Origin of the sequence: Porphyrobacter sp. GA68, from assembly GCF_022605525.1 — a bacterium.
In the GTDB taxonomy this organism is placed as follows: domain Bacteria; phylum Pseudomonadota; class Alphaproteobacteria; order Sphingomonadales; family Sphingomonadaceae; genus Qipengyuania_B.
Genome location: NZ_JAKQYJ010000001.1, coordinates 225,873 through 451,796, shown reverse-complemented (window position 1 = coordinate 451,796; position 225,924 = coordinate 225,873). Strand labels below are relative to the sequence as shown.

The following is a 225,924-nucleotide window of genomic DNA, read 5'->3' as shown; positions in this document are numbered from 1 at the left end:
GGCTGCGCTGTCCTCGGTGCTGCAGGAATTCCAACAAGCCTTTCCGCTCGTGGACCTGCGGCTGCACGTTGAGGCGCTGGGCGCAGTCGCCGGGCTGGTGGCGCAGGGCCGTTCGGATTTGGCCCTGGCCGGTCCCGTCCTGCTCGATCTGCCCGAGCTCGACCGCAAGGAGATCGGCAGCGTCGAACTGGTCCCGGTCGCCGCCCCTGGTCATCCGCTCGCGCAACTCGCCCGGATCAGGCCGGGGCAGGCGCGCCACTACCTCCAGCTCGTGCTGACCGACCGGTCGGCCTACACCGAGGGGCAGGACTTCTCGGTGGTCAGCCCGCGCAGCTGGCGGCTGGCGGATCTGGGCGCCAAACGCGAGCTGCTGATCGGCGGAAGCGGCTGGGGCAATATGCCGCGGCATCTAGTCGCGGACGACATCGCAGCAGGCTCTCTCAAGGTTCTCGAGCTGCCGGAAGGAACCAGTGTGGACTACCGCCTGTCGGCCATGTGGCGCAAGGACCGTCCCCCCGGTCCCGCAACCAGCTGGCTCCTGCGGGCGTTCGAGGCCGCCTTGCAAGACTCCGGGTGAGGCGGGGCGTTTTCAAACTGATGGTCAGACGCAACTGGATATAGCGAGGATCGGGAGGCCGGTGACGATCGTCGCACCCAACCCGATCCACCCGATCGCGACGCCGATCCGCTGCATCTGCGTGGCGCAAGAGCGCAGCAGCCAGACCAGCAGGACGCCGTGGGCGGCGATCAGCAGGATCCACGTGACCAGCAGCACCACTCTCGCCTGCGTCAGACCGGGCACCGCCTGTTCGGTCCAGCCCAGTGCACAGCCGAGACCGTGCAGCGCGTACAGCACGCTGAATGACACGGCCCACGCGATCAGGCCGGATACCATCTTGATCAGCGCCGTCACAGCGCGGCACCTGACAGGCCAAGCAGCCAGGCGACCACGACCGCGACGCCGACTCCGTAATCGCTCCACACGGCGGCGGTGCGCAGTTCATGGGGACGCTGCGCGATCACGTGGCCGCTGGCGATCCGGCGATGAACGAAGAGCTGCGCCAGCGCACCTACCGCGCACGAGAACACTGCAAAACCCGTCAGGGCCCAGCCAGTTGCCGCGAATGCATGGAAGGTCGGCTCGGGCAGGTGACGAATGGCGCCTGCGAGCAGCCCGGCGATTGCCAGCGCCGATCCGGCCGCCGCTGCGATAGCGCCGGAGCGCGAGCGGTCAAAGTTTCGCAGGCCGAGGCGAGCGGCCACCACGGCGAGAAGCGCGCCTGCGGTGACGATGATCGGCTCGAGAAGATAGGCGCCGAACGCGCCTGGCGGTGGCCAGTTCGGCGCAACCACCCACAGGAAGAAATAGCCGAACACCAGCGACGCGAACAACGTCCCGCTGGCCGCAACGGCCAGGACGCTGCCCCAGTATCCGACGCTGCCGCGGATCGCGAAGCCGGTGGGCAGGTAATAGCCGTTGCCCGCGTCCACCGGGCCGGGGTCGTGCGTTGTCCCGGTGGTGGCGACCCAGCGCCAGATCATGACGGCCGCACCGACAATGAACACCGGTGCCAGCCAGTAGATGCCGAGCAGCATGGACATGAAGAAGCCCCCGAAGACGAGGGCGGTGAAGAGGGGCGTCAGGCTGGATCCGGGCAGGATAGCCACGTGTTCCGGAGCGCCGGTGACGATGTCCACGGCAAGCGTCTCTCGGCGTCCACCAATCGCGCGACCCAGCAAACCCTTACCTGCGGCCAGGTCGACGCCGATCCGGCGATTATCGCTCAGCGGTTCGCGGCTGGAAACTGTGGGAAGGCTGGCGAAATTGTACTGCGGCGGCGGAGTGGGCATGGCCCATTCGAGGGTTTCGGCTTCCCACGGATCGCGCCTCGTGGGCTTGCCGAGCCGGCGTTGCAGCGCGATGTCGAGGGCGAACAGGCCGAAGCCGAACGCCTGCATGAACGCGCCAACCGACGATGTGAGATTGAGCAGCGTCCAGCCCGCTTCCACGGGATAGGTGTACACCCGGCGCGGCATGCCCAGCAGACCGGTCAGGTGCATCTGGAGAAACGTGAGGTTGAAGCCGATAAAGATCAGCCAGAACGCCGCGATTCCCACCCGCATCACGCGGGTGCGGCCGGTTACATGCGGCATCCAGTAATAGGCCGCCGCCAGCATCGGGAAGACAAATCCGCCCACCAGTACGTAATGCAGATGGGCGGTGACGAAGGCGGTGTCGTGCACCTGCTGGTCGAACGGCACGATGGCCAGCATCACACCGGTCAGCCCGCCCAGCACAAAGACCACGAAGAACCCGACGATGTAGTACATCGGCAGGGTGAACTTGGGGCGTCCGGCCCACATGGTGCCGATCCACGCGAAGATCTGAACCGCGGTGGGGATCGCCACCAGCACCGAGGCTGCGGAAAAGAACCCGAGCGCCATGTGCGGAATGCCCGTGGTGAACATGTGATGCACCCACAGGCCGAAGCTGAGGAAGGCGAGCGCCATCACCGCGGTGACGATCGCGCCGTAGCCGATCAGGGGCGTTCGCGCCATCACCGGAATGATGGTGGACAAGGCGCCCGCCGCGGGCAGGAAGATGATATAAACCTCGGGGTGGCCGAACAGCCAGAACAGGTGCTGCCACAAGAGCGGGGAGCCGCCAAGCTCGGGCTGGAAGAACGGCCAGCCGAAGGCGCGCTCGACCTCCAGCAGGATCGACCCGAGGATCAGGGGCGGGAAACCGAAGATCATCATGCCGGCGGTCGCCAGCAGATACCAGGCGAGGATCGGCATCTTCGTCAGCGACATGTTCGCCGCCCGGAATTTGAGAATGGTGACCGTGATCTCGATCGCCGCCGCCAGCGCAGAGATTTCAACAAAGGTGATGCCAAGCAGCCAGACATCGGAATTGACGCCGGGCGTGAATTCCTTGCCTGACAGCGGCGGATAGAGAAACCATCCGGCATCGGGGGCCACTCCGCCCAGCAGCGCCAGCAGCATGATGGTGCCGCCGAACAGATAACACCACCACCCCAGCGCGGTCAGGCGCGGATAAGCCAGATCGCGCGCACCCAGGATCTTGGGCAGCAGATAGATGGCAAACCCTTCCAGCATGGGTATCGCAAACAGGAACATCATGATGCTGCCGTGCATCGTGAATATCTGCCCATACACTTCCGGGCCGGTGAAGGCGCTGGCTGGGGTGGCCAGTTGCGCCCGGATCAGCATGGCGAGCACACCGCCGATCCCGAAGAACACCGCTGCGGTGATCATGAACCGCTTGCCCAGAGTGGTGTGGCTGACGCTGCTGAACACGCCCCGCCAGCCCGGCTCGTTGTTCCAGATGCGGGTCAGATCGTGGTGGAGCTGGATTACGTTCATTCTGCGGCCTCCGTCCGACCGGCCGGGGCGCCAGCGGCATAGGCTTCCACCACGAAGCGGTGATCGGCGTGGCCAACGCCGCAGTATTCCGCACAAACGGCTTCAAAGGTACCGGGGGCGTCCGCCTCGATCCTCAGCCGGTTCACCTGTCCAGGTATTGCATCCATCTTGCCTGCCAGCCGCGGAATCCACAGGCTGTGGATCACGTCGGTGGCGGTGATGTCGAGGTCGACCGGCTGCCCCGCCGGTATCCGCAGAACGCCTTGCGAGCAGCTGCCGTCCTCGTAACAGAACTCCCATCCATAGTTGAAGGCGGTCACTTGCACCGTCTGCGCCGCCGGCCCGACAGGCAGGTTGCGCTGACCGACCCACAAGGCGAACGCCAACAGCACCATCAGGACCCCTACCGGCATCACCAGCCCCAGCCAGCCGATCCACACCCGCGTACGCCCGGGCTGCCTGTTGTCCGCGGCCCCACGTCGACGCAGTGCGATCAGCAACAGGATGAATACCAGCGCCGACAGGATGGCCGATCCGCCCAGCATCCACCACCACAGGTCCGCCACCCGCATTGCGGACGGCCCGGCAGGATCGATGGTGGACAACGGCCCTGCACACGCCGAAACTGGAGGCAACAGGCACATCAACGCTGTCAGGCGAGCACGGATGCGCGAAGGAGTTGAACGATGAGCGACAGAACGCAGGAAAAGGTTGCCGAGGAAAGGCTGGTGGACCCGGTCGAGCAGCACCCGAAGTTTCACAGGCTGGAATCGCGCATCGCGCTGGCGGGGCATCCCATTCATGCAATGCTGGTCGCGTTTCCCATTGCCCTTACGGTCTGCGTGCTGGGCGCGGACGCCTTTTACTGGTGGACCGGCGATGTTTTCTGGGCGCGGGCCGGACTGTGGGCCGCCGGAATGGCGTTCCTGTTCGGCGTGCTGGCGGGGCTGACCGGCACGGTCGAGCTTCTGAGTGTGCCCGGCATAAGGCAGCGCGCCGCCAGCTGGACCCACTTCATCATCGCGGTCATGCTCCTGTCGATCCTCGGCATGAACTGGGGGTACAGGTTGCTGGGGTTCGAACAGGCCGTGTTGCCCTACGGCATCATGATTTCCGCCTTCGCCGTGGTCTTCACCGGTTTCACCGGATGGCACGGGGGCAAGCTGGTGTTCGAGTATCAAATCGGCGTCTCGTCGAGCGGGAGTTCGTGACCAAGCGGCTCGTACAGCCAGGCTGGCGCAAAGCTTTCAAGCGCGGGCTTGCCCAGCACCAGGAACAGGATTGCCAGCATCGCGGCGCAGATCGGCACCAGCACCGGAATGGCGCTGCGCGGCGCGAAGCTGCCACGCCGCTCGCTCATCAGTACGACCAGGTGGCCGATCCATGCGTGGAGTGACACCAGCACACCTACCACCACCAGCTTGATCAGCATCCACAAAGTGAACACGTTGCCCAGGAAGATCAGCGCCGTACCGGCCGCAATGGCGATCACAGCCGCCGGAGTAACGAAAAAGGCATAGGCGCGGTGCGTCAGCAGGCGCAGCTGGCTGTAGCTCGCCTGGCTTTCGCCGATCTCATGCTTGCTGAGCATCAGGGGCAGGCCAATGAGACCTGCGCACCACAGCACCAGGGCCGCGATGTGCAACGCCTTGACGAGAGACAGGATCATGCCGCCGGGGCGCTCAGCGGAAGCCTATAGGGCACGCGCGGTTGCCCTCGGCACATTTGCGGTGACGTTCTGCCGGTGCCAGGCGCGGCGGGCGGTCACCGCGCCGCCGATCGCAAATGGCGCCATTCCGCCGACCCACATGATCAGTCCGGCAAGCTGCTGGTCCGCCAGGCCGCTCAATCCCCAGCTTGGCGCGGCGAGGGCATGCATGAGGTACAGCGGATGCGCCGCAAAGGTCAGCAGCGCGCCAAGAAATCCCATCTGCACCGTTGCCCCGATCAGCCCCGCAACGGCCCCGACCGCGCTTGCTTGGCGAACCGCCAGCCAGAACGCGAACGACGCGCCAAGGATGGTTGCCTGCATCAACCAGTACACCAGCATGTTGGTCAGGGCGACCTGGTACAGGGCGGGCGCGTGCCATGCCCACAAGATGATCGTCATCGCGATGGTGGCCGGCGCGACCGGCAGGATCAGGCGCCGGGTCCAACCGGAAGCCGCCGCCTGCCGCACAGCCAGGGCAAAGGCCAGCCCTGCCAGGATCAACACGAGATGATGGATCGAGCGCGCCGAGAACAGTGCCACGCTGGCCGCGCACAGGGGCGAGACAAAAGCGAGTGCCAACAGACCGATGCCCCCCGCGGCCTTCCCGTTGCCAGCGCGCATGGCCATCACCAGCGCACCGGCGAGAACGGCGATAAGAACCGGATCTAAGTTCCAGCGCGACGCGATCTCCGCCATCGCAGGGGGGCTGCCGCAGTAACTGCCATGAAACATCTGCCTTCAACTCCCCGAACCGGATCGCCGCGTTGCGACAAGTGCAGAATGTGTCGCCCGATGCTGCGACCCGTGGAACATAGCGGGCGAAGATGCAGTTTGGAAACCGTCAATCACGGAAAATTCGGCTCGACGGCCGCATCTCGGGAGATTTCAGCGTGAGCGTCCAGCGTGTTGCAGTGGTCGGCGGCAGCGGAGCAACCGGGCGGGAAGTGGTAAGGCATGCGCTGCGTGCCGAACTCGATGTCGTCTCGATCGACCGATCACATCCCGAACCCGGTGCTCGGACTGACGGCGTTTCCTACCGCGGGGTAGATGTTCTCAACGGCGAACTGGCTTCGGCGTTCGCAGGGTGCGATGCGGTGATCTCGACCCTGGGCGTCGCCTTTTCACCGGCCAACGCGCTGTCACCTCCGCCGCTCTACACCGAAGGGACGCGCCGCATCCTTGACGGGATGGAGCATGCCGGCATCGACCGCATCGTCGTGATCTCCGCTGCCTTTGTGGTTGACCAGCCCGCGCTGCCGGCCTGGTTCAAGCTTACGGCAGTTCCCGCGCTGCGCAATATTCTCGAACAGATGACGGAGATGGAGGCGCTGCTGGAAGGACGGCCGGAGTTACGGTGGACGGCGGTGCGCCCGGGCTGGCTGATCGACAAACCCGCTGCCGGCGATCTGCTGGTCCAGGAGGAAATACTGCCCGACCAGGCGTTCCGTTGCCGGATCGGCGATCTCGCTGCCTTTCTGGTCGAGTGCGCCCGCAACGATCTGCACGTTCATGCAAAGCCTGCCGTTGGTACGCCGGAGGCTGATAAGTTCGAAAGTCCGCTCGCTCTTGGCAAGGAGTTCGCTGGGCTTTGAGGGCGCAGCGCGGCAGAAGGGTCGCCGTGCGCCTCGTGCGGGAACGACGGTGACGGTTGCGTGGATGTTCGTTAGCGAACGATCGCTCCGACGGAGCTGCGAAGCTAGCTTACACTCCAACGGGCCATTGCTGATGCCGGCGTGGGCAGGTATGCCTTTGAGCCGAGGCATTTGCGCGTCTTTCTCCGGCGTGGGTGCTTGGCTACCTCTTTGTGATGCTTGCAATCGGAAGGAAGACCTTGATGAAAAATACAGCCATGGCGGCAGTTTGTATCCTGCTCGCGGCGTGCGGAAGTGAGCAGAGCACGGCCGGGCAGACGGCCGGCGCCTCTCCTGTTCCTGGCGTTGCTGGTGCTCCTGCTGCTTCTGCCGATGCTCAGGTGGCTCTGGGATTGACAGAGCGGCAGCTTCTGGACGCAGACCTCGTCGACGCGAATGGCAACGATATAGGGGACGTTGAAGGCGTCATCCGCGATGCAAGCGGTACGGTCACCCATCTCCTGGTCGAGGTGGAGGACTCAAGCCCGGACCGGTATGTGCATGTGAGCCTGGAAGGCCTGAGCGCATTCGACAATCGCGGTGACCGGGACATCCGGACTTCCATGACACGCGATCAGCTGATGGCCCTGCCCGAAGTACGCCGCTAAGTGTCGCGCCGCCGCCCCCGACCCCGGGGGGCGGCATTTGCTCGCGTGCATCCTGCCGCGCGGTCCGCGCCCTTGGGTTGGTGACACAAGGCTCTGCGGGCTGCTCGCCGATCTTGGTGCCGGTCGCCGAAGCGAAGACTAGCCAACCCGCAACATCTTTAACGCCATGTATGCAATCAAGGGCAAGTCGCGACGTTCTAAGCACGGCCAAAATGGTGTTGCCTGATTGAATTAGGCGAGACTAAGTCCTCTCGGCTCCCGAACCAGGCGCCTTTCTCCGCGATCTTTTCTCTTGCCGCCTTGAATGCTCTCCGCGCTGCTTCCTGCAAACGAGCCCGGCTCGCCTCCTGCATGAACTTGGCATCGGCTCGCAGTCATCCGGAGTGCGACGTCTGTCGTGCTTAGCGTCTCGTACACCACGGCTGGCACGACAACGATGTTGTTCTTGCCCTTGTCGCTCGCGCGGAGCAAGTCCGCTCCAGCCGCAGCCTCTGCAAGGTAGCGCCAACGGTTGGTGTCGATCAACACCCTCACGTTGTAGATTGCCTCGCCTGCCAGGCCGGGAACCGGTATGGCAATCTACTAGGCGTGTCAGCAGATGATGCGGAATGGCAAGGAACGCGAGCCTGAAGAACCAAGGTGGTGGATGCGCACTTGCGCTAGTATAGTATAGTTCCGATGGGTGCGGCGGCTCGCCAGCTGCATCTAGTAATCTCACCGAGACCGAAGCCATGAGCGTCGTTCATCGGCGGTTATGTTCCAGCGAAGCAGGGGAGCTAGCGGGCCCAGATTGCCGGGATGCCGACCGACCGACTGCTGCCTCTGGCAGCGGGCAAGCCCTCTCGTCCAAAGGACAAGAGGGTTAGCCCTACTTAAAAAGCTAGATGGTGCGGTCGAGAAGACTCGAACTTCCACGGGCTTTCGCCCACAACGACCTCAACGTTGCGCGTCTACCAGTTCCGCCACGACCGCACACTGACAATTCGACGGACGCCGGAGCGGCCCGTCGGGAGGCCGCGCCCCTAGCAAGCGGTGATGATGGGCGCAAGCGGGAAAGGCCGATGCCTCAGCGCGGCGCCCAGCCGAACTCGGCGTCGGTCGCGGATTGCGGAATGTCGGCGATCGCGGCGTCGATCGGCTGGGTTTCCCCGGGCGCAAGCCGCGGCTTGGGCGAGGCGAGTTCCTGGCTGAACACGACCCGGTCGCGGGCATCGCGCAGCACGACCAGAATGGACGGTACCGGCCGGGTTTCGCTGCTGGTGTTGCTGATGGTGCCGCTGATCACCAGGTACTCGCCGCCATCGGTGGTGCGGATCTGCTGCCGGTCGTCGGGAAAGCTCATGGTCAAGCCGGGTTCCTCGCCGGCGAACAGCGGGTCGGAACCCGACAGCCAGGACGGCAAGCCCCAGATCTGCAGAACGGCGATCGTCAGCAGGGCGATGGCGGCGAAGCCCGCTGCGCCGATTGTCAGCAGGCGGCCGCGGTTCAGCCGCGAGGCGAACGGCGGTTCAAAGGCGAAGCTGGAGCGCTGCCCGGCCACCTCATCTTCGGCGTCGCGGTTTGGTCGGCGTTCGGACGGAATCGCGTCCGCCGCCCGGTAAAACGGTGGCGGAGTGACCAGCGCGTCGGGTAACGGCCGGTCGGCGCCAGGCCGCTCTTCGTCTGCCGGCATAGCGGGCGGCTTCGCCCCGCTGGCGGCACCCGGGGCAGTTGCCTCTTCCCGCGTGGCAGGTGTCCCGCCGATGCCGGGCTCGGCAAAGTCCTCGGGCGGCAGGTTGGCGGGCGGTTCGATCCGCGGCCCGTCCTGAAACCAGTTGTGCTTGCACTTGGCGCAGCGCACGGTCCGCCCCTCCACGCCAAGGGCGTCGTCGGGCACGACGTATTTGGTCCCGCAGGCCGGACAGGCGATGATCATCGCCCGATGTCTTAGGCTTCCCGTAACCACCGTGGCAAGCAGCGGCGCGCCGCATCCGCAGGAATGCGCCCTTTTTTCCACCAGCAAGCGCGGCTATAGCATTCGCGGAATGATACGGGCATCGGCACGGGCTTGGGCGAAGACGGCGACACGCGTCACCCGCCTGACGGGCGCACGCGCAGCGGGATGAGCGACGGGATGGAGGAAATCATCCGGTTCGACAATGTCGGACTGCGCTACGGCACGGACCGCGAGGTGCTGAGCGATCTGTCATGCTCGCTGTTTGCTGGCCGGTTCTACTTCCTCACCGGGGCGAGCGGGGCGGGCAAGACCTCGCTCCTGCGGCTGCTGTACTTGGCGCAGCGGCCTTCGCGCGGGGCGCTGCGGATGTTCGGCACGGATATGATGACTCTGCCACGCGCGGACCTGCCCGCCTTCCGCCGGCGGATCGGGGTGGTGTTCCAGGACTTTCGCCTGATCGACCGGCTGAGCACGTTCGACAACGTGGCCCTGCCGCTGCGGATTGCCGGGGTGAAGGAGCATGAGCTGGCGGGGCCGGTCGCCGATATGCTGGAATGGGTCGGCCTGGGCGGCCGCGCCGGCGCGCGGCCTGCAACCCTGTCGGGCGGAGAGCAGCAGCGCACCGCCATCGCCCGCGCGGTGATCGGCCGCCCGGACGTGCTGATCGCCGACGAGCCGACCGGCAATGTCGACCCGGAAATGTCGTTGCGCCTTCTGGGACTGTTCCAGGCGCTGAACCGGCTGGGAACCACCGTGATCATGGCGACCCACGATGTGCAGTTGCTGCGCCAGGTGCCGGACTCGCTCATTATGCGGCTGGAGAAGGGTCGGCTGCTCGATCCGACCGGCGCGCTGCGCTATCCGCCGCGAGAGCCCGTCACCAAGCCTGAGCAGCGGCGCGATTGGCGGCGGGCACCTGTGGGCGGCGGCGCGTGACCCGGCTGGAGGCACTGCGTCCCTGGCTGGGCGGCGATGTCCCGATCCTGCCCGCCGGGCGGATCGGCGGGCCGTTGCCCTGGCTGATCGCCCTCATGGTCCTGCTTGTCACGGTTGGGCTGGCCGGCGCGCTGGTGCTGGCGGGGCTGACCCGTGCGGCTTCTGCCCAGGTCGCCGGCAGTGTGCTGGTGCAGATCGTCGAGGCTGATCCTGCTGGCCGGGCGGCGCAGACGGACGCGGCCGCGGCGTTTCTGCGGACCAGCCCGGCCGTGGCGGCCGTACGGGTGGTGCCGCAAGCGGAACTCGAGGCGTTGCTGGAGCCATGGCTTGGCGAGGGATTGCTGGCTGCCGATATCGTTCCGGTGCCGGCGCTGCTGGATGTCCAGACGACGGGCACGATTGATGCGCGAACGCTGCGCCAGCTGGCCGACGGGTTGCGGGCGGTGGCGCCTGCCGCGCGGCTGGATGCGCAGGCCGACTGGCTCGCGCCGCTGATGGGTGCGGTGGCCGCGCTGCGTTATCTCGCCGCCAGTGTGGCGCTGCTGCTGGCGTTTGTCGGTCTTGCCGCCGTTTGGCTGTCCACCCGTTTCGCGCTGGCCAGCAATGCCCAGACGGTGAAGATCGTGCACGCGCTGGGCGGGGACGATGGGCAGATCGCCAGCGTGTTCCAGCGGGCCATCCTGCCCGACGCAATTGCCGGCAGCCTCCTTGGCGCGGGCCTGGGCGCGGCAGCGCTGTGGCTGCTGGGCGACCGGTTCGCCGCTCTGGATGCCGGTCTGCTGGCGGGCGGCGGGCTGGGTGCCGGCGACTGGCTGATCCTGGCTCTGGTTCCGGTCGGTGCCGCCACGGCGGCGGCCCTGACGGCGCGTGTGACCGTGCTTGCCACCTTGCGAAAGAGCCTGTGATGGCGCGTGTCCTTGCCGCCCTGATCCTGTTCTACACGATCGGCTTCCTGTGGTTCGCCGCGGTTCTGCCGCAGCCGGCGGGTCCAGAGCGGACCGATGCGGTGATCGTGCCGACCGGGGGTGCCGGCCGGATAGAGCGCGGGCTGGAGATGCTGCAGGCGGGCCAGGCGAGGGAGGTATTTATCTCGGGTGTGGCGCGGCAGGTTCGGCCGGAGGAATTCGCCGCGCAGTTCGGCATCTCTCCCGCCGACATGGAATGCTGCGTCACGCTTGGCTATGCTGCCGTGGACACGCGCAGCAATGCGAAAGAGGCTGCTCAATGGGTCGCGGAGCGGGGCTATCGCTCCGCCCGGCTCGTCACCACCGACTGGCATATGCGCCGCACCCTGTCCGAGTTTGGCGCTGTGGTGCCGGGGGATTTTCGGATTGTCGCGGACGCGGTTCCCTCCAATCCGCCGCTCGGCGTGCTGTTCGCCGAATACAACAAGTATCTGGCGAGCGTGGTGTGGCGGGCGCTGCCGTTATGAACCTTCCGATCCTGCTGCTGCGCAATGCGGCCTTTTACCTCGTGTTCTACGCAGGCTCCACCCTGATCACCTCGTCGGCGCTCGTCGTGCGCCTCTGGTCGGAGGACGGTTTCCGGCGGATGGTCCGCCGCTGGAGCCGGTTTCATCGCTGGTGCACCCGCCGCTTCATCGGGTGCGAGCTGCGCATCGAAGGCGCGCCGCCAGCGGAACCGGCCTTGTATGCGGTCAAGCATGAAAGCTTTTTCGAGGCGATCGATGCGCCCGCCCTGTTCGATCTGCCCAGCGTGTTTGCCAAGCGGGAACTGTTCGACATCCCCTTGTGGGGCCGCGCGGCGCTTGCCTACGGGTTGATCCCGGTGGCCCGGGAAGGACGGGCAAAGACCTTGATGACGATGATCCGTTCCGCGCGCGGCATGGTGGCGGATGGTCGGCCACTGGTGCTGCTGCCGGAAGGGACACGGGTGCCGCATGGCAGTGCGCCGCCATTGCAGGCGGGGTTTGCCGGGCTGTACAAGGCGCTGGGACTGCCGGTGGTGCCGGTGGCGGTCGACAGCGGCCCAGCCTACCACCGCTGGCTCAAGCAGCCACTGCCCATCACCTATCGCTTCGGCGAGGCAGTGCCGCCCGGTCTGCCGCGCGAGGAAGCCGAAGCTCGGGTATGGGCCGGGATGAACGCCTTGAACCAGGTCGGGCGGGCCAGCGCCGGCACCTAGCCAGCGCCCTGGGCAAGCTGGCGTAAAGTGGCGGCCACGGCGCGTGTGTCAGCCTCGGTCCCGATGGTGATCCGCAGGGCGTGGGGCAGCCCCTGGCCCGGCAGGTGCCGCACGGCGTAGCCGGCATCGCTCAGCGCGGCGAGGGCGCGCTCCGCCGTCAGCGCCCCTTCGAACAGGACAAGCAGGAAGTTCGCTTCGCTGGGCACGGTGCGTAGGCCATGATTGCCAAGGCCCGCGATCTCGCGCTCCAGCCAATCGCGCCATTGGCGGTTGTGCTCGCGCGAGCGGGTCACGAACGGTTGATCCGTCAGCGCCGCCGCTGCGGTCGCCTGGCCCGTGTTCGTCACGTTGAAGGGGCCGCGGATGCGGTTGAGGTTCTCCACCAGCGGCGGCGCGCCAGTGGCCCAGCCGATACGTTCCCCAGCCAGTCCGTATATCTTGGAGAATGTGCGCGTGACCAGCACGTTGCCGTGCCGCGCGGCCAGATCCAGCCCGCCGTCGTCATTCTCCGGCGCCAGGTACTCGGCATAGGCCTGGTCGATGACCAGCAGCGCGTCGCCGGGCAATGCGGCATGCAGGCGCTGGACCTCGGCCCGGGGCAAGAAGGTGCCGGTCGGATTGTTGGGGTTGGCGAGGAACAGGACGCGGGTGCGCGGGGTGACACAGGCGAGCAGCGCATCGACATCGGCGCCGTAATCCGCGTCCGGCGCCTCCACGGGCGTTGCCCCGCACCGCCGCGCGGCGATGTCGTAAACGGCGAAGGAATAGCGGGCGAACAGCACTTCGTCACCCGGCCCCGCGTAAGCCTGCGCGGCAAGGTTCAGCAGCTCGTCCGAGCCGGTGCCGCAGACGATCCGGGTCGGGTCGATGCCGTGCAGCCGGCCGATCGCGTCACGCAGGGCAACCGCGCCCGGATCGGGGTAGCGCGCTGGGTGCTGCGACCCGCTGCGTGCAGCAAGCGCCCCAGGACTGCACCCCAGCGGGTTCTCGTTGGCCGACAGCTTGATCAGCGGGCGACCGTCGTCGGCGCTTGACTTGCCGGGGGTATAGGCGTGGATCGCGGCGATCCAGGGCTTGGGCTGCGGCAGGTTTGTCATAGCCTGCCGCTTGGAAGAAAATCGCTCCTGCGACAAGCGCGCCCGGCAAAAATGCAGCCCCGTGCTCGCGCAACGGCATGCGGATCTCCGTCAGCGCTGCACCGTGCCGGCGGACCCCCGGCTGGGGCGACCGGCAGCCGACAGGGCTGATCCGGCCGCAGGTGTGTCGGTTGGGTGCGGTTCAGGAAAGAACCGGTATGCGCATCACCCATGCTACTCCCCCTGTCCGTTTTTGTCGCCGCGCAGCTGACCGCTGCACCCGCGCCGCAGCTCAACGCCATGCAGCAGGGGGCGCTCACCTGCTCGGCGGCGATGGCGCTTGATGCCGCGCGCGGTGACAGCGATGCGCAGGAAGCCGCGCGGGGGCGGGAGTTTTTCGTGCGCACCCTGGCGCAGATCATGGACGAGACGGGTGCGGACCGCGGAGTTATCGCGGCGCTGGTAGCCGCCGAAGCCCGCCGGCTGACGGCAGAGCCGGATGTTCACGCAAGGCTCAAGCCCGTCTGCCGAACCATGCTGGATACATCAGGCATTCGCTAAGTTGCCGCTGGAAAGCTGAAAATCCGCGGAAATCCGGTGGACTGGGGACGAAAGTTCCGCCACATTAACAGCCATTCATGTGGCAGCTCTATCAATATCCGCTGTGTCCGTTCAGTCGCAAGGTCCGCATCATGCTGGGCGAGCAGAACGTGGCTTACGAACTGCGGCGGGAACATCCGTGGGAACGGCGGGACGAGCTGTGGGCGCTGAACCCGGCGGGTCAGGTGCCCGTGCTGCACGATCCGGAACGCAAGATCACCCTGTGCGACAGCCGGGCGATCTGCGAATATCTTGAGGAGACGGGGGAACGCAGCCCCATGCTCAACGCCAGTGCGGCCGGGCGGGCGGAAATCCGGCGGCTGGTGGCGTTGTTCGACGAGAACTTCTTTCGCGACGTGACCGGACCGCTGCTGCACGAACGGATGATCAAGCGGCTGGTCCACCGGCAGTCTCCCGACAGCCGGATCCTGCGCGAGGCGATGAAGCTGGCGCATGGGCATCTCGACTACATCGACTGGCTGGTGGACAACCGCCCCTGGCTGGCCGGGCCCACCATGAGCATGGCCGACCTCGCCGCCGCGGCGCAGATTTCGGTCGCCGACTACCTCAACGGGATTGACTGGCGCGGGCATGACGCCGCGCGAGGATGGTATGCGGTGTTCAAGAGCCGGCCCAGTTTTCGCCCCCTGCTGGCGGAAAAGATGACCGGCGTGGTCCCGCCGGCTCACTACGCCAAGGTCGACGCGTAGCAATCGGCCGGTCGCCAGCATACATTGCCGGGCAAAGGAGATGATGACAATGTCCGACAAGCTGAACCTGACCGAAGCGGAATGGCGCGAGCGGCTGAGCCCCGAACAGTACCATGTGCTGCGTCAGGCGGGAACGGAACGCGCCTTCGCCGGAGCATACGACAAGAACAAGCAGGCAGGCGAATATCACTGCGCCGGATGCGGTGCCGTCCTGTTCGAGAGCGTGGACAAGTTCGACAGCGGATCGGGTTGGCCCAGCTTCACCGCGCCCGCCCGCGACGATGCTGTGGAGGAGCACCGCGACACCTCGCACGGCATGGTCCGCACCGAAGTCACCTGCGCCCGCTGCGACGGGCATCTGGGTCACGTCTTTCCCGATGGTCCGGCACCGTCAGGGCTGCGGTACTGCATAAATTCGGCCGCGCTTGATTTCGAGCCGGAAGGCTGAACGCCGGCTGCGCCCAAAATCGTTCTGGCCGCGTCGTTAAGCGCGGGTTACAACGGGTATCTCCAGATCGGCGGGCACAGGGTTCGCGTGAGTGACGGGATGCTCCTGCGGTAAGGTGCGAAGCGGCGAATGGCGAGAGGTAATGGCAATGGTGCGGCCACCCGCAGGCCGGTGCGCAGGCACCCGGCGGCAGGCCGCGGCAAGCCGGTAAAGCAGCGTGGCGCGCTGGCGCGCTGGACGCGTCGGCTGCTGGTCTGGGGCGGCATCGCCGCGGCTGTGGCGGCTATCTTCATCGGTTTTGCCGTCCTGTTCGCCATGCGTGAACTGCCCGGTTTCAACCAATTGCGCGAGGCGCAGCCCGGGCAGACCATCGTTATCCGCGCCCGCGATGGAACGCCGGTTGTCGAACTCGGCCCGTCCTTTGGCGAATGGCTGACCAGCGACGAGATTCCCGACGTCATGAAGGATGCGATGATCGCGGTCGAGGACCGGCGTTTCCATTCGCACTTCGGCGTCGACCCCATTGGTCTTGCGCGGGCCGTGTATGTGTGGACCGTAGGGGACCGGCGGCTGGGCGCGACGTCCACCATCACGCAACAGCTGGCGCGCAACCTGTTCCTCAATTCCAATCGCTCCGTCGACCGCAAGGCGCGCGAGGCCATTCTGGCGATGGCGCTGGAGGCGAAATTCACCAAGGAGGAGATCCTCGAACTCTATCTCAACAAGGTGTATTTTGGCGGCGGGGCGTGGGGGATCGACAGCGCCAGCCGCCGCTTCTTCAGTCATCCGGCCAGCGACCTGTCCGTGGGCGAGGCGGCGATCATCGCCGGGCTGGTCAAGGCGCCGTCGCGCTATGCGCCAACCGCAGATGTCGAACGGGCGGTGGAGCGGGCGCAGGTCGTGCTGCGGCTGATGGAAGAGCAGGGCTATATTACGCCTGCACAGGCATCGGTCGACATCTCCGCCATCCAGCTCAAGCCGGACACGAGTTCCAACGCCGCCCGCTATTTCAGCGACTGGGTGCTGCCGCAGCTCGACGTGCTGCTGCCCGAAACCTTTGAACCGATCGAGGTCTGGACCACGCTGGACGCCGGGTTGCAGAACGCCGCGACCCAGGCGTTGCGGCAGAACGTGCCGGGCGGATCGCAGGGGGCGCTCGTATCGCTTGACCGGGACGGGGCGGTGCTGGCGCTGGTGGGCGGCACGGATTATGTCACGTCCAACTACAACCGCGCGGTCAGCGCAGTGCGCCAGCCGGGTTCGGCGTGGAAACTGTTCGTCTATCTGGCCGCGCTCGAAGCCGGCTACACACCCACGGACCGGGTGGTCGATGCGCCGGTGACGATCGACGGCTGGACGCCGCGCAATTCAGGCGGCAGCTATGCCGGACCGATCGACCTGCGCACTGCGTTCGCCTATTCCAAGAACACCGTGGCCGCGCAGCTCGGGGCCGAAGTCGGATTCGGCACGGTGGCCGCGATGGCCCGCCGGTTCGGGATCACCACTCCTATCAGCGAGCGGCCCGCCATGGTGCTGGGCAGTTCGGAAACGCGGCTGATCGACATGACGCAGGCATTTGCCGCCGTCTCGGCCGGCGGCCGGGCGGTTCAGCCTTATGGCGTGTTGCGGGTGACGACCGCCAGCGGCAATGTGATCTATCGGCACAATAACGACCGCGTGACCCAGCTGGTGCCCGACTACGTGGCAGCTGGCATCACCGACCTGCTGCAGACGACGGTGAACACGGGTACCGGGCGGGCGGCTCAGATCGGGCGTCCGGTGGCGGGCAAGACCGGCACGACCAATGCCAACAAGGATGGCTGGTTCCTGGGCTTTTCCAGCGGAGTGACGACCGGCGTGTGGATGGGCCGTGACGACGCGCGCCCGGTGGCCGGCCTGCAGGGCGGCACCGCACCTGCCCGTGCGTTCGCCCAGTTCATGCGCCGCGCGGTGGCGGACCGGCCGGTGGAGCAATTCACGACCCAGGTGCAGTTACCCGAATGGCAGCTGGAGCCGGACGAGGAATATGGCTGGGGCGATCCCGAGGAATATTACTACACCGACGAGAACGGCAATCCGGTGGAGCCGGGCTCGCGTCAACCGGTTGACGATGCATTGCCCGGTAACGGCGGAGCCGCTGTAGAAAATCCGGGCGCTGGTCCGCCTGCAGGGTCAAATCCGGCGGAGGTGCCGCCACCGCGCCGCACCGCGCCTCAACCCGGCGGCCAGCGCCCTGCGGGACAGGAACGCGGCCGCCCACCCATCCCGCCTGCCGCCAGTGAGGAGTTCCTGCGCGAAGCGATAGGGCGCCAGCCGCCTGGCGCCGACCCGCCGCGGCCGCAGCCACGCTGACGACACAAAAAAGCCAGCGAACCGGGTGGTCCGCTGGCTTTTTTCATGTGTGATGAGGGATCATCTGAGCCGGATGGCTACCGACTGCGGCGGCCGCCCGCTGCGCTGCACCCGCAGGAGCACTGCGGACCGGTTGGCCGCTCGAGCCTGCCGGATTGCCGCTTCAAGATCTGCGACTGAGCCAACCGCACGCTCGCTCACCGCAAGGATCACGTCGCCGCGTTGAAGCCCCTTGGCTGCCGCGTCGCTACTGGGGTCGACCCCGGCAATCACAAGTCCGTTCACGTCCGGGTCAAGCCCGAGCTGCTGTCTTATCTGAGGATTGAGCGGCAGCACGCTGAGGCCGGTGCTGCCGCGCGTCATGTCGGTCTCGGCTCCCCCGCTCTGGGGTATCTGATCCTGATTTTCCGGGCCAAACCCCTGCTGGCTCTGGCGCAGCTGCTCTTCCGACGGGCGCCGGCCCACCTCAACGTTGACCCGGCGTCGGTCGCCGTTTCGGATCAGTTCCACCGGCACCCGCTGACCGGGACGGATGTTGGCCACCAGGAATGACAGCGTCTGGTTGTTGGTAATCGGCTGATCATTCACCGAAATGACGACGTCGCCTGCACGCAATCCGGCGCGATCGGCCGCTTCGCCCGGCACGACCGACTGGATGAATTCGCCCCGGTTCTGAGGCAGGCCGAGGGCGTCCGCCAGATCACCCGCGACCGGCTGAATCGAAACGCCAAGATAGCCGCGCTGGATATCCTGGCCCAGTCTCAACTGCTGAACGATCGGCGCCGCGATCTCTGCCGGAATGGCAAAGCCGAGACCAACGCTGCCGCCGGATGGCGAGAAGATGGCGTTGTTGATGCCGATAACGTTGCCTTGCATGTCGAACAGCGGGCCGCCGGAATTGCCGCGGTTGATGGCGGCGTCAGTCTGCAGGTAACGGTCGTACGCGCCACCTTGTCCGGTGTTACGGTAAACCGCCGACACGATGCCGCTGGTGACAGAACCGCTGAGACCAAACGGATTGCCGATGGCGATGACCCAGTCGCCCACCCTGGCTTGGCTGGAGTCGCCAAACCGGACGAACGGGAAAGCCTCCCGGCGGTTGATCTTGAGAACGGCAAGGTCGGACGCTTCGTCAGCGCCCAGCACTTCGGCCTCGTATTCGGTGCCATCTTCCAGCGTGACCGTCACGCTTTCCAGGGTCGATCGCGTACCCGGCGGGTTGATGACATGGTTGTTTGTCACCACCACTCCATCGGCGGAGATGATGAAGCCCGATCCCAGCGACTGCGCCTGCCGCGTCTGCGGCTGTTGCGGCTGTCGCCCGCGACGCTGGTTGAACATCCCTTCCAGCGGTGTGCCGGCAAACGGATCGGTGCTGCCTACCTCAACCCGCTGCCGCGTCGAGATGTTGACCACAGCGGGTTGCAGTTGCGCCGTCAGTTCCGCAAAACTTGCCGGCGCGCCGGCACGCGGCACTACGCGGCTCATCTGCGCATCGTCGTTCTGCGCCATCTGAGCGCCGGCGGGGTGGCCGGTCACAAGCGACAGGGTGGCCCCGCCGGTCAGCAGAGCCGCAGTTATACCGTAAGCAAGTCGCACGTGGGATTACCTCTCGTTCTGAACAGCAGCCGGTTTCAATGGGCCGTCTGGGACTGACATACTGCGTTTGCAGCACTGAACCGGTTTTGAACAACCGGAGCGCGGCAGGCGTTCCGGTCGTGGCGTCGTGCGGTGCTACTCTGTCCGGTCATCTCTGTCCGCGGAACTGGCGCAGGTATTCATTGTCCGGCGACAGGATCACGCTGCTGTCGGCCTGTCCGTTCTCGAACGTCCGGCGATAGCTTTCCATGGCGCGGTAGAAGTCATAGAACTCCGGATCCTTGCCATAGGCGGCGGCATAGGTGCGCGCGGCGTCTGCTTCTGCCTCGGCACGGATGATCTGGGCGTTCTTGCGCCCCTGCGCGCGGATCGTTTCGGCCTCCTGGGTACGATCCGTTTCCATGCGCACGAACGCCGCTTCCAGCGGGGTGCCTTCGGGCAGGTCGGCCCGCTTGATGCGGACGTCGATGATCTGTGCCCCGTATTGCCGCGCCTGCCGGTCCAGCGCCGTGCGGATGTTGGCCATCGCGTCACCGCGCTCTGCCGTCAGCAGCGCCGCAAACGGCCGCCGGCCAAGCTCCTGGCGCAGCACGGACGTCAGGATGGGCTGCAACTGCAGCACGACGTTTTCGGTGTTGCCGGCCCGTTCCACCATCAGCACGGGGTCGATGATGCGGAATCGGGCGTAGGCATCGACCTGCAGCCGCTGCTGATCGTTGGACAGCACCTGTTGCCGGTCCATGTCGAGGTCGAGCACCCGCCGGTCGACGAACTGCACCTGATCGAGGAAGGGAACGCGGTACCAGATGCCCGCGCCGGTCTGTCCGAACGGCTCGTTCGGCTTGAAGCGGTTGACGGTGCCGATTGCCTGGCCACCGCGGACGATCACCGCCTGCTGCGTTTCCGGCACGACGAAAAAGAATGACACGATCGCCACTGCCAGCACGGCGAGGGCGATGATGACCAGCTTGAACCGGTCCCACACGGCGGTCATCGCGCTGCTCCTTCGCCCTGCGTGACCGCCGGCGCGGCCTGCCGCTGTGACCGGCGCTGAACTTCAGCCAGCGGCAGATAGGTCGTGACGCCGCTGGACTCGACCACGGTCTTGTCCGTTTTGGCCAGGACGCTCTCCATGGTTTCGTAATACAGGCGCCGCCGGGTCACTTCAGGCGCCAGGCGGTACTCTTCGTAGATCTTGTCGAATGCGGTGGCGTCACCCTGCGCGCGGGCCAGCATCTGCTGTTGATAGGCGCGGGCGCGGTTGATGTCGGTTTCCGCGTCCTGCTGCGCGGCCGACACGTCCTTGAACGCTTCCACGACCCGCGCGGGCGGGTCCGTTTTCTCGATCTCGATACCCTGTACGGCGATACCCGCGCGATAGGCGTTGAGCAGGTCCTGCATCCGCTGTCGCACCTGCTGTTCGATATCGGCGCGGCCCGCGCCGGACAGAACGTAATCCAGTTCGTGTTCCGCGACCGCCGCGCGCATCGCAGATTCGGCCACTTCGCGAACCGTTTCCTCCGGCTCGGCAAGCTGGAACTGGAACTGTTTAAGGTCGCTGATATTCCACCGCACGAGATAGGATAGGTCGACCAGGTTCTGGTCGCCGGTCAGGATCAACTTTTCCGCGTCCGTGCCGGGCACCCGTTCGGACCGGAACGTGTTCACGTCCACCACCTGCACCTGCTGGAACGGCCATGGCAGGGTCACGTTGATGCCCGGGCCCATGGTGCGGGTATAGGTACCAAAGGTGGTCACAATACCCTGTTCCTTGGGTTCCACCTGATGAACGCTGGTAAGGATGATCCACAGGCCCGCGCCGGCCATCAGGATGACGGGCACCCAGCTCTTCCCATCGGCGCGCTGCGGCAGGCGGAAACCGGGACCGGCCGGCCCGCCACCGCCACCTCCGCCGATCCGCCGCGGACCTTCCGGTCCCCGGTTCTTGAACAGATCCTCGATCGAGGCAGAGCGGCGCGGCGGCTCGCCCCCGGTCCCGCCCGGCAGCCAAGGGTTGCGCGGCCCGCCGCCGGCATCGCCGGCCGGCTTGTCACCTTTCGCGCCGTCGCTGCCCTCGCCAGGCTTGCCCCAGGGGTTGCGCTTGCCCGCCATCGCCAGCGCGATGGACCGGCCGATCCCGTCCATGAAGTTCATGGGCCGAGTATAGGTAATCATCTTGCAGAAAAACAGGGGTTGGCTTTGAGTTTTTGCTGCTAGAGGACGCCGGCAGACATGCACGACCATCCCCTCATCCGCGCTCTGCCGCCCGAGCTCGCCCGCCGCCTGCAATCCCTGCGCCAGACCGGCGGCCGCCTCGTTCTGGTGGCGGATGCATCGGGCCTGCCGGCGGCTGAACATCAGGCACTGGAGCAGGATTACAAAGCACGCCTTGCGCAGCAGCCGGGCGTGACCGAAGTGCACGTTGCCCTCACGGCGGAAAAGCCGCGCCGGCGCATGATCGCGATCGGCTCGGGCAAGGGCGGGGTGGGCAAATCAACCCTGACCACCAACCTTGCCGTCGCGCTCGCGCGCAGCGGCCGGCGGGTCGGGGTGGTCGACGCGGACATCTACGGCCCGTCGCAGCCGATGCTGCTCGGCACGGCCAGTGCCAAGCCGGAAAGCCAGGGGGAACGGCTGGTGCCCGTACCCAGCCGCTGGGGTGTGCCGGTGCTGTCCATGGGGCACCTGATCGCGCCCGGCCGGGCGATAGCCTGGCGCGGACCGATGGCGGGCAAGGCACTGGCGCAGCTGTTCGATGCGCAGTGGGGTGATACGGACCTGCTGCTGGTGGACCTTCCGCCGGGCACCGGCGACGTGCAGATCTCCATGCTGCAGAAGTTTCGGCCCGACGGGGCGGTGATCGTGTCCACTCCGCAGGATCTGGCGCTGATCGACGCCGCGCGGGCCGGGCAACTGCTGGAACAGGCGGGTGTGCCGGTCATCGGGCTGGTTGAGAACATGGCCGGCTACATCTGCCCGCATTGCGGAGAAGAAAGCGATCCGTTCGGGCGCGGCGGGATCGAGGCAGCGGCGCGGCGCATGGACCTGCCGTTTTTGGGCCGGGTTCCGCTGGTTCCCGCGATCCGCGAAGCCAGCGACAAGGGCGCCCCACCCGCAGCGCAGGATGGGGCGGAAGCCGCCGCCTTCGCCGCGATAGCGACAAGGCTGGGTGAATGGCTGGATCAGGTTTGAGGCACGCTGACAGCCGCCGCCGCGGGCCGCATGTGTCGCGCCGCGGCTTGCTGACCGGCGCGGCGGTCGGCGGCGGACTGCTGGTCGGCTGGCTTGCCTGGCCTAGCAGCGAAGCCGCGCCGCTGGTTCCCGGACCCGGCGAGCACGCGTTCGGGGCATGGCTGATGATTGGCCGCGACGGCGTCGTGACGGTGGCGGTGCCGCAACTGGAGATGGGGCAGGGGGTGACCACCATCCTGCCGCAGATCGTGGCAACGGAACTGGGCGCGGATTGGCGGCTGGTCGCGGTGCAGCCCACGCCCCCTGCCGGGGCATACCCCAATCTGCCGCTCGCTGCCGCGTGGGCACCCCTGTGGATGCCGATGGCCCCCGGTCTGGCGGGAGAGGCGGACAGCTGGCTGGCGCAGCGGTTCGCCCGCCGCACCGGCTTCAACGCCACGGCGGCGGGCACCACGCTGGCCGCCTATGAAGAACCATGCCGCCTGGCCGGCGCCACTGCGCGGGCCATGCTGGTCGAAGCTGCGGCCCGCCGCTGGGGAGTGCCAGCGACCGAGTGCCGGGTGGTGTCCGGCCGGGTGGTACATGGTGCGCGCAGCCTGCCGTTCGGCGCGCTGGCGGCAGAGGCGGCGGAACTGCCGCCGCCCGACGCCCCGCCGCTGGCGCCCGTGTCGCCGCAGGCTGCGGGCGATCCCGCAGTCATCCGCTATCCCCGGCTCGATCTGCCGGCGAAGGTTACCGGGGCCGCCCTGTTTGCCGGCGACGTCCGCCTGCCGAACATGCTGTTCGCCTCGATCCGCCACGGGCCGCCCGGACGGACGCGGCTGGCAGCATTCGACGCAGGGGCGGCGGGCGAAATCCCGGGGCTCGTGCAGGTGGTGCAGTCGCGCCGCTGGCTTGCGGCGGTGGCGGACACCTGGTGGGCGGCGGAACGCGCGCTTGACGCAATGCGCCCGCGCTTTGCCGGAGCAGTGCCCGCCGATAGCGCGGCCATGCACCGGACGCTGGAGAAAGCGCTGGCCAGCGAAGGCGAGGTTGTCGCCCGGTCTGGCGAACCGTTCACACCCGGCGATGGGGCGGAACAGACCGCGACTTACCGCATCGCCCCCGCCGTTCATGCGGCCATTGAAACCGCCAGTGCCACCGCGCGCCTCGCGAACGGGCGGCTGGAACTCTGGATGGCGGCCCAGGCGCCGGGCGCGGCCCTCGCGGCGGCGGCCAAGGCGGTGGGACTTTCGCCTGCCGATGCCGTGCTTTACCCCGTTTTCGCCGGCGGCAGTTTCGATGCCCGGCTTGATCACACCCACGCGATCGAAGTCGCGGTGATCGCCAGCCAGGTCGGCCGGCCCGTGCAATTGACGTGGCCGCGCCGGCAGGAGATGCTGGCCCTGCCGCCCCGCGCGCCCGTTCACGCCCGGCTGTCGGCGACCCGCGCCGGTGGCGGCGCGCGCATCGGCCGCTTCCATGCGCGCTACGCCGCGCCGCCATGGATGCGCGAAACAGGGCATCGCCTGTTTGACAACTACACTGCCGAGGCCGCGATCGAGGCGGCGCAGGGGGTCAGCGATCCGCTGGCTCTGGAAGGCGCGCTGCCGCCCTACGCGATCAGTCAGGCCGCAGTGGAACACGTGCCCGTCGCATTGCCGCTGCCCACCGGCAGGCTGCGCGGCAACGGGGCTGCGGTAACCGCCTTCTGCACCGAATGCTTCGTCGATGAACTGGCGGCGGCGGCGAACGTGGAACCGCTGTCGTACCGCGTCGCCATGCTGGGCGGGGAACCGCGCCTGGCTGCCTGCCTGCTGACGGTTGCGAACATGGCCAACTGGGATGGCGGGCAGCGGAACAGCGGACAGGGGCTTGCCTGCGTGCGGATGTCGTTGCCCGTCATGCAGGATCAGCCGGCCACCGGCTGCATCGCCTGCATCGCCGAGGTGCAGGCGGGCGAAGGAACCGTGCAGGTGCGCCGGCTGATTGCTGCCGTTGATGTCGGCCGGATCATCAACCCCGACATCGTCCGCCAGCAGATCGAAGGCGGGCTGATCTTCGGCATGGCAATGGCGCTCGGCGCTGCAGCGCGCTATGACGAAGGGCTGCCCGCGACCGACCGTCTGGCCGCGCTGAAGATCCCCTCTCTCGCACAAAGCCCCGAAATCATGCTCCAGTTCATTGATCAAACCGACCTGCCGCCGTTCGATCCGGGGGAACTGGGCGTCGCCGTCGCCCCGCCGGCGATCGCCAACGCCGTGTTCTCCGCCACCGGACAGCGGCTGCGCAGCCTGCCCCTGTGGGACAGCCGGTCATGACGTGGCAGGAACAGCGTTTGCCCGGCGAACATCCGGCCGTGCGTTCGGGCAAGGTAGGCGTGCTGCTGGTCAACCTGGGCACTCCTGATGCGGCAAGTCCCACGGCCGTAAAACGCTACCTTGCCGAATTCCTGTCCGATCCGCGGGTGATCGAGATACCGCAGATCGCCTGGCAACCCATCCTGCGCGGCATCATCCTGAACGTGCGGCCGCGCAAATCCGCCGCAGCATATCGCAAGGTGTGGACCGAACACGGCTCCCCACTGGCGGCGATCACGCGCGAGCAGGCGCTCCGGCTGGGCGAACGGCTGGCGCCCGACGGCGTTCTGGTCGACTACGCGATGAGATATGGCAATCCGTCCATTGCCAGCCGCCTGTCAGCCATGAAAGAGGAAGGGTGCGAGCGTATTCTGCTGGCGCCGCTCTACCCCCAATATTGCGCGGCCACCACCGCGACGGCTGTGGACAAGGCTGCGGATAGCTTGCGAAAAATGCGTTGGCAGCCGACGCTCAGGACGTTGCCGCCGTACCACGACGATCCGCTGTATCTGAACGCGCTGGCACAGGATCTGTCGCAGCAGCTCGATGTGTTGCCCTTCGCTCCCGAAGTGCTGTTGCTGAGCTTTCACGGCATGCCCGAGCGAACCCTGCACCAGGGCGATCCGTACCATTGTCACTGCCGCAAAACCGCCCGTCTGCTGGGCCAGATGCTGCACCGGCCGGAATTGCGCATCCAGACCACTTTCCAGTCGCGGTTCGGTCCTGCCAAGTGGCTCGAGCCCGCCACCGACGCGACCCTGAAGGCGGAAGCAGCGCAAGGCACCCGGCGGCTGGCGGTCGCGGCGCCGGGCTTTTCCGCGGATTGCGTGGAAACGCTGGAAGAGTTGGCTATCGCGGGCCGCGAACAGTTCGAGGAGGCCGGCGGCGAAGATTATGCGGTTCTGTCGTGCCTGAACGCCGGAGAAGCGGGAATGGCGATGCTGGAAGGGCTGGCGCGCCGCGAACTGGCAGGGTGGATTTAACGGCGCAGGTTATTTACACTGGCGTCAACAAGGAGTTTTGCCGATGGCATCCATTGCCTCGCCACAGGCCGCCGAGTTCACGCCGACCGACTGGCGCGTGTCGCATCCGCCCGAGGCGCTCGACCACATTCCCGGTGAAGCCGGCTATCCGATTATTGGTCACACCTTCACCCAACTGCGCGATCCGCACGCCTTTTCGCGGCGGATGTTTGCCTCTTACGGCCCGGTGTACAAGGTGCGCACGATGGGTTCGTGGCACGTCGCCCTGATCGGGGCGGAGGCGAACGAGTTGATGCTGTTCGACCGGGACAAAGTGTTTTCCAGTGAACAGGGGTGGAATCCGGTGCTCCACCGCCTGTTTCCGCGCGGGCTGATGCTGCTCGACTTTGACAAGCACCGGGCCGACCGGCGGGCGTTGTCCATCGCCTTCAAGCCGGAACCCATGCGTCATTATGCCGGCGCGCTGAACCGCGGCATCGCGGCGCGGGTCGAGGAGTGGGGCGGTGGTTCCATGCGGTTTTACCCGGCCATCAAGCAGCTGACGCTGGATCTGGCCGCTGACAGCTTCATCGGTCTGCCCTTCGGGCCCGAAGCGAAGAGGATCAATCGGGCCTTCGTCGACATGGTGCAGGCGTCGATCGCACCGATCCGCCGGCCGCTGCCCTTCACGCAGATGAAGCGCGGGGTCGATGGCCGGGCGTATCTCGTCGATTACTTCACTCGCGAGGCGGAACGGCGGCGCGCGAACGGCGGTGGGCAAGACATGTTCAGCCAGTTCGCCACGGCGACGGACGAAGAAGGCAATCTCCTGCCGGTCGACGAGGTGGTCGACCACATGAACTTCCTGATGATGGCAGCGCACGACACCATCACCTCCAGCGTGACGTCGCTGGTCTTCCTGCTGGCCAAGCACCCGGATTGGCAGGCGCAGGTGCGTGACGAACTGCTGGGGGTAATCGGTTCGCCGGGGGCTGACCTGGCGTACGAGGATCTGGGCCGGCCCGAACTGACGGAGATGGCGTTCAAGGAGGCGTTGCGGGTCATCCCGCCGGTGCCGTCCATCCCGCGCCGGGCGCTGCGGTCGTTCCAGTACGCCGGCTACACGGTTCCCGCAGGCGCGCGTGTCGGCATCAATCCGCACCTGGTTCATCACATGGAAGAACACTGGCCGGACCCGGAGCGGTTCGATCCGCTCCGCTTCACGCCGGACAAGGTGAAGGCGCGGCACAAATATGCCTGGGTGCCGTTCGGCGGCGGTGCGCACATGTGCCTGGGGCTGCACTTCGCCTATATGCAGACCAAGATTTTCATGGCCCATCTGCTGACCCGTTATCGGGTTGAAGTTGACCCCGGGTACGAGCCGGCGTGGCAGGCCTGGCCCATACCGCAACCGAAGGACGGCCTGCAGGTGACGCTGACGCCGCTCTAGCTGAAGTCGATCGCAATACCTTTTTCCACCCAGTCGCCGTAGCGGGTGGGGCTGAGATCGCGCGGCTCATCCTCGAGCGGGTCGATGGCGCGCGGCGCGGGTGGCGGATCGTTGGACCAGTGGGCTGGCTTGCGGAATGTTTCCGGCCGGGTCGTCGCGCGATTGGTCATGGAGAAGAAAATGTTGCCTCAGCCCGAGGGTTTCAATGCCCCGATCAACGCCTAAGGCGACAGGATGAGCGATATCCCCGGCCTTCCCGCGCGCAAAGCGGCTCTCAGGCTCCTCGATGCGGTTCTGCGCCGTGGCGAAACCCTGGAACAGGGTGGCGCGGCGGCGCTCAGCGGCCTGCGCCTGCCCGCGGACAAGGCGCTGGCGCGGGCAATTGCCGGAGAAAGCCTGCGCTGGCTTATCGACCTCGACCTGCTGATCGACGGCGCCACCAGGCAGCTGCTGCCGGACGATGCCAAGGTGCGGTTCGTGCTGCGCCTCATGCTGGCGCAGTGGCTGCGGCTGGCGATGCCGCCGCATGTAGTGATTGCAACCGCCCTGCCGCTGCTCGATGGCGGGCCGCGGCGCTTGGCGCATGGGGTGTTCGGCGCCCTGTCGCGGCAGGGTGCGCTGCTGCCGACCGCGCCGACGCTTCCGCCGGGCGTGCAAGCGCGCTGGGGCGAGCGGGCGGCACTGATCGCGAAAGGGCTGGCAGAGCCACCGCCGCTGGATTTGACATTGCGTGACAGCGAAGCAACCGCTGAATGGGTAGAGCGGCTTGGCGGCGCCAGCCTAGCGTGCGGCCATGTGCGGGTGCCGCGCGGTACAATGGTGGAACGCCTTCCCGGCTATGCCGAAGGCGCGTGGTGGGTGCAGGATCTGGCCGCTTCGCTGCCGGCCCGCCTGCTCGGCGCGGGGGGAGGCAGGCGGGTTCTGGACATGGCGGCCGCACCGGGCGGCAAGTCGCTCCAACTGGCGGCGTCGGGTTGGCAGGTCGTATCGCTCGACGCATCGCAGCGGCGGCTGGAGCGGCTGCGCGACAACCTGCGCCGGACAAAGTTATCCACAGATTTGATGTGCGCTGACGCGCTGACATGGGAAACGGAAGAACGGTTCGACGCGATTCTGCTCGATGCGCCCTGCACCGCCACCGGAACCTGCCGCCGCAACCCTGATGTTCTGCACCGGATCGGGTCCCGCCACATCGCTGAGGCAGCCGCGTTGCAGGCGGGCTTGCTGGCGCGGGCGACGAAGTGGCTGAAGCCGGGTGGACAGCTGGTCTATGCCGTCTGTTCGCTGGAATGGGAGGAGGGTGAGGCGCAGGCTGCGCGCGTAGGTTTGCCGGTGGAGCGGATCAGGGCCGACGAATTGCCGTCAGGGCTGACCCCGGCTGAGGCAGGCTGGATACGAACCGATCCTGGCATGTTGCCCGCAGAGGGCGGGCTGGATGGATTTTTCGTCGCGCGCTGGCGCAAGGACGCTTAGCCCTTCCGCAGACGCAAAAAAGGCCTTCCTTGCGGAAGGCCTTTGCAACTTCGGGTCTCAGGCTGCGGCGAAGTCTACTGTGGTGCCGGCACCCCAAAGCCACTCCCAGAAACCGCCCAGAATAATTCCGTGAAATCTTTTCATGTTCAAAGCTCCCCTGCTTTTTGGAGCCTTAACTCTATAGTAACCCTAACAGGGGGTAAACGGCGTTAACCTCAGCCTTCCTGTGCCAGAACCTCAGCCGCCAGCAGGGTGCGCAGGTCGTCGATCGCCAGCGGGGGCGCGAGTGCGAAGCCCTGCACCGCGCTGCAGCCGAACGACTGCAGGGCGGCAAATTCTCCCTCCAATTCAACACCTTCTGCAACCACGGTGACATTCATGTCGACACCGAGCTGGCAGATGGAGCGGACGATGCGGCAGCCGCGATGCTGGTCCAGGACCTTGCTCGTCAGGCTCCGGTCGATCTTCAGCTCGCTCACGGGGTACATCATCAGCGCATCGAATGTCGCGGTCTTCACACCGAAATCGTCCAGCGCCCAGGCAACGCCCGATTCGCCGATCTTCGCCATGACGGCAGCCGCGCGTTCCGGATTGGCGATTCGCCAGGTTTCGGTAATTTCCAAAGTCAGGCGCGTGGGATCAAAACCGGTCGCGCGGATTGCATCCTGCACCAGCGGGGCAAGGCGTTCGTCCTGCAGGCTGATCGCCGAGATGTTCACCGACAGGCGCAGCCCGCCGGTTGCATCGTTCGCCAGCAGCAGGCGCATGCTTTCGGTCAGCATGAGCCGTGTCAGGCGATCCATCCGCCCGGCCTGTTCGCACTGGTCGATGAACCAGTCGGTCGCGATGGCGCCCCGCGCCGGATCGTTCCAGCGGACCAGCGCCTCGACCCCGGTTATGCGACCGCTTTGCGCGCAGAACTGCGGCTGGAACACCGGATAGATGTGGCCGGCGTCGATCGCGCGGTCGATCTTGTGCTGGATCGACAGGTTCCAGAGACGCTGTTCTTCCTCGGCATAGGTCACAAACACAATCGGTTCGTCCGCCTCGTTCGACCGGGACGCCGCCTTGCGAGCCGAGGCGATCTTGCGCGCCAGCGACTGGTCCGCGCTGGCATTCACGCCGAACGTCACCTTGATGTCGATGAGCAGCTGACCGATCTCGACCGGCTCGTAGCACAGTTGGCGGATCCCGGTGAGGTGGTCGGTCAGTTGCTGCCGGCCCATGGCGGGGATCAGCCAAGCGAAATAGCCGTTCCCCCCATAGTACAGGCTCCGGCTCTCGTCGGCCACCCGCAGCCGGTTGGACAGCGTCTTGAGGTAGGCCGGATGCAGCTCTTCGGGAAGGGTGGCGAGAACGTCGTCGAAGTTCGGTATCCGCGCAACGATGACGCCGTGCTTGGTCGCCTCGCCGTGGGTCATCGTGCGTTCCAGCGCGCCAAACGTTTCCAAGCCTGTGACCTGGTCGACCGTGGCGCCTTTGCGGCGAACCCGCCACCACCCGCGCAGGCCCGCGTAGATTAACAGCATCAGCGCGCCTGCGCTGAATGCGGCGCGCATGTTCCATGCGATTGTGAGGTAAAGCGCGCCGCCGAAAAAGAGGACAGTGCCGCAGTAAAGAAGAGCGCGGCGTTTACCGGAGATGATACGTGTAGTCGCGAAAAGAACGGCAAGCAGAGCTACAGGGAGGAGCCAGAAGAAAATAGATTTTGGAACACCGCCCTTTAGCGTCTCCGCTGCCAGAATGGTGATAAAACTGGTAGGTACGCGATAACGACCAGGAATATCTACCGAAGTTGAAAGCTGATAGCCGAGGTTACCGATGACAACAGACTTCCCCCTGAAGTCGGGTACTCCGTCTTCGCGCAGGTAGTCGTGGGAACTTACAGTTGTGATGCTTCGCGTGTTGTAGCGGTAGTCTATCAGAAATTTGGGATTGGACGCCTGGGCGTCAGCCAGTACTGTCGCTAGCGCATCCTGACTAATACCTTCGACATCCAAACGAGCATAGGCCTGCCAAGCATAGCCTAAATAATTGACCCAGCGTCTGTTAGGAACCTGAGTTGCGGAGCCCGCTATGTACGGGTCGGTAATCTCAAACCTGCTTCCACCATTCAGGTCGTCCACTTGCCTCTGAACGAGAAGGATTTTGTCGCCGTGACGTGCGATCGCGTCTCTGAGCGCCAGATCTGCTTCAGCCGTTGAACGGCCTTGCACCGGCACATCCAGTACAACACGCTTCGGACCGGCCTCTTGGAGCCTATCAAGCACGTGGGCCAAATTGCGCCGCGCTTCGGGCGTGTTCAATGCTGCGGTTTCCCGGCCAAGGCCGACAAAAACGATGTCGCCGGACGGCTCCTTGTCCACCATCCGCATCTGCACGGTCCAGATCAGCTGGTCGAGCGGGTCTAGGAGGGATGACGCGCCCAGGGCCAGCGCCGCGAAAAAGGCGATGGCCAAGTGCCGCAGCCGGATGGCGGCCGGACTGCTGCCCTTCGTGTCATCGTCGGCGAAATCCAGGCGCGGCTCGTCCCCGGCTGTCAGCCGTTCCCACAGATCCTTCAGACGGGCCTTGGTTACCGCTTTTCGCATTATCCGTTTCAGGCATGTACCGTGCCAAACCTTGCGAAGAGCATGGGGGAGATTGGTTAACGAACGATTGAGGCGGCCAAGCGAGCGGCGGTCAGATGCCCTCTGTTCCGGCCGCCCTGCGCAGCCGTTCGCGTGCCTCCGTCTCGCCGATCAGCGGCAGCAGCTCGCCCATGTCCGGCCCATGCGGTTTTCCCGTCAATGCGAGGCGCAGGGGCAGGAACAGCGCCTTGCCGGTGCGGCCGGTCGCCTGCTTCATGGCGGTGGTCAGCGTCTTCCATGGATCGTCGCCCCAGTTGAGCGCGGCAGCGGCCTTCGCGACGAACGCCCGGTCCTCGGCCGACAGATCCGGCAACGCGACGGGCCCCGTCACCAGCTGCCACCACTGCGCCGCCTCGTCCAGCCGCGACACGTTCGGCCGGACCGCATGCCAGGTTGCCTCGTCCATTCCCGCTGGCAGCCGCTCGGCGACTGCCGCGAAGGGCAGTTGGTGGAGGATGCCGCGATTGACGCGTTCGAGTTCTTCCATCGCGAAGCGGGCAGGCGCGCGGCTGAAAGTCGACAGGTCGAAGCTGGCCAGCAGCGCCTGCCGGTCCGCCACCGGCTCCACCGGCAGCGAGGTTCCGAGCCGGGCGAGGAGGGCAACCACCGCCTCCGGCTCGATCCCGGCGGCGCGCAAGGCGTCGCAGTCCATCGAGCCGAGCCGCTTCGACAGCTTGCCTTCTGCGCCGACGAGCAGCGCTTCATGTGCGAATGCGGGTGGCGGGGCATTCAGAGCCTCGAAGATCTGGACCTGCAGCGCGGTGTTGGACACATGATCCTCGCCGCGCAGAACCTGCGTCACGCCCATTTCGACATCGTCGACGACACTGGGCAGCATGTACAGCCACGACCCGTCCGCGCGCCGCACCACGGGGTCCGACAGCTGCGCCGGATCGAACTGCTGCGGCCCCCTGATACCGTCCTGCCAGGTGATCGGCCGGTCGTGATCCAGCAGGAAGCGCCAGTGCGGGCGGATACCGGCCGCCTCCTTCTCGTGCCGCTCCCCTTCGGACAGGCCGAGAGCCGCACGGTCGTATAGTGGCGGCAGGCCGCGGCCGAGCAGGATCTTGCGCTTCAGCTCGAGTTCCTGCGCCGTTTCATAGGCCGGGTAAACGCGTCCGGCGTCACGCAGACGGACAAATGCGGCTTCGTAGATGTCCAGCCGGGCCGATTGCCGCTCCTCCCCGTCCGGTTCCAGGCCCAGCCAGGCGAGATCGCGCCGAATGGCAGCGACGTATTCTTCGCGGCTACGCTCCGCATCCGTGTCGTCGATGCGCAGGTGGAATTGGCCGCCATTCTTTCGCGCCAGCATCCAGTTGTGCAGCGCGGTGCGCAGGTTGCCGACGTGCAGGCGGCCGGTCGGCGAGGGAGCGAAGCGGGTAAGGGTCATTGCCGGCCTGCCGATAGCGCAGCCGCGTCGAAGCCGCCAGAGCGGTCAGCCACGTTGCCGGTTGCGGGAACAATCGGCCATCCGTGGTGTAGGTGAGACGAACAAGCGGGGAAGGAACCTCAAAGTGGGACAATATCGCTTCAACGAAGCCCTGGCCACTCAGTGGCTGGAAAAAGGGCTGCTGATCGTCATCACGCTGCTGGTGACCTGGTTGCTGGCAAAGGCCGCCAAGTGGGCGTTCGCAAAGCTGGTTGATAATGTATCGTTCTTTCAGCGGCACAACACAGGGTCGGGCGACAGCATCGGTCAGTCGCTGGGCAAGCTTGTGGCGCTGCTCATCTGGCTGGTCGGGCTTATCATCGTCCTGCAGATCCTGAACCTTGGCCAGGTATTGCAGCCCGCGCAGAACCTGTTGGCGGGAATCTTCACCTTCATCCCCAACCTTATCGGTGCGGCGGTCATCTTCTTTCTCGGCATGGTGCTGGCGAAGATCGTGCGCGATATCACCGTGACCGGGCTACAGACCTTCGATTTCGACCGGTGGGTCAGCCGGGGTGGCGGCGAGACGCTGACCGGCAATCCGCGGCTCAGCCGGACGATCGGCAACATCTTTTACGCCTTGATCGTGATCTTCTTTGCCATCATGGCGCTGGACGTGCTCGACATTCGGGCCGTGTCGCAACCCGCCAGCAACATGCTGCGGCTGATCCTCAACGCCATTCCGCTGATCGTCGGGGCGGCGATCCTGCTCGGCATCGGCTATCTCATCAGCCGCTTCGTGGTGGAGCTGATCAAGAACATCATGGTGGGTCTGGGCGCCGACCGGGCTTTTGGTTCAACCGACCTGCTGCCGGGCAACGTCACCCTGTCGGACGTCGTGTCGCGGGTGGCGCAGATTGCCATCATCCTGTTCTTCGCCATCGCGGCGACGCGGTTGCTCAACTTCCCGGAACTCACGCTGATCCTGGGCGAAGTGCTGACGCTTGGCGGACAGGTCATCTTCGGCGCGGTGGTCATCCTGTTCGGGTTCCTGCTCGGCCGGATGCTCGCCCGCATGATCGGCGGGGCAGAGGAAACGGGGCTGGCCGCACTGGTGGTGAAATGGGCCACCATCTTCGTCTTCACCTTCATGGGCCTGCAGTTCACCGGCATCGGCGAGGACATCATCCGCATCTTCTTCGGCGCGCTGGTGATCGGCGCGGCGGTGGCGGGGGCGCTGGCCTTTGGCATCGGCGGGCGCGAATGGGCCAGCCGCAAGCTGGAACAGATGGATAGCAAGGTGAAGGAGCAGGCGGAAAAGCCGGCTTCCCCCTCCACCATCGGGCGTCCGGCGGGGGCGACCGCGACCAGCGACACCCCCGTCAGCGGGCGGCCCGGCGCGGGAACGGACAACGACCCGCTGCCACCCGGCGCATGATTGTCAGCGCCTGACCGGAACTTTACGGGGCGCAGGGTGACATACACCCTGCGCCCCGCTTCCATGTCCGATGTGCCCGACCTTGCCCGACTGGGCCGCGCCAGCTTTGTGGCGGCCTTCGGACACCTCTACGATGATGCCGATCTCGCCAGCTTTCTGCGGGAGGTGTACGCCGGCGACGTGATTGCCCGGGAGGTGTGCGACCCGACCCGCGCGTACCGGCTGGCGTGGGACGCAGATCGGCTGGTCGCCTTCTGCAAGCTGTACTGGCCCAGCCCGTTCGCTCACCATTCGGATGCTGCCAATCCGATCTGCCTTGGCCAGCTTTACGCCGATCCGGCCTGCACGGGGCAGGGGGTCGGCGCATTGCTGATGGACTGGGCGCTAGAGTTTTCGCGGGCGGCATGCCACGACGCGGTGCAGCTGTCGGTTTATTGCGACAACACGGGTGCGCAACGGTTTTACGCCCGCCACGGCTTTCGCAAGATCGCGGATGTCGATTTCTGGGTGGGCAGCCACCGCGACGATGAATACCTGTACGAACTCAGGATGGACGGCGTCTGCTAACCTGTCGCCACGCGGTCCGTGGCGGCGCCCCGCAGAGCCGGCTCTGCGCACCCCCCTTTGCAAACGCGCCGGTCGCGGCCCGCGGGCGACCGGCAAATCACCACCTGCGCGTTAGGGATGAAGCGGTGGCCGCTTAGTCCCGTTTGCCGGTCCCGCTGTTCTGGTTTGCCGTGTCGGTGTTGCTGCGGCTGGCCTCGTCGGAGTTGTCCTGCTTGCGGTTGCCGCCGACGTCTTCCTTTTGCCACTGGTTGAAGTCGCCCTTCTTCTTTTGATCGGTCATGCACGTTCTCCTTCGTTAACCTAACCAGAAGGGACGCCGCGATGTTCCTTGAAAAAGGCGAGTACGCCAGATTGCTCAAGCCGCGCGTGGCTGCAACGCGCGGAACTCCGCGATCACGTCACCAGGCATTGCCCACCGCGACCGCGCGCTCCTCCGCCGTGCTGCTGTCGCGGCTTAGCACCGCGTTGCGGTGGGGGTAGCGACCGAACCGGGCAATCATCCGGTGGTGCGAGCGGGCAAAGTCCCAACCAAGGCGGCGGGGTAATTGCGCGAACAGGCGCAGGGACAGGCGTTGATCGCAGATGTCTTCGCTGTGCATCAGCGGCATGTACAGGAACTGGCGTTCGGAAAGCGTCATGCTGTGGTCCCAACGACGCCGCAGCACCGCCTTTGTGATCGCCAGCGCGAGCGGGTCGGTGGCGAATGCTGCGGGTGTGCCGCGAAACACGTTCCGGGGCACCTGGTCGAACAGCAGCACCGCGGCCAACGCACCGCGCGGGCTGTCGAGAAAGCTGCCCGCAGGCTGGCTGCGCAGCATCGCGTGCCAGCGGGCAAAGCGGGCGCGGATCGCCTCGTCCACCGCGGGGCCGCCGCCGAACCAGTCGGCGGGGCCAAGCTTGTGGAACCAGAAATGATGCAGGTCGGCCGCCCACCCCCGTCGCGCCATCGTCACAGCCACCCCCAGCGGCGGAACAGCAGCAGTTGCACCAGCAGGGTGGCGATACACGCCGCCATCACGCCCCAGAAGGCGAACGGGTGGTCAGCCGCCGGGATGCCGGCCACGTTCATGCCCAGCAGGCCGGTCAGGAACGTCAGCGGCAGGAACACGGTCGCCACCACCGTAAGCGCCCGATTGGTCCGCTCGCCCCGCGCCATGGAACGGGCACGAATTTCGTCCATCAGCACCACGGCACTTTCCTTGCTGACGTCGATGTCGTCCAGAAACCGGCGCAGAAGCGCGCTGCTTTCGTGGATTTCCCGACGGTCGTGCTCCTCGAACCAGGCAGGTGCCTCGCGGGCGATTGCCTCCAGGGCGATATGCTGCGGCCCCATGTGCCGTTTCAAAGCCAGGCAGTCGCGCCGGATGGCGGTGATGCCCTCCAGCACGTCGTCGGCCTTGCCACCAGTCCCGTCGCTGGCGAACATCCGGTCGATCTGTTCGTTCATGTCGATCACCGTGCTGTTCATGTGACCGACCATCTCCTCCAGCAGCTGGGTCACCAGCGAACCCGCATCGGTCGGGGCGGCGGCAGGACCGTCGATCCGGGCGAGCACCTGGCGCGGCGCCTGCAACCGGTGACGGCGCAGCGTCAGGACGCGCCGCCCGTCGCTCCACAGCTGCATCGACACCATGTCCTCGGGCTGCGCGCCGGGGTTGAAGTTGATGGAGCGCAGGGTGGCGACGAGAGCATCGCCCTCGCGGAAGGCGCGCGGCCTTGTGTCGTCGCTGGTCAGCATTTCGGCGGTGGGTTCGGGGATGCGGAACCCCTGTTGCAGCCAGCGCTGGACGCCCGGCGCCGTGCGGTCGAGGTGCAGCCACATCACCTCCTGCGCTGTGGCGGGCGACCAGTCCTGCGCCTCTGCCCACCCGATCACACGCGCGCCGCCCTGACCATCCAGCACGCGGCCGAACAGCAGCGGTTCATCCCCCGGCCTGTCCTGATTTTCGATCAACCCGCCACCTGCAAGATCCCGCTCCTCCGGCCGAAGGTTGCTGCCTGTTCCACTGCGCATTTCCTAAAGATTTGCGCCGTGCTAGCTAGCGGGGCATGAAACAAGTCGCAAATCGGCAACGTGCGCCTCATATCGCTTGCGAGCAGGGCGGCCGCATGGGCTGCGGCTTTTTTGCTCCTGGACAGTGTAACATGCGGTCCAAGTGCCTTTCAGGTGAGACGAACGGATGAGTGCAATCAGACCCTGGCGCACGATTGAGCGGCGCCCATGCCGGCAGATCATGGTCGGCAACGTGCCGGTCGGCGGAGATGCGCCGATCACCGTGCAGACCATGACCAACACGCCGACAGAGGATGCGGTCGCCACCATCAACCAGATCCGCCGGTGCGAGGATGCAGGCGCCGACATCATCCGCGTGTCCTGCCCGACCGAGGAGGCGAGCCGCGCGTTCCGGCTGATCACCCGCGCGGCGCGGGTGCCGATCGTCGCCGACATCCACTTCCACTACAAACGCGCGCTGGAGGCGGCGGACGCGGGCGCAGCGTGCCTGCGCATCAACCCCGGCAACATCGGCTCGCCCGAGCGGGTGGCCGAGGTGGTTCGCGCGGCCAAGGCGAACGGATGCGCCATCCGCATCGGGGTCAACGCCGGCAGCCTCGAGAAGCACTTGCTCGAAAAATACGGCGAACCGTGTCCCGAAGCGCTGATCGAAAGCGCGCTCGACCACATCAAGCTGCTGCAGGACCACGATTTCCACGAATACAAGGTGGCGGTGAAGGCCAGCGACGTGTTCCTTGCGGTCGCCGCCTACCACGGCCTTGCCGACGCGGTGGATTGCCCACTGCATCTCGGCATCACGGAAGCGGGCGGCTTTGTCGGCGGCACGGTCAAGAGCGCCATCGGCATCGGCTCGCTCCTGTGGGCCGGGATCGGCGACACCATCCGGGTCAGCCTGTCGGCCGAACCGGAACAGGAGGTGAAGGTCGGGTTCGAGATCCTGAAGTCGCTGGGCCTCAGGACGCGCGGGGTGCGGGTCGTGTCCTGCCCGTCCTGTTCGCGCCAGGGGTTCGACGTCATCCGCACGGTGGAAGCGCTGGAAAAGCGGCTGGAGCATATCAAGACGCCGCTTTCGCTTTCCGTGCTGGGCTGCGTGGTCAACGGCCCTGGCGAAGCGCGCGAAACCGACATCGGCATCACCGGCGGCGGCAAGGGCCGGCACATGGTCTATCTGTCGGGCGTTACCGACCACCATGTCGCGGATGACGGCATGATCGACCACATCGTCCGGCTGGTGGAGGCCAAGGCAGCAGAGATCGAAGCCGGGATGAGCGACGCGGGCGACGCGGACGGGATGGGCGTGGCCGCCGAATGAGTGTGCTGCGCCGGTTCGCCGCCGTGCTGCGCGACGGAGTGCGCATCTGGTGGCTGGCGCCGGTCATTCCGCTGCTGATCGTGCTGCCTGAATTTGCGCAGCACGTGGCAGAGATCCGGCTGGGCATGTTCGACGGCGGCGAGATCGCGCGGGCGGCGGCGAGCGATCCCGCCCGCTGGGTCTTCGGTTACACCAAGATCGCCGGCCTTCTGCTGGCCATCCTTGCCACCATCCGCTGCTGGGGCAGTCACGGTCGCCCGCAGCGATGGTGGAATCTGCGCGATGTGCGGTGGAGCGCGGTGGCCCTGGCGCTCCTGCTCATCGCGCTGAGCGCCGTGCCGGGATGGCTGGTAGAGCCGGTGCTCGGCGACCCGTGGACCCCGGTCATCGACGTTGTGCTGATGCTGGCCGCGCTTCCCTCGCTGGTGTTGCTGGTGGCGGGTTTGGCGGGCGATCGGGACGTGACGCTGCGCGCGGCCTTTGCCACCCGCGCCGGCTGGCTGTCCGCCTTGCGCATGATCGTGTTCGCTGCGGCGGTGTGGACGCCCCTGCAATGGCTGCACGGCGCAAACCACCGCTGGGCGATGGGCGCGGCCGAACCGGTGGTGTGGGCGCTGATGGTGTGGGACAGCCTGGTCGTCGGTCTGCTCGCGACCATGGCGGGAACCGCGCTGCACCATGGCTGGCGACTGCCCGAGGGGCGACGAAGCGGTGTGCTGGCGGCAGCCTGACCCGTGCTGCACGTCGTTCACCACGCGGACTATGTCGCCCCCGAACCGGCACGCGGCACATTCCGCTTCGACAAGTACCAGGCGGTCATGGTCGCGCTGCGGGCGAGCGGCCGGCCGCTGACCGAACACGCGCCCCAGCCGATGCCGCGCCGCTGGCTGGAGGCGGTGCATGATCCCGCATATGTGGACGAAGTGCTGAACGCGGCCGTCGCGCCGGCCAAGGAACGGCGGATCGGCTTTCCGGTAACGCCGCACATCGCCGCGCGCGTGCAGCACACCAATGGCGGCACCTGGCTGGCGGCCCGCCTGGCGCTGCGGCATGGCTATGCCGCGAACTCGGCTGCGGGCAGTCATCACGCGCTGCATGACACGGGCGCCGGGTATTGCGTGTTCAACGATCTGGCAGTGGCCGCGCACCGGCTGATCGCGGAAGGAAGTGCGCGGCGCATTCTTGTCGTCGATCTCGACGTGCATCAGGGCGATGGCACCGCATCGCTGATGGCCGGACGGCCTGACGTGTTCACGTTCTCGATGCACGCGGCCAAGAACTTTCCGGTGCGCAAGGCGCGGTCCGACCTGGATGTGGGGCTGGAGGACGGAACCGGCGATGCCGCTTACCTTGCGCAGCTCGCACGGCACCTGCCGCCCCTGCTCGACCGTTTCCGACCGGACCTGGTGCTGTATCAGGCCGGCGTTGATCCGCATCAGGACGATCGGCTCGGCCGGCTGGCACTGACCGACGCCGGCCTTGCGGCGCGCGACCGCATGGTCATTCGCGAGGCGCGCGAACGCGGTGTGCCTGTGGCATCTGCGCTGGGCGGCGGATACGGCTGCGATCCGATGGTGGTCGGGCGCCGCCATGCCGCGTCCATGCTGGCGATGGCCGAAGAGAACGCCCGCTATTGCGCGCGCCCTCCGGTCCGGGCGGTTTAGGCTTGCTTAACCGGCCCGGCGTAACACCGGGCGGCCATGCTGAACCGTACCATCGTCATCGCCCTTCTCGTGTTCGGAGCGGCGCTGCTTCTGGTGCCGCGCGCGGAGGGTGACGGGAATGCCGCTCCGGCCCGTGATGCTCCGGCGGATGCCGCTGCGCCCAAAGATACCAGCGGAGCGGCGCGGACCGCTGGTGCCGGCAAGACGGTCCTGCCGCGCGCGGCGGACGGCCACTATTACGCCGATGTGCGGGTGGGCAGCCGAACGGCAAACATGCTCGTCGACACCGGCGCCAGCATTGTCGCACTGACCGGCGACGATGCGCGGGCCCTGGGCCTATCGTGGCGATCGGCCGATCTGCAGGTGATCGGCCAGGGGGCAGGGGGAAACGTCCTCGGGGTGCCGGCCGTCCTGCCGGAGGTTGAAGTGGACGGTCACCGCGTCCGCAATGTCCAGGCGGCAATCATCCCCGATGGGTTGCATGTGTCACTGCTGGGCCAGAGCTTCCTTGGCGGGATTGGCCGGGTCGAGATCGAAAACGGCCGCATGGTGCTGGGCAGCAGTTGAACTGGGTCAGCGTCAGGGACGCGTGCCCGGAAAGTAGATGTCGATGTAATCCGTCAGGTCATCGCACCATTCGAAATCGCGCAGGCGCCAATACGGACGGTTCTGTGTCACTGCGAAGCGCCAGTCCGCCCGCTCCGCCGAGCAGGTGCGCCCCCTGTCGGGCGTATTTACAATGTCGATCCGTCCCGCGAAGGTGAAATAGTCGCTGCCGATCTCCGTCACCCGCCCGGTCACATACAACGATCCCGGCCCGTTTACTTCCACTTGCGAGGCAGTGAGGTGTACGACGCCGCCCTCTTCCCGCACGAATGCCGAGCCGCGCTGATTCCAGCCGATCCATTGCAGGGTGACGCCCGCGTTGTTCAACAGCCGGTCGAGAGCCGCGGCGTCGCGAACGATCGCGCGTCCGTCGGAAGCGGCCACCTGCGTCCCGGCCGGAGATGCCGGAGCGGTGGCGAGCGAAGGAGAGGATGCACACCCGGCCATCAGCAGCGCTGCAGCGCAAGCCGCTGCATCATAAACTCGCCGCACTGCTGTCTCCTCCCATCATCAACGGCTGCAAACTGTTCATGCGTCTGGCAGGACAGTATGCTATGGCGGGTTAATGTTTCATACCATCGTCCATCGGCGTGGCTTTCTCAAGGCAGCCGCGGTTGCCGGTGCCGCACTGTCGGCCGCCCCGGCCACCCTCGCCACACCCTCTTACGCCGCGCCCAGCACACTGTCTCCTCGCGACCGGCGCCTCTTCGCCATTGCTCACGACCAGCTGGAACGCCTCGGCAGCGCCATTCCCATGCGCGATGTGGTCGCCATCGTCGACTATGGCCACCATTCCGCCAAGGAGCGGCTGCATTTCCTGTCGTTCGAAATGAACAAGGTTCGCTCCTTCCGGGTCACCCACGGCCAAGGGTCGGATCCCGATCATGATGGCTGGCTGAAATCCTACTCCAACGCCAACGGTTCCCTCGCCACCAGCCGCGGCGCGTATCGCACGGGCGAGGTTTACGAGGGCAAGTACGGCACTTCCTTCCGCCTCGACGGGCTCGACCCGACCAACAGCAATGCCCGCCCGCGTGCGATAGTGGGTCATGCGGCCGATTATGCACGCGCCAGCCACGTAGAGCGGCACGGAAAGCTTGGCCGATCCTTTGGCTGTTTCGCCATGGACCCGGCTGATTTTGGTCACGCGATCAACCTGCTGCCCGAGGGCAGGCTGCTGCTGGCGGACAGCTTCGGGGTGAACGCCAGCGGTGACCTGGCAACCCTGCTGCCGGGCGGACTGCGCCCGCTGATGCCGGACAAGGCGTATGGGCGGGAAAGGATGCTGCCGGGGGTTTACTGACCCGGAGAGAGCGCGCCGCGACAATATAGCACCATACTGGTGTGCGCTGGGCAATCGTTCGAGTTACGTCGAACTATTTGTTGACCAAGATGCCCTGATCGAATAGTTCCATTGGTATGGAAATGACGGCCAGCTCAGCGGTTGAAGCACTTGGCGCGCTGGCGCAGGATCATCGGCTGACCCTGTTCCGCCTGTTGGTTCAGGCGGGGGCGCAAGGCATGTCCGCCGGCGCAGTAGCACAGCAACTCGGCGTCCCGAACTCGTCGCTGTCGTTCCATCTGTCGCACCTGACGAGAGCGGGGCTGATCCGGCAGCGACGGGAAGGTCGCTCGCTCATCTATACGGCTGACTACCATGCCATGAACGCGCTGGTCGCTTACCTGCTGGAAAACTGCTGTGGAGGCGCAGCCTGCGACTCCGACTTCCCGGTCAACAATCACGCCAGCCGGTCTGAGGGAAAGGATTGCTGATGAAACGCCTGCACGTCCACGTCGGAGTGGAAGATCTCCATCTGTCTGTGCGGTTCTACTCCACCCTTTTCGGTGCTGAACCCACTGTTACAAAAGCCGATTACGCGAAATGGATGCTGGACGACCCCAGGGTAAATTTCGCCATTTCCTCCGGCAACCCGCACAAGGGAGTGGAGCATCTCGGCATCCAGGTCGAGAATGCGGATGAACTGGAGGAGGTCTACGGCCGCCTGAAGGCCGCCGATCGACCGGTCGTTGAGGAGGGCGCCACGACCTGCTGCTACGCCAGATCGCAAAAGAGCTGGATCGCCGATCCGCAAGGTGTGGTGTGGGAAACATTCTTCACCAATGGCGCATCCACAGTTTATGGCGATAGCCCCGATCTTGTGGCTCTAAAGGCGAATGGAAACGCGGCGAACTGCTGCACCCCTGACTCCTCCTCCTCGGAGCGCGGCTTGTGAGCGTCACCATCTACCATAACCCGTCGTGCGGAACGTCGCGCAACACGCTGGCACTGATACGCGCGACCGGCATCGAGCCGGAAGTGATCGAGTATCTGAAAACCCCCCCATCGCGCGGGGAACTTGGTTCGCTGCTGGCGCGCATGAATATCACGGCCCGCGATCTCCTGCGGCGAAAGGGCACGCCCTATGAGGAACTGGGCCTCGACGACCCAAATCTTACCGAGGAGATATTGCTGGAGAGGATGGTGGAGCATCCGATCCTCATCAACCGGCCAATAGTCGTGACGGATCGTGGCGCAAAGCTGTGCCGGCCTTCGGAGCAGGTGCTGGAACTGCTGGACAGGCCGCTCTACGACGATTTCGTCAAGGAAGATGGGGACGTCGTGAGGGCAAATGGCTGAACCCGCTGGCAAAGCCAATGCACTGGGCCTGTTCGAGAAATGGCTCTCGCTGTGGATAGCATTGGCGATAGGCACCGGGCTGCTTCTGGGCAATGTGGCGCCCGATGCGTTCGGCGCGTTGGCCAGACTGGAATACGCGTCGGTCAACTTCGCGGTGGCGGTGCTGATCTGGGCCATGATCTACCCGATGATGATTGCGGTCGATTTTGCCAGCCTGCGTCAGATTGGCCAGCGTCCCAAGGGGCTCGTGCTTACCGTAGTGGTAAACTGGCTGGTCAAGCCGTTCACCATGGCCGGGCTGGCCGTGTTGTTCTTCGAAGTGATCTTCGCCGATCTGATCGCGCCGGCAGACGCCCAGCAGTACATTGCCGGCCTGATCCTGCTCGGCGCGGCGCCGTGCACGGCAATGGTGTTCGTGTGGTCGCAGATGACGCGGGGAGATCCCGCCTATACCCTGGTTCAGGTGTCGGTAAACGACATCATCATGGTGTTCGCCTTTGCCCCCATCGTCGCGTTGTTGCTGGGGGTCACAGATATCGCGGTGCCGTGGGAGACATTGTTGCTTTCCACCGTCCTGTATGTGGTTGTGCCGCTAGTAGCGGGGGTGATAACCCGGCGGTTGCTGCTTCCCCCGGGCGGAGCCGACGATGCTCCCGTGCGCCAGTTCATTGCTCGGCTGAAACCGCTTTCGGTCGTTGGACTGCTGTTGACGGTGGTGCTGCTGTTTGGCTTTCAAGGTCAGGTGATCGCTTCGCGGCCGCTGCTCATCGCGCTCATTGCCGTGCCTATAATCATTCAAAGCTACGCGATCTTTTTTGTCACCTACGCGGCAGCCTGGGCATGGCGGGTGCCGTTCCCCATTGCTGCGCCATGCGCGCTCATCGGCACGTCCAACTTTTTCGAACTGGCAGTCGCCGTGGCCATTGGGCTGTTCGGGCTTGGCAGCGGGGCGGCTCTGGCCACGGTGGTGGGTGTGCTGGTTGAAGTGCCTGTCATGCTGTCGCTGGTTGCTTTCGCAAACGCCACGCGCCGCCGTTTTCCGGACTAGCCCGCTTGTGAGGAGTGCCGGGCGGTCAGCGGACCGTTAGGCACCCCGCCGTTCACCCCGGTGGGGTACGCCGCCTGCAGAGCGGCCGGTTTAAAGAAGCAGACACGTGACCGGTGCGCCAACTGCCGCTAACGGCAACAATGTGCGCCGCGATCACCCCCTTGTGCCAATCCTCGTCACGCTAATTGGGGTAGGGCTGTTTTCCGCGATGGACGCAGCGATCAAGGCGGCGGCGCTGGCAGTAGGGGCGTACAGTGCCTTCTTCATCCGCTGCGTGATCGGCCTGGCCCTTATCGCGCCGGTATGGCGGGTCACCGGCGGCCGCTGGCCGGCCAGGGCGGCGTTGCGCGTTCATCTGATCCGCGGCGTCGTGGTGGCGTTCATGGGGTGGAGTTTCTTCTTCGCGGTGGTCCGCCTGCCGCTGGCCGAGGCCATCGCCATCTCCTTCATCGCGCCCCTCGTCGCCCTGTGGCTGTCGGCCCTGATGCTGGGGGAAAAGGTCCGCCGCGAAGCGGTCATCGCGGCGCTGCTGGGGCTGGCGGGAACGCTGGTCATCGTCAGCGGACGGATCGGGCGGGAACGGATGACCGAAGATGCCGTGCTGGGCCTTGCGGCAATCATCTTTTCGGCGCTGCTGTACGCTTTCAATCTGGTGTTGCAGCGGCAACAGGCGCTGCTTGCCAAGCCGCTGGAGATCGGCCTGTTCCAGAACGGGGTGGTGGCCCTGGTCCTGCTTGGCGCCTCGCCCTGGCTGCTGCAATGGCCGCAGACGCAGCACACCTGGCTGGCGATCATCGGCGGGGCGGTCCTGGCGATCGGCGCACTGCTGTGCTTTTCGTGGGCCTACCGCCGGGCAGAGGCGCAGGCGCTGGTGCCGATCGAATACAGCGGCTTTCTGTGGGCGGCGCTGTTTGGCTGGCTTTTCTTTGCCGAGAACGTCACGGTGACGACCGCAACGGGCGCGGTGCTGATCGTGCTCGGCTGCTGGATTACCGCGCGGCCACGACGGCCGCTGGCGACCGCCGTCTGACGACCGCCGTCTGGTCGCGGATGCTAGTCCGTGATGCGGGCTGCTTCGGCGGAAGCGGGTTCGGCGCTGACACGCTGTTCGATGAGGCCAAACGCGGCTGCGAAGCAGAGCGCTACTCCCGCAGTGGCTAAAATCACGGCCACGCGCACGGAACGGCGCGGCATGGTATTGCTGGCAGCAGACATTGACGACCCTCCACTGGTTCCGGGGCAGCTTTCCCCGGCCAGTCCACCGATTTTCCCGTGCATTGCCTAATATAAGGTTAATGCGGGCGTCAACCTGGTTCGGCGGGGCCGCAGGCTTGATTTTGCGTACACTTGCGCGCAGGGCAGCGCGCATATCACGGTGCGCCGCCGGAGCTTCCGCCGGGCGGCGCTGCCAGCAAAGCAGATACGAAGGATCCTTGCGCATGACCCAGGTCGGCACCGACACCCTAGCCACCCGCTCCACCCTGGAAGTTAACGGCAAGAGCTACACCTATTACTCACTGCGCAAGGCGGCGGAGCGACTGGGCGATGTATCGCGCCTGCCCATCACGCTGAAGGTCCTGCTGGAAAACATGCTCCGGTTCGAGGACGAAGGCTTCACCGTGGGGCAGGAACACGCACAGGCGCTGGTGGACTGGCAAAACAACCCTGCGACCGGGAAGGAAATCCAGTTCCGCCCTGCGCGCGTCCTGCTGCAGGATTTCACCGGGGTGCCCTGCGTCGTCGACCTTGCCGCGATGCGCGATGCCATCAAGGCGCTGGGGGGCGATACCACGCGGATCAACCCGCAGGTGCCCGTCGATCTCGTTATAGACCATTCTGTCATGGTGGACGAATTCGGTCACCCCAAGGCGATGCAGGCCAACATGGACCTGGAATACGCCCGCAACGCGGAACGCTACGACTTCCTGAAATGGGGTTCAAAGAGCTTCCAGAACTTTTCCGCCGTGCCACCCGGCACCGGCATCTGCCACCAGGTGAACCTGGAATATATCGCGCGGGGCGTATGGTCGTCGCAGGCACCTGACGGCAACCTTGTCGCCTATCCCGACACTTGCGTGGGCACGGACAGCCACACCACGATGGTCAACGGCCTGGGCGTGCTGGGCTGGGGCGTTGGCGGGATCGAGGCCGAGGCGGCCATGCTGGGCCAGCCGATTTCGATGCTGATCCCGCAGGTTGTAGGTTTCCGTCTGGACGGCCGCCTCGCAGAAGGCGTCACTGCCACCGATCTGGTGCTCACCTGCGTCAAGATGCTGCGCGACATCGGAGTGGTGGGCAGCTTTGTCGAATTCTACGGCCCAGGCGTTGCCAATCTTTCGCTGGCGGACCGGGCGACGATTGCCAACATGGCCCCCGAATACGGTGCGACCTGCGGCTTCTTCGGCATAGACGAAAAGACGCTTGATTATCTGCGCCTGACCGGCCGGGACGAGGACACGATTACCCTGGTGGAGGCGTACAACCGGGAACAGGGGCTGTGGTTCGACCCCGCGCACGAGCCGGTGTTCACCCGCACGCTCGAACTCGACATGGGTAGTGTGGTGCCGTCGCTGGCGGGACCGAAGCGGCCGCAGGACCGCGTTGCGTTGCCGCAGGTGGATGAACTGTTCAATGCCGAGCTCAAGACGGTGTACGGCAAGGCAGCGGCCAAGCGGGTCGAGGTGGAGGGCCGCGACCACAAGATCGGTGATGGCGACGTCGTGATCGCCGCCATCACCTCGTGCACCAATACCTCCAATCCTGACGTGCTGATCGCTGCGGGGCTTGTGGCCAAGAAGGCGCGGGAGCGCGGCCTGAAGCCCAAGCCGTGGGTCAAGACCAGCCTTGCGCCCGGCAGCCAGGTCGTCACCGACTACCTCATCAAGTCCGGACTTCAGGACGACCTTGATGCCATGGGCTTTGACCTCGTGGGCTACGGCTGCACCACCTGCATCGGTAACTCCGGACCGCTTCCGGGGCCTATCAGCCAGGCCATCAACGGCAACGACATCGTAGCGGCCTCTGTCCTGTCGGGTAACCGGAACTTTGAAGGCCGCGTATCGCCTGATGTGCGCGCCAACTTCCTCGCATCGCCGCCGCTGGTGGTCGCCTACGCGATCAAAGGCACGGTGACGGAGGACATCACCAGTACTCCGCTGGGGCAGGACCAGCAGGGTCGCGATGTGATGCTGGCCGATGTGTGGCCATCCAATCTCGAGATCGCGGACCTGCGCGCGGCCAACATCGACCGCTCCATGTTCACCAGCCGCTATGCCAACGTGTACGACGGGGACGAGCACTGGCGCGCCATCACCGTCACCGCGTCTGACACCTATCAGTGGCGCGCGGGTTCCACCTACATCGCCAATCCGCCGTTTTTCGACGGCATGGAGATGACCCCCTCCCCGGTGCTCGACATCACCGATGCCCGTCCGCTTGCCATTCTGGGCGACAGCGTCACGACCGACCACATCAGCCCGGCCGGCTCGATCAAGGAAGACTCGCCTGCTGGCGAGTATCTGAAGAGCCACCAGGTCGCCCGCGCCGACTTCAACTCCTACGGCAGCCGGCGCGGGAACCACGAAGTGATGATGCGCGGCACATTCGCCAACATCCGCATCAGGAACGAAATGGTGCCAGGGGTGGAAGGCGGTTACACCCTGTACAAGGGCGGACGCATGCCGATCTACGATGCCGCCATGCGCCACCAGGCCGATGGCACGCCGCTGGTCGTCATCGCAGGCAAGGAGTACGGCACGGGCTCCAGCCGCGATTGGGCGGCGAAGGGCACCGCGCTGCTCGGCGTGCGGGCAGTGATAGTCGAAAGCTTCGAGCGCATCCACCGCTCCAACCTTGTCGGCATGGGCGTCCTGCCGCTGCAATTCCGCGAGGGCGAGAGCCGGGCGACACTGGGCCTCAAGGCCGACGACAGCTTCACCATCCGGGGCGTCGCCGACCTCCAGCCGGGGCAGCAGGTGGAGGTCGCCGTGACCCGCGGCGACGGCACCGGGTTCACCTTTACCACCCTGTGCCGCATCGACACGCCTAACGAGCTGGAGTATTTCCGCCATGGCGGGATCCTGCCCTACGTGATCCGCAAACTGGCTGCTTGATGGTTGAACCGGAAGTCGCCGGCCTGGCCGGGCGACGGTTCGCAAGACCGGAACTGCGCGCACGGGGTCAGGGTTAAGGGGACGGCTAGTTATCAGATCGGCGCTGCCTGTGTCGAACGAGGAGAGTTGGGTAATGCGTGTTCTTCTGCTTGCCGCGGCGGCCATTCTTGTTCCGGGGTGCGCCTCGACCGATGCTCAGGTTGCTTCACCCAGTGCCGTTTCGACGGCGGAGGCGCGGGTTGCCACCCTCTCCGCGCCGCAGTTAAAGGCGTTGGTCGACTCGGGACAGGTGGTGCTGATCGACGTACGGACCCCTTACGAATTCGCCGACGGGCGGATTGCCGGGGCGCTCAACATGCCGCTTACTCACTTTGATGCGGCGGCCATTCCGGACGATCGGTCGCGGGAAATCATCCTGTACTGCGGCACGTCACGTCGATCGCAGGAGGCGGCAGAGAAGCTTGCGGCTGTCCGCGGCGGTGTCGTGCGGCACCTGGCGGGAGGCTTTGGCGCATGGACGACTGCCGGATATGCATCCATCGCCAACCAGCCCGCGGACGATCCCCGCCGCCGCTAGGACCGGTAACGCTCTGCCGCGCAACCGCGCCGCCGGGTCGATCCCGCGATGCATCACTCGACGTCGCACGTGCCAGGAGCGGGAGGCGTTACGCGCCGGAAAGATTTGCCATCGCCCGAACGAGCACGGGAGATGGCGGTCCAATGGCCGCCGTGCGCACCCCTTCCGCTGACCCAAGCTACGCCGTCTCCCGCACCTTGCCCGCGAAGCTCTTGCGCAGCTTCTGCAGCTTGGGCGGGATCACCGCGAGGCAATACGGGTTCCGCTGGCCTTCGCCTTCCCAGTATTCCTGGTGGTAATCCTCGGCCGGATACCACTCGGCCGGGCCTTCGATCGTCGTCACCGCCATGGCGCCATGGTCCGCGTTCCACCGACCGATCGCGGCCTCTGCCTCGGCCCGCTGCTCGTCAGACAGGGGAAAGATGGCGGAGCGGTATTGTGTGCCGACATCATTGCCCTGCCGGTTCAACTGCGTGGGGTCATGGGTGCCCATGAACACGTCGAGCAGATCGCCATAGCTCAGCACCGCCGGATCATAGGTCACGCGGATCGCTTCGGCATGGCCGGTGGTGCCGGAACAGACTTCCTTGTAGCTGGGATTTGCCGTCTGCCCGCCGATATAGCCGCTTTCGACCTCGCTGACCCCGACCACGTCACGAAACACCGCCTCGGTGCACCAGAAACAGCCGCCAGCCACAATTGCCTGTTCGCTCATGTACAATCTCCTCTGCCCGCACAGGTAGGAAGGCCGGCGTCGCTTGTCACCGCCGCCTTGCGCGCTAAGGTGCGCGGCATCTGTTCACCGGAGAATTTCCCATGCGCCTTATCCTTGCCAGCCTGTTTGCAGCCGCTGCCATGCCAGTCGCTGCACAGCAGGCGGCGGACCATTCCGCCCATTCCGCTGTGCAGCACCAGGCGCTCGCCGGCGACAGCGCCGCCTTCCTCCGCCAGCACGGCGAGGCTCTGTCGGCGGCCATCAACCATCCCACCCGGGCCGAGGATCGCGCTCGCGACGCCTATCGCCATCCCGCTGAAACCCTCGCCTTCTGGCAGATCGCGCCGGACATGAAAGTGGGCGAGTATGCGCCGGGCGGCGGCTGGTTCTCGCGCCTGCTGGGGCATTATCTGGGCGGAGAGGGCGAGCTGGTCGGCCTGTTTTTTTCCACGAGTACAGCCGCCGACGCCGCCGGACAGGACCGGCTCCGTGCGGCCGCCGCCAAGTTCCCGGCGGATGTGGCGGGCTTCACCGGGCTGCCGGCGGACCGCTTCGCGGCCTCCACGCTGGACGGCGTTCCGGAGGCCGAGCGCGGCACTTTCGACCGGATCATTGTGCCCCGGATGATGCACAACCTTGTTGGCCGCAACATCGCCGACAGCGAACTGAAAGCCATGCGTGAACTGTTGAAGGACGACGGCATGATCGGGGTGGAGCAGCACCGCGCCCGCGCCGACGCGCCGTGGAGCTACGCCAACGGCTCCAAGGGCTACATGCGCCAGGACGACGTGATCGCAATTATGCGGCTCAACGGCTTCGAACTGGTGGGGGCTAGCGAGGTGAACGCCAATCCGCGCGATACCGCCAACCATGCCGAAGGCGTATGGGAAATGCCCCCGATCCTGCGCACCCAGCGCGAGGACCTGCGGGGGCTGGGCGAAAGCGACCGCATGACCCTGCTGTTCCGCAAGGCGAAGTAAATTGCGGGCGGTGCTGGCCGCTGCGCTGCTGCTCACGGCTTGCAGCGACACCGTGTACGATCCGCGCGGCGTCGAGCACGAGGAAACGCTCCTCTCCGTCTCCGCCATCGGCGAGGCGGAGACGCGGCCCGACCAGGCCCGGTTCCAGGCGGGCGTGAACAACTGGGCCGCCACTGCCCGCGCTGCCAGCGACGCCACGGCGGCCGACATCAACGAGATTGTCGCGGCGCTCAAGGCGCGCGGCATCACCGAGCAGGATATCCAGACCCGCGCCATCGGCGTGCAGCGGATCGACTATGGCGAGCGGCGGGGGCAGTTCCAGGCGTCCAACGTGGTCAGCGTCACCATCCGGGACGTAAACAGGGTGGGGGATGTTGTCTCCGCCGTCACCGATGCAGGCGCGAACATCGTCTCCGGACCCGACTTCCGCCAGTCCGACCCGGAAGCCGCCGCCAACTCGGCCTATGCCAACGCCTATCGCGCGGCGAGGAAGCGGGCGGAGGCGTATGCTGAGGCGGCGGATATGCAAATCGGCCGCGTTCTCACCATCCGCGACGCTGGCGGGGCGCAAGGCAGCCGTTATCTGCCGGGCGCGGTATCAGTTGCACCGCCGCCGGTGGTTGCGCCTCAGGTGCAAGGCGACGTCATGCGCCCGGTGGCGGAAGAAGGCGGCCGCGTGCTCGCCGGGCAGACGACCAGCTCGGTCGCGGTGCAGGTGGACTTCGCGCTCGTGCCCCGGTAGCGCGCCGCCTATGACCCAGCTGACCGTCGCCGCGCTGCAACTCGCCCTGGGGTCTGAGGACGAGCAGACCAATATCGCCGCCGTTGCCGCGCTGGTGGAGGAGGCTGCGGGCAAGGGCGCGCAGGTGGTGCTGCCGCCCGAACTGTTCACTGGCCCCTACTTCTGCAAGACGGAAGAGGAGGAGCTGTTCGCCCGCGCCCGCCCGACGGCGGAGCATCCCGGCGTGCTGGCGATGCAGCGGCTGGCGAACAGCCTCAAGGTCGCCATCCCCACCAGCTTCTTCGAGCGCGACGGGCACCACTATTACAACACCCTCGCCATGATCGGCCCGGATGGCGGGATCATCGGCACCTATCGCAAGAGCCACATCCCGGATGGGCCGGGTTACGAGGAGAAGTACTACTTTCGACCCGGCAACGACGGGTTCAAGGTATGGGACGTCTTCGGTGTCCGCATCGGGGTCGGCGTGTGCTGGGACCAATGGTATCCCGAATGCGCGCGGGTGATGGCGCTGATGGGGGCCGAAGTACTGTTCTACCCCACCTGCATCGGGTCCGAACCCTATGACGCGTCGTTCGACACCAGCCGCATGTGGCAGCGCGCGATGCAGGGGCATGCCGTCTCCAACTGCATGCCGGTGGTTGCTGCCAACCGCATCGGCACCGAGACCAGCAGCGCAGGGGATGGCCATACCTATTACGGCCACAGCTTCATCACCAACGAATGGGGCGACAAGATCGCCGAATTCGGGCGGGAGGAGACGGGCGTGCTGGTGGAGACGCTGGACCTCGCCACCGCTGCCAGGCACCGGGCGGGCATGGGCTTCTTCCGCGATCGGCGTCCGCAGCTGTACGGCCGCATCTGCGAGGATGTTTGAGCGGTACGCACCAGTATCTTGTCGCCCTGGGTTCGAATGAACGGCATCGCCGCTTTGGATCGCCCGAGCGGGTGGTGCGAGAAGCGGGCCGGCAGATGTCGCGGCTGGGAGAGGTGCTTGCGCTTGCCCCTGTGGCCAAGAGCGCGCCGATCGGTCCTTCGCGGCGGCGCTACGCCAATGGCGCGGCGGTGCTTGTCTCCGACCTGCCTCCGCCGGAGTTGCTGAAGGCGCTGAAGCGGCTGGAGCGTGAATTCGGCCGCAGGACCGGTGGACAGCGTTGGAGTGCGCGGGTGCTCGACTGCGATATTATTTTCTGGAATGGAGGGGCATGGCACGACCCGACGCTCACCATTCCTCACCCGATGTGCCGGCAGCGCCGGTTTGTGCTGCAACCAGCGGCGATGATCGCGCCGGAGTGGCGCGACCCGGCAACAGGTATCCGCATCCGGCATCTCCTTGCCCGCTTGACCAAGCCGCAACCCGTCCTTAGGTGGGCGGCTCCAGACCCGGCAGGGTACGTGGGCCCTTAGCTCAGTAGGTAGAGCGCGTGACTTTTAATCACTAGGTCGCTGGTTCGAGCCCAGCAGGGCTCACCACCCGTCGAAGTCACCACCCTCCCCTCACGCCGTGCATAAAGTCAGCTTCAATTGCACCCGAGGAAGAGGTGCATCGCAACCCGTTTGACCTGCCGGAATTTGTGGAACATAACGTGAACATAAATTGTTGCGAGTCCCGTCGTGAGTCATCCTGTACCCTCTCTGGCCGAACTGCGCCGCACGATCTGCGCTCTGGAAAGCGCCGGTAATCAGGAGCTTGCGACATTGCCGTTCGGCTGCGAGGCAGTAGATGAACAGCTTGTCCGGGGCGGCCTGCGTGTCGATGCTCTGCACGAGGCAACGGCTCTCGACGCCGGCTGGGCCAGCGATGCGGCCGCAACGCTGTTCCTGGCCAGCATCGCAGCACGCACCGGTCGTTCGATATTGTGGATAATCCGCACACGCGATCTGTTTGCGCCCGGACTCTACCAGATCGGACTCGCTCCGGAACGTGTGCTCTATGCCGAGGCAGGCAGTGATGCCGAACTGCTCGCCGTGATGGAGGAAGGGGTGCGTCATCGCGGTCTGGGCGCGGTGATCGGTGAGGCCAAGCGTGTACCCACCGCTGCCACCCGTCGCCTGCAACTGGCCGCGGAAGGAGGCAATACCATGGCCCTGCTCCTCAGACGTCCGTCACGCGAAGGGGCCGACTCGTTCGGCGTTCCTTCGGCGGCGGTGACGCGCTGGCGGGTGGGGTGCGCGCCCTCACCTCGCGTGGCATGGGACGGGCTTGGCCGCGCCTGCTGGCATTTGGCCTGCGCACGCCAGCGCGGTGGCAATCCTTTCGAACTTATCGTGGAGGCTGCGGATGAAACGGGTCGCCTCGCTCTACCTGCCCAACTGGCCGATCGACCGGCTGCGGCGGAGCGAGCGGCGGCACGCGCCACCGGTTGAAACCGGGGCGCGGGCCGCGTTGAACGCATTGGGAGCGGAGGCCGCGGCCGAGCGCGCGCAGCATTGTTCGGTGCCGAGGGAAGGTGGCTGGCGCCCCGGCGCACGCTGGGCGCGCAGCGATCCGGCGGGGGATACAAGCGGCCTTGCCGAAACGCGGGAAGAGGTTGCCGCTGCCATAAAGGCGCTGCCTGCCCATCGCCGCCCGCCACAACGCGAACTTGGCCGGGTCAGCCAGGCGGCCGACAATCCTTTTGGTACCGGCCCGAACCGGCGTGGTGTGCCCCCTTCACCCGAAACGACGGTTGGCGCGCCGGCGCCGCTGCAGGAACTGTCCCGCCGGACCGAAGCGGCCGAGCCGTTGTTCAGGCCGGGAACGCGCGGCTGGAGCGGTTCGGACGTGCAGACCGCAATCGATGCACTGCCTGCGCACCAGCGGCCATCCGGTCAGGAACTGTCCCGCCGCAGCGAGGTACTGGGCAGTCCGTTCCGGCCCATGCGGCCGGATGAGGCGGGGTGCAGCCTGGCGCAGCATGCCGCCATGCCGCCGGTGCAGTATCCGGGAGAAGATATGGCCGTCCGCCGGGCAATGCGCACACCCCGCCCCTCCTCGCGTGATGGGCATGGTGGAGAGGCGGCCGCCATCGCGCCGCCTTCGCTGGCGCAGTTCGCCGCCATGCCCGCAGTCCAGTATCCCGGCGAAGGTCCGCATCCGGACAATCACGGCAAGATAAGGCCAGCCGCGCCCGGCCATGGTCAGGGCCGCTTCTTTCAGACCGGCCGCACGTTGCGCAGCGTGGTGGCCAGGGTGTGCCCGGAAACCGAAACGGTTGCGGGCAGGGTGGTCCCTGCCGCAGAACCGCCGCTGGCAACGGTGCGCAAGACGGGATCGCGCGTCGAACTTGCCGCCGTGTGCCCTGCTGCACGCGCGTTGGGCATGCATCCTGGCATGGCGCTGACCATGGCGCGTGCACAGGTTCCGCAACTGGACGCCCGGCCCGCCGACGAGCAAGGCGATGCAGCCGACTTGCGGCGGCTGGCCGAACTGCTCGCCCGTCGGTGGTCTCCGGTGGTGGCGATATCGGATAGCGATGGCCTGTTCATCGATCTGACCGGGGTTGCCCACCTGCGCGGCGGAGAGAAGCAGTTCGCCGGAAGGCTGGTGCGCCTGCTCGCCCGGCATGGCTTTTGCGCGCGGGTGGCGGTGGCGGACAGCGCGGGCGCGGCCTGGGCACTGGCGCGCTATGGTGATGGCGGCGCAGTGCAGATTGCCGGAGCAGGCAGCCATGGGGAACTGCTCTCCCCGCTGCCGCCTGCCGCGCTGCGCCTCGCTCCGTCCGCTCTCGAACTGCTGGCCCGGCTTGGCGTGGACAGCGTCGGGCAGCTTGCCGCCATGCCGCGCGGCCCTCTGGTGCGCCGGTTCGGACAGGCGATTGTCGCGCGGCTTGACCAGGCGCTGGGCCATGCCCCCGAACCGCTCGATCCGGTGGCGGTGCCGCAGGCAATCGCCGTGGAGCAGCGCTTTGCCGAACCGATCGCCACGGCCGATGCGATCGAACACTGGTTGCGCCGGCTTGTTCCGCTGCTTTGCCAGGAGCTGACCGGGGCAGGGCTGGGTGCACGGTCCATTGAGGTCGCGGCCGCCCGGGTCGATGGCGTGCCGCAGCGTTTCCGTGTCGGATTGGCGCGCGCCACCCGCGATCCGCCGCACATCCTGCGCCTGATGCTGCGGCGCATCGAGGAGGTGGAGCCTGGCTTTGGCATCGATGCCCTGTCGCTGCATGTCCGCCGGTCCGAGCCGTTGGGCGCAGAACCGTTTGGCGCTGCTCTGGCCGAAGAGGCGGAACCGGACCTTGCGACATTGATCGATGCCATCGTCAACCGCATCGGCAGCGGCCGGCTGTGGCGCGCCATCCCGGTCGAAAGCGATGTGCCGGAGCGATCCTGGGGGCGGATCGCGCCGCTGGGGGATGTGGGTGAGCGCAAGGCCAAGGTGAAACAGGGTGATGTGCGCCAGCTTGATGCCCGTCCGCCCGATCATCCCTGGCACCCGCGCTGGCGGCGCCCCGTCCGCCTGCTGCGCCGTCCTGAACGGGTGGATCATGTGCTTGCCGAACTGCCCGACCAGCCGCCCCGGCGGTTCAGCTGGCGCGGTCATTCATACCGGGTGCTGCGCGCCGAAGGGCCGGAGCGCATCACGGGGGAATGGTGGCGCGATTCGGCCGAGCGGCACGCGGTGCGCGACTATTTCTGGGTGGAGGATGAAGGTGGGCAGCGGTTCTGGCTGTTCCGGCGCGGGGACGGCGTGCGCAGCGAAACGGGCGATCTCAGCTGGTATCTGCATGGCCGGTGAGCGGCCCCGGCATATTCGGGCATGACCTACTGCGAACTCCAGACCACCACTCACTTCTCGTTCCTGCGGGGCGTCTCATCCTGCGAGGAGCTGTTCGCCACCGCCGCGTGCATGGGCATGCCGGCTCTCGGCATCACCGACCGCAACTCGGTTACCGGGCTGGTCCGGGCGCTTTATGCCAGCGAACAGCTGCGTGAGAACGAAGGGCTGCATATCCGTGCCATCGCCGGCTGCCGCCTGGATCTCGTCTCTGGCGCTTCGCTGCTCGTCTGGCCGGAGGATCTCGCCGCCTGGAGCCGCCTTACCACCCTGCTCACCATCGGCAACAAGCGGGCCGATCCCAGGGCCGGTGAAAAGGGCCAGTGCTTTCTTCACTGGGACGACGTGGAAGCCCATGCCAAAGGGCTGGTGGCCGCGCTCGTGCCGGGCTGCGATGGCGCGGAAGAGATCGATCTGGGCTGGATGGCCGACATCTTCGGTGCCGACCGGGGGCATGTCTGCCTCACCCAGCGCCGTCGTCCCGACGATGCCAGACGGCTCCACCACCTCGCCCGCGCCGCCAAGCGGTTCGGCCTGACCCCGCTCGCCACCGGAGACGCGCTGTACCATCATCCCGATCGCCGGATGCTGCAGGACGTGGTGACGGCCATTCGCGAAAAGCGCACGATCGACGATCTGGGCCTGCGCCGCGAACGGTCGGCTGACCGCTGCCTTCAGCCACCAAATGAAATGGCGCGGCGCTTTGCGCGGTATCCCGAGGCGCTGGCGGCTGTTGAAGCGGTTGCGGAACGCTGCATCTTTTCCTTGCGGGAAATACGTTACCAGTACCCTGAAGAGATCGTGATGAGTGGCAGGTCGCCGCAAGAGGCGCTGGAAGCGCTGGCGCGGGCGGCGCTCAACCGGCTGTTCCGGCAGCCGCCCTTCAACGGCGTGCCTGATCAGCGTTATCTGGACCTGCTGGCCCACGAACTGCGTCTGGTCGAGCGGATGGAATACGCGCCCTACTTCCTCACGGTAAACTCCATCGTCAGCTATGCCCGCAGTCAGGGCATTCTGTGCCAGGGTCGCGGGTCGGCGGCCAATTCGCTCATCTGCTTCGTGCTCGGGATCACCTCCATCGATCCCATAGAGCACAAGCTTCTGTTCGAGCGGTTCATTTCGGAAAACCGGCGCGAACCGCCCGACATCGACATCGATTTCGAGCACGAGCGGCGCGAGGACGTCATTCAATGGATCTACGCCACCTATGGCCACAACCATGCTGCCCTGACGGCGGTTGTCAGCCGTTTCCGCGCGCGGGGTGCCGTGCGCGAAGTGGGCAAGGCACTGGGACTGCCGGAGGACATGACGGGTGCCCTGGCAGGACAGGTGTGGGGCTGGTCCGAGGAAGGCGTTGCCGATGCCCATGTGGATGCATTGAACCTTGACCGTTCGGATCCGCGCCTGGCGCTGACGCTGGAACTGGCGCGCGAGTTGATCGGCACTCCGCGCCACCTGTCACAGCATCCGGGCGGCTTTGTCCTCACCCGCGATCCGCTGCACAGCATTGTGCCGATCCAGCCCGCGGCGATGGCCGACCGCTGGGTGGTGGAATGGGAGAAGGAGGATATCGAGGAGCTCGGCCTGATGAAGGTCGACATTCTCGGGCTGGGCATGCTTGGCTGCATGCGCCGCGCGTTTGAACTGCTCCAGACGCACAAGGGCATCCGGCTGACGCTGGCCTCGCCAGAGATGCAGGTCGACGATCCCGAAACCTTTGCCATGATCCAGCGCGCCGATACGCTGGGAGTGTTCCAGATCGAAAGCCGTGCGCAGATGGCGATGCTGCCGCGCATGAAGCCCGAAACGTTCTACGACATCGCCATTCAGGTAGCGATCGTGCGGCCGGGCCCGATCCAGGGCGACATGGTCCACCCCTATCTTCGCCGCCGCGAGCAGAAGCGCCGCGACCCGGATGTGGAGTTCGAATATCCCAGCGAAAGGCTGAAGGCGGTGCTGGAAAAGACCTATGGCGTGCCGCTGTTCCAGGAGCAGGCGATGAAGGTCGCGATCGAAGGCGCCGGCTTCTCGCCCGCCCGCGCCGACGAGCTGCGCAAGGCGATGGCGACGTTCAAATACACCCAGGGGGTAGGGCAGTTCAAGGAAGAGCTGATGGCCGGCATGGCGGCAAACGGCATCAATCCCGATTTTGCCGACCGGCTGGTCAAGCAGATCGAGGGCTTCGGATCCTATGGCTTTCCCGAGAGCCATGCGGCGAGTTTCGCCAAGATCGCCTATGCCTCGTCATGGATGAAGTGCCATCACCCGGACGTGTTCTGCGCGGCGCTCCTCAATGCGCAGCCGATGGGGTTCTATGCACCTGCGCAGATCGTGCGCGACGCGCGCGAACACGGGGTGGAAGTGCACCCCGTATGCGTGAACGACAGCCTGTGGGATACCCGGTTGCTGGACGAGGCGGACGCCAGCGGCCTCCTGCCCCTCAGGCTCGGCTTCAAGATTGTCCACGGCCTTGCCGAAATCCATGCCGCCCGCATCCTGGCCGCGCGGGAGGGGCGGGCGTTCACTTCGGTGGAAGACATGTGGCGGCGTTCCGGCGTTCCCCTTGCCGCGCTGGAGAAGCTGGCGCGGGCGGATGCGTTCCATTCCCTTGGCCTTGACCGGCGACAGGCGCTGTGGGCCATAAAGGGGCTGGGCGAAAACCCGCTGCCGCTCCTTGCCTATGCCGAGCGACGGGAGCAGCCCGTGACGCTCGCCCCGCTGACCGCCGGACGCGAAGTGGTGGAGGATTACCGCGCCACCCAGCTCACCTTGCGGCAGCATCCACTCCACTTCCTGCGCGAGGAGCTGGAGGGTCGCGGCATGGTTTGCTGCGCCGATCTTGCCGGCATCAAGGATGGCCGCCGGGTCAGTCTCGCCGGGATCATTCTGGTCCGGCAGAAGCCCGGCAGCGCCAAGGGCGTGCTGTTCATCACGATGGAGGACGAGAGCGGAGTGGCCAACATCATCCTGTGGCCCGACAGGTTCGAGAAGCATCGCACCGTGGTCATGTCCTCCGCCATGATCGGCGTCGTCGGCAAGGTGCAGCGCGAGGGCGAGGTCATCCATGTCATCGCCGACCGTATCGAAGATTACACGTTCATGCTTCGCCAGCTGGGAGACTTTGATCTTCCGCGCCTTACCAGTCCGGCCGATGGCGCCACCGGCGGCGGATCGCCCGACAGCCGCGACCCGCCGCTGCGCGCAAGGCCGCGGAGCGATTACCACAAGCCCTTCCGCGAAGGCTGCGACCCGGAGGACGTGATCCCGATCAGGAGCCACGACTTTCACTAGTCCTGCACGTTCCGGCCCCGCCGGATCGAGGCCTGTGAGTGGCCTTAGCTTCCCGCCAGCCCGAATTGGCGCAGCGCCGCCTTTGCCACCGGCTCGCCCCATTCCTGCACGAAATGACCGGCGTCCTCCACCCGCATCGGTTCCGGGCAGCCGCGGATGTTCTTGCGCAGCCCCTCCATTGCCTTCGGAGTGAGCACCGGGTCCTGACAGCCGATGGCCATGAAGCTGTCGCCGGACCACTCGTGCTGCCACCAGTTGCGCGCGCGGCGGCTGATCGCTGCTCCGTCGGCGTCAGGATCGGCCGGAACGAGTTCGGGGAAACGACGCATGCCCGCCTTGTAACTGGCGTCGGGGAAGGGTGCGGCATAGGCTGCGGCTTCGGCGTCGCTGAGGATGGGGGTGGCTCGTTTCATCAGCGCCGCCACGTCCAGATCGGGCTGCGACCTGTTGTAGGCCCGCCATGCTTCGAACCCGGGACCAAGCGGCTGGTCGCCCGTCGCAAGCGACGTGTTCATCACGATGAGACGGGTGAACCGCTCCGGCCGTTCCATCGGCAGGGTCAGGCCAAGCAGGCCGCCCCAATCCTGGCACACCAGCGTCACATCCACCAGATCGAGCGCGTCGATCAACGCCAGCAGCTTTTCCCGGTGCATGGAAAAGGTGTAAAAGGCGTCGTCCGCCGGCTTGTCCGACTTTCCGAACCCGATCAGGTCGGGTGCAACCACCCGCCCCGCTGTGGCGAGGATCGGGATCATCTTGCGGTAGAGATAGGACCAGCTCGGCTGGCCATGCAGGCACAAAAAGGTCGGCCGGCGCTGCGCGGCGCGGCCTTCGTCGAGATAATGCATCCGCAGAGCCGGGACACCCGGCAGTTCGATGTAGTTCGGTGCGAAGGGATAGTCGGGCAGGTTGTCGAACCGGCTGTCAGGGGTGCGCAGAACGTCCATCGTCGCTCCTGTCCTGTTGCAGCGCCTGGGCCAGCCTGACCGTCCGTTCCGCAGCCTTGCGGTGCGGCTGGTCCAGCATCCGCCCTTCAAACCCGATCGTGCCTGCTTCCGGCTGCTCCGCGAAGGCGGACAGGATGCGACGCGCTTGTTCCAGTTCGTCCTCGCCGGGGGTGAACGCCTCGTTGATGACGGGCACCTGCGCGGGATGAATGGCCAGTCGGCCGCTGAAGCCTTCCGCCCGCGCCTGCCGGCTGGAACGGCGCAGACCCTCCTCGTCGCGAAAGTCGGCGTGCAGGGTTTCGATGGCCGGAACCGCCGCCGCGTGTGCGGCCATGAGGGTGAGGGACCGCACGAGCTTGAAGGTGAACAGCCATTCGCCATCCGCATCCCGGTTGCCGGTCGCGCCCAGCGCAGCGGCAAGGTCCTCCGCTCCCCAGGTCAGCCCCGCCAGCCTGGGCAGCGGCACCTCGGCCAGCTCACCGATCCTGAACGGCGCGCGCGCGGTTTCCGTCACCAGCGGCAGGATCGGAGTGGGAGACGTACCCGGCTCCTCCGCCTCTTCCAGCAGACGGGTCAGGCGTTCCACGTCATGCGCGCCTTCGGCCTTGGGCTGCATTATGCCATCGGGCTGCAACGGCATGACCGCGGCGAGATCATCCTGCGTCATGCCTGTGTCCAGGGCATTCACCCGGACCCACAGCCTTGGCCCTCCGCGCCGGTCCCGCCGATCTCTCAGGAAGTCCGCGGCAAGTCGCCGCGCGGCAACCTTGCGGGCCGGCGCAACCGCGTCCTCAAGGTCGATGATGACGACATCCGCCCCGCATCCGTCCACCTTGGCCAGCTTTTTCTCGCTGTCACCGGGGATGAACAGGAGAGAACGCATGGGATAGGCCGGAGAAGCGGAGACGTGCATGCCGACATTCTTAGCGTGCGCTGGCTCCGGGGCAATGCCCGCTTGTCAAAGGTGCTGCGAGAGTGAAGAGGAGTGCTCAAGGGACAGGCAAACGGAGGGGTGATGTCAGACCAGGATAACAGGGGACCCCTCAGCGGTGTTCGGGTGCTGGAATTCGCCGGCATCGGTCCGGGCCCGCATTGCGCCATGCTGCTGGCCGACATGGGCGCGCAGGTGGTGCGCATCGAACGGGAAGGAACGGCAGTTCTGAACCCGGTGGTGGAGCGGGCACGGCACCGCGTCGCGCTCGACATCCGCAGCGAGGAAGGTCGCGCCACCGCGCGGAAGGCAGCGCTTGCGGCCGATGTGCTGCTGGAAGGCTTCCGGCCCGGTGTCATGGAACGCAACGGGCTCGGCCCCGACGAGCTGTGCGCCGCCAACCCGCGCCTGATCTATGCCCGCATGACAGGCTGGGGGCAGGATGGTCCACTCGCCCAGGCGGCGGGTCACGACATCAACTACATCGGGCTGGCCGGTGCCCTTGCCTCGTTTGGCGAAGCGGGAGCGCCGCCGGGGCCGCCGCAAAATCTGGTCGGCGACTTTGGCGGCGGTTCGCTCTACTGCGCGCTGGGAATAGTTGCGGCGCTGTTCGAGCGGGAACGATCCGGTCGGGGGCAGGTGATCGATGCGGCGATCATCGACGGTGTGACCAGCCTGATGAGCTTCTTCGCCGGCGTGCGCGGCAATCCGCTTCTGTCGGCGCGGCAGGGTGAGGGGATGCTGAGCGGTGCGGCGCATTTCTACCGCAGCTATGCCTGCGCCGACGGCAAGCACATCAGCGTGGGCCCGATCGAGCCGCAATTCTATGCCGAACTGCTGGAACGCACCGGCCTGGCCGCGGAACTGGGGGAGGGGCAGTTGAACCCGGCGAACTGGCCCGGCCATGCCGAGCAGCTCGCCCGGCTGTTCGCCTCCCGCTCGCGCGATGAATGGTGCGCATTGCTGGAGGGAACGGATGCCTGCGTGGCTCCGGTTCTCGAACTGGACGAAGTGGCCAGCCACCCGCACATGCGTGCGCGGCAAAGTCACGTGGACCAGGCGGGCGTGCAGCATTGCGCGCCGGCGCCGCGCTTTTCCCGCACACCGGGCGCTATCCGCGATACCGCGCCGGACGGAGCCGAAGTGATCGCCCGATGGGTAGCTGACAGGGAGACAAGGTGATGGCCGGCCGCTGGTTCGACGAATGGCAGGTGGGCGACCGGATCGAGCACGCCATCCGGCGTACGGTGACAGAAACGGATAACCTTCTGTTCACCACCATGACCCACAATCCGCAGCCGCTGCACCTCGACCTAGAAGCGGCGAAGGCCAGTGAGTTCGGGCAGATCCTGGTGAACGGCACGTTTACCTTTGCCCTGATGGTGGGGATCAGCGTCGGGGACACGACGCTCGGCACGCTGGTCGCCAACCTCGGCTACGACAAGCTCGTCATGCCCGCGCCCGTGTTCATCGGCGACACCCTGCGCGTCACCAGCGTCGTAAAGGAGCTGAAGGAAAGCCGTTCCCGGCCCGAAGCCGGTATCGTCACCTTCGTGCATGAAGCGGTGAACCAGCGGGATCAGATCGTCTGCCGGTGCGAACGCACGGCATTGTTGAAGCGGCGGCCGACCGGACAGGGCTAGCGGCCGCGACACGGCCGAACCCATCGCGCCCAAGACCGCGCCTGCCAAGTCTCGTTGGGCGCGAACCGTGCAGATGGTGCAGCTTTGTCTTGGCGGCTCGCAGAGTGTCAGGGCGCGGCTGACCACCGAATTTACTTTCCCTGCGCGACCTGTTCCGCCTTGGAACTGGGCTGCGCGAGGGGTGCTCCCGTCAACTTGTCATTCACCGGGTAAAGCCTACATTGGCGCGGTATTCACAAGGAACCGACCCAATGAGCCAGCAGCGCGAACCGAACGAACCGGGATCGGGCGGACCCAACCCGATGGTCAAGAGCCTGATGATCTGGGGCGGCATCTTCCTTGCCCTTCTCCTGGTCGTCTCCATGTTCGGGTCGGGCGGGCAGACGGCAGGCACGCAAATCGGCTATTCCGATTTCCGGCAGCGGGTGGTGGCCGGCGATGTGCAGGCGGTCGAAATCGGCGAACAGCGGATTACCGGAACCTTCAAGAACAACGAGACATTCTCGACCACCCCTGTGGCCAACGACACGGAACTGACGCGCATGCTGGACGAGCAGGGCGTCCGCTATTCGGGCAAGGCACCCGAAGAAACCAATGTTCTGCTGCTGATCCTGATCCAGTCGCTGCCGTTCCTGCTCATTCTGGGTATCGCGTTTTTTGCCCTGCGCCAGATGCAGAAAGGCGGAGGCGCCGGCGGTGCAATGGGCTTTGGCAAGTCCAAGGCCAAGCTGCTGACTGAAAAACAGGGCAAGGTGACGTTCGATGACGTCGCCGGCATCGACGAAGCGCGCGAGGAACTGCAGGAGATCGTCGAGTTCCTGCGCGACCCGCAACGCTTTGCCAAGCTGGGTGGACAAATCCCGAAGGGCGCTCTTCTCGTCGGCTCCCCAGGCACCGGCAAGACGTTGCTGGCGCGCGCAATTGCGGGTGAAGCAGGCGTGCCGTTCTTCACCATATCCGGCTCCGACTTCGTTGAGATGTTCGTCGGCGTCGGCGCGAGCCGGGTGCGCGACATGTTCGAACAGGCCAAGAAGAACGCGCCGTGCATTCTGTTCATCGACGAAATCGATGCCGTGGGCCGCAGCCGCGGGCATGGCCTGGGCAACTCCAACGACGAACGCGAACAGACGCTGAACCAGCTGCTGGTGGAGATGGACGGGTTCGAGGCGAACGAGGGCATTATCATCATAGCGGCCACAAACCGGCCCGATGTGCTTGATCCCGCCCTGTTGCGTCCGGGGCGTTTCGATCGGCAGGTGGTGGTGCCCGTGCCCGACATCGAAGGCCGCGAGAAAATCCTGGCCGTGCACATGAAGAAGGTGCCGCTCGCTCCCGATGTCAACCCGCGCACCATTGCGCGCGGCACACCGGGGTTTTCCGGCGCGGATCTGGCCAACCTCGTGAACGAGGCGGCGCTGCTGGCGGCGCGCCGCAAGAAGCGGCTGGTCGCCATGCAGGAGTTCGAGGACGCCAAGGACAAGGTCATGATGGGGGCGGAACGCCGGTCCATGGTGATGACCGAGGACGAGAAGAAGATGACGGCTTATCACGAGGCCGGCCATGCTCTCGTGTCCATCAACGAACCGGCGTCCGATCCCATTCACAAGGCGACCATAATTCCGCGCGGTCGCGCGCTGGGCATGGTCATGCGACTGCCGGAACGGGACAGCTATTCCTATCACCGCGACAAGATGCATGCCAATCTGGCGGTGGCGATGGGCGGCCGCGTGGCGGAGGAGATCATCTTTGGCCACGACAAGGTGTCGAGCGGGGCGTCTGGCGACATTCAGTACGCGACCGATCTTGCCCGCAACATGGTGACCAAGTGGGGCATGTCGGACAAGCTCGGACCCCTGCAGTACGAAGCGAGCCAGGAAGGCTACCTCGGGATGCAGGGTACGCAGCGCACGATGGGCGGTCCGGAAACCAACAAGCTGATCGACGCCGAAATCAAGGACCTTGTCGAAGGCGGCCTTAACCGTGCTCGCGCGGTGCTGAGCGAGCAGGAGGACAAGCTGCATCTGCTGGCGCAGGCGCTGCTCGAGTACGAGACGCTGACGGGCGACGAGATCAACCAGCTGATGAAGGACGGCAAGCTCAACCGGCCGGACGAAGCATCGCGCAGCGGGACCACCATACGCCCCGTGCAGGGGTCGGCCGTTCCCAAGGCGGGACGCCGATACGGCGGCTCCGGCGAAGGAGCACCCGCAGGCGCGTAAGGCAGGCCCGGCAAGCTTTGCCCACTCGCCTGGGCAGACAGAACGTCTGTCCGGCCAGTCTATCCGGACCGCCCCTGTTGTGGGTGGCTTGTCGCTGGCTGCGCGAGCCGAACGGGTCTGATGGAGGCAAATGCGTTCCATCGCGGCTGGCGCTGACCGACCGTCCGACGCCTCCCCGCCTTGCTGCTTCATATCCACTCGCACGGACGCGGAATTCAAACATGGTATTTTGCTGACCCTCAGGAAGGCGGGACAGGCTTTCCCGGGCAGCGCCGCCGCGTTCTTCGCTTCAGCCCATCACTCCGAGCATCAGCAACCCAAGGGCGAACAGCGCCAGCGCGCACGAGGCGAAGACAATCAGCAGGGCGGTACGCCACAAGGCGGAGAACCGGCGCAGCTGATACCCGCCGCGTAGTTGCCGGTACATGTGCCAAGGGACGAACAGCGCGCCCGCCGCGATCAGCACGCCAGACGACACGCCTGCCAGCATCAGCAACCATGCCATGATGATCAGGATCGACACAGCGGTGATGGAGTAGGTCACGAACACCGTGTGGTCGTAAAGGGGTCGCCATCGCCATAGGAACAGCAGCGCCACAAACGGCACCGAGATCAGGATCAGCATCCAGCTGAACTTGTACGCGTTGGTCTGCAGCTTGTAGAGCAGGAGCTTGGGATTGTCCCTGGCTGCCCGATAGGCAACATCGAGCGCGCTGCCCGCCTGAAATCCCAAGACGGTGGCGTAGGTGCCTTCAAGGGTAACTCGGCGGGTGACGTCTGCGCCCGGTGCGGATGGGGGCTTTTCTGCCGTGATCCCGCCTGGCTGCACGAGCACCTCGCCTTCGGCGGCGCCCGCTTCTTCGCCCATCAGCCTGCGAATGACGGCGATGCCGGTTTCCGCATCCCTGATCTCCTCATCGAGCCTTGCGGTGCTGAGGCCTTGCGCCGCGGCCTGGTCGCGTTCGCGGCGGAGCTGGGACACCCGTGTTTCGATGCCTGACAGCTCGTCCTGCAGTCCCGCCCGCACGTCCTCGTGCACCGGCCCGCCCAACGCGGTCGGAGCGGCGCCGACAAAGTTCATCAGTGCGAACATCAGGAACACCGAGAACAGGAACAGGGCGAGCGGGGAGACAAAACGCGCCCGCTCTCCCGCAATGTAACGCCGGGTCAGTTCGCCTGGCCGGAACAGCAGCTTGGGCAGGGTGCGCCAGACCTTGCCTTCAAGATGCAGCACGCCGTGGAGCAGATCGTGGCCGAATGCCGCCAAGGTGCGATGGACGTGAGCATGCTGACCGCAGACGTGGCAGAAGTCGCCAACCAGTTGTGCCTGACAGTTGAGGCAAACGCGCTGCGTTGGGCGCTTTGCCGGATACGCAGCAGCGTCCGGCGAAGGCGCCGGCCCGGCGGTCGATGATTCTCCGTCGAAGGCCAGATGAGCATCTGCCAGTTCCGCCGACGCCATGTCCCGCTCTCCATCCTGCCGTTCCCGCGGCGCAACATTACCGCGCCGGGCTGGTCCTGCCAATCAGCATTGATGATGCTCCACCTCGGGAACATTGCCTGAACAGAATGATTTTTCCCGCAAAGCAGGAGAACTACAGATGGCAGTCGAACCGCCCAGCGAAGACCCGAAGAACCACCCCACTTCCAATGCGCAGAAGGATCCTGATGACTGGACCACCGGGGATGAAAAAATGACCGGCGCTCAGGCGAGCTACCTCAAGACCTTGAGCGAGGAGGCCGGTGAGCCGGACGCATATTCGACCGACCTCACCAAAGCGGAAGCATCAAAGAAAATCGACGAGCTGCAGCACAAGACGGGCCGCGGCGAATAGTTGGCAAACCAAAAGGGCGGGTGCGACCCGCCCTTCCCTGTATCAGGTCGAGCAATCCGCCGCAGGTGACGGATTGGGGGGACATCAGCCGTCGTAATCGCCGCCCACGGACTGCGACCGCGCCGGGACCGCCGCGGTGATGCGCAGCGCCTCGGCCGACTGGCTGAGCGAGGCAATCTCATCCGCTTCATCGTCTTCGTCAGGCAGGATCTTCTGCAGGCTGCCAACAAGGCTTTCCTGCAACAGCTTGGGCTTGACCGTTTCTTCGGCGATTTCTCGCAAGGCAACGACGGGGTTCTTGTCCCGATCGCGGTCCACCGTCAGTTCCGCCCCACCGGAAATTTCACGCGCGCGCTGAGCTGCCAGCAGCACAAGGTCAAAACGATTGGGGATCTTGTCGACACAATCTTCGACGGTTACGCGCGCCATGGGCACTCCGGTGTCTGTAATGAGGGTGGAGGAAGCCGCAGCAGGTAGGCATGGAAGCCCCGCTCGTCAAGCGTTTGCGGCAGCCGCCCGCTCGCCCTATGCTGCCCGGATCATGGGGGGAGGCCATTCTTCGAAAGCGGCGTCCGAGCCGGACTACCGCCCGCATCCGCCGCTGGAGGCGCAAGTGGGGCCGCACCGGTTGACCGTTCTGGCAGACGGGCCGGATCGCTGGCGGGCGCTGCTGAACCTCATCAACAGTGCGCAGCGGCGCCTCGACGTTTGCTTCTACATCTATGCGACCGATCGATCGGGCGCGGCGGTGCGCGATGCCCTGACGGCCGCGGCGCGGCGCGGAGTGGCGGTAACGGTCATCCTCGACAGCTTCGGTGCCGACGCGGACGCCGGCTTTTTTGCGGACATGTGCGCGGCGGGCGGCCGCTTCCTGTGTTTCAGCCCGCGCCTCACCCAGCGTTACCTTATCAGGAACCATCAGAAGATGGTGATCGCGGATGACCGGGTGGCGATGTTCGGTGGCTTCAACGTCGAGGACAGCTATTTCAGCGCACCGAACGACGATGGCTGGGAAGATCTGGCGGTGCTGATCGAAGGGCCTGCGGTGGCTGGCCTGGTTGAACTGTTCGCCCGGCTGAGCGACTGGACCAGTGCCGGCCATCCCAAGTTCCTGCGGCTGCGCCGTGCGTCGCGCGAATGGCAGTGGTCGGACGGGCAGCTGCGCTGGTTGATCGGCGGACCGTCCAAAAGCCTGTCGCGCTGGGTGCGCTGCGTCAGCGAAGATCTCCATCGGGCAAAGCGGCTCGACATGGTCATGGCGTACTTCACCCCTCCCAACAGCCTGATGCGCGCTATCGGCCGGATCGCGAAGAGGGGCGAGGCGCGGCTGGTAATGGCGGCAAAGTCGGACAACGATGCCACGATCGGAGCGACGCGTTCCCTGTACGATTACCTGCTGCGGCAGGGGGTCGGCGTGTGGGAGTTTATGCCGCGCAAGCTGCACACCAAGCTGGTCGTGGTGGACGACGCGGTCTATCTCGGCAGTGCGAACTTCGATGTCCGCAGCCTGTACCTCAACCTGGAACTGATGCTGCGGGTTGATGACGCCGGGTTTGCCGCGCGCATGCGCGAGTTCAACAACCGGTATGTGGCGGCATCGCAACGGATCACACCAGCACTGCACAAGCGGCGCGCCACAGTGTGGAACCGCATGCGGTGGAACATGAGCTGGCTGCTCGTATCGGTGATCGACTACACCGTGACTCGCAAACTGAACCTCGGGCCTTAATCGTAGCCTGAGCGGCGATCCTCTTCGGCCAGATCGGAGAAGCGGGTGATCTTTGCCTCGAACCGCAGCCGCACCTTGCCGGTCGCGCCGTGCCGCTGCTTGGCGATGATCAGTTCGGCAAGGCCGAACACTCGCTCCATCTCCGCCTGCCATGCGGCGTGTGCGTCATGGCATTTCGCATCGTCATCGGCCTGCGGCACCTTCGGCTCGCGCGAGGCGACGTAGTAATCCTCGCGATAGATGAACCACACCATGTCCGCGTCCTGTTCGATGGAACCGGACTCGCGCAGATCGGACAGCATCGGCCGCTTGTCGTCCCGCTGTTCCACCGCACGGCTGAGCTGCGAGAGCGCGATCACCGGCACCTCCAGCTCCTTGGCCAGCGTTTTGAGGCCGCGGCTGATTTCGGAGATCTCGTTGACGCGGTTGTCCTGGCTGCGCTTCGATCCCTGCATCAGCTGGAGGTAATCGACCACGATCAGCCCGATGTTGTGGCGGCGCTTCAGGCGCCGGGCGCGCGTTCTGAGACCCGAAACCGACAGGGCCGGCGTGTCGTCGATATACAGCGGCAGTTCCGCGAGCCGCTGGCTGGCAAAGGACAGTTGCTGGAAATCGTCGCGGCTGATCTTGCCCATGCGCAGCGCTTCGGACGATATGCCGGCCTGTTCCGCCAGGATGCGGGTGGCGAGCTGGTCCGCGCTCATTTCCAGGCTGAACAGAGCCACGCCCGCTCCGACAGAATTGGTAATCCCATCGCGTTGGTCGCGCAGGAAGCGATCGGCGCAGTTGAAGGCGATGTTTGTCGCCAGCGAGGATTTGCCCATCCCCGGCCGTCCGGCCAGAATGATGAGGTCGGAGTCGTGCAAGCCGCCCGTGCGTTCGTTGATGGATACGAGGCCGGTGGTCTTGCCGGACACGTGACCCCCGCTGTTCAGCGCCTTCTGGATCATGCCCAGCGCCTTGTGAGTCGCCTGCCCGAATGTTTCGGCGTCGCTGGTTCCCGCGGCGCCTTCGGCTACCCGGTACAGGTCGGCCTCTGCCTGTTCGATACGGTCGAGCGGAGCCACCTCGTCTGAGGTGTCGAGCGCGCCCTCGACCAGGTTGCGCCCGACGCTAACCAGTTCCCGCAGCAGGGCCAAATCGTAGATCTGCTGCGCCAGTTCGCGCGGTGCGAGAAGGCCCTGCCCGTCGGCCGTGAGCCGGGCGAGGTAGGTGATCCCGCCCAGTTCCTGCAGCACCGGATCCGTTTCGAAATACGGCTTGAGCGTTACCGGTGTCGCGATGGCGTTGCGGTCGAGCAGGCGGAGAACCCGTTCAAAAATGCGCTGGTGCAACGGTTCGAAGAAGTGTTCCGGCAGCAGGGTGACGGGCAGTTCCTCCAGCACCCGGTTGTCGATCAGTACCGCGCCTAGAAACGCCATTTCAGCCGCCAGATTGTTGGGCAGCTGAACGCCTTGGGCAGCGGTCGAGTCGCCGGCGGCAGCGGAGTCGAGCGGGCGCAGGAGGGTGGCGGTGGTCATGGCGCCACTCATGCGCGCCATGACCACCCGATGGCAAGCAGGCTGCGACCAGCGGCTCTTGTGGAAAACGGGGATTGGCGCCTGGCCCCTTGCCCAAACCGGGGCAGGTCTGCGAAGGGAGGGGCCGCCCATGGCCGATGCACCGCCTCCTGCCGACTACCGGATCTGCAAGATCACGCTCGACGAGGAGACAATCCTGTGGCGCAGCGCAGATATAGAGCAGGAACGGCGAGTGGCGATGTTCGACCTGATCGAGGAGAACAGCTTCAAGCCGCTGCGCGCCGCAGCCGCAGGGCATCATGGTCCCTACGCGTTGCACCTCGCCGTCGCGGACGGTCGGCTGGCGATGACTATCGGCGATGCCGCGGCACAGCCGCTGGAAACCCTGATCCTGGGCCTTGCCCGGTTCCGCCGGCCGGTGCGCGAGTATTTCGCGATCTGCGACAGCTATTATCAGGCTATACGCCACGCGACGGCGACCGAGATCGAAACCATCGACATGGCCCGCCGCGGCATCCACAACCACGCCGCCGAACTGCTGCTGGATCGGCTGGACGGGAAGGTCGAAACCGATTTCCCTACTGCCCGACGCCTGTTCACCCTCATCTGCGTCCTGCACATAAGGGGCTGACGAATGGCAAGGAAAGCCAGGCGGGGTAAAAGAGGGGGATGGCTGCGGCAGGGCATTCTCGTATTGCTGCTGGCGGGCGGACTGGCGGCTGGCTGGCTGTGGTGGGAAGGGCGGCAATGGCGCCCGTCAGAAGCAAGCTACGCCGATCAGGGTGCTTACCTAACAGACGCCGCGGGGGAGGTGAACTTTACCACCCTGCGCGCGATCGGCGCCGCGTTCGTTTATCTGCGCGGGAGTATCGGCGGGAACGACAAGGACCAGGCGTTCGCGCGCAACTTCGAAGCGGCGCGTGCGGCCGGTATCCCGACCGGCGTGGTCCATGTGTTCGATCCGTGCGTGCCGGCGGATGTGCAATCGGCAAATTTTGTCGTCATGGTCCCGCGCGACGCGCAACTGCTGCCAGCGGCCATTGCGCTGGACAAACTTGCCGACGATTGTTCCACCCGGGTCAGCGAAGCGGCAGTGGAATCGGAACTCATCACGCTCATCAACCAGGTCGAGATTCACACCGGGTCGCCAGTGCTGCTGAAGCCGTCCAAGGCGTTCGAGCGCCGCTATCCGGTCGCTGCCGGCTTCGAAAGGAACTTGTGGCTGGAGCAGGACTGGCTGGAGCCGGACTACGCAGGCCGGCCCTGGCTGATGTGGACCGCCAATGACGGGCTGAAAACAGAGGCCAGCGACCAACCGCTCGCGTGGGTGGTGGTGCGGCCTTGAGGCAGGAATGGAAGGGTAGTAGATGTCCGACAAGGAACTGATCGCCGCCGCGCGCGAGGCTGCCGGGGCGTCCTACTCACCCTATTCGCGCTATCCGGTAGGCGCCGCGCTGCGCTTCGCCGATGGCGCAATCGTGACCGGCACCAATGTGGAAAATGCCAGCTATGGTCTGGCGCTCTGCGCTGAAACCGTCGCGGTGGCAAAGGCGCTTGCGGACGGCCGACGCGGCGGGTTGGAAGCGGTGGCCGTCACCGGGCCGGCAGACCGTGCCGGCGGTGCCCCGATAACGCCATGCGGCCGCTGCCGACAGGTGTTGAACGAACTTGCCCAGCTAGGCGATACCGACCCGCTGGTGCTGTGCGTCGGGGCTGAAGAGGTGCGCGCGATGCGCCTGTCCGCGCTGTTGCCCCATGCGTTCGGCCCCGCCAGCCTGGGTTGAGGTTCCGCCTGCGCCCGGCGGGGCCGCGCTCCATGATTTGACGCCCCTCGAGCCGGGCCACATAGTCAGCCTGTTTTACGCGTGGCGGCCACGGCAAGGGTGTTCAGCGCGCTGGACGGGTGGAGGTTTGCATGAAAGTGGCGGTCTTCAGCGCACGGGCCTACGACCGGGAGTTCCTCGCCCAGGCGAATGGCGCTGCCGCAAGTCCCCACGATTTGCGCTTCTTTGAAGCAAGGCTCGACCGCGACTCCGCCACCTTGGCGGCAGGGTACGAGGCGGTGTGCGCATTCGTGAACGACGATCTTGACAGGGCGGCGCTGGAAAGGCTGGCGGCTGGCGGAACGCGGCTGATCGCACTGAGAAGCGCTGGGTTCAATCACGTGGATCTTGCCGCAGCGCGCGAGCTTGGCCTGGCTGTCGCGCGGGTGCCGGCCTATTCGCCGGACGCCGTGGCGGAGCACACTGTGGCCCTGATCCTTGCCCTCAACCGGCGGATCTACAAAGCCTACAACCGGGTGCGCGAGGGCAATTTCGCGCTGGAAGGCTTGCTCGGCTTCGACCTGAAAGGCCGCACCGTCGGGATCGTCGGCGTCGGCCAGATCGGCCTTTGCGTGGCGCGGATAATGCGCGGGTTCGGCTGCGCGGTGGTGGCATCGGATCCGCACCCTGTCGCAGAGTTGGAGGAGATCGGCGGCCGTTACGTAACCTTGGCGGAGTTGTTCGCAACTGCCAGCATCATTTCGCTGCACTGTCCCCTGACGCCCGACACGCATCACCTGATTAACGCCGACGCCATTGCGGCGATGGTGCCGGGTGTGATGCTGGTCAACACCAGCCGCGGCGCGGTTGTCGACACACGCGCCCTGATCAACGGCCTCAAGAGCGGGAAGATCGGCCACCTTGCACTGGATGTGTACGAGGAAGAAGGCGACCTGTTCTTCGAAGACCTGTCGGCCACGATGATCCAGGACGATGTATTCGCCCGCCTGCTGACGTTTCCCAACGTGCTCATCACCGGGCATCAGGCGTTCTTCACGCGGGAAGCCATGACGGCGATTGCCGGGACCACGATCGCCAACATCACCGCGTTTGAAAGGACCGGCGCGCCCGAACACCCCGTGCCGTTCGGCTGACCCGATGGCCTTGTTCGCGCTGCTGCCGCTGGTTCTGTTTGCCACGCTGCTCGTCGGCGTACGGTGGTCGGCGGCGCAGGCAGGCGGGGTCGCGGCGCTGCTTGCACTTGTGCTCGCGGTGGCCACCTTCAGCTATCCCATGAGCGTTGCGGCGCTTGCCGGTCCGCTGCTGGAGGCGACCTTTACCGCCGCGACGATCCTGTGGATCATCCTTCCGGCCCTGGCCATATACGAATGGCAGGAGCGCACCGGCCAGACGCGGCTGATCGGCCGGTGGCTCGCGTCCGTCTCGCCCAGTCCGCAAATCACCGCCCTGTTGGTCGGTTGGTTCTTCGCGCTGTTTCTCGAAGGAGCCGCCGGATTTGGCACCCCGGTCGCCTTGGCCGCCCCGCTGCTGGTCAGCCTTGGCTTCCCGCCGGTCCGCGCGTTGCTGTGTGCCCTGATTGGTCACGCGGCAGGGGTTTCGTTTGGGGCGGTGGGAACACCGATGATGCCGCTGCTGCACGCCGCAACGGTCGACCCGCGGACACTTTCGCTGCTCATCCTGCTGCTTCACGGGGTGCTGGGCTGGGCACTCGCGGCTGCCGTGTACAGGCTTGCCGGAACCGGAGAAGACCGCGCCAGACACAAGGCCGGCTGGCTTGCCGTGCCGGCTGCCGTCCTGCTGTTCTTCGTACCGGCGGCGCTATTTGCCGCGTTCGCCGGTCCCGAATTGCCAACGCTGGGCGGGGCGCTGGTGGGCGCGGTCCTGTTCGTGCTGCTGACAAGGCGCGGCGCGGCGGCGCCTGGTGCACCCGCCGACCCGGTGCCGGTCATGACGCTTCTGGGCGCGGCGCTGCCCTACGTCCTGATCCTGGTCCTGATCCTTGCCACGCGGCTGCTCGGACCATTGCGTGCAACGCTTCAAGGGCTGGAGATCGGCTGGACGCTGACAAACGCTTTCAGCGGTTCGGTGGCTATTCTGTATCACCCCGGTACCATGCTCGCGCTGGCTTTGCTGCTGACTGCGGCAGTAAAGCGGGATGGCAACGCGATCCTTGGTCCTGCGCTCATGGCTGCGGCCCGGCGCCTGCCACCCGTGGCGCTGGCGCTGGTCACCGTGCTGCTGATGGCCCGGATCATGGTGCACAGCGGCATGATCGACGCGCTGGCCGAGGGGGCTGGCAGCTTGCTCGGCGCGGGGTGGCCGCTGGCGGTGCCGCTGGTGGGGGCGCTGGGATCGTTCATTACCGGTTCGGCCACTGCCTCGAACATCGTCTTCGCCGGATTTCAGACCGCGACTGCCGCGACCACGGGCCTGCCTGTCGCCTTGGCGCTGGCCGGGCAGAGCGTGGGTTCCGCGATCGGCAATATCGTTGCGCCGCACAACATCGTAGCGGGTGCGGCAACAGTGGGGCTGATCGGACGGGAGGGCGAAGTGATGAAGCGCACGCTGCCCCTGTGCCTGGGCTACACGCTGGCGGGCGGCGTCTTTGTCCTGTTGCTGGCATTGTTCGCCGGGTCGTGAGTGGCTCGCGGGAAAGCCGCGCACGGGCCACGGATCAGCCTGCCGCGTCCTGGGTGGCGCCGTCCGCCAGCAGGCCCACGGACACCGGCGGCAGCATACCGGTGACGGGCGCGGCGAAGTAGAAGCCTTGCACCAGCGCAATGCCCAGCGTCCGTATCGTTTCCACCTCAGCCGCAGTTTCGAGACCTTCGGCAAGGCAGGCAACGCCTAGTTCCCGCGTCATCGCCACGATGCTGCGGACGATCGCCTGCCGGGCTGGCGACGCGTCGATCCCGCGCAGCAAGGACATGTCCAGCTTGATCAGGTCGGGCGTCATGTCGGACAGCAACGACAATCCCGCGTACCCGGCCCCGAAATCATCCAGCGCCGTCATGAAGCCGAAGCTGCGATACGCCTCGACGATGCGGCGGACATGGGCAACGTCCTGCATCCGCTCGTCTTCGGTAAACTCGAACATCAGCCGGGTGCGGTCAAATCCGCTGCGTTTGGCCGCCTCCAGAGTAGCCCGAATGCACGCGGCGGGTTCATACACGGCATTGGGTTTGAAGTTGATGGACAGCATGGCCGTGCTGCCCGGCGGCGACAGGGCGGCGAACAGTTCAATGGCGCGTATGCGGCACGCCTGATCAAAGGCATAGATAGTGGCCGCGTCCACCTGGTCCAGAATAGCGCGGGCCGGCTCTCCTGCCTCTCCACGGACCAGCGCTTCATACCCCCAGATCGTCCCGTGGGTAAGGTCGACAATCGGCTGGAAAGCCATCGTGAAGGCAAACGGGAGCGCCTGTCCCTCGCGGCACCCGCCGCACTTGTTCCATCCCCGCCCTGCGGAGGACTCGAACGCCCGGTGATCAATCAAAGTCATAGGCAAACCGCCGCCAGTCTCAAACTGGCTCCGCTGTAACGCGATCCGCTGACCAACTGATTACCGGTACTTGCCTATTTCTTATCAAGCCCCTCGCTGCGTGTCCGGCTCCAGCCATTCCAGCAGTGCTGCCAGGCAGTCGCGCGCCAGCAGCTTTGATCGCTCGGCCGACCATCCCTGAACCGGATCGAACATTCCCGCATCCTTGAAGGGCATCTCCAGCGTCATGGCGCATGCGCCGAAGCGTTCAGCGACCTGATTGGTGCTCATCGTGAGATTGGCGGTGCCGGGCTTGGCCTTGTGGTAGCCCAGCTCCATCTGGAAGTCGGGTGTGCGGCGGGTCAGTATCCGCTGATAGCGGTAAAAGCCGTCGCCCTGTTCGTCGGTCCAGCCGGGGATCCCTTCGAACCCGGCCAGAAAGTTGGCGGCGATTGCCTCGTCCCCGTGAACATCCATGGCGAAATCCACGCCGGTTTCATCCATGCGGTTGCGAATGGCGAGCACTTCCGGGCTGCGCTCGGCCGTCGGGTCCGCCCATTCGCGGTTGAGATTCGCTCCGCACGCATTCGTGCGCAGATGCCCCCGGCGCGAACCGTCCGGATTGCAGTTGGGCACAATGTGGAACCGGCACCGCTGGCGCAGCGCCCGCCCCACCGGATCGGCTGGGTCAAGGAGGCATTCGAGCGCCCCTTCCATCCACCATTCCGCCATGCTTTCGCCCGGATGCTGCCGAGCATAGAGCCAGACCTGCTTGTTCCCGTCGCCCAGTTCCAGGGCATCGAGCGGCTGTCCGTCCAAAGTGGTGCCAAGCCGACGATAGCTTACACCTTCGCTTGCCGCTGCCTCTGCCACAAGATCATGGTGGCGTTCCATCGAATAGGGCGCGAAGTAAGCGAACCAGCACAAGTCCGAGGCCGGGGTGTAGCGGATGGTGAGAACGCCGGCGCTCTTGTCGAAGGTCGATGCCGCGCGGCCCCAGAACTGCCGGTCCTCGCTGACGCAGGCGTTGTAATCGGGCCAGCCCAGCGGGTAGGCGCTGTCGTTCAGCCCCTCCAGATGCAGGGTAAGCTCCCGACCCTTCGCGCCGCAGACGCGGAAATGAAACCACTGCTTGAAGTCCGACGCGTTGTCTGGACGCAGGGTGAGGCGGGCGGTGGCACCGTCCACCGCCACGACTTCGATGTTGCCGCTGTCAAACGCAGCGTCGATATGGATCTGGTTCATCGGCGCGCATCTACCCGCACTGTTTCCCCATTGTTACCCGGAAAATCACGAAACAGCGCATCAGCCAGCAAGGCGGCATTGGCGCGGGCATCGGCGATTTCGGAACGGGCGGGGTAATCGACCTCTGCCCGGCCTTCCCACACGCTTTGCCCCGTGGTGGTGTCGCGCAGCGTTACGGCCAGTTCCGTGCCGATCCGCGCGCCTCCGCCGCCGCCAAGGTTGATGCCGACGCCTAAACCCACGCCCGAACCGTATCCGCCGGTAGAGCCGCCCACGCCGACGCTCACCGGCGAGCGGCCGCCATCCACGGCGCGCTGGAAGCGATCGACCCGTACCTCGGCGCGATAGCGCGCGGCGTTATTGCCGCTCACCTCGTAACCCTGCGCGCGCAACTGTTCTGCCACCGCCCCCTGATAGGGTGTCAGCGCCAGCGTGTCGGTTGCACCGGGCGCTGCAGTGACGACCACCGCGCCACGCGTCGCGGCAGAGAGCGCGGCGGGGTCGTGGAAGCGAGTGACTTCCACAGGGCCTGGTCCGGTGGCGCAGGCGGCAAGCGCAAGCGCACCTGTCGCGGCGAGCAGAACGTTCGTCAATCTTGGGAAAGGCATCGCTGTTCTCCTGCCGGTCCGCCGCACCCGGACCGTTCCTTGTATCCAGAAGTTCAAGCGCTTGGCAGCCCGACCCTGTTCCCGATGCGGCAGGCTCTTTCTTCCGCTGTTTCCCGGTCCCTCGCAAACTGCTAGCGGGTGCGGCCATGACTGACACCAACAAGGTTCCGGTTCTCGTCACCGGTGGCGCCGGCTACATCGGCAGCCATGCGGTGCTCGCGCTCAAGGATGCGGGCTGGCGGGTGGCCGTGCTCGACAACCTGGTTACGGGTTTCCGGTTTGCGGTGCCTGATGACGTGCCTTTCTACCATGGGGACATCGCCGATGCGGACCTGCTTCAGCGCATCTTCGCTGAGCAGGGGACGGGCGCGATCATGCATTTCGCCGGTAGCGTGGTGGTCCCGGAGTCGGTTGATAACCCGCTGAAGTATTACAACAATAACACCGCCAAGAGCCGCACCCTGCTGGAAGCAGCGATTGCCGGCAGGGTGGAACATTTCATCTTCTCCTCCACGGCCGCGACATATGGTTCACCCGCCACGTCGCGAGTGACGGAGGAAACACCGACGAGGCCGATCAACCCTTATGGCTGGTCCAAGCTGATGACGGAGCAGATGCTGGCCGATGCGGCGGCCGCGCATCCGTTCAATTACTGCGCGCTGCGCTATTTCAACGTGGCCGGCGCGGACCCGCAGGGACGCACCGGACAGTCCACCGCCGGCGCAACGCACCTGATCAAGGTTGCCTGCGAGGCAGCGCTGGGCAAGCGAGCCGGAGTAGCGGTCTATGGCACCGATTTCGACACTGTCGATGGTACGGGGGTGCGCGACTACATCCATGTCACCGACCTTGCCGCGGCGCACCTGCTGGCGCTGGAGGCGCTGATCGCGCAACCCAGCCAGTCGATGACGATGAACTGCGGTTATGGCCGGGGGTTCAGCGTCCTTGAGGTGCTGGACGCGGTCGACCGGGTGACGAACCGCACGGTGGAGCGCTGGATGCAGGATCGTCGTCCGGGCGACCCGGGGGAACTGGTGTCCGATCCGGCTCTCCTCAAGGCGACCCTGCCATGGCGTCCGCAGTTTGCCGACCTCGATACGATTGTTGCCCACGCACTGCAGTGGGAACGGCGGCTGGAGGAACTGCGCCGCCCTGATTGACTCCTGATTGCGATGTGCTAGGCGGGCGGTGCAATGGCACCGGGCGGACGTCCGGTGCCTGTTTCTTTTCAGGAAAGCCGCCATGAAAATCCGTAACAGCCTAAAGTCGCTGAAGGACCGCCACCGCGATTGCCGCGTCATTCGCCGTCGTGGCCGGACCTATGTGATCAACAAGACCAACCGTCGCTTCAAGGCGCGCCAGGGCTGAAACCGGCTGTCCGGCCGGACCCGCCGGGACTGGCGCCTTGTCACGCTTGGATGAGAATGCGGGCGGTCACACCGCGCTCAGTCCGCGTCCCGTCGAAGCTGTCGTATTCGATATCGGACGGGTCATTGTCGAATGGGACTTGCGTCACCTTTTCGACCGATTGATTGCCGACCCGGCGGAACGCGACTGGTTCCTCGCCACTGTGGTCACGGAAGAATGGCACTTCCAGCATGACGCGGGCCGACCGCTGGATGACATGGTTGCCGAACGCGTCGCCGATTTTCCCGCTTACGCCGAGCACATCCGGAGTTATCGCACCAGATTCCTGGAAACGATCCCCGGCCCGGTGTCCGGTACGACTGAACTGATCGAACGGCTGGCGAAGCGAGCAATGCCGCTGTACGCGATCACCAATTTCGGCGCCGAGTTCTGGCGCCAGTTCAGGCCCACCCTGTCGGTGCTGAACCTGTTCCGCGACATCGTGGTGTCAGGCGACGAACTGCTTGCCAAACCGGATCCGCGCATCTTCGAACTCGCCGCACGGAGGTTCGGTCACGCGCCGGATGCCATGCTGTTCATCGACGACAATGCGGCCAATATCGCGGCCGCTGCCGCGCTGGGCTGGCAGGTGCATCACTTCACGAATGCGGCGGGCCTCGCCGTCGATCTGGAGGCCCGCGCGCTTATCTGATCAGGCGTTGCAGCGGCTGAGCGCCTCTGCGTCCAGCGGCTGACCGGCGACGGTGAACTGCGTTACGGTGCCGGCCTTGCGCTGCAGGTCACGGCAAACACGCCCGGCGCGGCTGCCTTCCACCACCGCCGCGCATTCGGTGCCGGCGCACTTCCACAATGTCTTGCCTGCCACGACGCGGGCGTCGCTGACGGGTTGCGCCAACGTCGCGGTGTACTGGGTAGCGGCAGTGCCGGCGGCGGCGGGCATGGCGGCGATGCCCAGGGTCAGCGCGGCTGCGCCGCTGGCGATTAGCAGCGCACCAGCTTTGCGAAGCGAGAGGGGAGACGTCATGTTGGATCCTTCCGGTAGCACGGTTTTAAGTTGCGGAACGCCACTTACCAGTCTAGGTTTCAAGTTGCAACCAGAAACTGATATGCTGTTGAAGGGTCGCTGTTTTGCCGTAGAGTGGTGAGCCGGAGAATGGATGCATGGGTGAACTGCGCGAACCGCTGCGCGAACTGACCGCCTGCGGTCTGCCCGAAGCGCTGGAGGTGATGGGCGAACGCTGGTCGTTCATGATCCTGCGCGCCAGCTTCAACAGCGTTTATCATTTCGAAGACTTCCTGAGCGAACTGGGCATTGCCCGCAACATCCTGTCCAATCGGCTGGCGAAGCTGGTGGAGCATGGGATTCTCGACCGGCTCCCCTGTGCGGAAGACCGGCGGCGGGTGGAGTACCGGCTGACAGAAAAGGGCATGGACCTTCTGCCCGCAATGATCGCCTTGCGGCAGTGGGGCCAGAAATATGGTGTGGAGGTGCCGGAAAATCCCGTCCTGGTGGATGACCGGGACCGGCTGCCGATCGGTCCGGTTTCCATCCTGTCGCATGATGGCCGGGCATTGGGCCCGCGCGATCTCAACCTGGTGGATCGCTCGCGCCTCGGCATGAAGGATGATGCCGCCTGATCGCACGCCGGACGGGCGCTACCTCATCGTGCGCGGCCGGCTGTGGCGGGCGGCCAATCCTCACCTGTCGGAGGATGAGCGGGCCAGCCTCGTGGCTGAACTGATGAAGGCCCGGCGCGCGGTCGGCGCGGCGCTCAGGAATGGCGATCCCGGGGCGGAGCGCACGGCGCGGGCGCAGGTCCACGCGGCGAAGGTCGCGCTTGGCGAAAGGGGGCCGATCTGGTGGAGCGACGGTGCTCCCGACGAGAACCGCAGGTTGGTAAAGAACTCCAGCTATGCGGACTGGTGGTCGGATTCGGTCGGAACGGGTGCGGCAGGGTAGCGGCCGCGATGGGGGTTGCGTCCTGCCGCTGCCGATAAAACGCAATGATCGTGTGCTCGATGTCCCAGGGCACGCCGCTCACTGATTGATCGCTCCTGATCTCCACACTGGAGTAGGCACTGCTTGGCCGAACGGACGTTTGGCCCTACTGGCCCGCAGGAGGCCCCTTCGCGACCGTGCTTTTCGACTATACTCTGCTGCAGCTGACGGCTGCTGGTCTGACCGCCCTTGCGGCCGCCTTCGTGCGTGGACTGACGGGGTTCGGCCTTGCAATCATTCTGGTGCCGGTGCTCGCGCTTGCACTCAGTCCGGTGGATGCGGTGCTGGTGGCCAATTTCGTGGCCCTGTTCATTGGCCTGTCCGAACTGCGCCGGCTTGCCGGAGACGCGGAACGGACCGCGTGGACCATCGGCCTGTGGGTAATGCTGGCGACCGCGCCGGGGCTGATGCTGCTGGCGGCAACCCCGCCTGAACTGGCGCGCCTGCTGATTGCGCTGGTCGCGCTTGGCTCGTTCCTGGCCGTGCTGACCCCGGTTCGGGCGGCAACGGTTCCGGGACGCGCCATGACCGGAGTGACAGGGGTCACGGCCGGGCTGCTGACCGGCTTTGCCGGCATGCCAGGACCGCCGGTGATCCCCTACTATGTAGGCCGGGCCATTCCACGTGCGGCGGCGAGAGCGTCAATGCTGCTCATCTTCACCGTCGCCGCGCTGGCGGGCCTGGTTTCCGGCTGGGCGATCGGAGTGCTGGAGTGGCGGCTCGCCTGGCTTGCGGCCGCGCTGTTTCCGCTGGTGCTGCTGGGCAATTGGCTGGGCAGCCTCGCGTTCGGCAAGGTCAGCGACCGCTTGTGGCGCAGTTTTGTGGGGCTGGTTCTGGCCTTGGCAGCGCTCGCTGCCCTGTGGCGGCTGCTAGCCTAGCGAGGGGAGGAGCGGCCCCGCGGCCAGCAGTGCCAGCCCGCAAGACCACACCAGCAGTGCGCGCAGACCTTCTGCCGGGTTAATCCGGACTGGGGCGCTTGCCCGGACCAGTGCGATGGCTTTGCTCATTGCACCAAATTGGAGGGGAAGTGTTAAGAAAGCGTAAATGCCGCCAGCCCATTGCCGCCCTGCGTAATCAGGCGGCAGGCATCTGCTGGCTGGCGCAGTGGAAGCCCCCGCCGCCCGCCAGCACGGCGTCGGCCGGGATGCCGATGGCGGCGCGATCGGTAAACAGATCGCCAATCGCAGTCACCGCGTCCGCATCCTGAACCGACCCGAAGGTCGGCACCACCACCAGATGGGTGGTGATGGCAAAGTTGGCATAGCTCGCCGGCTCAACCTGATCGCCCCGGGTGACGAGGCCTGGCGACGGAATCGGATGCACCCGCAAACCGAACTCCTCGGCCCGCTGTTTCGCATCGGCATAGATGGCGGCGTTGGGATCATCTGCGCCAGCGGCCTCGGCCAACACGATCTCGCCCGGTGCGACAAACCGGGCGAGATTGTCGACATGCCCGTCCGTGTGATCGTTCACCAGTCCGCGTCCCAGCCAGCATACGCGATCAAAGCCCAGATCGTCGGCCAACCGCCTCTCTATGTCGGCGCGTGAAAGCTGCGGATTGCGGTTGGGGTTGAGCAGGCATTCCTCCGTGGTCAGCACCAGCCCGGTCCCGTCACCGTCGATCGCGCCGCCTTCCAGCACCCAATCGGCTATCCGCAGCGGCAGCCCCGCGTCCTCTGCCAGCTGTGCACCCACCGTCTCGTCCCCGGGCATCAGGTACTTGCCGCCCCAGCCGTTGAAGCCGAACCGCCGCGCCTCCAGCCCGTGTCGGCCACGCACGACCAGCGGCCCGGTGTCGCGCAACCAGATGTCGCCGTATTCCCGCCGTTCCAGCTTTACCGCGCCGCTGACCAGCGAGCGCGCCCGCGCTTCGTTGGCGGCGTCGCGGACCAGCAGGCGGACCTCCTGCCCGGTTTCCGCCACCGCGTTGGCGAAGGCGGCGATCTGTTCCTGCGCGCGGGACAGGAATCCCGGCCACTCGTCCGCCGCATGGGGAAAGCCGATCCACAACCATTCCTGCGGCGCCCATTCAGGCGGCATCGACACAGTCACCGGACGCGCCGATCAGCAGCCGCCCGGATCGGCCGCGCAGCTGCGATCCCGGATTGCGCGGAATTCGTCACCTTCGACCCAGTTGGGCCAACTTGTCGAATTACCCAGCTTCCGGCCGATGCGATAGAACAGTTGCAGGTCGGCCATGACCCCGGACCAGTCCCAATTGGGATCGAACTCGTCCTTGGGCCCGTGATAGCGGTTCTGCGTGTAATCCGCTGCCACCCGCGCACCAGCCGCGCGTCCGCCATCGATCAGGTCTTCCCCGCCGTCCACGTACAGGAACGGCACGCCCCGCTTGGCGAAGGCGAAATGGTCGGACCGGTAGTAGTAGCCGTTCTGCGGCGATGCTTCGGGTGTCGCAACACGGCCGACCTGCCGCAGCGCGGCATCGAGGAATGCGTCCAGCTGGCTCTTGCCGCCGCCGACCACCGTCACGTCACGCGCCGGTCCGGCAACCTGGAACGCGTCCATGTTGATGCCGCCCACGGTCTTGGACAGCGGGAACACGGGATTGGCGGCGTAATAATCCGCGCCCAGCAGTCCGGACTCTTCGGCCGTCACGGCCAGGAAAACCTGGGTACGTTCGGTCGGGCCTGCGCGGCGGTGAGCGGCTCCCAGTGCCACCAGCGCCGCCGTTCCGGTCGCGTTGTCCACCGCCCCGTTGCAGATGTTGTCGCCCGTTTCATCCGGCGTGCAGATACCCAGGTGATCCCAGTGCGCTGTGTGCATCACCACCTCGTCCGGCCGCGTGGTGCCGGGCAGCATGGCGATGACGTTGCGCGACTGGAACCGGCGGATGTCGTTTTCGAAGGAGGTGGAGGCCGCGAGGCCCAGCGGCACGGCCTTGAACCCGCGTTGCTTCGCCTGCGCAGAAAGCTGCGCCAGATCGCGTCCGGCGGCCTGCATGATCGCCTGCGCCACATCCTTTTGCACCCAGCCGTTCACCTGGGTGAGCCGCGGCGCATCAGGGCCGCGCTGCGCATGGGCCTGCGGCCCGGACCAGGAGGATTCCACCACATTCCAGCCATACGCCGCCGGAAAGGTGTCGTGCACGATGAGCGCGCCGGCCGCACCCTGCCGCGCGGCTTCCTCGAACTTGTAGGTCCAGCGGCCGTAGTAAGTCATCGCCCGCCCGCCGAATGGACCGTCCAGCGTTTCCATCTCGTAATCGGGATCATTCACCAGGATCACGGCGGTCTTGCCGCGCATGTCGACCCCTTCGTAATCGTTCCAGCCGCGCTCTGGCGCGTTGATGCCGTACCCGACGAATACCAGTTCGCTGGTGTCCAGCCGGGTCTGCTGATCCTCCCGGTAAGTGACGCCGACCCATTGGCTTGCAAAGTTGAAGCTGAGATTGGCGTTAGCGCCACTGACCGTGAGCGGCGCGTAATTCTTGCCGGTGATCTCGACCAGCGGCACTTCCTGTACCCAGGAACCGTTGTTGCCCGGCTGCAGCCCCGCTGCGCGGAACTGCTCGATGAGGTAATTGACCGTCTTTTCCTCTCCCGGTGTGCCGGGCGCGCGTCCTTCGAACTCGTCGGAGGACAGCGTGCGGGTTACTTCCACCATGGTTTCTCGGCTGATGTCACCCGGCGCGCTGACGGCTGGGATGTCGAGGCCTGCGGTGTCCTGAGCCGGAGTGGAAACGCAGGCTGCCAGAAGAAGCGCCGGCGCAGCGGCGATGGGGTTGTGGTATTTCAAGGTGGTGGTCTCCGGTATCCGACAGGTTGCGCCATTCTTTGCAGCCGGCCACCGTGAAAGCAAGCTGAACACCCCTTGCGTGAAGAAGGTGATCGGCGCAGGTGCGCCAGCATGGCGGCGAATTGGCAGGATGCGATCGCGCGGGCCGAGCGGCACGCGCCGTTCCTCGCCCGGCAGCTTGCCCGGTTCCCAGCAATTGCCGCGCTGTTGCGGGCAGGAGAGGCCGAGGCGGCGCTGAGGGCGGCCCATGCCGCAGGTGCCGGCGCCCCGGATACCGCCATCGCCCTGCGGCGCGAGCGCAGTGCATTGGCGCTGGCGCTGGGTATCGCGGACCTGGCGGCGGCTTTTCCGCTGGGCAGGGTCATGGAGGAACTGAGTGCCTTCGCCGATCAGGCGCTGGATCGCGCCATCGCGGCGGTCATTGCGAAACGCGCACCCAATGCCGCTGCGCAGGGGTTCACCGCACTTGCGCTTGGCAAGCATGGCAGCCGGGAGCTGAATTATTCCTCCGACATTGACCCGATCCTGCTGTACGACCCCGTAACGCTGCCGCGCCGCGAACGGGACGCTCCCGCCGACGCGGCGCAGCGGTATGCCCGCGACATCGTGCAGTTGCTGTCGGCCAATACGGCGGAAGGTTACGTGTTCCGCGTGGATCTGCGGCTCCGCCCGCAAAGCGAGGTGACGCCGCTGGCCCTGCCGTTCGATGCCGCCCTCTCGCACTACGAAGGAAGCGCCCTGACATGGGAGCGCGCCGCTTTCATCCGCGCGCGTGCGGCCGCAGGGGACTTGCGGCGCGGAGAGGATTTTCTCCGCGCCATCGACAGCTTCGTCTGGCGCCGCTCGCTTGACTTTGGCACCATCGACGAGGTGCGTCGCCTGACCCGGCGCATCCGCGACCGGCAGAGCGGTCCCGTTACGCCCGCACCGGGCTATGATGTTAAGCTTGGCCGGGGGGGTATCCGGGAAATAGAGTTCTTCGTGCAGACCCACCAGATGATCCATGGTGGGCGCAATCCTTCCCTGCGCGTCGGAAACACCCTGGACGCGCTTGTCAGCCTGGCGGAAGCGACGATCATTTCCACTGACACGGCCCGGAGGCTGTCAGCCAGCTACGAGGCGCTGAGAACGGTGGAGCATCGGCTGCAGATGGTGGACGACCGGCAGACGCACACTCTGCCGGAAGGGCCGGCGCTGGACAATGTCGCGCGTCTGGGCGGCTGGTCGGACGGTGCGGCGTTCCTGGCCCATCTGCGGGACATCTGCGCGCCTGTTGCCGAGTGCTACGACGCCTTGCTGGCGGAGGGACAGGAGGAGCATGCCAGGCCGGCGCCAGCCGATCCGCATGGTATTGCGGGCGCCGTGGCCGGCTGGAACGGAGGTCGGTTCCGCGCCTTGCGATCGGAAGCCGCTGCGCAGGCGTTCGATGCGGTACGGCCGCGACTGACCGCGGCTCTTCTGGCCGCGCCCGACCCGCTGGCCGCGACGTCTCGCATGGCGGCCATCCTCGAGCGGCTGCCGACCGCGATCAACACGTTCCGCTTGCTACAGGCACGGCCAGCGCTGTTTCAGTTGCTCACGGATATCCTTGCGCTTGCCCCACCGCTGGCCGACCGACTGGGGCGCCGCCCGGAACTGCTCGACGCCCTGATCGACCGCAGCGCCTTCGACCTGCCCGGCACTGCCGCGGAACTGGCTGCGCGCATGCGGCGCGCGGCACGCGGTAACAGCTACGAAGCCCGACTAGATGCCATCCGCATTGTCACTGGCGAGGTGCGGTTTGCGCTGGGTGTGCAGGTTATTGAAGGAGCGAATGATCCCCTTGCCATAGGCGCCGCTCTGGCACGGCTGGCCGAGGCCGGGCTGCAAGTGGCCTATGAAGCAGCCACAGAGCAGTTCGCAGCGGCGCATGGACGGATTGCGGGGGGCGAACTGGTCGTGCTGGCGCTTGGCCGGTTAGGCGGCGAATTGCTGACCCACGCATCCGATCTCGACCTCGTTTACCTGTTCACCGGCACCATTGATGCCGAGTCGGATGGCGGTCGCCCGCTGGGGGCGACGCTTTATTTCAACCGGCTCGCGCCGCGCGTCAGCGCAGCCTTGTCCGTTCCCACCGCGGAAGGCGCGCTGTACGAGGTGGATACAAGACTGCGCCCTCAGGGATACAAGGGGCCGCTTGCCACCAGTCTCGACGGCTTCACGCGCTATCAGCTTGAGGAGGCATGGACCTGGGAGCACATGGCGCTGACCCGTGCCCGCGTGGTGGCAGGCAGCCCGGCGGCCCGAGGAGCGGTGCGCGAAGTGATCGGGCAGGTTCTGCGCCGAAAGCGTGATCCCGTCACCCTGCGGGCCGACATTCTCTCGATGCGGGCCGATATGGCGGCACATAAGCCGCCTGCCGGGCCGCTCGACGCCAAGCTGCTGCGCGGTGGATTGGTCGACCTGGAGTTCATGGCCCACTATCTGCAGCTGCGTGCGGGCAATTGGTTCGACCCGGTTCTGGACCGGGCGCTCCGCAAGCTGTCGCAGCGTGAACTGCTCGCGCCCGAGGTGCGGCTGGCGCACGCTTTCCTGAACCGGTTGCTCATAGCGGCCCGGCTGCTGGCTCCTGACCTTAAGGAGCCGCACCCGGCAGCGGCCAAAGTGCTGGCGCGCAGCTGCGGACTGGAGGATTATCGCACGCTGCTCGGGCAGATCACCGCAGTGCGCACGCTCGTGGCGAGCGAGTGGCAGCGCGTCTTTGAGGAGGAGCTGGAAGTGACATGACCGACGAAGGATCGATTGGCGAAGGCGACCTGCTGCCGCAGTTTTCCTTGGCGACGCCGGAGGGCGGGGTGCTCACCCTCCATGATTTTGCCGGCAGGCCGGCGGTATTGTTCTTCTACCCCAAGGACGACACGCCCGGTTGCACCAGCGAGGCAAGGGATTTCTCCGACCTCAGGCCGGAATTTGATGAGATCGGTGTGACCTTGCTTGGCATCAGCAAGGACCCTGCCGATCGTCACCGCAAATTCATTGCGAAGCATGGGTTGGCTGTGCCGCTTGCCAGCGATCTGGCGGAACCCGGGCTGGCGGACGCGCTCGGCATCTGGGTTGATAAGTCGATGTATGGCAAAACATACAAGGGCATGTCGCGCACGACCTTTCTTGTCGATGGAGCGGGACGAATTGTGCGGACGTGGTTAAAAGTGAAGGTGAAAGGGCATGCCGCCGAAGTCCTCGCCGCCGCGCGGGCTCTTCACTCAAAAGCTTAGAACCGCCGAGTCATGCTGTGACTGGGCCAAACGGGGAACAAACAAGTAGGCGAATTAAGAAGCTGTTAGGAAACGCCCGGCTGAACATCTGCAGAAACGGGCGCCGCTTCAATTCGGCGCGGGGCAGTATCGGTTCGTCCCGACTGACACGGTTGGCTGTTGCCACACTGCACAGGCCCATGCTTAACCCCTCAAACAGCGGAGCAGGAAGTTGGTTCCCGCTTTGTAGATAAAAGTTTTCAGCCGCTTACCGGCGGCATTTTTTCGGGATCTGGGCGCTGCGGGGCGCCTTGAACAAAAGGGACGGGTTCGCATGGTATCCAGCACACGCAGAAGCGGACGTACGCGCGCGCTTTACGCATTGTTTGCGATGTTCGGCTCGCTTGCTGCGGCTCCTGCTTCGGCAGACAGCGCGCCGGTTTCCAGCCAGGCCACCGGCACCCTGATGGTCGCCACAACCCCGATGCTCAACGAAGACGCTTCCCCAACCGTAATCGGTGATGGAGACGCGCAATACCGGCAGCTTTACGCCCAGTGGCGCGCGCTTGACCGCAACGGCAACGCCCGGTCGCCGCAAAGCCATCTTCCGGCGATCGCCGTGCCGTCGGGGATGCCGCTGGGCGATGCCCGGCTTACCAGCAGGTTCGGGATGCGCACGCACCCGGTGCTTGGCGGGCGGCGCGAACATCACGGCATCGACCTGGCAGCGCCGACCGGCACACCGGTCTATGCGACAGCCGATGGCGTGGTCAGCATGGCCAAGTTTTTCGGCAGCTATGGCAATTACGTTCAGATCGAGCACGGCGGTGACATGCAGACCCGCTATGCGCACCTGTCCCAGATTGCGGTGCCGGATGGCGTCCGCGTCACCAAGGGTCAGCTTATCGGCTACGTCGGTTCGACCGGCCGTTCCACCGGCCCCCATCTTCACTATGAAGTCCGCATCGCCGGCGCACCGGTCAACCCGCTTCCCTACATGGCCGAAACCGACACGCAGCGGCAGTTTGCCCTGGTGGTCGATGAAAATGGACCGAAGGGCGGGCCTCAGTAAGGGGCACGGCAGCGCGGGTCATTCGCGTAAGCCTTGGCTGCCTCATGCGGCTCCGCTGTCCAGCGGGGCCGTTTTTTGTTGAGCGGACCGGCTCGCCGGGTACATTGATCAACTGACAGCAGCGGCGCGCCAGACGTCGCAGCCCACGGGAGATCACGATGCACCCAATCCAGCACGCCGCCACTCGCCCGGACCACCCGGCGATCATCATGGCGCCTTCGGGCGACACGATGACCTATGCCGAACTTGACAAAGTCGCCAACCGGTTCGCCCAGTGGCTCCGGGCAAACGACCTCAAGCCAGGTCACACGGTCGGCATACTGCTGGAAAACCGGATGGAGTATCTGCCACTCGCCTGGGGATCGCAGCGTTCGGGCACCGTGCTGGTGCCGATCTCAACCCATCTGACGGCGGAGGAAACGGCTTACATTCTGACAGACAGCGGTGCCAAGGTGCTGGTCTCCTCCGCCCGTTTCGCGCCGCTTCTCATGCAGTTGCGCGAGGCGTTGCCGGATTTGCGGGTGCTGGTTTTCGACGACGGTGGCGAACACGACGCCGCGGCCGTTCTGGCGGCGCAGTCCGCCGAACCGATTGCGGACCAGCAGGCGGGCTACGACATGCTCTACTCGTCCGGAACCACCGGCCGGCCAAAGGGCATCAAGCCTGCCGCGCCTCCGGACCCCGATCCTATGGCCGCCAACCCGCTCGTGATGTTGGTGGCGGGCGGGTTCCGCTTCCCGGCTGACGGCACTTGCGTATACCTGTCTCCGGGGCCGCTCTACCATGCCGCGCCCCTGCGTTGGGCCATGACGGTGCATCGGCTGGGCGGCACGGTTGTCGTGATGGAGCGGTTCGACCCCGAAGGCGCTTTGCAGGCGATCGAACGCCACCGCGTCAACTCGAGCCAGTGGGTGCCGACCCACTTCGTGCGGATGCTGAAGCTACCCGAGGAGGTGCGCAGCAGATACGACCTGTCCTCGCACCAGCGGGCGGTGCATGCCGCGGCGCCCTGTCCGCCCGACGTGAAGCGGGCGATGATCGACTGGTGGGGGCCGATCATCTTTGAATACTACGCTGGATCGGAAGGGAATGGCCTAACTCTCGCCACCAGCGAGGAATGGCTGGAACATCCCGGAACGGTCGGGCGCCCCATCTACGGCGCCCTGCATATTTGCGATCCGGATAGCGGTGCCGAACTGCCACGGGGCGAGACGGGGCTGGTTTACTGGGATGCGCCGCAGCCGTTCGAATACCACAACGATCCTGCCAAGACGGCGGAGGTGACTCACCCCCGGGGTTGGACCACGCTGGGCGACATCGGCTATCTGGACGAGGACGGCTTTCTCTATCTCACTGACCGGGCGTCGCACATGATCATCTCCGGCGGGGTCAACATCTACCCGCAGGAGATCGAAAACCTTCTCGTCACGCATCCTGCCGTTGCCGATGTTGCGGTGATCGGTGCTCCCGACGCCGAAATGGGGGAGCGGGTGATAGCGGTCGTTCAGTTGACCGATCCCGCCGCCGCTGGCGAGGCGATGGCACAGGATCTTCTGAGCTTTATGGCGCTTCATCTCAGCCGGATAAAGTTGCCCCGGCAGATCGACTTTCGCCCCGAACTCCCGCGCGAGGCGAATGGAAAATTGTACAAGCGCAAACTGCGCGATGAGTATGCCCAGCGGGCAACCCAGTCACCGATTGAAACGCCGCGCGCGTTTCGGACCCTCAGCAGCCAAAAGTAGGGTCTTTACCGGGCGACCGAACTGATGAGGGCGCGTTCCAGGTCTTCCTGCCGGTAAGGCTTGGCGACCGTGTGAGCTTGCGGGAACGGTGTCTCCCGCCCTCCGTAGCCGGTGGCAAAAACGAAGGGAACGCCGCGCGTGCTGAGCACTTCTGCTACCGGGAAGGACTCCGCCCCGCCCAGATTGACGTCGAGGATGGCCAAGTCGAATTCTCCCACCGCCGCCGCAGCCGTGGCTTCTTCGAGACGGGCGTAGGACCCGGCGACTTCGCAACCAAGGTCTTCCAGCATGTCTTCCAGATGCATGGCGACAATCGGCTCGTCCTCGACCACCAGAACCCGTTTGCCCCGCAGCGCGCTCATCGCGCCACCTCCGGCAGCGGTGCATCAACGGTGCAGACGACACCTGTCGCGTGGTAATCGATTCGTACAGAGCCGCCAAGTTCCGCGGCCAGGCCGCGTTCCAGCATGCGGCTGCCGAACCCGCGCGCAGCCGGCGGGTCGACACGCGGCCCGCCATGCTCCTGCCAGCGAAGACGCAGACGGCCGTCGCCCGTTGTCCAAACCACTTCCACATGGCCGTCCGGCAGGCTGAGCGCGCCGTACTTTACCGCGTTGGTGGCCAGTTCGTGCATCGCCAGGCTGAGCGAGACGGCAGTTTTCGGATCAAGAGGAAGATCGGGGCCAGCAATCCGGAAGACCCCCTCGCGCGACGCGTGCGGCGCCAAAGCGTCGTCGATTACCCGGCGCATTGGCGCATTTTCCCACCGTGTGCGGGTGAGAAGATCGTGCGTTCCCGCGAGCGCGGAAAGCCTGCCTTCGAGAGCCCGGCGCAGGGTCGGCTCCGCGCCCTTGAGTGTTTGTCCGGCGATGCCCTGAACAATTGCCAGCAAATTCTTGGCCCGGTGATTCAATTCGTCGATCAGGAGCTGCTGGTGGCGCTCTGCCGCTTTCTCTTCGGCAATGTTGCGTGCCTCGATGACGGTGCCAACCGGCTCTCCATTGTCATTCAGCACGGCGCTGGCAGTAAAATAGACTGGGTAGAACGATCCATCGGGGGCAACGAAAAGTTCCTCGCCCGAAACCTGTGCGCGCTCTGGAAAGGCGCGGTCGATGGGGCATTCCGCAGCCGGATAGTGGCTTCCGTCCGGCTTCTTGCAGTGAATGACATCATGCAGGCGCCGACCCACCAGATCCCCAAAGGGATAACCCGTCAACTCCTCCGCAGCCGTGTTGGCGTAAACGCAGTGCTGCTGCTCATCCATCATGAACACCGCCATGCGGGTATTGGCAAGGATCGCGTCGAGCCGGCGGCTTGTATCGCCGAGCCTTTCCAGCGCCCGCCGCTCCTTGTCCAGATCAAGGGTGGCAACAACCCCGCCAAGCAGCGTGCCGTCGTCATCGCGGATGGCCGACGCGACGAAGCGCAGCCAGACCTTCTGTCCGTCTCCCCGCTGGTAAAGCGCCTCCATCTCCGATCTCTCGGCGTCTTCCATGATGATCTTGGCCAGCGGGTACTCGTGGCCTTCCACTCTCCGGCCGTCGGGATGGTACGCGATCCATTCGCCGTATTCCTCCGGCCGGGAAGAGGGCAGCACCGGATGCTGCAGGATTTCTTCGACCCTGCTGTTGCCGCCGGTGATGCGGCCGAACTCGTCGGCAAACACCAGGCCCACCGGCACGGCCCGCAGCACGGCGCGCAGTCGTGCCTCGCTTGCCCGCAGACGATTCTCCGCTTCGATCCGGTCGGTGACGTCGTGACTGAGAAGCACGACCTCGCGGACCTGGCCGGCCTCGTCCTTGATCGGAAAGCCGACCGTTTCCAGCACCGGGGCCGCGCCGTGGCCCGCAAGGCGGGCGCCAGAGTGCCGCGAAGGCGGGGCGCGCCGCACCTTGCCGGAAAAGACCTCCTCCAGCGCTGTGCGATAGCCCTTTTCCCGAACCTGCGGATCGCGCAATACGTTGTATTGCATCAGGACGTCCGACGGCAGGCCGAACGCCTTTTCGACAGCCGGGTTGACCTGCAGGGTGTTGCCCAGGGTGTCGAACACCTGGATCATCGCGGGCGATTGTTCGAACAGGGCGCGAAAGCGTGCCTCGCTGTGGGTCAGCGACAGCTGCACCCGGGCGCGCTCGACGGCGGCCCAGCTTCGTTCCGCCACTTCGCGAACCTGCGCGATGTCGTCCTCTGACCAGCGCCGCGGACGGGAGCAATGCAGGAACATGAGGACCACCAACCGGCCCCCTTTGACCAGCGGCACCACCAGTTGCGAGCGCAGCCCGATAGCGGCATAGACGCCCTGTGCGGCCAGTTCGGCGCAACGGGGGTCTGTGTCGACATCTTCGATCACGACCGCTCGTCCAGCCTGACATTCGGGCAGGAAGAAGTCACCGTAGTCACTGATCAGATGACGCCCGGCGAGCGGCATCATGTCCGGCGCCGTCCAATCCTCCTCTATGAAGGAGTGGAGGCCGTCGGCCTCCAGCTCGGCATAGCCGACCCGGTCCACCCCCATGTGCAGCGCCAGCGCACGTGTGGCGGCGGCCTTGATCGCCTTGGGATCGGTCAGATCGCGCAATTGTTCGGACAGGTCGAGCTGCAGCTGCAGCCACTCAGCTGCCCTGGCGAGGTCGGCGTCCGCCCTGTTGCGCTCCAGCGCGGTGGCGACGTGCCCGCCGAGAATGTGCAGCATTTCCCGCTCACCCGGTGAGAACGGTTTCCCGCGACGCGCAAAGCCGAGGATGCCGATGAGCCGGTCCTGTGCCATGAGCGGCACGGCCTTGTAGGTGTCGAAACCCGCCTGGCGGAGGAAGATATCGCGCGGATCGGTGGATGCCTGGATGCCAGTCCTGTGCACCGCTTTGTTTGTGCGGACAACTTCGCCGCACATGCCTTGAACGGTGTCCGGCCTTGCCGCCGTCTCTTCTTCGGCTGGCGACAGGCCGGCCGCCGCAGCCAGGCGCCCTCCCTTGCGATCCTGTGCGAAATAAAAGCAGGCGTTCAACGCGAAGCCATCGGCCAGCGTCTCCAGCAACTGCCGCATCATGCTACGCGCATCGCTGGCCGCCAGCAGCCCCGCCGATGCCCGCGCCAGCAGCGTAAGCCGGCGGCTGTGCTTTTCCGCGCGCGCCTGCTGCGCTTCGGCAAGAGCCTGGGTGCGACGCAGTTCCAACTGCCCCATGACCTGCTGCGCCAGCATGGCCATGGACCGCTTCTGGCGTTCCGTAATGCCGGCGGGCCGCGGCGCCCGGTCGAGAACGCAAACCGTGCCAAGCGGCAGGCCGTCGGCAGTTTTCAGCTGCGCGCCGGCATAGAAACGCAGGCCGTCTTCCGCATCGACCAGCGGGTTGTTCGCGAAGCGCGGATCATCCTTCAGGTCGGGCACAACCATGATTTCGGGCTGCAGAATTGCATGCCGGCAGATCGAAACATCAAGCGGCAGAGTGTCCGCCCCGATGCCGACCTCTGCCTTGAACCATTGGCGGTCGGAAGCGATGAAGTTGACGACACCGATCGGCGCATCGAACAAGTCAGCGGCAAGCGCAGCGATATCGTCGAACACCTGTTCGCGGGCACTGCCCAGAATGCCATACCGTTCAAGCGCGACGAGGCGGTCTTCTTCACGCCAGTCGGACGATGCCCAAACAGTCAGCTGCCCCAGCTCTTGCGCCGTTCGCGAACTCATCGAAGCTTCAGTTCCTCTGCCCTGTGCCCCCGGCGCTCTACCGCCGCAGGCCATGGCAGCTTACGGGTTCTGAGGCAATAAGGGTAAAGGGTAAGCACCTGGAAGCCCGGGTTTGATCCTCCTGCATGCAGGCGACTGCACGCAGGAGCATCAAGCCTCAGAATTCCACACTGACCCTGCCATACAGGAACCGGCCGTTGAAGCCTGCGGGAGAGAAGTTGCTGTAGGGAAGAAACAATCCATTCTGGCCGAAGTTGGTTCCCCCGATTATTCCGGCAAAAACAGGATCAGGATAGGTATCGAACAGATTGTTCGCGCCCACGGCGATCTCCAGCGCGTTGAACGGCCGGGCGCGCACCTCAAGGTCGGTTACCCACTGCGGGGCAAGCGTCTGATCGGTGGCGGCCTGTCCGCCGGCGATTTGCCGGTTCGTCTCGGCTCCGGGGACAAGAACCCTGCCATAGCGGTTGGCACGGGCCGTGATGCCGAAGATGCCGTAATCCCAGTCCACCCCAAGGTTGATCTTGTCCCGCGGCTGCCCGTCCGTAAGGCGCAGGGATTCCTGCCGGCCGAACAGATCCAGCCCGAGGTTTCGTTGCGCGTCATCCAGGAACTGCGCCCGGCTGCGGATGTCGGTGTTGGTCCGCGCGTAGCTGGCGGTGAGCGAGAAGTCTCCGAGCCCAAATCCCGGCAGCCGGTAAGTGCCGACCACTTCGAAACCTTCCGTGCGGGTGTCGATACCGTTAATGAAGAACCGGGCCGAGGTGATATCATTAAATCCGGCGGCCTGAAGAGCGGCGCGCACCAGCGGGCCTTGCAGGTTTTCGGTGATCACAATGCGGTCATCGATGTCGATGCGGTAGTAGTCGGCGGTGATGTTAAGGCCGGGGATCATGGAAAAAGTCACGCCGGCCGACAAATTGGTCGACTTCTCCGCATCCAGCGGCGCCGACCCGAGTGTGACCGCAACCGGATCCGATACCGCAAAAGTACCGATTTCAAGCAGCACGCCGTTCACGTTGTTGGTCGACGATGTGGCGTAGAACTGTTGCTGCAGCGACGGCGCGCGGAACCCGGTCGACGCCGAACCACGCACCGCCAGCCCTTCGATCGGCGCCAGCCGCAAGGCAACCTTGCCGTTGGCGGTGTCGCCGAAATCGCTGAAATCCTCGTACCGGCCGGCAAGCTGGACGGTCAGCATGTCGAAGAACACCGATTCCAGTTCGAGATAGGCCGCCTTGCTGTCGCGGCTGGCGTCGACCTCGTTCGCCGGGCGGAAACCCGGGAACACCTGCGCTCCGGCCGGGGCACCGTTGGCGGCGAACGGTCCTGACAGATAGCTTTGCGGATCGCCCGCTTCGATCTTGTAGTTTTCGTCCCGGTATTCCGCCCCGAAGGCGATCGACAGCCCGTCGCCGATGCCGAGGTCGAATGTGCGCTGGATGTCGAGATTGACCGTCGTCTGCCCGAACTTGAGCGTGCCCGCGTCGAAACGGCGCTGGCTTGCCTGACCGAACGACGTGTTGAAGCTGTTCTCCACATTGAAGTTTAGCGTGTTGGCGCCATACACGGCGGACAGGTCGTAGTTCCATCCGGCCACATCGCCGCGAATGCCTCCGGCGATGGCCCGGTCGCGGATCTCCGTGACGATCAGCGGCAGGAAGCCGTCAGGGTAGAACGGCACGAAGGCGGTGGTGGAGGCGGAGAAATCGCGGTTGCGGGCATCGTTGGCGCGGCGATAGAACCCGGCGCTTTCGCTGTCGCGCAGGCCATAGCTGCCAAACAGGTACAGTTCTGCCGCCGGAGTCAGTTCGTAGCCTGCATTGACGAAGAAGTTGAAGTCCGAAACTTCGGGATCGCCATAGCGATGGTTGAACCGGTCAAACCCCACCTCGCGCGGGTCCACAGCGGTGCCGATCAGCGGATATTGCCGCCGCGGGTCGGGGCCGGAACGGTTGGTGTCCTCCCGATCCTGGAATTGCGCGGTGAGGTTCAGGTAACCGCCAGGCCCGACGGGCAGCCCGAAGTTGGTTGCCAGGGTAATGGTCTCGCCATCGCTGCGTTGCCGGTCCCCCGTGACGTTCAGCTGGTACGCCGTGTTGTTTCCGGTCCCGCCGGCGGCGGTGTTGACCACCGGCTGTCCACCGGCGAGCACCAGGCCGTCAACTTCGGGTACTCCTCGCAAGGTCGTTTCGTACCGGCCATAGGTCACTTGAGCCTTGCCCCCCTCTGCCCGCCGAAGCTGCACGTTGATGACGCCGGCGATGGCGTCCGATCCATACTGCGACGCAGCACCGTCGCGCAGTACCTCGATCCGCTCGATGGCGATGGGGGGAATGGTGTTGAGGTCGACAGCGGCGGAACCGCGCCCGACAGAACCGTTGATGTTCAGCAGCGCGGAGGTGTGCCGCCGCTTGCCATTCACCAGCACCAGTGTCTGATCCGGACCAAGTCCGCGCAGGTTGGCGGGGCGGACGGAATCGGTGCCATCGGTGATCGAGGGTTGCGGGAAGTTGAAGGACGGCACCAGATCGCGCAGGAGCCGGTTGGTGTCGGTGAAGCCTGACTGGGCGAGTGCTTCGCCGCCGATTACGTCGATCGGCACCGGGCTGTCGGCTACGGTACGGTCCTGTCGCCGGGTACCGGTCACGACGATCTGGTCCTGCGGCGCGGCCTCGCCCGCGGCGCTGGGCGAGCCCGGCGGCACCAGGTCGCTTTCCTGCGCCGCGGCCGCCTGCGGCAGGGTGATGGCAAGAGCCAGAGTGGCTGCTCCGGCAGCAAGAAGCGCGTGATAGCTCATCCGAAAATCCCCACAGCCTGTTGTTCAGCAACAATGTGGCACGTGGTGTCTTCGCGGAGCAACTCTTATGTTCGTCCGCTGCGGTCTTCTGACACGCTATGTTGCGCCTGCGTTACAGTCGCGCGACGTTTGCCACTTTCCAGTGGACTGATGCCGAAGGGACGATGAGCGGCGCAACCAGGCCGGGCCAACGAAAAAGGGCGGCTCCGCGAAGAGCCGCCCTTTCGAAGAAGCGGGGAAAACCAGCCGGATCAGCGCTTGGAGAACTGGAAGCTCTTGCGCGCCTTGGCCCGGCCGTACTTCTTGCGTTCCACAACACGCGGGTCACGGGTCAGAAAACCTGCCGCCTTGACGGTCGAACGCAGCGCGGGTTCGAACTTTGCCAGTGCCTGGCTGATGCCGTGCTTCACGGCGCCCGCCTGACCGGACAGGCCGCCGCCGCTGACGGTGGCAATCACATCGTACTGACCCTGGCGTTCGGTGATGGCGAACGGCTGATCGATGATGAGGCGCAGCGTCGGGCGGGCAAAGAACTGTTCCTGATCCCGGCCGTTGATCGTGACCGTGCCCTTGCCCGGCTTGATCCACACGCGCGCAACCGCGTCCTTGCGCCGACCGGTTGCGTAGGCCCGGCCTTGGGCGTCGAGTTCCTGTTCGCGCAGCGGCGCGTCGGAGGAACGGGCAACATCGGCGGCACCCGCGTCGGGCGCATTGCCCGCGATGTCCTTGAGGTCCGACAAATCGGACACGCTTTTCGTATCTTCGGCCATTATGCGGTCGCCTTGTTCTTGCGGTTCATTGCGGCAACATCGAGCTGGGCAGGAGCCTGTCCGGCATGGGGATGCTCTGTCCCGGCGTACAGGTGCAGCGCCTTCATCTGCTGTCGGCCGAGAGGGCCACGTGGCACCATGCGCTCAACAGCCTTTTCCAGAACCCGTTCGGGAAAGCGGCCTTCCAGCACCTTGGCCGGCGAGGTTTCCTTGATGCCGCCGATGTGACCGGTGTGGCGGTAGTACCGCTTGTCCTGAAGCTTGTTGCCGGTAAAGCGCACCTTGTCGGCATTGATGACGACAACATGATCGCCGCAATCGACGTGCGGAGTGTAGCTCGGCTTGTGCTTGCCGCGCAGGATATTGGCGACGATCGCCGCCAGCCGACCCACGACGAGGCCGTCCGCATCGATCAGATGCCACTGTTTTTCCACCTCGGCCGGTTTGATCGACCGCGTGGTCTTGTGAAGCGCCTTCATGGCTGGTCCTTGTATCCGTTCGCCTTCATGCGTCACCCCCGCGCGTGAGGCCCGGCGGCATGCTGGCATGGCGGCTGATGTTGTAGCCCGCACCCTGGGGAGGTGACGGCTCTGACCGCGGCCGTTTGCGTGGCAAATGCTCGGAAGTCAAGTCAATCCGCCACTCACCGGCAAGGTAAAATAATACCCTATGACATAGCTAGCAGCTTCCAGGCGGTGGCGCAGCGGCCCCGATGGCTTCTATCTTCCCCGTCGAACTGCATCTATTCTCCCATGCTGTTCGCCGTACCCGGAGACGCAAGATGACTGCCATTCAAGAGGCGCGGACTGCCACCGTTTATCGCATGGTCATGCCGGATCACATCTGCCCCTACGGGATCAAGACCATTGATCTGCTGAAGCGGGAGGGGTTCGCGATCGACGATCATCATCTTGCCACCCGCGCGCAAACGGATGCCTTCAAAGCGCAGTATCAGGTCCAGACCACGCCCCAGACCTTTATCAATGGAGTGCGGATCGGCGGTTACGACGACCTTCGCGCGCATTTCGGCAAATCCGTGTCGAAGGAGGGTGACCTCAGCTACCAGCCGGTGATCGCCATCTTCGGCATCGCCCTGCTGGTGGCCATGGCGATCAGCTGGTACGTGTTCCAGAACGTGTTCACCGTCCAGGCGGCTGAATGGTTCGTCAGCGTTTCGATGTGCCTGCTCGCCGTGCAGAAGCTGCAGGACGTCCGCAGCTTCTCGACCATGTTTCTCAACTACGACCTGCTGGCGCGGCGGTGGCCGCGCTATGGTTACATCTATCCATTTGGCGAGGGGCTGGCGGGCGTTCTGATGGTGGCGCACGCGCTGCCGATCGTTTCCGTCCCCGTGTCACTGTTCATCGGCACGATCGGCGCGATCAGCGTGTTCAAGGCGGTTTACATCGACAAGCGGGAGCTGAGGTGCGCCTGCGTCGGCGGAAACAGCAATGTGCCGCTGGGGTTCGTGTCGCTGACGGAGAACCTGTTCATGATCGGCATGGGCCTGTGGATGGGCGGCAGGGCGCTAGGCTGGATTGCGGTCTGATCCCGCGACGGGGACCCGCCACCGTTTCAACGCCTGTCAGATCTCTGGCGCGTTGTGTCCAGTGCAAGCCTGCCCCGATCGCTCGCTTATCCTTAACCTCTCATAGAGAATGCGCGTTTCCAGCAGGTTGGCGATGCGCAGGCCGATCTCGATGACGTCGAATGGCTTTGACACGAAATCCTTGGCTCCCAGTGCAAGCGCTCGCCGCCGCGCGGGCAGGGTGGTGTCGGCCGTCAGGACCAGGACGGGGCGAAACTCGTCAGGGCGATCGTGCCTGGCAAACGCTTCGAGCAGTTGAAACCCGTCCATCTCGGGCATCATCAGGTCAAGCAGGACCAGATCCGGGTCGAGATCGACATACGCCGCCAGCGCCTTGGTCGGATCGGTCAGGCAGGTGATCTCGCGATACCCTTCCCGTTCCAGCAGGCTGCGCAGCAGCAGGACATTGGCTTGTTCATCATCAATCACGAGGATCCGACGAGACTGTATCTCGGCTCCGCTGATCAGGTTTGCGGACATGCAAATGGCTCCCCTGGGAATTTTGCGGCATCGGTGGCTGGGTCGCGGGCAGTCGCATCCGCGCAAGGCAGGGTGAACCAGAACCGCGCGCCCGGTTTCGCCGCTTCGTGGCCGATGGCCCCGTTCATCGACTCCACCAGGCTTTTTGACAGCGCGAGGCCCAGGCCTGTTCCCTCCACCCGGGCGCGATCTTCCTGATCCAGCCGGTCGAAAGCGGTGAACAGCCGCGGCACAGCGGACGGGCGGATGCCGGCGCCGTCATCTTCTACCTCGACCCGCACCGCGCCGGCGATTGTGCGACAGGACAGGCGAACGCGCGTCCCGGTGCGGTGGTACTTCGCCGCATTGGCCACAAGATTGAGGATCACCTGAATGACGCGGCGGCGGTCGGCGAGCGCGGTTGCAAGCTGGTCACAGGGCGCAAGGTCGAAGCGGAGCCCCGCCGCCGCCACGATGGGCGCGGCGAGGCCGTACACCTCTTCCAGAAGGGCACCCATCTCGATCGGCTCCAGCGCAAGTTCCGCACCGCCCGCCTCGATGCTGGAAATATCGAGCAGGTCGTTGATCAGCGCCAGCAGATGTCGCCCCGCCTTCATGATCTGTCCAATCGCCGATCGGTGCTGCTCGGCAAACTGTTCTTCGTCCAGTTCCAGCAACTGCCCGAAGCCGAGAATGGCGCTCATCGGGGTGCGCAGTTCGTGGCTGGTGCGCGACAGAAATGCGCTTTTGGCAAGGTTGGCGGCGATCGCCTCCTCGCGCGCCAGCCGCAGGGCCTCTTCGGACCGGCGGCGTTCGCTAATGTCGCGCGTCACCTTCGCAAAGCCGCGCAAGTTCCCTTCGCCATCGCGCAGCGCAGTGATGACCACATTGGCCCAGAACCGCGAGCCGTCTTTGCGCAATCGCCAGCCCTCGTCCTCTGCCGTGCCCGCCTGCCGCGCTTGGGCCAGCATCTTCTGCGGCACGTCGTCGCGGGTTTCGGGAGGGTAGAACCGGCTGAAATGCTGCCCAAGGATTTCCGTCGAGGTCCAACCCTTGATCCGCTCTGCCCCCAGATTCCAGCTGGCCACCGTTCCGTCGATATCAAGTGCGAAGATGCCGTAGTCGCGGACCTGTTCCACCACCAGGCGGAAGCGTTCTTCACTCTCGCGCAGCGCGTGCTCGCGGGCGCGCAACAGGGCGCTGGCACGGGTCAGGCGGCGGGCGAGCCGGCCAAGTTCGTCCGCCTCGCCCGGCAGGTCGGCCAACGGCTCGGCGCGTGCCAGCTTGCCGGCGTTGCGCTCCAGCATGCGGACACGGCGCACGATGCCGGTCGAAAACAGGTATACCGCCGCAAGGCTGCCCAACACCCCGACCACCGCGCTGACCGCGGTCACCGCGAGAAAGCGGTCGCGTACCGCCTCTACGCGCGACATGCGCTGGTTCAGCAGCACGCTTTCGCGTTGCTGGAGATCCTCGATCTGCTGCCGCATGCGGTCGAGAACGAGTTTGTTCGCCGTCAGCGCAGCCGTCAGGGCGTCGTCATCGGTCCGGGGCGCTGCCGCATCGCTGACGAGCAGGACGATCTGCGCCAACCCGTCACGCTTGCGCACGGAAAGCCGGCGCAGTTCCTCGAACTGGCTGCGCACGATCGGATCGCGGATCGTGGTGTCCAGCCGGTCCATGATGCGCGGCAGCTGGGCCTCGGCCTGGGCGTAGGATTGCAGAAAGCGTTCTTCGCCGGTCAGCACGTATCCCCGCACGCCGGCCGCCGCCTCCGCCAGCATTGCGTGCGCCTGATAGGCATCACGCTGAATGGCAAAGGCGCGGCGCACGTCTGCCTCCGCCCGCGCCTCCGCCATGCTCGCCAGATAAAGCGACACCAGCGCGACCAGCAGCACCGCAAGGGGCAGGGCCACCACCACGAGCCCCTTGAACGCGAGCGGCCGGTCCGACCAGAACCGGGTCAGCGATCTGGCGCGCCTTGCGGTGGTCACAGGTTATCCGTGCGCTGCACGCAGTTGCGTCGCCAGCACGGCGGCCTGCGTGCGGTCGGCGACGCCCAGCTTGCCGATGATGCGTTCCACATGGGCCTTGACCGTGGCGGGACTGATGGCCAGCGTCCGGGCGATCTCCTTGTTGGTCATGCCTTGCGAAACGAGTTCAACCACTGTCTGCTCGCGCGCGGTCAACAGGTCGCGCAGATCCCCGGCCCGTGCCGGAGAAGCGGTATCGCGCAGGGCAGCATTGACGAGGTCGAGCGGAATCGCCGACTGGCCGGCAAGAACCTGGCCAATCGCCGCCGTCAGGTCACCGATTGCGGTATCCTTCAGAACATAACCTGCCGCCCCCGCCGACAGCGCTTCGCGGACATAGGCGGGCATTTCGTGCAGGGTCAGCATCAGGACCTTGACGGGCAGGTCCAGCGCAGCGATCCGCCGCGTTGCCTCAAGCCCGTCGATACCCGGCCCAAGCCGCACATCCATCAGTACGACGTCCGGCACCAGCGATTGCGTCAGTTCCACCGCCTCTTCGCCGGTGGCAGCGACCCCGACCACGTCCGCCCCGCTGCCTGCGAGCACAGCCTTCAGCCCCTCGCGGGCAAGCTGGTGATCGTCGACGATCAGGATCCGGGGTCGGTCGCGAGGCGGGCTTGCGTCCATTATGCCCTCGCCGGAAGTCGCGCCGTCACAGTGACACCGCCTGCCTTGCCCGCACGCCAGTCCAGGCTGCCGCCAATGGCGGCCATCCGCTCGCGCATGCCGTCCACCCCTACGTGCAAACCTTGCCTCGTATCCTGCGGGCAAACGTTTTCCCCGACACCTGAGCCGCTGTCGCAGATCCGCAGCAACAGCGTGGCATCAAGGGGGCTCTGACGCAGTTCAACGGTGACGGCGCAAGATCCGCCGGCGTGTTTGCGGATGTTCGTGAACGCTTCCTGCGCCACCCGGAAAAACGCGGTCTCCACAGGCGGCGGCATTCTTGCAGGAAGCTGGGCAATCGCGAGACGCACCGTGAACCCGTCCGCTTCCAGCCCCTCCGCCAGCGCACGGAGCGCTGCTTCCAGACCGAGATCGTCGAGCAGTGTCGGGCGCAACCCGCCGATCACGCCGCGCAGCTCGGCAACCAGCTGCCGGGCAACCGCAGCCAGGCGCGCCCGCTCCGCTGCGGGAAGATCCTCTTCCTGCCCGGCGCGCGCGCCTTCCAGCATGCGCGCCAGCGCGGTCGCTGTTTGCGCGACGCCGTCATGCAGGTCGCGCGAGACGCGGCCTCGTTCTTCCTCTTGCGCGGAAAAGATACTGCCGACCAGCAGTTCGAGCCGCTGCTCCCGTTCGCGCAGGGCGGCGAGCAAAGCGGCCCGTTCCTCTTCCCGCCGGATACGGTCGATGGTCGCCCCCATCAGTTCAAGATGCATGGCGAAGGCGTCGCGATCCTCCTGATCGGCGATGTCGTCGGCGCAGGTGATGCCTGCCACGCTGAGCCACGCCAGCGGCTCGCGCCGCGGACCGGGGGCAGTGATGGCGATGCCGTCGCCTGCGGGACCGAAGGTGACTGCAGCAGATTGGCGCCCGAGGAAGAATGCCACGCGTTCGGCGCAGCGGCGCAGAACGGGCTCGATACTGGTGGCATCTGCCTCAGCCAGCTCCCTGCCGGCCATGGACAGCAACCGCATGCGAGCGGCCCGCGCTTCGGCCGCGCGATAAAGCTCGCGCAGCTCCGCGATGGTTTCAAGCTGAGGTGACAGGGCGGCAAGCTCGTGTCGCATGGGGGCAACCTAACTGGTCGTCCGTAAAGTGCATAGGCCATGTGGCCTAGGCCGGAAGGCAAGCCGAGCGGCGGATTTCGACGGGCGCGTCGCTGCTTAACTCCACCCGGCCAAGGGACACCTGTCCCCCAGCAGATCAATCCACCCATCGGTCCGCTCGCGCGGGACGGTGACGAAATGGAGACAGCACATGAAGTATTTTCGCTCAACCGCCCTTGCCCTGGCCGCCGCCGTGCCGCTGACGGTGATCGCTGCGCCGGCCTTGGCGCAAACCCGGGCAACCACTGTTGAAACCACCGGTGAAGCGGTCGCGCTTTACGCGCCCATCACGGTGGCAGAGGTGGAGGCGGCGCAGCGCCAGTGGGGCGACGCGCTGGTCGCGATCTCGACCGCCTACGACCGCGAGGGACGGGAAGCTGCCACCCGCCTGGCGGAACAGGCAATCGACACCGCCTATGCCTACGACATGGGCCCGGTGCTGTTCAAGCCGACGCTGACGGTGGCGCCGCAGACCTTTCGGACCGACCGCGAGGGCGCGCTAGCCTACTTCGTCGGCGGTAACACCAATTACGCCGGCGATACCGGGTTCGCGTTGAAGGGTTGGCGGCAGTACGCCGTGGAGAACACCGGCATCGTCATCACCGGCAATTCCGCCATTTCCATGGGTCTGGTCACGTTCACCGATGCGCAGGGCAACCGCACAACCGTTGACAAGACCTGGGGCTTTGTACGCGGACCTGACGGCAGGCTGCGTATCATGCTGCACCACTCTTCACTGCCGTATCAGCCGGGCTGACCCGGCATGGCAGTCCGGCCGCAGGCGCTTGTCCCCCCGCCTGCGGCCGGACCATCCCGATAAACGCCGCCGGTCAGGCGGACAGACACAGAAAGCATTCCAATGCCCGTCAAGACTTTCGGCGCGCTTGCCGCGTCAACGCTCGCGCTCGCTTGCGCCACCCCGGCGCTGGCTCAGGACGCCGGCACCGTTCAGCTCAAAGGCTTCGTCACCGGCGTATTGCCTGACGGAGAAATCACCGATGTGCGGATCGACAACATTCCGCTTCCCGCCGGATCGCAGGTGCGCGCGACCGACTCGGTCGTTCCCACCATCGCGCTTGAATACTTCCTGTCGCCTAATTTCTCGCTGGAGACGATTTGCTGCGTCACGCCGCATGACGTGCGCGGCACCGGCGCGCTGGCGGGCGCCGAACTGGTCGACAACGCCATCATCCTTCCTGCGACCGTCACCGCCAAGCTGCACCTGCCGCTTGATGGAGGCATAAAGCCGTATGTCGGCGCAGGTCCGACGTACTGGTTCATCTTCGGCGAGGATGTCGGGGCGGCTGCCGCGGCGCTCGGTGCGACAAGTGTGGATCTGTCGGATGAGTTCGGCTTCGTGCTGCAGGGCGGGGTTGATATTGCCCTCAATGATCGCGGCCTTGGCCTGTCGCTCGATGCCAAGCGGTACTTCATCGACACCACCGCCACGTTCCGGGCCGGCGGTGCAACCGCGTTGCAGACCGAGCACCGTCTCGATCCATGGGTGCTGAGCGGCGGGCTCACCTACCGCTTCTGATGCCTTTTACGACAGATAGGCGCGAGGTGGGGCCGACAGGCCGCGCCGCTTCGCGCCAGGATGTCCATGATGTAGGAGAATGAGCTTGCCCCACATCGCCACGCGGCTGATCGGCCTTGCGCTACTGACTGCGCCGGCCTGCGCCCTTGCCGAAGACCACAACGACGCGTTCGAGTTCTGGCTCAATCCCTCCGCCAGCTTCGATCTGGACGACAATACGGGCCTGGAGATCGAGACGGCCCAGCGTTTTCGCAGCGCCAGCGATGGACGTCCTGACACCTATTTTGCGCGGCTGTGGCTCAATCAGGATGTCAGCGATGCGGACACGCTCAGCGGGGCAATCGAGCGGCGCATCAACGACGGCGCCGCTAACGAAACGCGCTTCCTGCAGCAAATGACCACGCGGCATGGCATCCTTCGCACCCGCCTTCGCCTCGAACAGCGCCTCGTCGATGGAGCCGACCGAATGGGGCTGCGCCTGCGCCCACGTTTGGGAGCGGCCGTCCCGCTGGACGAGGAGGGCCGCTGGAGCTTCGAAACCGATGCGGAGCTGTTCTGGACCCTGCGCGGCAACAACCGGGACAGCGACGAAGGACTGACCGGACTGCGCACCCAGATCGGCCTGGGTTACGAAGTGAACGACCGGCTTGCCCTGAGCCTCGCCTACCTGCGGCAGCAGGATTTCGAAAGCGGCGGCCCGGACGAGGTCGGTCACGCGCCGATCATCGGGGTTGAGTTCTCCTTTTGAGCGGCGGGGGCCCGGTCCAAATGTGCATCTTCGCCTAGCATTAGGCGCATGATGAGCGATCTGTGACAGGAGAATTGGCGCACCCGACATTGCTAAAACTTCTGTCGCAGCCAGTTTCGGGGCGTCCCTAACTACACTGTAAAATCAGGGATTTGTCTTCTACCGTGTTCACGGTTGATCGCCCCCGTTTGCCTGCATTTCGATCACCATGTGGGGTCGAAAGTTGGAACAATTTTATGGTGTGTATAACCTATGGCACTGACAGCATTGAAGGTGAAGAACGCCAAGCCCGGTCGCTACGTTGATGGCCGTGGCTTGTGTCTTTTCGTGAAGGAGAGCGGCTCCCGCAGCTGGGTCTTGCGGATGCAGCACAACGGCAGGCGACGCGACTATGGATTGGGATCGGCGCTCGATGTGACGCTGACTGAGGCGCGAGACGCCGCAGCCGCATTGCGCCGCCAGGTTCGCGCTGGGATCGATCCGGTTGCCGAACGACGGAAGTCGCGCAAGGTAGTGCCGAGCTTCGAAACCGCAGCGCGCGAATGCTACGAGGCGTTGAAGGACGGCTGGAAGAACCAGAACTATCGAAACTGGATTTCCTGCATGGAAAACCACGTCTTCCCGCTGATTGGCAGGAAGCCTGTCGATCAGGTGGAGAGCACCCACGTGGTCGAGGTGCTCACGCCCATCTGGCTCGAAATCCCCGATACCGCCCGCAAGATCTTGCAGCGCATCGGTGCCGTGCTCGACTTCGCGCATATCAAGGGATGGCGGGAAGAAGAGGCCGCGCTGCGCTCAGTACGCAAAGGCTTGCCGCGCCAGACCGACAAGGTCGAGCACTTCAAGGCCATGCCCTATGCCGACATTCCGACGTTCATAAAAGAACTGGCCACCGCATCACCCACATCGGGCCGCGATGCCCTGCGTTTCACCATCTACAATGCCGTGCGGTCGAGCGAAACGCGCAAGGCCGTCTGGACCGAAATCGACCTCGACAAGGCGGTCTGGACCATCCCCGGCGAGCGCATGAAAGCAAAGGAAACGCATGTGGTTCCGCTCTCTAAGGCAGCCGTTTCCATTCTGCGTCGGCGCTGGAAACTGCGCACGAGCGACGATGGACTTGTCTTCTCGAACAATGGCGAAAAGCCCATCAGCGACATGACAATGACCAAGCTATTGCGCGATGCCGGGATCAAGGGCGCGACCGTCCATGGCTTCCGTTCCGCCTTTACTGATTGGGCGGCGGAGAAGACCGACTTTCCGAAGGAAGTGGCGGACAAGGCCTTGGCGCATAAGCTGAGCAACCAGGTCGAAGCGGCCTATCGCCGCACCGACTTCTTCGACAAGCGGCGCGAGCTGATGGCGATGTGGGCAGATTACCTAGAGGCCACAAAGCCAAGGGGTTAAGACCGCAAACATCATACTGGAAGCCAAGTTTTCCGGATTTGGCTTGCTGCGAAATGTTCACCCATTACGAACAATCTGTGAAATGTCGCCAAGTGCCGCAAGTCTCCTTCGCAGTTCTGGGGCCTTGGATGCGCTGAGGTTAGCGTAGGCGCGGGGGTTTCGAACCCACTCGTTCAAAGATGTTAGCGCTGGATCAGCGAACCGATTGCAGCCCAAGAAACGGGCAGCAATGATTCGTTTTTCGAGGTCGCGCACTTGGAGATAAGCAGGCGAACCGTCTGCGGGACTGGGTCCAGCCAAGACTTCTCCGGCTGGCACGGTACGTATAGCGCTCGGGAAGTACTCCTCTGGCAGTCCAGCTAGGGCTTCTCTTATCATTCTGATAACAGTCCCTGACGTGGCTGAGTCATCGCTGCGATACAACGATTTGAGAAAACGAAGTCGTCGGAGGGTCGAGATGCCAGCGGCGTGGAGAAGACCTTCCTCTTGAAGTGCCTCAAGGATGCGATCGTAAGCAAAAAGATGCCTTCCTCGGCTGGCGAGCCAAAGCACGCCGAAGTTGCGGACTGTCACATAGAGAACATCGGCCGCCCAAAGTTCTGCGTTCGGCCCCGGAGGGATCGTAGTGATGAGCGCCGCTAGATTAGAATTGTCGCGGATTTCACGATCGTAGCATTCGTTCGGTCGGAATCCGTCAAGAAGCTTGGCCAAGCGTTCGTTTCTGTCTGAGACGATCGAGGCTTCCAATCGCAGATGCTGAAGAAACAGCGCGCCCCTTTCCGCGAGCGCTTCTAACTTTCGGAAGGTGTACGATGCGACCGATACACCCTCTGCTTTCAGCGACATCGCTCGCGCTCGAAGGACTGCCACATCATCATCGACGATGAGAAAATCACGATCACTTAGTCGATCAGTGTCTCCTCTCGCGCATGAGCCAAAAAGAGCTTCCGAAGCTGCACGGTTCTCCATCTTCTTTGTTCGCGTCATCGCAGGAACCTCTTCACGAGCACCGACGTGAAAATTGCCAGCCATCCTATAGCGGCCAAAGCTTCGAAGGTGGTCAAAAGCTTTGCGAATGACCCGTCGGGAACGACTGTTGAAAACCCCAAGACAGTGAGGATAGAAAAAGAATAATAAATGCTATCAACAAACGAGGCACTGGGTGGCCGTTCGCCGTTTACTAGCAGGTCACCTCCAATCACAAAATGATTGAAGACAGAGATCGAGAGAAAGCCAATGATTGTGAAAATGAAGAGCCGCACCGGTTTATAACCATACCCGGCTAATACGTCATATACCCAACTCTTGAAGCGCTCCCAGTGACCCGGAAGGAAGTCAATATTTTTCTTTCTTATTTCGTAGCATAGTTGATATCTTTTCCAGCGGCGGAACTCGATGTCAGCTATCGCAAAGAATGCGTCTTGCCTTTCGTCAGCATAGTTGGCGAGCAGCGAATGGTACATAGTGACGCCAACGTTTGACGCTTCCACTTTATATCGTTCGTCCAGGTGAATTGTCAGGGGATCGAGGTAGCACTGCTCGAATTTGCTCTTCCACATATTGCAGTTGACGAATTTGCATTTGTGGAACTCGACTTCATGGAATCGGCTACCTTTGAAGATGCAGTCTTCGAAATGGCAGTTCGTAAAAGTAATCTTGAACAGTTCCATGTTTGCGATGGAAACGTTCCTGAACGTCACGCCTTTTATTGCCATGCGAGGACGGCCCCATTTCGTCCCTCTAAAGAGCATATTCGTGACTTCGTCGCCAGGAGACATGCTCGGCATAGCATTTCCTTCATCGTGAGTGGTGGGGGTGCCATCCAGTCTGAAAAAGTTGCTGAGCATGTGAAATTTATGGGCAGATTGCGAGGCCAATGTCTAGAGACGTTGAGTAAAGGCGGGCCTTTACGTTGCTCGACTCGATTTACCCCTACGAAGCAGTGACGAGGCAACAGGTCAGGATTGGCCATTTTCATGCACAAAAGCTGCAAAGTCATCGTGCGGAAGGGCAACTAACCGCGTTTGGTGCGGTCAACGAGATCAATTTGCGACCCGCCGACGCTTTACCAATTCGCGCAAGCTGGCTGTGGTGACCCTCGTTGCCTTTCCGATCTTCACCGTTTCGAGCTCTCCTGTTGAGATCAGCTCGTACAGCTTCGTGCGCCCGATGCCGATCATGCGGGCAGCCTCATTGATCCTGACGCAGATCGGCTCGACGGGCTGATGGCCGCTCATTCCGCCGGTTCCTCTTCACGATAGTGAGCGGGATCGGCGATCCAGCGATTGACGGCAGACTCGTGCCAACCCGCGCCATGGATGCTGATCTTGACCTGCGACGGGAATGTGCCCTCGGCGATCTTGCGATAAATGGTGGAGCGGGAAAGGCCGGTGCGGTCGAGCACGGTCTTGAGGCGGATAATGCGTTCGGTATTCGACATGGGGCATTCTCACTTTGATACTGGCGGCCCCTCACCGGAACATAATGAGAACTTTTCGGCGCAACTCAAGGATGTTGGGCAAACAGAACGGGCTTCATGCGCACCCAAATGCAGCTGTAGTTTGGAAAGCAGGACAACTACGCATCTTTCGGGACAACCACGGACTTGAGATTGGCAAGCTGATCAGACGCAAGATTTTTCTCACCCCGTCGCGGAACTCAATCCGCTGGCTATGCTCGATGGTTGGCGGCGTTATCGTTGCTGAAAAATGCGTGAGGTCAGACCTACATGATTCGCGCTTCCATGCAGGAGTTAGGGTGCGGCTGGTTTGCGAAAGGGCCAAAACGCATAGCCTTGCTTAGTGTTCTGCCGAAACTGTAAACCAGGGCCACGAATGCAGCATCAATTCGGTTGATGCACCTAGAATTGACAGCGCCGCCATTTTGGAGCAAATGACTCGCATGAAGCGGTTTGACGCATATGATTTGGGTTTGCTCGCTGACCTTGCGTCGATTTCGGCGGGCTATCCCTTCCGTGGCAAGATCGACGCCCTTCCCAAAGGCGACGTTGCCGTAATTCAAATGCGCAACGCCGATCCCGAAACCGGGATCGATTGGGAGGGCCTTGCGCGTATCGAACTGCCACGAGAATCTGCGAAAGCATTTCTGCGGCCTGGTGACATCATCCTCTCCACACGCGGTGGACGCAACTTCCCCTATTGCATCGAGGAACGCGACGAACAGGTCGTTTGCTCACCGCATTTCTTTGTCATTCGCGTCAGAACCGACGCGATCCTCCCCCAGTTCCTAGCTTGGCAGATGATGCAGAAGCCTGCGCAGGACTACTTCGCGGCGGGCGCGACCGGCTCCTACATCCTGAATCTCAAGCGCGAGGTGGTCGAGAATCTTCCGATCGCCATTCCGCCGCTCCCGCAGCAGCAGCATATCGCCGACCTTGATTTGGCTGTGCGCGGCGAACGCGCGATCCTGACCCAACTTATCGACAACAGAGCCGCCGAAATGACGGCCATTGCCCAACAGCTGCTTGCACCTGCCTTTCAGCGCCCGGAACAGAGAGCATCATGAACGATCAGATCAAACAGGACGAAGTGAACAAGGCCGTTTGGGCCGCCTGCGACACCTTTCGCGGGACGGTCTCTGCCGACGTTTACAAGGACTACGTCCTTACCATGCTGTTCCTGAAGTACCTGTCGGACGTATGGCAGGACCACTACGACGAATACAAAAAGCAGTATGGCGACACGCCCGAGCTGATCGCGGAACTGATGACGAACGAGCGCTTCGTCCTGCCGGAATCCGCCAATTTCACCACGCTCTACAAGGCGCGGCACGAACCGGGGAATGGCGAGCGGATCGACAAGGCGCTGCACGCCATCGAAGAGGCCAACGTCGGCAAGCTGCGCGACGTGTTCCAGGACATCAGCTTCAACTCCAACAAGCTGGGCGAGGAGAAGCAAAAGAACGACATCTTGTGTCACCTGCTGGAGGATTTTTCGCGGCCAGAGCTGAACATGCGCCCCTCGCGCATTGGCAATCTGGACGTGATCGGCAACGCCTACGAATTCCTGATCAAGAACTTCGCCGCTGATGCAGGTCGCAAGGCGGGCGAATTCTACACCCCGCCTGAAGTTTCCGAACTGATGGCCGAAATCATGGACATGGCCGAGGGCGAGGAAGCCTGCGATCCCACCTGCGGTTCCGGTTCGCTGCTGATGAAGTGCGGTCGCCGCGTGCAGGCCAAGTTCGGCGGTTCGAAGAAATATGCGCTCTACGGCCAGGAATCGATCGGCAGCACCTGGGCGCTCGCCAAGATGAACATGTTCCTCCACGGAGAGGACAATCATCGTATCGAATGGGGCGACACCATCCGCAACCCCAAGCTGCTCGACGCCGAGGACCGGCTGAAGCACTTCGATGTCGTCGTCGCCAACCCGCCCTTCAGCCTCGACAAGTGGGGCGTCGATACGGCGGAGAATGACCGGTTCGGGCGCTTCCGTCGCGGCGTGCCGCCCAAGACCAAGGGCGACTACGCTTTCATCCTCCACATGATCGAGACGATGAAGCCCAAGACCGGGCGCATGGCCGTGGTCGCGCCGCATGGCGTGCTGTTCCGGGGATCGAGCGAGGGCAAGATCAGGCAGAAGCTGATCGAGGAAAACCTGCTCGAAGCGGTGATCGGCCTGCCGGAAAAGCTGTTCTACGGCACAGGCATTCCGGCCTGCATCCTGATCTTCCGCAAGACAAAGGCTGACGACAAGGTGTTGTTCATCGACGCCAGCCGCGAATTCAAGTCGGGCAAGAACCAGAACCAGCTCACGACTGGACCGGACAGCCATGTTTCGAAGATTGTCGAGACCTATCGCAACCGTGCGACGGTCGACAAGTACGCCTATCTCGCCACGCCCGAGGAACTGGCCGAAAACGACTACAACCTCAACATCCCGCGCTATGTCGATACCTTCGAGGAAGAGGAGGAGATCGACCTGGTCGCCGTCCGTGCCGAGCGGCTGAAGCTCAAGGCCGAGCTGGCCACGCTGGAGGAGAAGATGGACGGCTACCTCAAGGAGCTTGGCTACTGATGGCTGGCGAGATCATCCAGTACCAGACGGAGGACGGTGTCACCGTCATCCGCCTTCAGGCGAGCGACGGCAGCGTGTGGCTGAGCCAAGCCGAAATGGCCGAGCTGTTCCAGACCACCAAGCAGAGCATCAGTCTCCACGTCCGGAACATTCTGGACGAGGGCGAGCTGGAGGAAGAGGCAACTGTCAAAGAAAACTTGACAGTTCAAACTGAGGGCAAACGCAAGGTTTCCCGCCAGATTTTGCTCTACAACCTGCAAATGATCCTTGCCGTTGGCTTCCGTGTGCGGTCGCTGCGGGGGATGCAGTTCCGGCGCTGGGCGTCGGAGGCGCTGAGCGAATATCTGGTCAAGGGCTTCGTCATGGACGACGAGCGCCTGAAGGAACCGGACAACGATTATTTCGAAGAGCTGCTCGCCCGCATCCGCGACATTCGCGCGTCGGAAAAGCTGTTCTACAAGAAGGTGCTCGATATCTACGCCACCGCCGTGGACTATGATCCCAGGGCGGAGGCGAGCACGCAGTTCTTCCAGACGGTGCAGAACAAGATGCACCACGCTGCCCATGGCCAGACGGCAGCGGAAACCAAGCTGGCGCGAGCCGACAGCGCCAAGCCGATGATGGGGCTGACCAGCTGGACCGGCGAGAAGAAGGGCCGCCTGCCCACCAAGCAGGATGCGCAAGTGGCGAAGAATTACCTGGCGGATGACGAGATGGAAACACTCAACCGCATCACCGTCGCCTTCCTCGAATTTGCCGAGGCCATGGCGAAGAACCGCAAGCCGATGCACATGGCCGACTGGATCGCCAAGCTGGACGACTTCCTTAAGCTGGGCGATCACCCGTTGCTCGACGGCGCGGGTCGGGTTTCCGCCAAGCAGGCGCAGCGCCATGTCGATACCGAATACGACCGCTGGCACACCCGCACGATCAACGCGCCGAGCGCGGTCGAACAGCATTTCATTGAAGCCACCGCCAAGGTGAAGAAGCTCGCCGCTGACAAGCCCGCCAAGGGCAAGGACGGTGCGAAATGATTCCTGAGGGGTGGCAGTCCATCCAGCTGAAGGATGTAGTCCAGAAGGGGCGAAAGATTTGCTACGGTATCGTTCAGCCCGGAAAATTCGAGGCGGGCGGAATACCGCTCATTCGTGGCAAAGATTATTCGTTCGGTTGGGTCGAGCTTGAAGATTTCTTCCGTGTCTCGGAGGCAATCGACCGCCCCTACAAGCGATCCAAGGTAAAGCCCCGCGACCTAATTTTGACGATTGTCGGGGCAGGAACGGGCAACGTCGCAACTGTTCCCGATTGGCTTGACGGGGCGAATATCACGCAGACCACCGCGCGTATTGCAGTTGACCATGACAGATTCGACTTTCGTTATGTCCGGGCCCTGCTCGAAAGTCGGTTTGGGCAACATGCGGTTTACCGCGCGATTAAAGGTGGGGCACAGCCTGGGTTGAATATCGCAGATGTCGAAAAGTTCACGTTTTTCTACCCAACTAGGACAGTTCAAAGCCAAATAGCTGACGCCGCAGAGGCTTGGGACCGCGCCATCGAGACGGTCGAGGCGCTGATGGCCAACGCCCGCGCGCAGAAACAGGCGCTGATGCAGCAGCTGCTCCCGCAAGGCACCACCCCACCCAAAAAACGCCTCCCCGGCTTTTCTGGCGAGTGGCGCAAGCTGCACATTGGCGATGTCGCGAGGGAAGTGTCGGAACGCGCCGGGGATGAGGCCGATTACCCCGTCCTGTCCTGTTCAAAATATGACGGGATGGTGGAGTCGCTGACCTACTTCAAGAAGAAGGTCTACAGCGATGACACGTCGAACTACAAAGTCATGCGGCGTGGCACGTTCGGCTTCCCCTCGAACCATATCGAGGAAGGTTCGATCGGCTATCAGGACTTGTTCGAAGCCGGGATTGTCAGCCCGATCTATTGCGTCTTCGCTGCCGATAAAACCATGGATGACGGCTTTCTCTACAAACTGCTGAAGACAGATCGCTATCGTCAGATTTTCGCTGCCGCGACCAATGCTTCTGTCGACCGGCGCGGGAGTCTGCGCTGGAAGGAATTCGCCAGGATCACGCTGTTGTTACCTCCATTGGAGGAACAGCAAGCAATCAGCAAGGCCGTCAATTCAATCGCGGCCACTGAAGCCGCCTACGAAGCCCAACTCACCGCCCTTCGCCAGGAAAAGACCGCGCTCATGCAGCAACTGCTCACCGGCAAACGGCGGGTCAAACTCCCGGAAAGCGAAAACGCATGAAACTTGGATTCTTCTTCGGTGCAGGGGCGGAGGTTTCATACGGCCTGCCGCTTGGCGGCAAGTTCGCTATCGATCTCTTCCGTCAGGACAACACGGCAGAGAAGGAAGCCCTTCGGGAGCTGCTGAAGGGCATCGACCAGTACTCGATCTATGCAACGAAGTGGCTTCCCGAGAAGTACTGGAACAAGCGGATTCACGCTTTCGGCAAGACCGAATTTCGCGCGCTGATTGAATCGTCGATCGAATATCGCAAAGGCATCATCGTCGAGCGCCTTAATGCGTTTGACGACCTGCACACCCGAGCACGTGAAGCGTGCGGAATTGACGCTGATCGCTTCGCCGAGGCATTCGAGGCGTTCACCGGAAAATCGTATGGGGAAAGCACTTACAGCCAGGCCATCAAGGTCAATCCGGCGCTTTCGGACAATGTGAAGCTATTTGAGTCTGAGTTCTATTCAGCTGTTCTCGATGTCATCCGCAAGGAAGGCGACACCGCTCAGATCGAGAAGTACGCGACTTCGATCTTGCAGCTTCTGATCGGCGCCTACGGTCAGGAGCTTGTGCAGAAGGTGAACCAGGAAATCTTCACCGAAGCGCCCGACGACCTCACGATATTTGATGACATCAGCGGCCTATTCAGACTGGAATTCGACAAGATCGGAAACACCGCGCTTGAGCTGCTGCTCAAATCCGGCGGGAAAACCGAGATAAATGACGAATCCACTTTGGCGGATATGATCCTCGCGCTGTTGCGCGAGGTGCTCGAAATCCTTTTTACCGAAGTGCTCGACTACCAGTCGCTCATCGATAGCCACTGGCGCTACCTGTACTCTCCAAGGGAGGACTGGGCCAAATTCACGAAGATGGTGATCTTCCTCAATACGACCCGGAATTACATGGTGAAGCAGCTTGAGGGTAAGGTCGACACCGATAGCGCTGGCTACTACCATGACCTGCTGTCAATGATCGAAGCCGGCCATGAGGTCAGCGCTGTTGGAACGGCAAATTACAACAACCTAGTCGAGGAAATCGCGGGCGATAAGGTGTCGTCAGAATCGATCTACCACCTGAATGGCAGTGTGAACGATTTCTACAATCCGTATAAGAATACAGTGATTTCCTGCCCGGACGGCTCCGTACCGACAGACCAAATCCATGTCCCTTTCATGCTTACGCAAAGTGGGGTGAAGCCACTCACTTCAATCAACATGTCACGTCGTTACGTGGAGCTTTTCGACAAGCTCAAGGCGGGGGACGCGATTGTGGGCATCGGCTATAATTTCAACATCGATGACAATCACATCAACGGCTTGTTCCGCCAGCTGATCGAGGAGGAGGGGCGTCAGTTCTTCTGGGTAGTGCCGTCAGGTTCGATGACGAACGATCGTCTGACGAGATCACTCGAGGAGAAGATGAGGCTGCCAACTTCGGTTCGCGAACGCATCCACATTATCCGTGTCGATCGTGAGACGCGGAAAGTTGCCGATGGCAAAACCTGGATTGAGCAAATCCTTGTAGAGCTTGAAGAAGCGCTGGCGGAGTGACCATCACCCCCAACACCGCCGAGCTTTACAGCTCCCATATTCCGGCCCTCGCAACGCTGGTTTCACTGGGCTGGGATTACCTCTCGCCCGAAAATTGTCTTGTGGCGCGCGGCGGCAATCAGGGCGTGGTGCTGCGCGATGTACTGGTCGAGCAACTGCGGCGACGGACGTTCGACTATAAGGGGAGGACTTATCCGCTTTCGACCAATGCGATCGACCAGATCGTCCGCGAGCTGACTTCGCCCGCGCTCAATGAAGGGCTGATCACCGCCAACGAGAAGCTCTACAACGCCATCACGCTGGGCGTCACCGTCACCGAGTTCGTCGATGGCAAGAAGCACAGCGTCACCGTGCCGATTATCGATTGGGCGCGCCCGCTGGCGAACAGCTTCGTGGCGAGCGAGGAGATGGAAGTGCTCGCCGTGCCGGGCACCCATACGCGGCGACCCGATATCGTCGGCTTCGTCAACGGCATCCCGCTGCTGGTGATCGAGGCCAAGCGACCCGATAGCGGCAATCCCAACAAGTCGATGGTGGACGAAGGCATCAGCCAGACGATCCGCAACCAGGGGCAAGAGGAAATTCTGCACTTGTTCGCCTATGCCCACCTGCTGTTGTCGATCGGCATGACCGATGGCCGCTATGGCACCACTAGGACCCCGCGAAAATTCTGGGCGCAGTGGCGCGAGGAAGAATTCTCCGAGGACCATTTCCGCCAGATCAAGAACGCTGCAAAGAAAATCGATCCGCGGGCGGCGATCCTGAGGAACCATGTGCGCGAAGTGCGCGACCACTTCCAGCACCTGTGGAGCGACGAGCAGGCCGTGACCGCGCAGGACCGCCTGCTGATCGGCCTCTGCACGCCAGAGCGCCTGCTGGAATTCGTCCGCTCCTACGTCCTGTTCGACCGCAAGGTAGACAAGATCGTCGCGCGCCATCAGCAGTTCTTTGGCATCCGCGCGCTGCTCGACCAGATTAGCAGGATCAAGCCGGATGGCGCGCGCGAGGGCGGGGTAATCTGGCACACCACCGGTTCGGGCAAGAGCTTCACGATGGTGATGCTGTGCAAGGCGCTGCTGCTGCATGAGAAGCTTAAGGCGTGCCGTCTGGTCGTGGTGACCGACCGCCGCGATCTGGAAAAGCAGCTGGCAGGCAACTTCTTGACCGGCGGAGCCTTCGGCTCGGACATTGGTTCGAAAGATGCGGGCAAGGCCAAGGCGCAATCGGGCCGCGATCTGGCCAAGCGCATCGGGAAGGGCACCGAGCGAATCATCTTCACGATCATCAACAAGTTCGGCAGCGCGGCGCGGCACGCCGAATGTCGCAACGACAGCGCGGACATGATCGTGCTGGTCGATGAAGGCCACCGCAGCCAAGGTGGCGAAAACCACGAGCGGATGCGCAAGGCCTTGCCAAACGCTGCTTATGTCGCGTTCACCGGCACTCCGCTGCTGAAGGACGACAAGACGGCAAACAAGTTTGGGCGCATCGTCCACGCCTACACGATGAAGGACGCCGTTTCGGACGGCACGGTGACGCCGCTGCTCTACGAGGAACGCGAGCCGATCCTCGACGTGAACGAACGAGCGATCGACAACTGGTTCGAGAAGGTCACCGCTGCCCTTTCCGATGAGCAGAGGGGCGATCTCAAGAAGAAGTTCGGGACCAAGGGCGCGGTCTATGGCTCTGGCGACCGTATCAATCTTATCGCCCTCGATATCGCGACCCACTTCAAGGAAAATTTCAAGGATCTTGATCTCGGTCTGAAGGGTCAGCTGGCGACCGATTCCAAGCGCTCAGCCATCCGCTACAAGAAGGCGCTGGATGCAACCGGTCTGGTCAGCAGCGCCATCGTCATTTCGCCCCCTGATACCCGCGAGGGCCATTCGGAGGTCGACGAGGCAGAGCTTCCTGAGGTGCTGCAATGGTGGAAGGAGAACGTCAAAGGCGACGCCGAGGATTACGAGCGCCAGGTGATCGAGGATTTCTCGACAGAGGGCCGACCCGACATCCTGATTGTGGTCGACAAGTTGCTCACCGGATTTGATGAGCCGCGCAACGCCGTTCTCTACATCGACAAGAAACTCGAACAGCACAATCTGATCCAGGCCATTGCTCGCGTGAACCGGCTGCATGAGCAGAAGAAGTATGGTTTGCTCATTGACTATCGGGGCATTCTGAAGGCGCTGGATACCGCGCTCACGGAATATCAGGACCTGGCCGAACGGACGCAAGGCGGCTTCGATCTCGACGACATTGACGAACTCTATGCCGATGTCAGCACCGAGTATAAGCGATTGCCCAGCCTCCACGCCGACCTCTGGGCAATCTTCAAGCCGGTCAAGAACAAGGCCGATATCGAGCAGTACCGACAGCTGCTGGTTCCGCAGACCCGCGAGAGCGAGGATGGAACACCTATCGACCTGAACCAGAAGCTGAGGGAAGATTTCTACGAGGCTCTGACAGCCTACGGCATGTGCCTGAAGATTGCTCTGGGATCGCGTTCGTTCTTCGAAGACACATCAATCACCGAAGGACAGATTGCGGAATACAAACGAGACCTCAAGTTCTTCACTAACCTGCGCAAGATCGTGAAGCAGGACGCACAGGAAACCGTCGACTACAGCGCATACGAGGATCAGATCAGGAGACTGGTCGATCGCTATGTTGTGGGCGAGGACGTGGAGAACGTGGACGGCGTTCTGATTGTCAACGAGCTTGGAAATCAGCAGGCCGCCGAAACCTGGTCCCCTGAGAAAACACGCAACGAAACTGACATCATCCGATCCAGAGTCCGTAAGACGATCGAGCAGGAACTGGCCGACGATCCCTATGCGCAGCTGTTCTTTTCCGATCTGCTCAAGCGGGCCATTGCGGAAGCATCTGCGCTTTTCGACCACCCTTACAAGCAATACATCCTGTTCAAGGATTTGGAGGAAAAGCTCGCCTCCAAGTTGATCGATGACCTGCCTAAACGCCTCGCAGGTCGCCGCCATGCGAGCGCCTATTTCGGGATTATCCGGTTGGAGATAGGGGACGAGCTCGCAAAGGGGGATGAGCAAGAGGAATTCATCCAGGCAGCGCTGGACATGGAGAAGTCCGTCGAGAGTGCCATTGCAGAAAACTCGCTCAACCCGGCAAACATTGAAGCGGCTATCCGAAAAGCTTTGTTGCCGCGCCTGTTCGGCCTGACGGGCTTGGACAAGGCAAAGGTTATTACAGAGAAGGTTGTCGAGGTAACCCGCATTGGCCTTACGCGTGGAAGTGGCGCAAAAACATGATTGTCCGATACGGCGATCAAGAGGTGTCGTGCCTCGTTCGACAAACCGCAGCTGTCACGGGCCGCATCCGCATCCATGTTTACCCCAACGGTGATGTCGAAATCGAAGCACCCAGCGATAAGGAAACGGGTCAGATCAGGGCGGCGGCCCAGCGACGCGCAAGATGGATATTCCAGCACCGAAACGCAGCAATTACCGCACGGCGAATGGCGCTACCGCGTGAATATGTGAGCGGCGAGACGCACTTCTATCTGGGGCGGCGGCATAAGCTCATCGTCAACGAGAACAGCGCGCAGCCTTCTGAAGTCAAACTCTTGCGAGGCAAGCTCGTTGTAACCCTCCCAGTGGCTGATCGAGCCGCCGTCAGACGCAGATTGAACGCATGGTATGATGCGCGCGCGGACGAATACCTAAGCGACAAATTCTCGGAAATCTCAGGCCGGTTGAATTGGGTCGAAGCACACCCACCGCTGAAACTTATGCGCATGAGGACGCAATGGGGTAGCTGTTCCCCGGACGGGGTGATTTACTTGAACCCCGCACTCATACGGGCACCACGTCATTGCATTGAATACGTCATTCTCCACGAACTCTGTCATCTGGTCGAACACAACCACAGCAAGCGCTTCTTCGACATGCTCGCCAAGCAGATGCCCACTTGGGAGGGCGCAAAACGGGAGCTGGACTCGCTCGCCGAATTGGTCCTCGCGGGACACGAACCAGTGTTTGATCGGACGGTATTGCGTCAATAGCTCAACCACTGCGCTTATGGGTTTTCAGCCTCGAACGACCGCTTGCCCTTGCGCCGGAACAACACCAGCGCGTGCGCGCCATCAGGGCCGCGCAGCTTGGCGGCAACGGTGAGGAACGCGCCATAAAGCGCGGCGCGATCATCGTCTGTCAACTCGACCAGTTCAGCCTTGGCTACCAGGCCGCCCAGCTCGATCAGTTGCCGGGTTCGCTCTCGTCGCTTGACCTGCCACTCGCGCATGTCGGTTCGCGCCTTTGCTGCCTCAAGCCGATGCCGCGCCGCCATCGAGCGGGAGAGTGCCTTCCGGCTGCTGACCAGGTCCGCTCGAAGCGCTGCGTGACTTGCCCTGAAAGAAGGCCGCGCCGCGCTTGCGCCAGCCCTCCCCGGTGGCCTTGTCGGTGTTGGCGGCAGCATCGAGTAGCGCACCGGCAAGGGTCTCAGCATCAAGAACGTCGGCTCCGGTTGCAGTGACCAGCGCGCCAAGTTCGCGCACGCGGCGTTCCTTTAACTGCTTTGCCTTGTCGGCCAGTGCCTTCAGCTCCGAATCAAAGTCGCGGGGTTTGCGCATGTGTTGTCTCCATCGTTGGTGTGATGGAGCCATCATAATCTTAGCTGTAATCCAATGCAGTAAGGTCGCCGGGACAGTGTGATACCGCCTAGTCCCGATCAGGATTTTATCATGAGAGGGCGCGCTTATACGTCGTGCCGACGTGGCGTTTGGAGTGTAACTGGATTGCCGTCATGGCAATCTTTCACTTCAGCGCAAAGGTCATCGGACGGTCGAGCGGACGCAGTGCCGTGGCGGCAGCGGCCTATCGCGCAGGCGAGCGGCTGCACGATGAGCGGATCGACAGAACCCATGATTTCACCAACAAGGCAGGCGTCCTTCATTCCGAAGTGATGCTGCCCAAGGGCGCGCCCGAAGCCTTCGCCGACCGCGCTACTTTGTGGAACGCTGTCGAGGCCGCCGAGAAGCGCAAGGATGCCCAGCTTGCCCGCGAGGTCGAGTTCGCCCTGCCCCGCGAGCTGTCCAAGAAGGACAACGTGAAGCTGGCGCGCGAGTTCGTGAAGGCTGAATTCGTCGAGAGAGGCATGATCGCCGATCTCAATGTCCATTGGGATATCGGCGAGGATGGCAAGGCCAAGCCACACGCGCATGTCATGCTGACGATGCGCGAAGTGACCAAGGACGGCTTTGGCGCGAAGGTCCGCGACTGGAACAAGACCGCGCTGATCGAACAATGGCGCGAGCGCTGGGCCAATCATGTGAACCGCGCGCTGGCCGAACGTGATATCGATGCGCGCATCGATCATCGCAGCCTGGAAGCACAGGGCATCGCGCTGGAGCCGCAGGACAAGATCGGTCCCGCAGCCTCACGCATTGGCGGGCGCGGGCTCGAAGCCGAACGGATCGAAGAACATCGCGCCATCGCCCAGCGCAATGGTGAGCGGATCATCGCTAATCCCACGCTGGCATTGGATGCGATCACGCACCAGCAAGCGACGTTCACCAAACGCGACCTTGCCGCATTTGTTCACCGGCACAGCGACGGCAAGGAGCAGTTCGATGCCGCCTACAATGCTGTGCGCGGCTCCGCTGATCTCATCGCGCTGGGCAAGGACGGACGCGGGCAGGATCGGTTCACGTCGCGCGGGATGATCGAGACCGAACAGCGCCTGCATCGCGCCGCCGATACCATGGCGCAGCGCACGGAACACAGCGTCAATGATGGCCAGCGGAACGCCGCTTTCGCAAGCGCTGCGAAGCGCGGCCTGGCTCTCTCCGGAGAGCAGAAATCTGCTTTCGAACACGTCACGAAGAAGGGCGATCTCGCGGTTGTCGTTGGCTATGCCGGAACCGGCAAGAGCGCCATGCTAGGCGTTGCGCGCGAGGCTTGGGAAAGCGCTGGCTACAATGTGCGCGGCGCAGCCCTGTCCGGCATTGCTGCCGAGGGTCTGGAGAACGGCTCCGGCATTGTATCGCGCACCATTGCCAGTCTTGAACATCAGTGGGGCAAGGGACGCGAACATCTGATTGCCAAGGATGTGCTCGTGATCGACGAAGCGGGCATGGTCGGCACGCGCCAGATGGAGCGCGTACTGTCCCATGCCGCGAAGGCCGGGGCGAAGGTTGTTCTGGTGGGCGACCAGCAGCAGTTGCAGGCCATCGAGGCAGGCGCAGCATTCCGGGCGATCCACGAGCGCCACGGCGGCGTCGAGATCAGCGAAGTCCGCCGCCAGCTTTCCGAATGGCAGCAAGACGCGACCCGGCACCTCGCAACGGGTCGCACCGGCGAAGCGATCCGCACCTATAAAGAGCGCGGCATGGTCCATGCCACTGACACGCGCGAGGTCGCGCGGACAGAGTTGATCGAGCGTTGGGATGAGGAACGCCAGAACAGCCCAGACGACAGTCGGATCATCCTCACCCACACCAATGATGAGGTCCGCGAACTGAACCAGATGGCGCGCGAGAAGATGCGCGAAGCTGGCGCATTGGGTGCAGATGCCACGATCAAGGCCGCGCGTGGCGAACGACAATTTGCATCCGGCGACCGCATCATTTTCCTGCGGAACGAGCGCGGGCTTGGGGTGAAGAACGGGACGCTGGGCACGGTTGAACAGGCCAGCGCGCAGCGCATGGCGGCGCGCACCGACGATGGCCGCGAGGTTGCGTTCGACACCAAGGACTATGCCCACGTCGATCATGGCTACGCCGCCACGATCCACAAGGCGCAGGGAATGACAGTGGACCGCACGCATGTGCTCGCCACGCCAGGCATGGACAGCCATTCCGCCTATGTCGCCATGTCGCGCCATCGCGAAGGACTGGCGCTGTACTATGGCCGTGATGACTTTGCCGACCAGTCCAAGCTTGTTCGCACGCTCAGCCGCGAACGCGGAAAAGACATGGCTGCTGATTACAAGCCCGAGCAGGCCTTCGCCGAACTGCGCGGAATCAGCTTCCGCGAGCGGGTCTTGGAGAAGGTTCGGCAGGTGCCGGAGAAGGCCAGATCTATCTTCGGAAACTTCCGCCCGCAGGCACGCCAGCTTGAGCCGCTTCCGGTGCAGACGAACTCGCAGAACGACCAGCGCCGCGCAGTCGAACGCTATGCCCGTGCGCTTTGCGATATCGGAACGATGCAGGCCCAGGGCTTGCCCGTGCTCCCGCACCAGAAGGATGCGCTGGAGAAGGCTGGAAAGGCGCTCGAAGCGATAAGGCCCCTTGCGGCCACCGATCTTGCCACGGCGCTAGAGCGACGTCCTGAACTGATTCCCGATGCCGCTGGCGGGCGGACTCGGGAAACCATGCGCGCCATGCAGAACGAAGCCGCCGTGCGCACCGATCCGGAGCTGCGATCCGAACGCTTTGTCAGCGACTGGCGGGGGCTGAACGCAGCACGCAAGCAGCTTGAGCAGCAGGGTGACCGCGCGGGCGCTGCTCGTGTGTCGGCAATGCTGACCGAACTGGCGAAGGCGCTTGAACGCGACCCGCAGGTCGAAGGCCTGCTGCGCGGCAAGACCCGCGAACTGGGCATCGAGCCCAAGCCCGAACGCAGCATCGCAAACGAACTCACCGCAACCCTCACCCGTGAACGCACCCGCGTTTTCGACATGAGCATTTAGGAGAAATGACATGGAAGACGACAACATCGAAGAAGTGCAACTGGACCTCGAAGTCGAGGAACCGCCAGCCTCGCAGCGGGAACCGGAAACGGCGGATGAAACCGATCCCGCGACGGAGGCCTTCGCCCGCCTCGAAGGCGAAATGGCAATGGTGCGCCATACGGTCCAGAACATGGCCAGGGAACGCGCCGACATCATGATCCCGGACTACACAGCTACGCTCGGCCAGATGGCCGATCAGCTGGCGCAGGTCTCCAAGACGTTAGGTTCAATTGGCAACAAGCCTGCCATTGAGCTGACGCCGGAAGACATCGCGTTTCAGATGAAGCGCGCCTCGCTCGACATGCTACGCGATGCCAGCGATCTGTTCCGGCACGGACGCAAAGACCTAGACCTTGCAACCGGTCGGCTCGCCGCAATTGTCGGGCGTGTCCGCACGGAGGCCGAGCAGAAGCGCCAGACCTGGCGCTTTGCAGGCGTGGGTGTGCTGGCCGGTATCCTGCTCTGGTCGATCCTGCCCGGTACTATCGCCCGCGCAATGCCCGAAAGCTGGCATTGGCCCGAACGGATGGCGGAAAGAGTTCTGGGAGAGTCGTCGCAGTGGAACGCGGGCAGCAGGATGATGCAGAGTGCCGATCCTCTAGCGTGGCACGTCCTTGTTGCGGCGGCTGACATGCAGCGAGATAATCGGGACAAGATTGAAGATTGCAGGAAACGTGCGAATTCGAGCGGGAAGAACGTATCCTGCACACTCCAGATTCGGGCGCAGAACGGAGACGATTAGCGCGCTGGAAATTGCCTTCACGCACCAAGAAGCGTCCCGGAAAGCCCCAGAATGTGCTGGAAAAGCCCGCACATTGTGTGGGGTCAATCGTAGGGCCGCTTTCTACACCTCTGCCGAAATCTGTTTGAAAACAACGCACTAAGGCAGTTGACTGGCGCACCCGACAGGATTCGAACCTGTGACCTCTGCCTTCGGAGGGCAGCGCTCTATCCAGCTGAGCTACGGGTGCCGGCGCGGCCGCAGCACCTAGCAAAGCCAAACGGCAAGCGCCAGCATTGATTGCGCGGCCAACAGCGCTTGACCGGGTTCACCCTATGTTCCACGTGCAATGGCATGAGCGAATCATTGCCAGTGGAGCGTGGGGGCCGGTCCGTTGCGGTCATGTCGTTGACTCAGCGGGCGGAAGACATGCTCGCGCCTGACGCGCTGGCGGTGGCGCGGGGTATCGCCCGGCTGTTTGCACGCAACGGGATCTGGTGCCTGCCCGAAATGCCGCTGCGGAACAACCGCCGCGCCGACCTGATGGGGCTGGATGAGAACGGGCGCATCGTCATCGTGGAGATCAAGGTGAGCCGGGCCGATCTGCTGGGCGACAGCAAGTGGCCCGATTATCTTGAGTTCTGCGACCGCTTCTTCTGGGGCGTGCCGCCCGAACTCGATCGGACGCCCTTGGACGGAGAGGCGTATCTGCCCACTCGGTCAGGCATCATCATTGCCGATGGTTACGACGCGGAGATCGTGCGGCCGGCCGCTTTGGCTCCGCTGGCGGCGGCACGGCGCAAGAAGGAGGTGGAGCGGCTGGCCCGCACCGCCATGCGCCGCATCTGTTTCGCAGGCGATCCAGCATGCGCGGAGCACCAGGAGGGCACCGGGGCGATCGCGTGATCGGTTCGCTTGCTCGCATAAATACCGCATTTTAACCTCGCGTCCATGTACCGGCCCGCATAGGACGGGGCAGCCATGCCGTCCTTCATGCTCCTCATCCTGGCCCTGCTGGGCACCAGCGCGATCGTGGCGACCCGTTATGCGGTGGTCAGCGGGGCATTTCACTGGCTGACAGAACGGCGCAGCCCCGGCAGTTACCGGGCGCTTGGCGACCAGATCCGGCGCGAGATCGGCTGGTCGATGTCCGCCGCCTTCGTCTACGGTGTGCCAGCGGGTCTGGTTCTGTGGGGGTGGGTGCACCACGGCTGGACCCGTATCTACGCCGACTGGGGCGCTTACCCGCTATGGTATTTGCCAGTCTCGGTCGGCGTCTATCTCCTGGCGCACGACACCTGGTTCTACTGGACCCACCGCGCATTGCACCATCCTCCGCTGTTCCGGCGCTTCCATGCGGTGCATCATGTCGGCAAGCGGCCAACCGCTTGGACCGCGATGAGCTTTCACCCCGGCGAGTCGCTGACGGGAGCGGTGTTCATCCCTCTGTTCGTGTTCCTGGTACCGATCCACGTCGCCATGCTGGGCATGGTGCTCACCGTGATGACCGTGCTGGGCGTCACCAATCATCTTGGCTGGGAATTATTCCCCCGCCGCCTGGTCCGCGGCCCGGCAGGCGCCTGGATCATCACGGCCAGCCATCATCAGCGTCATCACGAACGCTATCAATGCAATTACGGGTTGTATTTCCGCCACTGGGACAGGCTGTGCGGGACGGATCGGGGGTTGTCCGACAATGTTTGAAGCTGGGTCAGCGTTGCGCAGAACCGGCAGGTGCGCTGCCGTGGCGCTGCTGCTTGGCGTTCCGGCAGCCGCGCGGGACTTGCCGTCCGACGCCTCGACCAGCGGCGGGGCGGCCGTCCATGTGACGGTCACCAACCTGCGGTCCGGCGAGGGGATGGTAATGGCATGCCTGACCGCCAATCCCGCCAAGTTCCCCAAGTGCCGCGACGATCCTGCCGCGTACCGCGCCCAGGTCGCCGCCGCCCGCGCCGATCAAATCGTGTTCCGTGGGGTGCAGCCGGGTCGATATGCCATCGCGCTCCTGCATGACGAGAACGGGAACGGGAAGGCAGACCGCGCAATGAGCATGATCCCGCGCGAAGGTTTCGGCTTTTCCCGCGACGCCAAGGTCACCATGGGGCCTCCGCGCTTCAATGAAGCCGCGTTCACCGTATCAGGCAGGGACCAGCGCATGACCATCACCATGCGCTACATGCTCTGATCAGGCGCGCGCAAACGCTGCGAAACTTCGGCGGCTTGCTTTACACAATGTTTACCATGGGTGGGGCAAGGATGCTGCAACGAGGCAGATTTGCAGCAGGGGCCAACTTCTATGCGCGGTATTCTCAATTCGCTTAGCGCGTTTGGCGGGTCTGCCGCCCGGGAGCAGGAAGCGGATTACGAGGAGGCCGATGCCGAAGATCGGATGATCGTGGAACCGCCGCCATCACCCGTAGGGCAGGACGAGCGGCGGATGCAGGTGCGGGCGTACAATTACTGGGCAGGCTTGCTGGGAGAGCGCAACTTTCCCGACATCAAGGATCTGGACCCGCGCGACCTGCCTGATTTCGGCCCCTACAGCGTACTGCTTGATTTCACCCAGGGTATCGACAATCCGGTGGTCGCGTTCCTCGGTGACCGTCTGGCGGTGGAATGCGGGGCGGATCTGTTCATCAACCGCCTGGGCGACGTGCCGAGCCTCTCGCTCCTCAGCCGCATTACCGATCATTACATGCAGATCCTGGCTAATCAGGCGCCGATCGGGTTCGAGGCAGAGTTTGTGAACGCGCGCGGTCTGACGGTCCTTTACCGCGGCATCCTGCTGCCGTTTTCCGGCGATGACCAGACGATTGACCACATCTACGGCATCATCAACTGGAAGGAGTTGGCCGACCAGGCGACCACCGAGGCGCTGTTGCACGAACTGGACGGGGCGTTGGCCGAAGGATTTGACAGGCCGCTGGCAGACGGCGGCAACGTCCTCGATCTCGGCCTCGTAGGCGAGATTGCCGGAGATGACGAACTGGACGAGTCGGATGCCGACGAAGCGGAGCATCTGGATCTGGATGCCGATCCGGTCCTGCTGTTCACCCAGCCGGAATTCGCGGAAGAGGACTGCTCCTTGGAGGAATACGAGGAAGGCGAGGCCGAGGAGGAGGACGAGCGGATGCCCAGCCTCATCACCATGCCGATCGACCGGCGGGAACGGCGCAAGACGCCGGCGCCGCTCGACCTGACCGCCTTTGCCGATTGCGGGGTGCCTGTTAGCGGCGCCCCCGCGTTCGACCCCTATGCCGAGGATCTGGACCATCCTGCCGCCGCGTACAGTCTGCCGGTCCCGGCAATAGGGCTGCCGACGCCGCCCGACAGCCCCAAAGCAATGCTGGAGCGGATTGCCATCGCGATGGGAGCGGATGACGAGGCGACCGGGCTCCACGATTGTCTCGCCGCTGCACGTGAGCTGGCCGATGCCGCGCTGAGCAGCGAGGACCGGACCCGCGGCGCACTCTACCGCGCGGTCAGCCGGGCATACGACGTCAGCCTTGCGGCCGCGCAGGAGCCGGAGGAATTTGCGGAACTGTTGGCCGACAACGGTCTGGAGATGCAGGACCGCGCGCCCATGACTCCTGTCGCAAAGCTGGTTTTCGGCGCGGATTACGACAAGACAAGGCTGGCCGAGATCGCGACGGTGCTGAGTCATGCGCATCGGCGCCGGGTTGAATGGGGTGGACTGCGCGCGCTTCTGCAGCAGTCTGAGGGCGGCATGAAGGCCATCATCAGTGAAGAACGCCGCCTGCGCCGCGAGGACAAGGGGCTTCTGGCAAGGCCGGTGCCTGCCATGCGCGAAGAGCTCGCTCAGCGTTTGCGCGCATCAGGCGCAGTAGCGCTTGAAGACCTTGCGCCGGACGGTCCGGAGTTCGCGCTGGTCATGCTGCACCGCTGCCCGTCGGGCAGACTGGTCCTGCTGGGCGAAATACCGCACGACCCGCAGCTGGTGACGCGCGCGGCACGCCGTCTGGTGGGGTGACACTGGCGATCTGGCGCGTATCGCCCTAGGGCAGGGGGCATGCCCTTATTGCCCGTGCATCCGGTCCGTGTTCAGCCATACTTCGGCTATCGCAATGAGAACCACCTCCGCCTGAAAGTCCGTGCCCTGCGGTCGGCAGCCCCCCAGTTCACCGGGGGCGGCCGCTGGCAGGCGTTTCGCACTATGTTGGGTCAGTTCCTCTCGCGCGAGGTTGCCGATCTGCCGGTCCAGCTTGAGGTCGCGGGAGCCGAAGGGTCGCAATGGTTCGACGGACGCACCGATCAGGAAGGGTATCTGCTTTTCGATGTACCGCTTTCCGCGGCCCGTGCGCTGCCGGCGCAAACGGCGTGGGAGGTGGCGGTACTGCATTGGCAGGATCGCGGCCATGCGCACTGCGCCGATGCCTTCGTCCTTGCGCCCGGCAGGGAAGCACGGCTGGCGGTGATATCGGACATCGATGACACCATCATCGAGACCGGCATCACCGGCGGGATCGCATCCCTTGCGCGCAACTGGCGGCGGGTACTGGCCGAACTGCCGGAGGAGCGCCTGCTGGTCCCCGCGGCCGACCTGTTCTATAACGCGCTCGGTGGCGGTGCGATGCTCGAAGAGGGGGAGGCGCACCTCGGCACGCGTCAGACAGCGGCAGCGAACCCGTTCTTCTATATCTCCTCGTCTCCATGGAACTTGTTCTCCTATCTTGTCGCGTTTCAACGCGCACGCGGGCTGCCCCTGGGGCCGATGGCTTTGCGGGACTGGGACTTCAATCGTGCAACTCTGGGGAGCAAAGGCCACGGGCCGCACAAGGAAGCGGCAATTGCCCGGCTGTTCGATTTCTACCCCTGGCTGGATTTCGCACTGGCGGGCGATGACACGCAGGCCGACCTGCTGGCTTTCGCGGCCACCGTGCGGCGATACAGGTCACGCGTGAAGGCGGTGTTCGTGCGGCAGGCGGGGCCGCCGTCGAGCGCGGAGGAGATCCAGGCGGCGGCCGACATTCGCGCGGCCGGCGTGCCCTTGTGGCTGGGCGAGGATTATTCGACCACCAGGGCGTTCCTGGAGGAAACAGGGCTGGTTGGCGAAACGGGTGCGGCCAACGTAGTGCGCACGGTCGCGCATCAGGAACCGGGCTGAATGCGCCGGGGTCGAGGCATGGGCCTGGTCAGCTGGGCTGCCACAGGCATGGCCCTGATGATCATGGCGGGGGCCGGTGTCTGGCAATGGGCGGTCAGGACAGGTTCGGCCGCGCCGCTCAACTGGATCGACGCGGCCTTTCCCCGCGACAGGCGCGCTCGGCTGGCCGCGACGGCCGGCTATGGAGCACACCCGGCGCAGCGGCTGGAACTGTGGGTGCCGCATGGCGAAAGTGGCAACCGTCCCTTGATCGTCTTCTATCATGGCGGCGGGTGGCATACCGGCGCGCCTCGCGATTACCGGTTTGTCGCGCGGACCTTTGCCGAACATGGGTTCGCCACCGCGCTGGTGGGCTACCGCCTGGTGCCGGACGGACGGTTTCCCGCTATGCTGCAAGACAGCGCGGCGGCGCTGGCCTGGCTGGCCCGCAACGCCGCCGGCCATGGAGTTTCTGGGCAAAAGGTGATCCTGGCCGGACATTCGGCCGGTGCCTACAATGCGGTCATGCTCGCGCTCGATCCTCAGTGGCTGCGGGACGCAGGCGTGCCGGACACCATGGTGGCAGGTGCGGCAGGACTTGCCGGACCGTACGATTTTTATCCGTTCACCACGGATTCTGCCCGCGCGGCGCTGGGCCATGCAGAGCCGCCTGACAGGACCCAGCCGATCCGCTTCGTGCGCAGCGACGCCCCGCCGCTGCTTCTGATCACGGGCGCGGACGACGATGTGGTGAAGCCCCGCAATTCGGCCGCTCTGGCGGCGGCACTGCAGATGGCCGGCGGCGAGGCAGAGCTTGTGATCATTCCCGCCATGGGTCATGCCGGGATCATCATGGCCCTGTCCAAACCGTTCGCCCGGGACGCCGCCGTTGCGAGCCAGGTCGCCGACTTCGCCAGGACGAGGCTGGCCCAGCCCACTTCAGGCGCGGTTCAGGACCGATTGCGCTAGCTTGCGGCGGTGACTGTGCCCTCCTCCCGCTTCCTCGCCTATGTGTTCGCCTTCTGGGCGCTGGCCCTGCTGGCGGCGCGGCCTGCCATTGCCCAATCCGTCTTGCGCGACACCGAAACGGAAGCCGTGCTGAACGACATGGCGGCGCCGCTGGTGGAGGCGGCGGGGCTGGACCCGGGCAATGTCCAGATCGTCCTGCTCAACGAACCGTCGATCAACGCGTTCGTCGCCGGCGGGCAGATCATCTACATCCATTCCGGTCTGATCGACGCCGCCGATACCGCGAACGAGGTGCAGGGCGTGATTGCCCACGAACTGGGCCACATTACCGGCGGCCACATCAACCGTTTTGATGAAGGGGTGGGCGCGGCAACCAGGATCAGCCTGCTGTCCCTGCTGCTCGGCGTGGCCGCTGCCGCAGCCGGGGCGGGCGAGGTGGCACCCGGCATCATGATGGCGGGGCAGCGCGCGGCCATCGGCAAGTTTCTCGCCTTTACCCGCGTGCAGGAAGCGAGCGCGGATGCCGCGGGTGCGGAGTACCTTTCCAAAGCGGGCATTTCCGGGCGCGGTTCGCTCACCTTCTTCCGCAAACTTCAGGGCGAATTGTCACGCCGGGGATTTCGGCGGAACGATGAAACGGAGTTCGTGCAGACCCACCCCCTGTCTTCCGACAGGATCCAGCGGCTGCGGGAAACATACCAGGCAGACCCGGCGTGGGAAGCGCCGGACGACCCTGCGCTGCAGGCGCGTTTCAGCAAGGTAAAGGCCAAGCTGTTCGGCTACCTCGCGGACCCGGCGCAAACCATGCGTCTCTATCCCGAAAGTGACGGGAGCGTGGAAGCGCATTACGCTCGGGCCTACGCGTACCACAAGCAGGCCAAGGTCGAACAGGCTCTGGCAGAGACAGAGGCGCTCCTCGCGATGCAGCCGGACAACCCCTTCTTCCTTGAACTCAAGGGGCAGGTGCTGCTCGAATCGGGCCGGCCGGCAGAGGCGATCGAATCGTTGCGGGCGGCGACGCGGCTGACCAACAACGCGCCATTGATCGGCTCCATCTTTGGCCATGCGCTCCTGGCCACGGAGAACGCCGCTCATCTCTCCGAGGCGGAACAGGTCTTGCGGGCATCGGTTGCACTCGACCGACGCAATCCGTTCGCCTGGTATCAGTTGGGGCAGGTTTACGCGCAGAAGGGGGATGAACCCCGCGCCATGCTCGCCAGTGCCGAGCAGCAGGTTCTGCGCGGCGAGTTCGCGCCTGCCTTGCGCAGTGCGCGCGGTGCGGAGGCGGGACTGCCCACCGGCTCACCGGATTGGATCCGGGCGCAGGATGTCGGATTGGAAGCGCGGGCCGCTCTTGAACGCCAGCGCGACCGGAAGTGACACGGTAGAGATGCGGCGTCACGCGCTGACCGTTCTGCTGGCACTGATCGCGGGCTTTGCTGGCGCGGCGTTGTGGTCGGTGACCGGACTGGGCGATCGGCAGACGCGCAGCTATCTGGTTGCCAATCCCGACATATTGCCGGAAATGGCGTCCGCGTTGCAGCGACAGGATGCCCAGAGGCGGCTCGCCGGGATCGAGGATCAGGTCACGTCCGCTTTCCCCGGTGCCGTGCTCGGCAACCCGCAAGGGACGCGCACCCTGGTCGAATTCAGCGACTATGCCTGCGGTTACTGCAAGGCTAGCCTGCCACATGTGAAGGCGCTGGTCGCAGCCGATCCCGACTTGAAGGTGGTGATCAGGGAATGGCCCATCTTTCCTGGCAGCGAGGAGGCGGCGAGGATGAGCCTCGCGGCGGCGAAGCAGGGCAAGTTCGCGGCGTTCCACGATGCCATGTATGCGCATGGTCCACCCTCGCCAGACACGGTCCGCCGGGCAGCCGAGGTCGCGGGGCTGGACCTTGCACAAGCGCAGGCAACCGCTCGCTCCGAGGAGGTCACCCGCGAATTGGCGCAGAACATGGCCTGGGCCGAGCAGCTGGGGTTCACCGGCACCCCTAGCTGGATAGCCGGGGGCGAAATCATTCAGGGCGCGGTCGGGCCGGATCGGCTGCGCGGCGCGTTAAACGGCACGGGTGGCGGGTGAGGGGGCTGAAGGCCGCGATCGTTGCCGGGCTTGTGGCACCCATCGCTGCGCTGCCTGCGCAGGTTGAAGCCAACTCCACCAGCCAGGCACTGCAACGCCTTCAGGCCAGCGAAGCGCGGCTGTTCGACATCGGCTGGCGGCTTGTCACCGGCAATGCTGCCTTTTGCGGCGATGCCGCGCCGGCAGCGGGCCTGCTGTTGCACGATGCTGACAGCTATGCCGACTCCGCCGCGGTGATTGGCGCGCTGGGGCTGGACGGGCCGATCGGCGTTCAGGCCGTAGCAGGCGGCTCACCCGCCGAGGCGGCCGGGCTGGCGCCGAACATGACGCTGGTGGCGGTGGCCGATCAGGACTTGGCGAACTGGCCACTCGACAGCGGTGCCAAGTGGACGCGAATGGCGCAGATCAACGATCTTATCGAGCGGCGGCTTGCCGAGAGGGGCAGCGTGACCCTTCGCGCCAGGCGTACCGGCAACGCCGAGGAGCGGGAAGTTGTGCTGCCCGGCGCCCTGGCGTGTCCGACCAGGTTCGAACTGCTGCCTGGCAGCGATAGGGTTGTGGCCGACGGCACAAGGGTGCTGATCGGCGACCAGTTTAGCGGACTGAGCTATTCCGACGAGCTGCTCGCCGCAGCGGTTGCGCATGAGCTGGCACATAATTTCCTCCGCCACCGCGAACGGCTGGACGCAGCAGGCCGGTCGCAGGGCAACATTCGTGAAACAGAGCGCGAAGCGGACCGGCTGATGCCATGGCTGCTCGCCAACGCGGGCTATCGCCCGGCAGCCGCAGTGGAGTTCATGGAGTATTGGGGACCGCGCAGCCGCAGCGGCGCGCTTGGCGGCATTTTGCGCGCCCGGTCGCACGACGGTTGGGACGAGCGCGCGCGGCGAATTACAGCGGAACTGCCCTTGGTAGAGCGCGCGATTGCCGACAACGGGGCCGCCGACTGGCGCACGAGGTTTGCGACGCCCGACCGCTGAGTCTTCCCTACGCGTCTTCCATGGCGGCGGCATACAACGATACACGGGGGCGAGCCATCACCCGGCGCACCATCGGTTCGAAAAACTCCAGCGGTTCGCTGTCGTAGTCGGGATCAAATGCCGCCTGATCGTATTTCTCGCAGAACAGCCGGCATGCTTCGAAATGCGGGTGATTGCGGAACTGTTCGCGAACGTCGCGATCCATCCCCAGAAAGTGAAAGTAGTAATAGCCCTGAAAAGCGCCGTGGTTCTGGCAGATCCAGTGGACTTCCTCTGACACGAACGGCTTCAGGATGGCGGCCGCGACTTCCGGGTGGTTATAGCTGCCCAGCGTGTCGCCGATATCGTGCAACAGCGCCATGACCACATATTCCTCATTCCGCCCGTCCCGATGGGCGCGGGTGGCGGTTTGCAGTGAGTGTTCCAGCCGACATACCGGGAAACCGCCGAAGTCGCCATCCAGCAGCTTGAGATGGGCCAGCACCCGATCGGGCAACCCCTTCGCAAAGGCGCGATATTCACCGCCAATGATCTGCCAGTCGGCGGCCGTACCCTCGTCCATGGCGCGGAAGGCAGCGCGCGCCTTTCCGTGCTCGGCCGCGCCATGCGATGGGTCGGATCCATGCTCGTCTGCGGCCGGCCGGCTGAATTCTTCTGTCCGCTCCATCGGATCCTCTCCTCAAAAGCGCATACTACACGCTGGCGGGACGCGTCACAATTGCGCTAAGGCCGGCGCTTGATGATGGCCGTTCTCCCGATAAAGCCGGTTCCGTTCTTCGAGAACAAGAACCGGGCGTTCTGGAACCTGCAGGCTGCTGGCTGGGGTGGCGCGTTTATTCTGCGGTCCGCTTCCGCCATCGCGGGGCGGCAGGAATGGGATTTCGTCATCATCACGCTGATCGAGATGATCACCGGATTCTCGATCAGCCTGATCCTGGCGGTCATTTATCGCCACCTGATGCAGCTGCGGCCGATCCTGCTGTGGACCGGTGCGTCGGCCGCGCTGGTTGTCGCGGTGGGCGTGCTGACCATTATCGATGCCTGGGTCATCACCCTGTACCGGCCAGACCGGACCACCGGCTTTGCCCAGCTGTTCCTTGGCATTTTGATCTATCCGCTGACCCTGCTGGGCGCGTGGTCGGCGCTGTATTTCGCTATCAACTTCTTTCTCAAGATCGAGCAGCAGGCCGATCATCTTCTGCGGCTGGAGGCGCAGGCGGCCAACGCGCAGCTCGCCATGCTGCGTTACCAGCTGAACCCGCATTTTCTGTTCAATACGCTCAATTCCATCAGCACGCTGGTACTGCTGAAACAGACCGAGCCCGCGAACGCCATGCTGACCCGGCTGTCCGCGTTCCTGCGGCATACGCTGGTCGCGCAACCCACCGGCACGGTGACGGTGGCGCAGGAGGTGGAGAACCTCAAACTTTATCTCGACATAGAACGAATGCGCTTTGAAGAGCGGCTGCGCACGTCCTTTCGCATCAGCCACGAGGCGGCGGAGGGACGCCTGCCGTCCCTGCTGCTGCAGCCGCTGGTGGAAAACGCCATCAAATACGCGGTCAGCCCCCAGGAAGAAGGTGCGAAAATCTCCCTGACTGCCCAGCGAATCGGTACGCGATTGCGGATTGAGGTGAGCGACACGGGCCCTGGCCCCGGTGCGGCCGGACCGCTGACGGCAGCCGACCTGTCCGCCCGTGCCAAGATTTCGACGGGAGTGGGCCTCGTCAACATTCGTAACCGGCTGGAACAAGCCTATGGCGACGATCACCGTTTCGAAATCCGCCGCAATGACGAGGGCGGCTTTTCGGTAGTCATCGAATTGCCGTACGAACAGGCGGAGAAGGAAGAGGAGGCTCGGCCCGCGCTCGCCCGGCAGGGCGCCGCCTGAGCTTATCCCTTGATCCGCAGATGCCGCACAGCCGCCGCGGCCGCCCGGCGGCCCGGAGCTACGTTGCGGCGCTTTCGCCGGCTGTCTGTTGCGATGATCGCGCTTCCCGCTCCACCTCTCGCCAGCCGATATCGCGGCGGCAGAAGCCGGTGGGGAAGTGGATCGCATCCACCGCGGCGTAAGCGGCTGCCTGCGCTTCCGCGACGCTTTTCCCCGTTGCGGTGACATTCAGTACCCGGCCGCCGCTCGCCCGGAGTGTCCCGTGGTCGAGAACGGTTCCGGCGTGGAAAATCTTGGCCCCGTCTGCTTCCGCCGCACCCAGATCAATGCTGCCGCCAGTCTCCGGCTGCCCGGGATAGCCCTTGGCCGCCATGACCACGGTCAGAGCGGTCACAGGTTCGAACCGGTGGCGTCCGCTCTCCAGCTGGTCGAGTTCGCCGCGCGCGCACAGCAGCATCAGCGTGGCCAGATCGCCGCTATAGCGCATCATCAGCACCTGACATTCCGGGTCGCCGAAACGGCAGTTGTATTCGATCAGCTTCGGCCCGTCCGACGTGAGCATCAGCCCCGCGTAGAGGACGCCGGAGTAGGGCACGCCTTGCGCTGCAAGGGCGGCGACTGTCGGTCCGATGATGTCCTTCATCACCTGTGCCTCCAGCGTGGGTGTCAGAACCGGGGCGGGCGAATAGGCGCCCATGCCGCCTGTGTTAGGGCCTGTGTCGCTGTCGCCTACGCGTTTGTGATCCTGCGCGCTGCCGAACGGAATAACCGTGCGGCCGTCGGTCAGGGCAAAAAAGCTGGCCTCTTCGCCTTGCAGAAACTCCTCGATGACCACCGCGCTACCGGCTGGGCCGAAGCGACCTTGCAGAAGGTCCGCCAGCGCGACTTCGGCCTCATGCCGGCTCTCGGCGATTACGACCCCTTTCCCGGCGGCCAGCCCGTCAGCCTTGAGGACGAAGGGTGCGTTGAAGCGGTCCAGCGCTTCCCGGCCCTCTGCGATGGAGCGGACGTGGGCATAGGCCGCAGTCGGGATTTCCGCCTGCGCGCACAGTGCCTTGGTGAACGCCTTGCTTCCTTCAAGCTGGGCCGCGGCGCGAGACGGGCCGAACACCGCGATGCCGGCGGCGCGCAGATCATCCGCGAGCCCCGCAACCAGAGGCGCCTCCGGACCGATCACCACCAGATCTATCATCCGGTCGCGGCAGAACTGCTCGACCTGCGGATGATCGGCGGGGTTCAGCTGCACCAGCTCGGCGTGTTGCGCGATGCCCGGATTGCCCGGTGCGGCATAGAGCCTGGCGAGGACCGGGGATTGCGCCAGCTTCCACGCGAGCGCATGTTCACGCCCGCCGCTGCCCAGCAAAAGGATGTTCATGCCCGCTTCCTTCAACGACGATGACGATGCCGGTCGCCTCGTAGCCAAGCAGCATCCCGGCGACAACGCCGAGCCGCTGAGCATTTCCGAAGTTTCCAGCCTGATCAAGCGGACAATGGAGGACCGCTTCGGCTTTGTCCGCCTGCGCGGCGAACTGTCTGGCGTAAAACGGGCGGCCTCGGGGCACCTCTACTGCGCGCTCAAGGACGACAAGGCGGTGATCGACGGCGTGATGTGGCGCGGGAGCGCGGCGCGGCTTGCCTTCGGACCCGAGGACGGGCTGGAGGTGATCGCATCGGGCAAGGTCACGACCTATCCCGGCCGGTCCAAGTACCAGATCGTGATCGACAGCATGGAGCTGGCGGGGGAGGGCGCGCTGCTCGCCCTGCTGGAACGAACCCGGGCGCGGCTGGAAGCGGAAGGGCTGTTCGCCCGCGAGCGGAAACGCGCGCTGCCCTATTTGCCGCGCGTCATTGGGGTTGTGACATCGCCGACCGGGGCGGTGATCCGCGACATCCTGCATCGGCTGGCCGACCGCTTTCCGACGGAAGTGCTGCTGTGGCCGGTTCTGGTGCAGGGGCCGGACGCGGCGCGGCAGGTCGCAGCGGCCGTGCGCGGTTTTGGCGAGCTGACACCCGGCGGCGCGGTGCCTCGGCCCGATCTTCTTATCGTCGCGCGCGGCGGCGGCTCCATCGAGGATCTGTGGAGCTTCAACGAGGAAGAGGTCGTTCGCGCCGTCGCGGCGTCCTCCATCCCGGTCATCAGCGCGGTGGGGCACGAAACCGACACCTCCTTGTGCGACTTTGCCGCCGACCGCCGCGCGCCAACGCCGACTGCGGCCGCCGAAATGGCTGTGCCGGTGAAGGCGGAACTGCAGGCGTTGCTGGCGGACTTCGCCGCGCGCACCCGCCGGGCGGCGGTTCGCCCGGTCACGCTGGGACAGGAACGGCTGCTGGCGCGCGTCCAGCGGTTGCCGCGTGTCGAGGCGCTGCTGCAACCGCAGGCGCTGCGGCTCGATGAAGTGGCCGACAGGTTGCGGCGCGCGCTGCAGGATCGCGCCCGCACTGCGGGCGAGCAGTTGCAGCGGTACGGCGGGCGGCTGTCGCTGCCGTTGCTGCAACAGCAGATCGCCAGCCGGCAGGCGACCTTGCGCCGGATCGCGCTGCGCCCGCAATTGCTGGAGCGGATCGGACGCGGCGCGGAACAGCGCCTTGACGCAGCCGCGCGTATCTATCGCTCGCTCGATCCCAAAGCGCCACTGAAGCGCGGCTTCGTGCTGGTCCGCGCGGCAAATGGCGATGTCGTCCTGCGCAAGGCCATTGCCGAGCGGGAGGAGCGCCTGCAGATCGAGTTTGCGGACGGCAGTCTCGATGTAGTGCCGGCGGCGCTAGCAGCGAAGGCTCCAAGGAAGCGCGCAGGTTCGCCGTCGGCGCGGCAGGATGATTTGTTCGGCGCGCCGTAAGCTGTTAAGGTTTGGCCATGCTGATGAATTCAAGTGATGACGAGGCGCGGCTGCAGTACGGGCCGAACGGCTTTCGTGTTCTGCGGCCTGGCAAATACGTTTACTGCGCGGTGTCTGCCGTGGCTATTCCATTGGCCGAACTGCGGTACTGGAGCACGGATTTGCAGGAAGCCTATGCCTCCCCCGAACTGGCGGCCCGGCGCCTCACCGGTCGCGGATGAGCGGGTGTGGTGGCGCTTCATCGGCGGCTATTGGCGCCCTGTTGCTGGGCGCCTGCGTTCCCGCCACCCGGATTGCTGAACCGGAGCCGCAGGCCGGAGTGACCCAGCCAGTTCCCGCGAGCGAACCGGCGACCAGGAGTGCCGGGCCGACCGCGTTCCTGTTTGAAGGTGAACTGGAACAGGGCGGGTGGATCAGAGGGCAGGCGCCTGCGGGAACGCGAGCCGCCCGGCTGGACCGGCAGCCGTTGGAACTGGATGACGAAGGGCGGTTCTTCGCCGGCTTCGACCGGGATGCGCCGGGGACCGCCCGGCTCGTCGCCGAGATGAAGGACGGCAGGACCGTCGAGCAGGACCTGACCATCCGGCCACGCGTGTGGCAGATCGAACATGTGAATGTCGCCCGCACGCCCGGCGGTTCGTCCGAAGCGTTCCTGCGGCGACGCGCGCCGGAACTGGCCCGAATCAATGCCGCCCGGGAGGTGCGAAGCCGCAGCGAGGGCTGGCGCGAGGGGTTCATCTGGCCGGCCCCGGGGCGCGTGTCGGGCCGGTTCGGCGCCCAGCGGATCTATCGCGGAGAGCCGGGCAGCTACCATTCGGGCCTCGACTTAGCGGGCGGTCGCGGCACCGCGTTCGTAGCGCCAGCCAGCGGCGTTGTCGTGCTGGCAGCGGAAACGGAGTTCTCGCTGGAAGGCAAGCTGATCATCATCGACCACGGAAAGGGGCTGAACAGCGCCTTCCTCCATGCCGACAGCCTTGCTGTGCGGGAAGGCCAGACGGTTCGTCAGGGCCAGCTGCTCGGCACCATCGGGGCGAGCGGGCGCGCGACCGGGCCGCATCTGCACTGGAGCCTCAAGTGGGAGGATGCGCGGCTCGACCCGCTCCTGTTCCTGCCGCCAAGACCCTGACGGCAGTTCGTCGGCAAAAGCGGCTCAGGCCGCTTCGCTGCCCGCCTTCTTCAGTTCACGCTTCACCTTCAGCGCTCCGGCTGAAAGCTTTTCGTCGCTGGTCTTGAGCAGCCAGTTGTCCAGTCCGCCGTTGTGTTCGACCGAGCGCAGGCCGTGCGTGGACACCCGAAACTTGAACGAGCGGTCCAGCTTTTCCGACAGCAATGTCACGTTCTGCAGGTTGGGCAGGAAGACGCGCTTGGTCTTGTTGTTGGCGTGGCTGACGTTGTGGCCGACCTGACGGCCTTTGCCGGTGAGTTCGCAGATGCGCGACATGACTTTTCTCGTTTGCAGATGTTACGGGCGATGCCGGGAAGGCGCGCGCTTACCCTTGCGTCGAAAAAAGGTCAAGCCGGACAGCGCCCTTGCCAGCGGCTGCAGTTCAGCTAGATTGCGGCAACATCTAGGCAAAATAAAGGAAGCATCTGATGAAAAAGATTATTGCAGTAGCACTGGCCGGTGGCGCATTGCTGGGCCTGTCCGCCTGCGACGTTGACCAGACACAGGAAGGCGAACTCCCCACGGTTGACGTACAGGGCGGTCAGCTTCCCGAGTATGACGTCCGCCCGGCAGAAGTGGAAGTCCAGACCGGCACCACGCAGGTCGAAGTGCCGACCGTCGATGTGGACGTGCGCCAGCCGGATGCGGCCGGTACGCCTGCCACCGGCCGGACCGAGTAACATCCGGGGCGCCAGCGGATGCGCTGGCGCCTTCCCGAACCAATGCAAGCCGCGCTTGAACAAGCGCGGCTTGCTGCGTTTGCGGACGAAGTCCCCGTGGGCGCGGTGATTGTTCTGCGTGGCGAAGTGATCGCCCGTGCCCATAACCGGCCGCGGGTGTTGTGTGACCCTACCGCCCACGCCGAAATGCTGGCGATCCGTCAGGCTGCGGAGCACCTTGGCCAAGAGCGCCTGGCGCAGTGCGACCTGTGGGTGACGCTTGAGCCGTGCGCCATGTGCGCCGGCGCAATCAGCCACGCCCGAATCGCGAGACTTTATTACGGCGCGGCCGATCCGAAGGGCGGCGCGGTGGAACATGGCGCGCGAGTGTTCGATCATCCGCAGGCGCTGCACCGGCCAGAAGTGTATGCCGGCATCGGCGAGCAGGAGGCCGGATCGCTGCTGCAAACCTTTTTTGCGGGGAAACGACGCTGAAGCATCCGCGCTACGTTCTGTTTCTGGGCGTCTTTGCGGCCAGTGGTGGCGCATTGACGTCCGTGGTGCCGCTGCGTTTTGCGCTGCTTGGGGCTTTTTGTCTCGCCGTCGCCGTGTTCGTCGCTTCCTGCGTGCCTCTCTGGCGGGGTGGCGATCCCTCATTGCTGCGCCGTCACGCGCGGCGGGATGATGTCGGTGGTCTGTTGCTCTTGGTGCTGACGGTGACGATTTGCGGCGCGGTACTGGCAACTTTGTCGCTGCTGCTGCTTGAGCGCGGCGCTCTCGACACTGCCGCGCGCTTCCTCCTCCTCGTTACCCTGATTGCCGCCTGGGTGTTCGCCAACCTCATCTATGCCATGCATTATGCCCGAATGTTCTGGAGTGACGAACACGGTGGCGGATTGGAGTTTCCCGCCACTGCGCAGCCGGGCTTCGCCGACTTCGTCCATTTCGCCGCCGTGATCGGCATGACGTGCCAAACCGCCGACATCGCCATAACCAGCACGGCTTTGCGCCGGGTGGTCACAGGGCACAGCCTGTTCGCATTCGCCTTCAACCTTGGCGTGCTGTCGTTGTCGGTAAACCTGCTTGCAGGGCAGGGCTAGGTCGCAGCCGCACAGGCGAAGCTCACAGCGGTGTAAAATCGAGCCCGATGTCGGCAGCGGGCGCGCTTTGGGTCAGCCGACCGACTGAGATATAGTCCACGCCGGTCGCTGCCTTGGCGCCGATCGTTTCCAGAGTAATCCCGCCGCTTGCTTCCGTCTGCACCCGCCCGCCGACCAGTGCGACCGCCTGCTGCAACGTGCCTGCATCCATGTTATCGAGCAGCAGGCGGGTCGCGCCCGCCCGGATCGCGGGTTCGATCTGGTCGAGCCGGTCGACCTCGCAGATGATCTGCGCGACGCCCGCCGTAACGGCGCGCCCGACCGCCTCGTTCACCGAACCCGCGACAAGGACGTGGTTGTCCTTGATCATCGCAGCATCCCACAGGCCCATGCGGTGGTTCTGTCCGCCGCCCATGCGCACCGCGTATTTTTCCAGCGCCCTCAGCCCCGGCAGCGTCTTGCGCGTGTCGAGCAGGACGCAATCCGTGCGGCCCATCGCCTGCACGTATTTGCGTGTCAGGGTTGCAATGCCGGACAAGTGCTGCACCGTGTTCAGCGCGCTGCGCTCGGCGGTGAGCAGCGCGCGCGCGTTTCCGCTGAGCCGCATGATATGGGCTCCGGCTCCCAGCTCGTCGCCTTCCGCAACCAGCCGTTCGACCTGCACGTCAGGATCAAGCGCACGGAAGAACGCGTCGGCAATGGGCAGGCCCGCCACGGTTATGGGGTCGCGGCTGTCCATGACGCCGGCGAACATCGCATCAGCGGGGATGACGCTTTCGCTGGTGAGGTCGCGACCCCCGCCAGGGACTCCACCGCCAAGATCCTCCGCAAGCGTGTCGCGCACAAAGCGATCGAGGTCGAAGTTCGGCAGGCTGAATGACATCACACCCTGTTCATAGACGGCGGTGCGGATTTGGCCACAGCAATGCGCCGCCCGGCCGCCACCACATAGCTTCGGGCAAAGCTTAGTGGACGAAGCGCGCCACCACGTCGCGATAGGATCGCGACACCTTTACCTCGGCGCCGGAACCCAGCACCAGGAAGCATTCACCATTGGTGTGCGGCTTTACCTGCCGCACCTGATCCAGGTTGACGATGGTGGAGCGGTGGACCCGCTGGAACTTGCGCGGATCCAGCCGGCGCTCCAGGTCCTTCATGGTTTCGCGCAGGATCAGCGAATTGTCGCCGGTGTAAATGCACATGTAATCGCCCGCGGCCTCGATATGCTCGATGGAGCCGACCTCCACCCGGAAGATCTGACCGCGATCCTTGATGTTGATAAGCTTCTCGAACCTGTCGGCGCTTTCGGCTGGCTGCTCCACCAGCTCTTCGGCAGCGCCCGGCGCAACTTCCGACAGGACGTTCTTCAGCTTTTCCGCTTCTTCGGACGAACGCTTTTCGGCAAGGCGGGTGCGCACCCGTTCGATCGTGTCGGCCAGCTTGTCCTCGTCGACCGGCTTCATCAGGTAATTCACGGCATTTGCCTCGAATGCGCGGATGGCGTGTTCCTCGTAGGCGGTGACGAACACGAACAGGGGTGGCTCGATATCCATCACGCCCTGCACCACGGAAAAGCCGTCAAAGCCGGGCATCTGAATGTCCAGGAAGCAGAGGTCGGGCTTTTCCGTCTTTATCATCCGGATCGCCTCGCGCCCGTTAGCGCAGGTGCCAATGACTTCGATCTCGTCATATTTTTCGAGCCGCAACTGCAGCCCCTGAATGGCGAGTTTCTCGTCATCGACGAGGATCGTGCGGATGGTCATGGGGCGACTCCCTTCGGTTGGTTTACCACAGGCGACAGCCGCTCTGCGCTGCTGTTTCGGAACAGGACATTAACCTTACGGCAAGGTAGCTGCTTCGCTGCCGTTAACAAGCGCGGCGAGATCGGCTTCGGGCCGCGCGCCATAGTGGCTGATGACCTCGGCCGCGCAGATGGCGCCCATGCGCAGCGATGCTTGCAGGCTCCGTCCGCGAACATGCCCCCACAAAAAACCTGCGGCGAACAGGTCGCCTGCGCCGGTCGTGTCGACCACCGCGTCGACGGGCTCGGCTGCGACTTCCGCCCGAACGCCTTCGCTGATCGCAACTGCGCCCTTGGCGCTACGCGTGGCGACCAGCACCGGCACCTTGCCCGCGAGAGCGGCCAGCCCGGCCTCGAACTGCGACTCACTGGTCAGCGTAGCCAGCTCTTTCTCGTTGACGAACAGGATGTCGATGAGGTTGTCAGCGATCAGGGCGCGGAAATCATCGCCATGGCGCTCGATCACGAAGCTTTCGGATGCGGTAAACGCCACCTTGCGTCCCGCCGCGCGCGCAACTTCGATGGCGCGGCGCATCGCGCTGCGCGGTTCTTCCGGATCCCACAGGTATCCCTCGAGATAGAGGACTGCAGCGCTGGCGACCACGTCTTCGGCCAGAGCGGCCGGCGGCAGATACTGGCTGGCACCCAGGAAAGTGTTCATCGTCCGCTCGCCATCCGGGGTCACGAAGATGAGGCAGCGCGCCGTCGGCGGATCGCCCGCGCGCGCGGGAGTATCGAAGTCCACGCCGGCGGCGCGAATGTCATGCGCGAATACCTCGCCCAGCTGATCCTGCGCGACCTGGCCGATGAAGGCGCACTGCGCGCCAAGCGCCGAAAGTCCGGCCAGTGTGTTCGCCGCCGAACCGCCGGAAATCTCCCGCGCTGGACCCATGGCGTCATACAGTTCCTTCGCCCGCGCCGTATCGACCAGCGTCATGCCACCCTTGGCAAGGCCGAGCTCCTCGATCAGATCATCGGCGCAAGGGGCCATCACATCGACAATGGCATTGCCGATGGCGATAACGTCGTAACGGGCTTCGGGCATTGGGTCTCCAGAGGGCTGTGGGGTTGCGCAGCCCCTAGCCAGTGCGGCTGCTGTCGCCAAGGCTTGCGTTGACTCCGGGGCAGAAGCTGCGCAGACCATCCCGTCTGATGTCGCATCCTTCAGGCAAACTGCTTCTCGTCCTGCTGCCGGTGCTGGCCGGCTGCACAGCTGTTCCAACGGCCGGACCGCCGCGAACGCAGTCGGTGGCTCGCGGCCCAAGTGCCCCCGTCCCGGCAACCGACCCGGCACCGCCCGCCACCGGCTTCATTGCGCCAACCGTGCTGCGCGAACGCGGGCTGGAGGACGTCATCGGCCAGCGGGTCAGCGGGGTGGAGCGGTTGTTCGGCGAGCCGCGCCTGCGGGTGCCGGAAGGCGATGCGCTGAAGTTGCAGTTCACGGGCCGCGCATGCGTGCTGGACGTGTTCCTCTATCCGACGCAGCCTGGAGCGGAACCGGTCGCCACCTATGTCGAGGCGAGGCGGGCAAGCGACGCGGAAGAGGTGGACCGTGCCGCCTGTGTCCGTGCGCTCAGGCGTTAGGGCGTGAAATCAAGCGGTGCTTCGGCGCCGCCCTGAAGCGGGAGCGGGCCACGAGGAGGTATCGCCGGCACCGCGATCCCGGCCTCGGGCGGCTTGCGGCGCCCAGACCGCCGGGCTGGCCGCGCGAAGTGTTCAAGCACGATCCGGCAAGTAACATCGTCGATCCTCGCTTTACGCAAGGCGGCCTCCATCTGGCGCATATGTCGAAGAAGGCGTTCGCGGGGATCCATGGCGCCGCTATACCATGAAGCTTTCGCCGCAGCCACACGCCCCCTTTGCATTGGGATTGGCAAAGACAAATCCGGCAGTGAAGTCGTCCTCTACCCAGTCCATCGTGCTGCCGACGAGATAAAGCACCGAAGCGCCGTCAATATAGAAGGTGCCGCCAGGCGTTTCGATCTTCTCGTCGAAGGCGGTTTCCTGCGTCACGTAGTCGACGGAGTAGGCAAGGCCCGAACAGCCGCGGCGCGGAGTGGACAGCTTGACGCCAATGGCGTCTGCCGGGGCTTGCGCCATCAGATGCGCGATGCGCGCTTCAGCCGCCGGGGTCAGCAGCACGGCTGCGGGCCGGCTGCGGGTTTTCACGTCTTGCATCACAGCATCCCCAGTTCGAGCCGCGCTTCGTCGCTCATCTTGTCCGGCCCCCAGGGTGGATCCCATACCAGATTCACCTGCGCATCCCGCACTCCCGGAACCGATGCCGCTCGCAGTTCCACCTCGGCCGGCATCGACTCGGCGACCGGGCAATGCGGGGTCGTCAGCGTCATGGTGACGACCACGTCGCCATCCTCCGTGGCCTCGACGCCATAAATCAGGCCCAAGTCGTAGATGTTCACCGGAATTTCCGGATCGTAGATCTCCTTGAGCGCGGCGACCACCTGCTCGTAAAGCGCGCCTCCGGGTTCTCCGGCCGGGACAGTTTCCGGTTGGCGAGCGAGAAAGCCGTCGAGATAATCGCGCTTGCGCTCCAGCTTGTCGCGCGGTGTTTCCTCGTCCGGATCGACCGCATCCTCGACCCGGGCACGTCGCGGCTTGGCCGGGCTGTCGCCCGAGCGCGGCAGATGCGGCGCCAGTTCCGCCAGCGCATCCGCCGGGGACGGGGCGGCAATGAAGCTCTTGTCTGTGCCTTCGGTCATCCGAATATCCTTTTCGTGCGCTCGATCCCCCGGATCAGCGCCGCCACATCCGCCTCGTCCGAATACAGGCCAAAGCTGGCCCGGGCGGTGGCCGGCACACCCAGATGCGCCATCAGCGGCTGAGCGCAGTGGTGCCCTGCGCGGATCGCCACGTTCTCCTCGTCCAATATGGTGCCCAGATCGTGCGGATGAACCCCCTCGACGCAGAAGCTGACGATGCCGCAGCTGTCTGCCGGGCCGTACAGCGTCACCCCTTTTATTGCGGCCAACGCCTCGCGCGTCTGCCGCACCAGCGCCTGTTCCGCTGCGTGGATGCGGTCGAGGCCGATCTCCTCCACATAAGCGATGGCAGCGGCCAATGCGATCGCCTCGGTGATGGCAGGCGTTCCGGCTTCGAACCGCTGCGGCGCCGGGGCGTAGGTCGTGCGGGCAAAGGTCACGCTGTCGATCATCGCCCCGCCGCCTTCCCACGGCGGCATCGCGTCCAGCAGGTCAGCCCGCGCCCACAGCGCGCCGATGCCGGTGGGGCCATAAAGCTTGTGGCCGGAGAAGGCGTAGAAGTCGCAGCCCAGCGCCGCCATGTCGAGCGCGAGGCGCGGCGCGGCCTGGCAGCCGTCGAGCAGCAGCTTCGCACCGACCGAATGAGCTAGGGCAGCGGCGCGAGGTGCATCAAGGACGCTGCCCAGAACGTTCGACACATGGCACAGCGCGACCAGCCTGTGCCGCGGCGTCAGCATCCGTTCCGCCGCGTCAAGATCGATCAGCCCCTCCGGCGTCAGCGGGCAGACATCGATCTCTGCCCCGGCACGCTCGGCCAGCAGTTGCCACGGCACGATGTTCGAGTGATGCTCAAGCTGGCTCAGCAGGATGCGGTCGCCGGTTTTGAGGTTCGCGTTGCCCCAGCTGTTCGCGACCAGGTTGATGGCTTCAGTCGCCCCGCGGGTGAACACGATCTCGCCTTCGTCCGCGCCGATAAAGCGGGCGACGCGCCGCCGTGCCGCTTCATACCCCAGCGTCATGCTGGCCGAGCGCGTATAGACGCCGCGGTGCACCGTGGCGTAATCCTCGCCCAGCGCCCGCGCCATCGCGTCGATCACGGCGCGCGGTTTCTGTGCTGTGGCGGCGGTGTCGAGGTAGTGCCAGGGTGAGCCGTCGGGCAGCAGGAGGCCGGGGAAGTCCGCCTTGCTGCCCAGCCGCGCTGCGCCAGGCGCGCGGCCTGTCTTCAAGATCACGTCCGCCCGTTCGCCATCCGCATCCTTGTGGGTCGTCACCGGCGCGTCCATCACAGATGCCTGTCCAGCTTGTCCAGCACGACCCGCATCAGCCGTTCCCGCTCGTTCTCGTTGTCCAGAGCGACAAAGGCGTCAGCGACGAACGCCTGCACCAGCAGGCGCCGCGCGACCTCGGGCGGCAGCCCGCGCGCCGCCATGTAGAAGCGCGCCTGCTCGTCCAACTGGCCGACCGTCGCCCCATGCGCGCATTTCACGTCGTCGGCAAAGATTTCCAGCTGCGGCACGGCGTTCACGCTCGCCCCGCGTTCCAGGATGAGCCCGCGGAACGACTGCGCCGCATCGGTCTTCTGCGCCCCGCTGACGACGTCGATCCGGCCGAGGAAGTTGCCGGTGCCGCGCCCCCAGTGCACGGCGCGCACGACCTGATTGCTGGTTCCATTGGGCTTTTCATGCGCGACGCGGCTGACGATCTCGCGCGTGGTGTCGCGCCCGCCGATTGTCACGCCGCCCAGTTCCAGATGCGCACCATCGCCCAGCAAGGCGACCACCTCAACCCGGCCCAAACGGCCGGAGGAAACCACAACGAACAGCTCGCAGCGCGCGCCGTCGCCCACGCGCACCCGCAGGCGGCGCAGTTCGGTGGCATCATTGGGACCGTCGGCATCGGCGATGATCACGCACCGGCGCAGCGTCTCCCCGGCAGGGACGTCGACATCTTCCCAATGCTCGAAGCGCCCAAGGTCGATTCCCGCAATGGCATCCGTGTCGGAGTAGCGCCACGCCTCGTCCCGGCGCGTGGGGAGGATCACGGACTCCGTCACTGGTTCATCGCCCGGTTGCCACGGCGCTGTTCGGCCAGCATCCGAATGCCCACGCGCCCCGCTTCTTCCATGCACGGCATCGTGCCGGTCATGATTGCCGTCAGCTGGCGATTGCGCTCCTCCTTGGCGAGGTCCGAAGCGGCGATCCGGTCCATCTCCGCAACGTGCGGAGCGGCGCAACGCAGCATCGCACCGCAACGCACGGCGTCGATTTCGCGGTCGCCGGTGCTCTGCTTCGTGCGGCAGACGAGCCTGCCGTCGCGCTTGGCCATTCCGCCACGCCAGGTCTTCGCCCGCGTGCCGATAACCACGATCTCCTGCGCCACCTCCGCGCTTGGCGGCGGAAGAGGCGGCGGCGTAGCCGGAGCGGACGCCTGCGCCAGCGAGGCTAGCAACCAGCTCATGCCGCAGCTTCCGCCATCACGCCGTCATAGCCTTCTGCTTCCAGCCGGACCGCCAGATCCGCCGCGCCGGTCTTCACGATCCGTCCGCCGCTCAGAATGTGGACATAATCCGGCCGCACATAGTCGAGCAGCCGCTGGTAATGCGTAATCAGCAGCACGCCCTTGTCCGGCGCGCGCATTATAGCGTTGATCCCGTCACCAACCACGCGCAGCGCGTCGATGTCGAGGCCGCTGTCCGTCTCGTCCAGAATGGCGAAGCGCGGGTCGAGGATGCCCATCTGCACCATCTCCGCCCGCTTCTTCTCGCCGCCCGAAAAACCGACGTTCACGTGGCGTTTCAGCATCTCCATGTCGAGGTTGAGCAAGGCAGCCTTTTCGCGCGCGAGCCTCAGGAACTCTCCGCCCGACAGCGGCTCCTCGCCCCGGCTCCGCCGCTGTGCGTTCAGCGCCTCCCGCAGGAACTGGACGTTCGACACGCCGGGGATCTCGACCGGATACTGGAAGCCGAGGAACAGGCCGGCGGCGGCGCGTTCGTGCGGTTCCAGGTCGAGCAGGTTCTGCCCGGCGAAGGCTACACGCCCTTGCGTCACCTCGTAGCCAGGACGTCCGCCCAGCACATAGGCAAGGGTGGATTTGCCGGCCCCATTTGGCCCCATGATCGCGTGCACCTCTCCGGCCCGCACGGTGAGAGAGAGGCCGTTGAGGATCGGCTTGCCGTCGATTTCGGCGTGGAGGTCGGTGATGGTCAGCATGGCATTTTACCTGTTTCGTCACCCCGGATCGGGTCCGGGGCGACGGGGTGGGGGCGGAAAGGAGGCATCACCGCCGCACCTCGCGCCGGTTGTAGGTCTGGCGCGGGTTGGCCTCGCGATGCGCCCGTGCCGCTTCCTTCTTGTCGGCAATGCGGAGCCGCATTCCGGCGGTTATCCGCGCCAGCACCGCGTCGATGTCGGTCAGGATGTCGCTGGCCTTGAGGCGCATGACGCGGATGCCGACCGCCTCCAGGCTCTTGTCGCGCCGCTTGGCGAGTGCGTCGTCCTGCCCTTCCTCGTCGATGGCGATGGCCATGCCGAGATTGTGGCAGTTGAAGTCGACTATCGCGCTGCCGACGACGGCGTGCCGCTTGAAGGTGTAGCGTCCCAGGTCCGCCTTGGCGAAGCGGTCGGCCAGCGCCTTGTGCGCGTCCGAGGAATGCCGCCGCATCTCCCGCGCGCGTTCGTGCAGCGCGTCGAGACGCGACTCCGAAATCTCCCACCCGCGACCCTTCTTCTTGAGCGCGGGCGTATCGGCGGTGTCCGAGGGGGCACGGAGCTGGAGGGTCTTGCGCTCACTCACGACGAAGCGCCTTTGCGAGGGAGAGCCTTATAGCCATCCCAATGAGGATCAGCCACGGCAGGTAAAGCAGGAAGGAGTTGTAGCCGTTTATGCGTGGCAGGTAGAGTTCTCCTATCCAGAGGAGACCGAACAGCCAGATGCTGCCACTCAGAGTAAGCCAGATGCACAAAGCGACGTTAGGCGTGAAACTCCTCACCCCACGCTCCCCTCGAGCGAGATTGCCAGCAGCTTCTGCGCTTCCACCGCGAACTCCATCGGCAGCTCCTTCAGCACCTCGCGGGCAAAGCCGTTGACGATGAGGGCGACGGCCTCCTCCGTCCCCAGCCCGCGCTGCTGCGCGTAGAACAGCTGGTCGTCGCTGATCTTGCTGGTGGTCGCCTCGTGTTCGATGGTAGCGGACGGGTTCTTCACCTCGATATAGGGCACGGTGTGCGCCCCGCACCGCTCGCCCAGCAAGAGGCTGTCGCACTGGGTGAAGTTGCGCGCGTTCTCCGCGTTCGGGCCGACACGAACCAGGCCGCGGTAGGTGTTGTTCGACTTGCCCGCCGAAATGCCCTTGGAAATGATGGTGGAACGGGTGCCGGGCGCATTGTGCACCATCTTGGTGCCCGTATCCGCCTGCTGGTGGTTGTTCGTCACCGCGACCGAGTAGAACTCGCCCACGCTGTCCGCCCCGTTCAGCACGCAGGAGGGGTACTTCCACGTCACCGCGCTGCCGGTCTCGACCTGCGTCCAGCTGATCTTCGAGCGCGCGCCCTGGCACAGGCCGCGCTTGGTGACAAAGTTGTAGATGCCACCTTTGCCCTCGGCATCGCCCGGATACCAGTTCTGCACGGTGGAATACTTGATCTCCGCATCCTCCAGCGCGACCAGCTCGACGACGGCGGCGTGCAGCTGGTTCTCGTCGCGCATCGGCGCGGTGCAGCCTTCGAGGTAGGAGACATAGCTGCCTTTTTCAGCGACGATCAGGGTGCGTTCGAACTGCCCAGTATTTTCGGCATTGATGCGGAAATAGGTCGACAGCTCCATGGGACAGCGCACCCCTTCGGGGATGTAGACGAAGGTGCCGTCGGAAAAGACCGCGCTGTTGAGCGTGGCGAAGTAGTTGTCGCGCTGCGGCACGACCTTGCCCAGCCAGCGGCGCACCAGATCGGGATACTCGCGAATCGCCTCGCTGATGGAGCGGAAGATGACGCCGGCGGACTCCAGCTCCTTGCGGAAGGTGGTCGCGACGCTGACGCTGTCGAACACTGCATCGACCGCAACCTTACGCGCGCCCTTTACCCCGGCGAGCACCTCCTGCTCCGCCAGCGGGATGCCCAGCTTGTCATACACCGCCTTGATGTCGGGATCGAGCGCGTCGAGGCTGTCCAGTTCCGGCTTCTTCTTCGGCTCCGCGTAGTAATACGCGTCCTGATAATCGATCGGCTGGACGTTCAGCTTGGCCCAGTTCGGCGCTTCCATCGTCTGCCACAGGCGGAACGCCTTCAGCCGCCAGTCAAGCATCCATTGCGGCTCGTTCTTCTTGGCGGAGATGTAGCGCACCGTGTCTTCGGTGAGGCCCTTGGGCGCAAACTCAGTCTCGATCTCGCTCGCCCAGCCATATTCGTATTCGGCTGCACGGGCAGCGGCCGCCTTGGCCTCGGCATCGATTTCAGGTTCCGGCAAGGGGAGGGTGGCGATCTCGTTCATGTCAGTTCCATAGTCTGGGGCGCGCGCGCAAGCCGGCTGAGGGTCACCTCCGCCAGCGCACCGCGCAGCGCGGCATTCACGACCGGCCAATGCGGGCGCACGGTGCAGTGGTGATCGTAACCGCACTCACCCCCCGTCGCGCAGGCGGTCAGGGCAATCGGTCCGTCCACCGCCTCCACAATCTCTGCCAGGGTAATGGCGGCAGCCGGACGGGCCAGCTGCAATCCTCCACCTGAACCCCTGCGACCGCGCAGCAATCCAGCGGCGGTCAACCGGCTCACCAGTTTCTGCACGGTCGGAGCAGGCAAGCCCGTCTCTGCCGCCAGATCGCCGGCCGACACCCGCGCGCCGCCGCAATGACGCGCAGCGGCGCTCATGATTATCACCGCGTAGTCAGCGAGGTTCGACAGGCGCATCTTCTAATCAGACCAATTCGTTCTGATTAGCATCTACGGTGACGCATCCCGCTTTTCAACGCACAACGCCTTGTTGCGAGTCGTTAGCGTTCTGATCGCGCGTTCATGGCTCTGCCGACCCTTGAACGTGATTTGTCTGGGCGCGGGTCAGCTCGCCCGTTCCCGCGCAATATATGCGTCCACATTCTCTTCAAGAACATCGAGGGGCACGGGCCCGCTCAGCAGCACGGCATCGTGAAATGCACGCATGTCGAAACGATCGCCCAACTGGGTGCGTGCCTTGTCGCGCAGTTCCATGATCTTCAGCTTGCCGATCATGTAGGCGGTCGCCTGACCGGGATAGACGATATACCGTTCGATTGCCTTTTCGATGTCGCCGTCGGGGTTAGGCGTATTGTCCTTGAGGTATTGAATCGCCCGTTCACGGCTCCAGCGCTTGTCGTGGATGCCGGTATCCACCACCAGCCGTGCGGCCCGCCACAGTTCCATACCCAAACGGCCGAAATCGGAATAGGGATCGGTGTAGAAGCCCATGTCCTTGCCCAGCTCTTCCGAATACAGGCCCCAGCCTTCCGAATAGGCCGTGACCCCGCCGAAGCGCCGGAAGGCGGGCACATTGCCAAGCCCGGTCTGGATGGACAGCTGCAGGTGGTGGCCCGGAACGCCTTCGTGGTAGGCCAGCGCCTCCAGCTCGTTCTTCGACATGTCCCTGAGGTTGTAGAGGTTCACGTAGTAGGTGCCCGGACGCGACCCGTCGGGCGCAGGACGCGAATAGAAGGCCTTGCCCGCGGACTGTTCGCGGAATGCCTCCACAGGCTTTACCACCAGCGGGTCCGTAGGCAGGGTGCTGAAATACTCCGGCAATCTCGCCGTCATGGCGGCCATCACGCGGTCGACGTCGGCCAGATAGTCTTCGCGGCTGGTATGGTAGAACCGCGGGTCGTTGCGGGTGTATTCGAAGAATTCGTTGAGGGTGCCGCCGTATCCGACTTGCCGCATGATCGCGCGCATCTCCTCGTGTATGCGGGCGACTTCGTGCAGTCCGATATCGTGGATCTGCTCCGCCGTGAGATCGGTGGTGGTATAGCTGGCCAGCAGGGCGCTGTAGTACTCAGCGCCGCGCCGGAATCGCCATACCCCATCATCGGTCGGCGCCTGCACCTGCTGCCGCTCCATTTCGGCAAGGAGCCGCTGATAGGCTGGCGCGGCGCTGCTGTTCCAGGCGGCCAGAGCGGCAGCCTTCAGCTGCTCCTTGTCCGCTGCCGGTATCGCGAGCGCATCCACCTTGCCGGAGAAGTCCTCCAGCACGGCGTTGCCGGCGCCAGCGTTCAGCAGGTTCTGGACGTCGGAAATCACGTAAGGATAAACCCAGCGCGGCGGCATCACTCCGGCTGCGGCACGCTGCCGCGATTCGGCGGTGAGCGTGTCGAGGCCGGGGCCAAGGCCCTCGATCCGGCTGATGTAATCACGCGCCTGCTTTACGTCGGCAACCGAATGGATGTTGATCAGGAACGCAGGCAGCTGGCTTTGCGCGCCGTTCATCTGGTCGAAGATGTAGCCGTATTCGCGAAACGGAAACAGCGATGCTGAACGCTGCGCCATGCGTTCGAAAAGGCGATGCGACAGCGCGTCCTGCGGCGGCAGGTCGGCGGGGTTGTAACCGGTCCGCAGCGCATCCGCGGTCGCTTGCAGCAACGCTTCCTCGCGAACCTCTGCAGCGTCTGAGAAGTCGCCCCAGCGCCCGTAATCATCGTCCCTGATGCCGCGGTACGCTTTGCTGCGCGGCGACAGCTCCAGAGTGGCCCGGTCATAGTCTTCGAAAAACGCGCCGATTGGCTGCGATGTCGCGGGCGCACGAATGGCGAGATCGCCGCTCTGCCCCGCAGGAGAAGCGATGTTGCGGTCGCCCCCGGATGTGCTGGCGCAACCAGCCAGCGCAAGTGCCGAAGCGGCAAGAAGAAGCGGCAAGCGAAAGGTCATGCGATCAGGCTCCCGTTGTCTCGGTTTTCAAGCGGCTGTTATCTCGCGGAAGTTTCTCAGGTCCAGCATCTCGTTCAGATAATCGTGCGAACCTGACCCCAGCCTTGCCGGTGTGCGGCCCACAAACAGCTGGATTTCACGGATCATGTGAGGCTGATCGTAGAATGCCTCGGCCAGTTCTGCCTCCGCCTCATCCGACAGGTGCGGCAAGGACAGCCACGCAGCAGCACGAAGCGCGCGGTATTTGCGCACGAGAGAACGGGGAGGCAGGCCAAAGTAGCGTTCGATCAGACGCTGCGCCTGTCGCTGGCTATAGGGTAGCGCGCAGTGCAGATCGTCAAGCGACGGATTGAGCGCAGCGGAGAGCCATTGGTTGGTGGTGCGGATGAGTTCGCGATGCTTGTCCGGTACGCTGTGCAGATTTCCGCGTATGAATGCCGCCAGCGCGTCTGTTCCCTGTTCCGCCGTTGACGCATCCTGTCGGTAACGGCGGCAGATCTCCTGTCCCACGTCTTCGATGTCGTCACCCAGATAGTCGCGGGCGGCGCATATCTTGTTGCCATGCGCAGTTGCGCAAAGTCCGGTCACGGCCGCCCAGCCCAGAGGCGTGAACACCGCACCGATCGCGTGGAATGGCCCGGCCATGACGAACGGCACCGCCAGACTGAACGGCGTAAGGAGGTTGACCCGGTGGGCGGGCATGGTCCGCCCGTCGCGGAAGCTGAGGCAACCCTCGCCGTAAGGGAATACGGTGAGATGGCCGACGCCGGCGGGCTGCACATCGCGCACCTCCGGCTCGTCACAGCGGAAGTGATAGAAGGTGGTGACGAAATCAGCGAGGTCGTGGGGGACGGGTAGATAGCGAAGCTCGAACAGCGACTGGCTTGTAAAATCGACTGCGTCTGACCGGGGCACCATCCCCGCCCCTTTTTCCTTTCTGCCTCGAACCACTGTGCGCCCCCGCATTTGGCCTTTGCGCAAGAACATAGGCTCAACTTGCAAAAACGCAAAAAAGAACAGCGACCTCACATGAGTAAGGTCGCTGTTGAAGGCAAGAACGCGTGGCGATTGCCATGAGTTCTTCGGGTCGCAGATTCCGTATAGCTGGCCCGCAGATGTAGGGATTGTATGGAAGCGACATTGCGGCTGATGACAGCGGAGAAGTACAAGACAGGCGAAATCAAGCACTTTTCGTGTTTGAGCAAGTATGCCAAGGCGTATGGCAGTTATGTTCGACCTGATCCGGCCATTCCTGTTCGCAATCGATCCCGAGCGCGCTCACCGGTTGACGGTGGCCGCGCTGCGTGTTCGGAGCGGCGACCATGCACAGGCAGAAGACGACTCGCTTGCTGTCACGGTGGCCGGCCTACGCTTTCCCAATCCGCTCGGGATGGCGGCCGGGTTCGACAAGGATGCCCAGGTCGCGGGGCAGTTGTACAGCCTTGGCTTCGGCTTCGTCGAAGTTGGCTCGATCACGCCGCTCCCGCAGGCGGGGAACCCCAGGCCGCGCCTGTTCCGGCTGGTGGAGGATCAGGCGGTCATCAACCGCATGGGGTTCAACAATGCCGGCAGCCAGGTGGCAGCCGCGCGCATCTCCCGGTTGCGTCAACGGGGCTTGCCCGGCCCGCTCGGCATCAACATCGGCGCCAACAAGGACAGTTGCGACCGGATCGACGATTACCGGCGGATGGCGCAGGTCATGGCACCGCTGGCCGATTACCTGGCAATCAACATATCCAGCCCCAACACACCGGGACTGCGCGCCCTGCAGGACGAGAGCGCCTTGATCTCGGTTCTCGACGCGGTGGACGAGGGGTGCGGGGGGCATGCCGTGCCTGTATTCCTCAAGGTCGCACCTGATCTTCAGCCAGCCGATGTCGATAGCATCGCCCGCATCGCGCTGGACCGCGGACTGGATGCGTTGATCGTGGCCAACACCACCGTCGCGCGTCCACCGCTCCGATCAAGGCAGGGCGGCGAGGCGGGCGGCCTGTCTGGCGCGCCGCTGAAGGAGCTTTCTCTGGCCTGCTTGCGAGACTTCCGCCGCGCGACCGGCGGCGCCATCCCGCTGATCGGCGTTGGCGGCATCGGCAGCGCGGCGGACGCCTGGGAACGGATCAGGGCCGGCGCGAGCCTCGTGCAGCTTTACAGTGCACTGGTCTATGGCGGACCCGGTCTGCCGCGCCGCATCCTGCGCGATCTGAAGCAGCTGATGCGGCGCGATGGCTTCTCCCGTGTTGCAGAGGCGGTGGGAACGGAATAGCGACAGCAGGAATGACAAAGCGCCTTCTTCTCGCCCTGGCACCCCTGCTGTTCGCGGGGTGCGCCACGGTCGCTACCAAGCCGCCAACGCCGCATTCTGTGCCAGAACAGGCGGGCACTGTGGGTGCGGCCGATCCACGCGCGGCGGCGGCGGGTTTGGTGATGCTGCGACAGGGCGGAAGCGCGACGGACGCGGCCATTGCCACCATGCTGGCACTCAATGTCGTGGAACCGCAAAGCTCAGGTATTGGCGGGGGCGGCTTCATGGTCCGCGGCACCGCCAATGGCACAATCACGACGCTGGACGGACGCGAAACGGCACCGTCGGACGCAACCCCGGACTGGTTCCTGGGCCCTGATGGCAGGCCGCTGTCCTACGAAGCAGTGGTCCGGACGGGCCTCAGCGTGGGAATACCCGGCAATATCGCGCTGGCGGCAGATGCGCACCAAAGGTTCGGCAAGCTGCCGTGGTCGGCCCTGTTCGCACCCGCCATAACGCTGGCCCGTGACGGCTTCGTGATGAACGAGCGGCTGCGCGCCTCCCTCACCGGACAGCTCGACCGTGCGGGTTTGACTGCGCAGGGCCGGGCGCTTTACTACGGTCCCGACGGTGCCCCGTTGCCGACCGGTACACTGATCCGAAATACGGCCTTGGCAGATGCGCTGGAGCGGATTGCGCAGGCCGGACCGGACGCGTTCTACCGCGGCGACATGGCGCAGGAAATCGCCGCCACCACAGCCCAGGCCACCCCCCGCGACGGCGCGATGACGGTGAGCGATCTGGCGGATTACACGACGCAGGAAAGACCGCCTGTGTGCGGCACCTATCGGGCTTACCGGATCTGCGGCATGGGCCCGCCTTCGTCCGGCGGCATCGCGGTGCTGCAGATGCTCGGCCAGCTTGAACGGTTCGACCTGGCCCGCCTGGGGCCGCAAAGCGTGGATTTCTGGCTGCTGTTCATCGAATCCCAGCGGCTCGCCTACGCCGACCGCGAACTGTATCTCGCGGACAGCGACTTTGTCGCGGTTCCCGTCACGGGGCTGATCGATCCGGCATATGTCGCCAGCCGCTCGGCCCTCATCAACCCGTTCCGGGCCGCTACAACAGTCGCCGCCGGACGACCGGCGGCCGCATCGCCTGCGGCGGACGGCGACGAACCTCCGGAGAATGGAACATCCCACTTCGTCGCCATGGACGCTGACGGCAACATGGTGAGCTACACGTCCACGGTCGAGGGTGCGTTCGGTTCGGGACTGATGGTCCAGGGCTTCTACCTGAACAACGAGCTGACGGATTTCAGCTTTTCACCCAGTCGAGACGGCCAGCCGGTGGCCAACCGGGTGGAGGGCGGCAAGCGGCCGCGTTCTTCGATGGCGCCCACGATCATCTATGCGCCCGATGGCACACCGTTCATGACGATTGGGGCGGCAGGCGGATCGACGATCCCGGTCCAGGTCGCCCGCTCCATCATCGGGGTCATCGACTTCGGCCTTCCCCTGAAAGAAGCGCTGGGGATGCCATTGGCGATGGCGTTCGGCGACACCGTGATCGTGGAAGAAGGAAGCTGGCTCGCCCGCGAACTCGAGGCACTGGAGGCCAGGGGATACGCCGGTGTGCGCGCCGCCTCTCCGCCCTTTCGCGCGGTCGGGGCGGTTTACAAGAACGGCCGGTGGCAGGCGGAACACGATCCGCGCCTCGACGGGCTGATCGGCACGCTTGGCGGAGCCTAGCGCCCTGCGCAGTGCTGTTGTAAGCAAAATGCAACAACAAAACAGAGGATACCGGATGCTCGCTGACATCGACAGCGCCACCAATCTTGTCGAACTGTTCCTGCGTCGCGCGGACTCCAACCGCGACCGGCCCTTCCTGGGCCGCAAGGTTGCGGGTGCGTGGCGCACGATCAGCTGGGGCGAGGCGGCGGATCAGGTCTGTCTGCTGGCGGAAAACCTGCGCCGGATTGGTCTCGACAAGGGGGATCGGGTCGCACTGGTGAGTGAAAACCGGCCCGAATGGTGCATCGCCGACCTTGGCATCATGGCGGCCGGCTGCATTACCGTGCCCGCCTATATCACGAACACGGAACGCGATCACCAGCACATCCTCGACAATTCGGGCGCACGCGCGGTGATCGTCTCCAACGACAAGCTGGCGCAGCCGCTCATCCCGGCAATCATGCGCACCGGCCTGGTTGAACACATCATCCCGATAGATCAGGTTCGCGCTTATCAAAGCGGCAATCTGCGCTGCCACGGCTGGTCGCAGATGACCGGTGAAGGCGATCCGGCCGCCGCCCGCGCGGCAGTTGACCAGCGGATCGCCGGGATCGAGCGAACCGACACCGCCTGCATCATCTACACCAGCGGCACCGGCGGCGCGCCGCGCGGCGTGCTGCAACACCATGGCATGATCCTGTGCAATATCGCGGGCGCGGCCGAGATCGTTGCGGAGGATTTTGGTGTCGGGGACGACCGGTTCCTGTCGTTCCTGCCGCTGTCGCATGCATATGAGCATACCGGGGGGCAGCATCTGCCCATCGCGCTTCGCGCCGAGATTTTCTACGCCGAGGGGTTGGAAAAACTCGCCACCAACATCGAGGAAGTGCGTCCCACCGTCATGGTGGTCGTGCCCCGATTGTTCGAGGTGCTGCGAACGCGGATCATCAAGCAGGTGGAAAAGCAGGGCGGCGCGGCGCTGCGCCTGATGAACGAGGCCGTAGCCCTGGGCCAGCGTCGGGCGGAAGGGCGGTATCGCCTGGGCGACAAGACGTTGAACTTCGTGCTGGAAAAGCTGCTCCGGCCCAAAATTCGGGCCAAGTTCGGCGGCCGGATGAAAGCGCTCGTGTCAGGCGGCGCGCCGCTCAATCCGGATGTCGGGGTGTTTTTCCAGGCAATGGGCCTGACCATGCTGCAAGGTTATGGGCAGACCGAGAGCGGTCCGCTTATCTCGTGCAACCGTCCCGCGCGCGGGATCGCAATGAACTCCGTGGGCGCGCCGCTGCGCGGCGTAGAGGTGCGGATTGCGGAGGATGGCGAAATCCTCTGCCGGGGTGAACTGGTGATGGAGGGCTACTGGCAAGCCCCTGCCGAGAGTGCGCGAGCGTTGCAGAACGGATGGCTGCACACCGGCGATATCGGCTACCTAGACGACAAGGGCCGCATCGTCATTACCGACCGCAAGAAGGACATGATCGTCAACGACAAGGGCGATAATGTCGCGCCGCAGAAGCTGGAAGGCATGCTGACGCTGCAGCCAGAGATTGGTCAGGCGATGGTCGCAGGCGACCGACGGCCCTACGTCGTTGGGTTGATCGTTCCCGATGTCGAATGGATGGCCGAATGGGCAGCGGAGCATGGCAAGTCGGCCGATCTGGCGATCCTGAAGGAGGATGCCGCGTTCCGTTCAGCGGTGCGCTCGGCCGTCGACCGGGTGAACGCCGATCTTTCGGTGACGGAAAAGGTACGCGGTTTCGCCTTTGCCGATGAACCATTCGGGATCGACAACGAGGAAATGACCCCCTCCATGAAGATCCGCCGGCACAAGATCAGGGAGCGTTACGGAGCGCGCCTGGACGCCTTGTACCGTGCGTGAAGCGCGGTGCCGCCGTGCCTGAGAACCGCTAGTTGCAGACGGGTCTGCCTAACGACTCTGTTTCGCGCAAACCCAGTTCACACGCCCGTTGATCATGCTGCCTGCGCGTCCGCCACGTCCGGCAGGAAGCGTGGCTCGCGCAGTGACCAGCCCGGAGCGGTGGCGGCGGCTTCGCTGAGGGACTGCAGCAGGATCTTGCGCCGGCCGCAGCGGATCTGGGGCAGGGCGGCGGCCGCGCAGAAGGCGGGCGGGAGCCATGGGCGTACTTCGGCACCCAGCAAGCGTTCGTACAGGAACCGCAAGGCCGAAAAACTTTCGATCTGCTCCTGGCCCAGATCGAAGGCAATCATGGTTACCAGTCGGACGAAAAAATCTTCGGCACCGGCCAGACTATCCGCGTTTGGAACGCATCCCCGCAGGGCGCGCAGGTTTTGATATGCGATGTAGTGGCGGCGCAGGGCAAGGCCGTCCCCTTCTTCCACCGCCCAGGTCCTGAATGCGTCGCGGCGGGCCAGTCCAATGTCGAGCGCACGGCTGATATAACGCTGTTCCGCATCTTCGAATCCGGCGAATTCGCGCAGTTCGGCAACGATCACGGATGCCGTGCGGGTGGTGGTCATGTGGCGGTGTCCCTTCCCTGTCCTTGAAGAAAGAGTGTCGCGCAAGATAGTTAACGGGCCGTAATCAAGGAGATGAATAAATGCCCGATGTTCGGATGCCGGATCCGCCGAAGGGCTGCCTACTCGTTCAGATCAGCCCGGAAAGCGGGCTGCACCCCTTTCTAGATCAGCCCGGCAAGCGGGCTGCACCATGTTCTAGATCAGCCCGGCAAGCGGGCTGCTGGGGTCCGCGTACTTTCGGGTGGCCATACGTCCCGCCAGATAGGCGTCACGGCCGGCCTCCACAGCGAGGCGCATGGCCCGCGCCATGCGGATCGGATCCTGTGCTTCTGCGATCGCGGTGTTCATCAGCACACCGTCGCAGCCAAGTTCCATCGCAATGGCCGCGTCGGACGCGGTGCCGACGCCGGCATCTACCAGCACGGGTACGCTCGCGCCTTCCACAATCAGCCGGATTGTCACGCGATTCTGGATGCCGAGGCCGGAGCCGATCGGCGCGCCAAGCGGCATGATGGCGACCGCGCCGGCATCCTCCAACTGTTTCGCGGCGATCGGATCGTCCACGCAATACACCATTGGGTGAAAGCCTTCGTTTGCCAGCACCTCCGTCGCACGCAAGGTCTCGCGCATATCCGGGTACAGCGTCTTCGCCTCGCCCAGCACTTCCAGCTTCACGAGATCCCAGCCTCCCGCCTCTCGCGCCAGGCGCAAGGTGCGGATCGCCTCGTCGGCAGTGAAGCAGCCGGCTGTGTTGGGAAGGTATGTGACACGGCGGGGATCAATAAAGTCGGTCAGCATCGGCTGCTTGGGGTCGCTGACATTCACGCGGCGCACTGCGACGGTCACGATCTCCGCCCCGCTCGCGTCCAGTGCGGCCGCGTTCTGCGCGAAATCCTTGTATTTGCCGGTCCCCACGATCAGGCGCGAGCGGAAAGTGCGTCCGGCAACGCTCCAGCTGTCGTCTTGTCGGTCCGTCACCAGTCAGCCCCCGCCCACGAAATGAACTATCTCCAGCCGGTCGCCTTCGGACAAAGCATGGCCGGCGAGGTCGGAACGCGGGGCGATGGCGCCGTTGTGCTCGACCGCAACCTTTGCCGGATCGAGCTCTAGCTCTTGCACCAGCGCGGCGATGTTGCTGGCCGCGGTGTGGCGAGTATCGCCGTTGACGATTATAGTGATGGGAGCGGTCATTCCCGCCAGATAACCTTCAATGCGCAGTGCGCAAGTTCAGCACGTGGCCCAGGCCAACAAAGCAGACGCCGATGATCGTCAATACGGCTTCGTACATGCCATGAGGTGCCGCAAGTGCGCCGCCCATGAAGGTCAGTCCCATCATAGCGACTACAAAAGGCGCGCGGCGCCGGTGCTGCACCGCGCCCCAGCCGATGGCAACTCCTGCGATAAGCGCCGCCAGCAACAGACCAACCTTGTGAATTGATGGTTCTAGCAGGAACTGTGCGCCAAACCCGATCCCCGAGACGACCAGAATAGTGGCTGCGCAATGGGCTGCGCATAATCCGGAAAGGACCATGCCCGCCCGGTCAAGTCGCTGCCGCAAGAAGTTGGGTGCCGTCGCCATTTGAGCCAGCCATATATGTGATGGTGTAACATCTGGCAAGCGCTGCCAATGGCGAAAGGTTCCGCCTGCTCTTGAAAATGCCTCAGTGCCGGCACAACAAAGACACATGAGCAGTATCAGCCGGACGCCAGGCGCGCTCCTTTCCACCGGACCCGCCACTAGCACCGCTGCCCGCCCGGCGGCTATCGCCGTGTGGCTGTTCCTGGTCGCCGCTCTGGTCGTCGTAATGGTATCTGTCGGCGGGATAACCCGGCTCACGGAATCCGGCCTCTCGATCACGAGATGGCAGCCGATTACCGGCATTCTGCCTCCTTTGACGGAGGCGCAGTGGGAGGCAGAGTTCGCCCGTTATCGCCTGACGGGCGAATACATCAACGAGTCCGGTCCAGCGGGCATGGACCTGGCTGCCTTCAAGTTCATCTTTTTCTGGGAGTGGTTTCACCGCCTGCTCGGCCGGGTGATCGGCCTTGCCTACGCGCTGCCCCTTGCCTGGTTCTGGGTAAAGGGCGCCATTCCGGCCGGGTACAAACCTCGCCTGGTTGGCCTGCTTGCGCTTGGCGGCCTGCAAGGCGTGTTCGGCTGGCTGATGGTGCGTTCGGGCCTGAACGAAACAATGACCGATGTGAGCCATTTCTGGCTGTCGGTCCATCTTCTCACTGCGTTCCTGACCCTGGCGTTGCTGGTGTGGACCGCCCTCGACATGCGCGCGCTCGACCGGAACCGTGCGGCGCGTCCGGCGCGAATGACAGCTACGGCCACTTGGGTCGGAGCCGTGCTGTTCCTCCAGCTTCTGCTGGGAGCATGGGTGGCGGGCCTTAACGCGGGCCATGCCGCTTATGACTGGCCATTGATGAACGGTCGGCTGGTTCCGGAACTGCAATGGAGCGACGGGTTCTGGTGGACGTTGACCCACGATCCTTTCCTGCTCCACTTCCTGCACCGCTGGTGGGCCTGGGCGGCGGTGGCGGCGCTGGTCGTGCTGGCGTTGCGGGTTCGCCAGCTTGACCGGCGCGCTTCAGTGGCGGTGCATGCGGTGCTGGGCACACAGATCCTGCTGGGCATTGCAACGGTGATGAGCGGCGTGGCGCTGTGGTTGGCGGTAGCGCATCAGGTGGTTGGCGCTTTGCTGGTGGCCGCGGTTGCCTGGGCTGCGCATGTGCATGGACGGGTGCGTGCCAATTTTGAGGCAGCGCCATGAGCGCGGTGATCTGGTGCCCCTTTCCCGACGAGAGCAGCGCGCGCCAGGTGGCTACCCGATTGCTGGATGATCGCCTGATCGCCTGCGCCAACTTTGTGACTGTCACATCTCTTTTTGACTGGGACGGTGAACGTGGAGAAAGCCAGGAAGTTGCGGTGCTGTTCAAGACGGATGCCGCTTTGCTGGAACAGGCCGTTGCCGCAACGGAAGCGGCGCATCCCTACGATACCCCCGCCGTGTTGGGTTGGCGGTGCGACGTGGCGGGTCAGAGTACAGCGCGCTGGCTGGGCGATCTGGTGCCGCGCTAGCCGGTGATCTTCCCGGTTTCCGAGGCTTTACGTATCCAGGCGCGCGCCAGTGCCGCCGGCGTGACCCTCTGATCCTGCCAACAGCAGTTTTTCAGTTAGGCGCGTCAGATCCATCGGAGGGCGAGGCGGGCGCCGTCTGCGCAAGGTTCCGGTCCAGTTCGCGCGACTTGTCGCCGATCCGCTTCTGCGTTTGCGCATAGCGTTCGTCGAACGTCGGCTCTTCCTTGCAACCCGCTGTGAGCAGCGCGATGGCGAGCGCCATGCAGAGCCACATGCCGCGCATTAATAATTCCGCCGGTATTGTACGTTGAGGTTGGTCGCACCCGACCCGCCCGCCTGGCTGAGGATCGAAAGTGCAGGGGTGAGGCTGATCTCAAGCTGAGTGGCGGTAAAGCCACGCGCGTCGGTGATGAACTCGATATAGATATCATCGGTGATGTACTGCCCCGCCGCCAGCGCGGTGCCGCGGCCGAGCCTTTCGTCCGCACCCAGAATCCGCAGACGGTCGATGCCGACCGCCGAACGCAGTGCACCCAGCGGATTAAGCCCCCCGCCCGACCCCCGCAGACTGTTCAAGGAAGCGGCGAGCTGTACCGCCTGGATCGCCGACAGATTGGCGACCGACGAGCCGAACAGGATGCGGGACACGATCTCGTCTTGCGGCAGTCCGGGCGTGCTGGTGAACGCAATCTGCGGATTCAAGGCGCGTCCGGTGACGTTCACATTGACGGTGATGCCCTCAATGTCCTCGGTTGCGACGATCCGGATGGTGGGGTTGGTCTGCGCCCCGCCGGTAAAGGCGACCAGGCCGTCGGTCAGTTCGAACGAGCGGCCCGCAAAGCCCAGGGTACCGCGGATCAGGCTAGCCTCGCCCACGATCCGCGGGTCGGCGCTGGTGCCGCGCAGGCGCAGGTTCGCCTCCCACTCCGATTCCAGCCCCATGCCTGACACGTACAGGCGTTCCGGCGCGCGGATGCCCAGGTCGAGCCGCAGGAGGTCGAACAGGCCGGGTGTCTGTTCCGCCGGTTCGTTGCCGGTGATCCGTACCGGTCCGCGCGGTGGCTTGAACCGCACCCCGGTCAGCACTGGCACTTCCGAGGCAGCTTGCCGCGTCAGCTCATAGCGTGTTTCCGGCAGGCGCAGTTCGCCCGAGACCAGAGCGGTTTCCCCGGCCTGCTTCGTCACACGGAACGAACCGGTGGCGGTGGCGTCGATCGGATTGCCTCGCGCCACCCTGGCATTGTCCAGTTCGACCGCGAGATTGATGGGATAGCCTTGCGCGGCGGACAGGCTGATGAACCCCTGCGCGCTGGCGGTGCCGTTGCCGGCACGCGCGGTTGCCTGATCGATCAGCAGCCGGTCGTCGGTGAAGCGTCCCTGCAGCGCCAGATTGGTCAGCTGCGTGCCGTAGCTGAGGTTTCGATAGGTCAGATTGTTCGCGCGCACGATCCCGTTCAGCTCGGGATTTGCCACCCGTCCGGTGAAATCGGCTGCGACGCCGATGGGGCCGGACAGCTGCTGGTCGGCGATGCCGGCAAAGGAAAACAGGGTGTCGGCCGGGCCGTTATAGCGGATGCCGCCGCCAAGCGGTGCCGCCAGCAGGCGTTCCGTCCATGGCCCGGCTCCCGGACCCAGCGGGCGGAGCGAGGCAACCATGCGGCCGACAACAGCACCGCGCTGGCGCAGCACAGCGCGCGCCTCTCCTCCGTCCGGGAGCAGCTTGCCGACGAATGTGATGTCGACCGGCTGGCTGACCAGAGCAGCGGTGGTGCGCCGGAAATCGTCAATGGTCAGGCGCGCGTCGGCGCGCGGAAAGGCGTCCGGACTGGGTTGGTCGAAATCAAGGCTGCCAGTAGCGCGCCCGCCAACCCCCAATCCGGCGACGAACGCATTGGCAAGCGCCAGGTCGATGTTTTCCAGCCGGCTCTGTACCCGCAAACCGCTGCCATAGGTGCCGGCCAGGCGGATGTTGCCACCCCCAACGTCAATGCGGGTGGGGAGCAGCTGGTAATCGTCGCCCGGCACGATGCGGGCGGGAGTGGCGGTACGGAAGGCTATGCCTCGTGCGCGGCCGTCCAGCGCCACGCGCCACAGGTCGGGCAAAAGCTGCGCATTGGCGGCGACGCGGAACGGCACTCCGCCCGTTCCTTCTGCAAGAACACGCGCGGTGCCAGCGCCATCGCGGTAATCGACCAGAGCGCGCGCGGCATTGAAATAGACCCCGCTGATCGTGGAGCGGTAGAGCTGTACATCGGCCACGACATAGGGTCGTTCGTACAGGATGACCCGCGCGTCCACTGCCGCCGTGCCGATGGCGAGGTTTGCCGGTGCCGGGAAAGTAGTGCCTTCGGCGCGCAGGTTGACCAGCGCCTGCTGGAATCGACCCTCTGCATCCAGCCGGACGATGCCGTTGACGCCGCGCCCGTTGGCCCTCAACTGGCCGGCAAAAGGTCCGGCGGCGGTCTGCTGCACCGAACCGGCAAAGTCGATGCCCGCAAGGTTGGCGCTAGTGATATCGAGCGAAAGTCGCGGTCCCGTGCCAAGCACCACATCGGCGGTCAACGGGCCGTAATCGGTATCGCCAACCGCGTTCAGGCGATAACCGCCCGCCGCGCCGGTGATCCTTGCTTCCAGATTGGCAAGACCTATGCCCAGATCAGGCCGTTCCGCCGTCACGAAAGCGTTGGGATTGGCGAGGGTTCCGGCGACCCGGACGCCGACGCGCCCATATGCGTTGGTCACGCCCTGCGCGTTCAGCGCAAGCCGCCCGTCAGGGTTGTAGAACCCGCTGCCCCCGGTGATCCGCACCGCGGGCGCGCGCAACGTCAGTCCACTGAAACGCACGATCCCGTCGCTGCCATAGCGGACATTGGCGGCTGCCACCGCCTGTCCGCCGAGGAAATCGCGCACACTGTCGTTAAACAGCCGGGTCGACCGCGCCTGCACCCGCCCGGCCAGGGCAAAGCCGCCGCCGGCGGTTGTTTCGAGATCTATGTCGGTGTTGAAGTTCAGGATCCCGACCGATTCGAGCCGGTAGTTGTCGATCCGTCCGTCGATTGCGGCGGCGTACAGGCCCGCGGAGGTATCGGCGGCCAGCACCAGCCCGGCGTCGATCCGGTCGGAGCGGATGCGCAGATTGTCCGACAGGATGCGGGGTCCGTCGATCGCCAGATCGCCTGCGACCCGCACGTTGACCAGTGTTCCGCCCGCCACCGTGTCGAGGCCGGTGATCCGCGCAATCTGCGCGGTGACGGGGATGAATATCTGGTCCGTGCGCACTTCCGCTGCACCGCTGGCGCGCAGGTTCTGAAACCCGACGTCATTCACCAGCAGCCGATTGGCGTTCAGCGCATACCGCACCCGCGGGGTTGCGAAATCTCCGTTCAGGACCAGCTGTCCTCGCAGACCGCTGCCTGACAGGTTCTCGGCCAGAGCGGAGGGGCGCAGCAGGACAAATCCGACGCGCAGGTCCCGTGTCGTGTTGTTCGACAGATCGACCAGGCCGTTGGCGTTGACCCGCAGTGCGTCGCTGGCAAAGGTGCCGGCAAGGTCCACCCGCCGCTCCGCCATGGAACCGGTGAGGTCCACCGCCAGCACCGGGCCGAGCAACTGCGCCGTTGGGCCATCGAACAACCGCGCCACCTGTGTCGGGCCGCTGATCCGCACGGTTCCGTCGCGGGCCGCGAGGTCGAGGCGGGCGAAGCTTTCTCCGCCCAAGTCGGCCAGCAGCCGGCCGTCCCAGGCGGCCCAGTCTCCGCGCCCATTGACCCGCACGTCCAGCGCCTCGTCCAGTCCGGCGAGCGCGACTATGACGCCATCGGCCGGAGCGTTCAGCACGAGGTCCAAGGCAAGCCGGTTCTCGTCCGGCACCGCGTCCAGCACCATGTTCAGCCGGTCGCCACCGGCCAATCCGCCGCCGTCCAAGGTGCGCGCAGCCAGGTTAACCTGTGCTCGGCGATCGGCGATCCGCGCATTCCCGCCCAAGGTCAGGACCCGCCGTTCACCCGTAACCGGTGCTTCCGCGACGAGGCGGGTGACGTGCAGGCGTCCGATCTCAATATCGAGGTCGGGCAGCAGCGGATCCTCTGACGGAGGCGTTTCCGCCAATTCGGGCAGCCGCTCCAGCGTAACCAGCTGCGCTGTCACCGACCGCACATCGACCCGGTTGCGCAGATAGGCGAACGGCCGCCAGTCGACGGCAATCTGCGGTGATGTGGCAAAAACGCCCTGCGGGTCGGACAGCGCAACGTCGCGCAGCACCATCTCGCCATAGATTGAGCCAGTGATGCGTCCCACATCGATCTGCAGCCCGTTTTCGAATTCGAGCGCGGCGATGCGGTCGGCGATGAATCGTTTGCCAGGCGCGGTGTTGAGTCCCAGGAACACGGCAGCGACCAGCAGCACCAGGCCGAGCAGAGCAAGGCCGACCCATTTCAGCACCGTCCAGCCCCAGGCGCGGCGCGGCGTGTTCTCCGCCTCCAGCGGCTCTTCGGTTGCCGTCACAGGCGCTTCCTCGGCCATCAGAACGCCTGGCCGATCGACACGTAAACGTTGATGAGGCTGTCGCCTTCACGCCGGTTCAGCGGAGTGGCGACGTCAATCCGGAACGGGCCGAAGTTGGTGTAATACCGCGCGCCGATGCCGGCCCCGTACTGGAGGTTGTTGAAGCGCGGAGTGGTCGCGGTATAGCTTTGACCTGCATCGACAAAGGCGACCACGCCGAAGTCGCCGAAGCGGTAACGCACCTCGATAGCCGCCTCGTTGAGGCTGCGTCCGCCAATCGGGCGGAAGATGAACGGTTCTTCGTCATTGTCGTCGTCCGCAGGGTCGAAGTCAGGGTTGGGCAGGGCGACACGCGGCCCCAGCTGCTGAAAGCCATAACCGCGTACCGAGCCGCCGCCTCCTGCGTAGAGGCGGCGTGACGGGGCGATGTCGAATCGCTCGGCACCTTGTATCGTCCCCAGCCGAACGCGCCCGGCAATGACCAGCGCGTCCGTTGCCGGAAAGTAGGCCGAACCTTCGATTTGCGCCCGCACATAAGGCGAGAAGTTGCCTTGCAACGAACCTTCCGGCTGGATCAGCGTGACCAGGCGGTAGCCCCTTGTGGGATCGAGCAGGCTGTCGGTCTGGTCAAAACCGGCCTGGCCGCGCAGTCCGCCGATAAAGAACGTGCGCCGGTTCAACTGTCCGGTGTCGAAGTTGAAGTCCTGTTCGTTCGTGGCGACGATCTCCGCACCATAGGCATAGGTGAACGGTTTCTGCCATATCGGCGTCGAATCGCGGCTCCACAGGACCGACAGGCGGCCGGTGTAAGCGTCAAACGCGTCGAAGTTGGAATACAGCGCCTGTGCCTGCGCTTGGAACGTGCGGTCGCGCTGACCGGCGTTTGACCGGCGGAAGGTGACGGCAAGGCCCTGTTCCAGGGTGCCGGCAACACCGCTGACGATCAGCGCCCCTTCGGGCGGGAACAGGTTGCGGTGTGTCCAGCTGCCTTCAACCCGGAACCCTTGCCCCGTCCCGTACCCGGCGCTGGCCGCGAGGGTGCGCGGCGGCCCGGCGTTCTGGTCCACGACGATTGTAGCATATTGTGCTTCGCCGCCTGGCACTTCCTCCCCGGACGCGACCGGCTGCACCGTCACGGTCGAAAACAGTCCGGTGGCGACGAGCGCCTGGCGCAGGTCGTCAACCAGCCGGCTGTTATATTCCTGACCGTGCCGGAACCGCGCCAGCGTGCGGACATGATCTGCATCAAAAGCAAGGTCGCCCGTCACCTCGATGCCATCAAACACGGAGTACGGACCGGTCTCAATGGGCAGGCGGTAATCGCCCGTGCCCGTTTCAGGGTCGAGCAGAATGTCGCGCTGCCCCACCTCGACGAAGGGATAACCGCGTTGCGACAGGGCGACCGCGACTTCTGCCTCCGCCGCGATGACACGACCGGCGACAATGGGATCGCCCACTTGCAGGGCCAGCGTATCTTCGATGAGGTTAGGCTGCCGCGTTGGCGCTGCGGCCACATCGATGCTGCCGAAAGAGTAGCGTTCGCCCGGCACCACGTCGATCACCGCCACCAGGGAACCGTTTTCGCCCTGCTCGATGCGGGTCTGGACATCTGCCGCGAACCAGCCTTCGGATGCGAGAATGCGACCCAGCAGGACGCTGTCTTCCGTCAATCGGGCCGTGAGCTGCGCAGTGTTGTCAACTTCACCGGTTTCGTTGAGCGTCGCCAGATCGTCGAACAGCGCGAGCAGGTCCGCGCCCGCTTCTGCGTCGACTTCCGCAAGGCCGTTGATGCGCAGAGCATAGGCGATGTCAGGCAGTTCGTCGACTTCGGCACCTTGCGCGAACTCTACCGGAGCAACGTCGAACTCGTTCAGCGGCGGCAGCGGTGCGATCAACTCGGCATCACGGATCGGCGCGTCGCCGATCTCTTCCACCGGATCGCCATCCGCCAGCGCCGGTATCCCAAGCGGCGGGGCGGCCCCCGCTGCGGGATCGGCACCGGCCTGTTCGGCCGCGATGCGCCGTTCGAACTCGGCGATGGATTCCAGCGGCGCGTCCAGCGCATCCTCGTCCGGCGGAGGCAGATCGGGAACCGCGTCTTCAAGCTCCTCCAGACTGATGATCGGCTCTATCTCAGGCAGCGCCGCGTCTGGCGGTGGTTGCGGGATCGGCAGTGCAGGCTGCTCGCGAAGCGGCGTCTCCGGCTCTTCGGTCTCCTGCGCATAAAGAGGTGACGCCAGCATCGCCAGCGTCAGCGCCGTGGCGCTGCGCACACAAACAGCGGGAGATAGCCACCTCATCACGACTGTTTCGCAACAGTGCTGCCGGACAGCAAGTCGAATTGAAGATGCCCGATCAACTTGCTTTGCCGCCGTGCCATTTTGCCAACAACTCATGCCTTTGCGGCGCGATGCCTGGTGCCTGCAAAGCCGTCAGTCGGCATTTTCCGGGAGCCGAAGTTCCAGCAGCAGACCGCTGGGACGCAATTCCCGTTTCAGCCGCGCTTTCAAGGTGGCGGCACAATGGTTCAGCAGCGTGGTGCCAAACCCCGCTTCCGAACCGATTTCCTGTTCTTCGCGAGCTTGGCGGGCAAGTTCATGATCGGCTGTCTCGTCCCAGCGGAACAGGACGATGCCATCATCCATCCGGTCTATTGTCACCACCAGATGACCGTCGGGGCAGTTCAGCGCCCCGTACTTCGCGGCGTTGGTTGCCAGTTCGTAAGTCAGCATGGCGAAGGCGGACAGTTGACCAAGCGGCAGGCTCGCGGTCGCCCTCTCGTCGATGACCACCCGTTCGGCATTCGCGGCCAACCAAGGAGCCACCGCCATGCGCACGATCTGTGCCAGCCGCGCGCTGTCCTGATGTTCAAGCTGGGCGGCCGTGGTGCTCATCCGATGGGCATCCGCCATCGCCCGCAGCTGGGCGGTCAGCGTATCGGTGAAGCTCGTGAGTGAGGTGGCGGAGCGGGAGCCCAGCCGGACCAGCGCCAGCATCACGCTGTAGGCGTTCTTTACCCGGTGATCCATCTCCTTGGCCAGAATGGACAGCCGTTCTTCCTCTGCCTTGCGGGCGGTAATATCCCAGTTGACCCCGACCAGCAGGATTTCACCGTCTTCACTGTGGGTCAGTCTGCCGCGCCCTGCGAACCAACACCAGTCATCACCATGTCGCACCCTGAAATCGGCGCGGAATTCTTCTCCGTGGTCGCGGGATCGGGCAATCGCCTCTTCCAGCCGGAATTGGTCCTCGATGTGCACATGTTCCAGAAAGTCGGAGATCGGCCGGGGTGCGTCGCTTTGCGGAATGCCGAAGATGCGGCACACCGCGTCGTCGCCGGCGGCGGTGTTCCGCGTCAGTGACGCGACCCAGCTGCCCATGTGCCCGGCTTCGAGAGCAAGGCGCGCCCGCATGTCTGCGTTCGCCATCAGCGTTTGCTGTGTCAAAGAAAAACCCCTGCTCCCGTGTAACAGGCTGTTCTATAAGGCCTTCGCAAACATCGTGCCACTATTTTCTTGCCGCGCTTTCTTTTCTGCCGTCAGGATGCGTGGCAAGGGATCAGGCAAACGACCCCATTGATGCAAAACGGGAGGATGGGAGACGGATGTTTGGCGGGATCGAAGCGGGTGGCACCAAATTCGTGCTGGCAATCGGTGCCGCCGCCGACAACATCGAGGCGCAGGCGACCATCGCGACCCGCGCGCCGGAGGAAACTCTGGCGGAGGCGGCGGACTGGTTTTCCGCGTCAGGCGTCCAACTTGCTGCCATCGGCATCGCCTCCTTCGGTCCGGTCCAGCTCGACCGTTCGGCACCTGATTGGGGCCACATCACCAGCACCACCAAGCCGGGGTGGAGCGGGTGCGACATAGCCGGGTACTTCGCCAAGCGTTTCGCCGTCCCCGTGCGTTTCGATACGGACGTGAACGGCGCAGCACTGGCGGAGTACAATTTTGGCGCAGGCCATGATGCCGATTCGCTCGCTTATGTCACCGTCGGCACCGGCATCGGCGGCGGGATCGTTTATGGCGGACAGGTAGTCCACGGCGCAGGACATCCTGAACTTGGCCACCTGTACCCCAAGCGACCGGCGCAGGACGATGGCTTTCTTGGCAACTGCACCTTTCATGGCGACTGCCTGGAAGGGTTGGCGAGCGGCCCGGCCATCATGCGGCGGTGGGGTCGCGCCCTGTCCGACCTGCCCCCTGCGCACCCGGCCCATGCGTTGGTGGCGGAATATCTGGCGCAGACCTGCCACAGCCTGTTCGCGGCCACTGCGGTCGAACGGATCGTGTTGGGCGGCGGAGTCATGGAAACGCCGGGCCTGCTCGACCGCATCGCGTTTCGCACCAGAGCGCTGGGGCGCAATTACTTGCCGGGCAGGGAGAAGCAAAGCGTTGTCGCCCCTGCGCTCAATCCGGTCAGCGGCCTGGTGGGCGCGATGATCCTGGCCGAAGAGGCGCTGGCCGGATGAACGCAGCGGCGGATGCAGCCTGGTGGCAGCGCGGGGTGATCTACCAGATCTACCCCCGCTCATTCCAGGACAGCAACGGCAGCGGGGTAGGCGATCTGGCAGGGATCGAAAGGCGCCTCGACTATCTTCGGGATCTCGGAGTGGACGCTCTTTGGCTTTCGCCGATCTTCACCTCCCCAATGGCGGATTTCGGATATGACGTAGCGGATTATTGCGCCATCGACCCGTTGTTCGGGAACCTGGCGGCGTTCGACCGACTGCTGGCGGCCGCTCACCGGCGCGGGTTGAAGCTGTTGCTCGACTTCGTGCCCAACCATTCTTCCGACCAGCATCCGTGGTTTGTAGAAAGCCGGTCAAGCCGCGACAATCCCAAGCGCGACTGGTACATCTGGCGTGATGCGGCACCCGGCGGCGGTCCGCCGAACAACTGGATCAGCGACTTCGGCGGCTCTGCCTGGCAGTGGGACGGCGTCACGGGGCAGTATTATCTGCACGCCTTCCTGCCCGAGCAGCCGGACCTCAACTGGCGCAATCCGGGAGTCAGGGCGGCAATGATGGACGTGCTGCGGTTCTGGCTGGATCGCGGGGTGGACGGTTTCCGGGTCGACGTGCTGTGGCACATCGTCAAGGCGGACGGCATGCCGGACAATCCGGTAAACGATGGCTGGCGGCGCGGCGATAACGAACGTGACCGTGTCCACCAGGTTCACTCCACCGATCAGCCCGAAGCGCACGCGATCGCCGCTGAAATGCGGGCCATGGCAGATCAATACGGAGCGCAGACGGGGCGTGAGCGGGTGCTGATCGGCGAGATATATCTGCCGTTCGACCGGCTGTCGCGCTGGTACGGCACGCCAGATCGGCCGGGGGTGCATCTGCCTTTCAACTTCGCTCTCGCGCTGAGCCGGTGGGATGCGGATGGCGTCGGGCGGTTGATCGCGGAGTACGAGGCGTCGCTGCCGGCGTGGGGCTGGCCAAACTGGGTGCTGAGCAACCATGACGTGCCGCGGATCGCTGCGCGGCTCGGTGATCGGCAGGCGCGGGTCGCGGCCATGCTGCTGCTGACGCTGCGCGGCACGCCGACGCTGTATTATGGTGACGAATTGGCCATCGGCGAGGTCGCCATACCACCCGACCGGGTGCGCGACCCGCGAGAGGCGCGCCAGCCCGGCATCGGACTTGGCCGCGATCCGTCGCGTACGCCGATGGCATGGGACGCATCGCCCAATGCCGGGTTCTCCTCGGCCGAACCGTGGCTTCCGCTGCACCCTGACTGGCGGGATCGCAATGTGGCGGCGCAGTCCGGCAATCCCGCTTCCATGCTCAGCCTCCACCGGCAGCTGCTTGTGCTTAGGCGGCGGGAGGAGGCGCTGACCCTCGGCGCCCTTGAACTGCTCGATGCGCCGCAGGGCGTGGTGGCCTTTGCACGAACAGGCGACGGACGCCGGGTGACTGTCATGCTCAATCTGACAAGCAGGGATGTATCGCTGGACTGGACCGGCCAGCCGCTGCTCTCCACGCACGGCGAGTGCGCGCAACGCGGCGTGCTGCGCGCTGACGAAGGATTGATTGTCGCATGAAGGTCGCCATGCTCGCTCCGATAGCCTGGCGTACGCCGCCGCGCCATTATGGCCCGTGGGAGCTCGTTACCAGCCTGCTGACGGAGGAATTGGTGCGGCAGGGTGTCGACGTTACCCTGTTCGCCACAGCCGACAGCGTCACCGCGGCGAAGCTGGAGGCGGTTGTGCCGGCGCCTTACAGCGAAGACCCCACGGTGGACGCAAAGGTGTGGGAGCTGCGCCACCTGGCGCACCTGTTTGATCGAGCCGGCGAATTCGACCTGATCCACAACCAGGCGGATTTCCCGGCGCATGCGTTTTCGCGGCTGGTGCAGACGCCGGTGGTGACGACGATACATGGCTTTTCGTCGGACCGTATCCTGCCGATGTACGCGCCCTATGCGGACCGGGTGCATTTCGTCGCCATCAGCGCGGCCGACCGCCACCCCGCGCTCCCCTATGCCGCTACAATCCACCACGGCATCCGGATGGAAGAGTTCGCGTTTGATGCCAGGGGCAGCGAAGGCCTGCTCTATTTCGGACGCATTCACCCGGACAAGGGCGCAGCGGAGGCGATCGCCGTGGCCAAGGCATGCGGGCGCCGCCTCAATCTTTACGGCATCGTGCAGGATCAGGACTATTTCGAGCGGGAGGTGAAGCCAAGCTGCGACGGGCAGCAGATCGTCTTCCATGGCCCGGTGGGCGGTAGCGAGCGGGTCCGCGCGCTCGGAGGGGCGAGGGCGCTCCTCCACCTCATCAATTTTGACGAACCCTTCGGTCTTTCCGTCGCCGAGGCTATGGCCTGCGGCACACCGGTCATCGCGGTGCGGCGCGGCTCCATGGCGGAACTGATCGACGACGGCGTGACGGGCTTTCTGGTCAACAACGCCGACGATGCGGTCGCTGCGGTGGAACGGGCAGGGCAGCTCGATCGGCAACAGGTGCGCGAGGAGGCGGTGCGCCGTTTCTCCGTCGCGCGCATGGCGGCGGAGTATCGGCGCCTCTACCACGCGATAGTTGCCGAGGGTCTGCAACCGGGGGAACAGCTTCCCGCCGCCTGATGCGAGCTGTTCCCGCGAACGTTCTGGCGGGCCTGGGCACGGTGCCGCGTACTTCAGCGCCTCGGAGGTGCCGCCGGAAAAGGTCCGCTGGTCGGTTCCCGGAACCGGCTGAACGTCCGCCGCCCTTCGAAGTCACTGCGATCCGGTGGTAAACCGGCGGGTGGGAGTTGTATTGCTCCGCCGGGGCTCCAGGCTGTGACGCTACGCGCCCTGACCCATCAGCAGGGACAAGCCGCCGTCGATGACGACTTCGGCGCCGGTCATGTAGCGCGCTGCCGGCGAGGCGAGAAACAGGGCCAGTTGGGCGACCTCCTCGGGCTCTGCCGCGCGTTTGAGCGGGATGTTCTGCGTCAGCGACCGGCGATACGCCTCATCGTCCATCGCCTCTGCGTTCATGGGGGTCAGGACCATGCCCGGCGCGATGGCGTTCACCGTGATGCCCGCCTCCGCCAGTTCGAGCGCCATGCACTGCGTCAGGTTGCGCTGCCCGCCCTTGGCCGCGCAGTACGCCGCGCCGCCCGCGCGCATGGCGTAGGAATGGATAGAGGTGATGTTGATGATCGTGCCGGTTCGCCCGGCTGCCCTGAGATCGCGGGCAAACCGCCTTGAGGTGAGAAACGATCCGGTAAGATCGGCCCGCACGAGAGAGTCCCAGGTGGCCAGATCCATGTCCACCACAGCTTTTTCATCCAGGTTGACGCCGGCCGAGTTGATAAGAATGTTGGGCACGCCGAGTTGGTCCCGCACGGTGTCGAAGGCTTCCTCGACCGACGGCTCGCTGGTCACGTCACAGGGAATCGCCGCTGCGCGCCGCCCGTGTGCGCGAACGGCGGCGGCTACCGCCTCGCCTTCATCCTCGTCCCGGTGGTAGAAGATCGCAACGTCAGCGCCCGCAGCGCCGAGTGTCACAGCGCACGACCTGCCGATGCCTGAACTGCCGCCACTTATGGCAGTGATGCAATTCTCGAGTGTGTACGACATGATGGCTCCTGTGCGGGAATAAAGCCTGTTCCCGCACAATCGGCCAGCCAAACCGCCTGTTCCGCATCACACTCGCCCGTACCGCAAGCAGTGTGCGCGCCGCGCCATGGGAGACAGGCGGCGCGCGTTTAACGGCGCGACAAGATTACCAGATCCTCACCCGCTGCTCCGGCGGCAGGTACAGCGCGTCATCCGGCGTTACGTTGAACGCTTCGTACCAAGCGTCCATGTTGCGCACGACACCATTCACGCGGAACTCTTCCAGGCTGTGCGGCCCCGTCTTGAGCCGCTGCCGGGCGTTCTCCTCCCGCTGCATGGATCGCCACACCTGCGCCCAGGCGAGGAAGAACCGCTGATCGCCGGTCAGGCCGTCGATGACCGGCACGTCCTGTCCGGCGGTGGCGATCTTGTAGGCCCGCCATGCCAGCGACAGTCCCCCGACGTCGCCGATGTTCTCGCCCAGCGACAGCCGCCCGTTAAGGCAGGTCGCACCGTCGTCGAACGGGCAGAACGCGTTGTACTGCGCGACCAGCGCATCACCCAGCTTGTCGAACGCAGCCCGGTCGGCGTCGGTCCACCAGTTGCGCAGCATTCCGGTGCCGTCGGACTTCGAACCCTGGTCGTCGAACCCGTGGCCGATCTCGTGGCCGATCACACCGCCAATCGCACCGTAATTGACCGCCGGATCGGCCGTCATGCCGAAAAACGGCTGCTGCAAGATAGCGGCCGGGAAAACGATCTCGTTCTTGGTCGAGTTGTAATAAGCGTTGACCGTCTGGGGCAGCATGAACCATTCGGTACGGTCGATTGGTCCGCCCAGCTTCGCCAGATCGTCCTGCCAGCTCCAGCGCGCGGCAGCCATCCGGTTGCCGACCGGATTGCCCGGCGCGATCTCCAGCCCCTCGTATGTCTCGAGGTTGTCGCGATAGCCGATCTTGGGATCGAATGTCGCCAGCTTGGCCAGGGCTTCAGGCTTTGTCGCCGGGCTCATCCAGTCGATTTCGCGGATGCTTTGTTCCATCGCCGCACGGATGTTGGCGACCAGTTCGTCCATCGCGGCCTTGTTCTCCGCCGGAAAATGCCGCTCGACGTAAAGGCGGCCCAGCTTTTCGCCGAGCAGTCCCTCGACCTCGCTGATGCCACGCTTCCACCGGGGGCGCTGTTCCTGCTGCCCCGTGAGGGTGCGGCCGTAGAACTCGAAATTCGCCTTGTCGATGCGCGTCGGCAGGACTGCGGCATTCGCGCGCAGAAGTTCCTTGGCAGTCCACGCCTGCAGCGTGGCGAGAGGGGTCTGCGCCAGCAGCTCGAACATGCCGGGCACGCCGGCGCCGATTTTGCCGAGGGTTTCCTGCGTCAGACCGAACTCGGCCACCTCTTCCGGGGTGGGCGGAACCAGGCCGACCACAAAGCGATCGGTTTGCGCCACCCCCGCGCTGGCCAGCAGCGCCTGCAGCGGGAAGTCTCCCGCCAGAGCCTGCAGTTCGCCCGGAGTTTTGGCGTTATAGGTCAGGTTGCGGTCGCGCCGCGTCGCGCGGTCCCAGCTGAGGGTGCGGGCGATCCGGTCCTCCAGCGCGTAAACGGCCGCTGCTGCGCCTTGCGGATCGGCATAGCCGGCCTCTTCCAACATGAAGGCCAGGTACTCGCGATACTTGTCCTGGATGTTCCGGCCGCGCTCCGACGTGTCGAGATAGAAGTCGCGATCCGGCAGACCCAGCCCGCCCATGTCGAACCCGACGGAGTAGCGGGTCGGCTCCTTCGCATCGACGCTGACGAAGCTGTACAGCGGCGCGGGAAAGCCGGTTTCACCCCACAGGCTCGCCAGATCCGTCAGCGACTGTACGCCGGTGACGCGGTTGAGGTACGGCTGGACCGGTGCCAGACCAGCCGCATCTATCGCGGCTGTGTCCATGAATGCCTCATACCCATCAAGGATGCGCCGGTCGGATGCGGACAAGGTGTCGCGCCGGCTTTGCATGTCCGTGATGATCGCCTGCACATCCGCCGTCGCCTTTTCGCGCAGGACGTCAAAGGCGCCGAACCTGGCGAACTCTGCGGGCAGCGGGTTGGCCTCGATCCACTTCTGGTTGACGTAGGCGAAGAAATCATCGCCTGGATCGATGTCCTGGTTCAGCAGGGTGGGATCGACGCCCCAGGTGCCGAACGTCATGGTGGGGACCGGGGTTTCGCCGGCAGGCTGTGCGGCAGGCGGGGTGGCTTGCGCCGCTAAAGGTGTGGCCAGGCCGAGAGCGAGCACGGATGCGGCGGCAAAAAAGGTCTTCGGCAAGTTCGATCACTCCTGCTGAACTGACAAGCGATTGTTGCAAAGGATCCTTAGCGCGGCACGCTGAATGCACCATGACGTTTGTCGAGCGGGGTGGCAGGCTGGTCGAGAGGCGCTTGCCACATATTGAGGCTGGGCAAGCCACCCTGCCGGGCCTAAGCCGGATCGCGGATGAAACGGATGGAGGACGACCCAAACCCTGCGCACCCGCCCGGCGGGCAACATTCTGGCGAATGGACCGGCACAGCCATATCAGCCGGATGGCGCGTACGCGTCATCCGTAACCCGCGCAGCCATCGCAATGCCCGGGCCGGTGTATTCACCCCGCCAGCCGGAGTGGAGGTGATCGAGCCGCAGCAGCGCGGCGACACGGTCGAGGCGCTGCGCTACTGCCGAACGGCGGGTACCGATTGCCTGATCATCGACGGGGGCGATGGCACCGTGCGTGACGTGCTGTCCGCCGGGCTGGCAATCTTCGGAGACGACTGGCCTGTGCTGGGCATCCTTCCGCGGGGCAAGACCAATGCGCTGGCGGCCGACCTGGGCGTTCCCGAACGTTGGCAGATCACCGATTGCGCTGCCAGTGCCGCAAATGGCCGAACCAGCATGCGCCGCCCGCTGGTCTTGACACGGGACGGGTCGCGGCAGGCGCCGTTCGCCGGTTTTCTGGTGGGTGCGGGTTCGTTTGCACGCGGGATCGAAGCTGCGCAGGAAGCGCATCGGATGGGCATTTTCGGCGGGCTGGCGGTTGGCGCGACGCTCGCCTGGGTGGTGGCGCAGATCGTCTTTGGCGGCGCGCGCAATCCATGGCGGCGCGGACCGGACATGGAATTGGAGTTGCTGCCTTCGGGCGAGCGGCTGCCCCATGCCGATCACGGTGCGGAAGCCGCTCGCCGCAGCCTGTTCGTTGCGACCACGCTGCACCGTCTGCCTATGGGCATCAAACCCTTCGGAGCGGAGCGAGACGGGCTGAAACTGCTGGCTGTCGACCGCGCTCACCGGCGCACCTATGCCGCCGCTCCGCTGATTTTGGCCGGCTATCTGCCCGACTGGCTGCGCCGGATGGGCGTGCATCAGCGCGACGCCGACGGGCTGCGCCTGAGGCTGGCCGAACGCTTCATCCTCGATGGCGAGTTCCTGGAAGCAGGCGTCTGGCGCATCGAACAGGGTCCGGCGCTGCGCTTCGCCGTGCCGTGACGCAGCCATTGCGAACCTTCGTTGCCGCGATGTTGCGGCGGCCGGTGCATCCCGATGTCGCCGCCTTTGCCCGGCGGATCGCACAGGACGCGGGTGCGCAAGCGGTGCTGTTCTACGGCTCCAACCTGCGCACCGGTTCCCTTGATGGTGTGCTCGATTTCTACGTCCTGCTGCCGGGTCCACAGGGCGAACGGGTCTGGCCGCGCATTGGCTATCGCGAGTTTCGCGGAAGCGGCGGCACCATGCTGCGAGCCAAGACCGCGACTCTCAGCCTGGTGCAGTTTGCCCGCGCCGCAAGCGGAGATACGCTCGATACCACGATCTGGACCCGGTTCGTGCAGCCAAGCGCGCTGATCTGGACAGACACTCATGCAGCCGAGGCAGCGGTCATCGACGCGGTGGCGGACGCGGCGCGCCGGGCCGCAACGCTCGCGGCGGCCCTGGGACCGGTGGAGGGTCAGGGCGAGGAGTACTGGCGCGCCCTGTTTCAGGCGACCTATCGGGCCGAGTTCCGGGTCGAAGCGCCGGGGCGGGAAAACTCCATCCTGTCAGCGCACGGGGCGCATTTCTCCGCCATCCTGCCGCTGGCGTGGCAGGCGGCCGGCGTGGGTTTCGCCAGCATCGGCGAAAATCGTTACCGCGTGAACGTCTCTGATCACAGACGCGCGGCGGTTCTGCGCTGGTGGCGGGTGCGCCGCCGGGCGGGCAGGCCACTCAACATCCTGCGGCTGGTCAAGGCCGCCGGCACATTCGACGGCGCAGCCGACTACGCCGCTTGGAAGGTTCGACGGCACACCGGCATCGCGCTGGACGTCACGCCTTTCCGGCGCCGGCATCCGGTTCTCTCCATGCCGGGTGCGGCGTTGGAACTGTGGCGCAAGAAACGCCGCGCCGCGGCGGATCAGCGAAAGTAGCGCATCTGGACCGTCATTGGGATCGGCGCGTTGCCGACCTGGAACCGGGTTCTGGTATAGCTTGGCCGACCCATGTTCAGCACGTTTATCGAAGGGTTGTTGGACATGGCACCGCCGTCCTGCCTCAGATCCGTCCGGCCATTCCCGTTGACATCATGCCGCACGGCGATGGCGTAGGTGCCGGGGCCGGGCAGGGGAACGCACACCCGCATCGTCCCGGCTCTGGCGGGCAGTTCGGTCCGGGTCAGCCACTTGCCCGACGCAAGCCATTCCTCGCTGGTCCCGCGGTAGGACTGCACCCGGACCGTGCCGGTGCCTTGCGAGATGTTGTTGATCGTCAGCATTACGCCCGCGCCCTGGCCGGCGGCGCAGCGCGACAGGTCGTTACGCACGACCTGGTTGTATTGCGCGGCGACCGGTGTCGCCGGTAGTGCCAGCGCACTCGCGGCAAGGCCGATCCCGGTCAGGATCTTGAAGGTAGTTCGCATCAAAGAAGCCCCGTATTACCTAAAGCGCCACAACAAGGGTGACAGCGTTTTCGGTTCAGCTTTCTCACATCGGCGCTGAACTATCGCTTAACTCGCCGTGATCGGCCTGCTCCACATCGGCACAGCGCGGGCGCGTTGTGCTGGCCGGACCATTGTAATGTTGATAAGCTAGCCGTTAACCAAAGCTGCCAGCCTCTTGCCCTAGCGTTCTGCCGGCATGGGCGTTAGAGCGGGGGCCGCAACCGATCATTGACCCCAATCTTTTCAGGTGCCCGGTAGCCCGATGAGCCGACCGCTGATCTCCCCTTCCATACTGTCCGCCGACTTTGCGCGGCTGGGCGAAGAGGTACGCGCCATCGACGATGGCGGTGCCGACTGGATCCACATTGACGTGATGGACGGGCATTTCGTGCCGAATATCACCATCGGCCCCGCCGTGGTGAAGGCGCTGCGCCCGCACACTGCCAAGCCGTTCGACGTTCACCTGATGATCGCCCCCGTCGATGCCTACCTGCAGGCGTTTGCCGACGCCGGGGCGGACATCATCACCGTTCATCCCGAGGCCGGGCCGCACATCCACCGCACGGTGCAGGCGATCAAGGCGCTGGGCAAACAGGCTGGCGTGTCGCTCAACCCGGGCACTCCGGCAAAGATGCTCGATTACCTCATCGACGAGATCGACCTTGTTCTGGTGATGAGTGTCAATCCGGGTTTCGGGGGGCAGAGCTTCCTCTCCTCGCAATTGAAGAAGATCGAGGCGGTCCGGCGGATGATCGACAAGACCGGCCGCGACATTCGCCTGGAGGTGGATGGCGGCGTGACGCCGGAAACGGCGCGCGCCTGCGTGGCAGCAGGCGCCGATGTGCTGGTCGCGGGTTCAGCCGTCTTCAGGGGCGGGGCGGCGGCCTATCGAGCAAACATAGAAGCGTTACGAGAACACGGGGCCGCAAGATTGGCGGCTGAATAAACCGGTCAAACGGGGCGGAGACGAAGTTGAACGACACGAGGTTAGCACCAGGCAAGCAGAAGCGCGTCAGGGGTGAGGTGCCGGTGCAATCCGCTCTGCCGCTGCATCGTCGCGACACCGGCAAGCATCTTATCACATCCACCGATGAGCAGCCTTCTGCCGAGTTCGTCGAACCGGGCAGCGTGCCGCTGGAGCCAGCGCGGTCGCTGACGGTATCCGACATTTCCGCCCCCCAGACCAGCCCGCTGGACCTGCTGGTCCGCGCGGCTTATCGCTGGGGTGTGCCCGGCCATCTGCTGGCTGCGCCGTTCAGCAAGCCGGCCGCGCCCCGCCTGCTGGCGCAAGTGGCGACGCCGCTGTCCGGCGACCGCGCAACAGGTGTGGCGCTGCGGGCCGGCTATTTCCAAGTGCATGGCCTCAAGGCGCCGGTGGACCAGCTGGATATGGGGCCGACAGCCCGCCTGTCGCCGCCGTTCCGCCGCATGGTGCACGGCTTTTCCTGGCTACGCGACCTGTCGAGCTGCGCTGCCCGCGAACAGTGCGTGCAACCCGCCCAGGCCCTGTTCAGCGCCTGGATCCACGCCAATCCCGACACCGGCAAAGGGGCGGCGTGGGATGTGGAACTGACCGGCCATCGCCTGCTCGCCTGGCTGATGCATGCGCCGCTCCTGCTCACGGGATCGGACACTTCGCTGCGCGCGGTGTTGCTGGAGGAGGTGGAGCGGACTGCTGCGTGGCTCGACCGCCATGTCCGGTCGGCCGAGGACAAGCTGGGCGAGGTCGCAGGTTGGTGCGCCATAACTGCCGCCGGCCTGTTGCTGTCCGAGGGCCGCCCGCGCCGCCTGTATGGCGAAGCCGGCCTGTTCCGTGCCCTGGGCGAGCTGGTCAGCGAGGATGGCGGGGTGCTGTCGCGCAGCCCCGTGGCGCAGATGGATACGATCGCGCTCCTGGTGGACCTGCGCGCCTGTTACCAGGCGGTGGAATGCGACGTGCCGCCGGCGCTCGAAACAATGCTTGCCCTGCTGGTGCCGCCCCTGCTTGCTTTGCGGCATGGGGACGGCGGGTTGGGTAGCTGGCAGGGCGGTCACGCGGTTTCCGCAGAGCGCCTCGGCAAGCTGATCGAGGCGAGCGGGGTGCGCACCCGCCCGCTAAAGGACAGCCGCGAATGGGGCTATCAGCGGGTGCAGGCGCGTGGCACCGTGTTGCAGTTCGACGCGGCCCCGCCGCCCAAGCCGAAGCACGCCCGCTTTGGCTGTGCCTCGACACTGGCGTTTGAGCTGTCGGCGGGCCCGCACCGGTTGATCGTCAACTGCGGCGGGGCTGCGGTGGCCGGGGGCAACACGCCTGTCCGCATCGAGCAGGGTTTGCGAGCCACGGCGGCGCATTCCACGCTGGTGCTGGATGATGCGAACTCGACCGCCGTGCTCATCAAAGGGCAGATCGGCAAGGGTGTGGAGCAAGTCGCCATCCGGCGCGGCTTGGTTCAGCAAAAGGGCGGCGGCGCGGTGCAGCTGGAAGCCAGCCATGACGGTTACGCATCGCGGTTCGGTCTCCTGCACCAGCGGACGCTGACTCTGCGCGACGACGGCACGGAATTGCGCGGGGAGGATGTCCTGCTGCCGACCACTCGCAAGGGCAAGCGTGGCAAGATCGGCCTCGCGATCCGCTTTCATCTTGGCCCCATGATCGAGGCCACGCTGAGCGATGATCTGCGCGGTGCGAGCCTTGCCTGCCCCGACGGCAGCCTGTGGCAGTTCAGGGTCGGGGGCCTCGCCGAGGAAGTCGAGCTCGACCTTGAGGAAAGCCTGTGGGTCGACGGGCAGGGTCGCCCCCGCGCTACGCACCAGCTGGTCATCACCGGCATGACATCGCGCAGCGGTGGCGTCTTTCCCTGGCTGTTCAAGAAGATGATCTGAAGACCATGAGCGATGTAGCAGTCAGGCGGGCGTTGCTGTCCGTTTCGGACAAGAGCGGTGTTGTGGAAGTCGCGGAGGCTCTGGCAGCGCGCGGGATCGAGCTGGTGTCCACCGGCGGCACGGCCAAGGCGCTGCGTAGCGCCGGGTTGACAGTGCGCGATGTGGCTGAGCTGACCGGCTTTCCCGAAATGATGGACGGGCGGGTCAAGACGCTGCACCCGATGGTGCATGGCGGCCTTTTGGCTGTGCGTGACGACCCGGCCCACGCTGCGGCGCTATCTGAACACGGGATCGAGGGCATCGATCTGGTCGTGGTGAACCTCTATCCCTTCGAGCAGACCGTCGCGGGCGGGGCGGATCGGGATACCATCATCGAGAATATCGACATCGGCGGCCCGGCAATGGTGCGGTCGGCGGCGAAGAACCATGCCTATGTCACCATTGTCACCGATCCCGCGGATTACCCGGCGTTGGTGGCCGAACTGGACGAAGCCGGCACCACCTCGCTCGGGTTTCGCAGGCGCATGGCCGCCAAGGCGTTTGCTGCCACGGCTGCCTATGACGCGGCCATCAGCCAATGGTTCGCCCATGCCGATCAGGGCGAACTCTTCCCCGCTCGCCGCGTGCTGGCAAGCCGGCTGCACGCCATCTTGCGGTACGGGGAAAACCCGCACCAGCAGGCGGCGCTGTATCTGCCAGAGGGACCGCACACGCCGGGTCTGCCCCAGGCGCAGCAGGTGCAGGGCAAGGCACTGTCCTACAACAACTACAACGATGCCAATGCCGCGCTGGAACTGGTGGCCGAGTTTCGTGACGGCCCGCCAGCGGTGGTCATCGTCAAGCACGCCAATCCGTGCGGTGTTGCCACTGCCGACACGCTGGCAGGCGCTTGGGCCGAAGCATTGGCGTGCGACAGCGTGTCCGCGTTTGGCGGCATTGTCGCGGTCAACCGGCCGCTCGACGGTGCCACGGCGGAAGCGATCTGCGCGATCTTTACCGAGGTAGTGGTCGCACCTGGCGCGGATGATGCGGCGCGCGCCGCCTTCGCCCGCAAGAAGAACCTGCGCCTGCTGCTGGTGCCCGACCTGCCCGATCCCCGTCGCGTCGGGGTGCAGCAGATCGTCCTGGCGGGCGGGTTGCTGGTCCAGACGCGCGACAACGCCACAGTGACAAAGGCGGACCTCAAGGTGGTGACCAAGCGCGCTCCTACCGCACAGGAATTGGAGGACTGCCTGTTCGCCTGGACAATCGCGCGCCATGTGAAATCCAACGCCATCGTCTATGCCAAGAACGGCGTCACCGCCGGTATCGGGGCAGGCCAGATGAACCGGCGCGACAGCAGCCGCATCGCCGCGCTGAAGGCGGCGGAAGCTGCGCAGAGCCATGGCTGGTCGCAGCCTAGAACCGTCGGCAGCGCGGTGGCGTCCGACGCGTTTTTCCCCTTTGCCGACGGCCTCCTCGCAGCAGCTGAAGCCGGTGCGACCGCAGTGATCCAGCCCGGCGGCTCCATCCGCGATGAAGACGTGATCGCTGCCGCCGATGACGCTGGGCTGGCGATGGTCTTCACGGGAATGCGGCACTTCCGCCACTGACAGCTTACATGCGACTTTTATGAACAAAGCACGACCGCCTCATTCAGAGCGAGGCAAATGCCGGGCGGCTACTTAGGCGTGGACCAGAGCATAAGGACCGCCGCCATGACCTTCGTGAGATCAGACCTGTTCCATAATATCGCCATCGGTTTTGTGATCGGCACGTTCCTGTCCCTGCTCCTCGCCGGGCCGGAAATGTGGAGCGCAGGCGCGCCGGATGCCTTGATCGCCTTTATCCGGTGATCCGTGCGCTGGCGGTGACGTGCGCGCTGCTTGCACTGCCCGTCACCGGCTGTTCGGGGCCATCCGTTCCATCGTGGAGCCCTGTCGCCGCCCCGGCCGCAGCGCTGGTGGCGGACGAGGGCGCCGGGCTCAAGACCGCGATTTTCGCGGGCGGCTGTTTCTGGAGCGTGGAGGCGGTGTTCAGCCAGACCCGCGGAGTGACCGATGCCGTGAGCGGTTATCACGGCGGTACGCAGCGCAGCGCCCGGTATGATATCGTTACCAGCGGCATGACCGACCATGTGGAAGCGGTGCGGGTGACCTACGACCCAGCGATCGTGCGTTACGACCAATTGTTGCAGCTGTTCTTCTCGGTTGTTGCCGACCCCACGTCCGGAGATCGCCAAGGACCTGACCGCGGCCCGGAATACGCCGCTGCGCTCATCACTGCAAACGGGCATCAGCGATTGGTGGCCGAGCAGTATCTTGCCCAGATGAGTGCGAGCGGCAAATGGCCCGCACCGATTGTTACCCCGGTCGTGGCGGTGCGGACGTTCTACCCCGCCGAACCTGTTCATCAGGACTTTGCCGCGCGCAACCCTCAGCACAGCTATATCCAGCGCTGGACCAAACCCAAGGTGGAGGCGTTGCAGCGGCTTTACCCGGGCCTTTACTCGCCAGCATCTCCGCACGGCTGAACACCGCTTGCGCGGGAGACCGGCCCGCCATATCTCCCCCGCATGGCTGCGCATGGACATCGGGAACACACGGGCGAGGCGCTGACGGGCGCGGCGCGGGAGGCGCTGGGCAACGCCGGGGAACAGTGGACCGGCATGCGCGCCGCCGTGTTCGAAGAACTGGCGCGGCATGAACGCCCCGCGTCCGCCTATGACATCGCGGACAACCTGTCGAAAGCCCGTGGCAAGCGGGTCGCCCCCAACAGCGTCTATCGCATTCTCGACCTGTTCGTGCGGACGAACCTGGTCAATCGCATTGAAAGCGCCAATGCCTATCTGGTGAACACCCATCCGGGTTGCCGGCACGATTGCATCTTCATGATCTGCGATGCCTGTGGTCAGGCCAGCCATTTCGACGACGACCGGCTGACGGGCGAGTTGATGTCGGCATCCCGTGCCGCCGGGTTTCGGGCGGATCGCCCGATCATCGAACTGCGCGGCACCTGCGGCAATTGCGCTGCCTGAGAGCGCACACGTCAATTCCGACAAGTGGTTGTCTGGAACCCGGTTCCAGCGGGGACCGAAGATCTGCTGGTTTGCCGTAGTCGATCAAGAGTTGCGCCCGAACCGTTCAAGGTCGCCCGGGTAGCTGAAGCAGCGGATTGTCGAATCGACAAGCCGCGTTCTGACGATTACGGAGGGGTGGATGAGTGACAGCTTGAAGACGCCTCTCCTCGATCAGGTCCGCCTGCCAGAGGATCTCCGCCGCCTTGACAAGGGCAAATTGCGCCGGCTGGCGGACGAACTGCGGGCCGAGATGATCGATGCGGTCGGATCAACCGGCGGCCATCTGGGATCGGGCCTTGGCGTGGTCGAACTGACCGTGGCGATCCACTATGTGTTCAACACGCCCGACGACAAGCTGATCTGGGACGTGGGGCACCAGGCGTATCCGCACAAGATCATAACCGGCCGGCGCGACCGCATCCGCACGCTGCGGCAGGGCAACGGGCTGTCAGGGTTCACGAAGCGGGCCGAAAGCGAATACGACCCGTTCGGGGCGGCGCATTCCTCCACCTCGATCAGCGCCGGCCTGGGGTTCGCCATCGCCAACAAGCTGACCGGCGCGCCGGGCAAGGCGATCGCGGTGATCGGCGATGGCGCCATGTCGGCGGGCATGGCGTACGAGGCGATGAACAACGCCGAACAGGCAGGCAACCGGCTCGTGGTCATCCTGAACGACAATGACATGAGCATCGCGCCGCCAGTGGGCGGGCTCTCGGCCTACCTCGCGCGCATGGTGTCTTCGTCCGAATATCTGGGGCTGCGGTCACTGGCCTCCAAGGTCGCGCGAAAGCTCAGCCGGTCCATTCACTCCGGTCTTGAGAAGGCCGAAGAATACGCCCGCGGCATGGCGACCGGCGGCACATTGTTCGAAGAGCTGGGCTTCTATTACGTCGGGCCGATCGACGGGCACAACCTCGATCACCTGATCCCGGTGCTGGAGAATGTGCGCGACAGCGAGCAGGGGCCGATCCTGGTTCATGTGGTGACCACCAAGGGCAAGGGGTATGCCCCGGCCGAGGCGAGCGCCGACAAATATCATGGCGTGCAGAAGTTCGACGTCATCACCGGCGAGCAGAAGAAGAGCGCGGGCGGACCACCTGCTTACCAGAACGTGTTCGGCGATACGCTGGCCAGGCTGGCCGAGGCGGACGACCGGATCGTCGCCATCACCGCCGCAATGCCGTCCGGCACCGGCGTCGACAGGTTTGCGAAAGCGCACCCTGACCGCGCCTTCGACGTGGGCATCGCCGAACAGCACGGCGTGACCTTTGCCGCCGGTCTGGCGGCCCAAGGAATGCGGCCGTTCTGCGCCATCTATTCGACATTCCTGCAACGCGCCTACGACCAGGTGGTGCATGACGTGGCGATCCAGAACCTGCCCGTGCGATTTGCCATCGACCGGGCCGGGCTGGTTGGTGCGGACGGGGCCACTCACGCGGGCAGTTTCGATGTGACCTATCTGGCAACGCTGCCTAACTTTGTGGTCATGGCTGCCGCTGACGAGGCGGAACTGGTGCACATGACCTACACCGCCGCTTGCTACGACGACGGACCGATCGCGTTCCGCTATCCGCGCGGCGGCGGTGTGGGCGTCGAACTTCCTGCCGAGCCGCAGAGGCTGGAGATCGGCAAGGGCAGGGTCGTGCGGGACGGAGCGAAGATCGCCATCCTGTCGCTCGGCACCCGCCTCGCCGAAGCCCTGAAGGCGGCCGACCAGCTTGAGGCGAAGGGGCTGTCCACCACCGTTGCCGACCTGCGTTTCGCCAAACCGCTTGACGAGGCGCTGATCGACCGGCTGCTGCGAACGCATGAAGTCGTCATCACGATCGAGGAAGGCGCCATCGGCGGACTTGGCGCGCATGTGCTGACCTATGCAAGCGACCACGGGTTGACCGATGCGGGACTGAAGATTCGCACCATGCGCCTGCCCGACCTGTTCCAAGACCAGGACGATCCGGTACGGCAATATGACGAGGCAGGCCTCAACGCGCCGCAAATCGTGGACACGGCGCTGTCCGCCCTTAAGCACAATTCGGTGGGAGTGGAGGAAGCGCGGGCCTGACCGCGGCCGGCGGCGCGCTGGCCCAGACTTGCGTGGAGGCAACGCACCGGCCGGATTCAGGATCGCTGGCACATCGGCCCGGTTGCGGTCGCTATGACGCCGTCCACCAAATCCACAAGCCTGCCGGAACACCGCCCAGCGGAATATGCGCCCAGGTGATCGCCAGCCATGCGGCGATAGCGGCCGCCCAGAGGAGCCAGTCCGCCGACAGCATACCGCTCCAGCGAGGCCAGAAGGTCGTCTGGTTCTCCCAATCTTGCCACCTCGGTAGCGCACGGCGCTTGCGCCGGTCCTGCCCTGCCGCTCCGGCCAGTGCCAGGATCAGCACCGCGATGGCAACGATGGTCGTTCGCCAGCTCCACAGCAGCGCCAGATGGGCGACCGCCCACAGGGCAAAGCTCCACATCATCGGGTGACGGGTGACGCGGAAAACGCCGGTCGGCATCCGATTGGCCAGCCGCGAAGCCGATACGGCCGGCAGGGCGGGATTGCCGCGAAGGGAGCCGAAAAACAGCACCAGAGCCGGGATGGTCAATCCACTTGCCACGAACCAGCCGGCGCTGCCGCTCGCTCCGCCCAAGTCACCTGCCGGCGCTGCGCGAAATGCCTGTGCCATCCACCAGATGGCGGCGAGCGCCACGGCCGAGTAAAGCAGCAGGAAGCCGCGTTCGCCGATCCATCGGACGAGCGGGGCGCGCAGCGGGTGGGACAATGCCAGATGGGTGGCAACAAGGCTGGCGGACGCGAGCCCCAGAAACAGCAGCGGCATCATGCCTGCGTCGACCATCGCGCCCTATTTTATTCCCAGCAACTCCACCGTGAACAGCAGCGTCGCGCCGCCCGGAATGGGTCCGCGCCCCTGCGGTCCATATGCCAGATCGGCAGGCGCGGCAATTTCAATAGTGTCGCCCACAGCCATCTGCGGAATGGCGAGCTGCCATGCCTTCACCAGGCGACTTAGCGGGAATGTGGCTGGTTCGCCCCGGTCATAGGAACTGTCGAACACGGTCCCGTCAAGGAATGTGCCACGGTAATGGACCGTCACGGTGTCATCGACTGTCGGACGCGGACCGGTGCCGGCACCTGCCACGCGGCGCCATTTCAACCCGCCCGGCATGACCTGCCAGCCATCCTCTGCTTTCAGGGTGCCGATATACGCTTGCTGCTGGCTCATCCAGGCAATGTCCTGCGACCGGTCGGGCGGGCTGTTCTGCATCGCGCCCGCAACGCTGACCGCCAGCACCGCCGCGCCGGCCAGTGCCAGGGCAGCCAGTGTGCCGCGCGAGCCGTGCGGCCTGGCCATCAGAAGTCGTATGCCTTGGGCTGGTCGGCGGTATCCAGATCGCGATACCGTTCGCGCAGACGGGTCTGATGGTTGTCGCGGGGCTGCTCAACCCCGTCGATGTAAACGGCGAGGGGCGTGCTGCCGACTTCCAGCGGATCGCCGTCCCATATCACCACGTCACCCGCAGCGCCTGGCCGCAGCACGCCATACCGGTTCGCGAAGCCCGCGATCTCTGCCGGCACCGAACTGATCGCGGCGAACGCCTGGCCCCAGCTGAGCCCTTCTCCGCCGGGCACACGGGCCAGCGAAACGAGGTTGCCGGCATATTGCGCCATGTTGCGCGGCTGGTCGCCGGTGCCGCCGGTCATGTTGCCGATGGCGACCTTGACCCCCGCGCGCGCCATGCGGCCGACATTGCTCTGCGTTGCGCCAAGTTGTTCGAAACGCGCGGGCAGGTTGTCGAGCGGGTCGGCAATCACCGGAACGCCTGCGCGGGCGATGTCTTCGGCCGCCAGCCACCCCTCGCTTGCACCCACCAGCACGAGGCGAAGGGCGGGGAACTCCTGTCGCAGGGCAAGTACCTGGCGGATGTCGGCGGCGCGTTCCACCATGACATAGAGCGGCTGCCGGCCGCTCACCACCGGACCAAGCGCGGCGGCGTCGAACCGGGTCAACAGCACATCGTCACGCCGGGCGCTCTGCGTGTCGACCAGCCGCGGGTCGAGAGGAATGTCGTCGCCGGTGTCCACCGCACGCGCCTGTCCGCCGCCGGTCAGCGCCGGATCGCGGCCATATTCGCGCGCCTCGCGCAGGGCATTGCGGAGCAGGGCATGCGCGCTCGCGCGGCTGCCGCCGGCGATGGCGCCGCCCTGTTCCCCCAGCGTGACCAGCTGGAACGCGCGGGGACGGACCACCATGCGCGGGTCCGCACCCAGATCAACAACGGCGCCCTGTCCGCCGAAGATGGAGGAGGCGGGCCGGGTGACGACCGACGCGCGGGTGATGCCCGCCGCGCGGACCACGCTGACGCTCTCCGACGCGGGGTTCAATGCTGTCTGCACGTCCAGTGCGGCGCTGAACGGGGACCGCGGCGCGCGTTCGTCGTTGCTGTCCTGCACACCCTCCACATCGGACAATCCGAGCGTGGTCATGGCGGAGAACAGGCCCGGAGTGACCCAGCGTCCGGTTCCGTCGATGGCCTGCATCCCGGCGGGGACGGCCACGCCCGGACCGGCCGCCACAACCTGTCCGCCGCGGATGACGACGGTGGCTCCTTGCACCGGGTCCGACGCGTCGCCGGTGGCGAGTGTGGCGTTGGTGATCGCCACATCCTGTGCCGCCAGCGGAGTGGCAAGGGCGAGCAGGGCGGCCGTGCCAGCCAGCAGATGCCGCATCATTTCACATCTCCCTGACCCGGCTGGCCGAGTTCAAAGTCACTGACCGGCCGGCGGTTCGTCACCGCGTCGAACATCAGCGCGCCGTCGATCCACACCTTTTCAGGGCGCGAATAGACCGATAGCGGATTGCCGTTCCACAGCACCACGTCGGCCATCTTGCCCGCTTCCAGACTGCCGGTCATCTCGGCGATGCCCATGGCGCGCGCGGCGTTGAGCGTGATCCAGCCGATGACCTCCGCATCCAGAATGTCGATGCCCATCCGCCTGCCCGCCGCCTGCGCCTTGGCGGCTTCCTGGTTCAGGCGCTGAATTCCGTTCTCGTCGTCGGAATGTATCACCACGCAGGCATCGGCCTGTCGCAGCAGGGCGGCATTTTCCGGAATACCGTCATACGATTCCATCTTGAAACCGTACCAGTCTGCCCAGATGGCGGAGCACACGCCGTTTTCGCGCAGCAGGTCACCGATCTTGTAGGCTTCGACGGCATGATGGAAGGCCGTCACCTTGTAGCCCATTTCCTTGGCCATATCGAGGACCAGGGCCATCTCGTCGGCGCGGTAGCAGTGGTTGTGGACGAGGATTTCCCCATCGAGCACGCCGGCCAATGTCTCATTGGCGAGGTTGCGTTTCTTGCGGTCTCCGTTGGCGTATTCGCGCGCGTCGAGCCAGGTCTGGCGGTTGACGGCCATGTTGCCCATGCGGGTGGAAGGGATGCGGCCACGGCTGCCGTAAACCCGCTTGGGATTTTCGCCGCACGCCATCTTGAGCCCATGCGGCGCGCCGGGGAACTTCATTTCCTGAACCGTGCGACCCGGCACGTTCTTGAGCGTGACGGACCGCCCGCCGAACAGGTTGGCCGAACCCGGCAGGATCTGCAGCGCGGTTATACCGCCATTGGCAAGAGCGCGGGTGAAGCCAGGGTCCTGCGGCCATACCGAATGTTCGGCCCAGACGGCGGGCGTCGTCGGATCCGTCGCTTCGTTCCCGTCGGCATGTGCGTCGACCGAAGGCGTGGGATAGTTGCCAAGGTGGGAATGGATGTCGATGATGCCTGGCGTCACGAACTTGCCGGTGCCGTCCACCCGGTCGTATCCGGCGGTGGACAGCGAGGCATCACCCACCGCCACGATCTTGCCGTCGCGCAGCAGCACCGTGCCGTTGTCGATCCTGCGGCCCGCACCATCGTACACGGTCGCGCCGACCAAGGCGGTGGGACGACCGGGGTAGGCCCGATAGCTGGAGGAGTAAGGCTGCCGGCCGTCCTCTCCGACAATGGGGCCGGAACGGGCAGCCGCGGATTGGCCGCCTCCGGTAGTGGTGCAGGCGGCAAGCGCCCCGCAGGCGAGCGCCAATGTGGCGGCGCGCAGCGAAAGTGACAGACGCTTCACGTGAACTCCTTTGGTCAGATGGTGCCCGGGCGGTTCTGCGGGTGGACGCCGGGCGCTTGCCCGCTGGCCGACGGATGCATCCCGCCTTCCTGCGCCTCGACGCCCGCCTGCGCCTGCCCTTCCAGATCGCTGCCGACGTCGTCGTCACGCAGCGTGTCTAGGTGCATCAGCCGCTTGATGAGCGGGCTGATGATCATGACCGCCACGCCTACGCCCACGGCGGTCCAGCCAACGGTGGAATACACGCCCAGGACAACTTCCTTGCCGGCTGTCTCGCCGACGCTCTCGGCGCCTGTTGCCGCCGCTATCAAGCCGGCAGCGAAATTGCCGGTCGCGGACGCAAAGAACCACACGCCCATGATGAGCGAGGCCATGTGTGCCGGCGCCAGCCGGTTCATGGCGGACAGGCCAACGGGGGAAAGGCAAAGCTCGCCGGTGGTGTGCAAAAGATAGATGAGGAAGATGAACAGAACCGGCGTCGGGACGGTCACGCCAACCGACTGCGCGCCCCAGACCAGCACGAGAAATCCAAGGCCCACCTGTACCACGCCCAGCCCGAACTTGAGCGGGGTGGATGGTTCGATCCCGCGCTGGCCCATCCAGGTCCACAAGGTTGCGAAAACCGGTGCCAGCAGGATGATGTAGATCGCGTTGATCGACTGGAACATCGCCGCCGGGACGCCGCCGCGGTCCACGTGACGATCGGTGAACAGGTTGAGCGAGGAACCCGCCTGTTCGAACAGGGCCCAGAAGATGATGGACGTTATGATGAGGAACAGCGCGGCGAAGATCCGGTCGCGTTCATCCGGTTGCAGTTTGGTGACGGCAACCCCGATGACATAGGCGACAAGCAAGCCCCCGAACACGCCCAGGAGATAGCCGACCACCGCCTGATACTGCACCAGCGCCCAGCAGACCGCGACCAGAACCAGGCCGATGCCATACATGGACCATTCCCGCCCCTTCGCCAGAGGCTTGGGCGGCTCTCCCCGGCCAAGCAGCAGCGGCTTGCCCCAGATGAACACGATCAGGCCGGCCAGCATCCCGATCCCCGCGAGGCCGAAGCCATAGGCCCAGCCATAGGTTTCCCCGATATAGCCACACAGCAGCGAGCCAAGCGCCGCGCCAAGGTTAATCCCCATGTAGAAGATGGTGTAGGCGCCATCCCGGCGGACATCCGTGCGGGGATACAGCTGTCCGACCATCACCGAGATGTTGGCCTTGAGAAAGCCCGACCCCACGATGATCAGCGCCAGGGCCAGCCAGAATACATAGATCACCGGATTGTCGGTGTTGCCGGCGGCCGGCTCGCCCTCGAATGCCATGAAGAAGTGGCCAAGCGTCAGCAGCACCGCGCCAAACAGAACCGCCTTGCGTTGGCCGAGGTAACGGTCGGCCATGTACCCGCCAACGACGGGCGTGATGTACACGAGCGCAGTGTAGGCGCCGTAGATGATCCCCGCGTCGCTGTCGGAAAACAGCCAGTGTTTTGTAAGATAAAAGATCAGCAGCGCGCGCATGCCGTAGTAGGAGAACCGCTCCCACATTTCGGCAAAGAACAGCATGAACAGCCCCTTGGGGTGTCCCAGGAACGTGCCTGCGGAATCGCCGTGAGGCAGCTGCTGCGTCGCCATGTAATCGAACCCTCCAGATCGTCGGCGGTGCGGTCGCAAACGCGCCGGACGCCATTTTGCCCGCACCCTAGCGTGTGTTTCAATCTTGTGAAGCTTTAGCTGCAGCAAAGCCGAGCGAAACTTGCCTGCCGCGCTGTATTATGCCACTGCTTCACCCATGAGCAGCCAGCCTGTCTATCTGCGCCTGCGCGACGATATCGCAGCTGCCATCATGGACGGCCGGTACGCGGAGGGCGAGATGCTGCCCTCTGTCCGCCAGCTTGCCGCCGAGGAAGGCGCCAATCCGCTCACCGTCGCCAAGGCTTACCAGCAGTTCCAGACGGATGGCCTTGTCACCGTGCGTCGCGGCATCGGCATGTTCGTGGTGCCGGGCGCGGCAGACCGCTTGCGAGCCCTGGAACGCCGGCGCTTCCTGGCCGACGAATGGCCGGAACTGCGCGCACGGCTGCGGCGGCTGGACCTGTCGTTGGAGGACATGCTGGCCCGCGAATGAGGAGCCGGGGCGACTGCCGAATTTTGCACACCGCATTGCACAAATGTTAATAATGATGTTAGTGGATGCATCGGGAAGCGCTTTTTGCTAGTCTGCCAGACAGCCGAATGACTGCTGGAATCGCGGGGAGGTTGCAATGATCAGGTCCGAACTGCTGCACGAGCTGGCGCGGGAAAATCCCGACCTGCGGGCCGAAGAAGTGGAGCAGGTGGTCGATATCTTTTTCGACGAGATCACCAAGCGGCTGGCCGATGGCGGCCGTGTGGAACTGCGCGGCTTCGGCGCGTTCTCCACGCGCGAGCGGGACGCGCGCGAGGGGCGCAACCCTCGAACCGGCGACAAGGTCGAAGTCCCGGCCAAGCGCGTTCCATACTTCAAGCCTGGCAAGGAAATGCGCCAGCGACTCAACAGCGACTGACCGCGAAAGCAATTGCCCACCGCCACCCCCCGCGCTAGCGGCGGATGCGTCGCGCGGGTGTGGCGGAATGGTAGACGCCGGGGACTTAAAATCCCCTGATCCTTGATCGTGCGGGTTCGAGTCCCGCCACCCGCACCATGGCGCGCTAAGTCGATCTTAATCCTGCTAACGCGCTGATTCCGTAACCTTGTGTTAGAATCATCTTAAGAACTGACCGATAGCCTCCGAAGCAGAGAACAGACGGATTCTTAACGGAAACATCAGCAAACGGGGCAGGGTCGCCGCATGGATTTCGCTATGTTGAAGCACGCGGAAGCGTTCGATGACACACTCGAGGAAAAGCGGGCCGCACCCCGGTACATCTCGCTCATCCGCGCGGCCAAGCTGATCTTGCCGCAAGGAGAGTTCGTTTGCGTGATCCGCGACGTCTCGCAAGTCGGTGTGAAGATCAAGACGTTCCACTCCCTTCCGGCCATCGGCGCGGATGCCAGACTGGAGCTGCAGAACGGGGAACGGTTCGAAGTAGCCGTCATCCGCGTTGAACAGGGTGAGGCGAGTTTCGCGTTTTCACAGCCGGTCGAGGTCGATCGGCTGATCCGGGAGCACTGGGCATATCCCAAGCGGCAATTGCGGCTGTCCGCCACCCTCGCGGTGACCCTCCACACCCCCACGGCGGAATGGTCGGGCATCGTCAGCAACATATCGCAACAGGGCGCCCGGATCATCAGCGATGCGAAACTTGCCCGCGATCAGATGGTGCGGATCGAAGCGGAACAGTTGCCGGAATTGCGGGCCAAGGTGCGCTGGCGGCGTGACGGCGAATATGGCCTCGTATTCGAGAACACTTTTCGACTGGCCGAATTCGCCCAGCTCGCTGCGCGCCTGCAGTGTCCGGAGCTGCTGCGTTCCGCCTAGAAAATTGCGGCTAAGCGGCGCGAAAGGTCAGCGCCGCGCCGTTCATGCAGTATCGCTTGCCGGTGGGCCTGGGCCCGTCGTTGAACACATGGCCCAGGTGCCCGCCACAATCTGCGCAGTGCACCGCAACCCGCGGGAACAGCAGGCTGTGATCCAGCTTCTTGCCAACCGCTTCTGGCAGCGCGGCGTAGAAGCTGGGCCACCCGTTGCCGCTGTCGAACTTAGCAGCCGAGGAGAACAACGGCTTCCGGCACCCCGCGCACTGGAAAGTCCCCGCGCGGTATTCTGCATTGAGGGCGGAGGAATAGGCCCGCTCGGTCCAGGCGCCGCGCAGCACCCGGTACTGCGCATGTGTCAGCCGGCGTCGCCATTCGGCGTCCGGCAGGTGCACGGGAAAGCGTGTCTGTTCGGCCGAACTGACACCGCATCCGCCCACGCCCATGACGACCCCGGCTGCGCCCAGCAGCCTCAACGCATCCCGGCGGGAGTGACGAGAATCGAGGACGGTGCGGTAAATCACGACAGGTTTGTGCCAGCCTGTCGCTGAACCCGCGCTGGCCGGCCGTGACTTCTAGAACCGGGTCAATTCCACTTCCAGCTTGCGGAACCCGTGAACGAAATTGGCGCGCACCCGCTCCACGTCACCGGCAACGTGAACCCGCATCCGCCGCGCGTGCATTTCCTCCAGCAAGATGCGCAACTGCAGTTCCGCCAGCCGTGCCCCCACGCAGCGGTGAATGCCGTAGCCGAACGCCAGGTGCCGACGCGCGTTCTCGCGGCTGATCTCCAGCTTGTCGGGGTTGTCGAACACCGTCTCGTCCCGGTTGGCCGACAGATACCACAGGACCAGCTTGTCGCCCTTGCGCACCTGCTGCCCGAACAGTTCAGCGTCCTCGCTTGCGGTTCGGCGCATATGCGCCAGCGGTGTCTGATACCGGATGCATTCCTGAACCGCGTTGGGGATCAGGTCCGGGCGTTCCTCGAAAGCCTTGCGCTGGTCCGGAAACCTGTCGAACGCATGGATGATGCCGGACATGGTGTTGCGGGTGGTATCGTTGCCGCCCACGATCAGCAGGACCAGATTCCCCATGAACTCCTGCGGGTCCATCTGGTTCATGGCGGGCGAATGGATCATCATGGAGATGAGGTCCGGTCCCGGCTCCTGCCGCGCCCGCTCGCTCCACAACTGCTGGAAGTACGCAGCCATCTCCATCAGCAGGCCCTGGCGCAGATCCTCCATCTGCGGCACCACGGCAAGCTCGGTATCCCCAGCCCAGTCGGACCAGAAGGTGAGCAGCCGCCGGTCATCCCACGGAAAGGCGAACAGGATGGCGAGCATCTGCGTGGTCAGCTCGATCGACACCGTGTCGACCCAGTCGAACACCTTGCCATAGGGAAGTCGGTCGAGCACTTCGCCGGTGCGCTGGCGGATGTCCGGCTCCAGCCGCTTCATCTCCGCCGGAGTAAAGGCTGGTGCGACGGTGCGCCGCTGGCCCGTGTGCTTGGGCCGGTCCATGGCGATGAACATCGGCAGTTCGAAGCGTTGCCGACCACGCCGGGCGAGTTCTTCGTCCGTTTCGCGGTTGATGATGGTGATGCCGCCATGTTCCCAGCTGGATGAATAGAGTTCGGGCAGCGACTCGATGTGCTGGATCGCATCATGCTTGACCACCGCCCAGTACGGGCCAAACGGGCTCTCCGGGATGTAGTGCATCGGCCCCTCGGCGCGCATTCGGGCGAAGATCGGCTGCCAGCGGTCCTCGGCGTAGATGTCGGACCGGCTGACGTCGAACGGATGGGGGTGGTGCGGCCGGGCTTCGGGATGTTCCGCGTAATGCTGCCTGAGCGCTTCCGCCGCGGTAGGGGATTGGCGGAAGGTGAAGCCGCCGTGCGACTGGTCGCCCATCATGTCTCTCCAGATGTCGCCGGTTGGCCCGGTCGTTTCGCAAGCATTGTGACGCAGTTTACACGCTTGTCAATTTCCCCGCTGCCCTCGCGTGCTGGCTAGAGCGCCCAGCCGCCGAGGCATGGGCAGGTCAGGCCGCGCCCCTGGCTCTTCGCCCGCGTAGCCGCTCCAGCAGAGGTCTTCGCGGGGCGCCCGATTGCATGACCCGGCGACGGAACAGTGCTGCCCCCGCCTTGATGAAAATGGCCACCCAAAGCGCCTGCCAGGCAAGGCCGAGCGCGTGGAGCCCAAGCCCCGGCTGCACCGCGCCGTGCGCCAGGAGCGCATAGGGTGAGGACAGCGGGAACACCGTCGCGAACCACCCCGCCAGCCCGTCGGGGTCGGCAACCGCCATCCCGGCCAGGAAGAAGATCAGCACCTGGCTCATCGTGACCGGCATCGACAGTGTCTGCACCTCGCGCACTGTCGCCGCGAGCGAGCCGATGGCGAGGAAGATGGAGCCGAGCAGCAGGTAATTCATGGCGAAATAGAGAACGAACAGCGCCAGGAACGCCGGCCAGCCGACCGCCGGGTCGGGAAAGACAGGCAAAATGTCGCGCGCCGCATACAGCGCCACCGCGGCAACCCCGCCCCAGACCAATATGCCGACGAAGGAGATTGCCAGCATGGCGAACAGCTTGCCCAGGAACACCGCGTCCATCGGTATGGCGGCCGCCAGAATTTCGATGATCTTGTTGCCCTTCTCCTCGACCAGGTTCGACAGCACCATGCCGGCCAGCAGCATGGACAACAGGAACAGGAGGAGTTGCGCGCCCTGCGCGACCGTCAGCCGACCGCTCTGCCGGTCCGCGGTGCTGTCCGCTGCCGCCTCCAGTCCGAGCGAGAGCGGTTCGAGTGGCCGTTCGCTGCGCGTTTCTGCCAGCAGCAGCGATACTTCGCCCCGCCAGCGTTCCAGCTGCGCGGGCGAGCCGGTGAGAACGGGGTTCGCCAGCGTTCCGGAAAGAATGGCAGCAAGGCCGGCGTCGTTGTTCCGCAGGACGGTGCGCGGGTCGCCGGCATTTTCCGGTAGCTGGCGGATATGGGGCAGATCGACGTTCAGGCCGGCTGTCAGCTGATGATGCGTCGCCACAAGCTGCACCGCATCATCGGCGGGCAGCATGATGCCGAGCACCGGTGTCTCGACCGAGTCGCGCACCTGACTGCCGATGGTGCCGGCCAGCCCGCCAACCACGATGGGAAACAGCGGACCAAGAAGGAAGAAAAGGAATGTCTTGCTCAGCAGGATGGCAAGAAAGTCCCGGCGGGCGATGACATAGGCCGCCTGCCACAGGGGAAGTCGTTCCGCGCGGCGCGTCTGGGTCATGATCGCGTTCCCGATCGCTCAGGCTGATCGTCCTGCAGCGCGCGCGCCGCGGCTTCGCCTGCGATGTGCACAAATGCGTCGTGCAGACCCGCCCGTTCGATCGACAGGGACAGGATCCCTGCCTCCCCCTCGATCAGAGCCTTCAGCAACGGCTCGATCCCACTGTCGGGAAGGGCGAACGACCACCAGTGACCACCGCCCGTCTTGTGTTCAGCCCTTGCGTCGGCGGGCAGGGCAGATCGCCAGCGACCATCGCCTGCACGTGTTTCGAGCCGGACCTGCGCGGGGATGCGATCGCGCGCTTCGTCCACACCACCTGCGAACGGCACCTTGCCGCCGGCGATGATGGCGATCTGTTCGCACAATCGTTCGGCATGGGCGATGACGTGGGTTGAAAAGATCACCGTGGTGCCTTGGGCTGCCAGCCGGCGGATCATGCCTTCAAGCTTGCCCTGGTTGATGGCGTCCAGGCCTGAAAACGGCTCGTCCAGCACCACCAGCCGCGGACGGTGCACGAGGGTTCCGATCAGCTGCACTGTCTGTGCCATGCCTTTCGACAGGTGGCGGATCTGCTTCTCTGCCGCATGCGCCAGACCGTGCTCTTCCAGCAGCGCCCGCCCGCGTTTCCGCCCTTCCCTGAGCGGCAGGCCGCGCAGCGATCCCATAAAGGCGATGGCCTCCACGGCCTTCATCGACGGATACAGGCCGCGCTCTTCGGGCAGGTAGCCGATCGCGCGGGCCATGTCGTGCGGCCGGTCGCTGCCCAGGATGCGGCGGGTGCCCGCGTCCGGGTCGATGATGCCCAGCAACATGCGCAGCGTCGTCGTCTTGCCGGCGCCGTTGGGACCGAGGATCCCGTAGATGGAGCCGGTCGGCACCGCGATATCCACGCCGTCCACGGCCAGCGCACCGTTGAATCGCTTGACCAGGCCGCGGGCTTCGATGGCGAGCGGGGGTGCCGAAACGCTTGCGCCCGATGGTTCAGCCGCCGTATCATCGCTTTGCGGCCTGAGGCCAAGCACCTGCTCCATTCTTCCGTGATACAGGCGAGGTGCTTACAGGAGCAACCCCAAGCATGGTTAATGCCGAAGTGATCGATGCCCTGGCGGCGGAGCTGCGCGTAAAGGCGCGTGAACTTGGCTTCGTCGTGTGCGGCTTTGCATCCGCCGACGAAGACCCGCTGCGCCGCGCCCGCCTGCTGGAATGGCTCGGGAAAGGTCGCCATGGCACGATGGGTTGGATGGAGGCGCGCAGCGATCAGCGCGGCGGCGTGCGCAGCCTGTGGCCCGACGCGCAAAGCGTCATCGCGCTCGGCATGAGTTACGCGCCGCCAGGCGACCCGCTCGCGCTGGCCGATCGCGGCGACGTGGCGCGTGTCTCGGTCTATGCCCAGGGCCGCGATTACCACGATGTCGTGAAAAAGGCGCTGAAGGCGCTCGCCCGCTGGCTGATCCCGGCGGCGCAGGACGCGGGTTTTGCCGGACCGCAGCTCAAGGTGTTCGTCGATACCGCACCAGTCATGGAAAAGCCGCTGGGGCAGGCGGCGGGGATCGGCTGGCAGGGGAAGCATACCAATCTGGTGAGCCGGGAACATGGCAGCTGGCTGTTCCTCGGCGCGATCTACTCCACGCTGCCGTTCCGGCCGGACGCCGGGCACCGCGACGGTTGCGGATCGTGCCGCGCGTGCCAGGCGGCCTGCCCGACCGACGCGTTCCCGGCACCGTACCGGCTGGATGCGCGGCGCTGCATCTCCTACCTCACCATCGAACACGCCGGGCCGATCCCGGATGAGTTCCGTGCCGCGATGGGCAACCGCATCTACGGCTGTGACGACTGCCTGGCGGTGTGTCCCTGGAACAAGTTCGCCGATGCCGCCCATGCGCATGCCAAATTCGTTGCGCGTGCCGATCTGATCGCCCCGCCGCTGGCCGATCTCCTCATCCTTGACGATGCCGCCTTCCGTGCGCGCTTCTCCGGCTCGCCCATCAAGCGGATCGGGCGCAACCGCTTCGTGCGCAATTGCCTGATAGCGGCGGGAAACAGCAGGCAGCGGGGGCTGCTGCCGCTGGTGGAGCGATTGCTGACGGATCCTGATCCGGTGGTGGCCGAAGCGGCGGAGTGGGCGCGCCTGCGGCTTACAGCAGTTCCTTGAGCGGGATCGAGGTATCCACCAGCCGTGCCGGATCGATCTGCGCGCGCGCTTCAACCAGCCTGCGTCCCTGGGCATAGTCGCGCGTCGCGTTCACGCAGTCTAGCGCAATGACGCGGCCTTCCTTGAGGTAGATTACGCAAAAGGAGCGCGCCACCGGATCGCCCCGCAGCACGGTGGTGTCGTAGCCGCTGGAGAGACCCACCGTCTGAAGCTTCAGATCATACTGGTTGGACCAGAACCAGGGGACCGCCCGGTACGGCTGCGGGTCGCCGCAAATCGCCTTTGCCGCGACACTTGCCATGTCGTTGGCGTTCTGGACCGACTCCAGCCGGATCACCTTGCCATCAGCGAACGGGTTGGCGTGCGCGGCGCAGTCGCCAATGGCGAAGACGTGGTCGAGATTGGTGCGGCAAAATTCGTCGACATCGACCCCGTCGGCGCCGGCAGCGCCGGCCGCCATCAGCGGACCGACGGAGGGGACGATGCCGATGCCGACCACCACCAGGTCGCAGGGGATCTCCTCCCCGCCTGTCAGGCAGACGGCCGCCACCCGGCCATTCTCACCGCGCAGGGCCTCTACCTTGCTGGACAGCAGGACGGTCACTCCCTGCGCCCGATGTTCGGTCAGGAAGAACTCAGACAGCTCTTCGCCCGCTACCCGCGACAGGAGGCGTGGTTCTGCTTCCACCAGCGTGACGGTATGGCCCAGCTTGCGCAGCACTGCCGCCGCCTCCAGGCCGATGTAGCCGCCACCCACCACGCAGATGCGGCGCGGACCGACGGCGAGTTCATCGCGCAGCTGATCGAGATCGTCGCGGGCGCGCACGGCATGGATGCCGTTCAACTCCGCGCCTGGGCACGCGAGCATGCGCGGCTCGCCACCGGCGGCCCACACCAGATCGCCGTAAGCGATGCGTGTGCCGTCCGACAGCACCGCGACATGTTCGTCCGGCAGCACATCCGTCACGTTGGCGCTCAGCCGGAACGCGATGCCTCGCTCGCTCCAGAAGGCGGGCGGGCGCAGCAGAATGCGTTCAAACGGCTTGTCCCCCCGCAGGTACTCCTTGGAGAGCGGCGGGCGTTCATACGGCAGGTGCCGATCGCGGGTGAGGATCAGGATCGAACCGGCAAACCCGTTCTGTCGAAGGCAGATGGCGGCCTGGGCACCGCCATGTCCCGACCCGACGATGAGGGTGTCGACCCGCTCCACCACCGTCATCGACAGAGCAGATTGCGCGCCATGCTGGCGATTTGTGCCAGCATCGGGGCGGTCACGCCGCCTTCGCGTTGCGCCCGCTCTATCATGCTGCGGAACCGTTCGATCGCCTGGGCGTGCTGGTCCATCCACGCCGATACTGCCGCGGCCAATTCGCTGGAGGTCGTCCTGCGCCGCGCCACCCGCCGCAGGAAGTCCAGCCGCAGCTGCTGGAAGTCTCGGGCAAGGCCGGCAACCAGCAGCCGCTCCCAAACGTCCGACGGGTTCATTACTGCTGCGGTGCCCTGTGCCCAGTCGAGGCCCAGCTTTTCGCCCAGCGCAATGAAAATTGCCGCGAGGGCATGAGCATCGACCCCGATGTTACGTGCGAGATTGGCAACGCCGATCGCGCCATCCATGTCGAACAGGTGCGCAACCTGCTGACCCAGCGGCGATGGTGCGCCAAGCTGTTCCAGGGCGTCGAGGATGCGGGCCGAGTGCTGCTTCCCTTGCGGAGCCAGGAGTTCACGCGTGTTTGTCCCCAGTTCGGTGACGCCCGGAGTCAGCGCGTCCAGCACGCCGGTCGGAGAGTCGAGGGAAAGCCCCGTTCTCAGCAGATCCGCCATCTCTGCCCGCATGGCCAGTGCCAGCCTGCTGAGCAGGAGAAGGCGCGCGGCTTCCGGCATGGCGGCGGCCTCGATCTCTTCCCACAGCGTGTCGATGCCGAGCAGCGTTTCCACGATGAGATAGGCGGCCGCCACCTGCCCCAGCGAAGCGCCCTCTTCCTCCGCCAGTTCGAACGGGTGCAGGATACCCAGCCGGTTGACGATGCGGTTGGCAAGTTTGGTCGCCACGATCTCGCGCCGCAGCCGGTGCCGCTGAATGGCCTTGGCGTAATCCTGCTGCATCGGGCGCGGAAAGGCGCTGAGCAGCAAGGAACTGTAAGGGCCTTCGATGGGCGGATCATCGCGCTCGATATGGTCCTGCAGCAGCAGCTTGGCCGACGACAGCAGCACCGCCAGTTCCGGCCGCGTCAGGCCGCGCCCGTCAGCCGCCCGGCGGCCAAGCACGTCGTTCTCGGCAAGGCCTTCCGTGTGCCGGTCCAGGGCGCGTAGCCCTTCCAGCGTATTGATGAGATGGATGTAGGATTCGCTGGCGTCCGCTCCCCCGCGCTCGGCAATGGACAGGGCAAGCGCCTGGTCGCGATTGTCCTCGAGGACGATCTGCGCGACCTCCTCGGTCATCTCTTCGAGCAGAGCGTTGCGCCGTTCCTGGCTCAGCTTGCCCGAGCGCTGCAACGGCGCCAGCGCGATCTTGATGTTGACCTCGTTGTCGGAGCAGTCGACGCCGGCCGAGTTGTCGATGAAGTCGGTGTTGAGGCGGCCGCCGTTCAGGGCAAATTCGATCCGACCTGCCTGCGTCAGGCCCAAGTTGGCGCCCTCTCCGATCACTTTTGCGCGCACGTCTTCGCCGTTGACGCGCAGTGCATCATTGGCCGGATCGCCCACGGCCGCGTTGTTCTCCGCCGCGGCTTTCAGATAGGTCCCGATGCCGCCAAACCACAGGAGATCGACCGGCGCCTTGAGAATGGCTGAAATCAGCGCTTCGGGTTCCCAGTCCGCCTGTTCCACCCCCAGCGTCGCCTGCGCCGCCGGTGACAGGGTGATCAGCTTGGCGTCGCGCGGATACACCCCGCCGCCGTCCGAGATCAGAGACGCATCGTAATCCGCCCAGCTTGAGGTTGGCAGGTTGAACAACCGCTGCCGTTCCTGCCAGCTGTGCGCCGGATCCGGGTCGGGATCGATGAAGATGTGCCGGTGGTCGAACGCCGCGACCAGCTTGATCGCCTTGGACAGCAGCATGCCGTTGCCAAACACGTCTCCCGACATGTCGCCGCAGCCCGCAACGCGCACCGGGTCCGTCTGCACGTCCACGCCCAGTTCGAGGAAATGCCGCTGAACGGAAATCCACGCGCCCTTGGCGGTGATCCCCATCGCCTTGTGGTCATACCCGTTCGAGCCACCGCTGGCGAAGGCGTCCCCCAGCCAGAAGTCTCGTTCCAGTGCGATGGCGTTGGCCACGTCGGAAAACCGGGCCGTGCCCTTGTCGGCGGCGACGACGAAGTAAGGGTCGGGTCCGTCGCGCACCACCACGTTCTGGGGATGAACCACCTTGTCCCTGACGACGTTGTCCGTGATCGACAGCAGCGACCGAATGAACACCTCGTAGCTGGCCTGTCCTTCGGCCGCCCATCCCGCGCGATCAAGCGCGGGCGAGGGGAGCTGCTTGGGGTAAAAGCCGCCCTTGGCGCCGGTGGGAACGATAACGGCGTTCTTGACCCGCTGCGCCTTCATCAGGCCGAGGATTTCAGTCCGGAAGTCGTCGCGCCGGTCGGACCAGCGCAGACCGCCCCGCGCCACCGCGCCCGAGCGCAGGTGAATGCCTTCGACGCGGCGGGAATAGACCCACATCTCCCGCCAGGGCAACGGCTTGGGAAGGCCGGGAACCAGTGCGGAGTCGATCTTGAAGGCCAGCGTCTCTTCGGCGGCAGGGGCAAAGGCGTTGGTTCGCAGGATCGCCTCGATCAAGGAACGGTACAGTCTGAGCAGCCGGTCGTCATTGATCGCGTGCACCTGCGCCAACGCCTGACGGATGGTGGCCAGCGCCTCGGCCGCGGCGGATTCGCGATCGCCTTCGAAGGCAGGGTCGTGTTGCACGGTGAACAGCGAAACCAGCGCGCGGGTGATCCTGGGCGAGTTGCGCAGCGCGTCGACCGCGGTGGCCACGGTAAAGCTGATCCCCGCCTGCCGCAGATAGCGGTAGAAGGCGCGCAGCCAGTTCGCTTCCCGCGCCTGTAGTTGCGCTTCCACCACCAGCGTGTTGAAGACATCGTTCTCCGCCTGCCCGTTCAGCACGGCGGCAATCGCATCCTCTAGGATGTCCGCCCGTTCCAGCGCGGATGTGGCCACGGCGGCACCGGGTGCGGCCAGCACGAAGTCGTGGATCGTGCCGATGCGACCGTCATCGAGAGCGGTCGGCATCTCGGTAAGAACATGAAAGCCGAAGTTTTCCAGCGCCGGCACCGCGTCCGACAGGGGCAAGGTGCCGCCCCAATGGTACAGCTTGAGCCGCAGCGTCGTCTGCTTGTCGCCTTCGCTGCGGTAGAGCCGTGCGCCCCGGCGTGCACCATCGCCATCCGTTGCCGCGATGGCGCGCAGGCGCAGGATGTCCAGGGCCGCTTCGGCCGCGCCGTTCTGAGCGCGATAGCCAAGCGGAAAGGCATCGGCGAACCGGCTGGCGAGGGCTGCTGCCCGGCCGGGGTCTTCCATCGCGGCCAGTTCCCGCTCCACCGCCTCGCGCCACCCGCGCAGCATGTTCTGCAGCCGCTCCTCTATCTTCGCCTCGTCCTTGCGGGCACCGGCCGCGCGCAGGTCGAAAACGAAGCGGATCAGCGCCAGATTGCCGCCTTCCACTTCCAGGCTCCAGTCGAGCAGCTGCGCGCCCGTGTCCTGTTCCAACAGGTGCTGGATCCGCCGCCGCGTCTGCGTCGACAGCAGATCGCGCGGCAACCAGACGAAGGCGAACAGATGGCGGGCGAGTGGCGACTCCACCATCACCAGACGAGGACGGGGGCGATCCACCAGGGTCATCATGGTGGTGACCACCCGCGCGGTGTCTTCTTCCGAAAATACGATCAGCAGGTCGTGCGGCAGGGAGGTAAACGCATGAACCAGTGCCTTGCCGGCATGCCCGTTGGCGTCAAAATCGAGCTGATCGAGCAATTTTTCCAGCTGCCGCCGCAGGCGCGGAACCGAGCGTGGCGGGGTTGCCAGCGCGGCGCTGGTCCAGACGCCGACGTGGACCGACAGGGCGGTCACCGCTTCGCCTTCGCGGACCGGTACGATAAACAGGTCGAGCGGCACCCGCCGGTGCACCTTGGATATGTGATTGGCCTTGATGATGAGCAGTTGACGGTCGCGGTTCTCCGGCGCTTCGAACCAGGCAAAGGCGCGATCGAACGACGAATCGGCAAGGATCTGGCGGGCGCTTTTGCGGCAGATGCCGAGCGGGCGCACCATCGCGCCGTCCCGTTGCCGGGTGACATGGCCCAGCTGGGTCAGCATGCCCTGGTTGAACCAGCGGAGGAGATCGGCCGCTTCGCCCTCGGCAAGCCGTTTGGCATCGGCGGCCATTGCCTTTTGCAGCTTTGCCCAGTCCGCGACCGCTGCGCGCACGTCTTCCAGCACGGCGCGGAGGCTGGCGGCAATTGTCCGCCGTGCGCGCGCGTCGACCCGCGGCGTTTCGATATAGATCATCGACTCGCGCAGGCACCGATGATCCGGGTCGTCGGGAATTGTGTGCAGCTGACCCTGTGCGTCGCGATCGACTGGCACTACGGGGTGGACCAACCGGTCGATCGACAGCCCTTCGGCTGCGATGGCGGCTGCCACCGAGTCGACCAGGAACGGCATGTCGTCGTTGACGATCGCCATGCGGGTGTAGCGGCGTTCTTCGCTGGCGGTTTCGATGACGATGGCGGGCTTGCCGGGTCTGCGCAGCGCCGCGGCAGCCAGCATGAACCGTGCGGCCTGCTCCTTCTCGGTCGGCGCGAAAGGTGTGTCGCCGGGCAGCAGCGAGCTGTCTATCCGACCGATGAGGCTGCTCAACAGAGTGTCGGAAACCTGCGGCTGCGGGGCAGCCGCACTGGCGATTACTGATGCCATTTCAAGTTCATCCATCTCCGGCGCAGGTGCGCCGGTCCTCTTCTACCCGGCTCCCCTTGAGGGGGGTTTCATGGACGCCGCTTAGGCCCGGTGGTGAGGGGGTGCAAGCGGGCGCAGCGCTTATTGCGCGGCGCTGGTCAGTCGTTCCGCCGCGGGGGATTGCGTCTGTCGCTGCTGAAGTGCCTGCATTGTGAGTTCCAGCGAACGCACCCGGGCCGCCGGATCGAAGGTGGCGCCGGCCACAATGACCTCGTCCGCCCCGGTCCGCTCCACAAAAGCGGCCATCGTTGTCGTCACCTGTTCGGGTGTGCCGACCGCCGCTGCCTGGCCGAGATGATCGAGCAGGGCACGTCCCTGCGGCGGCAGCGTGTCGCGATAATTCGGCACAGGTGGCGGAAGTTTACCCGGGTTGCCCGCCCGCAAGCCGACAAACGACTGCGCCTGGCTTGAGGCGATCAGCTCTGCTTCCTCACGTGTGTCGCCGCAAAAGACGTTCATCGCCACCATCACATGCGGCCGATCCAGCTGTGCGGATGGCTCGAACCGTTGCCGGTATAGCGCCAGTGCCGTGTCCAGATGGTCCGGGGCGAAGTGCGCGGCGAAAGCATACGGCATACCGAGTTTGGCCGCGAGCGAAGCGCCGAACAGGCTGGACCCCAGGATCCACAGTTCCGGCCGGGAGCCGAACCCCGGTGTGGCCTTCACCGGCAGGTCGAGGTCGCCGGTGATGAGGGCGCGCAGTTCCACGACATCCTGAGGAAACATCTCTGCGGCTTCGCGCAGGTTCTTGCGGAGAGCCCGTTGCAACTCCGGCCCGGCACCCGGCGCGCGGCCAAGCCCCAGGTCCACCCGGCCCGGGAACATGGCATCCAGTGTGCCGAACTGCTCGGCGATCTGGAAGGGTGTGTGATTGGGCAGCATGATACCGCCCGAACCGACCCGGATGGATGCAGTGGCCGCTCCGATCCGGGCCAGCACCACGGATGTTGCGCCCCCGGCGATCCCGTCCATCGCATGATGCTCAGCCACCCAGAAGCGGCGATAGCCTGCCCGTTCAGCGGCCTGTGCCAGTGCCACCGACGCGCCCAGCGCCTCTGCCACCGTGCCGCCTTCCCTGACCGGCACCAGATCGAGGACCGAGAGAGGGATCATCTGCTGGCCGGCTCGGGTGCCGGCGCGGCGGCGCCATCCAATTGCGCGAGATAGCTTTGTGCAGTTCGCGCCATGGGTGTTCCCGGCGCGACCGTCAGGACGGACTGCCAGCTCTGCCGGGCCGCGTCGATGCGTCCATCCAGCGCGGCGATGATCCCGGCTTCCAGCGCCACCTGCGGCGCGCGGGGCGCGAGTTGCGCGGCGCGCTCGATCAGCGCCTGCGCTCCTGCCAAGTCGCCCACTCCCCGCGACAGCATGGCCGACAGCAGCCATACTTCGGCGTTCTGCGGCCACACTTCCCGTGCCGCCGACATGCTCGCTTGCGCTTCGGTCAATTGGCCAAGCTGCGCCCGCGCGGCCGCAGCGTCGAGTTGCAGGCCCAAGGCCAGCTCCTGCTCGCCCGCCTTCAGTGCCTCGGTTCGCGCCGCATCCAGCGGCGTTACCGCCTCTGCCCCGTCGCCACCCAACAGTGCGGCATTGCCCGCGAGACCGCCAAGCCGGGCAGCATAGGCCGGGTCTTCTCCGACCGCATCGTTCTGGGCCGCAGCAAAGGCTGCCTTCGCCTCTGCGAACCGGCCAAGTTGCACCAGCGCCAGGCCGGCGCAATGGCCGGCTTGCGCCCGTGCGGCGCCGCCTGTTTCTGCCTGCCAGGAACTGGCCGCGCTCAATGCCTCGGCCGGGTTGGTGGCAATCACGGAGAGGCAGCGTTCCAGGCGGCTGGATATCTCCGCGCCAGTGGCCGGCGCGTCGCCGCGACCAGGTGCTGCCGGCGCAGCGGTGCGCGGCGGTTGCGACGGCAGGGTCGGCACCGCGTTGGGATCGCCGGGCAGGGCAGGGCCAACCTGCACGGCCGCCAGGATCAGAACGGTTGAAGGGGTCACTTACGGTTCTCCGGCGGGATGCATGGCTTCAACGGTCCGCAACAGCAGCGCAATGTCCTCATCACGCGACAGGCGGTGGTCGCCATCCTTGACCAGCGTCACCTTTACCGCATCCGAACGCAGGCGTCCGGCGAGGTGGAGGCTGAGTTCCCACGGCACGTCCGGATCGCGTTGTCCGTGTAACAGGTGAACAGGGGCATCCACCGCCACCGTTCGGTTGAGGAGCGCATGCCGCTCCCCATCCTGCCAGAACACGGGGTGGGTCGGCGTAGGGTCAAAGCCATATGGATTGTCCTTCAGCACAACCTCTCCGGCGCGCAGCTTCGCCTTCTGTTCCGGGGTGAAGCCCCAATCGGTGAAGTCGGGCGCCGCGGCGATCCCGACCATGCCCGCAATTTGCCCGCCCAGCGCCTCGGCCGCCAGCAGCATCAGCCAGCCGCCCATGCTGGACCCGATCAGCAGCACGGATCCGGCGACTCGCGCCTTCACCAGCGCCACCACCTCGTCGCGCCACTTGGTCAGCGTCCCGTGGGCAAATTCCCCGGTGCTGGCCCCGCAGCCGGAGTAATCGAGGAGGAGGCATGCCTGTCCGCGCTGTTCGGCCCACGCCGCCAGCGCCGTCGCCTTGCTGCCGGCCATGTCCGACATGTAGCCCGGCAGGAACACAAGGGTCGGCCCGTGCCCGGCCAGATGGCGAAAGGCGATTCGCCGCCCGTCGGACATGGCGTGATGAGAAACAGCGCTCATGCAAGCAGATGTCGGGGCGATGCCCAAAGGATGCAAGCTGCGGTCGCTTCGACCTCAGGCAGACGCCGTCGCTTGCCCTAGATGTCAGCCGGCGTTATTCTCGGCCAATGCCAGGATTACGGACGCAGGCCACGACCACTACCACCGGCGATTGCCGGAGGCTGCCGGTCGCGTAACGCCGCGATCCGCAGCCGCCCGGTTCGGGTGGCCGCGGCGCTCCACCCGGAAAACCGTCCTTCTTCAACGCCGCGCTTTTTCCGCAAGCCCGCTTGTGCCAAGGGGCGGCGGACGGTTGGAACGGATAGACAATGACACAGCTTCTCAAGATCAGCCTGCCTGACGGTTCGGTGCGCGAGGTGGAACCAGGCGCCACGCCCGCCGACATAGCTGCTGCCATCGGGCCGGGCCTCGCCAAGGCTGCGCTGGCCGCGCGGATCGACGGGGAACTGCGCGACCTCAACCGCCCGCTTGAGGGGGACGCGCGGCTGGAACTGGTGACGAGCCGGGACGAGGCCGACGCACTGGAGCTTGCCCGCCACGATTACGCACACGTTCTGGCTGAAGCGGTTCAGGCGCTGTGGCCCGACACGCAGATCACCTTTGGCCCGGCGACGGAGGATGGCTTCTACTACGACTTCGCCCCGTCGGCGGAGCGGGGACCGTTCACCGAGGAAGACCTGCCGGTGATCGAGGACAAGATGCGCGAGATCATCCGCGCGGACAAACCCCTGACCCGCGAGGAATGGAGCCGCGACCGGCTGATCGCCTGGTTCCGCGACAAGGGGGAAACGTTCAAGGCGGAATGGGCGGCGGAATTGCCGCAGGGAGAGCCGCTGACCGTTTACCATTGCGGTCCCGTGGGGGCGCAGGACACCTGGCTCGACCTGTGCCGCGGGCCGCACCTTGCCTCCACCGGCAAGCTTGACCCGCACGCGTTCAAGCTGACGCGGGTATCGGGCGCGTACTGGCGCGGCGACCAGAAGAACGCCATGCTGTCGCGCATCTACGGCACGGGCTGGCTGAACAGGAAGCAGCTCGACGCGCACCTTCTCCGGCTGGAAGAAGCGGCCAAGCGCGACCACCGCAAGCTGGGCCGCGAAATGGACCTGTTCCACCTCCAGGAAGAGGCGCACGGCTCCGTCTTCTGGCACCCCAAGGGCTACCGCATCTGGCGCGAGCTGGAGGCGTATATGCGCCGCCGGATGGACGCGGGCGGCTACCGCGAGATCAAGACGCCGCAGCTGATGGACGTGCGCCAGTGGGAGGCGTCGGGCCATTGGGGCAAATACGCCCAGAACATGTTCGCCGTGCCCGACATCGTGCCGGATGTGGACGCGGAGGCCGGCGTCGCCTCGCCCAAGGTCGCGCCCGATGCCGACTGGATGGCGATCAAGCCGATGAACTGCCCGGCGCACGTGCTCGTGTTCAAGCAGGGCATCACGTCCTACCGCGATCTGCCGATCAGGCTGGGCGAAATGGGCTGCTGCCACCGCAACGAGCCGCATGGTGCGCTCCACGGCCTGATGCGGGTGCGCCAGTTCACGCAGGACGACGCGCACATCTTCTGCACCGAGGCGCAGGTGGTGGACGAGGTGCGCCGGTTCATCGAACTGGCCGACGCGGTGTACCGCGACTTCGGCTTCACCTACGCCATCAAGCTGGCGCTGCGGCCGGACCAGCGGTTCGGATCGGACGCGGATTGGGACAAGGCCGAGGGCGAGTTGCGCGACGCGCTACGCGCGCTGGGTGTCGAATGGGAGGAGCTGCCAGGCGAAGGCGCATTCTACGCCCCCAAGCTGGAATGGCACCTGACCGACGCTATCGGCCGCACCTGGCAGGTCGGCACGATCCAGTCGGACCGCGTGCTGCCCGAACGGCTCGACGCCACCTATGTCGGCGAGGACGGGGGCAAGCACCGGCCCGTGATGCTCCACCGGGCGATCTTCGGATCGTACGAACGGTTCATCGGCATCCTGATCGAGCACTACGCCGGCAAGCTGCCGCTGTGGCTGGCGCCGGTCCAGGCGGTGGTCGCAACCATTGTGTCGGACGCCGACGATTACGCCATGCAAGCAGAAGCGCAGCTACGCGCGGCAGGTCTGCGGGTGACAAGGGACCTGCGCAACGAGAAGATCAACTACAAGGTGCGCGAACACTCGCTGGCCAAGGTGCCGCACCTGCTGGTCGTCGGCAAACGCGAGGCGGAGGAAGGCACCGTCGCGATCCGCACTCTGGGCGAAGAGCGGCAAAGGATAATGAAACTGGAGGAAGCATGCGAAATACTGAAGACCGGCGCGCTGCCGCCGGACCTCCGCTGATGCGCTGGACGTCACCGATCATGGCGGCAGTGCTGCTCGCCGGGTGCCAGGCCGAAGGATCGGCGCCCGCGCCACAGGATGAAGGAGCAGTGGCGACTGCCGCGCCGATGAACCCCGCGCAGCAGGCGTTCGCGGACGTGAACACGCGGATGCACGCGGCGATGGCGAACATCCCGACCGACGCGGACGAGGCGTTCATTCGCGGAATGCTCGCCCACCACCGGGGCGCGGTCGAAATGGCCGAGGTTGAACTTGCCCATGGCGCCAACCCCCAGGCGCGCGACCTGGCGCAGCGGATCATCGACGCACAGGGCGCCGAGATCGCCGAGATGGAGGCGTGGCTGACACAGCGCGGCCTGCCCACGGCAGCACCAACCGGCGCTGCGGCGCAAGTGGATCATTCCGGGCACTAGGCCAGGAGACGGGGCGGCTCAACCGCGCGGCGCAACCCGGCGGTAACTCAGCGCCTCGGCGACGTGGATCCGGCCAATCTCCGCCGCGCCCGCCAGATCGGCGATCGTCCGGGCAACGCGCAGCATCCGCGTATAGCCACGGGCGGACAGGCGCATGGCTTCGGCCGCCTGCATCAGCAGCTTGCCTCCCGCCGCGTCCGGGGTTGCGAACCGATGCAATGCGTCTCCGTCGAGGTCGGCGTTGCAGGCGACGCCAGCGTCTTCGACCCTGCCGGCCTGCACCCGGCGGGCTCGAGCGACGCGGGCGGCCACCTCTGCGCTTCCTTCTGCCGGTGGCGGCAGCGCCAGGTCCGCGGCACTGACCGGGTCCACCTCCACATGCAGGTCGATCCGGTCCAGCAGCGGACCAGACACCCTTCCCTGATAGTCGGCGGCGCATTTGGGGGCGCGGGAACAGGCAAGCGCCGGATCGCCAAGATGGCCGCAGCGGCACGGGTTCATCGCCGCGACCAGCTGAACATTCGCCGGATAGCTGACGTGCGCGTTGGCCCGCGCCACATCCACCTTGCCCGTCTCCAGCGGCTGACGCAGGGAATCGAGCACCGCCCGCTGAAACTCGGGCAGTTCATCCAGGAACAGGACCCCGCGGTGGGCCAGGCTGACCTCGCCCGGCTTCACCTTCAGCCCGCCACCGGTCAGCGCGGCCATGCTGGCGGAGTGATGCGGCGCGCGGAAAGGCCGCGCGCGGCTGATGCGCCCGCCCTCCAGCAGACCCGCGACCGATTGGATCATGCTGACTTCCAGCGCTTCCTGGGGGGTCAGGTCCGGCAGGATGGCGGGCAGGCAACTCGCCATCAGGCTCTTGCCTGCACCGGGCGGCCCGATCAGCAGGAGGTTGTGCCCGCCGGCAGCGGCGATCTCCAGCGCGCGCTTGGCGACCTCCTGCCCTTTGACGCGGGCAAGGTCCGGCCCTGCCGCCGGCGCCGCAACTTCGCCTGGCGGGGGTGGAGCAAGCAGGCGATCACCCTTGAGATGGGCCAGCAGCGCCCGCAGGTCGGGCGCGGCGACCACTGCCGCTCCGCTCGCCCAGCGCGCTTCGGGGCCTTGCGCAGACGGGCAGACCAAGCCCTTTTCCAGCGTGTTGGCGTGCAGCGCGGCGAGCAATACGCCGGGCGACGGTGCGATGCGGCCATCCAGCGCAAGCTCCCCCACGACCACATAGTCATCGAGCTGTTCGGCATCGGTAACACCCATCGCGGCGAGCAGCGCAAGCGCGATCGGCAGGTCGTAGTGTGACCCTTCCTTGGGCAGGTCGGCGGGCGACAGATTGACCGTGATCCGCTTCGGCGGCAGCGCGAGGCCCATGCTGGCCAGTGCGGCCTGCACCCGCTCGCGGCTTTCTCCTACCGCCTTGTCGGCGAGCCCAACCACGTTGAAACGCGGCAACCCGCCCGCAACCTGACACTGCACCTCAACGGCGCGCGCCTCCAGCCCGAGATAGGCGACTGTTCGAACCGTTGCGACCACTTGGCTTGGACCCTTCTGCTGGCGCAGGAATAGGCGGGTGCGGCCTTGGCGCCGGTTAAGCGGCGTGGTTAACACGGGCAAACGCGGCGTCCTTTAGAACTTGTCAAGGATTCCGCGCGAAGCTGCGCGGCATGAAACGCTGGCTTGCACCTCTTATCGCATGCGCCGCGCTCAACGCGGCGCCGGTCCTGGCGCAGACCCCTTCGGGTGACGGGAGCCCGGCGGTCGCGTCCGGCTCCAGCCTCCAGGTATCCCTTGCCCTGGCAGCGATCCGGTTCGCCGTGCCGCACAAGGCGGCACCCCCGGTCTGGCAGGAGGCGCAATACGGCCCTTTCAGGGTTGTGGCACCGGATCGGATTGAAATGGCCGGAGCCACCGACAGCGCGACGCCGGCACAGTTGGCGGCCTTGCTGCGCGACCACCCCGGCGTGCGCAGGCTGACCCTGCTGCGCTGTCCCGGCACGTATGATGACATCGCCAACCTGAAACTCGGCCGCATGATTCGCGAAGCCGGTCTGGCGACCCATGTGCCGGCGAACGGGTCGGTGCGATCGGGGGCGGTGGATCTGTTCCTTGCCGGACGTGAGCGCGTGATCGAAGACGGGGCGGAGTTTGCCGTGCATTCCTGGAGGGACCGCTTCGGTCGCGAGGCGGGCGACTTCGCGCCGGAGGAGGGGCCAAACCGCGCTTATCTGGAGTATTATCGCGCGGTCGGCATGGACCCGGATAGCGCACGCGACTTCTACGCCTTCACCAATTCCGTGCCGCATGCCGATGCCCTGTGGCTGGCGGCCGAAGACATGCGGGGCTGGGTTGCGCGCCTGGAACGGCCTGCCCGGCCAGTTCTGGCTGTTGCGCAAGCGGCCCAGCCGATTGTCGTGCGCGAAGTCGCTGCGGTCGATCTGAGCGCATTCGAGAGCGCGGGAATGGCCCTTCTGGACTTGGCCGCGCCGGAAGCCGAAGGGTGGTCGACCACGCGGCCGGCGTGGGCGTCGCTTGACTCGCACCCACGCCTTTAGTAGCGGCGGGCGGTAAAGGGACGACCGCTGTTCGGCGGTCCCGTTCCGCTGGATAAATGCCGGTCGGCGTACAAGCTGCGGCTGCAAAAGATATTACAAGGATTTGAGCGATGAAGCGGACTTTTCAGCCCAGCAACCTGGTTCGCGCGCGGCGGCACGGCTTTTTCGCGCGCAAGGCGACTCCGGGCGGCCGCAAGGTGCTTCGCGCCCGCCGCAATCGCGGCCGCAAGAAGCTCTGCGCCTGATCCGGTCAATCTCGGGCACGTGCCCGCACGCTCCTGCGTATGACCGGCTTCCGTATGACCGGAACGCCGAACGATCCGGTGGTCAGCGAGGGCGGCGGACTTCCTGAAGCTTCCGTGTTGTTGCCCGCAAGTGCGGCGACCGCGCCGGTCGCCGTCATGCAACGCCGGGCTGACTTCCTGTCCGCCAACCACGGTCTGCGCATCGCCCGGCCGGCATTCGTTCTGCTGGCCCGTCCCAATGGCGGCCGCGGTGTCCGCTTCGGCATCACCGTCACCAAGAAGATTGGCAACGCGGTAGTGCGCAACCGGATGAAGCGCCGCTTTCGTGAATTGCTGCGCGCCAGCCTGCCGATCAGTGGTTTGCCGGACCATGACCATGTCCTGATCGGGCGCGAAGGCGGGGTGGAACGCGATTTCGCCCTGCTCCGGTCTGAATTGGCCGAGGCACTTGGCAGGCTGGCCAGCGGCAAGGGCGATCCGCGGCGGCGCGGTTCCGCCGGGCGCAGGTCGCCGCGCAGATGACGCGGCTCCTTATCCTTGTGGTGCGCGCTTGGCAGAAGGGACCGAGCCGGATTCTGCCGCCCACCTGCCGGTTCATGCCCAGCTGTTCTGCCTACGCGATCGAAGCGCTGGAGAAGCACGGCGCGATTAAGGGTGGATGGCTGGCGGCGAAGCGGCTAGGGCGCTGCCACCCGCTGGGCGGGCACGGCTACGACCCCGTGCCGTAACGCCGGTCGAGCCGGAACGGCTTCGGGTCGATTGCTGCTGCGCACCCGATGACGCGCAGGGCAGGGTGTGACGGAACTGGACCAGAGACGACCTTGGACAATCAACGCAATCTCATCCTTGCCGTGGTGCTGTGCGGCCTTCTCCTGCTGGGCTGGGACGCGGCCATGCGGCTGTTCTACCCGCACGCGGACAACCCGCCGGTCACGGCCGCGCAGCAGGCCGACAACCCGGTCGAGCGGGCAGCGCAGCGGGCCGATCTGGGCGGGGCGCAGGCAATCGAACGCCGGGTCGATCTGGCGACGCAGCTATCGGCGCCGGGCCGGGTCGCCATCGCGGGCGAGCGGATCAGCGGATCGGTCAACGCGCGCGGGGCTCGGATAGACGACATAACCCTGAGCCAGCACCGGCAGGATGTTTCCCGCAACAGCGGGCCGATCCGCCTGTTCGCTCCGCAAGGAACACCGGTGGAGCAATTCGCCCGCTTCGGCTTTCTTCAGAACGGACAGCTGGCGACGGACGAGAATACCGTCTGGCAGGTCAGCGGCGGACCGCTTGCTACCGATCGCCCGGTCACGCTGACCTACACCAGCACCGGCGGGCAGCGTTACACCATCGAGCTCAGCGTCGATGACCACTACATGATCACCGCGCGGCAGACGGTCGCCAACACCAGCGCCAATGCCGTGGTGGTCCAGCCCTATGGCGCAATCGAACGCACCAGCCGCACGGCCAGCCAGGATGTATGGAACGTGCATTCCGGGCCGATCGGTACGTTCGGCGGTGCGGTGAACTTCGACGTCGATTACGACGATGTGGCGGAAAGCGGGCGCATCATGCCGCCTGGTGCGCCGGCATGGCTGGGCTTCACCGACATCTACTGGCTGTCGGCCCTGATCCCGCAGGACGGCGCCCGTGCCGAAGGCAATTTCCGCTCGCTTGGCAACCAGCTGTTCCGCGCGGACCTCATTTACCAGCCAACTACCCTTGCTCCCGGCCAGCAGTACTCGGTCACCACCCGGCTGTTCGCCGGCGCCAAGGAAAGCCGGGTTCTGAACGCCTATCAGGATGCCGGCGTTGCCCAGTTCGGCCTTGCCATCGACTGGGGCTGGTTCCGCTGGTTCATGCAGCCGATCCTGTACATGCTGCTCTGGCTGTTCGAGCTGGTCGGCAACTTCGGCGTCGCCATCATTCTTTTGACTGTGCTGGTGCGCGGGCTGCTGTTCCCCATTGCGCAACGGCAATTTGCCAGCATGGCAGCGATGCGCGCGCTGCAACCCAAGATGAAGGCGCTGCAGGAACGCTACAAGGACGACAAGCCCAAGATGCAGCAGGAGATCATGGCCCTCTACAAGGAGGAAAAGGTCAATCCGCTCGCCGGATGCCTGCCGATGATCCTGCAGATCCCCATATTCTTCGCGCTGTACAAGGTGCTGATCATCGCCATTGAAATGCGTCATCAGCCCTTTGTTCTGTGGATCCGGGATCTCAGCGCCCCTGATCCGGCGCACATCCTGAACCTTTTCGGCCTGCTGCCGTTCGAGGTTCCCGGCTTTCTCGCCATCGGTCCGCTGGCGGTGCTGCTGGGCGTCACCATGTGGCTGACCTTCCGCCTGACGCCGATAACCGATCCCATCCAGAAACAGATGTTCGCCATCATGCCGTGGGTGCTGATGTTCGTCATGGCCCCGTTTTCCGCCGGTCTGCTGCTGTACTGGGTCACGTCCAACGTCCTGACGGTGGCACAGCAGAGCTATCTCTACTCGAAGCATCCGCAACTAAAGGCGGCGGCGGATGCGGAACGGGCGGAAAAGATGCGCGAAGCCGACCGGGCGAAGCAGGAGCGCGCGTGAGCGGCGAGCCGCCTCCAGGTGAAGTCAGGCGGGCGGAACGGCTGTTTTCCGGCCGGGTCGAGTTCCTGCTGTCCGCCCCGCAGCTCAAGTTCCTGCCCGATCCGACCGTGCCGGAGATCGCCTTTGCCGGCCGGTCAAATGTCGGGAAATCGTCGCTGCTGAACGCACTAACGGGACGGCGCGCGATCGCCCGGGCATCCGTGACGCCGGGGCGTACGCAGGAACTCAATTTCTTCGAAGTCGGCGAACCCACCGTTCTGCGTCTGGTGGACATGCCCGGCTATGGTTTCGCCAAGGCTCCGGTGAACGTGGTGGAGCGGTGGAAGCAGCTTGTCCGCACCTATCTCAAAGGGCGGCAGGCGCTGGTGCGGACCCTGGTGCTGGTCGACAGCCGGCACGGGCTAAAGGATGTGGACCGCGAGATGATGCGGATGCTGGATGAAGCCGCGGCGAGCTATCGGCTGGTCTTGACCAAGGCGGACAAGCTGAAGGCGAGCGATTTGGAAGCCGTCATCGCCCGCACCGCTGACGAGGCCAAGACGCACCCTGCGGCCTTCCCCGCGTTGCACGTCACCAGCGCGGAACTGAAGCTGGGCATCGACGAATTGCGCGCCGCCGTGCTGGCCGACGCGGGCGTGTAAGCACCGCGCGGGCGGGACCCCGACGGGTTGGACTTCGTTCTTCCCAGTGCCTAAGCCGCCACCATGACCAGCATGCAAACCGGGGTGCCCACGTGAAACTGATCATTGGCAACAAGAACTACTCCAGCTGGTCGCTCCGCGGCTGGCTGGCGGCCAAGCAGTCGGGTCTCGCCTTTCAGGAGATCACCGTTCCCCTGTTCGGAGAGGAATGGAGCCGGGCGCAGGATGCCGGCTTGCAACCTTCAAGCGGGAAGGTGCCGATCCTGTGGGACGACGAGGTCGTGGTGTGGGACAGCCTCGCCATCATGGAGTACCTGGCCGACAAGGTGGGCCGCGAACGGTTCTGGCCCAGGGATGACGCCGCCCGCGGGATCGCCCGCGCGATGGTGGCGGAAATGCATTCCTCCTTCCAGGCGCTGCGACAGGTGTGCCCGATGAACATCCGGCGGCAGTTCGAGCTGCCCGAGGTGCCCGAGGCGGTTCGGCACGACATTCTGCGTATCCTGCAGCTGTGGGCAGAGGCGCGATCACGCTTTGGTCACGGCGGGCCGTTTCTGTTCGGAACATTCGGTGCGGCCGATATCTACTACGCTCCGGTGGTTACGCGCTTCATGAGCTATGGCATCGGCGTTCCCGGCTTCGCCAGCGCCTACATGGAAGCGATCTGGGAACACGAATGGATGCAGAGCTGGATCGCGGCGGCCGAGCACGAGGAGTGGGTCATAGAACAGTACGAGAAGGTGCCGGTCTGATGCGCCTGCTGTTGCGGGCGGTGGCTGGTGCGCTGGCTTTGGTGGTGGCGGTTCCGGCGCAGGCCTGGGGCGATTTCGGCCATCGCACCACGGCGTCCATCGCGCTCGCCAATGTCAGTCCGGACACCCGGGCAGGCATTCGCGACCTGCTGCGCTATGCAGAGCGGCTGGGCACGCCCGACTGCCCGCTGCGCAGTCTGGAGGATGCGTCCGTCTGGCCCGACTGCCTGCGCGGCGATGCCGCGCGCTGGGCCTACACCTTCCCCTGGCATTATCGCACGGCGCCCGTGTGCGAGGCGTATGACCCGCGCGGCAATTGCGCCAACGGCAACTGCGTCACGGCGCAGATAGAACGGGGTCAGCGGCTTCTCGCCGACGAAAGCTTGCCGCCGAACGTCAGGCTGGAAGCGCTCGCGTTCATGGTCCACTTTGCCGGTGACGTGCACATGCCGCTGCATTCCGGCGACAAGGATGATCGCGGGGGTAACGACCGGGAAGCGGCCTATGGCATCGTCGAAGGGCGCAATCTGCACAGCATCTGGGACGGGCCGCTGGCCGAGCGGGCGATTTCGTCCGCCCGCCCGGCCCTCGTCCGTGCTTACTCCGCCCAGGAACGTGCTGCACTCGCCGGCGGAACGCCGGCTGACTGGGGCCGGGAAAGCTGGCAAACGGCGCGCGACTTTGTTTATCCCAATGCCTTTAACCAAGCCCCCTGCGAAGGCGACCTGCCGCAATCGACGGCGCTGACGCAGGAAGATATCGAAGCCGCGCTGCCGGTGGCAGAGCGGCGGATCACGCAAGCTGGTCTGCGCATCGCGGAACTGCTCGATGCGGCATTCGCACCCGGCAGGCTGCCGCAGCCGGAGCGCGGCCGCCGTTAGAACAGGCGGGTCGATACCGGAGCTCTGCCACATCGGCATCAGAGAGACCGGAGTAACCAGTTGCGTGGGTGTGCGGTATCGCGGCGAGAACGCGCTTTGGCATGGGGCGCGCTCCTGCTAGGCGGCGGGGAAATGCCTCACCCGCTCGACCTTGCCAAGCGCCTCATCGCCGCCCCCTCCGTCACCCCGGCGACCGGCGTCGTGTTCGACGAATTGGATGCAATGCTGCGGCCAATGGGTTTTGCCATCCACCGCTTCATCGCCGGTAGTGCGCCTGACGGGCCGGTGGAGAACCTGTTCGCCATTCGGCGCGGGCCAGCCGGATCGCGCCACTTCGCCTTTGCCGGCCATGTCGATGTCGTGCCGCCGGGCCTTGGGTGGACAGGCGATGCCTTCACACCGGAGGTGCGGGGCGGCCTGCTCTACGGGCGGGGCGCGGTTGATATGAAGGGGGCCATCGCCGCCATGGTCGCCGCGGCTGCCGAGGTGCCGGCGGAGGCTGGCACGATGTCCTTCATCATCACCGGCGACGAAGAAGGCCCGGCGGTTCACGGCACCCGCGCCCTGATCGACCTGATGAGGGAACTTGGCGAATTGCCGAACCTGTGCCTGGTGGGCGAACCGACCAGTGTGCACCGGCTGGGCGACATGGTGAAGATCGGGCGGCGCGGATCGCTCAACATCTGGCTGACGGTGGAAGGGCGCGAGGGGCACGTCGCCTATCCCCACCTGGCCGACAATCCGGTGCCCAGGCTGGTGCGGATGCTGGCGGAAATCGATGCGCTGGTGCTCGATCAAGGGACCGACTGGTTCCAGCCATCCAATCTGGAGATTACCGACCTCAAAGTCGGCAACCCGGCCACCAACGTCATTCCCGCACGGGCGAAGGCGCGCCTGTCCATCCGCTTCAACGACCGGCACACCGGGGCCGCCCTGGCCGAGCGGATCGGCGCGATCGCTTTGGCCCACGGGGGGGAGGCGTTACCGATCATCTCCGGAGAGCCGTTCCTGACCGCGCCGGGTGCGTTTTCCGCGCTGGTCCAGGAAGCCGTTCGGGCAGAGACCGGCCTGACACCCGAACTTTCGACCAGCGGCGGCACGTCGGATGCGCGTTTCCTGCGCAGCGTGTGTCCGGTGATCGAATTCGGGCTGACCAATGCGACCATGCACAAGCGGGACGAGGCGGTGGCGGTCGCGGACCTCGACGCCCTGACCCGCATCTATGCGCGGATTGCGCGAGCCGCGCTGGCGGGGTAGCACCGGCACCCGGAGGGATGCTCGCATGATGAAGAAGTGGTTCGCCATACCCCTGTGGCAGCGTGTCGTCGCTGCCCTGATCCTTGGCGTCATCTTGGGGCGCCTGTGGGGTCCAGGGGCGGAAAGCATCAAGATAATCGGCGACATCTTCGTCGCTTCGATCAAGATGCTGGTTGTGCCGCTCATCTTCTTCAGCCTCGTCAGCGGGGTGGCGGCGATCGGTGATCTGTCCAAGCTGGGCCGGGTCGGCGGCCGGGCCATGCTGTTGTTCATCGTGACCGGGCAGATCGCGGTATGGCTGGGGCTGCTGCTGGGTACTGTGTTCGCGCCTGGCCTGGGCGTGGATACCAGCGCCATCGAGATGGGGGCAGTACCCGAACCGCAGGAAACCGGCTGGCGCGAGATGGTGCTGGGCATCATCCCGCAAAGCCCTGTGCAGGTCATGGCGGATGTCAACGTGCTGCCGCTGATCGTGTTTTCCGTCCTGCTGGGCATCGGCATCCTGATGGCGCGCGAGGACGGGGCGCCGGTGCAGCGCATCTTCGACAGCGGTTCCGTGATCATGCAGAAGGTGACGATGATCGTCATGGAGCTGACGCCGTTCGGCGTCTTCGCCCTGATGGCGTGGGTCGCCGGAACCCTGGGTTTCGACGCGCTGCTGGCGCTGGTGAAGCTGGTGGGGCTGAACTACCTTGGCTGTCTGCTCATCATTGGTGTCATGTATTCCGCGATGATAAAGTTCGTGGCGCGGATGCCGGTGATCCCGTTCTTCCGCGGCATCATCGACGCGATCGCAGTCAGCTATTCCACCGCATCTTCCAACGCCACTTTGCCGGTGACGCTGCGCTGCGCCGAACGCAATCTCGGCATCAGCCCTTCGGTGGCGAGTTTCGTGATCGCGCTGGGAGCGACGATCAACATGAACGGCACTGCCATGTATCTGGGGCTCGCCACCCTGTTCGGGGCGCAGATCTTCGGGGTGGACCTGACCTGGGGGCAGTATTTCCTCATCTCGATCCTGGCGACCCTGGGTGCCGTCGGCGCCGCCGGGATACCGGGTGCGGGCCTCATCATGATGGCGCTGGTCTTCGGCGCCGTGGGGGTTCCGCTGGAAACCATCGCCTTCGTCGCGGGGGTTGACCGGATCATGGACATGATGCGCACCACCACCAATGTGTCGGGCGACGCGGCCGTGGCCACCACCGTGGCCGCCATGACCGGCGAGATCGACCGCCGCGAGATGGTGAGCGCGGATGATGTGTAAAGCGCGCGCACAATAGCTGCCCACCGGCTGCCTGGCCGAAGGCTTGGGCAGCCGGCCGAACAGCCGTGTGCCAAAGGTTGCGCCGGCTATGGTCCGCCGGCCCAGTCCGATGCGCCGCGTTCATGGAGGCCGGGTGAGGCGTCGCCAGGACGCGCAGGATCACGGTTTTCGCGGTTCCAGCACCTTTGCCTTGTATCCGCACAGATCCTCCACCGGACAGCGCCAGCATTCCGGGGTGCGCGCCTTGCAGACATACCGCCCGTGCAGGATCAGCCAGTGGTGCGCGCCGAGCCGGAATGGCCGCGGAACAACCCGTTCCAGCGCCGCCTCCACCTGTTCAGGCGTCTTGCCCCGCGCAAGGCCGGTGCGGTTGCTCACGCGAAAGATGTGGGTGTCGACGGCAAAGGTTTCCTGCCCGAAGGCGCAGTTCAGCACCACATTGGCAGTCTTGCGACCCACGCCCGGCAGCTGCACCAGATCCTCGCGCGTTTGCGGAACCTCGCCACCATGCCGTTCCACCAGCAACGCCGCAGCCGCCATCACGTTCTTCGCCTTGGAATTGAACAGGCCAATGGTTCGGATATGCTTCTTCAGACCTTCCTCGCCCAGCGCCAGCATCGCCTGCGGCGCCGTGACCTCAGCGAACAGGGTGCGGGTCGCCTTGTTGACGCCAACATCGGTCGCCTGCGCCGATAGCGTCACCGCCACCAGCAGCTGGTAGGCATTGCCGTATTCCAGTTCGGTTTCCGGTGCCGGGTTCGCCTCTGCCAACCGGCGGAAGAATTCGAAAACGTCGGCCCGCTTCATGCGCGGCGATCAAGGCCCAGCACGTCCTCCATCGTGTAGCGGCCCGGCGCCCGCGCGATCAGCCATTCGGCCGCCCGCACCGCGCCACGCGCGAAGATGGACCGATTTTCCGCGTGGTGGGAAAGGGTCAGCCGCTCCTCATCTCCGGCAAAGATCACGCTGTGTTCGCCCGCAACGGTCCCGCCGCGCAATGACGCAAAGCCGATCGTGCCGTGGCCCCGCGCACCCGTCTCGCCGTCGCGCGCCCGCTGTGCCACATCATCCAGCGCGACGCCGCGCCCTTCTGCCGCCGCCGCGCCCAGCAGCAGCGCTGTGCCCGAAGGTGCATCGACCTTCCCCCGATGGTGCATCTCCACGATCTCTATGTCCCAATCCGGCCCAAGACGCCGTGCCGCATCACGTACCAGCGCGCTGAGCAGGGTGACGCCAGGCGAAGTGTTTCCGGTCTGAAGCACGGCCACGGCCTGAGCCGCACGGTCGATCGCGCGGTGGTGTTCTTCTGCAAGGCCGGTGGTCCCCACCAGGATCGGGATGCCGGCACCGATTGCGGCATGCAAATTGTGCTGCAACGCGCCCGGGGCGGAGAAATCCACCAGCGCCTCGCTCGCATCCGCCAGTGCCGCGACATCGCCGCCCCGGTCCACCGCGCCCGCCAGATCATGCCCGCCGTCCGCCAGCGCCAAGGCAATGGCGCGGCCCATGCGTCCCTCGCCGCCGATGATGCCGATCCGTGCCATGCCTTGCTCCTGCCTTCGCTGATGTCCAGCAGACAGCCGGAAGCACATGGCAGGTCAACCCATGTTAAGCGGTTGGGCGCACATCCGCCACGCTGGGGCCTGATCCGCGCTGCCGTGCCGCTCTGGTATTTGCCACCGGGCCGATGGTACAGGGTCTTGCATGCCACCATCGAACAACCACGGCGCGCGTGATCCCGCTGCCATAGTCATTTTGACCGGGGCGGGCGTATCGGCCGAGAGCGGGATCGACACGTTCCGCGCCGCCGACGGGCTTTGGGAGCAGCACCGGATCGAGGACGTGGCGACGCCGGAGGGTTTCCGACGCGACCCGGCGCTCGTCCACCGCTTCTACGACGCGCGGCGCGTGGCGGTGCAGCGGGCTGAGCCGAACGCGGCCCACCGGGCGCTGGCCCGGCTTGATGCGGAGTGGCGGGGCGACCTGCTGATCGTCACGCAGAATGTCGATGACCTGCACGAGAGGGGCGGGGCGAAACGGCTATTGCATATGCATGGCGAGCTGCTCAGCGCCCTTTGCGCCGCCTGCGGGGAGCGGCACCGCTGGACCGGTCCGCTGGGGGACGGGCCGGCGTGTCCGGCTTGCAGCCGCGCGGCGCTCAGGCCCGATGTCGTGTGGTTCGGGGAAATGCCCTACCCGATGGAGCGCATTTATCGCGCCTTGCAGCGATGCGACCTGTTCGTCTCGATCGGCACCAGCGGCGCGGTGTACCCGGCCGCCGGATTCGTCGCCGAAGCGCGCGCGTCCGGTGCGCGCACGCTGGAGCTGAACCTCGAGGAGAGCGAGGGATCGGCGCTGTTCGATGAGACACGACTGGGCCGCGCGGGAGAGTTGGTGCCGGCGTGGGTGGAGGAGGTGTTGGGGGCGGAGGAAGGCTAGTCCGCTATGGGGTGGGAAGCAAACATTCGGCTACTCACCAAAGGCGGGGTGGTAGAACACCGCACCTTTCGGACGTTCCTGCCGGAAGCTGAGGACTTGAAAGAAGGGAGGCGGACCGTCCGCGTATGTGACATTCGGGTCATGAGTGAAGCCGAACTTGCCGTAGAAATCTGGGTCTCCGAGCACCACACAACCCGCCGCGCCGCTCTCCTCTAATCGTTTCACTGCTTCGCTTACCAGAAGAGCGCCGATGCCGTTGCGCTGCCTTTCCGGTCGCACCGAAACGGGACCAAGGCCATACCAACCTGCCTCGTTAGCAACTGACACTGGGGAAATCGCAACATGGCCGACGACTGCATCTTCCTCAGTCGCGACAAGTGAGACGGCCAGCGCTCCGCAGCGTCTTAGAGCATCCACGATTTTAGCCTCGGTACCGCTACTATGGTCGGCACCCCGAAAGGCACTCTCGATCGTTTCTGCGATTGCAGCAGCGTCGTGTTGCTCTTCGCTACGAATACGCATGAGACAGAACTACACGTGCGC

General features: G+C 65.0%; 213 protein-coding genes and 4 tRNA genes (1 of these 217 cut by a window edge). 125 read left to right on the top strand and 92 right to left on the bottom strand.

What is annotated here, in order from left to right; all coding sequences use genetic code 11:
• Nucleotides 1–577, top strand: partial view of a LysR family transcriptional regulator gene (locus LHJ54_RS02200; RefSeq protein ID WP_228242312.1) — the 3' portion only. It extends 326 nt beyond the left edge of the window; the window shows 577 of its 903 coding nt (coding positions 327–903); the start codon falls outside the window, past its left edge; it ends in the stop codon at nt 575–577.
• Between the two features lie 24 nt (nt 578–601).
• Here the strand turns inward: LHJ54_RS02200 and LHJ54_RS02195 are convergent, their stop codons facing one another.
• Genes LHJ54_RS02195 through LHJ54_RS02185 form a run of 3 tightly spaced genes read right to left on the bottom strand, consistent with a single transcriptional unit; the run spans nt 602 to nt 3,992 of the window.
• Nucleotides 602–913, bottom strand: a complete 312-nt coding sequence (locus tag LHJ54_RS02195; RefSeq protein WP_228242310.1) for a hypothetical protein — start codon at nt 911–913, stop codon at nt 602–604.
• Nucleotides 910–3,387 (bottom strand): cytochrome c oxidase subunit I, encoded by a 2,478-nt coding sequence (gene ctaD / locus LHJ54_RS02190; protein ID WP_228242308.1) that lies wholly within the window; start codon nt 3,385–3,387, stop codon nt 910–912. Before ctaD ends, LHJ54_RS02195 begins: the two co-directional genes overlap by 4 nt.
• The gene (locus LHJ54_RS02185; protein WP_228242306.1) at nt 3,384–3,992 is read right to left on the bottom strand and encodes a cytochrome c oxidase subunit II; all 609 of its coding nucleotides are present in this window, start codon (nt 3,990–3,992) and stop codon (nt 3,384–3,386) included. The genes ctaD and LHJ54_RS02185 overlap by 4 nt, the downstream gene beginning before the upstream one ends.
• A gap of 81 nt (nt 3,993–4,073) precedes the next feature.
• Between LHJ54_RS02185 and LHJ54_RS02180 the strand changes: the two genes are divergently transcribed.
• On the top strand, nt 4,074–4,598 hold the full coding sequence (locus LHJ54_RS02180; protein WP_228242304.1) for a DUF2231 domain-containing protein: 525 nt from the start codon (nt 4,074–4,076) through the stop codon (nt 4,596–4,598).
• On the opposite strand, the gene LHJ54_RS02175 is transcribed toward LHJ54_RS02180, so the two are convergent.
• Complete coding sequence (locus tag LHJ54_RS02175; protein ID WP_228242301.1) at nt 4,565–5,056, bottom strand: CopD family protein; 492 nt, start codon at nt 5,054–5,056, stop codon at nt 4,565–4,567. The two genes, LHJ54_RS02180 and LHJ54_RS02175, sit on opposite strands and share 34 nt — an antisense overlap.
• A 24-nt stretch (nt 5,057–5,080) precedes the next feature.
• A complete protein-coding gene (locus LHJ54_RS02170) occupies nt 5,081–5,830 on the bottom strand; it encodes a cytochrome c oxidase assembly protein (RefSeq protein ID WP_228242299.1) in 750 nt (249 codons plus the stop codon).
• A 158-nt stretch (nt 5,831–5,988) separates the two neighbouring features.
• Here LHJ54_RS02170 and LHJ54_RS02165 point away from each other — a divergent pair, with 158 nt between their 5' ends.
• Nucleotides 5,989–6,690, top strand: a complete 702-nt coding sequence (locus tag LHJ54_RS02165; RefSeq protein WP_228242297.1) for an NAD(P)-dependent oxidoreductase — start codon at nt 5,989–5,991, stop codon at nt 6,688–6,690.
• Between the two features lie 242 nt (nt 6,691–6,932).
• On the top strand, nt 6,933–7,337 hold the full coding sequence (locus LHJ54_RS02160; protein ID WP_228242295.1) for a hypothetical protein: 405 nt from the start codon (nt 6,933–6,935) through the stop codon (nt 7,335–7,337).
• Nucleotides 7,338–8,222: 885 nt separating this feature from the next.
• On the opposite strand, the gene LHJ54_RS02155 is transcribed toward LHJ54_RS02160, so the two are convergent.
• Nucleotides 8,223–8,309 (bottom strand) — tRNA-Leu (locus LHJ54_RS02155).
• Nucleotides 8,310–8,403: 94 nt separating this feature from the next.
• The gene (locus LHJ54_RS02150) at nt 8,404–9,252 is read right to left on the bottom strand and encodes a DUF3426 domain-containing protein (RefSeq protein WP_228242293.1); all 849 of its coding nucleotides are present in this window, start codon (nt 9,250–9,252) and stop codon (nt 8,404–8,406) included.
• 186 nt (nt 9,253–9,438) lie between these two features.
• Here LHJ54_RS02150 and ftsE point away from each other — a divergent pair, with 186 nt between their 5' ends.
• From ftsE to LHJ54_RS02130, 4 genes are read left to right on the top strand one after another with little or no spacing between them, the layout of a single operon-like run.
• On the top strand, nt 9,439–10,209 hold the full coding sequence (gene ftsE, locus LHJ54_RS02145) for a cell division ATP-binding protein FtsE (RefSeq protein ID WP_228244265.1): 771 nt from the start codon (nt 9,439–9,441) through the stop codon (nt 10,207–10,209).
• The gene (locus tag LHJ54_RS02140) at nt 10,206–11,114 is read left to right on the top strand and encodes a cell division protein (RefSeq protein ID WP_228242292.1); all 909 of its coding nucleotides are present in this window, start codon (nt 10,206–10,208) and stop codon (nt 11,112–11,114) included. Before ftsE ends, LHJ54_RS02140 begins: the two co-directional genes overlap by 4 nt.
• Complete coding sequence (locus tag LHJ54_RS02135) at nt 11,111–11,641, top strand: YdcF family protein (RefSeq protein ID WP_228242291.1); 531 nt, start codon at nt 11,111–11,113, stop codon at nt 11,639–11,641. The genes LHJ54_RS02140 and LHJ54_RS02135 overlap by 4 nt, the downstream gene beginning before the upstream one ends.
• Nucleotides 11,638–12,354 carry a 1-acyl-sn-glycerol-3-phosphate acyltransferase gene (locus LHJ54_RS02130; protein ID WP_228242290.1) on the top strand — a complete coding sequence of 239 codons (717 nt, stop codon included), beginning with the start codon at nt 11,638–11,640 and terminating at the stop codon, nt 12,352–12,354. The genes LHJ54_RS02135 and LHJ54_RS02130 overlap by 4 nt, the downstream gene beginning before the upstream one ends.
• On the opposite strand, the gene LHJ54_RS02125 is transcribed toward LHJ54_RS02130, so the two are convergent.
• Entirely contained in the window at nt 12,351–13,451 is a 1,101-nt protein-coding gene (locus tag LHJ54_RS02125) for a histidinol-phosphate transaminase (RefSeq protein ID WP_228242289.1), read from the bottom strand. The genes LHJ54_RS02130 and LHJ54_RS02125 overlap by 4 nt on opposite strands.
• Before the next feature lie 210 nt (nt 13,452–13,661).
• On the opposite strand from LHJ54_RS02125, the gene LHJ54_RS02120 reads away from it, so the two are divergent.
• The 4 genes from LHJ54_RS02120 (at nt 13,662) to LHJ54_RS02105 (ending at nt 17,540) form a co-directional block, all read left to right on the top strand.
• Nucleotides 13,662–13,991, top strand: a complete 330-nt coding sequence (locus tag LHJ54_RS02120) for a hypothetical protein (RefSeq protein WP_228242288.1) — start codon at nt 13,662–13,664, stop codon at nt 13,989–13,991.
• Between the two features lie 77 nt (nt 13,992–14,068).
• Nucleotides 14,069–14,740, top strand: a complete 672-nt coding sequence (locus LHJ54_RS02115; RefSeq protein WP_228242287.1) for a glutathione S-transferase family protein — start codon at nt 14,069–14,071, stop codon at nt 14,738–14,740.
• 49 nt (nt 14,741–14,789) lie between these two features.
• Complete coding sequence (msrB, locus tag LHJ54_RS02110) at nt 14,790–15,188, top strand: peptide-methionine (R)-S-oxide reductase MsrB (RefSeq protein ID WP_228242286.1); 399 nt, start codon at nt 14,790–14,792, stop codon at nt 15,186–15,188.
• A 129-nt stretch (nt 15,189–15,317) separates the two neighbouring features.
• On the top strand, nt 15,318–17,540 hold the full coding sequence (locus LHJ54_RS02105) for a PBP1A family penicillin-binding protein (RefSeq protein ID WP_228242285.1): 2,223 nt from the start codon (nt 15,318–15,320) through the stop codon (nt 17,538–17,540).
• A gap of 60 nt (nt 17,541–17,600) precedes the next feature.
• Here the strand turns inward: LHJ54_RS02105 and LHJ54_RS02100 are convergent, their stop codons facing one another.
• The 3 genes from LHJ54_RS02100 to hflK form a co-directional block, all read right to left on the bottom strand.
• On the bottom strand, nt 17,601–19,139 hold the full coding sequence (locus LHJ54_RS02100; RefSeq protein ID WP_228242284.1) for a Do family serine endopeptidase: 1,539 nt from the start codon (nt 19,137–19,139) through the stop codon (nt 17,601–17,603).
• Between the two features lie 148 nt (nt 19,140–19,287).
• Nucleotides 19,288–20,133, bottom strand: coding sequence for a protease modulator HflC (hflC, locus tag LHJ54_RS02095; protein ID WP_228242283.1), 846 nt, complete (start codon nt 20,131–20,133; stop codon nt 19,288–19,290).
• Nucleotides 20,130–21,251, bottom strand: a complete 1,122-nt coding sequence (gene hflK / locus LHJ54_RS02090) for a protease modulator HflK (RefSeq protein WP_228244264.1) — start codon at nt 21,249–21,251, stop codon at nt 20,130–20,132. The genes hflC and hflK overlap by 4 nt, the downstream gene beginning before the upstream one ends.
• A gap of 120 nt (nt 21,252–21,371) precedes the next feature.
• Here hflK and LHJ54_RS02085 point away from each other — a divergent pair, with 120 nt between their 5' ends.
• From LHJ54_RS02085 to LHJ54_RS02070, 4 genes are read left to right on the top strand one after another with little or no spacing between them, the layout of a single operon-like run.
• Complete coding sequence (locus LHJ54_RS02085) at nt 21,372–22,331, top strand: Mrp/NBP35 family ATP-binding protein (protein WP_228242278.1); 960 nt, start codon at nt 21,372–21,374, stop codon at nt 22,329–22,331.
• On the top strand, nt 22,313–24,631 hold the full coding sequence (locus LHJ54_RS02080) for a molybdopterin cofactor-binding domain-containing protein (RefSeq protein ID WP_228242276.1): 2,319 nt from the start codon (nt 22,313–22,315) through the stop codon (nt 24,629–24,631). Before LHJ54_RS02085 ends, LHJ54_RS02080 begins: the two co-directional genes overlap by 19 nt.
• On the top strand, nt 24,628–25,653 hold the full coding sequence (hemH, locus tag LHJ54_RS02075; RefSeq protein ID WP_228242274.1) for a ferrochelatase: 1,026 nt from the start codon (nt 24,628–24,630) through the stop codon (nt 25,651–25,653). Before LHJ54_RS02080 ends, hemH begins: the two co-directional genes overlap by 4 nt.
• A 43-nt stretch (nt 25,654–25,696) precedes the next feature.
• Nucleotides 25,697–27,082: a cytochrome P450 gene (locus tag LHJ54_RS02070; RefSeq protein WP_228242272.1), complete on the top strand. Its 1,386-nt coding sequence runs from the start codon at nt 25,697–25,699 to the stop codon at nt 27,080–27,082.
• Here the strand turns inward: LHJ54_RS02070 and LHJ54_RS02065 are convergent.
• Nucleotides 27,079–27,252: a DUF1674 domain-containing protein gene (locus LHJ54_RS02065; RefSeq protein WP_228242269.1), complete on the bottom strand. Its 174-nt coding sequence runs from the start codon at nt 27,250–27,252 to the stop codon at nt 27,079–27,081. The two genes, LHJ54_RS02070 and LHJ54_RS02065, sit on opposite strands and share 4 nt — an antisense overlap.
• 64 nt (nt 27,253–27,316) lie before the next feature.
• Between LHJ54_RS02065 and LHJ54_RS02060 the strand changes: the two genes are divergently transcribed.
• Nucleotides 27,317–28,555, top strand: coding sequence for an RsmB/NOP family class I SAM-dependent RNA methyltransferase (locus LHJ54_RS02060; protein ID WP_228242266.1), 1,239 nt, complete (start codon nt 27,317–27,319; stop codon nt 28,553–28,555).
• 215 nt (nt 28,556–28,770) lie between these two features.
• Here LHJ54_RS02060 and LHJ54_RS02055 read toward each other — a convergent pair whose 3' ends face one another.
• Both LHJ54_RS02055 and gltX read right to left on the bottom strand, forming a co-directional pair.
• Complete coding sequence (locus LHJ54_RS02055; protein ID WP_228242258.1) at nt 28,771–31,146, bottom strand: EAL domain-containing protein; 2,376 nt, start codon at nt 31,144–31,146, stop codon at nt 28,771–28,773.
• Between the two features lie 91 nt (nt 31,147–31,237).
• Complete coding sequence (gltX, locus tag LHJ54_RS02050; RefSeq protein WP_228242256.1) at nt 31,238–32,575, bottom strand: glutamate--tRNA ligase; 1,338 nt, start codon at nt 32,573–32,575, stop codon at nt 31,238–31,240.
• A gap of 124 nt (nt 32,576–32,699) precedes the next feature.
• On the opposite strand from gltX, the gene LHJ54_RS02045 reads away from it, so the two are divergent.
• Both LHJ54_RS02045 and LHJ54_RS02040 read left to right on the top strand, forming a co-directional pair.
• The gene (locus LHJ54_RS02045) at nt 32,700–33,992 is read left to right on the top strand and encodes a mechanosensitive ion channel (protein ID WP_228242254.1); all 1,293 of its coding nucleotides are present in this window, start codon (nt 32,700–32,702) and stop codon (nt 33,990–33,992) included.
• 36 nt (nt 33,993–34,028) lie between these two features.
• Entirely contained in the window at nt 34,029–34,559 is a 531-nt protein-coding gene (locus LHJ54_RS02040; RefSeq protein WP_228242252.1) for a GNAT family N-acetyltransferase, read from the top strand.
• 133 nt (nt 34,560–34,692) lie between these two features.
• On the opposite strand, the gene LHJ54_RS02035 is transcribed toward LHJ54_RS02040, so the two are convergent.
• The 3 genes from LHJ54_RS02035 to LHJ54_RS02025 all read right to left on the bottom strand — a co-directional run bounded on the left by LHJ54_RS02035 (nt 34,693) and on the right by LHJ54_RS02025 (nt 36,573).
• Nucleotides 34,693–34,839: a hypothetical protein gene (locus LHJ54_RS02035; protein ID WP_228242251.1), complete on the bottom strand. Its 147-nt coding sequence runs from the start codon at nt 34,837–34,839 to the stop codon at nt 34,693–34,695.
• Between the two features lie 118 nt (nt 34,840–34,957).
• Nucleotides 34,958–35,506: a DUF924 family protein gene (locus tag LHJ54_RS02030; protein ID WP_228242250.1), complete on the bottom strand. Its 549-nt coding sequence runs from the start codon at nt 35,504–35,506 to the stop codon at nt 34,958–34,960.
• 2 nt (nt 35,507–35,508) lie between these two features.
• Nucleotides 35,509–36,573 (bottom strand): CorA family divalent cation transporter, encoded by a 1,065-nt coding sequence (locus LHJ54_RS02025; protein ID WP_228242242.1) that lies wholly within the window; start codon nt 36,571–36,573, stop codon nt 35,509–35,511.
• Nucleotides 36,574–36,739: 166 nt separating this feature from the next.
• Here LHJ54_RS02025 and ispG point away from each other — a divergent pair, with 166 nt between their 5' ends.
• Genes ispG through LHJ54_RS02005 form a run of 4 tightly spaced genes read left to right on the top strand, consistent with a single transcriptional unit; the run spans nt 36,740 to nt 40,116 of the window.
• Nucleotides 36,740–37,885 carry a flavodoxin-dependent (E)-4-hydroxy-3-methylbut-2-enyl-diphosphate synthase gene (gene ispG, locus LHJ54_RS02020; protein ID WP_228242239.1) on the top strand — a complete coding sequence of 382 codons (1,146 nt, stop codon included), beginning with the start codon at nt 36,740–36,742 and terminating at the stop codon, nt 37,883–37,885.
• The gene (locus LHJ54_RS02015) at nt 37,882–38,616 is read left to right on the top strand and encodes a hypothetical protein (protein WP_228242233.1); all 735 of its coding nucleotides are present in this window, start codon (nt 37,882–37,884) and stop codon (nt 38,614–38,616) included. Before ispG ends, LHJ54_RS02015 begins: the two co-directional genes overlap by 4 nt.
• 3 nt (nt 38,617–38,619) lie before the next feature.
• Nucleotides 38,620–39,549 carry a histone deacetylase gene (locus LHJ54_RS02010; RefSeq protein WP_228242232.1) on the top strand — a complete coding sequence of 310 codons (930 nt, stop codon included), beginning with the start codon at nt 38,620–38,622 and terminating at the stop codon, nt 39,547–39,549.
• Nucleotides 39,550–39,585: 36 nt separating this feature from the next.
• On the top strand, nt 39,586–40,116 hold the full coding sequence (locus LHJ54_RS02005; protein WP_228242231.1) for a TIGR02281 family clan AA aspartic protease: 531 nt from the start codon (nt 39,586–39,588) through the stop codon (nt 40,114–40,116).
• A gap of 12 nt (nt 40,117–40,128) precedes the next feature.
• Here LHJ54_RS02005 and LHJ54_RS02000 read toward each other — a convergent pair whose 3' ends face one another.
• The gene (locus tag LHJ54_RS02000) at nt 40,129–40,647 is read right to left on the bottom strand and encodes a hypothetical protein (protein WP_228242230.1); all 519 of its coding nucleotides are present in this window, start codon (nt 40,645–40,647) and stop codon (nt 40,129–40,131) included.
• Between the two features lie 73 nt (nt 40,648–40,720).
• Here LHJ54_RS02000 and LHJ54_RS01995 point away from each other — a divergent pair, with 73 nt between their 5' ends.
• The 8 genes from LHJ54_RS01995 to LHJ54_RS01960 all read left to right on the top strand — a co-directional run bounded on the left by LHJ54_RS01995 (nt 40,721) and on the right by LHJ54_RS01960 (nt 48,530).
• The gene (locus tag LHJ54_RS01995; RefSeq protein WP_228242227.1) at nt 40,721–41,458 is read left to right on the top strand and encodes a murein L,D-transpeptidase catalytic domain-containing protein; all 738 of its coding nucleotides are present in this window, start codon (nt 40,721–40,723) and stop codon (nt 41,456–41,458) included.
• A gap of 122 nt (nt 41,459–41,580) precedes the next feature.
• Nucleotides 41,581–41,928, top strand: a complete 348-nt coding sequence (locus tag LHJ54_RS01990) for a helix-turn-helix transcriptional regulator (RefSeq protein WP_228242225.1) — start codon at nt 41,581–41,583, stop codon at nt 41,926–41,928.
• Nucleotides 41,928–42,389: an ArsI/CadI family heavy metal resistance metalloenzyme gene (locus LHJ54_RS01985; protein WP_228242214.1), complete on the top strand. Its 462-nt coding sequence runs from the start codon at nt 41,928–41,930 to the stop codon at nt 42,387–42,389. Before LHJ54_RS01990 ends, LHJ54_RS01985 begins: the two co-directional genes overlap by 1 nt.
• Nucleotides 42,386–42,793, top strand: coding sequence for an arsenate reductase (glutaredoxin) (gene arsC, locus LHJ54_RS01980; protein WP_228242211.1), 408 nt, complete (start codon nt 42,386–42,388; stop codon nt 42,791–42,793). Before LHJ54_RS01985 ends, arsC begins: the two co-directional genes overlap by 4 nt.
• Nucleotides 42,786–43,841, top strand: coding sequence for an ACR3 family arsenite efflux transporter (arsB, locus tag LHJ54_RS01975; RefSeq protein ID WP_228242209.1), 1,056 nt, complete (start codon nt 42,786–42,788; stop codon nt 43,839–43,841). The genes arsC and arsB overlap by 8 nt, the downstream gene beginning before the upstream one ends.
• Nucleotides 43,842–43,947: 106 nt before the next feature.
• The gene (locus tag LHJ54_RS12750) at nt 43,948–44,871 is read left to right on the top strand and encodes a DMT family transporter (protein WP_228242206.1); all 924 of its coding nucleotides are present in this window, start codon (nt 43,948–43,950) and stop codon (nt 44,869–44,871) included.
• A 409-nt stretch (nt 44,872–45,280) separates the two neighbouring features.
• Complete coding sequence (acnA, locus tag LHJ54_RS01965) at nt 45,281–47,953, top strand: aconitate hydratase AcnA (protein WP_228242197.1); 2,673 nt, start codon at nt 45,281–45,283, stop codon at nt 47,951–47,953.
• Between the two features lie 133 nt (nt 47,954–48,086).
• Nucleotides 48,087–48,530, top strand: coding sequence for a rhodanese-like domain-containing protein (locus LHJ54_RS01960; protein WP_228242195.1), 444 nt, complete (start codon nt 48,087–48,089; stop codon nt 48,528–48,530).
• A 178-nt stretch (nt 48,531–48,708) separates the two neighbouring features.
• Here LHJ54_RS01960 and msrA (LHJ54_RS01955) read toward each other — a convergent pair whose 3' ends face one another.
• Nucleotides 48,709–49,245, bottom strand: coding sequence for a peptide-methionine (S)-S-oxide reductase MsrA (gene msrA, locus LHJ54_RS01955; protein WP_228242192.1), 537 nt, complete (start codon nt 49,243–49,245; stop codon nt 48,709–48,711).
• A gap of 101 nt (nt 49,246–49,346) precedes the next feature.
• Here msrA (LHJ54_RS01955) and LHJ54_RS01950 point away from each other — a divergent pair, with 101 nt between their 5' ends.
• The 8 genes from LHJ54_RS01950 to LHJ54_RS01915 all read left to right on the top strand — a co-directional run bounded on the left by LHJ54_RS01950 (nt 49,347) and on the right by LHJ54_RS01915 (nt 59,014).
• Nucleotides 49,347–50,225, top strand: coding sequence for a class I SAM-dependent methyltransferase (locus tag LHJ54_RS01950; protein WP_228242189.1), 879 nt, complete (start codon nt 49,347–49,349; stop codon nt 50,223–50,225).
• 10 nt (nt 50,226–50,235) lie between these two features.
• Nucleotides 50,236–50,967 (top strand): SIMPL domain-containing protein, encoded by a 732-nt coding sequence (locus LHJ54_RS01945; RefSeq protein ID WP_228244263.1) that lies wholly within the window; start codon nt 50,236–50,238, stop codon nt 50,965–50,967.
• 10 nt (nt 50,968–50,977) lie between these two features.
• Nucleotides 50,978–51,844, top strand: coding sequence for an N-carbamoylputrescine amidase (gene aguB / locus LHJ54_RS01940; protein ID WP_228242187.1), 867 nt, complete (start codon nt 50,978–50,980; stop codon nt 51,842–51,844).
• Complete coding sequence (folK, locus tag LHJ54_RS01935) at nt 51,841–52,374, top strand: 2-amino-4-hydroxy-6-hydroxymethyldihydropteridine diphosphokinase (RefSeq protein WP_228242183.1); 534 nt, start codon at nt 51,841–51,843, stop codon at nt 52,372–52,374. The genes aguB and folK overlap by 4 nt, the downstream gene beginning before the upstream one ends.
• Nucleotides 52,365–52,440, top strand: a tRNA-Lys gene (locus LHJ54_RS01930). The genes folK and LHJ54_RS01930 overlap by 10 nt, the downstream gene beginning before the upstream one ends.
• A 141-nt stretch (nt 52,441–52,581) precedes the next feature.
• Nucleotides 52,582–53,334, top strand: a complete 753-nt coding sequence (locus LHJ54_RS01925; protein ID WP_228242182.1) for an ImuA family protein — start codon at nt 52,582–52,584, stop codon at nt 53,332–53,334.
• Entirely contained in the window at nt 53,249–55,684 is a 2,436-nt protein-coding gene (locus LHJ54_RS01920; protein WP_228242180.1) for a DUF6504 family protein, read from the top strand. The genes LHJ54_RS01925 and LHJ54_RS01920 overlap by 86 nt, the downstream gene beginning before the upstream one ends.
• 21 nt (nt 55,685–55,705) lie before the next feature.
• Nucleotides 55,706–59,014 carry an error-prone DNA polymerase gene (locus LHJ54_RS01915; RefSeq protein WP_228242178.1) on the top strand — a complete coding sequence of 1,103 codons (3,309 nt, stop codon included), beginning with the start codon at nt 55,706–55,708 and terminating at the stop codon, nt 59,012–59,014.
• Nucleotides 59,015–59,058: 44 nt separating this feature from the next.
• Here the strand turns inward: LHJ54_RS01915 and LHJ54_RS01910 are convergent, their stop codons facing one another.
• Nucleotides 59,059–59,961, bottom strand: a complete 903-nt coding sequence (locus tag LHJ54_RS01910; RefSeq protein WP_228242176.1) for a haloalkane dehalogenase — start codon at nt 59,959–59,961, stop codon at nt 59,059–59,061.
• On the bottom strand, nt 59,939–60,874 hold the full coding sequence (locus LHJ54_RS01905) for a CoA ester lyase (protein WP_228242171.1): 936 nt from the start codon (nt 60,872–60,874) through the stop codon (nt 59,939–59,941). The genes LHJ54_RS01910 and LHJ54_RS01905 overlap by 23 nt, the downstream gene beginning before the upstream one ends.
• 102 nt (nt 60,875–60,976) lie before the next feature.
• On the opposite strand from LHJ54_RS01905, the gene LHJ54_RS01900 reads away from it, so the two are divergent.
• The 3 genes from LHJ54_RS01900 (at nt 60,977) to ftsH (ending at nt 64,754) form a co-directional block, all read left to right on the top strand.
• Nucleotides 60,977–62,074, top strand: coding sequence for a CaiB/BaiF CoA-transferase family protein (locus LHJ54_RS01900; RefSeq protein WP_228242169.1), 1,098 nt, complete (start codon nt 60,977–60,979; stop codon nt 62,072–62,074).
• Nucleotides 62,074–62,535 (top strand): MaoC family dehydratase, encoded by a 462-nt coding sequence (locus tag LHJ54_RS01895; RefSeq protein ID WP_228242167.1) that lies wholly within the window; start codon nt 62,074–62,076, stop codon nt 62,533–62,535. Before LHJ54_RS01900 ends, LHJ54_RS01895 begins: the two co-directional genes overlap by 1 nt.
• Before the next feature lie 251 nt (nt 62,536–62,786).
• Nucleotides 62,787–64,754, top strand: a complete 1,968-nt coding sequence (gene ftsH / locus LHJ54_RS01890) for an ATP-dependent zinc metalloprotease FtsH (protein ID WP_228242165.1) — start codon at nt 62,787–62,789, stop codon at nt 64,752–64,754.
• A 289-nt stretch (nt 64,755–65,043) separates the two neighbouring features.
• On the opposite strand, the gene LHJ54_RS01885 is transcribed toward ftsH, so the two are convergent.
• On the bottom strand, nt 65,044–66,216 hold the full coding sequence (locus tag LHJ54_RS01885; RefSeq protein ID WP_228242163.1) for a DUF3667 domain-containing protein: 1,173 nt from the start codon (nt 66,214–66,216) through the stop codon (nt 65,044–65,046).
• 139 nt (nt 66,217–66,355) lie between these two features.
• Between LHJ54_RS01885 and LHJ54_RS01880 the strand changes: the two genes are divergently transcribed.
• Entirely contained in the window at nt 66,356–66,589 is a 234-nt protein-coding gene (locus tag LHJ54_RS01880) for a DUF3072 domain-containing protein (RefSeq protein WP_228242161.1), read from the top strand.
• An 84-nt stretch (nt 66,590–66,673) separates the two neighbouring features.
• Here LHJ54_RS01880 and rpoZ read toward each other — a convergent pair whose 3' ends face one another.
• Nucleotides 66,674–67,018 carry a DNA-directed RNA polymerase subunit omega gene (rpoZ, locus tag LHJ54_RS01875; protein WP_228242156.1) on the bottom strand — a complete coding sequence of 115 codons (345 nt, stop codon included), beginning with the start codon at nt 67,016–67,018 and terminating at the stop codon, nt 66,674–66,676.
• Nucleotides 67,019–67,130: 112 nt separating this feature from the next.
• On the opposite strand from rpoZ, the gene LHJ54_RS01870 reads away from it, so the two are divergent.
• The gene (locus tag LHJ54_RS01870; protein WP_228242154.1) at nt 67,131–68,318 is read left to right on the top strand and encodes a phosphatidylserine/phosphatidylglycerophosphate/cardiolipin synthase family protein; all 1,188 of its coding nucleotides are present in this window, start codon (nt 67,131–67,133) and stop codon (nt 68,316–68,318) included.
• On the opposite strand, the gene LHJ54_RS01865 is transcribed toward LHJ54_RS01870, so the two are convergent.
• The gene (locus LHJ54_RS01865) at nt 68,315–69,838 is read right to left on the bottom strand and encodes a replicative DNA helicase (protein WP_228242152.1); all 1,524 of its coding nucleotides are present in this window, start codon (nt 69,836–69,838) and stop codon (nt 68,315–68,317) included. The two genes, LHJ54_RS01870 and LHJ54_RS01865, sit on opposite strands and share 4 nt — an antisense overlap.
• Nucleotides 69,839–69,968: 130 nt before the next feature.
• Between LHJ54_RS01865 and LHJ54_RS01860 the strand changes: the two genes are divergently transcribed.
• From LHJ54_RS01860 to LHJ54_RS01840, 5 genes are all read left to right on the top strand, one after another.
• Entirely contained in the window at nt 69,969–70,469 is a 501-nt protein-coding gene (locus LHJ54_RS01860) for a UPF0262 family protein (RefSeq protein ID WP_228242148.1), read from the top strand.
• A gap of 3 nt (nt 70,470–70,472) precedes the next feature.
• Nucleotides 70,473–71,183 carry a glycoside hydrolase family 25 protein gene (locus tag LHJ54_RS01855; protein WP_228242147.1) on the top strand — a complete coding sequence of 237 codons (711 nt, stop codon included), beginning with the start codon at nt 70,473–70,475 and terminating at the stop codon, nt 71,181–71,183.
• Between the two features lie 22 nt (nt 71,184–71,205).
• Nucleotides 71,206–71,622, top strand: a complete 417-nt coding sequence (locus LHJ54_RS01850) for a cytidine deaminase (protein ID WP_228242146.1) — start codon at nt 71,206–71,208, stop codon at nt 71,620–71,622.
• Nucleotides 71,623–71,753: 131 nt separating this feature from the next.
• Nucleotides 71,754–72,755, top strand: coding sequence for a 2-hydroxyacid dehydrogenase (locus LHJ54_RS01845; protein ID WP_228242142.1), 1,002 nt, complete (start codon nt 71,754–71,756; stop codon nt 72,753–72,755).
• 4 nt (nt 72,756–72,759) lie between these two features.
• The gene (locus tag LHJ54_RS01840) at nt 72,760–74,262 is read left to right on the top strand and encodes an L-lactate permease (protein WP_228242137.1); all 1,503 of its coding nucleotides are present in this window, start codon (nt 72,760–72,762) and stop codon (nt 74,260–74,262) included.
• A 34-nt stretch (nt 74,263–74,296) separates the two neighbouring features.
• On the opposite strand, the gene LHJ54_RS01835 is transcribed toward LHJ54_RS01840, so the two are convergent.
• The 3 genes from LHJ54_RS01835 to LHJ54_RS01825 form a co-directional block, all read right to left on the bottom strand.
• Entirely contained in the window at nt 74,297–75,124 is an 828-nt protein-coding gene (locus tag LHJ54_RS01835) for an EAL domain-containing protein (RefSeq protein ID WP_228242134.1), read from the bottom strand.
• An 84-nt stretch (nt 75,125–75,208) separates the two neighbouring features.
• Nucleotides 75,209–76,348 (bottom strand): M14-type cytosolic carboxypeptidase, encoded by a 1,140-nt coding sequence (locus LHJ54_RS01830; RefSeq protein ID WP_228242122.1) that lies wholly within the window; start codon nt 76,346–76,348, stop codon nt 75,209–75,211.
• Nucleotides 76,345–76,956: a DUF4136 domain-containing protein gene (locus LHJ54_RS01825; RefSeq protein ID WP_228242119.1), complete on the bottom strand. Its 612-nt coding sequence runs from the start codon at nt 76,954–76,956 to the stop codon at nt 76,345–76,347. The genes LHJ54_RS01830 and LHJ54_RS01825 overlap by 4 nt, the downstream gene beginning before the upstream one ends.
• Nucleotides 76,957–77,102: 146 nt before the next feature.
• Here LHJ54_RS01825 and galE point away from each other — a divergent pair, with 146 nt between their 5' ends.
• From galE to LHJ54_RS01810, 3 genes are all read left to right on the top strand, one after another.
• Nucleotides 77,103–78,116: a UDP-glucose 4-epimerase GalE gene (galE, locus tag LHJ54_RS01820; RefSeq protein ID WP_228242116.1), complete on the top strand. Its 1,014-nt coding sequence runs from the start codon at nt 77,103–77,105 to the stop codon at nt 78,114–78,116.
• Nucleotides 78,117–78,198: 82 nt separating this feature from the next.
• Nucleotides 78,199–78,324 (top strand): type B 50S ribosomal protein L36, encoded by a 126-nt coding sequence (gene ykgO / locus LHJ54_RS01815; protein ID WP_029941846.1) that lies wholly within the window; start codon nt 78,199–78,201, stop codon nt 78,322–78,324.
• A 46-nt stretch (nt 78,325–78,370) separates the two neighbouring features.
• Complete coding sequence (locus LHJ54_RS01810; protein WP_228242114.1) at nt 78,371–79,015, top strand: HAD family hydrolase; 645 nt, start codon at nt 78,371–78,373, stop codon at nt 79,013–79,015.
• On the opposite strand, the gene LHJ54_RS01805 is transcribed toward LHJ54_RS01810, so the two are convergent.
• A complete protein-coding gene (locus tag LHJ54_RS01805; RefSeq protein ID WP_228242112.1) occupies nt 79,016–79,348 on the bottom strand; it encodes a hypothetical protein in 333 nt (110 codons plus the stop codon). It abuts the gene before it with no gap.
• Nucleotides 79,349–79,485: 137 nt separating this feature from the next.
• Between LHJ54_RS01805 and LHJ54_RS01800 the strand changes: the two genes are divergently transcribed.
• The 3 genes from LHJ54_RS01800 (at nt 79,486) to LHJ54_RS01790 (ending at nt 81,201) form a co-directional block, all read left to right on the top strand.
• Entirely contained in the window at nt 79,486–79,962 is a 477-nt protein-coding gene (locus tag LHJ54_RS01800; RefSeq protein ID WP_228242109.1) for a helix-turn-helix domain-containing protein, read from the top strand.
• Nucleotides 79,949–80,284: a hypothetical protein gene (locus LHJ54_RS01795; RefSeq protein WP_228242106.1), complete on the top strand. Its 336-nt coding sequence runs from the start codon at nt 79,949–79,951 to the stop codon at nt 80,282–80,284. The genes LHJ54_RS01800 and LHJ54_RS01795 overlap by 14 nt, the downstream gene beginning before the upstream one ends.
• A gap of 176 nt (nt 80,285–80,460) precedes the next feature.
• Complete coding sequence (locus tag LHJ54_RS01790) at nt 80,461–81,201, top strand: sulfite exporter TauE/SafE family protein (protein WP_228242104.1); 741 nt, start codon at nt 80,461–80,463, stop codon at nt 81,199–81,201.
• 196 nt (nt 81,202–81,397) lie between these two features.
• Here LHJ54_RS01790 and LHJ54_RS01785 read toward each other — a convergent pair whose 3' ends face one another.
• Entirely contained in the window at nt 81,398–82,363 is a 966-nt protein-coding gene (locus LHJ54_RS01785; protein WP_228242102.1) for an agmatine deiminase family protein, read from the bottom strand.
• Between the two features lie 24 nt (nt 82,364–82,387).
• A complete protein-coding gene (locus LHJ54_RS01780; protein ID WP_228242099.1) occupies nt 82,388–84,079 on the bottom strand; it encodes a M28 family metallopeptidase in 1,692 nt (563 codons plus the stop codon).
• Nucleotides 84,080–84,190: 111 nt separating this feature from the next.
• On the opposite strand from LHJ54_RS01780, the gene LHJ54_RS01775 reads away from it, so the two are divergent.
• From LHJ54_RS01775 to LHJ54_RS01760, 4 genes are all read left to right on the top strand, one after another.
• Nucleotides 84,191–86,845, top strand: coding sequence for a glutamine-synthetase adenylyltransferase (locus LHJ54_RS01775; protein ID WP_228242098.1), 2,655 nt, complete (start codon nt 84,191–84,193; stop codon nt 86,843–86,845).
• On the top strand, nt 86,842–87,333 hold the full coding sequence (locus LHJ54_RS01770) for a peroxiredoxin (protein WP_228242097.1): 492 nt from the start codon (nt 86,842–86,844) through the stop codon (nt 87,331–87,333). The genes LHJ54_RS01775 and LHJ54_RS01770 overlap by 4 nt, the downstream gene beginning before the upstream one ends.
• Before the next feature lie 370 nt (nt 87,334–87,703).
• Nucleotides 87,704–88,384: a M23 family metallopeptidase gene (locus LHJ54_RS01765; protein WP_228242096.1), complete on the top strand. Its 681-nt coding sequence runs from the start codon at nt 87,704–87,706 to the stop codon at nt 88,382–88,384.
• Between the two features lie 158 nt (nt 88,385–88,542).
• Nucleotides 88,543–90,126, top strand: a complete 1,584-nt coding sequence (locus LHJ54_RS01760; RefSeq protein ID WP_228242095.1) for an acyl-CoA synthetase — start codon at nt 88,543–88,545, stop codon at nt 90,124–90,126.
• A 5-nt stretch (nt 90,127–90,131) separates the two neighbouring features.
• On the opposite strand, the gene LHJ54_RS01755 is transcribed toward LHJ54_RS01760, so the two are convergent.
• The 5 genes from LHJ54_RS01755 to rplM form a co-directional block, all read right to left on the bottom strand.
• Nucleotides 90,132–90,488 carry a response regulator gene (locus LHJ54_RS01755; protein WP_228242094.1) on the bottom strand — a complete coding sequence of 119 codons (357 nt, stop codon included), beginning with the start codon at nt 90,486–90,488 and terminating at the stop codon, nt 90,132–90,134.
• Nucleotides 90,485–93,811 carry a PAS domain S-box protein gene (locus LHJ54_RS01750; protein ID WP_228242093.1) on the bottom strand — a complete coding sequence of 1,109 codons (3,327 nt, stop codon included), beginning with the start codon at nt 93,809–93,811 and terminating at the stop codon, nt 90,485–90,487. Before LHJ54_RS01750 ends, LHJ54_RS01755 begins: the two co-directional genes overlap by 4 nt.
• Before the next feature lie 157 nt (nt 93,812–93,968).
• A complete protein-coding gene (locus LHJ54_RS01745; protein WP_228242091.1) occupies nt 93,969–96,611 on the bottom strand; it encodes a TonB-dependent siderophore receptor in 2,643 nt (880 codons plus the stop codon).
• Between the two features lie 251 nt (nt 96,612–96,862).
• The gene (rpsI, locus tag LHJ54_RS01740; RefSeq protein WP_228242088.1) at nt 96,863–97,381 is read right to left on the bottom strand and encodes a 30S ribosomal protein S9; all 519 of its coding nucleotides are present in this window, start codon (nt 97,379–97,381) and stop codon (nt 96,863–96,865) included.
• A complete protein-coding gene (rplM, locus tag LHJ54_RS01735) occupies nt 97,381–97,860 on the bottom strand; it encodes a 50S ribosomal protein L13 (RefSeq protein ID WP_228242086.1) in 480 nt (159 codons plus the stop codon). Before rplM ends, rpsI begins: the two co-directional genes overlap by 1 nt.
• 302 nt (nt 97,861–98,162) lie before the next feature.
• Here rplM and LHJ54_RS01730 point away from each other — a divergent pair, with 302 nt between their 5' ends.
• A complete protein-coding gene (locus LHJ54_RS01730) occupies nt 98,163–98,930 on the top strand; it encodes a glutaredoxin (RefSeq protein ID WP_228242084.1) in 768 nt (255 codons plus the stop codon).
• Between the two features lie 36 nt (nt 98,931–98,966).
• On the opposite strand, the gene LHJ54_RS01725 is transcribed toward LHJ54_RS01730, so the two are convergent.
• The 4 genes from LHJ54_RS01725 to LHJ54_RS01710 are packed head-to-tail and all read right to left on the bottom strand — an operon-like array spanning nt 98,967 to nt 103,191.
• Nucleotides 98,967–99,449 (bottom strand): response regulator, encoded by a 483-nt coding sequence (locus tag LHJ54_RS01725; RefSeq protein WP_228242079.1) that lies wholly within the window; start codon nt 99,447–99,449, stop codon nt 98,967–98,969.
• Nucleotides 99,434–101,422: a PAS domain S-box protein gene (locus tag LHJ54_RS01720; RefSeq protein ID WP_228242077.1), complete on the bottom strand. Its 1,989-nt coding sequence runs from the start codon at nt 101,420–101,422 to the stop codon at nt 99,434–99,436. The genes LHJ54_RS01725 and LHJ54_RS01720 overlap by 16 nt, the downstream gene beginning before the upstream one ends.
• Before the next feature lie 3 nt (nt 101,423–101,425).
• Nucleotides 101,426–102,088 carry a response regulator transcription factor gene (locus LHJ54_RS01715; RefSeq protein WP_228242075.1) on the bottom strand — a complete coding sequence of 221 codons (663 nt, stop codon included), beginning with the start codon at nt 102,086–102,088 and terminating at the stop codon, nt 101,426–101,428.
• A complete protein-coding gene (locus LHJ54_RS01710) occupies nt 102,088–103,191 on the bottom strand; it encodes a sensor histidine kinase (protein WP_228242074.1) in 1,104 nt (367 codons plus the stop codon). Before LHJ54_RS01710 ends, LHJ54_RS01715 begins: the two co-directional genes overlap by 1 nt.
• Before the next feature lie 190 nt (nt 103,192–103,381).
• Here LHJ54_RS01710 and LHJ54_RS01705 point away from each other — a divergent pair, with 190 nt between their 5' ends.
• The 4 genes from LHJ54_RS01705 to LHJ54_RS01690 all read left to right on the top strand — a co-directional run bounded on the left by LHJ54_RS01705 (nt 103,382) and on the right by LHJ54_RS01690 (nt 106,922).
• Nucleotides 103,382–103,987, top strand: a complete 606-nt coding sequence (locus LHJ54_RS01705) for a phosphoribosyl-AMP cyclohydrolase (protein ID WP_228242073.1) — start codon at nt 103,382–103,384, stop codon at nt 103,985–103,987.
• Between the two features lie 102 nt (nt 103,988–104,089).
• Nucleotides 104,090–104,767 (top strand): OmpW family protein, encoded by a 678-nt coding sequence (locus LHJ54_RS01700; RefSeq protein WP_228242072.1) that lies wholly within the window; start codon nt 104,090–104,092, stop codon nt 104,765–104,767.
• 79 nt (nt 104,768–104,846) lie between these two features.
• Nucleotides 104,847–105,515 carry a DUF2490 domain-containing protein gene (locus LHJ54_RS01695; protein WP_228242071.1) on the top strand — a complete coding sequence of 223 codons (669 nt, stop codon included), beginning with the start codon at nt 104,847–104,849 and terminating at the stop codon, nt 105,513–105,515.
• A 252-nt stretch (nt 105,516–105,767) separates the two neighbouring features.
• Nucleotides 105,768–106,922 (top strand): site-specific integrase, encoded by a 1,155-nt coding sequence (locus tag LHJ54_RS01690; protein ID WP_228242070.1) that lies wholly within the window; start codon nt 105,768–105,770, stop codon nt 106,920–106,922.
• 57 nt (nt 106,923–106,979) lie between these two features.
• Here the strand turns inward: LHJ54_RS01690 and LHJ54_RS01685 are convergent, their stop codons facing one another.
• The 4 genes from LHJ54_RS01685 to LHJ54_RS01670 form a co-directional block, all read right to left on the bottom strand.
• Entirely contained in the window at nt 106,980–107,954 is a 975-nt protein-coding gene (locus LHJ54_RS01685) for a hypothetical protein (RefSeq protein ID WP_228242069.1), read from the bottom strand.
• Nucleotides 107,906–108,769, bottom strand: coding sequence for a pentapeptide repeat-containing protein (locus LHJ54_RS01680; RefSeq protein WP_228242067.1), 864 nt, complete (start codon nt 108,767–108,769; stop codon nt 107,906–107,908). Before LHJ54_RS01680 ends, LHJ54_RS01685 begins: the two co-directional genes overlap by 49 nt.
• 195 nt (nt 108,770–108,964) lie before the next feature.
• Nucleotides 108,965–109,159, bottom strand: coding sequence for a helix-turn-helix domain-containing protein (locus tag LHJ54_RS01675; protein ID WP_228242064.1), 195 nt, complete (start codon nt 109,157–109,159; stop codon nt 108,965–108,967).
• Nucleotides 109,156–109,362 carry an AlpA family transcriptional regulator gene (locus tag LHJ54_RS01670; protein WP_228242062.1) on the bottom strand — a complete coding sequence of 69 codons (207 nt, stop codon included), beginning with the start codon at nt 109,360–109,362 and terminating at the stop codon, nt 109,156–109,158. The genes LHJ54_RS01675 and LHJ54_RS01670 overlap by 4 nt, the downstream gene beginning before the upstream one ends.
• A 461-nt stretch (nt 109,363–109,823) precedes the next feature.
• Here LHJ54_RS01670 and LHJ54_RS01665 point away from each other — a divergent pair, with 461 nt between their 5' ends.
• Genes LHJ54_RS01665 through LHJ54_RS01635 form a run of 7 tightly spaced genes read left to right on the top strand, consistent with a single transcriptional unit; the run spans nt 109,824 to nt 119,804 of the window.
• Nucleotides 109,824–110,447, top strand: coding sequence for a restriction endonuclease subunit S (locus LHJ54_RS01665; RefSeq protein WP_228242060.1), 624 nt, complete (start codon nt 109,824–109,826; stop codon nt 110,445–110,447).
• Entirely contained in the window at nt 110,444–111,961 is a 1,518-nt protein-coding gene (locus LHJ54_RS01660; protein ID WP_228242059.1) for a type I restriction-modification system subunit M, read from the top strand. Before LHJ54_RS01665 ends, LHJ54_RS01660 begins: the two co-directional genes overlap by 4 nt.
• Nucleotides 111,961–112,995, top strand: a complete 1,035-nt coding sequence (locus LHJ54_RS01655; protein WP_228242058.1) for a virulence RhuM family protein — start codon at nt 111,961–111,963, stop codon at nt 112,993–112,995. Before LHJ54_RS01660 ends, LHJ54_RS01655 begins: the two co-directional genes overlap by 1 nt.
• Entirely contained in the window at nt 112,992–114,227 is a 1,236-nt protein-coding gene (locus LHJ54_RS01650; RefSeq protein ID WP_228242056.1) for a restriction endonuclease subunit S, read from the top strand. Before LHJ54_RS01655 ends, LHJ54_RS01650 begins: the two co-directional genes overlap by 4 nt.
• Nucleotides 114,224–115,771: an SIR2 family protein gene (locus tag LHJ54_RS01645; RefSeq protein ID WP_228242051.1), complete on the top strand. Its 1,548-nt coding sequence runs from the start codon at nt 114,224–114,226 to the stop codon at nt 115,769–115,771. The genes LHJ54_RS01650 and LHJ54_RS01645 overlap by 4 nt, the downstream gene beginning before the upstream one ends.
• Entirely contained in the window at nt 115,768–119,052 is a 3,285-nt protein-coding gene (locus LHJ54_RS01640) for a type I restriction endonuclease subunit R (RefSeq protein WP_228242049.1), read from the top strand. Before LHJ54_RS01645 ends, LHJ54_RS01640 begins: the two co-directional genes overlap by 4 nt.
• Nucleotides 119,049–119,804, top strand: coding sequence for a M48 family metallopeptidase (locus LHJ54_RS01635; RefSeq protein WP_228242044.1), 756 nt, complete (start codon nt 119,049–119,051; stop codon nt 119,802–119,804). Before LHJ54_RS01640 ends, LHJ54_RS01635 begins: the two co-directional genes overlap by 4 nt.
• 14 nt (nt 119,805–119,818) lie before the next feature.
• On the opposite strand, the gene LHJ54_RS01630 is transcribed toward LHJ54_RS01635, so the two are convergent.
• Complete coding sequence (locus tag LHJ54_RS01630) at nt 119,819–120,043, bottom strand: conjugal transfer protein TraD (RefSeq protein WP_228242043.1); 225 nt, start codon at nt 120,041–120,043, stop codon at nt 119,819–119,821.
• A gap of 22 nt (nt 120,044–120,065) precedes the next feature.
• Nucleotides 120,066–120,371, bottom strand: a complete 306-nt coding sequence (locus tag LHJ54_RS01625; RefSeq protein WP_228242041.1) for a conjugal transfer protein TraD — start codon at nt 120,369–120,371, stop codon at nt 120,066–120,068.
• A 173-nt stretch (nt 120,372–120,544) separates the two neighbouring features.
• Here LHJ54_RS01625 and traA point away from each other — a divergent pair, with 173 nt between their 5' ends.
• Nucleotides 120,545–123,430: a Ti-type conjugative transfer relaxase TraA gene (gene traA, locus LHJ54_RS01620; protein ID WP_228242038.1), complete on the top strand. Its 2,886-nt coding sequence runs from the start codon at nt 120,545–120,547 to the stop codon at nt 123,428–123,430.
• A 10-nt stretch (nt 123,431–123,440) separates the two neighbouring features.
• Nucleotides 123,441–124,214 carry a DUF6118 family protein gene (locus LHJ54_RS01615; protein WP_228242031.1) on the top strand — a complete coding sequence of 258 codons (774 nt, stop codon included), beginning with the start codon at nt 123,441–123,443 and terminating at the stop codon, nt 124,212–124,214.
• 152 nt (nt 124,215–124,366) lie between these two features.
• Here LHJ54_RS01615 and LHJ54_RS01610 read toward each other — a convergent pair.
• A tRNA-Arg gene (locus LHJ54_RS01610) sits at nt 124,367–124,443 on the bottom strand.
• A gap of 152 nt (nt 124,444–124,595) precedes the next feature.
• Here LHJ54_RS01610 and LHJ54_RS01605 point away from each other — a divergent pair.
• The 9 genes from LHJ54_RS01605 (at nt 124,596) to LHJ54_RS01565 (ending at nt 133,329) form a co-directional block, all read left to right on the top strand.
• The gene (locus tag LHJ54_RS01605) at nt 124,596–125,099 is read left to right on the top strand and encodes an MmcB family DNA repair protein (protein WP_228244262.1); all 504 of its coding nucleotides are present in this window, start codon (nt 124,596–124,598) and stop codon (nt 125,097–125,099) included.
• Nucleotides 125,100–125,174: 75 nt separating this feature from the next.
• Complete coding sequence (locus LHJ54_RS01600; RefSeq protein WP_228242030.1) at nt 125,175–125,897, top strand: sterol desaturase family protein; 723 nt, start codon at nt 125,175–125,177, stop codon at nt 125,895–125,897.
• Between the two features lie 40 nt (nt 125,898–125,937).
• The gene (locus LHJ54_RS01595) at nt 125,938–126,378 is read left to right on the top strand and encodes a DUF2141 domain-containing protein (RefSeq protein WP_228242029.1); all 441 of its coding nucleotides are present in this window, start codon (nt 125,938–125,940) and stop codon (nt 126,376–126,378) included.
• Nucleotides 126,379–126,489: 111 nt separating this feature from the next.
• Entirely contained in the window at nt 126,490–128,184 is a 1,695-nt protein-coding gene (locus tag LHJ54_RS01590) for a hypothetical protein (RefSeq protein WP_373457045.1), read from the top strand.
• A gap of 39 nt (nt 128,185–128,223) precedes the next feature.
• Complete coding sequence (locus tag LHJ54_RS01585) at nt 128,224–129,318, top strand: phosphatase domain-containing protein (protein ID WP_228242027.1); 1,095 nt, start codon at nt 128,224–128,226, stop codon at nt 129,316–129,318.
• Complete coding sequence (locus LHJ54_RS01580) at nt 129,319–130,266, top strand: alpha/beta hydrolase (RefSeq protein ID WP_228242014.1); 948 nt, start codon at nt 129,319–129,321, stop codon at nt 130,264–130,266.
• 15 nt (nt 130,267–130,281) lie between these two features.
• Complete coding sequence (locus tag LHJ54_RS01575) at nt 130,282–131,646, top strand: M48 family metalloprotease (RefSeq protein ID WP_228244260.1); 1,365 nt, start codon at nt 130,282–130,284, stop codon at nt 131,644–131,646.
• 10 nt (nt 131,647–131,656) lie between these two features.
• Nucleotides 131,657–132,349 carry a DsbA family protein gene (locus tag LHJ54_RS01570; RefSeq protein ID WP_228242013.1) on the top strand — a complete coding sequence of 231 codons (693 nt, stop codon included), beginning with the start codon at nt 131,657–131,659 and terminating at the stop codon, nt 132,347–132,349.
• Nucleotides 132,346–133,329, top strand: coding sequence for a M48 family metallopeptidase (locus tag LHJ54_RS01565; RefSeq protein ID WP_228242012.1), 984 nt, complete (start codon nt 132,346–132,348; stop codon nt 133,327–133,329). The genes LHJ54_RS01570 and LHJ54_RS01565 overlap by 4 nt, the downstream gene beginning before the upstream one ends.
• A 7-nt stretch (nt 133,330–133,336) precedes the next feature.
• On the opposite strand, the gene LHJ54_RS01560 is transcribed toward LHJ54_RS01565, so the two are convergent.
• Nucleotides 133,337–133,891 carry an HD domain-containing protein gene (locus LHJ54_RS01560; RefSeq protein ID WP_228244259.1) on the bottom strand — a complete coding sequence of 185 codons (555 nt, stop codon included), beginning with the start codon at nt 133,889–133,891 and terminating at the stop codon, nt 133,337–133,339.
• A 180-nt stretch (nt 133,892–134,071) separates the two neighbouring features.
• Here LHJ54_RS01560 and LHJ54_RS01555 point away from each other — a divergent pair, with 180 nt between their 5' ends.
• The gene (locus tag LHJ54_RS01555) at nt 134,072–135,220 is read left to right on the top strand and encodes a sensor histidine kinase (RefSeq protein ID WP_228244258.1); all 1,149 of its coding nucleotides are present in this window, start codon (nt 134,072–134,074) and stop codon (nt 135,218–135,220) included.
• Nucleotides 135,221–135,278: 58 nt separating this feature from the next.
• Here LHJ54_RS01555 and purD read toward each other — a convergent pair whose 3' ends face one another.
• Nucleotides 135,279–136,595, bottom strand: a complete 1,317-nt coding sequence (gene purD / locus LHJ54_RS01550; RefSeq protein WP_228242010.1) for a phosphoribosylamine--glycine ligase — start codon at nt 136,593–136,595, stop codon at nt 135,279–135,281.
• Here purD and xseA point away from each other — a divergent pair.
• From xseA to LHJ54_RS01535, 3 genes are all read left to right on the top strand, one after another.
• Entirely contained in the window at nt 136,594–138,057 is a 1,464-nt protein-coding gene (gene xseA, locus LHJ54_RS01545) for an exodeoxyribonuclease VII large subunit (RefSeq protein ID WP_228242003.1), read from the top strand. The two genes, purD and xseA, sit on opposite strands and share 2 nt — an antisense overlap.
• A gap of 17 nt (nt 138,058–138,074) precedes the next feature.
• Complete coding sequence (locus LHJ54_RS01540; protein ID WP_228242002.1) at nt 138,075–138,278, top strand: DUF2093 domain-containing protein; 204 nt, start codon at nt 138,075–138,077, stop codon at nt 138,276–138,278.
• 98 nt (nt 138,279–138,376) lie between these two features.
• Nucleotides 138,377–139,183, top strand: a complete 807-nt coding sequence (locus tag LHJ54_RS01535; RefSeq protein WP_228241999.1) for a M23 family metallopeptidase — start codon at nt 138,377–138,379, stop codon at nt 139,181–139,183.
• Nucleotides 139,184–139,207: 24 nt separating this feature from the next.
• Here LHJ54_RS01535 and rpmB read toward each other — a convergent pair whose 3' ends face one another.
• Nucleotides 139,208–139,498 (bottom strand): 50S ribosomal protein L28, encoded by a 291-nt coding sequence (rpmB, locus tag LHJ54_RS01530; protein WP_228241994.1) that lies wholly within the window; start codon nt 139,496–139,498, stop codon nt 139,208–139,210.
• 152 nt (nt 139,499–139,650) lie between these two features.
• Here rpmB and LHJ54_RS01525 point away from each other — a divergent pair, with 152 nt between their 5' ends.
• From LHJ54_RS01525 to LHJ54_RS01515, 3 genes are all read left to right on the top strand, one after another.
• Nucleotides 139,651–139,902, top strand: coding sequence for a hypothetical protein (locus LHJ54_RS01525; RefSeq protein ID WP_228241992.1), 252 nt, complete (start codon nt 139,651–139,653; stop codon nt 139,900–139,902).
• Nucleotides 139,903–139,944: 42 nt separating this feature from the next.
• Nucleotides 139,945–140,376 (top strand): nucleoside deaminase, encoded by a 432-nt coding sequence (locus tag LHJ54_RS01520; protein WP_228241990.1) that lies wholly within the window; start codon nt 139,945–139,947, stop codon nt 140,374–140,376.
• Nucleotides 140,377–140,441: 65 nt separating this feature from the next.
• Complete coding sequence (locus LHJ54_RS01515) at nt 140,442–140,981, top strand: DUF1345 domain-containing protein (RefSeq protein ID WP_228241988.1); 540 nt, start codon at nt 140,442–140,444, stop codon at nt 140,979–140,981.
• A gap of 22 nt (nt 140,982–141,003) precedes the next feature.
• Here the strand turns inward: LHJ54_RS01515 and nadC are convergent, their stop codons facing one another.
• The 3 genes from nadC to LHJ54_RS01500 form a co-directional block, all read right to left on the bottom strand.
• Nucleotides 141,004–141,864: a carboxylating nicotinate-nucleotide diphosphorylase gene (gene nadC, locus LHJ54_RS01510; protein WP_277754009.1), complete on the bottom strand. Its 861-nt coding sequence runs from the start codon at nt 141,862–141,864 to the stop codon at nt 141,004–141,006.
• Between the two features lie 82 nt (nt 141,865–141,946).
• Nucleotides 141,947–142,744: a LytTR family DNA-binding domain-containing protein gene (locus tag LHJ54_RS01505; protein WP_228241974.1), complete on the bottom strand. Its 798-nt coding sequence runs from the start codon at nt 142,742–142,744 to the stop codon at nt 141,947–141,949.
• 75 nt (nt 142,745–142,819) lie between these two features.
• Nucleotides 142,820–143,827: an adenosine kinase gene (locus LHJ54_RS01500; RefSeq protein WP_228241971.1), complete on the bottom strand. Its 1,008-nt coding sequence runs from the start codon at nt 143,825–143,827 to the stop codon at nt 142,820–142,822.
• A gap of 107 nt (nt 143,828–143,934) precedes the next feature.
• Here LHJ54_RS01500 and LHJ54_RS01495 point away from each other — a divergent pair, with 107 nt between their 5' ends.
• Nucleotides 143,935–144,366, top strand: coding sequence for a hypothetical protein (locus LHJ54_RS01495; protein ID WP_228241968.1), 432 nt, complete (start codon nt 143,935–143,937; stop codon nt 144,364–144,366).
• A 237-nt stretch (nt 144,367–144,603) separates the two neighbouring features.
• Here LHJ54_RS01495 and LHJ54_RS01490 read toward each other — a convergent pair whose 3' ends face one another.
• From LHJ54_RS01490 to LHJ54_RS01440, 11 genes are all read right to left on the bottom strand, one after another.
• Complete coding sequence (locus LHJ54_RS01490; protein ID WP_228241961.1) at nt 144,604–144,960, bottom strand: iron-sulfur cluster assembly accessory protein; 357 nt, start codon at nt 144,958–144,960, stop codon at nt 144,604–144,606.
• On the bottom strand, nt 144,960–145,502 hold the full coding sequence (locus LHJ54_RS01485; RefSeq protein ID WP_228241957.1) for an SUF system Fe-S cluster assembly protein: 543 nt from the start codon (nt 145,500–145,502) through the stop codon (nt 144,960–144,962). Before LHJ54_RS01485 ends, LHJ54_RS01490 begins: the two co-directional genes overlap by 1 nt.
• Nucleotides 145,499–146,785 carry an aminotransferase class V-fold PLP-dependent enzyme gene (locus LHJ54_RS01480; RefSeq protein ID WP_228241954.1) on the bottom strand — a complete coding sequence of 429 codons (1,287 nt, stop codon included), beginning with the start codon at nt 146,783–146,785 and terminating at the stop codon, nt 145,499–145,501. Before LHJ54_RS01480 ends, LHJ54_RS01485 begins: the two co-directional genes overlap by 4 nt.
• Nucleotides 146,785–147,555, bottom strand: coding sequence for a SufD family Fe-S cluster assembly protein (locus LHJ54_RS01475; protein ID WP_228241952.1), 771 nt, complete (start codon nt 147,553–147,555; stop codon nt 146,785–146,787). The genes LHJ54_RS01480 and LHJ54_RS01475 overlap by 1 nt, the downstream gene beginning before the upstream one ends.
• Entirely contained in the window at nt 147,552–147,959 is a 408-nt protein-coding gene (locus LHJ54_RS01470) for a hypothetical protein (RefSeq protein ID WP_228241950.1), read from the bottom strand. The genes LHJ54_RS01475 and LHJ54_RS01470 overlap by 4 nt, the downstream gene beginning before the upstream one ends.
• Complete coding sequence (sufC, locus tag LHJ54_RS01465; RefSeq protein ID WP_228241947.1) at nt 147,956–148,711, bottom strand: Fe-S cluster assembly ATPase SufC; 756 nt, start codon at nt 148,709–148,711, stop codon at nt 147,956–147,958. Before sufC ends, LHJ54_RS01470 begins: the two co-directional genes overlap by 4 nt.
• A 67-nt stretch (nt 148,712–148,778) precedes the next feature.
• A complete protein-coding gene (locus LHJ54_RS01460) occupies nt 148,779–149,294 on the bottom strand; it encodes an endonuclease domain-containing protein (protein ID WP_228241944.1) in 516 nt (171 codons plus the stop codon).
• Nucleotides 149,295–149,486: 192 nt separating this feature from the next.
• A complete protein-coding gene (gene sufB, locus LHJ54_RS01455; RefSeq protein WP_228241942.1) occupies nt 149,487–150,986 on the bottom strand; it encodes a Fe-S cluster assembly protein SufB in 1,500 nt (499 codons plus the stop codon).
• Nucleotides 150,983–151,402 (bottom strand): SUF system Fe-S cluster assembly regulator, encoded by a 420-nt coding sequence (locus LHJ54_RS01450; protein WP_228241941.1) that lies wholly within the window; start codon nt 151,400–151,402, stop codon nt 150,983–150,985. Before LHJ54_RS01450 ends, sufB begins: the two co-directional genes overlap by 4 nt.
• Before the next feature lie 147 nt (nt 151,403–151,549).
• On the bottom strand, nt 151,550–153,382 hold the full coding sequence (locus tag LHJ54_RS01445) for a DUF885 family protein (RefSeq protein WP_228241926.1): 1,833 nt from the start codon (nt 153,380–153,382) through the stop codon (nt 151,550–151,552).
• A gap of 27 nt (nt 153,383–153,409) precedes the next feature.
• Nucleotides 153,410–154,300: an AraC family transcriptional regulator gene (locus LHJ54_RS01440; RefSeq protein WP_228241924.1), complete on the bottom strand. Its 891-nt coding sequence runs from the start codon at nt 154,298–154,300 to the stop codon at nt 153,410–153,412.
• Between the two features lie 310 nt (nt 154,301–154,610).
• Between LHJ54_RS01440 and LHJ54_RS01435 the strand changes: the two genes are divergently transcribed.
• Genes LHJ54_RS01435 through LHJ54_RS01425 form a run of 3 tightly spaced genes read left to right on the top strand, consistent with a single transcriptional unit; the run spans nt 154,611 to nt 159,233 of the window.
• Nucleotides 154,611–155,645 (top strand): quinone-dependent dihydroorotate dehydrogenase, encoded by a 1,035-nt coding sequence (locus LHJ54_RS01435; RefSeq protein ID WP_373457044.1) that lies wholly within the window; start codon nt 154,611–154,613, stop codon nt 155,643–155,645.
• Between the two features lie 11 nt (nt 155,646–155,656).
• Nucleotides 155,657–157,375: a gamma-glutamyltransferase gene (gene ggt / locus LHJ54_RS01430; protein WP_228241920.1), complete on the top strand. Its 1,719-nt coding sequence runs from the start codon at nt 155,657–155,659 to the stop codon at nt 157,373–157,375.
• A 55-nt stretch (nt 157,376–157,430) separates the two neighbouring features.
• Nucleotides 157,431–159,233 carry a long-chain fatty acid--CoA ligase gene (locus LHJ54_RS01425; RefSeq protein ID WP_228241919.1) on the top strand — a complete coding sequence of 601 codons (1,803 nt, stop codon included), beginning with the start codon at nt 157,431–157,433 and terminating at the stop codon, nt 159,231–159,233.
• Between the two features lie 92 nt (nt 159,234–159,325).
• On the opposite strand, the gene LHJ54_RS01420 is transcribed toward LHJ54_RS01425, so the two are convergent.
• The 4 genes from LHJ54_RS01420 to LHJ54_RS01405 form a co-directional block, all read right to left on the bottom strand.
• The gene (locus LHJ54_RS01420) at nt 159,326–159,853 is read right to left on the bottom strand and encodes a hypothetical protein (RefSeq protein ID WP_228241917.1); all 528 of its coding nucleotides are present in this window, start codon (nt 159,851–159,853) and stop codon (nt 159,326–159,328) included.
• A gap of 195 nt (nt 159,854–160,048) precedes the next feature.
• Nucleotides 160,049–160,831: a bifunctional sulfur carrier protein/thiazole synthase protein gene (locus tag LHJ54_RS01415; RefSeq protein WP_228241915.1), complete on the bottom strand. Its 783-nt coding sequence runs from the start codon at nt 160,829–160,831 to the stop codon at nt 160,049–160,051.
• A 3-nt stretch (nt 160,832–160,834) separates the two neighbouring features.
• Nucleotides 160,835–161,044: a sulfur carrier protein ThiS gene (gene thiS, locus LHJ54_RS12745; RefSeq protein WP_228241913.1), complete on the bottom strand. Its 210-nt coding sequence runs from the start codon at nt 161,042–161,044 to the stop codon at nt 160,835–160,837.
• 16 nt (nt 161,045–161,060) lie between these two features.
• Nucleotides 161,061–161,432 (bottom strand): MerC domain-containing protein, encoded by a 372-nt coding sequence (locus tag LHJ54_RS01405; protein ID WP_228241910.1) that lies wholly within the window; start codon nt 161,430–161,432, stop codon nt 161,061–161,063.
• Between the two features lie 106 nt (nt 161,433–161,538).
• Here LHJ54_RS01405 and LHJ54_RS01400 point away from each other — a divergent pair, with 106 nt between their 5' ends.
• Complete coding sequence (locus LHJ54_RS01400) at nt 161,539–162,630, top strand: COX15/CtaA family protein (RefSeq protein WP_228241907.1); 1,092 nt, start codon at nt 161,539–161,541, stop codon at nt 162,628–162,630.
• Nucleotides 162,627–162,938, top strand: coding sequence for a divalent-cation tolerance protein CutA (gene cutA / locus LHJ54_RS01395; RefSeq protein ID WP_228241903.1), 312 nt, complete (start codon nt 162,627–162,629; stop codon nt 162,936–162,938). The genes LHJ54_RS01400 and cutA overlap by 4 nt, the downstream gene beginning before the upstream one ends.
• Nucleotides 162,939–163,029: 91 nt before the next feature.
• Here the strand turns inward: cutA and LHJ54_RS01390 are convergent, their stop codons facing one another.
• The 4 genes from LHJ54_RS01390 to LHJ54_RS01375 form a co-directional block, all read right to left on the bottom strand.
• Complete coding sequence (locus LHJ54_RS01390; RefSeq protein ID WP_228241901.1) at nt 163,030–163,221, bottom strand: hypothetical protein; 192 nt, start codon at nt 163,219–163,221, stop codon at nt 163,030–163,032.
• Nucleotides 163,221–167,459 (bottom strand): translocation/assembly module TamB domain-containing protein, encoded by a 4,239-nt coding sequence (locus tag LHJ54_RS01385; protein WP_228241899.1) that lies wholly within the window; start codon nt 167,457–167,459, stop codon nt 163,221–163,223. Before LHJ54_RS01385 ends, LHJ54_RS01390 begins: the two co-directional genes overlap by 1 nt.
• The gene (locus tag LHJ54_RS01380; RefSeq protein WP_228241897.1) at nt 167,459–169,741 is read right to left on the bottom strand and encodes an autotransporter assembly complex family protein; all 2,283 of its coding nucleotides are present in this window, start codon (nt 169,739–169,741) and stop codon (nt 167,459–167,461) included. Before LHJ54_RS01380 ends, LHJ54_RS01385 begins: the two co-directional genes overlap by 1 nt.
• 132 nt (nt 169,742–169,873) lie before the next feature.
• The gene (locus tag LHJ54_RS01375) at nt 169,874–170,869 is read right to left on the bottom strand and encodes a sensor histidine kinase (protein WP_228241896.1); all 996 of its coding nucleotides are present in this window, start codon (nt 170,867–170,869) and stop codon (nt 169,874–169,876) included.
• 176 nt (nt 170,870–171,045) lie between these two features.
• Between LHJ54_RS01375 and LHJ54_RS01370 the strand changes: the two genes are divergently transcribed.
• The 3 genes from LHJ54_RS01370 to LHJ54_RS01360 are packed head-to-tail and all read left to right on the top strand — an operon-like array spanning nt 171,046 to nt 174,532.
• Entirely contained in the window at nt 171,046–171,912 is an 867-nt protein-coding gene (locus tag LHJ54_RS01370) for an ROK family protein (RefSeq protein ID WP_228241894.1), read from the top strand.
• Entirely contained in the window at nt 171,909–173,492 is a 1,584-nt protein-coding gene (locus tag LHJ54_RS01365; protein WP_228241892.1) for an alpha-amylase family glycosyl hydrolase, read from the top strand. The genes LHJ54_RS01370 and LHJ54_RS01365 overlap by 4 nt, the downstream gene beginning before the upstream one ends.
• On the top strand, nt 173,489–174,532 hold the full coding sequence (locus LHJ54_RS01360; RefSeq protein ID WP_228241890.1) for a glycosyltransferase family 4 protein: 1,044 nt from the start codon (nt 173,489–173,491) through the stop codon (nt 174,530–174,532). The genes LHJ54_RS01365 and LHJ54_RS01360 overlap by 4 nt, the downstream gene beginning before the upstream one ends.
• 201 nt (nt 174,533–174,733) lie before the next feature.
• Here LHJ54_RS01360 and LHJ54_RS01355 read toward each other — a convergent pair whose 3' ends face one another.
• On the bottom strand, nt 174,734–175,513 hold the full coding sequence (locus LHJ54_RS01355) for an SDR family NAD(P)-dependent oxidoreductase (RefSeq protein ID WP_228241888.1): 780 nt from the start codon (nt 175,511–175,513) through the stop codon (nt 174,734–174,736).
• Nucleotides 175,514–175,658: 145 nt separating this feature from the next.
• Entirely contained in the window at nt 175,659–177,797 is a 2,139-nt protein-coding gene (locus tag LHJ54_RS01350) for a M13 family metallopeptidase (RefSeq protein ID WP_228241887.1), read from the bottom strand.
• Nucleotides 177,798–177,974: 177 nt separating this feature from the next.
• On the opposite strand from LHJ54_RS01350, the gene LHJ54_RS01345 reads away from it, so the two are divergent.
• Together LHJ54_RS01345 and LHJ54_RS01340 are read left to right on the top strand one after the other, a co-directional pair.
• On the top strand, nt 177,975–178,991 hold the full coding sequence (locus LHJ54_RS01345) for a diacylglycerol kinase family protein (RefSeq protein WP_228241886.1): 1,017 nt from the start codon (nt 177,975–177,977) through the stop codon (nt 178,989–178,991).
• A complete protein-coding gene (locus tag LHJ54_RS01340) occupies nt 178,988–179,905 on the top strand; it encodes a hypothetical protein (RefSeq protein WP_228241885.1) in 918 nt (305 codons plus the stop codon). The genes LHJ54_RS01345 and LHJ54_RS01340 overlap by 4 nt, the downstream gene beginning before the upstream one ends.
• On the opposite strand, the gene LHJ54_RS01335 is transcribed toward LHJ54_RS01340, so the two are convergent.
• The gene (locus LHJ54_RS01335; RefSeq protein ID WP_228241884.1) at nt 179,893–180,393 is read right to left on the bottom strand and encodes a DUF2141 domain-containing protein; all 501 of its coding nucleotides are present in this window, start codon (nt 180,391–180,393) and stop codon (nt 179,893–179,895) included. The genes LHJ54_RS01340 and LHJ54_RS01335 overlap by 13 nt on opposite strands.
• Before the next feature lie 283 nt (nt 180,394–180,676).
• Here LHJ54_RS01335 and rpe point away from each other — a divergent pair, with 283 nt between their 5' ends.
• The 7 genes from rpe to dxs all read left to right on the top strand — a co-directional run bounded on the left by rpe (nt 180,677) and on the right by dxs (nt 188,396).
• Complete coding sequence (rpe, locus tag LHJ54_RS01330; RefSeq protein ID WP_228241881.1) at nt 180,677–181,360, top strand: ribulose-phosphate 3-epimerase; 684 nt, start codon at nt 180,677–180,679, stop codon at nt 181,358–181,360.
• Between the two features lie 26 nt (nt 181,361–181,386).
• The gene (locus LHJ54_RS01325; RefSeq protein ID WP_228241880.1) at nt 181,387–183,276 is read left to right on the top strand and encodes a heparinase II/III family protein; all 1,890 of its coding nucleotides are present in this window, start codon (nt 181,387–181,389) and stop codon (nt 183,274–183,276) included.
• A 5-nt stretch (nt 183,277–183,281) separates the two neighbouring features.
• Nucleotides 183,282–184,868 carry a bifunctional phosphoribosylaminoimidazolecarboxamide formyltransferase/IMP cyclohydrolase gene (purH, locus tag LHJ54_RS01320; RefSeq protein ID WP_228241879.1) on the top strand — a complete coding sequence of 529 codons (1,587 nt, stop codon included), beginning with the start codon at nt 183,282–183,284 and terminating at the stop codon, nt 184,866–184,868.
• A 105-nt stretch (nt 184,869–184,973) separates the two neighbouring features.
• The gene (locus LHJ54_RS01315) at nt 184,974–185,111 is read left to right on the top strand and encodes a hypothetical protein (protein ID WP_228241878.1); all 138 of its coding nucleotides are present in this window, start codon (nt 184,974–184,976) and stop codon (nt 185,109–185,111) included.
• Nucleotides 185,108–185,788, top strand: a complete 681-nt coding sequence (gene msrA, locus LHJ54_RS01310) for a peptide-methionine (S)-S-oxide reductase MsrA (RefSeq protein ID WP_228241876.1) — start codon at nt 185,108–185,110, stop codon at nt 185,786–185,788. Before LHJ54_RS01315 ends, msrA (LHJ54_RS01310) begins: the two co-directional genes overlap by 4 nt.
• Before the next feature lie 42 nt (nt 185,789–185,830).
• Complete coding sequence (locus tag LHJ54_RS01305; RefSeq protein ID WP_228241875.1) at nt 185,831–186,292, top strand: Fur family transcriptional regulator; 462 nt, start codon at nt 185,831–185,833, stop codon at nt 186,290–186,292.
• A gap of 181 nt (nt 186,293–186,473) precedes the next feature.
• Complete coding sequence (dxs, locus tag LHJ54_RS01300; RefSeq protein ID WP_228241874.1) at nt 186,474–188,396, top strand: 1-deoxy-D-xylulose-5-phosphate synthase; 1,923 nt, start codon at nt 186,474–186,476, stop codon at nt 188,394–188,396.
• A 91-nt stretch (nt 188,397–188,487) separates the two neighbouring features.
• On the opposite strand, the gene LHJ54_RS01295 is transcribed toward dxs, so the two are convergent.
• From LHJ54_RS01295 to LHJ54_RS01275, 5 genes are all read right to left on the bottom strand, one after another.
• The gene (locus LHJ54_RS01295) at nt 188,488–189,183 is read right to left on the bottom strand and encodes an NnrU family protein (RefSeq protein ID WP_228241873.1); all 696 of its coding nucleotides are present in this window, start codon (nt 189,181–189,183) and stop codon (nt 188,488–188,490) included.
• 6 nt (nt 189,184–189,189) lie between these two features.
• Nucleotides 189,190–189,699: an FKBP-type peptidyl-prolyl cis-trans isomerase gene (locus LHJ54_RS01290; RefSeq protein ID WP_228241872.1), complete on the bottom strand. Its 510-nt coding sequence runs from the start codon at nt 189,697–189,699 to the stop codon at nt 189,190–189,192.
• The gene (locus tag LHJ54_RS01285) at nt 189,699–191,078 is read right to left on the bottom strand and encodes an amidohydrolase family protein (RefSeq protein WP_228241870.1); all 1,380 of its coding nucleotides are present in this window, start codon (nt 191,076–191,078) and stop codon (nt 189,699–189,701) included. Before LHJ54_RS01285 ends, LHJ54_RS01290 begins: the two co-directional genes overlap by 1 nt.
• Nucleotides 191,075–192,352 carry an amidohydrolase gene (locus LHJ54_RS01280; protein ID WP_228244257.1) on the bottom strand — a complete coding sequence of 426 codons (1,278 nt, stop codon included), beginning with the start codon at nt 192,350–192,352 and terminating at the stop codon, nt 191,075–191,077. The genes LHJ54_RS01285 and LHJ54_RS01280 overlap by 4 nt, the downstream gene beginning before the upstream one ends.
• A 128-nt stretch (nt 192,353–192,480) precedes the next feature.
• Entirely contained in the window at nt 192,481–194,100 is a 1,620-nt protein-coding gene (locus LHJ54_RS01275; RefSeq protein WP_228241868.1) for a peptide MFS transporter, read from the bottom strand.
• 157 nt (nt 194,101–194,257) lie between these two features.
• Here LHJ54_RS01275 and LHJ54_RS01270 point away from each other — a divergent pair, with 157 nt between their 5' ends.
• The 4 genes from LHJ54_RS01270 (at nt 194,258) to LHJ54_RS01255 (ending at nt 195,926) form a co-directional block, all read left to right on the top strand.
• Nucleotides 194,258–194,593 carry a GntR family transcriptional regulator gene (locus LHJ54_RS01270; protein ID WP_228241866.1) on the top strand — a complete coding sequence of 112 codons (336 nt, stop codon included), beginning with the start codon at nt 194,258–194,260 and terminating at the stop codon, nt 194,591–194,593.
• A gap of 136 nt (nt 194,594–194,729) precedes the next feature.
• Entirely contained in the window at nt 194,730–195,011 is a 282-nt protein-coding gene (locus LHJ54_RS01265) for an integration host factor subunit beta (RefSeq protein ID WP_228241862.1), read from the top strand.
• Nucleotides 195,012–195,064: 53 nt separating this feature from the next.
• Nucleotides 195,065–195,149 (top strand) — tRNA-Leu (locus tag LHJ54_RS01260).
• A gap of 159 nt (nt 195,150–195,308) precedes the next feature.
• Nucleotides 195,309–195,926: a PilZ domain-containing protein gene (locus LHJ54_RS01255; protein WP_228241860.1), complete on the top strand. Its 618-nt coding sequence runs from the start codon at nt 195,309–195,311 to the stop codon at nt 195,924–195,926.
• 10 nt (nt 195,927–195,936) lie between these two features.
• Here LHJ54_RS01255 and msrB (LHJ54_RS01250) read toward each other — a convergent pair whose 3' ends face one another.
• The 4 genes from msrB (LHJ54_RS01250) to LHJ54_RS01235 all read right to left on the bottom strand — a co-directional run bounded on the left by msrB (LHJ54_RS01250) (nt 195,937) and on the right by LHJ54_RS01235 (nt 200,226).
• Entirely contained in the window at nt 195,937–196,446 is a 510-nt protein-coding gene (gene msrB / locus LHJ54_RS01250) for a peptide-methionine (R)-S-oxide reductase MsrB (protein ID WP_228241858.1), read from the bottom strand.
• A gap of 51 nt (nt 196,447–196,497) precedes the next feature.
• Nucleotides 196,498–197,835: a cytochrome P450 gene (locus LHJ54_RS01245; protein ID WP_228241856.1), complete on the bottom strand. Its 1,338-nt coding sequence runs from the start codon at nt 197,833–197,835 to the stop codon at nt 196,498–196,500.
• 127 nt (nt 197,836–197,962) lie between these two features.
• On the bottom strand, nt 197,963–199,195 hold the full coding sequence (locus LHJ54_RS01240) for an ABC transporter permease (protein ID WP_228241854.1): 1,233 nt from the start codon (nt 199,193–199,195) through the stop codon (nt 197,963–197,965).
• Entirely contained in the window at nt 199,192–200,226 is a 1,035-nt protein-coding gene (locus LHJ54_RS01235; RefSeq protein ID WP_228241852.1) for an ABC transporter ATP-binding protein, read from the bottom strand. The genes LHJ54_RS01240 and LHJ54_RS01235 overlap by 4 nt, the downstream gene beginning before the upstream one ends.
• A gap of 44 nt (nt 200,227–200,270) precedes the next feature.
• Between LHJ54_RS01235 and queG the strand changes: the two genes are divergently transcribed.
• Nucleotides 200,271–201,347, top strand: a complete 1,077-nt coding sequence (queG, locus tag LHJ54_RS01230; RefSeq protein WP_228241850.1) for a tRNA epoxyqueuosine(34) reductase QueG — start codon at nt 200,271–200,273, stop codon at nt 201,345–201,347.
• Here the strand turns inward: queG and LHJ54_RS01225 are convergent.
• The 5 genes from LHJ54_RS01225 to LHJ54_RS01205 form a co-directional block, all read right to left on the bottom strand.
• A complete protein-coding gene (locus LHJ54_RS01225) occupies nt 201,331–202,557 on the bottom strand; it encodes an NAD(P)/FAD-dependent oxidoreductase (RefSeq protein ID WP_228244256.1) in 1,227 nt (408 codons plus the stop codon). The two genes, queG and LHJ54_RS01225, sit on opposite strands and share 17 nt — an antisense overlap.
• Nucleotides 202,558–202,562: 5 nt before the next feature.
• Nucleotides 202,563–207,266 carry an NAD-glutamate dehydrogenase domain-containing protein gene (locus LHJ54_RS01220; RefSeq protein ID WP_228241848.1) on the bottom strand — a complete coding sequence of 1,568 codons (4,704 nt, stop codon included), beginning with the start codon at nt 207,264–207,266 and terminating at the stop codon, nt 202,563–202,565.
• Between the two features lie 120 nt (nt 207,267–207,386).
• A complete protein-coding gene (locus tag LHJ54_RS01215; RefSeq protein WP_228241844.1) occupies nt 207,387–208,418 on the bottom strand; it encodes an LLM class flavin-dependent oxidoreductase in 1,032 nt (343 codons plus the stop codon).
• Nucleotides 208,415–209,299, bottom strand: a complete 885-nt coding sequence (locus LHJ54_RS01210) for a tetratricopeptide repeat protein (RefSeq protein ID WP_228241843.1) — start codon at nt 209,297–209,299, stop codon at nt 208,415–208,417. Before LHJ54_RS01210 ends, LHJ54_RS01215 begins: the two co-directional genes overlap by 4 nt.
• Complete coding sequence (locus LHJ54_RS01205; protein ID WP_228241842.1) at nt 209,300–210,046, bottom strand: carboxylesterase; 747 nt, start codon at nt 210,044–210,046, stop codon at nt 209,300–209,302.
• Nucleotides 210,047–210,354: 308 nt separating this feature from the next.
• On the opposite strand from LHJ54_RS01205, the gene thrS reads away from it, so the two are divergent.
• Together thrS and LHJ54_RS01195 are read left to right on the top strand one after the other, a co-directional pair.
• On the top strand, nt 210,355–212,364 hold the full coding sequence (thrS, locus tag LHJ54_RS01200; protein WP_228241840.1) for a threonine--tRNA ligase: 2,010 nt from the start codon (nt 210,355–210,357) through the stop codon (nt 212,362–212,364).
• On the top strand, nt 212,319–212,777 hold the full coding sequence (locus LHJ54_RS01195) for a DUF305 domain-containing protein (RefSeq protein ID WP_228241838.1): 459 nt from the start codon (nt 212,319–212,321) through the stop codon (nt 212,775–212,777). Before thrS ends, LHJ54_RS01195 begins: the two co-directional genes overlap by 46 nt.
• Nucleotides 212,778–212,795: 18 nt before the next feature.
• Here LHJ54_RS01195 and LHJ54_RS01190 read toward each other — a convergent pair whose 3' ends face one another.
• Nucleotides 212,796–214,304 (bottom strand): YifB family Mg chelatase-like AAA ATPase, encoded by a 1,509-nt coding sequence (locus tag LHJ54_RS01190; protein WP_228241836.1) that lies wholly within the window; start codon nt 214,302–214,304, stop codon nt 212,796–212,798.
• Between the two features lie 131 nt (nt 214,305–214,435).
• Between LHJ54_RS01190 and LHJ54_RS01185 the strand changes: the two genes are divergently transcribed.
• The 10 genes from LHJ54_RS01185 to LHJ54_RS01140 all read left to right on the top strand — a co-directional run bounded on the left by LHJ54_RS01185 (nt 214,436) and on the right by LHJ54_RS01140 (nt 222,942).
• A complete protein-coding gene (locus LHJ54_RS01185; protein ID WP_228241834.1) occupies nt 214,436–215,323 on the top strand; it encodes an alpha/beta hydrolase in 888 nt (295 codons plus the stop codon).
• Nucleotides 215,324–215,433: 110 nt separating this feature from the next.
• Nucleotides 215,434–215,568: a 50S ribosomal protein L34 gene (gene rpmH, locus LHJ54_RS01180; protein WP_036801591.1), complete on the top strand. Its 135-nt coding sequence runs from the start codon at nt 215,434–215,436 to the stop codon at nt 215,566–215,568.
• Nucleotides 215,569–215,724: 156 nt separating this feature from the next.
• On the top strand, nt 215,725–216,090 hold the full coding sequence (gene rnpA / locus LHJ54_RS01175; RefSeq protein WP_228244255.1) for a ribonuclease P protein component: 366 nt from the start codon (nt 215,725–215,727) through the stop codon (nt 216,088–216,090).
• A complete protein-coding gene (gene yidD, locus LHJ54_RS01170) occupies nt 216,087–216,296 on the top strand; it encodes a membrane protein insertion efficiency factor YidD (protein ID WP_228241827.1) in 210 nt (69 codons plus the stop codon). The genes rnpA and yidD overlap by 4 nt, the downstream gene beginning before the upstream one ends.
• A 93-nt stretch (nt 216,297–216,389) precedes the next feature.
• Nucleotides 216,390–218,147 (top strand): membrane protein insertase YidC, encoded by a 1,758-nt coding sequence (yidC, locus tag LHJ54_RS01165; RefSeq protein WP_228244254.1) that lies wholly within the window; start codon nt 216,390–216,392, stop codon nt 218,145–218,147.
• Nucleotides 218,144–218,788, top strand: coding sequence for a ribosome biogenesis GTP-binding protein YihA/YsxC (gene yihA, locus LHJ54_RS01160; RefSeq protein WP_228241825.1), 645 nt, complete (start codon nt 218,144–218,146; stop codon nt 218,786–218,788). The genes yidC and yihA overlap by 4 nt, the downstream gene beginning before the upstream one ends.
• 92 nt (nt 218,789–218,880) lie before the next feature.
• Complete coding sequence (locus LHJ54_RS01155) at nt 218,881–219,540, top strand: glutathione S-transferase family protein (RefSeq protein WP_228241824.1); 660 nt, start codon at nt 218,881–218,883, stop codon at nt 219,538–219,540.
• The gene (locus LHJ54_RS01150) at nt 219,540–220,421 is read left to right on the top strand and encodes a S1/P1 nuclease (protein WP_228241823.1); all 882 of its coding nucleotides are present in this window, start codon (nt 219,540–219,542) and stop codon (nt 220,419–220,421) included. Before LHJ54_RS01155 ends, LHJ54_RS01150 begins: the two co-directional genes overlap by 1 nt.
• A gap of 132 nt (nt 220,422–220,553) precedes the next feature.
• Complete coding sequence (dapE, locus tag LHJ54_RS01145; RefSeq protein ID WP_228241822.1) at nt 220,554–221,678, top strand: succinyl-diaminopimelate desuccinylase; 1,125 nt, start codon at nt 220,554–220,556, stop codon at nt 221,676–221,678.
• 25 nt (nt 221,679–221,703) lie between these two features.
• Complete coding sequence (locus LHJ54_RS01140) at nt 221,704–222,942, top strand: dicarboxylate/amino acid:cation symporter (RefSeq protein WP_228241821.1); 1,239 nt, start codon at nt 221,704–221,706, stop codon at nt 222,940–222,942.
• A 159-nt stretch (nt 222,943–223,101) separates the two neighbouring features.
• On the opposite strand, the gene nth is transcribed toward LHJ54_RS01140, so the two are convergent.
• Nucleotides 223,102–223,749, bottom strand: a complete 648-nt coding sequence (gene nth / locus LHJ54_RS01135; RefSeq protein WP_228241820.1) for an endonuclease III — start codon at nt 223,747–223,749, stop codon at nt 223,102–223,104.
• Nucleotides 223,746–224,486, bottom strand: coding sequence for a 4-hydroxy-tetrahydrodipicolinate reductase (gene dapB / locus LHJ54_RS01130; RefSeq protein WP_228241818.1), 741 nt, complete (start codon nt 224,484–224,486; stop codon nt 223,746–223,748). Before dapB ends, nth begins: the two co-directional genes overlap by 4 nt.
• Before the next feature lie 160 nt (nt 224,487–224,646).
• On the opposite strand from dapB, the gene LHJ54_RS01125 reads away from it, so the two are divergent.
• Entirely contained in the window at nt 224,647–225,381 is a 735-nt protein-coding gene (locus LHJ54_RS01125) for an NAD-dependent deacylase (protein WP_228241817.1), read from the top strand.
• A gap of 30 nt (nt 225,382–225,411) precedes the next feature.
• Here LHJ54_RS01125 and LHJ54_RS01120 read toward each other — a convergent pair whose 3' ends face one another.
• Nucleotides 225,412–225,903, bottom strand: a complete 492-nt coding sequence (locus tag LHJ54_RS01120; RefSeq protein WP_228241816.1) for a GNAT family N-acetyltransferase — start codon at nt 225,901–225,903, stop codon at nt 225,412–225,414.
• Between the last annotated feature and the right edge of the window lie 21 nt (nt 225,904–225,924).

Bases quoted from the DNA above. Each gene is read 5' to 3' on its own strand.
- LHJ54_RS01405 (WP_228241910.1), bottom strand. From the start codon at position 161,432: ATGGCGACGGCACCCAACTTCTTGCGGCAGCGACTTGACCGGGCGGGC.
- LHJ54_RS01730 (WP_228242084.1), top strand. From the start codon at position 98,163: ATGACTGCCATTCAAGAGGCGCGGACTGCCACCGTTTATCGCATGGTC.
- LHJ54_RS01660 (WP_228242059.1), top strand. From the start codon at position 110,444: ATGAACGATCAGATCAAACAGGACGAAGTGAACAAGGCCGTTTGGGCC.
- LHJ54_RS01860 (WP_228242148.1), top strand. From the start codon at position 69,969: ATGGCCGATGCACCGCCTCCTGCCGACTACCGGATCTGCAAGATCACG.
- rpmB (WP_228241994.1), bottom strand. From the start codon at position 139,498: ATGTCGCGCATCTGCGAACTCACCGGCAAAGGCCGTCAGGTCGGCCAC.
- LHJ54_RS01370 (WP_228241894.1), top strand. From the start codon at position 171,046: ATGTTTGGCGGGATCGAAGCGGGTGGCACCAAATTCGTGCTGGCAATC.
- LHJ54_RS01885 (WP_228242163.1), bottom strand. From the start codon at position 66,216: ATGGCGTCGGCGGAACTGGCAGATGCTCATCTGGCCTTCGACGGAGAA.
- rpe (WP_228241881.1), top strand. From the start codon at position 180,677: ATGAGCCGACCGCTGATCTCCCCTTCCATACTGTCCGCCGACTTTGCG.
- LHJ54_RS01295 (WP_228241873.1), bottom strand. From the start codon at position 189,183: ATGGTCGACGCAGGCATGATGCCGCTGCTGTTTCTGGGGCTCGCGTCC.
- gltX (WP_228242256.1), bottom strand. From the start codon at position 32,575: ATGACCCTTACCCGCTTCGCTCCCTCGCCGACCGGCCGCCTGCACGTC.
- hflC (WP_228242283.1), bottom strand. From the start codon at position 20,133: ATGACCGCCGTGTGGGACCGGTTCAAGCTGGTCATCATCGCCCTCGCC.
- LHJ54_RS01540 (WP_228242002.1), top strand. From the start codon at position 138,075: ATGCTGATGAATTCAAGTGATGACGAGGCGCGGCTGCAGTACGGGCCG.
- ykgO (WP_029941846.1), top strand. From the start codon at position 78,199: ATGAAAATCCGTAACAGCCTAAAGTCGCTGAAGGACCGCCACCGCGAT.
- LHJ54_RS01670 (WP_228242062.1), bottom strand. From the start codon at position 109,362: ATGTCGAATACCGAACGCATTATCCGCCTCAAGACCGTGCTCGACCGC.
- LHJ54_RS01245 (WP_228241856.1), bottom strand. From the start codon at position 197,835: ATGATGGGCGACCAGTCGCACGGCGGCTTCACCTTCCGCCAATCCCCT.
- LHJ54_RS01140 (WP_228241821.1), top strand. From the start codon at position 221,704: ATGATGAAGAAGTGGTTCGCCATACCCCTGTGGCAGCGTGTCGTCGCT.
- LHJ54_RS02035 (WP_228242251.1), bottom strand. From the start codon at position 34,839: ATGACCGATCAAAAGAAGAAGGGCGACTTCAACCAGTGGCAAAAGGAA.
- LHJ54_RS02030 (WP_228242250.1), bottom strand. From the start codon at position 35,506: ATGGCGCGACGGGGGTGGGCGGCCGACCTGCATCATTTCTGGTTCCAC.
- LHJ54_RS01785 (WP_228242102.1), bottom strand. From the start codon at position 82,363: ATGCCGCCTGAATGGGCGCCGCAGGAATGGTTGTGGATCGGCTTTCCC.
- purD (WP_228242010.1), bottom strand. From the start codon at position 136,595: ATGAACATCCTTTTGCTGGGCAGCGGCGGGCGTGAACATGCGCTCGCG.
- LHJ54_RS02150 (WP_228242293.1), bottom strand. From the start codon at position 9,252: ATGATCATCGCCTGTCCGGCCTGCGGGACCAAATACGTCGTGCCCGAC.
- sufB (WP_228241942.1), bottom strand. From the start codon at position 150,986: ATGAACGAGATCGCCACCCTCCCCTTGCCGGAACCTGAAATCGATGCC.
- LHJ54_RS01345 (WP_228241886.1), top strand. From the start codon at position 177,975: ATGGAGGACGACCCAAACCCTGCGCACCCGCCCGGCGGGCAACATTCT.
- LHJ54_RS01775 (WP_228242098.1), top strand. From the start codon at position 84,191: ATGGCGGCGAATTGGCAGGATGCGATCGCGCGGGCCGAGCGGCACGCG.
- LHJ54_RS01585 (WP_228242027.1), top strand. From the start codon at position 128,224: ATGCCCTTATTGCCCGTGCATCCGGTCCGTGTTCAGCCATACTTCGGC.
- LHJ54_RS01490 (WP_228241961.1), bottom strand. From the start codon at position 144,960: ATGCAAGACGTGAAAACCCGCAGCCGGCCCGCAGCCGTGCTGCTGACC.
- LHJ54_RS01125 (WP_228241817.1), top strand. From the start codon at position 224,647: ATGCCACCATCGAACAACCACGGCGCGCGTGATCCCGCTGCCATAGTC.
- ftsH (WP_228242165.1), top strand. From the start codon at position 62,787: ATGAGCCAGCAGCGCGAACCGAACGAACCGGGATCGGGCGGACCCAAC.
- LHJ54_RS01950 (WP_228242189.1), top strand. From the start codon at position 49,347: ATGCGCCTTATCCTTGCCAGCCTGTTTGCAGCCGCTGCCATGCCAGTC.
- LHJ54_RS01625 (WP_228242041.1), bottom strand. From the start codon at position 120,371: ATGCGCAAACCCCGCGACTTTGATTCGGAGCTGAAGGCACTGGCCGAC.
- LHJ54_RS01900 (WP_228242169.1), top strand. From the start codon at position 60,977: ATGTCAGACCAGGATAACAGGGGACCCCTCAGCGGTGTTCGGGTGCTG.
- ispG (WP_228242239.1), top strand. From the start codon at position 36,740: ATGAGTGCAATCAGACCCTGGCGCACGATTGAGCGGCGCCCATGCCGG.
- rpoZ (WP_228242156.1), bottom strand. From the start codon at position 67,018: ATGGCGCGCGTAACCGTCGAAGATTGTGTCGACAAGATCCCCAATCGT.
- LHJ54_RS02025 (WP_228242242.1), bottom strand. From the start codon at position 36,573: ATGCGCAGTGGAACAGGCAGCAACCTTCGGCCGGAGGAGCGGGATCTT.
- LHJ54_RS02005 (WP_228242231.1), top strand. From the start codon at position 39,586: ATGCTGAACCGTACCATCGTCATCGCCCTTCTCGTGTTCGGAGCGGCG.
- LHJ54_RS02115 (WP_228242287.1), top strand. From the start codon at position 14,069: ATGTGGCAGCTCTATCAATATCCGCTGTGTCCGTTCAGTCGCAAGGTC.
- LHJ54_RS01725 (WP_228242079.1), bottom strand. From the start codon at position 99,449: ATGTCCGCAAACCTGATCAGCGGAGCCGAGATACAGTCTCGTCGGATC.
- LHJ54_RS01255 (WP_228241860.1), top strand. From the start codon at position 195,309: ATGTTGAAGCACGCGGAAGCGTTCGATGACACACTCGAGGAAAAGCGG.
- LHJ54_RS01525 (WP_228241992.1), top strand. From the start codon at position 139,651: ATGAAAAAGATTATTGCAGTAGCACTGGCCGGTGGCGCATTGCTGGGC.
- LHJ54_RS01850 (WP_228242146.1), top strand. From the start codon at position 71,206: ATGTCCGACAAGGAACTGATCGCCGCCGCGCGCGAGGCTGCCGGGGCG.
- LHJ54_RS01920 (WP_228242180.1), top strand. From the start codon at position 53,249: ATGAAACGGGTCGCCTCGCTCTACCTGCCCAACTGGCCGATCGACCGG.
- galE (WP_228242116.1), top strand. From the start codon at position 77,103: ATGACTGACACCAACAAGGTTCCGGTTCTCGTCACCGGTGGCGCCGGC.
- LHJ54_RS01335 (WP_228241884.1), bottom strand. From the start codon at position 180,393: ATGCGAACTACCTTCAAGATCCTGACCGGGATCGGCCTTGCCGCGAGT.
- LHJ54_RS01520 (WP_228241990.1), top strand. From the start codon at position 139,945: ATGCAAGCCGCGCTTGAACAAGCGCGGCTTGCTGCGTTTGCGGACGAA.
- xseA (WP_228242003.1), top strand. From the start codon at position 136,594: ATGCCCGCTTCCTTCAACGACGATGACGATGCCGGTCGCCTCGTAGCC.
- LHJ54_RS01910 (WP_228242176.1), bottom strand. From the start codon at position 59,961: ATGGACGTTCTGCGCACCCCTGACAGCCGGTTCGACAACCTGCCCGAC.
- LHJ54_RS01995 (WP_228242227.1), top strand. From the start codon at position 40,721: ATGTTTCATACCATCGTCCATCGGCGTGGCTTTCTCAAGGCAGCCGCG.
- LHJ54_RS01240 (WP_228241854.1), bottom strand. From the start codon at position 199,195: ATGACCCAGACGCGCCGCGCGGAACGACTTCCCCTGTGGCAGGCGGCC.
- LHJ54_RS01445 (WP_228241926.1), bottom strand. From the start codon at position 153,382: ATGACCTTTCGCTTGCCGCTTCTTCTTGCCGCTTCGGCACTTGCGCTG.
- LHJ54_RS01435 (WP_373457044.1), top strand. From the start codon at position 154,611: ATGTTCGACCTGATCCGGCCATTCCTGTTCGCAATCGATCCCGAGCGC.
- LHJ54_RS01905 (WP_228242171.1), bottom strand. From the start codon at position 60,874: ATGCACGTCTCCGCTTCTCCGGCCTATCCCATGCGTTCTCTCCTGTTC.
- LHJ54_RS01390 (WP_228241901.1), bottom strand. From the start codon at position 163,221: ATGCGCGGCATGTGGCTCTGCATGGCGCTCGCCATCGCGCTGCTCACA.
- acnA (WP_228242197.1), top strand. From the start codon at position 45,281: ATGACCCAGGTCGGCACCGACACCCTAGCCACCCGCTCCACCCTGGAA.
- LHJ54_RS01120 (WP_228241816.1), bottom strand. From the start codon at position 225,903: ATGCGTATTCGTAGCGAAGAGCAACACGACGCTGCTGCAATCGCAGAA.
- LHJ54_RS01840 (WP_228242137.1), top strand. From the start codon at position 72,760: ATGGCCTTGTTCGCGCTGCTGCCGCTGGTTCTGTTTGCCACGCTGCTC.
- LHJ54_RS02055 (WP_228242258.1), bottom strand. From the start codon at position 31,146: ATGCGAAAAGCGGTAACCAAGGCCCGTCTGAAGGATCTGTGGGAACGG.
- LHJ54_RS01365 (WP_228241892.1), top strand. From the start codon at position 171,909: ATGAACGCAGCGGCGGATGCAGCCTGGTGGCAGCGCGGGGTGATCTAC.
- LHJ54_RS01690 (WP_228242070.1), top strand. From the start codon at position 105,768: ATGGCACTGACAGCATTGAAGGTGAAGAACGCCAAGCCCGGTCGCTAC.
- LHJ54_RS02085 (WP_228242278.1), top strand. From the start codon at position 21,372: ATGCACGACCATCCCCTCATCCGCGCTCTGCCGCCCGAGCTCGCCCGC.
- arsB (WP_228242209.1), top strand. From the start codon at position 42,786: ATGGCTGAACCCGCTGGCAAAGCCAATGCACTGGGCCTGTTCGAGAAA.
- LHJ54_RS01960 (WP_228242195.1), top strand. From the start codon at position 48,087: ATGCGTGTTCTTCTGCTTGCCGCGGCGGCCATTCTTGTTCCGGGGTGC.
- LHJ54_RS01385 (WP_228241899.1), bottom strand. From the start codon at position 167,459: ATGGCCGAGGAAGCGCCTGTGACGGCAACCGAAGAGCCGCTGGAGGCG.
- LHJ54_RS01985 (WP_228242214.1), top strand. From the start codon at position 41,928: ATGAAACGCCTGCACGTCCACGTCGGAGTGGAAGATCTCCATCTGTCT.
- dapB (WP_228241818.1), bottom strand. From the start codon at position 224,486: ATGGCACGGATCGGCATCATCGGCGGCGAGGGACGCATGGGCCGCGCC.
- LHJ54_RS01665 (WP_228242060.1), top strand. From the start codon at position 109,824: ATGAAGCGGTTTGACGCATATGATTTGGGTTTGCTCGCTGACCTTGCG.
- LHJ54_RS01845 (WP_228242142.1), top strand. From the start codon at position 71,754: ATGAAAGTGGCGGTCTTCAGCGCACGGGCCTACGACCGGGAGTTCCTC.
- cutA (WP_228241903.1), top strand. From the start codon at position 162,627: ATGAGCGCGGTGATCTGGTGCCCCTTTCCCGACGAGAGCAGCGCGCGC.
- LHJ54_RS01290 (WP_228241872.1), bottom strand. From the start codon at position 189,699: ATGGCCAGGCCGCACGGCTCGCGCGGCACACTGGCTGCCCTGGCACTG.
- LHJ54_RS01680 (WP_228242067.1), bottom strand. From the start codon at position 108,769: ATGCTCAGCAACTTTTTCAGACTGGATGGCACCCCCACCACTCACGAT.
- LHJ54_RS02120 (WP_228242288.1), top strand. From the start codon at position 13,662: ATGCTACTCCCCCTGTCCGTTTTTGTCGCCGCGCAGCTGACCGCTGCA.
- thiS (WP_228241913.1), bottom strand. From the start codon at position 161,044: ATGACCGCTCCCATCACTATAATCGTCAACGGCGATACTCGCCACACC.
- LHJ54_RS01570 (WP_228242013.1), top strand. From the start codon at position 131,657: ATGCGGCGTCACGCGCTGACCGTTCTGCTGGCACTGATCGCGGGCTTT.
- LHJ54_RS02065 (WP_228242269.1), bottom strand. From the start codon at position 27,252: ATGACCAATCGCGCGACGACCCGGCCGGAAACATTCCGCAAGCCAGCC.
- LHJ54_RS01695 (WP_228242071.1), top strand. From the start codon at position 104,847: ATGAGCTTGCCCCACATCGCCACGCGGCTGATCGGCCTTGCGCTACTG.
- LHJ54_RS01505 (WP_228241974.1), bottom strand. From the start codon at position 142,744: ATGACCATCCGCACGATCCTCGTCGATGACGAGAAACTCGCCATTCAG.
- LHJ54_RS01765 (WP_228242096.1), top strand. From the start codon at position 87,704: ATGTTCGGCTCGCTTGCTGCGGCTCCTGCTTCGGCAGACAGCGCGCCG.
- LHJ54_RS01450 (WP_228241941.1), bottom strand. From the start codon at position 151,402: ATGCGCCTGTCGAACCTCGCTGACTACGCGGTGATAATCATGAGCGCC.
- LHJ54_RS01440 (WP_228241924.1), bottom strand. From the start codon at position 154,300: ATGGTGCCCCGGTCAGACGCAGTCGATTTTACAAGCCAGTCGCTGTTC.
- dxs (WP_228241874.1), top strand. From the start codon at position 186,474: ATGAGTGACAGCTTGAAGACGCCTCTCCTCGATCAGGTCCGCCTGCCA.
- nth (WP_228241820.1), bottom strand. From the start codon at position 223,749: ATGAAGCGGGCCGACGTTTTCGAATTCTTCCGCCGGTTGGCAGAGGCG.
- LHJ54_RS01305 (WP_228241875.1), top strand. From the start codon at position 185,831: ATGGCTGCGCATGGACATCGGGAACACACGGGCGAGGCGCTGACGGGC.
- LHJ54_RS02125 (WP_228242289.1), bottom strand. From the start codon at position 13,451: ATGACAAACCTGCCGCAGCCCAAGCCCTGGATCGCCGCGATCCACGCC.
- ctaD (WP_228242308.1), bottom strand. From the start codon at position 3,387: ATGAACGTAATCCAGCTCCACCACGATCTGACCCGCATCTGGAACAAC.
- rnpA (WP_228244255.1), top strand. From the start codon at position 215,725: ATGCAACGCCGGGCTGACTTCCTGTCCGCCAACCACGGTCTGCGCATC.
- LHJ54_RS01380 (WP_228241897.1), bottom strand. From the start codon at position 169,741: ATGAGGTGGCTATCTCCCGCTGTTTGTGTGCGCAGCGCCACGGCGCTG.
- LHJ54_RS02060 (WP_228242266.1), top strand. From the start codon at position 27,317: ATGAGCGATATCCCCGGCCTTCCCGCGCGCAAAGCGGCTCTCAGGCTC.
- LHJ54_RS02180 (WP_228242304.1), top strand. From the start codon at position 4,074: ATGAGCGACAGAACGCAGGAAAAGGTTGCCGAGGAAAGGCTGGTGGAC.
- LHJ54_RS01855 (WP_228242147.1), top strand. From the start codon at position 70,473: ATGGCAAGGAAAGCCAGGCGGGGTAAAAGAGGGGGATGGCTGCGGCAG.
- LHJ54_RS01425 (WP_228241919.1), top strand. From the start codon at position 157,431: ATGCTCGCTGACATCGACAGCGCCACCAATCTTGTCGAACTGTTCCTG.
- LHJ54_RS01635 (WP_228242044.1), top strand. From the start codon at position 119,049: ATGATTGTCCGATACGGCGATCAAGAGGTGTCGTGCCTCGTTCGACAA.
- LHJ54_RS02105 (WP_228242285.1), top strand. From the start codon at position 15,318: ATGGCGAGAGGTAATGGCAATGGTGCGGCCACCCGCAGGCCGGTGCGC.
- LHJ54_RS01830 (WP_228242122.1), bottom strand. From the start codon at position 76,348: ATGAACCAGATCCATATCGACGCTGCGTTTGACAGCGGCAACATCGAA.
- LHJ54_RS01870 (WP_228242154.1), top strand. From the start codon at position 67,131: ATGGGGGGAGGCCATTCTTCGAAAGCGGCGTCCGAGCCGGACTACCGC.
- yidD (WP_228241827.1), top strand. From the start codon at position 216,087: ATGACGCGGCTCCTTATCCTTGTGGTGCGCGCTTGGCAGAAGGGACCG.
- LHJ54_RS01600 (WP_228242030.1), top strand. From the start codon at position 125,175: ATGCCGTCCTTCATGCTCCTCATCCTGGCCCTGCTGGGCACCAGCGCG.
- LHJ54_RS01360 (WP_228241890.1), top strand. From the start codon at position 173,489: ATGAAGGTCGCCATGCTCGCTCCGATAGCCTGGCGTACGCCGCCGCGC.
- dapE (WP_228241822.1), top strand. From the start codon at position 220,554: ATGCCTCACCCGCTCGACCTTGCCAAGCGCCTCATCGCCGCCCCCTCC.
- rpsI (WP_228242088.1), bottom strand. From the start codon at position 97,381: ATGGCCGAAGATACGAAAAGCGTGTCCGATTTGTCGGACCTCAAGGAC.
- LHJ54_RS01150 (WP_228241823.1), top strand. From the start codon at position 219,540: ATGCGCCTGCTGTTGCGGGCGGTGGCTGGTGCGCTGGCTTTGGTGGTG.
- LHJ54_RS01485 (WP_228241957.1), bottom strand. From the start codon at position 145,502: ATGACCGAAGGCACAGACAAGAGCTTCATTGCCGCCCCGTCCCCGGCG.
- LHJ54_RS01215 (WP_228241844.1), bottom strand. From the start codon at position 208,418: ATGATCCCTCTCTCGGTCCTCGATCTGGTGCCGGTCAGGGAAGGCGGC.
- LHJ54_RS01355 (WP_228241888.1), bottom strand. From the start codon at position 175,513: ATGTCGTACACACTCGAGAATTGCATCACTGCCATAAGTGGCGGCAGT.
- LHJ54_RS01865 (WP_228242152.1), bottom strand. From the start codon at position 69,838: ATGACCACCGCCACCCTCCTGCGCCCGCTCGACTCCGCTGCCGCCGGC.
- LHJ54_RS01880 (WP_228242161.1), top strand. From the start codon at position 66,356: ATGGCAGTCGAACCGCCCAGCGAAGACCCGAAGAACCACCCCACTTCC.
- LHJ54_RS02175 (WP_228242301.1), bottom strand. From the start codon at position 5,056: ATGATCCTGTCTCTCGTCAAGGCGTTGCACATCGCGGCCCTGGTGCTG.
- LHJ54_RS01315 (WP_228241878.1), top strand. From the start codon at position 184,974: ATGACCTTCGTGAGATCAGACCTGTTCCATAATATCGCCATCGGTTTT.
- LHJ54_RS01650 (WP_228242056.1), top strand. From the start codon at position 112,992: ATGATTCCTGAGGGGTGGCAGTCCATCCAGCTGAAGGATGTAGTCCAG.
- LHJ54_RS01745 (WP_228242091.1), bottom strand. From the start codon at position 96,611: ATGAGCTATCACGCGCTTCTTGCTGCCGGAGCAGCCACTCTGGCTCTT.
- LHJ54_RS01605 (WP_228244262.1), top strand. From the start codon at position 124,596: ATGTCGTTGACTCAGCGGGCGGAAGACATGCTCGCGCCTGACGCGCTG.
- LHJ54_RS01265 (WP_228241862.1), top strand. From the start codon at position 194,730: ATGATCAGGTCCGAACTGCTGCACGAGCTGGCGCGGGAAAATCCCGAC.
- thrS (WP_228241840.1), top strand. From the start codon at position 210,355: ATGACACAGCTTCTCAAGATCAGCCTGCCTGACGGTTCGGTGCGCGAG.
- LHJ54_RS01710 (WP_228242074.1), bottom strand. From the start codon at position 103,191: ATGCGACACGAGCTTGCCGCCCTGTCACCTCAGCTTGAAACCATCGCG.
- LHJ54_RS01555 (WP_228244258.1), top strand. From the start codon at position 134,072: ATGGCCGTTCTCCCGATAAAGCCGGTTCCGTTCTTCGAGAACAAGAAC.
- sufC (WP_228241947.1), bottom strand. From the start codon at position 148,711: ATGCTGACCATCACCGACCTCCACGCCGAAATCGACGGCAAGCCGATC.
- LHJ54_RS02080 (WP_228242276.1), top strand. From the start codon at position 22,313: ATGGCTGGATCAGGTTTGAGGCACGCTGACAGCCGCCGCCGCGGGCCG.
- msrA (WP_228242192.1), bottom strand. From the start codon at position 49,245: ATGAGCGAACAGGCAATTGTGGCTGGCGGCTGTTTCTGGTGCACCGAG.
- LHJ54_RS01770 (WP_228242097.1), top strand. From the start codon at position 86,842: ATGACCGACGAAGGATCGATTGGCGAAGGCGACCTGCTGCCGCAGTTT.
- LHJ54_RS02070 (WP_228242272.1), top strand. From the start codon at position 25,697: ATGGCATCCATTGCCTCGCCACAGGCCGCCGAGTTCACGCCGACCGAC.
- LHJ54_RS01805 (WP_228242112.1), bottom strand. From the start codon at position 79,348: ATGACGTCTCCCCTCTCGCTTCGCAAAGCTGGTGCGCTGCTAATCGCC.
- LHJ54_RS02130 (WP_228242290.1), top strand. From the start codon at position 11,638: ATGAACCTTCCGATCCTGCTGCTGCGCAATGCGGCCTTTTACCTCGTG.
- LHJ54_RS01480 (WP_228241954.1), bottom strand. From the start codon at position 146,785: ATGGACGCGCCGGTGACGACCCACAAGGATGCGGATGGCGAACGGGCG.
- hemH (WP_228242274.1), top strand. From the start codon at position 24,628: ATGACGTGGCAGGAACAGCGTTTGCCCGGCGAACATCCGGCCGTGCGT.
- LHJ54_RS01755 (WP_228242094.1), bottom strand. From the start codon at position 90,488: ATGAGCGCGCTGCGGGGCAAACGGGTTCTGGTGGTCGAGGACGAGCCG.
- LHJ54_RS01645 (WP_228242051.1), top strand. From the start codon at position 114,224: ATGAAACTTGGATTCTTCTTCGGTGCAGGGGCGGAGGTTTCATACGGC.
- LHJ54_RS01580 (WP_228242014.1), top strand. From the start codon at position 129,319: ATGCGCCGGGGTCGAGGCATGGGCCTGGTCAGCTGGGCTGCCACAGGC.
- LHJ54_RS01760 (WP_228242095.1), top strand. From the start codon at position 88,543: ATGCACCCAATCCAGCACGCCGCCACTCGCCCGGACCACCCGGCGATC.
- ggt (WP_228241920.1), top strand. From the start codon at position 155,657: ATGACAAAGCGCCTTCTTCTCGCCCTGGCACCCCTGCTGTTCGCGGGG.
- LHJ54_RS01590 (WP_373457045.1), top strand. From the start codon at position 126,490: ATGCGCGGTATTCTCAATTCGCTTAGCGCGTTTGGCGGGTCTGCCGCC.
- aguB (WP_228242187.1), top strand. From the start codon at position 50,978: ATGACCCAGCTGACCGTCGCCGCGCTGCAACTCGCCCTGGGGTCTGAG.
- hflK (WP_228244264.1), bottom strand. From the start codon at position 21,251: ATGGCGGGCAAGCGCAACCCCTGGGGCAAGCCTGGCGAGGGCAGCGAC.
- LHJ54_RS01630 (WP_228242043.1), bottom strand. From the start codon at position 120,043: ATGCGCGAGTGGCAGGTCAAGCGACGAGAGCGAACCCGGCAACTGATC.
- queG (WP_228241850.1), top strand. From the start codon at position 200,271: ATGGTTAATGCCGAAGTGATCGATGCCCTGGCGGCGGAGCTGCGCGTA.
- LHJ54_RS01655 (WP_228242058.1), top strand. From the start codon at position 111,961: ATGGCTGGCGAGATCATCCAGTACCAGACGGAGGACGGTGTCACCGTC.
- LHJ54_RS01235 (WP_228241852.1), bottom strand. From the start codon at position 200,226: ATGGAGCAGGTGCTTGGCCTCAGGCCGCAAAGCGATGATACGGCGGCT.
- purH (WP_228241879.1), top strand. From the start codon at position 183,282: ATGAGCGATGTAGCAGTCAGGCGGGCGTTGCTGTCCGTTTCGGACAAG.
- LHJ54_RS02160 (WP_228242295.1), top strand. From the start codon at position 6,933: ATGAAAAATACAGCCATGGCGGCAGTTTGTATCCTGCTCGCGGCGTGC.
- LHJ54_RS02015 (WP_228242233.1), top strand. From the start codon at position 37,882: ATGAGTGTGCTGCGCCGGTTCGCCGCCGTGCTGCGCGACGGAGTGCGC.
- LHJ54_RS02170 (WP_228242299.1), bottom strand. From the start codon at position 5,830: ATGTTTCATGGCAGTTACTGCGGCAGCCCCCCTGCGATGGCGGAGATC.
- LHJ54_RS01220 (WP_228241848.1), bottom strand. From the start codon at position 207,266: ATGGCATCAGTAATCGCCAGTGCGGCTGCCCCGCAGCCGCAGGTTTCC.
- LHJ54_RS01205 (WP_228241842.1), bottom strand. From the start codon at position 210,046: ATGAGCGCTGTTTCTCATCACGCCATGTCCGACGGGCGGCGAATCGCC.
- LHJ54_RS01990 (WP_228242225.1), top strand. From the start codon at position 41,581: ATGACGGCCAGCTCAGCGGTTGAAGCACTTGGCGCGCTGGCGCAGGAT.
- msrB (WP_228242286.1), top strand. From the start codon at position 14,790: ATGTCCGACAAGCTGAACCTGACCGAAGCGGAATGGCGCGAGCGGCTG.
- LHJ54_RS01795 (WP_228242106.1), top strand. From the start codon at position 79,949: ATGATGCCGCCTGATCGCACGCCGGACGGGCGCTACCTCATCGTGCGC.
- LHJ54_RS01835 (WP_228242134.1), bottom strand. From the start codon at position 75,124: ATGACTTTGATTGATCACCGGGCGTTCGAGTCCTCCGCAGGGCGGGGA.
- LHJ54_RS01615 (WP_228242031.1), top strand. From the start codon at position 123,441: ATGGAAGACGACAACATCGAAGAAGTGCAACTGGACCTCGAAGTCGAG.
- rpmH (WP_036801591.1), top strand. From the start codon at position 215,434: ATGAAGCGGACTTTTCAGCCCAGCAACCTGGTTCGCGCGCGGCGGCAC.
- LHJ54_RS01800 (WP_228242109.1), top strand. From the start codon at position 79,486: ATGGGTGAACTGCGCGAACCGCTGCGCGAACTGACCGCCTGCGGTCTG.
- LHJ54_RS01495 (WP_228241968.1), top strand. From the start codon at position 143,935: ATGTCGCATCCTTCAGGCAAACTGCTTCTCGTCCTGCTGCCGGTGCTG.
- LHJ54_RS01825 (WP_228242119.1), bottom strand. From the start codon at position 76,956: ATGCCTTTCCCAAGATTGACGAACGTTCTGCTCGCCGCGACAGGTGCG.
- LHJ54_RS01750 (WP_228242093.1), bottom strand. From the start codon at position 93,811: ATGAGTTCGCGAACGGCGCAAGAGCTGGGGCAGCTGACTGTTTGGGCA.
- LHJ54_RS01705 (WP_228242073.1), top strand. From the start codon at position 103,382: ATGAAGTATTTTCGCTCAACCGCCCTTGCCCTGGCCGCCGCCGTGCCG.
- rplM (WP_228242086.1), bottom strand. From the start codon at position 97,860: ATGAAGGCGCTTCACAAGACCACGCGGTCGATCAAACCGGCCGAGGTG.
- LHJ54_RS01195 (WP_228241838.1), top strand. From the start codon at position 212,319: ATGCGAAATACTGAAGACCGGCGCGCTGCCGCCGGACCTCCGCTGATG.
- LHJ54_RS01675 (WP_228242064.1), bottom strand. From the start codon at position 109,159: ATGAGCGGCCATCAGCCCGTCGAGCCGATCTGCGTCAGGATCAATGAG.
- LHJ54_RS01275 (WP_228241868.1), bottom strand. From the start codon at position 194,100: ATGGCGACGCAGCAGCTGCCTCACGGCGATTCCGCAGGCACGTTCCTG.
- LHJ54_RS01500 (WP_228241971.1), bottom strand. From the start codon at position 143,827: ATGCCCGAAGCCCGTTACGACGTTATCGCCATCGGCAATGCCATTGTC.
- LHJ54_RS01470 (WP_228241950.1), bottom strand. From the start codon at position 147,959: ATGAGCTGGTTGCTAGCCTCGCTGGCGCAGGCGTCCGCTCCGGCTACG.
- LHJ54_RS01700 (WP_228242072.1), top strand. From the start codon at position 104,090: ATGCCCGTCAAGACTTTCGGCGCGCTTGCCGCGTCAACGCTCGCGCTC.
- ftsE (WP_228244265.1), top strand. From the start codon at position 9,439: ATGAGCGACGGGATGGAGGAAATCATCCGGTTCGACAATGTCGGACTG.
- LHJ54_RS01270 (WP_228241866.1), top strand. From the start codon at position 194,258: ATGAGCAGCCAGCCTGTCTATCTGCGCCTGCGCGACGATATCGCAGCT.
- LHJ54_RS01895 (WP_228242167.1), top strand. From the start codon at position 62,074: ATGGCCGGCCGCTGGTTCGACGAATGGCAGGTGGGCGACCGGATCGAG.
- LHJ54_RS01400 (WP_228241907.1), top strand. From the start codon at position 161,539: ATGAGCAGTATCAGCCGGACGCCAGGCGCGCTCCTTTCCACCGGACCC.
- LHJ54_RS01715 (WP_228242075.1), bottom strand. From the start codon at position 102,088: ATGGACGCAAGCCCGCCTCGCGACCGACCCCGGATCCTGATCGTCGAC.
- LHJ54_RS01420 (WP_228241917.1), bottom strand. From the start codon at position 159,853: ATGACCACCACCCGCACGGCATCCGTGATCGTTGCCGAACTGCGCGAA.
- LHJ54_RS01285 (WP_228241870.1), bottom strand. From the start codon at position 191,078: ATGATGCGGCATCTGCTGGCTGGCACGGCCGCCCTGCTCGCCCTTGCC.
- LHJ54_RS01560 (WP_228244259.1), bottom strand. From the start codon at position 133,891: ATGGACGAGGGTACGGCCGCCGACTGGCAGATCATTGGCGGTGAATAT.
- LHJ54_RS01915 (WP_228242178.1), top strand. From the start codon at position 55,706: ATGACCTACTGCGAACTCCAGACCACCACTCACTTCTCGTTCCTGCGG.
- nadC (WP_277754009.1), bottom strand. From the start codon at position 141,864: ATGTCATTCAGCCTGCCGAACTTCGACCTCGATCGCTTTGTGCGCGAC.
- LHJ54_RS01375 (WP_228241896.1), bottom strand. From the start codon at position 170,869: ATGGCGAACGCAGACATGCGGGCGCGCCTTGCTCTCGAAGCCGGGCAC.
- traA (WP_228242038.1), top strand. From the start codon at position 120,545: ATGGCAATCTTTCACTTCAGCGCAAAGGTCATCGGACGGTCGAGCGGA.
- LHJ54_RS01185 (WP_228241834.1), top strand. From the start codon at position 214,436: ATGAAACGCTGGCTTGCACCTCTTATCGCATGCGCCGCGCTCAACGCG.
- LHJ54_RS01685 (WP_228242069.1), bottom strand. From the start codon at position 107,954: ATGGCTGGCAATTTTCACGTCGGTGCTCGTGAAGAGGTTCCTGCGATG.